At 61.4% G+C, this 220,557-nt stretch carries 229 protein-coding genes, 8 tRNA genes and 3 pseudogenes (2 of these 240 cut by a window edge); 98 read left to right on the forward strand and 142 right to left on the reverse strand.

The window, feature by feature from the left end; genetic code table 11:
* A protein-coding gene (locus SynA1544_RS00845) for an SIS domain-containing protein (protein WP_186514492.1) crosses the window boundary here: on the reverse strand, positions 1-213 show its 5' end (the start). The gene continues 801 nt to the left of window position 1, outside the view; 213 of the gene's 1,014 nt are visible here — the first part of the coding sequence; it begins with the start codon at positions 211-213; its stop codon lies beyond the left edge, outside the window.
* 18 nt (positions 214-231) lie between these two features.
* Here SynA1544_RS00845 and SynA1544_RS00850 point away from each other — a divergent pair, with 18 nt between their 5' ends.
* Both SynA1544_RS00850 and SynA1544_RS00855 read left to right on the forward strand, forming a co-directional pair.
* Complete coding sequence (locus tag SynA1544_RS00850; RefSeq protein WP_186514493.1) at positions 232-1,443, forward strand: CCA tRNA nucleotidyltransferase; 1,212 nt, start codon at positions 232-234, stop codon at positions 1,441-1,443.
* Positions 1,440-2,864, forward strand: a complete 1,425-nt coding sequence (locus SynA1544_RS00855; protein WP_186514494.1) for a hypothetical protein — start codon at positions 1,440-1,442, stop codon at positions 2,862-2,864. Before SynA1544_RS00850 ends, SynA1544_RS00855 begins: the two co-directional genes overlap by 4 nt.
* On the opposite strand, the gene selD is transcribed toward SynA1544_RS00855, so the two are convergent.
* Together selD and galE are read right to left on the reverse strand one after the other, a co-directional pair.
* Positions 2,809-4,836, reverse strand: coding sequence for a selenide, water dikinase SelD (gene selD / locus SynA1544_RS00860; RefSeq protein WP_186514495.1), 2,028 nt, complete (start codon positions 4,834-4,836; stop codon positions 2,809-2,811). The genes SynA1544_RS00855 and selD overlap by 56 nt on opposite strands.
* A complete protein-coding gene (gene galE / locus SynA1544_RS00865; RefSeq protein WP_186514496.1) occupies positions 4,833-5,867 on the reverse strand; it encodes a UDP-glucose 4-epimerase GalE in 1,035 nt (344 codons plus the stop codon). Before galE ends, selD begins: the two co-directional genes overlap by 4 nt.
* Positions 5,868-5,967: 100 nt before the next feature.
* Here galE and SynA1544_RS00870 point away from each other — a divergent pair, with 100 nt between their 5' ends.
* From SynA1544_RS00870 to SynA1544_RS00910, 9 genes are all read left to right on the forward strand, one after another.
* Complete coding sequence (locus SynA1544_RS00870) at positions 5,968-6,753, forward strand: peptidylprolyl isomerase (protein ID WP_186514497.1); 786 nt, start codon at positions 5,968-5,970, stop codon at positions 6,751-6,753.
* The gene (locus tag SynA1544_RS00875) at positions 6,750-9,680 is read left to right on the forward strand and encodes a type I secretion system permease/ATPase (RefSeq protein ID WP_186514498.1); all 2,931 of its coding nucleotides are present in this window, start codon (positions 6,750-6,752) and stop codon (positions 9,678-9,680) included. The genes SynA1544_RS00870 and SynA1544_RS00875 overlap by 4 nt, the downstream gene beginning before the upstream one ends.
* A 2-nt stretch (positions 9,681-9,682) precedes the next feature.
* The gene (locus SynA1544_RS00880; RefSeq protein ID WP_186514499.1) at positions 9,683-10,936 is read left to right on the forward strand and encodes an HlyD family secretion protein; all 1,254 of its coding nucleotides are present in this window, start codon (positions 9,683-9,685) and stop codon (positions 10,934-10,936) included.
* A gap of 257 nt (positions 10,937-11,193) precedes the next feature.
* Complete coding sequence (locus tag SynA1544_RS00885) at positions 11,194-12,423, forward strand: sulfotransferase family 2 domain-containing protein (RefSeq protein WP_186514500.1); 1,230 nt, start codon at positions 11,194-11,196, stop codon at positions 12,421-12,423.
* 73 nt (positions 12,424-12,496) lie between these two features.
* Positions 12,497-15,499, forward strand: a complete 3,003-nt coding sequence (locus tag SynA1544_RS00890) for a glycosyltransferase (protein ID WP_186514501.1) — start codon at positions 12,497-12,499, stop codon at positions 15,497-15,499.
* 498 nt (positions 15,500-15,997) lie between these two features.
* Positions 15,998-17,290, forward strand: coding sequence for a histidine--tRNA ligase (hisS, locus tag SynA1544_RS00895; protein ID WP_186514502.1), 1,293 nt, complete (start codon positions 15,998-16,000; stop codon positions 17,288-17,290).
* Between the two features lie 2 nt (positions 17,291-17,292).
* Positions 17,293-18,243: a UDP-glucuronic acid decarboxylase family protein gene (locus tag SynA1544_RS00900; RefSeq protein WP_186514503.1), complete on the forward strand. Its 951-nt coding sequence runs from the start codon at positions 17,293-17,295 to the stop codon at positions 18,241-18,243.
* Positions 18,240-19,643, forward strand: a complete 1,404-nt coding sequence (locus SynA1544_RS00905) for a nucleotide sugar dehydrogenase (RefSeq protein ID WP_186514504.1) — start codon at positions 18,240-18,242, stop codon at positions 19,641-19,643. The genes SynA1544_RS00900 and SynA1544_RS00905 overlap by 4 nt, the downstream gene beginning before the upstream one ends.
* A complete protein-coding gene (locus tag SynA1544_RS00910; RefSeq protein ID WP_186514505.1) occupies positions 19,643-20,665 on the forward strand; it encodes an NAD-dependent epimerase in 1,023 nt (340 codons plus the stop codon). Before SynA1544_RS00905 ends, SynA1544_RS00910 begins: the two co-directional genes overlap by 1 nt.
* A gap of 86 nt (positions 20,666-20,751) precedes the next feature.
* On the opposite strand, the gene SynA1544_RS00915 is transcribed toward SynA1544_RS00910, so the two are convergent.
* The 6 genes from SynA1544_RS00915 to SynA1544_RS00940 all read right to left on the reverse strand — a co-directional run bounded on the left by SynA1544_RS00915 (position 20,752) and on the right by SynA1544_RS00940 (position 22,964).
* Positions 20,752-20,952, reverse strand: coding sequence for a photosystem II reaction center protein J (locus SynA1544_RS00915; RefSeq protein ID WP_186514506.1), 201 nt, complete (start codon positions 20,950-20,952; stop codon positions 20,752-20,754).
* A 10-nt stretch (positions 20,953-20,962) separates the two neighbouring features.
* Complete coding sequence (locus tag SynA1544_RS00920; protein ID WP_006852026.1) at positions 20,963-21,082, reverse strand: photosystem II reaction center protein L; 120 nt, start codon at positions 21,080-21,082, stop codon at positions 20,963-20,965.
* 8 nt (positions 21,083-21,090) lie between these two features.
* Positions 21,091-21,231: a cytochrome b559 subunit beta gene (gene psbF / locus SynA1544_RS00925; RefSeq protein ID WP_006851435.1), complete on the reverse strand. Its 141-nt coding sequence runs from the start codon at positions 21,229-21,231 to the stop codon at positions 21,091-21,093.
* A gap of 3 nt (positions 21,232-21,234) precedes the next feature.
* A complete protein-coding gene (psbE, locus tag SynA1544_RS00930) occupies positions 21,235-21,483 on the reverse strand; it encodes a cytochrome b559 subunit alpha (RefSeq protein ID WP_006850675.1) in 249 nt (82 codons plus the stop codon).
* A gap of 71 nt (positions 21,484-21,554) precedes the next feature.
* Positions 21,555-22,556: a photosynthesis system II assembly factor Ycf48 gene (locus SynA1544_RS00935; RefSeq protein ID WP_186514507.1), complete on the reverse strand. Its 1,002-nt coding sequence runs from the start codon at positions 22,554-22,556 to the stop codon at positions 21,555-21,557.
* Between the two features lie 9 nt (positions 22,557-22,565).
* Complete coding sequence (locus SynA1544_RS00940) at positions 22,566-22,964, reverse strand: rubredoxin (protein WP_186514508.1); 399 nt, start codon at positions 22,962-22,964, stop codon at positions 22,566-22,568.
* Between the two features lie 83 nt (positions 22,965-23,047).
* On the opposite strand from SynA1544_RS00940, the gene SynA1544_RS00945 reads away from it, so the two are divergent.
* The 3 genes from SynA1544_RS00945 to SynA1544_RS00955 are packed head-to-tail and all read left to right on the forward strand — an operon-like array spanning position 23,048 to position 24,716.
* Positions 23,048-23,410, forward strand: coding sequence for an NAD(P)H-quinone oxidoreductase subunit 3 (locus SynA1544_RS00945; RefSeq protein WP_038551549.1), 363 nt, complete (start codon positions 23,048-23,050; stop codon positions 23,408-23,410).
* A gap of 2 nt (positions 23,411-23,412) precedes the next feature.
* Positions 23,413-24,153: an NADH dehydrogenase subunit K gene (locus SynA1544_RS00950; RefSeq protein ID WP_115131570.1), complete on the forward strand. Its 741-nt coding sequence runs from the start codon at positions 23,413-23,415 to the stop codon at positions 24,151-24,153.
* The gene (locus SynA1544_RS00955; protein ID WP_186514509.1) at positions 24,150-24,716 is read left to right on the forward strand and encodes an NAD(P)H-quinone oxidoreductase subunit J; all 567 of its coding nucleotides are present in this window, start codon (positions 24,150-24,152) and stop codon (positions 24,714-24,716) included. The genes SynA1544_RS00950 and SynA1544_RS00955 overlap by 4 nt, the downstream gene beginning before the upstream one ends.
* Here the strand turns inward: SynA1544_RS00955 and yvcK are convergent.
* Positions 24,710-26,065, reverse strand: coding sequence for a gluconeogenesis factor YvcK family protein (gene yvcK, locus SynA1544_RS00960; protein ID WP_186515393.1), 1,356 nt, complete (start codon positions 26,063-26,065; stop codon positions 24,710-24,712). The two genes, SynA1544_RS00955 and yvcK, sit on opposite strands and share 7 nt — an antisense overlap.
* A 149-nt stretch (positions 26,066-26,214) precedes the next feature.
* On the opposite strand from yvcK, the gene SynA1544_RS00965 reads away from it, so the two are divergent.
* Together SynA1544_RS00965 and SynA1544_RS00970 are read left to right on the forward strand one after the other, a co-directional pair.
* Positions 26,215-26,973, forward strand: coding sequence for an ABC transporter ATP-binding protein (locus tag SynA1544_RS00965; RefSeq protein WP_186515394.1), 759 nt, complete (start codon positions 26,215-26,217; stop codon positions 26,971-26,973).
* A gap of 5 nt (positions 26,974-26,978) precedes the next feature.
* Entirely contained in the window at positions 26,979-27,860 is an 882-nt protein-coding gene (locus SynA1544_RS00970) for an MlaD family protein (protein ID WP_186514510.1), read from the forward strand.
* A gap of 50 nt (positions 27,861-27,910) precedes the next feature.
* Here SynA1544_RS00970 and bchD read toward each other — a convergent pair whose 3' ends face one another.
* Together bchD and SynA1544_RS00980 are read right to left on the reverse strand one after the other, a co-directional pair.
* Complete coding sequence (gene bchD, locus SynA1544_RS00975) at positions 27,911-30,019, reverse strand: magnesium chelatase ATPase subunit D (protein WP_186514511.1); 2,109 nt, start codon at positions 30,017-30,019, stop codon at positions 27,911-27,913.
* A gap of 50 nt (positions 30,020-30,069) precedes the next feature.
* Positions 30,070-30,810, reverse strand: a complete 741-nt coding sequence (locus SynA1544_RS00980) for a hypothetical protein (protein WP_186514512.1) — start codon at positions 30,808-30,810, stop codon at positions 30,070-30,072.
* Between SynA1544_RS00980 and SynA1544_RS00985 the strand changes: the two genes are divergently transcribed.
* A complete protein-coding gene (locus SynA1544_RS00985; RefSeq protein ID WP_186514513.1) occupies positions 30,793-31,143 on the forward strand; it encodes a hypothetical protein in 351 nt (116 codons plus the stop codon). The genes SynA1544_RS00980 and SynA1544_RS00985 overlap by 18 nt on opposite strands.
* On the opposite strand, the gene SynA1544_RS00990 is transcribed toward SynA1544_RS00985, so the two are convergent.
* Complete coding sequence (locus SynA1544_RS00990) at positions 31,140-31,466, reverse strand: hypothetical protein (RefSeq protein ID WP_186514514.1); 327 nt, start codon at positions 31,464-31,466, stop codon at positions 31,140-31,142. The two genes, SynA1544_RS00985 and SynA1544_RS00990, sit on opposite strands and share 4 nt — an antisense overlap.
* Before the next feature lie 136 nt (positions 31,467-31,602).
* Between SynA1544_RS00990 and folK the strand changes: the two genes are divergently transcribed.
* From folK to SynA1544_RS01005, 3 genes are read left to right on the forward strand one after another with little or no spacing between them, the layout of a single operon-like run.
* On the forward strand, positions 31,603-32,085 hold the full coding sequence (gene folK, locus SynA1544_RS00995) for a 2-amino-4-hydroxy-6-hydroxymethyldihydropteridine diphosphokinase (protein WP_186514515.1): 483 nt from the start codon (positions 31,603-31,605) through the stop codon (positions 32,083-32,085).
* 18 nt (positions 32,086-32,103) lie between these two features.
* Positions 32,104-32,664 (forward strand): NUDIX hydrolase, encoded by a 561-nt coding sequence (locus SynA1544_RS01000; protein ID WP_186514516.1) that lies wholly within the window; start codon positions 32,104-32,106, stop codon positions 32,662-32,664.
* Positions 32,664-34,097: an FAD-binding domain-containing protein gene (locus SynA1544_RS01005; RefSeq protein ID WP_186514517.1), complete on the forward strand. Its 1,434-nt coding sequence runs from the start codon at positions 32,664-32,666 to the stop codon at positions 34,095-34,097. Before SynA1544_RS01000 ends, SynA1544_RS01005 begins: the two co-directional genes overlap by 1 nt.
* Here SynA1544_RS01005 and SynA1544_RS01010 read toward each other — a convergent pair.
* Together SynA1544_RS01010 and SynA1544_RS01015 are read right to left on the reverse strand one after the other, a co-directional pair.
* Positions 34,076-35,317, reverse strand: coding sequence for a DegT/DnrJ/EryC1/StrS aminotransferase family protein (locus tag SynA1544_RS01010; RefSeq protein ID WP_186514518.1), 1,242 nt, complete (start codon positions 35,315-35,317; stop codon positions 34,076-34,078). The two genes, SynA1544_RS01005 and SynA1544_RS01010, sit on opposite strands and share 22 nt — an antisense overlap.
* Before the next feature lie 10 nt (positions 35,318-35,327).
* Positions 35,328-35,921: a thioredoxin family protein gene (locus SynA1544_RS01015; RefSeq protein ID WP_186515395.1), complete on the reverse strand. Its 594-nt coding sequence runs from the start codon at positions 35,919-35,921 to the stop codon at positions 35,328-35,330.
* Between the two features lie 57 nt (positions 35,922-35,978).
* Between SynA1544_RS01015 and SynA1544_RS01020 the strand changes: the two genes are divergently transcribed.
* A complete protein-coding gene (locus SynA1544_RS01020) occupies positions 35,979-36,497 on the forward strand; it encodes a hypothetical protein (RefSeq protein ID WP_186514519.1) in 519 nt (172 codons plus the stop codon).
* On the opposite strand, the gene SynA1544_RS01025 is transcribed toward SynA1544_RS01020, so the two are convergent.
* Positions 36,479-36,919 carry a hypothetical protein gene (locus tag SynA1544_RS01025; protein WP_186514520.1) on the reverse strand — a complete coding sequence of 147 codons (441 nt, stop codon included), beginning with the start codon at positions 36,917-36,919 and terminating at the stop codon, positions 36,479-36,481. The two genes, SynA1544_RS01020 and SynA1544_RS01025, sit on opposite strands and share 19 nt — an antisense overlap.
* A gap of 14 nt (positions 36,920-36,933) precedes the next feature.
* The gene (locus tag SynA1544_RS01030; RefSeq protein ID WP_186514521.1) at positions 36,934-37,845 is read right to left on the reverse strand and encodes an FAD-binding domain-containing protein; all 912 of its coding nucleotides are present in this window, start codon (positions 37,843-37,845) and stop codon (positions 36,934-36,936) included.
* 83 nt (positions 37,846-37,928) lie between these two features.
* Between SynA1544_RS01030 and fabI the strand changes: the two genes are divergently transcribed.
* From fabI to SynA1544_RS01055, 5 genes are all read left to right on the forward strand, one after another.
* Complete coding sequence (gene fabI, locus SynA1544_RS01035) at positions 37,929-38,711, forward strand: enoyl-ACP reductase FabI (RefSeq protein WP_186515396.1); 783 nt, start codon at positions 37,929-37,931, stop codon at positions 38,709-38,711.
* A 29-nt stretch (positions 38,712-38,740) separates the two neighbouring features.
* Positions 38,741-39,349, forward strand: coding sequence for an imidazoleglycerol-phosphate dehydratase HisB (gene hisB, locus SynA1544_RS01040; protein WP_186514522.1), 609 nt, complete (start codon positions 38,741-38,743; stop codon positions 39,347-39,349).
* Between the two features lie 60 nt (positions 39,350-39,409).
* Positions 39,410-40,879, forward strand: a complete 1,470-nt coding sequence (locus SynA1544_RS01045; RefSeq protein WP_186514523.1) for a carotenoid oxygenase family protein — start codon at positions 39,410-39,412, stop codon at positions 40,877-40,879.
* 29 nt (positions 40,880-40,908) lie between these two features.
* A complete protein-coding gene (locus tag SynA1544_RS01050) occupies positions 40,909-41,970 on the forward strand; it encodes a hypothetical protein (RefSeq protein WP_186514524.1) in 1,062 nt (353 codons plus the stop codon).
* Between the two features lie 112 nt (positions 41,971-42,082).
* On the forward strand, positions 42,083-42,784 hold the full coding sequence (locus tag SynA1544_RS01055) for an SIMPL domain-containing protein (RefSeq protein ID WP_186514525.1): 702 nt from the start codon (positions 42,083-42,085) through the stop codon (positions 42,782-42,784).
* 12 nt (positions 42,785-42,796) lie between these two features.
* Here the strand turns inward: SynA1544_RS01055 and SynA1544_RS01060 are convergent, their stop codons facing one another.
* The 6 genes from SynA1544_RS01060 to SynA1544_RS01085 all read right to left on the reverse strand — a co-directional run bounded on the left by SynA1544_RS01060 (position 42,797) and on the right by SynA1544_RS01085 (position 49,759).
* Positions 42,797-44,350, reverse strand: a complete 1,554-nt coding sequence (locus SynA1544_RS01060; protein ID WP_186514526.1) for a BCCT family transporter — start codon at positions 44,348-44,350, stop codon at positions 42,797-42,799.
* 18 nt (positions 44,351-44,368) lie between these two features.
* Entirely contained in the window at positions 44,369-45,559 is a 1,191-nt protein-coding gene (locus tag SynA1544_RS01065; protein ID WP_186514527.1) for an FAD-dependent oxidoreductase, read from the reverse strand.
* On the reverse strand, positions 45,556-46,611 hold the full coding sequence (locus SynA1544_RS01070) for a Glu/Leu/Phe/Val dehydrogenase dimerization domain-containing protein (protein WP_186514528.1): 1,056 nt from the start codon (positions 46,609-46,611) through the stop codon (positions 45,556-45,558). Before SynA1544_RS01070 ends, SynA1544_RS01065 begins: the two co-directional genes overlap by 4 nt.
* Positions 46,611-47,648, reverse strand: a complete 1,038-nt coding sequence (locus tag SynA1544_RS01075) for an SAM-dependent methyltransferase (protein ID WP_186514529.1) — start codon at positions 47,646-47,648, stop codon at positions 46,611-46,613. The genes SynA1544_RS01070 and SynA1544_RS01075 overlap by 1 nt, the downstream gene beginning before the upstream one ends.
* Positions 47,649-47,717: 69 nt before the next feature.
* Positions 47,718-48,299: an RdgB/HAM1 family non-canonical purine NTP pyrophosphatase gene (gene rdgB, locus SynA1544_RS01080; protein WP_186514530.1), complete on the reverse strand. Its 582-nt coding sequence runs from the start codon at positions 48,297-48,299 to the stop codon at positions 47,718-47,720.
* A complete protein-coding gene (locus SynA1544_RS01085; RefSeq protein WP_186514531.1) occupies positions 48,296-49,759 on the reverse strand; it encodes a phosphoglucomutase/phosphomannomutase family protein in 1,464 nt (487 codons plus the stop codon). Before SynA1544_RS01085 ends, rdgB begins: the two co-directional genes overlap by 4 nt.
* Positions 49,760-49,812: 53 nt before the next feature.
* Here SynA1544_RS01085 and SynA1544_RS01090 point away from each other — a divergent pair, with 53 nt between their 5' ends.
* The gene (locus SynA1544_RS01090) at positions 49,813-51,288 is read left to right on the forward strand and encodes a TM0106 family RecB-like putative nuclease (RefSeq protein WP_186514532.1); all 1,476 of its coding nucleotides are present in this window, start codon (positions 49,813-49,815) and stop codon (positions 51,286-51,288) included.
* On the opposite strand, the gene SynA1544_RS01095 is transcribed toward SynA1544_RS01090, so the two are convergent.
* The gene (locus SynA1544_RS01095; RefSeq protein WP_186514533.1) at positions 51,270-52,064 is read right to left on the reverse strand and encodes a glycine cleavage T-protein; all 795 of its coding nucleotides are present in this window, start codon (positions 52,062-52,064) and stop codon (positions 51,270-51,272) included. The genes SynA1544_RS01090 and SynA1544_RS01095 overlap by 19 nt on opposite strands.
* Positions 52,061-52,633 (reverse strand): orotate phosphoribosyltransferase, encoded by a 573-nt coding sequence (gene pyrE, locus SynA1544_RS01100; RefSeq protein WP_115161203.1) that lies wholly within the window; start codon positions 52,631-52,633, stop codon positions 52,061-52,063. Before pyrE ends, SynA1544_RS01095 begins: the two co-directional genes overlap by 4 nt.
* Positions 52,634-52,689: 56 nt before the next feature.
* On the opposite strand from pyrE, the gene SynA1544_RS01105 reads away from it, so the two are divergent.
* The 7 genes and pseudogenes from SynA1544_RS01105 (at position 52,690) to SynA1544_RS01135 (ending at position 57,338) form a co-directional block, all read left to right on the forward strand.
* Positions 52,690-53,190, forward strand: a complete 501-nt coding sequence (locus tag SynA1544_RS01105; protein ID WP_255477673.1) for a hypothetical protein — start codon at positions 52,690-52,692, stop codon at positions 53,188-53,190.
* Between the two features lie 12 nt (positions 53,191-53,202).
* Positions 53,203-53,275 (forward strand) — tRNA-Ile (locus SynA1544_RS01110).
* Between the two features lie 13 nt (positions 53,276-53,288).
* Complete coding sequence (locus tag SynA1544_RS01115) at positions 53,289-54,572, forward strand: hemolysin family protein (protein WP_186514535.1); 1,284 nt, start codon at positions 53,289-53,291, stop codon at positions 54,570-54,572.
* 37 nt (positions 54,573-54,609) lie between these two features.
* Positions 54,610-54,765 carry a hypothetical protein gene (locus SynA1544_RS01120; protein ID WP_255477674.1) on the forward strand — a complete coding sequence of 52 codons (156 nt, stop codon included), beginning with the start codon at positions 54,610-54,612 and terminating at the stop codon, positions 54,763-54,765.
* Positions 54,766-55,156: 391 nt separating this feature from the next.
* Positions 55,157-55,903 (forward strand): sulfotransferase family 2 domain-containing protein, encoded by a 747-nt coding sequence (locus SynA1544_RS01125; RefSeq protein WP_186514536.1) that lies wholly within the window; start codon positions 55,157-55,159, stop codon positions 55,901-55,903.
* A 141-nt stretch (positions 55,904-56,044) separates the two neighbouring features.
* Positions 56,045-56,293: pseudogene (locus SynA1544_RS01130) on the forward strand (transporter associated domain-containing protein); the annotation flags it as partial.
* A 37-nt stretch (positions 56,294-56,330) separates the two neighbouring features.
* Positions 56,331-57,338 (forward strand): Gfo/Idh/MocA family protein, encoded by a 1,008-nt coding sequence (locus tag SynA1544_RS01135; protein WP_186514537.1) that lies wholly within the window; start codon positions 56,331-56,333, stop codon positions 57,336-57,338.
* A 15-nt stretch (positions 57,339-57,353) separates the two neighbouring features.
* Here the strand turns inward: SynA1544_RS01135 and SynA1544_RS01140 are convergent, their stop codons facing one another.
* Positions 57,354-60,530 (reverse strand): glycoside hydrolase family 15 protein, encoded by a 3,177-nt coding sequence (locus tag SynA1544_RS01140; RefSeq protein WP_186514538.1) that lies wholly within the window; start codon positions 60,528-60,530, stop codon positions 57,354-57,356.
* Between the two features lie 48 nt (positions 60,531-60,578).
* On the opposite strand from SynA1544_RS01140, the gene SynA1544_RS01145 reads away from it, so the two are divergent.
* Positions 60,579-61,313, forward strand: a complete 735-nt coding sequence (locus SynA1544_RS01145; RefSeq protein ID WP_186515397.1) for a WecB/TagA/CpsF family glycosyltransferase — start codon at positions 60,579-60,581, stop codon at positions 61,311-61,313.
* A gap of 4 nt (positions 61,314-61,317) precedes the next feature.
* Here the strand turns inward: SynA1544_RS01145 and SynA1544_RS01150 are convergent, their stop codons facing one another.
* Together SynA1544_RS01150 and tgt are read right to left on the reverse strand one after the other, a co-directional pair.
* Positions 61,318-61,461, reverse strand: a complete 144-nt coding sequence (locus SynA1544_RS01150) for a photosystem II reaction center protein K (protein WP_025362038.1) — start codon at positions 61,459-61,461, stop codon at positions 61,318-61,320.
* A gap of 31 nt (positions 61,462-61,492) precedes the next feature.
* A complete protein-coding gene (tgt, locus tag SynA1544_RS01155) occupies positions 61,493-62,611 on the reverse strand; it encodes a tRNA guanosine(34) transglycosylase Tgt (RefSeq protein ID WP_186514539.1) in 1,119 nt (372 codons plus the stop codon).
* A gap of 29 nt (positions 62,612-62,640) precedes the next feature.
* On the opposite strand from tgt, the gene cobS reads away from it, so the two are divergent.
* Positions 62,641-63,411, forward strand: a complete 771-nt coding sequence (gene cobS / locus SynA1544_RS01160; protein ID WP_186514540.1) for an adenosylcobinamide-GDP ribazoletransferase — start codon at positions 62,641-62,643, stop codon at positions 63,409-63,411.
* Here the strand turns inward: cobS and SynA1544_RS01165 are convergent.
* Complete coding sequence (locus tag SynA1544_RS01165; protein WP_186514541.1) at positions 63,371-64,492, reverse strand: sensor histidine kinase KdpD; 1,122 nt, start codon at positions 64,490-64,492, stop codon at positions 63,371-63,373. The two genes, cobS and SynA1544_RS01165, sit on opposite strands and share 41 nt — an antisense overlap.
* Before the next feature lie 340 nt (positions 64,493-64,832).
* Between SynA1544_RS01165 and SynA1544_RS01170 the strand changes: the two genes are divergently transcribed.
* A complete protein-coding gene (locus SynA1544_RS01170) occupies positions 64,833-65,201 on the forward strand; it encodes a DUF3155 domain-containing protein (protein WP_011363271.1) in 369 nt (122 codons plus the stop codon).
* On the opposite strand, the gene SynA1544_RS01175 is transcribed toward SynA1544_RS01170, so the two are convergent.
* Positions 65,202-65,774, reverse strand: a complete 573-nt coding sequence (locus SynA1544_RS01175) for an alpha/beta hydrolase (protein ID WP_186514542.1) — start codon at positions 65,772-65,774, stop codon at positions 65,202-65,204. It lies immediately after the preceding gene.
* 56 nt (positions 65,775-65,830) lie between these two features.
* Between SynA1544_RS01175 and purH the strand changes: the two genes are divergently transcribed.
* A complete protein-coding gene (gene purH, locus SynA1544_RS01180) occupies positions 65,831-67,393 on the forward strand; it encodes a bifunctional phosphoribosylaminoimidazolecarboxamide formyltransferase/IMP cyclohydrolase (protein WP_186514543.1) in 1,563 nt (520 codons plus the stop codon).
* Between the two features lie 54 nt (positions 67,394-67,447).
* Positions 67,448-67,906 carry a DUF4079 domain-containing protein gene (locus tag SynA1544_RS01185; RefSeq protein WP_186514544.1) on the forward strand — a complete coding sequence of 153 codons (459 nt, stop codon included), beginning with the start codon at positions 67,448-67,450 and terminating at the stop codon, positions 67,904-67,906.
* Positions 67,907-67,919: 13 nt separating this feature from the next.
* Here SynA1544_RS01185 and SynA1544_RS01190 read toward each other — a convergent pair whose 3' ends face one another.
* The 4 genes from SynA1544_RS01190 to sfsA all read right to left on the reverse strand — a co-directional run bounded on the left by SynA1544_RS01190 (position 67,920) and on the right by sfsA (position 72,241).
* Entirely contained in the window at positions 67,920-68,528 is a 609-nt protein-coding gene (locus SynA1544_RS01190; protein ID WP_186514545.1) for a DUF1997 domain-containing protein, read from the reverse strand.
* Between the two features lie 61 nt (positions 68,529-68,589).
* Positions 68,590-69,789 (reverse strand): 4-hydroxy-3-methylbut-2-enyl diphosphate reductase, encoded by a 1,200-nt coding sequence (locus tag SynA1544_RS01195; protein WP_186514546.1) that lies wholly within the window; start codon positions 69,787-69,789, stop codon positions 68,590-68,592.
* 110 nt (positions 69,790-69,899) lie between these two features.
* A complete protein-coding gene (locus tag SynA1544_RS01200) occupies positions 69,900-71,372 on the reverse strand; it encodes an ammonium transporter (RefSeq protein WP_186514547.1) in 1,473 nt (490 codons plus the stop codon).
* A 104-nt stretch (positions 71,373-71,476) separates the two neighbouring features.
* Complete coding sequence (sfsA, locus tag SynA1544_RS01205; RefSeq protein ID WP_186514548.1) at positions 71,477-72,241, reverse strand: DNA/RNA nuclease SfsA; 765 nt, start codon at positions 72,239-72,241, stop codon at positions 71,477-71,479.
* Positions 72,242-72,309: 68 nt separating this feature from the next.
* Here sfsA and murJ point away from each other — a divergent pair, with 68 nt between their 5' ends.
* Positions 72,310-73,917, forward strand: coding sequence for a murein biosynthesis integral membrane protein MurJ (gene murJ, locus SynA1544_RS01210; protein WP_186514549.1), 1,608 nt, complete (start codon positions 72,310-72,312; stop codon positions 73,915-73,917).
* Here the strand turns inward: murJ and SynA1544_RS01215 are convergent.
* Genes SynA1544_RS01215 through SynA1544_RS01225 form a run of 3 tightly spaced genes read right to left on the reverse strand, consistent with a single transcriptional unit; the run spans position 73,904 to position 74,773 of the window.
* A complete protein-coding gene (locus tag SynA1544_RS01215; protein WP_114988123.1) occupies positions 73,904-74,167 on the reverse strand; it encodes a cytochrome-c oxidase in 264 nt (87 codons plus the stop codon). The genes murJ and SynA1544_RS01215 overlap by 14 nt on opposite strands.
* A gap of 27 nt (positions 74,168-74,194) precedes the next feature.
* Complete coding sequence (locus SynA1544_RS01220) at positions 74,195-74,485, reverse strand: DUF3181 family protein (RefSeq protein ID WP_011363281.1); 291 nt, start codon at positions 74,483-74,485, stop codon at positions 74,195-74,197.
* Between the two features lie 42 nt (positions 74,486-74,527).
* Positions 74,528-74,773: a hypothetical protein gene (locus tag SynA1544_RS01225; RefSeq protein WP_186514550.1), complete on the reverse strand. Its 246-nt coding sequence runs from the start codon at positions 74,771-74,773 to the stop codon at positions 74,528-74,530.
* Positions 74,774-74,861: 88 nt separating this feature from the next.
* Between SynA1544_RS01225 and SynA1544_RS01230 the strand changes: the two genes are divergently transcribed.
* The 7 genes from SynA1544_RS01230 to SynA1544_RS01260 all read left to right on the forward strand — a co-directional run bounded on the left by SynA1544_RS01230 (position 74,862) and on the right by SynA1544_RS01260 (position 81,383).
* A tRNA-Arg gene (locus SynA1544_RS01230) sits at positions 74,862-74,935 on the forward strand.
* A 94-nt stretch (positions 74,936-75,029) separates the two neighbouring features.
* Positions 75,030-76,319 carry a serine hydroxymethyltransferase gene (gene glyA, locus SynA1544_RS01235; protein WP_186514551.1) on the forward strand — a complete coding sequence of 430 codons (1,290 nt, stop codon included), beginning with the start codon at positions 75,030-75,032 and terminating at the stop codon, positions 76,317-76,319.
* 115 nt (positions 76,320-76,434) lie between these two features.
* Entirely contained in the window at positions 76,435-77,577 is a 1,143-nt protein-coding gene (locus SynA1544_RS01240) for a glycosyltransferase family 4 protein (protein WP_186514552.1), read from the forward strand.
* Positions 77,570-78,829: a competence/damage-inducible protein A gene (locus SynA1544_RS01245; protein ID WP_186515398.1), complete on the forward strand. Its 1,260-nt coding sequence runs from the start codon at positions 77,570-77,572 to the stop codon at positions 78,827-78,829. The genes SynA1544_RS01240 and SynA1544_RS01245 overlap by 8 nt, the downstream gene beginning before the upstream one ends.
* A 26-nt stretch (positions 78,830-78,855) precedes the next feature.
* Entirely contained in the window at positions 78,856-80,274 is a 1,419-nt protein-coding gene (leuC, locus tag SynA1544_RS01250) for a 3-isopropylmalate dehydratase large subunit (protein WP_186514553.1), read from the forward strand.
* Complete coding sequence (locus SynA1544_RS01255; protein ID WP_186514554.1) at positions 80,274-80,888, forward strand: 3-isopropylmalate dehydratase small subunit; 615 nt, start codon at positions 80,274-80,276, stop codon at positions 80,886-80,888. Before leuC ends, SynA1544_RS01255 begins: the two co-directional genes overlap by 1 nt.
* 51 nt (positions 80,889-80,939) lie before the next feature.
* Complete coding sequence (locus SynA1544_RS01260) at positions 80,940-81,383, forward strand: pentapeptide repeat-containing protein (protein ID WP_186514555.1); 444 nt, start codon at positions 80,940-80,942, stop codon at positions 81,381-81,383.
* Here SynA1544_RS01260 and SynA1544_RS01265 read toward each other — a convergent pair whose 3' ends face one another.
* Together SynA1544_RS01265 and SynA1544_RS01270 are read right to left on the reverse strand one after the other, a co-directional pair.
* The gene (locus SynA1544_RS01265; protein ID WP_255477675.1) at positions 81,384-84,251 is read right to left on the reverse strand and encodes a DUF3769 domain-containing protein; all 2,868 of its coding nucleotides are present in this window, start codon (positions 84,249-84,251) and stop codon (positions 81,384-81,386) included.
* 74 nt (positions 84,252-84,325) lie between these two features.
* Complete coding sequence (locus tag SynA1544_RS01270; protein WP_006042333.1) at positions 84,326-84,445, reverse strand: photosystem II reaction center protein I; 120 nt, start codon at positions 84,443-84,445, stop codon at positions 84,326-84,328.
* Positions 84,446-84,482: 37 nt separating this feature from the next.
* Here SynA1544_RS01270 and SynA1544_RS01275 point away from each other — a divergent pair.
* Positions 84,483-87,456: pseudogene (locus SynA1544_RS01275) on the forward strand (alpha-mannosidase).
* Here SynA1544_RS01275 and psbN read toward each other — a convergent pair.
* Positions 87,444-87,584, reverse strand: coding sequence for a photosystem II reaction center protein PsbN (gene psbN / locus SynA1544_RS01280; protein WP_011363291.1), 141 nt, complete (start codon positions 87,582-87,584; stop codon positions 87,444-87,446). The pseudogene SynA1544_RS01275 and the gene psbN overlap by 13 nt on opposite strands.
* An 84-nt stretch (positions 87,585-87,668) precedes the next feature.
* On the opposite strand from psbN, the gene psbH reads away from it, so the two are divergent.
* From psbH to SynA1544_RS01300, 4 genes are read left to right on the forward strand one after another with little or no spacing between them, the layout of a single operon-like run.
* Positions 87,669-87,869, forward strand: coding sequence for a photosystem II reaction center phosphoprotein PsbH (gene psbH / locus SynA1544_RS01285; protein WP_006849996.1), 201 nt, complete (start codon positions 87,669-87,671; stop codon positions 87,867-87,869).
* A 9-nt stretch (positions 87,870-87,878) separates the two neighbouring features.
* Positions 87,879-88,109 (forward strand): TatA/E family twin arginine-targeting protein translocase, encoded by a 231-nt coding sequence (locus SynA1544_RS01290; protein WP_115131609.1) that lies wholly within the window; start codon positions 87,879-87,881, stop codon positions 88,107-88,109.
* 14 nt (positions 88,110-88,123) lie between these two features.
* Positions 88,124-88,741, forward strand: a complete 618-nt coding sequence (gene pth, locus SynA1544_RS01295; RefSeq protein ID WP_186514556.1) for an aminoacyl-tRNA hydrolase — start codon at positions 88,124-88,126, stop codon at positions 88,739-88,741.
* On the forward strand, positions 88,741-88,998 hold the full coding sequence (locus SynA1544_RS01300) for a DUF3146 family protein (RefSeq protein ID WP_011363294.1): 258 nt from the start codon (positions 88,741-88,743) through the stop codon (positions 88,996-88,998). The genes pth and SynA1544_RS01300 overlap by 1 nt, the downstream gene beginning before the upstream one ends.
* Here SynA1544_RS01300 and SynA1544_RS01305 read toward each other — a convergent pair.
* The 4 genes from SynA1544_RS01305 to rph are packed head-to-tail and all read right to left on the reverse strand — an operon-like array spanning position 88,976 to position 92,116.
* Positions 88,976-89,422 (reverse strand): resolvase, encoded by a 447-nt coding sequence (locus SynA1544_RS01305; protein WP_115081564.1) that lies wholly within the window; start codon positions 89,420-89,422, stop codon positions 88,976-88,978. The genes SynA1544_RS01300 and SynA1544_RS01305 overlap by 23 nt on opposite strands.
* Positions 89,419-90,570 carry a DUF3084 domain-containing protein gene (locus SynA1544_RS01310; protein ID WP_186514557.1) on the reverse strand — a complete coding sequence of 384 codons (1,152 nt, stop codon included), beginning with the start codon at positions 90,568-90,570 and terminating at the stop codon, positions 89,419-89,421. Before SynA1544_RS01310 ends, SynA1544_RS01305 begins: the two co-directional genes overlap by 4 nt.
* A gap of 27 nt (positions 90,571-90,597) precedes the next feature.
* Complete coding sequence (gene ntcA / locus SynA1544_RS01315) at positions 90,598-91,314, reverse strand: global nitrogen regulator NtcA (RefSeq protein ID WP_186514558.1); 717 nt, start codon at positions 91,312-91,314, stop codon at positions 90,598-90,600.
* 58 nt (positions 91,315-91,372) lie between these two features.
* The gene (rph, locus tag SynA1544_RS01320; protein WP_186514559.1) at positions 91,373-92,116 is read right to left on the reverse strand and encodes a ribonuclease PH; all 744 of its coding nucleotides are present in this window, start codon (positions 92,114-92,116) and stop codon (positions 91,373-91,375) included.
* Positions 92,117-92,261: 145 nt separating this feature from the next.
* On the opposite strand from rph, the gene SynA1544_RS01325 reads away from it, so the two are divergent.
* Both SynA1544_RS01325 and dcd read left to right on the forward strand, forming a co-directional pair.
* Positions 92,262-92,861, forward strand: a complete 600-nt coding sequence (locus tag SynA1544_RS01325; protein ID WP_186514560.1) for a cob(I)yrinic acid a,c-diamide adenosyltransferase — start codon at positions 92,262-92,264, stop codon at positions 92,859-92,861.
* Positions 92,861-93,454 (forward strand): dCTP deaminase, encoded by a 594-nt coding sequence (gene dcd / locus SynA1544_RS01330; RefSeq protein WP_186514561.1) that lies wholly within the window; start codon positions 92,861-92,863, stop codon positions 93,452-93,454. Before SynA1544_RS01325 ends, dcd begins: the two co-directional genes overlap by 1 nt.
* A 10-nt stretch (positions 93,455-93,464) precedes the next feature.
* On the opposite strand, the gene thyX is transcribed toward dcd, so the two are convergent.
* Entirely contained in the window at positions 93,465-94,187 is a 723-nt protein-coding gene (gene thyX / locus SynA1544_RS01335; protein ID WP_186514562.1) for an FAD-dependent thymidylate synthase, read from the reverse strand.
* Positions 94,188-94,231: 44 nt separating this feature from the next.
* Positions 94,232-94,807, reverse strand: a complete 576-nt coding sequence (locus SynA1544_RS01340; protein WP_186514563.1) for a thioredoxin domain-containing protein — start codon at positions 94,805-94,807, stop codon at positions 94,232-94,234.
* Positions 94,808-94,870: 63 nt separating this feature from the next.
* On the opposite strand from SynA1544_RS01340, the gene SynA1544_RS14595 reads away from it, so the two are divergent.
* The gene (locus tag SynA1544_RS14595; protein WP_255477676.1) at positions 94,871-95,374 is read left to right on the forward strand and encodes a hypothetical protein; all 504 of its coding nucleotides are present in this window, start codon (positions 94,871-94,873) and stop codon (positions 95,372-95,374) included.
* A gap of 87 nt (positions 95,375-95,461) precedes the next feature.
* Here the strand turns inward: SynA1544_RS14595 and SynA1544_RS01345 are convergent.
* Positions 95,462-97,345: pseudogene (locus tag SynA1544_RS01345) on the reverse strand (transglycosylase SLT domain-containing protein); the annotation flags it as partial.
* A 144-nt stretch (positions 97,346-97,489) separates the two neighbouring features.
* Between SynA1544_RS01345 and glmM the strand changes: the two are divergent.
* Positions 97,490-98,884: a phosphoglucosamine mutase gene (glmM, locus tag SynA1544_RS01350; RefSeq protein WP_186514565.1), complete on the forward strand. Its 1,395-nt coding sequence runs from the start codon at positions 97,490-97,492 to the stop codon at positions 98,882-98,884.
* Here glmM and SynA1544_RS01355 read toward each other — a convergent pair.
* Genes SynA1544_RS01355 through SynA1544_RS01370 form a run of 4 tightly spaced genes read right to left on the reverse strand, consistent with a single transcriptional unit; the run spans position 98,871 to position 103,171 of the window.
* A complete protein-coding gene (locus SynA1544_RS01355) occupies positions 98,871-99,824 on the reverse strand; it encodes a BadF/BadG/BcrA/BcrD ATPase family protein (protein WP_186514566.1) in 954 nt (317 codons plus the stop codon). The genes glmM and SynA1544_RS01355 overlap by 14 nt on opposite strands.
* On the reverse strand, positions 99,821-101,137 hold the full coding sequence (locus SynA1544_RS01360) for an IctB family putative bicarbonate transporter (protein WP_186514567.1): 1,317 nt from the start codon (positions 101,135-101,137) through the stop codon (positions 99,821-99,823). Before SynA1544_RS01360 ends, SynA1544_RS01355 begins: the two co-directional genes overlap by 4 nt.
* A gap of 9 nt (positions 101,138-101,146) precedes the next feature.
* Positions 101,147-101,851: a tRNA (guanosine(46)-N7)-methyltransferase TrmB gene (gene trmB / locus SynA1544_RS01365; protein ID WP_186514568.1), complete on the reverse strand. Its 705-nt coding sequence runs from the start codon at positions 101,849-101,851 to the stop codon at positions 101,147-101,149.
* A gap of 24 nt (positions 101,852-101,875) precedes the next feature.
* The gene (locus tag SynA1544_RS01370) at positions 101,876-103,171 is read right to left on the reverse strand and encodes an FIST N-terminal domain-containing protein (RefSeq protein WP_186514569.1); all 1,296 of its coding nucleotides are present in this window, start codon (positions 103,169-103,171) and stop codon (positions 101,876-101,878) included.
* Between the two features lie 69 nt (positions 103,172-103,240).
* On the opposite strand from SynA1544_RS01370, the gene SynA1544_RS01375 reads away from it, so the two are divergent.
* Both SynA1544_RS01375 and SynA1544_RS01380 read left to right on the forward strand, forming a co-directional pair.
* Complete coding sequence (locus tag SynA1544_RS01375) at positions 103,241-103,852, forward strand: DUF3177 family protein (protein ID WP_186514570.1); 612 nt, start codon at positions 103,241-103,243, stop codon at positions 103,850-103,852.
* Complete coding sequence (locus SynA1544_RS01380) at positions 103,852-104,145, forward strand: hypothetical protein (RefSeq protein ID WP_186514571.1); 294 nt, start codon at positions 103,852-103,854, stop codon at positions 104,143-104,145. Before SynA1544_RS01375 ends, SynA1544_RS01380 begins: the two co-directional genes overlap by 1 nt.
* Here SynA1544_RS01380 and ileS read toward each other — a convergent pair.
* A complete protein-coding gene (gene ileS / locus SynA1544_RS01385; RefSeq protein ID WP_186514572.1) occupies positions 104,130-107,054 on the reverse strand; it encodes an isoleucine--tRNA ligase in 2,925 nt (974 codons plus the stop codon). The two genes, SynA1544_RS01380 and ileS, sit on opposite strands and share 16 nt — an antisense overlap.
* Positions 107,055-107,081: 27 nt before the next feature.
* A complete protein-coding gene (locus SynA1544_RS01390) occupies positions 107,082-107,600 on the reverse strand; it encodes a Ycf66 family protein (RefSeq protein ID WP_186514573.1) in 519 nt (172 codons plus the stop codon).
* A gap of 54 nt (positions 107,601-107,654) precedes the next feature.
* On the opposite strand from SynA1544_RS01390, the gene SynA1544_RS01395 reads away from it, so the two are divergent.
* Together SynA1544_RS01395 and crtR are read left to right on the forward strand one after the other, a co-directional pair.
* A tRNA-Leu gene (locus tag SynA1544_RS01395) sits at positions 107,655-107,736 on the forward strand.
* Between the two features lie 54 nt (positions 107,737-107,790).
* Complete coding sequence (gene crtR / locus SynA1544_RS01400; protein WP_186514574.1) at positions 107,791-108,822, forward strand: beta-carotene hydroxylase; 1,032 nt, start codon at positions 107,791-107,793, stop codon at positions 108,820-108,822.
* 7 nt (positions 108,823-108,829) lie between these two features.
* Here the strand turns inward: crtR and gatC are convergent, their stop codons facing one another.
* The 5 genes from gatC to SynA1544_RS01425 all read right to left on the reverse strand — a co-directional run bounded on the left by gatC (position 108,830) and on the right by SynA1544_RS01425 (position 112,219).
* Positions 108,830-109,123 carry an Asp-tRNA(Asn)/Glu-tRNA(Gln) amidotransferase subunit GatC gene (gatC, locus tag SynA1544_RS01405; RefSeq protein ID WP_186514575.1) on the reverse strand — a complete coding sequence of 98 codons (294 nt, stop codon included), beginning with the start codon at positions 109,121-109,123 and terminating at the stop codon, positions 108,830-108,832.
* Between the two features lie 103 nt (positions 109,124-109,226).
* Complete coding sequence (locus tag SynA1544_RS01410) at positions 109,227-110,459, reverse strand: glycosyltransferase family 2 protein (protein ID WP_186514576.1); 1,233 nt, start codon at positions 110,457-110,459, stop codon at positions 109,227-109,229.
* Between the two features lie 11 nt (positions 110,460-110,470).
* A complete protein-coding gene (locus SynA1544_RS01415) occupies positions 110,471-111,259 on the reverse strand; it encodes a creatininase family protein (RefSeq protein WP_186514577.1) in 789 nt (262 codons plus the stop codon).
* 43 nt (positions 111,260-111,302) lie between these two features.
* Entirely contained in the window at positions 111,303-111,446 is a 144-nt protein-coding gene (locus tag SynA1544_RS01420; protein ID WP_186514578.1) for a hypothetical protein, read from the reverse strand.
* 41 nt (positions 111,447-111,487) lie between these two features.
* Positions 111,488-112,219, reverse strand: a complete 732-nt coding sequence (locus SynA1544_RS01425) for a queuosine precursor transporter (RefSeq protein WP_186514579.1) — start codon at positions 112,217-112,219, stop codon at positions 111,488-111,490.
* A gap of 28 nt (positions 112,220-112,247) precedes the next feature.
* Between SynA1544_RS01425 and SynA1544_RS01430 the strand changes: the two genes are divergently transcribed.
* The gene (locus tag SynA1544_RS01430; RefSeq protein WP_186514580.1) at positions 112,248-112,889 is read left to right on the forward strand and encodes a DNA-3-methyladenine glycosylase; all 642 of its coding nucleotides are present in this window, start codon (positions 112,248-112,250) and stop codon (positions 112,887-112,889) included.
* Entirely contained in the window at positions 112,886-113,935 is a 1,050-nt protein-coding gene (locus SynA1544_RS01435) for an aspartate carbamoyltransferase catalytic subunit (protein WP_186514581.1), read from the forward strand. Before SynA1544_RS01430 ends, SynA1544_RS01435 begins: the two co-directional genes overlap by 4 nt.
* On the opposite strand, the gene SynA1544_RS01440 is transcribed toward SynA1544_RS01435, so the two are convergent.
* The 5 genes from SynA1544_RS01440 to SynA1544_RS01460 all read right to left on the reverse strand — a co-directional run bounded on the left by SynA1544_RS01440 (position 113,875) and on the right by SynA1544_RS01460 (position 116,478).
* Positions 113,875-115,389 (reverse strand): NAD(P)/FAD-dependent oxidoreductase, encoded by a 1,515-nt coding sequence (locus SynA1544_RS01440; RefSeq protein ID WP_186514582.1) that lies wholly within the window; start codon positions 115,387-115,389, stop codon positions 113,875-113,877. The two genes, SynA1544_RS01435 and SynA1544_RS01440, sit on opposite strands and share 61 nt — an antisense overlap.
* 71 nt (positions 115,390-115,460) lie before the next feature.
* Positions 115,461-115,841: a DUF565 domain-containing protein gene (locus SynA1544_RS01445; protein WP_186514583.1), complete on the reverse strand. Its 381-nt coding sequence runs from the start codon at positions 115,839-115,841 to the stop codon at positions 115,461-115,463.
* Positions 115,842-116,016: 175 nt separating this feature from the next.
* On the reverse strand, positions 116,017-116,217 hold the full coding sequence (locus SynA1544_RS01450; RefSeq protein WP_011363323.1) for a hypothetical protein: 201 nt from the start codon (positions 116,215-116,217) through the stop codon (positions 116,017-116,019).
* Between the two features lie 42 nt (positions 116,218-116,259).
* On the reverse strand, positions 116,260-116,397 hold the full coding sequence (locus SynA1544_RS01455) for a hypothetical protein (protein ID WP_186514584.1): 138 nt from the start codon (positions 116,395-116,397) through the stop codon (positions 116,260-116,262).
* 8 nt (positions 116,398-116,405) lie between these two features.
* Positions 116,406-116,478, reverse strand: a tRNA-Ala gene (locus SynA1544_RS01460).
* A 66-nt stretch (positions 116,479-116,544) separates the two neighbouring features.
* Here SynA1544_RS01460 and SynA1544_RS01465 point away from each other — a divergent pair.
* Together SynA1544_RS01465 and coaBC are read left to right on the forward strand one after the other, a co-directional pair.
* Positions 116,545-116,745: a DUF2555 domain-containing protein gene (locus tag SynA1544_RS01465; protein ID WP_186514585.1), complete on the forward strand. Its 201-nt coding sequence runs from the start codon at positions 116,545-116,547 to the stop codon at positions 116,743-116,745.
* Positions 116,735-118,021: a bifunctional phosphopantothenoylcysteine decarboxylase/phosphopantothenate--cysteine ligase CoaBC gene (gene coaBC / locus SynA1544_RS01470; protein WP_186514586.1), complete on the forward strand. Its 1,287-nt coding sequence runs from the start codon at positions 116,735-116,737 to the stop codon at positions 118,019-118,021. Before SynA1544_RS01465 ends, coaBC begins: the two co-directional genes overlap by 11 nt.
* Here coaBC and SynA1544_RS01475 read toward each other — a convergent pair.
* Positions 118,018-118,323, reverse strand: a complete 306-nt coding sequence (locus SynA1544_RS01475; RefSeq protein WP_006850908.1) for a hypothetical protein — start codon at positions 118,321-118,323, stop codon at positions 118,018-118,020. The two genes, coaBC and SynA1544_RS01475, sit on opposite strands and share 4 nt — an antisense overlap.
* 120 nt (positions 118,324-118,443) lie before the next feature.
* Here SynA1544_RS01475 and SynA1544_RS01480 point away from each other — a divergent pair, with 120 nt between their 5' ends.
* The 5 genes from SynA1544_RS01480 (at position 118,444) to SynA1544_RS01500 (ending at position 123,647) form a co-directional block, all read left to right on the forward strand.
* A complete protein-coding gene (locus tag SynA1544_RS01480) occupies positions 118,444-119,274 on the forward strand; it encodes a photosystem II manganese-stabilizing polypeptide (RefSeq protein WP_186514587.1) in 831 nt (276 codons plus the stop codon).
* Positions 119,275-119,382: 108 nt separating this feature from the next.
* The gene (gene sat, locus SynA1544_RS01485) at positions 119,383-120,555 is read left to right on the forward strand and encodes a sulfate adenylyltransferase (RefSeq protein WP_186514588.1); all 1,173 of its coding nucleotides are present in this window, start codon (positions 119,383-119,385) and stop codon (positions 120,553-120,555) included.
* A 44-nt stretch (positions 120,556-120,599) separates the two neighbouring features.
* The gene (gene ftsH / locus SynA1544_RS01490; RefSeq protein ID WP_186514589.1) at positions 120,600-122,450 is read left to right on the forward strand and encodes an ATP-dependent zinc metalloprotease FtsH; all 1,851 of its coding nucleotides are present in this window, start codon (positions 120,600-120,602) and stop codon (positions 122,448-122,450) included.
* Positions 122,451-122,496: 46 nt separating this feature from the next.
* A complete protein-coding gene (locus tag SynA1544_RS01495) occupies positions 122,497-123,123 on the forward strand; it encodes a bifunctional 4-hydroxy-2-oxoglutarate aldolase/2-dehydro-3-deoxy-phosphogluconate aldolase (RefSeq protein ID WP_255477677.1) in 627 nt (208 codons plus the stop codon).
* Between the two features lie 62 nt (positions 123,124-123,185).
* Positions 123,186-123,647 (forward strand): hypothetical protein, encoded by a 462-nt coding sequence (locus SynA1544_RS01500; protein WP_186514591.1) that lies wholly within the window; start codon positions 123,186-123,188, stop codon positions 123,645-123,647.
* 19 nt (positions 123,648-123,666) lie between these two features.
* Here the strand turns inward: SynA1544_RS01500 and aroC are convergent, their stop codons facing one another.
* The 5 genes from aroC to psbA all read right to left on the reverse strand — a co-directional run bounded on the left by aroC (position 123,667) and on the right by psbA (position 128,247).
* Positions 123,667-124,761 (reverse strand): chorismate synthase, encoded by a 1,095-nt coding sequence (gene aroC, locus SynA1544_RS01505; protein WP_186514592.1) that lies wholly within the window; start codon positions 124,759-124,761, stop codon positions 123,667-123,669.
* Between the two features lie 39 nt (positions 124,762-124,800).
* Positions 124,801-125,259, reverse strand: a complete 459-nt coding sequence (locus tag SynA1544_RS01510; RefSeq protein ID WP_186514593.1) for a cupin domain-containing protein — start codon at positions 125,257-125,259, stop codon at positions 124,801-124,803.
* Positions 125,256-126,014 carry an aspartyl/asparaginyl beta-hydroxylase domain-containing protein gene (locus SynA1544_RS01515; protein WP_186514594.1) on the reverse strand — a complete coding sequence of 253 codons (759 nt, stop codon included), beginning with the start codon at positions 126,012-126,014 and terminating at the stop codon, positions 125,256-125,258. Before SynA1544_RS01515 ends, SynA1544_RS01510 begins: the two co-directional genes overlap by 4 nt.
* A gap of 44 nt (positions 126,015-126,058) precedes the next feature.
* On the reverse strand, positions 126,059-127,024 hold the full coding sequence (locus SynA1544_RS01520; RefSeq protein WP_186514595.1) for a hypothetical protein: 966 nt from the start codon (positions 127,022-127,024) through the stop codon (positions 126,059-126,061).
* Between the two features lie 143 nt (positions 127,025-127,167).
* Positions 127,168-128,247 (reverse strand): photosystem II q(b) protein, encoded by a 1,080-nt coding sequence (gene psbA / locus SynA1544_RS01525; protein WP_006850357.1) that lies wholly within the window; start codon positions 128,245-128,247, stop codon positions 127,168-127,170.
* Positions 128,248-128,418: 171 nt separating this feature from the next.
* On the opposite strand from psbA, the gene SynA1544_RS01530 reads away from it, so the two are divergent.
* Positions 128,419-130,008, forward strand: a complete 1,590-nt coding sequence (locus tag SynA1544_RS01530) for a photosystem II high light acclimation radical SAM protein (RefSeq protein ID WP_186514596.1) — start codon at positions 128,419-128,421, stop codon at positions 130,006-130,008.
* Here the strand turns inward: SynA1544_RS01530 and SynA1544_RS01535 are convergent.
* Genes SynA1544_RS01535 through SynA1544_RS01545 form a run of 3 tightly spaced genes read right to left on the reverse strand, consistent with a single transcriptional unit; the run spans position 129,948 to position 132,419 of the window.
* A complete protein-coding gene (locus SynA1544_RS01535; protein ID WP_186514597.1) occupies positions 129,948-130,820 on the reverse strand; it encodes a CPBP family intramembrane glutamic endopeptidase in 873 nt (290 codons plus the stop codon). The genes SynA1544_RS01530 and SynA1544_RS01535 overlap by 61 nt on opposite strands.
* 4 nt (positions 130,821-130,824) lie before the next feature.
* Positions 130,825-131,145 carry an ATP-dependent Clp protease adapter ClpS gene (gene clpS / locus SynA1544_RS01540; protein WP_186510477.1) on the reverse strand — a complete coding sequence of 107 codons (321 nt, stop codon included), beginning with the start codon at positions 131,143-131,145 and terminating at the stop codon, positions 130,825-130,827.
* A gap of 47 nt (positions 131,146-131,192) precedes the next feature.
* A complete protein-coding gene (locus SynA1544_RS01545; RefSeq protein ID WP_186514598.1) occupies positions 131,193-132,419 on the reverse strand; it encodes an LL-diaminopimelate aminotransferase in 1,227 nt (408 codons plus the stop codon).
* Between the two features lie 53 nt (positions 132,420-132,472).
* Between SynA1544_RS01545 and SynA1544_RS01550 the strand changes: the two genes are divergently transcribed.
* From SynA1544_RS01550 to SynA1544_RS01560, 3 genes are all read left to right on the forward strand, one after another.
* The gene (locus tag SynA1544_RS01550; protein WP_186514599.1) at positions 132,473-135,136 is read left to right on the forward strand and encodes a TIGR03960 family B12-binding radical SAM protein; all 2,664 of its coding nucleotides are present in this window, start codon (positions 132,473-132,475) and stop codon (positions 135,134-135,136) included.
* 257 nt (positions 135,137-135,393) lie between these two features.
* Positions 135,394-137,334, forward strand: a complete 1,941-nt coding sequence (locus SynA1544_RS01555; RefSeq protein WP_186514600.1) for an Rne/Rng family ribonuclease — start codon at positions 135,394-135,396, stop codon at positions 137,332-137,334.
* 5 nt (positions 137,335-137,339) lie between these two features.
* Positions 137,340-137,939 carry a ribonuclease HII gene (locus tag SynA1544_RS01560; protein ID WP_186514601.1) on the forward strand — a complete coding sequence of 200 codons (600 nt, stop codon included), beginning with the start codon at positions 137,340-137,342 and terminating at the stop codon, positions 137,937-137,939.
* Here the strand turns inward: SynA1544_RS01560 and SynA1544_RS01565 are convergent.
* Positions 137,886-138,482, reverse strand: a complete 597-nt coding sequence (locus SynA1544_RS01565; protein ID WP_186514602.1) for a DUF1997 domain-containing protein — start codon at positions 138,480-138,482, stop codon at positions 137,886-137,888. The two genes, SynA1544_RS01560 and SynA1544_RS01565, sit on opposite strands and share 54 nt — an antisense overlap.
* Before the next feature lie 31 nt (positions 138,483-138,513).
* Here SynA1544_RS01565 and pheA point away from each other — a divergent pair, with 31 nt between their 5' ends.
* Positions 138,514-139,356: a prephenate dehydratase gene (gene pheA / locus SynA1544_RS01570; protein WP_186514603.1), complete on the forward strand. Its 843-nt coding sequence runs from the start codon at positions 138,514-138,516 to the stop codon at positions 139,354-139,356.
* Between the two features lie 3 nt (positions 139,357-139,359).
* Here pheA and SynA1544_RS01575 read toward each other — a convergent pair whose 3' ends face one another.
* The 9 genes from SynA1544_RS01575 to SynA1544_RS01615 all read right to left on the reverse strand — a co-directional run bounded on the left by SynA1544_RS01575 (position 139,360) and on the right by SynA1544_RS01615 (position 147,840).
* Positions 139,360-140,292, reverse strand: a complete 933-nt coding sequence (locus SynA1544_RS01575; protein ID WP_186514604.1) for a methyltransferase domain-containing protein — start codon at positions 140,290-140,292, stop codon at positions 139,360-139,362.
* Positions 140,292-140,927, reverse strand: coding sequence for an LON peptidase substrate-binding domain-containing protein (locus SynA1544_RS01580; protein WP_186514605.1), 636 nt, complete (start codon positions 140,925-140,927; stop codon positions 140,292-140,294). The genes SynA1544_RS01575 and SynA1544_RS01580 overlap by 1 nt, the downstream gene beginning before the upstream one ends.
* A 56-nt stretch (positions 140,928-140,983) precedes the next feature.
* Positions 140,984-141,304, reverse strand: a complete 321-nt coding sequence (gene rpsJ / locus SynA1544_RS01585; RefSeq protein ID WP_011363346.1) for a 30S ribosomal protein S10 — start codon at positions 141,302-141,304, stop codon at positions 140,984-140,986.
* 121 nt (positions 141,305-141,425) lie between these two features.
* Positions 141,426-142,625: an elongation factor Tu gene (gene tuf / locus SynA1544_RS01590; protein WP_115080435.1), complete on the reverse strand. Its 1,200-nt coding sequence runs from the start codon at positions 142,623-142,625 to the stop codon at positions 141,426-141,428.
* A gap of 44 nt (positions 142,626-142,669) precedes the next feature.
* On the reverse strand, positions 142,670-144,745 hold the full coding sequence (gene fusA / locus SynA1544_RS01595; RefSeq protein ID WP_186514606.1) for an elongation factor G: 2,076 nt from the start codon (positions 144,743-144,745) through the stop codon (positions 142,670-142,672).
* Positions 144,746-144,834: 89 nt separating this feature from the next.
* Entirely contained in the window at positions 144,835-145,305 is a 471-nt protein-coding gene (gene rpsG, locus SynA1544_RS01600) for a 30S ribosomal protein S7 (RefSeq protein WP_006849937.1), read from the reverse strand.
* 41 nt (positions 145,306-145,346) lie between these two features.
* Positions 145,347-145,721, reverse strand: a complete 375-nt coding sequence (gene rpsL / locus SynA1544_RS01605; protein ID WP_006850614.1) for a 30S ribosomal protein S12 — start codon at positions 145,719-145,721, stop codon at positions 145,347-145,349.
* A 72-nt stretch (positions 145,722-145,793) separates the two neighbouring features.
* Positions 145,794-146,120 (reverse strand): iron-sulfur cluster assembly accessory protein, encoded by a 327-nt coding sequence (locus tag SynA1544_RS01610; protein WP_186514607.1) that lies wholly within the window; start codon positions 146,118-146,120, stop codon positions 145,794-145,796.
* 34 nt (positions 146,121-146,154) lie between these two features.
* A complete protein-coding gene (locus SynA1544_RS01615) occupies positions 146,155-147,840 on the reverse strand; it encodes a phosphodiester glycosidase family protein (protein ID WP_186514608.1) in 1,686 nt (561 codons plus the stop codon).
* A gap of 102 nt (positions 147,841-147,942) precedes the next feature.
* Here SynA1544_RS01615 and gltB point away from each other — a divergent pair, with 102 nt between their 5' ends.
* Positions 147,943-152,544: a glutamate synthase large subunit gene (gltB, locus tag SynA1544_RS01620; protein WP_186514609.1), complete on the forward strand. Its 4,602-nt coding sequence runs from the start codon at positions 147,943-147,945 to the stop codon at positions 152,542-152,544.
* A 15-nt stretch (positions 152,545-152,559) separates the two neighbouring features.
* On the forward strand, positions 152,560-152,871 hold the full coding sequence (locus tag SynA1544_RS01625) for a YciI family protein (protein WP_186514610.1): 312 nt from the start codon (positions 152,560-152,562) through the stop codon (positions 152,869-152,871).
* Here SynA1544_RS01625 and lipA read toward each other — a convergent pair.
* Positions 152,849-153,718 (reverse strand): lipoyl synthase, encoded by an 870-nt coding sequence (gene lipA / locus SynA1544_RS01630; protein ID WP_186514611.1) that lies wholly within the window; start codon positions 153,716-153,718, stop codon positions 152,849-152,851. The genes SynA1544_RS01625 and lipA overlap by 23 nt on opposite strands.
* Positions 153,719-153,807: 89 nt before the next feature.
* On the opposite strand from lipA, the gene SynA1544_RS01635 reads away from it, so the two are divergent.
* A tRNA-Pro gene (locus tag SynA1544_RS01635) sits at positions 153,808-153,881 on the forward strand.
* A gap of 67 nt (positions 153,882-153,948) precedes the next feature.
* On the opposite strand, the gene cobJ is transcribed toward SynA1544_RS01635, so the two are convergent.
* Positions 153,949-155,688, reverse strand: coding sequence for a precorrin-3B C(17)-methyltransferase (cobJ, locus tag SynA1544_RS01640; RefSeq protein ID WP_186514612.1), 1,740 nt, complete (start codon positions 155,686-155,688; stop codon positions 153,949-153,951).
* A gap of 69 nt (positions 155,689-155,757) precedes the next feature.
* Positions 155,758-157,101: a hypothetical protein gene (locus SynA1544_RS01645; RefSeq protein ID WP_186514613.1), complete on the reverse strand. Its 1,344-nt coding sequence runs from the start codon at positions 157,099-157,101 to the stop codon at positions 155,758-155,760.
* 404 nt (positions 157,102-157,505) lie between these two features.
* Between SynA1544_RS01645 and psaA the strand changes: the two genes are divergently transcribed.
* The 3 genes from psaA to SynA1544_RS01660 all read left to right on the forward strand — a co-directional run bounded on the left by psaA (position 157,506) and on the right by SynA1544_RS01660 (position 162,942).
* The gene (gene psaA / locus SynA1544_RS01650; RefSeq protein WP_186514614.1) at positions 157,506-159,809 is read left to right on the forward strand and encodes a photosystem I core protein PsaA; all 2,304 of its coding nucleotides are present in this window, start codon (positions 157,506-157,508) and stop codon (positions 159,807-159,809) included.
* Positions 159,810-159,831: 22 nt separating this feature from the next.
* The gene (psaB, locus tag SynA1544_RS01655) at positions 159,832-162,045 is read left to right on the forward strand and encodes a photosystem I core protein PsaB (protein WP_186514615.1); all 2,214 of its coding nucleotides are present in this window, start codon (positions 159,832-159,834) and stop codon (positions 162,043-162,045) included.
* Positions 162,046-162,222: 177 nt separating this feature from the next.
* Positions 162,223-162,942, forward strand: a complete 720-nt coding sequence (locus tag SynA1544_RS01660) for a DUF3598 family protein (RefSeq protein WP_255477678.1) — start codon at positions 162,223-162,225, stop codon at positions 162,940-162,942.
* 11 nt (positions 162,943-162,953) lie between these two features.
* Here SynA1544_RS01660 and SynA1544_RS01665 read toward each other — a convergent pair whose 3' ends face one another.
* The 4 genes from SynA1544_RS01665 to SynA1544_RS01680 all read right to left on the reverse strand — a co-directional run bounded on the left by SynA1544_RS01665 (position 162,954) and on the right by SynA1544_RS01680 (position 167,871).
* Entirely contained in the window at positions 162,954-163,910 is a 957-nt protein-coding gene (locus tag SynA1544_RS01665; RefSeq protein WP_186515401.1) for a cupin, read from the reverse strand.
* A gap of 81 nt (positions 163,911-163,991) precedes the next feature.
* Positions 163,992-167,111 (reverse strand): efflux RND transporter permease subunit, encoded by a 3,120-nt coding sequence (locus SynA1544_RS01670; RefSeq protein WP_186514616.1) that lies wholly within the window; start codon positions 167,109-167,111, stop codon positions 163,992-163,994.
* A gap of 108 nt (positions 167,112-167,219) precedes the next feature.
* Positions 167,220-167,711, reverse strand: a complete 492-nt coding sequence (locus SynA1544_RS01675; protein WP_186514617.1) for a photosystem I reaction center protein subunit XI — start codon at positions 167,709-167,711, stop codon at positions 167,220-167,222.
* A gap of 43 nt (positions 167,712-167,754) precedes the next feature.
* Positions 167,755-167,871 (reverse strand): photosystem I reaction center subunit VIII, encoded by a 117-nt coding sequence (locus tag SynA1544_RS01680; protein WP_006851672.1) that lies wholly within the window; start codon positions 167,869-167,871, stop codon positions 167,755-167,757.
* Between the two features lie 90 nt (positions 167,872-167,961).
* Here SynA1544_RS01680 and SynA1544_RS01685 point away from each other — a divergent pair, with 90 nt between their 5' ends.
* Positions 167,962-168,429, forward strand: a complete 468-nt coding sequence (locus tag SynA1544_RS01685; RefSeq protein WP_186514618.1) for a HEAT repeat domain-containing protein — start codon at positions 167,962-167,964, stop codon at positions 168,427-168,429.
* Here the strand turns inward: SynA1544_RS01685 and SynA1544_RS01690 are convergent.
* Together SynA1544_RS01690 and SynA1544_RS01695 are read right to left on the reverse strand one after the other, a co-directional pair.
* Positions 168,387-169,349, reverse strand: coding sequence for a glycosyltransferase family 2 protein (locus tag SynA1544_RS01690; RefSeq protein WP_186514619.1), 963 nt, complete (start codon positions 169,347-169,349; stop codon positions 168,387-168,389). The genes SynA1544_RS01685 and SynA1544_RS01690 overlap by 43 nt on opposite strands.
* A gap of 60 nt (positions 169,350-169,409) precedes the next feature.
* Entirely contained in the window at positions 169,410-170,138 is a 729-nt protein-coding gene (locus tag SynA1544_RS01695) for a C40 family peptidase (protein ID WP_186514620.1), read from the reverse strand.
* Between the two features lie 17 nt (positions 170,139-170,155).
* Here SynA1544_RS01695 and SynA1544_RS01700 point away from each other — a divergent pair, with 17 nt between their 5' ends.
* Entirely contained in the window at positions 170,156-171,070 is a 915-nt protein-coding gene (locus tag SynA1544_RS01700; protein ID WP_186514621.1) for a serine hydrolase, read from the forward strand.
* Between the two features lie 16 nt (positions 171,071-171,086).
* Here SynA1544_RS01700 and SynA1544_RS01705 read toward each other — a convergent pair.
* Together SynA1544_RS01705 and alr are read right to left on the reverse strand one after the other, a co-directional pair.
* Positions 171,087-171,175: transfer RNA gene (locus tag SynA1544_RS01705), tRNA-Ser, on the reverse strand.
* 37 nt (positions 171,176-171,212) lie between these two features.
* Positions 171,213-172,343, reverse strand: coding sequence for an alanine racemase (gene alr, locus SynA1544_RS01710; RefSeq protein ID WP_186514622.1), 1,131 nt, complete (start codon positions 172,341-172,343; stop codon positions 171,213-171,215).
* Between the two features lie 69 nt (positions 172,344-172,412).
* Here alr and SynA1544_RS01715 point away from each other — a divergent pair, with 69 nt between their 5' ends.
* On the forward strand, positions 172,413-172,913 hold the full coding sequence (locus SynA1544_RS01715; RefSeq protein WP_186514623.1) for an HNH endonuclease: 501 nt from the start codon (positions 172,413-172,415) through the stop codon (positions 172,911-172,913).
* Positions 172,914-172,916: 3 nt separating this feature from the next.
* On the opposite strand, the gene prfA is transcribed toward SynA1544_RS01715, so the two are convergent.
* From prfA to rplC, 30 genes are all read right to left on the reverse strand, one after another.
* Positions 172,917-174,014 (reverse strand): peptide chain release factor 1, encoded by a 1,098-nt coding sequence (gene prfA / locus SynA1544_RS01720; RefSeq protein WP_186514624.1) that lies wholly within the window; start codon positions 174,012-174,014, stop codon positions 172,917-172,919.
* Between the two features lie 15 nt (positions 174,015-174,029).
* A complete protein-coding gene (rpmE, locus tag SynA1544_RS01725; RefSeq protein ID WP_006851595.1) occupies positions 174,030-174,281 on the reverse strand; it encodes a 50S ribosomal protein L31 in 252 nt (83 codons plus the stop codon).
* A gap of 10 nt (positions 174,282-174,291) precedes the next feature.
* A complete protein-coding gene (gene rpsI / locus SynA1544_RS01730; RefSeq protein ID WP_186514625.1) occupies positions 174,292-174,693 on the reverse strand; it encodes a 30S ribosomal protein S9 in 402 nt (133 codons plus the stop codon).
* The gene (gene rplM, locus SynA1544_RS01735) at positions 174,690-175,142 is read right to left on the reverse strand and encodes a 50S ribosomal protein L13 (protein WP_038551234.1); all 453 of its coding nucleotides are present in this window, start codon (positions 175,140-175,142) and stop codon (positions 174,690-174,692) included. The genes rpsI and rplM overlap by 4 nt, the downstream gene beginning before the upstream one ends.
* 157 nt (positions 175,143-175,299) lie before the next feature.
* Complete coding sequence (gene truA, locus SynA1544_RS01740) at positions 175,300-176,181, reverse strand: tRNA pseudouridine(38-40) synthase TruA (protein WP_186514626.1); 882 nt, start codon at positions 176,179-176,181, stop codon at positions 175,300-175,302.
* A 25-nt stretch (positions 176,182-176,206) separates the two neighbouring features.
* Positions 176,207-176,557, reverse strand: a complete 351-nt coding sequence (gene rplQ / locus SynA1544_RS01745; protein WP_006851925.1) for a 50S ribosomal protein L17 — start codon at positions 176,555-176,557, stop codon at positions 176,207-176,209.
* Positions 176,558-176,606: 49 nt separating this feature from the next.
* Positions 176,607-177,545 carry a DNA-directed RNA polymerase subunit alpha gene (locus SynA1544_RS01750; protein WP_186515402.1) on the reverse strand — a complete coding sequence of 313 codons (939 nt, stop codon included), beginning with the start codon at positions 177,543-177,545 and terminating at the stop codon, positions 176,607-176,609.
* Positions 177,546-177,592: 47 nt separating this feature from the next.
* Complete coding sequence (rpsK, locus tag SynA1544_RS01755) at positions 177,593-177,985, reverse strand: 30S ribosomal protein S11 (protein WP_006850182.1); 393 nt, start codon at positions 177,983-177,985, stop codon at positions 177,593-177,595.
* A gap of 35 nt (positions 177,986-178,020) precedes the next feature.
* Positions 178,021-178,386, reverse strand: coding sequence for a 30S ribosomal protein S13 (gene rpsM, locus SynA1544_RS01760; RefSeq protein ID WP_006850466.1), 366 nt, complete (start codon positions 178,384-178,386; stop codon positions 178,021-178,023).
* A gap of 71 nt (positions 178,387-178,457) precedes the next feature.
* A complete protein-coding gene (gene rpmJ / locus SynA1544_RS01765; RefSeq protein ID WP_186514627.1) occupies positions 178,458-178,571 on the reverse strand; it encodes a 50S ribosomal protein L36 in 114 nt (37 codons plus the stop codon).
* A 46-nt stretch (positions 178,572-178,617) separates the two neighbouring features.
* Positions 178,618-179,169 (reverse strand): adenylate kinase, encoded by a 552-nt coding sequence (locus SynA1544_RS01770; protein WP_186514628.1) that lies wholly within the window; start codon positions 179,167-179,169, stop codon positions 178,618-178,620.
* A 52-nt stretch (positions 179,170-179,221) separates the two neighbouring features.
* Positions 179,222-180,541 (reverse strand): preprotein translocase subunit SecY, encoded by a 1,320-nt coding sequence (gene secY / locus SynA1544_RS01775; RefSeq protein WP_186514629.1) that lies wholly within the window; start codon positions 180,539-180,541, stop codon positions 179,222-179,224.
* Between the two features lie 104 nt (positions 180,542-180,645).
* Entirely contained in the window at positions 180,646-181,101 is a 456-nt protein-coding gene (rplO, locus tag SynA1544_RS01780) for a 50S ribosomal protein L15 (protein ID WP_115010467.1), read from the reverse strand.
* Between the two features lie 6 nt (positions 181,102-181,107).
* Positions 181,108-181,752, reverse strand: a complete 645-nt coding sequence (gene rpsE, locus SynA1544_RS01785; protein ID WP_011363379.1) for a 30S ribosomal protein S5 — start codon at positions 181,750-181,752, stop codon at positions 181,108-181,110.
* Positions 181,753-181,766: 14 nt separating this feature from the next.
* Positions 181,767-182,135: a 50S ribosomal protein L18 gene (rplR, locus tag SynA1544_RS01790; protein ID WP_186514630.1), complete on the reverse strand. Its 369-nt coding sequence runs from the start codon at positions 182,133-182,135 to the stop codon at positions 181,767-181,769.
* A gap of 33 nt (positions 182,136-182,168) precedes the next feature.
* On the reverse strand, positions 182,169-182,708 hold the full coding sequence (rplF, locus tag SynA1544_RS01795) for a 50S ribosomal protein L6 (protein ID WP_186514631.1): 540 nt from the start codon (positions 182,706-182,708) through the stop codon (positions 182,169-182,171).
* Between the two features lie 14 nt (positions 182,709-182,722).
* A complete protein-coding gene (rpsH, locus tag SynA1544_RS01800) occupies positions 182,723-183,124 on the reverse strand; it encodes a 30S ribosomal protein S8 (protein ID WP_186514632.1) in 402 nt (133 codons plus the stop codon).
* Positions 183,125-183,143: 19 nt separating this feature from the next.
* The gene (gene rplE, locus SynA1544_RS01805; RefSeq protein WP_006851706.1) at positions 183,144-183,683 is read right to left on the reverse strand and encodes a 50S ribosomal protein L5; all 540 of its coding nucleotides are present in this window, start codon (positions 183,681-183,683) and stop codon (positions 183,144-183,146) included.
* A gap of 40 nt (positions 183,684-183,723) precedes the next feature.
* The gene (rplX, locus tag SynA1544_RS01810; RefSeq protein WP_006852039.1) at positions 183,724-184,080 is read right to left on the reverse strand and encodes a 50S ribosomal protein L24; all 357 of its coding nucleotides are present in this window, start codon (positions 184,078-184,080) and stop codon (positions 183,724-183,726) included.
* Positions 184,081-184,082: 2 nt separating this feature from the next.
* On the reverse strand, positions 184,083-184,448 hold the full coding sequence (rplN, locus tag SynA1544_RS01815; protein ID WP_006851211.1) for a 50S ribosomal protein L14: 366 nt from the start codon (positions 184,446-184,448) through the stop codon (positions 184,083-184,085).
* The gene (rpsQ, locus tag SynA1544_RS01820; RefSeq protein WP_006850241.1) at positions 184,445-184,741 is read right to left on the reverse strand and encodes a 30S ribosomal protein S17; all 297 of its coding nucleotides are present in this window, start codon (positions 184,739-184,741) and stop codon (positions 184,445-184,447) included. Before rpsQ ends, rplN begins: the two co-directional genes overlap by 4 nt.
* A 17-nt stretch (positions 184,742-184,758) precedes the next feature.
* A complete protein-coding gene (gene rpmC, locus SynA1544_RS01825) occupies positions 184,759-184,968 on the reverse strand; it encodes a 50S ribosomal protein L29 (RefSeq protein WP_186514633.1) in 210 nt (69 codons plus the stop codon).
* A 2-nt stretch (positions 184,969-184,970) separates the two neighbouring features.
* A complete protein-coding gene (gene rplP, locus SynA1544_RS01830) occupies positions 184,971-185,447 on the reverse strand; it encodes a 50S ribosomal protein L16 (protein ID WP_006851743.1) in 477 nt (158 codons plus the stop codon).
* A 16-nt stretch (positions 185,448-185,463) separates the two neighbouring features.
* Entirely contained in the window at positions 185,464-186,192 is a 729-nt protein-coding gene (gene rpsC / locus SynA1544_RS01835) for a 30S ribosomal protein S3 (RefSeq protein ID WP_011363386.1), read from the reverse strand.
* 20 nt (positions 186,193-186,212) lie between these two features.
* On the reverse strand, positions 186,213-186,578 hold the full coding sequence (gene rplV / locus SynA1544_RS01840) for a 50S ribosomal protein L22 (RefSeq protein WP_114987273.1): 366 nt from the start codon (positions 186,576-186,578) through the stop codon (positions 186,213-186,215).
* Between the two features lie 3 nt (positions 186,579-186,581).
* Positions 186,582-186,857 carry a 30S ribosomal protein S19 gene (gene rpsS, locus SynA1544_RS01845; RefSeq protein WP_006849645.1) on the reverse strand — a complete coding sequence of 92 codons (276 nt, stop codon included), beginning with the start codon at positions 186,855-186,857 and terminating at the stop codon, positions 186,582-186,584.
* Between the two features lie 35 nt (positions 186,858-186,892).
* Entirely contained in the window at positions 186,893-187,756 is an 864-nt protein-coding gene (gene rplB / locus SynA1544_RS01850) for a 50S ribosomal protein L2 (protein ID WP_006851794.1), read from the reverse strand.
* A 15-nt stretch (positions 187,757-187,771) separates the two neighbouring features.
* A complete protein-coding gene (locus SynA1544_RS01855) occupies positions 187,772-188,074 on the reverse strand; it encodes a 50S ribosomal protein L23 (RefSeq protein ID WP_006850625.1) in 303 nt (100 codons plus the stop codon).
* On the reverse strand, positions 188,067-188,702 hold the full coding sequence (rplD, locus tag SynA1544_RS01860) for a 50S ribosomal protein L4 (RefSeq protein ID WP_114987276.1): 636 nt from the start codon (positions 188,700-188,702) through the stop codon (positions 188,067-188,069). Before rplD ends, SynA1544_RS01855 begins: the two co-directional genes overlap by 8 nt.
* Complete coding sequence (rplC, locus tag SynA1544_RS01865; protein WP_115010470.1) at positions 188,702-189,358, reverse strand: 50S ribosomal protein L3; 657 nt, start codon at positions 189,356-189,358, stop codon at positions 188,702-188,704. The genes rplD and rplC overlap by 1 nt, the downstream gene beginning before the upstream one ends.
* Before the next feature lie 381 nt (positions 189,359-189,739).
* Between rplC and SynA1544_RS01870 the strand changes: the two genes are divergently transcribed.
* The 6 genes from SynA1544_RS01870 (at position 189,740) to recA (ending at position 195,003) form a co-directional block, all read left to right on the forward strand.
* On the forward strand, positions 189,740-190,201 hold the full coding sequence (locus tag SynA1544_RS01870) for an NAD(P)H-quinone oxidoreductase subunit N (RefSeq protein ID WP_006850745.1): 462 nt from the start codon (positions 189,740-189,742) through the stop codon (positions 190,199-190,201).
* Positions 190,168-191,199 (forward strand): LdpA C-terminal domain-containing domain, encoded by a 1,032-nt coding sequence (locus tag SynA1544_RS01875; protein ID WP_186514634.1) that lies wholly within the window; start codon positions 190,168-190,170, stop codon positions 191,197-191,199. Before SynA1544_RS01870 ends, SynA1544_RS01875 begins: the two co-directional genes overlap by 34 nt.
* 22 nt (positions 191,200-191,221) lie before the next feature.
* On the forward strand, positions 191,222-192,862 hold the full coding sequence (locus tag SynA1544_RS01880) for an AAA family ATPase (RefSeq protein WP_186514635.1): 1,641 nt from the start codon (positions 191,222-191,224) through the stop codon (positions 192,860-192,862).
* A gap of 102 nt (positions 192,863-192,964) precedes the next feature.
* A tRNA-Gln gene (locus SynA1544_RS01885) sits at positions 192,965-193,036 on the forward strand.
* Positions 193,037-193,045: 9 nt separating this feature from the next.
* The gene (locus tag SynA1544_RS01890) at positions 193,046-193,795 is read left to right on the forward strand and encodes an HAD family hydrolase (RefSeq protein ID WP_186514636.1); all 750 of its coding nucleotides are present in this window, start codon (positions 193,046-193,048) and stop codon (positions 193,793-193,795) included.
* An 86-nt stretch (positions 193,796-193,881) separates the two neighbouring features.
* Positions 193,882-195,003 carry a recombinase RecA gene (gene recA, locus SynA1544_RS01895; RefSeq protein WP_115132346.1) on the forward strand — a complete coding sequence of 374 codons (1,122 nt, stop codon included), beginning with the start codon at positions 193,882-193,884 and terminating at the stop codon, positions 195,001-195,003.
* A gap of 2 nt (positions 195,004-195,005) precedes the next feature.
* On the opposite strand, the gene SynA1544_RS01900 is transcribed toward recA, so the two are convergent.
* The 3 genes from SynA1544_RS01900 to SynA1544_RS01910 form a co-directional block, all read right to left on the reverse strand.
* Positions 195,006-195,350, reverse strand: a complete 345-nt coding sequence (locus SynA1544_RS01900; protein ID WP_114987287.1) for a DUF1815 family protein — start codon at positions 195,348-195,350, stop codon at positions 195,006-195,008.
* A gap of 69 nt (positions 195,351-195,419) precedes the next feature.
* A complete protein-coding gene (locus SynA1544_RS01905) occupies positions 195,420-195,668 on the reverse strand; it encodes a DUF2839 domain-containing protein (RefSeq protein WP_186514637.1) in 249 nt (82 codons plus the stop codon).
* Between the two features lie 35 nt (positions 195,669-195,703).
* Positions 195,704-197,149, reverse strand: a complete 1,446-nt coding sequence (locus SynA1544_RS01910; RefSeq protein ID WP_186515403.1) for a helicase — start codon at positions 197,147-197,149, stop codon at positions 195,704-195,706.
* An 83-nt stretch (positions 197,150-197,232) separates the two neighbouring features.
* Between SynA1544_RS01910 and SynA1544_RS01915 the strand changes: the two genes are divergently transcribed.
* Positions 197,233-198,114 carry a prephenate/arogenate dehydrogenase gene (locus tag SynA1544_RS01915; RefSeq protein WP_186514638.1) on the forward strand — a complete coding sequence of 294 codons (882 nt, stop codon included), beginning with the start codon at positions 197,233-197,235 and terminating at the stop codon, positions 198,112-198,114.
* Here the strand turns inward: SynA1544_RS01915 and crtD are convergent.
* Positions 198,098-199,600 (reverse strand): C-3',4' desaturase CrtD, encoded by a 1,503-nt coding sequence (gene crtD, locus SynA1544_RS01920; RefSeq protein WP_186514639.1) that lies wholly within the window; start codon positions 199,598-199,600, stop codon positions 198,098-198,100. The genes SynA1544_RS01915 and crtD overlap by 17 nt on opposite strands.
* Positions 199,601-199,650: 50 nt before the next feature.
* Between crtD and SynA1544_RS14995 the strand changes: the two genes are divergently transcribed.
* Positions 199,651-200,097, forward strand: coding sequence for a fructosamine kinase family protein (locus SynA1544_RS14995; protein ID WP_370594082.1), 447 nt, complete (start codon positions 199,651-199,653; stop codon positions 200,095-200,097).
* A complete protein-coding gene (locus tag SynA1544_RS15000) occupies positions 200,048-200,539 on the forward strand; it encodes a fructosamine kinase family protein (protein WP_370594083.1) in 492 nt (163 codons plus the stop codon). The genes SynA1544_RS14995 and SynA1544_RS15000 overlap by 50 nt, the downstream gene beginning before the upstream one ends.
* 3 nt (positions 200,540-200,542) lie before the next feature.
* On the opposite strand, the gene SynA1544_RS01930 is transcribed toward SynA1544_RS15000, so the two are convergent.
* Complete coding sequence (locus SynA1544_RS01930; protein WP_006850129.1) at positions 200,543-200,929, reverse strand: CAAD domain-containing protein; 387 nt, start codon at positions 200,927-200,929, stop codon at positions 200,543-200,545.
* Between the two features lie 64 nt (positions 200,930-200,993).
* Here SynA1544_RS01930 and SynA1544_RS01935 point away from each other — a divergent pair, with 64 nt between their 5' ends.
* Complete coding sequence (locus SynA1544_RS01935; RefSeq protein ID WP_255477679.1) at positions 200,994-201,446, forward strand: M67 family metallopeptidase; 453 nt, start codon at positions 200,994-200,996, stop codon at positions 201,444-201,446.
* Positions 201,439-202,575 (forward strand): molybdopterin-synthase adenylyltransferase MoeB, encoded by a 1,137-nt coding sequence (gene moeB / locus SynA1544_RS01940; protein WP_186514641.1) that lies wholly within the window; start codon positions 201,439-201,441, stop codon positions 202,573-202,575. The genes SynA1544_RS01935 and moeB overlap by 8 nt, the downstream gene beginning before the upstream one ends.
* 9 nt (positions 202,576-202,584) lie before the next feature.
* Here the strand turns inward: moeB and SynA1544_RS01945 are convergent, their stop codons facing one another.
* Positions 202,585-203,733, reverse strand: a complete 1,149-nt coding sequence (locus SynA1544_RS01945; protein ID WP_186514642.1) for a cob(I)yrinic acid a,c-diamide adenosyltransferase — start codon at positions 203,731-203,733, stop codon at positions 202,585-202,587.
* Positions 203,734-203,786: 53 nt separating this feature from the next.
* On the opposite strand from SynA1544_RS01945, the gene larE reads away from it, so the two are divergent.
* Positions 203,787-204,614 carry an ATP-dependent sacrificial sulfur transferase LarE gene (larE, locus tag SynA1544_RS01950; RefSeq protein ID WP_186514643.1) on the forward strand — a complete coding sequence of 276 codons (828 nt, stop codon included), beginning with the start codon at positions 203,787-203,789 and terminating at the stop codon, positions 204,612-204,614.
* A gap of 16 nt (positions 204,615-204,630) precedes the next feature.
* Here the strand turns inward: larE and speD are convergent, their stop codons facing one another.
* A complete protein-coding gene (speD, locus tag SynA1544_RS01955; protein ID WP_115010551.1) occupies positions 204,631-205,098 on the reverse strand; it encodes an adenosylmethionine decarboxylase in 468 nt (155 codons plus the stop codon).
* Positions 205,099-205,129: 31 nt separating this feature from the next.
* Positions 205,130-206,224 carry a DNA replication/repair protein RecF gene (gene recF, locus SynA1544_RS01960; RefSeq protein ID WP_255477771.1) on the reverse strand — a complete coding sequence of 365 codons (1,095 nt, stop codon included), beginning with the start codon at positions 206,222-206,224 and terminating at the stop codon, positions 205,130-205,132.
* A gap of 103 nt (positions 206,225-206,327) precedes the next feature.
* On the opposite strand from recF, the gene SynA1544_RS01965 reads away from it, so the two are divergent.
* A tRNA-Arg gene (locus tag SynA1544_RS01965) sits at positions 206,328-206,401 on the forward strand.
* A 17-nt stretch (positions 206,402-206,418) separates the two neighbouring features.
* Here SynA1544_RS01965 and SynA1544_RS01970 read toward each other — a convergent pair.
* The 8 genes from SynA1544_RS01970 to SynA1544_RS02005 form a co-directional block, all read right to left on the reverse strand.
* A complete protein-coding gene (locus SynA1544_RS01970; protein WP_186514644.1) occupies positions 206,419-206,874 on the reverse strand; it encodes an N-acetyltransferase in 456 nt (151 codons plus the stop codon).
* Between the two features lie 6 nt (positions 206,875-206,880).
* Positions 206,881-209,910 carry a phosphoenolpyruvate carboxylase gene (gene ppc, locus SynA1544_RS01975; RefSeq protein ID WP_370594084.1) on the reverse strand — a complete coding sequence of 1,010 codons (3,030 nt, stop codon included), beginning with the start codon at positions 209,908-209,910 and terminating at the stop codon, positions 206,881-206,883.
* Positions 209,907-211,049, reverse strand: coding sequence for a glutamate--cysteine ligase (gene gshA / locus SynA1544_RS01980; RefSeq protein ID WP_186514645.1), 1,143 nt, complete (start codon positions 211,047-211,049; stop codon positions 209,907-209,909). The genes ppc and gshA overlap by 4 nt, the downstream gene beginning before the upstream one ends.
* Positions 211,046-212,563, reverse strand: coding sequence for an anthranilate synthase component I family protein (locus SynA1544_RS01985; protein ID WP_186514646.1), 1,518 nt, complete (start codon positions 212,561-212,563; stop codon positions 211,046-211,048). Before SynA1544_RS01985 ends, gshA begins: the two co-directional genes overlap by 4 nt.
* 60 nt (positions 212,564-212,623) lie before the next feature.
* Positions 212,624-213,055 carry a photosystem I reaction center subunit II PsaD gene (locus tag SynA1544_RS01990; protein ID WP_186514647.1) on the reverse strand — a complete coding sequence of 144 codons (432 nt, stop codon included), beginning with the start codon at positions 213,053-213,055 and terminating at the stop codon, positions 212,624-212,626.
* A 102-nt stretch (positions 213,056-213,157) separates the two neighbouring features.
* A complete protein-coding gene (locus SynA1544_RS01995) occupies positions 213,158-214,507 on the reverse strand; it encodes a sensor histidine kinase KdpD (RefSeq protein ID WP_186514648.1) in 1,350 nt (449 codons plus the stop codon).
* Complete coding sequence (gene rodA, locus SynA1544_RS02000; protein WP_186514649.1) at positions 214,504-215,742, reverse strand: rod shape-determining protein RodA; 1,239 nt, start codon at positions 215,740-215,742, stop codon at positions 214,504-214,506. The genes SynA1544_RS01995 and rodA overlap by 4 nt, the downstream gene beginning before the upstream one ends.
* A gap of 2 nt (positions 215,743-215,744) precedes the next feature.
* Positions 215,745-216,821 carry an Mrp/NBP35 family ATP-binding protein gene (locus tag SynA1544_RS02005; protein ID WP_186514650.1) on the reverse strand — a complete coding sequence of 359 codons (1,077 nt, stop codon included), beginning with the start codon at positions 216,819-216,821 and terminating at the stop codon, positions 215,745-215,747.
* 115 nt (positions 216,822-216,936) lie between these two features.
* On the opposite strand from SynA1544_RS02005, the gene hemF reads away from it, so the two are divergent.
* The gene (gene hemF / locus SynA1544_RS02010; RefSeq protein WP_186514651.1) at positions 216,937-218,025 is read left to right on the forward strand and encodes an oxygen-dependent coproporphyrinogen oxidase; all 1,089 of its coding nucleotides are present in this window, start codon (positions 216,937-216,939) and stop codon (positions 218,023-218,025) included.
* Here hemF and SynA1544_RS02015 read toward each other — a convergent pair.
* From SynA1544_RS02015 to SynA1544_RS02025, 3 genes are read right to left on the reverse strand one after another with little or no spacing between them, the layout of a single operon-like run.
* A complete protein-coding gene (locus SynA1544_RS02015) occupies positions 218,022-218,855 on the reverse strand; it encodes an N-acetylmuramoyl-L-alanine amidase (RefSeq protein WP_186514652.1) in 834 nt (277 codons plus the stop codon). The genes hemF and SynA1544_RS02015 overlap by 4 nt on opposite strands.
* Before the next feature lie 3 nt (positions 218,856-218,858).
* Positions 218,859-219,413: a cofactor assembly of complex C subunit B gene (locus SynA1544_RS02020; RefSeq protein ID WP_186514653.1), complete on the reverse strand. Its 555-nt coding sequence runs from the start codon at positions 219,411-219,413 to the stop codon at positions 218,859-218,861.
* A gap of 50 nt (positions 219,414-219,463) precedes the next feature.
* On the reverse strand, positions 219,464-219,847 hold the full coding sequence (locus SynA1544_RS02025; RefSeq protein ID WP_186514654.1) for a helix-turn-helix transcriptional regulator: 384 nt from the start codon (positions 219,845-219,847) through the stop codon (positions 219,464-219,466).
* A gap of 115 nt (positions 219,848-219,962) precedes the next feature.
* Between SynA1544_RS02025 and SynA1544_RS02030 the strand changes: the two genes are divergently transcribed.
* On the forward strand, positions 219,963-220,557 hold the 5' portion of the coding sequence (locus SynA1544_RS02030; RefSeq protein ID WP_186515406.1) for a ribonuclease D. Its footprint extends 50 nt past the window's final position; the window shows 595 of its 645 coding nt (coding positions 1-595); it begins with the start codon at positions 219,963-219,965; its stop codon lies beyond the right edge, outside the window.

Below are 220,557 nucleotides of genomic sequence, written 5' to 3' on the forward strand. Positions count from 1 at the left end.
GGTGGCTGCGATCTTGCGAGCCACGATGCCGCTTTTGCCCACACCTGTGATCACGAGCTTGGCCTTGCGATCTGCACAGCGCTCCAGCAGGGCCAGGGCGGCTTCCACCTGCTCGCTGCTCAAGCGTTCAGCAGCAGAAGCGATCGCCGAGGCTTCCTCTTCAAGGCAGCGGGTGAGAGCGGACAAGGACAGAATCCGTGATGATCGACGCATTCTCCTGCAAGCCCAGCAATGGATCTTCCGGGTGTGCCGTCTTCCGTTCTGGAGGCGTTGCAGGGAGCGGCTCGAGCTCTTGGTATCCCACGCCTGGCCCTGGTGGGCGGCGTTGTGCGCGATCAGCTGTTGCATCAGCGCTGCGGCCGTGCCTGGTCGGGTGTTCCTGATCTGGACTGGGTGGTGGAGGGAGATGCCGCCGCGCTTGTGGCGGAACTGTGCCGTCAGGTCGGTTCCGAACGCATCAGCGGTGTGCAGGAGCACGGGGCCTTCGGCACGGTGGCGTTGCAGCTGGATGACATCCCGCTGGATCTGGCGACGGCGCGGCAGGAGTCCTACCCCGCCCCGGCTGAGAATCCTGTGGTGCAGGCGGGAACCCTTCAGGCTGACCTTGCCCGCCGCGATTTCACGGTCAATGCCATGGCCTTTGATCTGGTGGCCGGTGAGCTGATCGATCTCCACCATGGTTCGGAGGACCTGGAATCGGGTCAGTTGCGGTTTCTGCACGCCTGCAGTGTTCAGGACGATCCCACCCGGGTGATTCGGGCCGCCCGCTATGCCGCTCGGCTCGGTTTCCAGCTTGCTCAGGAGAGCAGCGAGCAGATCGGCAGCACCATGGATCAGTGGCCCTGGGCCTGGCGTCAGGGAGATCCCGCCGCGGCGGCACCGCCTGCCCTGGCAACACGGCTGCGGATGGAGTTGGAGCGGCTGCTGGAGCGGGAACCTTGGCCCCAAGCGTTGGATCTTTTGGAGCAGTGGCAGGCACTGCCGCTGTTGGACCCGCAGCTTCAGAACGATCCACGCCGCACGCAGCGGCTGAACTGGGCCCAACGTCTGGGTCTTCCCCTGATGCCCACTTTTCTTCTGGGAGCAGCGGACCCAGTCGCGGTGGCGCAACGGCTGCAGATTCCCGGCAAATACCAGCAATGGCTGCAGCAGTGCGGGGACCTGGGCGACTGGCTGGAGGAAACGCCGCTGTCCTTGCAGGCCAGCCCGTCGGTCTGGTCGGCGGCCATCGAACACCAGGGTTGGCCGCCGGAGGCGGTGGCCCTGGCGGTGACCCTGAAGCCGAAGCATTGGAAGCCGTTGCTGCGCTGGTGGGGCCGCTGGCGCCGGATTCTGGCGCCGCAGACGGCACGCGACCTGATGGCCGCTGGCTGGCAGCCGGGGCCGGCGATTGGTGATGAGTTGCGCCGGCAGCGCAGTGCAGCGCAGGACCGCAGCCGATGACACGCAGATGGCTTGTGCTGGTGGTGGCCGTTTGCCTGGCCTTTGGTCTGCGGGCCCTGTTGTTGGTTGATGCCACGGGGCTCTGGAGCGATGAGCTCTACAGCGTCGGCAAGAGTTTCCAGCCCAGTTTCAGCAGCTTGCTGGCGATGTTGCGGGAGGATACCCACCCCCCGGCCTACTACGTCCTGCTCTGGTTCTGGGGGCATCTGGTGGGCCAGAGCCCGGTGAGCCTGCGTTTGTTGTCCTGGCTGGCGTATCTCGCTGGGGGCCTGGTCATGGTCCGTCAGGCGATGGCCCTTGGTCAGTCGGGCACCAGGGCCAAGGTGGCGGCCATAGCAGCGCTGCTGGCCTTCTGCAGTCCGTATCCGATTCGCTTCGCGATCGAGGGCAAGAGCTATGCCCTGTTGGTGCTGCTGCTGGCTCTGGCCTGGTGGTGGCGCCGTTCGGTGCGTCCCATGGCCTATGGCGCCGTGGCTGGGCTGGCCGGGCTCACCCATTTCTATGGGTTGTTTCTGGTGCTGGCGGCTGCGGCCTGGGATGGCTGGCAACGCCGCTGGACCATGGCTGCTGCTGCTCTGATCGGAGCCCTCCCGGCCCTGGCCTGGATGGCCTATGCCGCGGACTACCTGTTCAGCTCCCGGGCCGGCAGCTGGATCGGCGTGCCGGATTACGCCTTGTTGGAGGAGACGTTGGCGCGTGGCCTCGGCCTCTGGCCGTTGCCCAAATTGGCGCTGATCCTGATGTTGCTGGTGGTGTTGCGGCGGTGGGGAGGGCTGCGTCGGGTGCCGTGGCCGGCTTGGAATCTTCTCGATCGAAGCGGTCTGATCCCGTCCCTGCTGATGGTTCTTGGGGTGGTTGTCGTGTCGTTTGTGAAGCCGATGGCCTTCAGCCGCTATTTCGTTGTGCTGCTGCCGGCTCTGGTGCCTGTGGTGGCGGTGCGGATCGGTGCTTTGGAGCTCAATTGTTTGGGCCGCGGCTGTGCTCTGCTGGTGCTGGGGCTGATGTTGATCAGCTGGTGGGGGCCAGGATTCTCAGAGCTCGAAGCCGGCGTCGGCGGTGTGCGGGAACAGGACCAGTTCCGTCTGATCAGCCAGCGCACCAGCGGGTTTCAGGAGCGCTACAGCCCCCGCGAGCGTCTGTTCAACCTCAGCGACCGGATGGAGGCGGCAATGGGCCGGATTCCTGTGCCGTCATCGCCCTGGGGCGGAAAGGCGGATTTGAAGCGACGGTTGCAGGGGCCGGATCAGCCCAGGCTGCTCTGGCTGGCCAGCAGTGGGCCGCTGCCGGCGATGGCGCGCAAGCTCAAACCGCTGCAATCGCGTGTTGAGCGAGCGGGTTACCGCTGTGAATCGCAAGCCACCGATCTCACTCATGCCCGGCTGTTGCGCTGCCGATCTGAATCCATGGGCCGCTCTGAGTGAGCTGAGTAGCTGCTTCGCGGTTGCAGGCCAGCAGCAGTGGACCACAGGTCTGGGGGTCCACCAGCAGCTCCAGCAGGGCTGCGGAAGGGGTCTGTTGCAGCTGAACCAGGCCTTCGAGCCAGCGCCAGGCTGCCCGGTTGGAGGGGGCCAGGCTGCTGGAGATGCCGCGTTCGAACAGCTCCAGTGCACCGGGATAGGCCGGGATGGCCGATCCGTTCAGCTCGATGGTCAACCGTGGGCAGTTCTGAAGCATCTCGCCCAGATGCCCGAGCAGGCCGAACCCTGTGATGTCGGTGCAGGCGTGAATACCGTCGCGCATCGGTTCGATCTGCTCAAGCAGCGTGTGCTGGCTGCAGGTCATGGTCTGAAGCGCAGCATCCAGATCAGCCGCCTTGGTGGCGCCGCTCATGGCTCCGGCAAACAGCACACCCGTGCCCAGGGGGCGACTGATTAGCAGGGCATCACCGGGCTGCAGCCCTGATTTCAGCAAGGGTGATTGAGGGCTGTCGCCGTTCACCGTGAGGGTGATCTGCACCCCGAGGCTTGCCGGCACGGGGGTGGCACTGCGGGATTCCATCGTGTGGCCACCAATGAGCTCCGCACCCTGTTCATCCAGCACCGAACGGATGCCGGCGAGGGTCTGCACCAGCAGCTCCTGCTGTTCCTTGGCTGAAACCAATGGCAGGGTGATCGTGGTCATGGCACTGGAGACGGCAGCACCGCAGGCCCAGAGGTCCGAGCAGGCATGCAGGGCCGTCATGCGGCCATTCAGCCAGGGGTCACTCACCAGGGCCGGAAAGCCATCCATGCTCTGCAGCAGCCCTGAATGGTCATCCAGTCGGGCGGCGTCTTCGGGCTGTCCCCCCAGTCCCACCCGGTCCAGTGCTGCGGCCAGGGGTTGGGCCGGCAACTTGGCTGCGCAACCCCGGCAGGCCATTGGGGCTGCATCGGCCATCGCCGCCGGCCGTTGAAAGCCGGCCATGAAGGCGCGGTCGATGCGTTGCTTGAACTGCCAAAGCAGAGGCGATGGCCCCAGCCGCCAGCCGCCCCACTGCGCCCAGGCGGCGTCCAGATGGCTGCCGATCAGCTGCAGCGCCTGACGCTGGGGCTGCCAGGGGTGCAGGGGTTCGCCCCGGCAGGCTGCTTCCAGATTGTTGGCCAAGGGGCGTCCGGCGCGCACGGCCCACACCCCTGATGCCGGGCGGGGCGCGGCGCTGATCACGGCACAGTCTCCGCTGGCGAACAGGGATGGATGTCCGTCCACCCTCAGGCAGCGATCCGTGCGGATCCTGCCGTCGGGATCCAGTGGCAGACCGGCTGTCGCGAGCCAAGCAGGACCCTGGCTTCCGGTGCAGAGCAGGCTGGGTCCCCTGGGCTGGCTGTCGTCGTCGATCAAGGCGATGCGCGCCTGTCGCAGCACTCTTTGAAGGGTTGGATCCAGCTGTCCCGGGCGCTGTTGCAGTTCCAGGGCCCGCTGCGGCCAGCGGCGACGCAGCGCGAAGACGACTTCCAGACCGGCAGCTCCCGCGCCGATCACCCGCAGCGGCTTGGTGTCCCATGGATCTTCGCGCTCCAGAAAGGTGAGCGACGCCTCCAAGGGCTTGATCGGCATCCCAATGGCGCTTGGTCGGCTCACGGCGCCCACATCGAGGCTGAGCCAATCGAAGTGGAGTGCAGGGCGGTCGCGAACCCTCAGCCAGTTCTGCTGAGGGTTCAATTCGGTGATTTCCGCTTCCACGAAGGCCACCCCGGCCCGATCACAGAGCTGTCGCAGGTCGATGGCGAGCTCGTCGCGCTGATAGAGACCAGCGATCAGCCCCGGCACCATGCCGGAATACAGGGCTGTACTTGTGCGATTGATCAGGATGATGCTTTGCGGCGGGCGTCGTTCCGGCTGCATGGCCCAGCGTTTCAGCACCAGTGCATGGCTGTGGCCGCCTCCGGCCAGGAGCAACACACCAGCTGCGCTCATGGGTGGTGCTGATACCCCGTTGGATTGGCCTGCTGCCAGGCCCAGCCATCACGGCACATCTCTTCGAGGTTCCGGCGGGCACTCCAGCCGAGCATGGTTTGGGCGCTCTTGGGACAAGCCTCCAGGCGGGGCACATCGCCGGGTCGACGCTCCACAACCTCGTAGGGAATAGTCAAGCCTGTGGCTTGTTCGAAACCCTGCACCACGTCCATAACACTGAGCCCACGGCCGGTGCCGATGTTCAGGATTAAGGGGTCAGAGCTTTGCCGCTCGAACAAGTGGTCAAGCGCCTTGCTATGGGCTTCGGCCAGATCCATGACGTGCAGGTAATCGCGGATGCCGGTGCCATCGGGGGTGGGGTAGTCGTTGCCGAAGATGCGCAACCGTTCGCGGCGGCCTGCGGCCACTTGGGTAATGAAGGGAAACAGGTTGTTGGGAATGCCCAGCGGGTCTTCGCCGATCCTTCCACTGGGGTGTGCACCAACGGGGTTGAAATAGCGCAGGCAGGCCACTTGCCATGAGCCTGTGCGGCAGAGGGCCGCCAGCATCTGTTCCACCGCCACTTTGGTCTGGGCGTAGGGGTGAACGGGCGCCGTTGGCATGTCCTCCCGCAGCGGGAACGTCTCGGGTTCTCCGTAGGCGGTGGAGGTGCTGCTGAACACCAGAGTCCGGCAGCCGTGGCGGTCCATGGCCGCCGCCAGAACGCGGCTGCCATTCACATTCACATCCCAGTAATGAAGAGGATTCGCGACGGATTCCCCCACGGCTTTCAATCCTGCGAAATGAATCACGCCATCCACGGCGCCGGCAGCGCTGAAGGCCTGATCCACCGCGTTGGGGTCGCGCACATCCCCCTCCACCAAGGTCAGCTGGGTTGAACCTGCCAACTCCTGCACGCGCCGGAGCGCCTCGGGACTGCTGTTGTCGAAGTTGTCGAGCACCACAAGCTCATGACCCTGTTCCAGCAGAACAAGGCAGGTGTGACTGCCAATGAAGCCGGCACCACCTGTGATGAGGACTCTTCGGCCCATGTCTTCCACCGTCTCGGTGTCCTGATTCTGAATCAGCTTGATTGAAAAAGCCTGAAGCCGTAGGCGACCGAACCTAGGGTTCGCCCGTTGCGTTGGACTTGTGGATAGCGGAACAATCGTTCCTGAGTTGCGACGCGCGATCGGAGCCGAAGGGCGTGCCCTGCTCAAGCGGTTCAACCTGCTGACTCCTTTGGTGGAGCAGATGGTGACCCGGGAGGCGATCGCGGCGGTCGCGGTGCCTGAGGAACAGCTCGAGGAAGCGCGGCTTGGTTTGCTTCAGCAGCGTGGTTACGACGGCATTGAACAGTGGCCGGAGCTGCTGGATGCGTTGGGGCGGAGCGAAGAGGAGGTCCTGGACCGTCTTCGTCACGGCATCCGACGCCGCAGCTTCATGCGAGAGCGTTTCGCCCCCAAGGCGGAAGCGCGCTTTTTGGAACGCAAGAACGAGCTGGATCAGGTGGTGTACAGCCTGCTGCGTTTGGAGAACAGCTTCCTGGCGCGTGAGCTCTACCTGCAGATCGAATCCGGTGAATCCAACTTCGCTGATTTGGCCAAGCGCTACGCCGAGGGGCCGGAACGCAACACCAACGGAATCGTCGGCCCCGTCTCCCTCACCCAGGCCCATCCGACGTTGGTCGAGAAATTACGGGTGGCTCAGCCTGGCGTGTTGCTGGAACCGTTCCGCATCTCGGACTGGTGGTTGGTGGTGCGGTTGGAGCGTTACTCGCCGGCCACCTTCACCGATGAGGTCTCCGACCAGATGTGTCAGGAAATGTTCGACGCCTGGATCGATGAGGAAACCGCCAAGACTTTGAGCCAGCTGGCCTTCGAGGCAACAGAACCGGCGCCCACCAGCGATTTCAGTGACTTCAGCATCTCCCGATGACCCAGACACCGTCTTTTCCGTTGCTGAATCATCCGGCGTTCCGCGGTTTGTCCGATGCCTCGGCTTCTTCCTTGGAACGCGGCTGCAATGTGCTCCGTTTCGAGCTCGGGGGGCAGTTGTGTGACCCCAAGGACATTCCAGCCCGGATCCTGGTCATCCTCCAAGGCCAGGCCAGGCTTGTCGGCCGACATAACGGCCGCCTCACCACCGTTGGCAAGTTTGGCCCTGGCAGTGTGATCGGGGCCGCCAGCCTGCTTTGCGGTGCCCCCTGCGAGAACGTGATCGCGGCTGAAGAGGTGATTGCCTGCGCCATCTCCGATGAACTCTGGCGTGAGCTGTATTCCAGCGAAGCTTCGTTCCGTCAGTGGTGTGACCAGCAGCTCTGGCCCCAGGAGCTGCTCCAGTTGTTGGAAGCTCTTGAGCAGAACACGGCAGAGACCGACAGCTCCGCCCTTGAAAAGCTCGAGGATGCCCTGCAATGCGCCGAGCGCTGTTCCTCGGATCCAGTTGCAGTGGATGCTGCTCTGGCGGCTGGGAAGGAGTTGTACGTCACCAGTGCCTGGGGTGGCCTGACGGTTGGCCAGCCGGTTCGGTCCTCCGCAGATTTGCCTCCCTGCGAACCTTTTTCGTTGCGGTTGGTGTCCCTCCCAGCCCCGGGAAGATCCGATCAAGCCGCTGAGTCGCAAGATGAGAGCGCGGGTTCGATCGCCCCCGTTGCGTCCATTCAGGATGCGGAGGCCCTGCCTCCTGTGAGCAGCTTCAGCCCTGAGCGCAATGTTGTCGACAGCCTCCGCCTGATCCGTGCCGACGGTCCGCTGAAGGAAACTCTGGCCTGTTTCCAGATGTTGGCGCAGCTGATGAAGCTGCCGTTCCGGCGGGATTCGATCGAGAAAGTCCTGCAGGACAATCTCCGCCGTGGCCTCACCCCCAATCTCCAGCTCTGTGGTCAGCTGGCGGCGAGCCTTGGACTCCATGTGATGGCGGCCAAGGTGCCAGCGGGGGCAGGCACACGGCTGCAGGTGCCCTCCATGCTGCCTTGGCAGGGTGGATTCGCTTTGGTGATCGCCAGCAACGAGCGGGGTCTGAAGCTGGCCTCGCCCAAACAGGGCATGGTGACTCTGGAGCCGGACGATCTGGCGGAGCAGTTCCCTGAAGGGATTGAACTGCTGTTGATGGAGCGGTCCAATGCCACCCCCGATCAGAAATTCGGGCCCGGCTGGTTCTGGCCCGCGCTGAAGCGCTATCGCGGCGTCTTGATCCAGGTGCTGGCCGCCAGTTTTGTGGTGCAGCTGTTCACCCTGGCCAACCCGTTGCTCATCCAGGTGATCATCGACAAGGTGATCAGCCAGCGCAGCCTGGACACCCTGCAGGTGTTGGGGATCGCCCTGGTTGTCGTCACCATCCTTGAAGGCGTGCTGGGCAGCCTCAAGACCTTCCTCTTCGCTGAAACCACCAACCGGATCGATCAGCGCCTTGGGGCTGAGGTGATCGACCACCTGTTGCGTCTTCCTCTCGGCTACTTCGACCGTCGCCCTGTGGGTGAACTGGGGACCCGGGTGGCCGAATTGGAGAAGATCCGTAATTTCCTCACCGGTCAGGCCCTCACCACCATTCTGGATGCCGCGTTTTCCGTGATCTACATCGCGGTGATGGTGGTCTACAGCTGGCTGCTGACCTTGATTGCCCTCTCCGTTCTACCGATCCAGATCGGCTTAACGATCCTGGGGGCCCCCCTCTTCCGCCGTCAGTTCCGGGCCGCTGCCGAAGAAAACGCCAAGACCCAGAGCCATCTCGTCGAGGTGCTCACCGGCATCCAGACGGTGAAGGCCCAGAACGTGGAGATGGTCAGCCGCTGGCGCTGGCAGGAGTTCTATTCCCAGTACATCGCTCGCACCTTTGAGAAAACGATCACCGGCACGGCCCTGAACCAGACCAGCCAGGTGCTGCAGAAGATCTCTCAGCTGATGGTGCTCTGGATTGGTGCCTCCATGGTGCTGAGTGGTGATCTGACCCTTGGTCAGCTGATCGCGTTCCGGATCATTTCCGGTTACGTCACCCAGCCGCTGCTGCGTCTCTCCGCGATCTGGCAGAACATCCAGGAACTGCGCGTCAGCTTTGAACGGCTTGCCGATGTGATCGATACACCGGAGGAATCCGATGAGGTCGACAAATCCAAGGTGATGCTTCCTCCGCTGCAGGGAGAGGTGCGGTTTGAGAACCTGTCGTTCCGCTTCCGTCCCGGTCAGCCTCAGGTGCTGAAGGACGTGAACCTCGAGATCCCTTCCGGCACCTTTGTGGGCATCGTCGGTCAGAGCGGCAGCGGCAAGAGCACGTTGATGAAGCTGCTACCCCGGCTTTACGACCCCGAGGAAGGTCGGATCCTGATCGATGGCTACGACATCGGAAAGGTCGAGCTGTATTCCCTGCGCCGACAGATCGGCATCGTTCCTCAGGATCCCCTGCTGTTCAGCGGAACTGTGAGCGAAAACATCGCCCTCACCAACCCGGAGGCCTCCAGTGAGGAGATCGTTCGGGCTGCGCGTCTCGCCAATGCCCATGACTTCATCATGGATCTTCCCAGTGGTTACAGCACACCCGTCGGTGAGCGGGGTGCCGCTCTCAGCGGCGGACAGCGACAGCGTGTTGCCATCGCTCGCACCCTGCTGAGCAACCCCAAACTTTTGGTGATGGACGAGGCCACCAGCGCCCTCGATTACGAAACCGAACGAAAGGTCTGCGACAACCTTCTGGAAAATCTCAACGACCGCACCGTCTTCTTCATCACCCACCGTCTGTCGACCATTCGTCAGGCCGACATGATCGTGATGCTTCACCAGGGTGCCGTCGTTGAAGTCGGCACCCACGACGACTTAATGAAGCATCGCGGTCGTTACTACGCCCTTTACCGCCAGCAGGAGAGCACCTGACCATGAAGCTCAATCCCCAAAACCTGACAACTCTGGTCAAGCAGGGCTCCGGCAATCTGGTCGCGACGTCCCGTAACTTTCTTCGCCGTTTCGATCCCGGCACGTCACAGGATGCCGCCAATGTCGAGACCTACGACGAATCCATTCTTCAGCAGGGGCGCTTCTGGATGCGCACCGTCACCTGGACCTTGATCGGCACCACCGTGTTCGGTGTGGGCTGGCTGGCCCTTGCACGAACCGAGGAGATTGTCGTGGCCCCTGGTCAGCTTGAGCCGATCGGCTCGGTGCAGGACATTCAGATGCCTGTTGGTGGTGTGGCCGATCAGATCCTCGTGCAGGAGGGGGATCGTGTGAAGGCTGGTCAGGTGCTGATGAGGCTGGACACTGAAGCCAGTGAGGAACAGCGCAACAGCCTGGAGAAGACGATCAAGCTCAAAAAGGAGCAGCTCCGGCTTAAGGACCAGGAAAAACAGCGCTACCTCCAGATGAACAATGAGGAGGTGCAAATGCTGGAGAACAATCTTGAGCTTCAGTCTGAGATTCTTGTGCGGTTCGAAGAGTTGGCTGAGGCTGGCGCCACGTCCGAGCTGCAATACCTCAGCCAGCAGAACGCCGTTGAAGAGACCCGTGGACGCTTGCTGCAGAGCAAGGCAGATCGGTTGCGTCAGATCGCCCTTCTTGACCAACAAACAGCCCAATTGCAGTCGGACCTTGCCGATCTCAATGGTCGTTTGGTGGAGACCAAGGTGACCCTCCGCTACCAGCAGCTCAGGTCGCCAGTGGATGGTGTGGTTTTTGATCTCAAGCCGACTGCCCGTGGTTTCACGGCACAGTCCACGCAAACGGTGATGAAGGTTGTGCCTTTGGGTTCGCTTGAGGCGAAGTTGGAGGTGCCGAGCAACAAGATCGGATTTGTGCAGGTGCCACCGGGTTGCCCTAAGGAGCGCGATGCTTGCATGAATGCTGATATCAGCATCGACTCTTTTCCCTCCACTGATTTCGGAGTGTTGAAGGGGAAAGTGACCCGAATTGGTTCTGATGCGCTGGAACCGGATCCTCAGAAACAGCGGGATGAGCTGATCTTCCCGGTGACCGTTCAGCTGGATGAGCAGCAGCTGCGTCTCAAAAGTGGTGCCTCATTGCCCTTGCAGGTGGGCATGAGCCTGACGGCGAACATCAAGTTGCGTAAGGTTTCTTACCTCCAGCTCTTGCTGGGTGAGTTTCAAGACAAGGCGGAATCGTTGCAGCGCCTCTGAAATTGTCATAAAATTCTTGTCATTAATTTTTTGCGAAGTTGTAACTTTTATTCCCGTATGCGAAAAAATTAAAACAATCTTAGAGAGGTCTGATGTGCTTATGGTTTTAAATATAGTACCTCTAAATAATAGTAAAGTTGATCGAATCTTTCTCTTCTTCCTAGTTCATTCGACGACTAAAGTGCTTATTTTAAACACCATGCTTGAGAAGCTATTATTCTTTGTGCTATATTCAGGAAATGCAAGGGATTGGTTAGGTGATCACCGCTCTTTCTGGACCAGGTTCGTTTGTATCTCATAAATACAAATTATTTGTACACGCTCCCCCAAAATGTGCCTCAACTTCAATTCTTACTGCACTCGTTAGGCTAGGAAATCCAAATGCTGAAATTACTAATGATGCTTCTAGGGAAAATCTAAGCAGTTTAGATATACATCCTTATGTCCGAGATCATTGCCGGCCAACTGAGCAATGCTTGCATGACATTTTCGCTTCCTCTGATTTTTGTAAAATACTTGTGCTTAGAGACCCGTTGTCTCGGTTTCTTTCTGCCATTGCCTCAAAGTATTTAATTGGATCTGGGCCCTATGCTCAGGAACTCACCCTGGGATCAACTATCAAGTACGAGCTTAAGAAGAATTATTCGGATATTCAAAATTTAAAGGATGATGTTAACTTTGTTTCAAAAAGATTGCTGACTGCGCTCTCTCTGGGTGCAGGAGTAACTCACGTAAGGCCACTTTCAGCATCTGTTTCAAACAAAGACTTGCCTTTGTTTGATAATGTTTTTAATGTTTCTGATCCTGGATTCTCGGAAGCTTTCTTGACGGCAATAAACCTGCACCTTCATCAATTTGGTGTAGCAGTTGATCGATTACCACGATTTAATGAATCTCCTCTGAATATTCCCGTAGATTTTTTGGAATCTAGTTGTTTAGATTCTATCCTTGAATTTTATCATAATGATTACATCCTTTTGGGAAAAGACTTGCCAAAATCGTCGGATATTTTGAGCTCAGATTTTGATTTTAAAGAATTCGCTCAAAAAAATTCAGACAAACTTTCTTCATCGGTATTATTTTATGATGTATCTTCAAAATTCTTCCAAAAAGACCTTATAGCGAAGGAGCTTGGCACCAAGAATCGTCGCCTAGAACGCGAAAATAATGAGTTTCGGGATAAAATTAATATATCAACCCTTGAAAAAGAAAAAGCACTAGCTCAGGTAAACAATCTGAACTTAGAGACGGAAAAAGCTCTGGCGTCTGCTCAGAAGTTACAAGAAAAATCTCTTGATCAAAATAAAGAAATTAAACAGCTCAAGCTTGCAGTTGATGAGCTCACAGAAAACGACAAATATCGCATCTTGCATATTGCTCAACTGCAAGAGGATCTAAATCAACTGAAAAGCTTTAAGGACATATTAAAAAAACAGCAATTGCAAATCTCAAATCTTGTTGATATGCTTCTTCATGCTTCTCTCTAGTATTTTTTACTCCTAATTGTTAAAATCCAGTCAAGCCACCCCATGCTAAATTAGAAATATTTCTGCATTGCATATGTCTGAAGTATCTGGCATTACATTCATTGTCGCTGCATATAATCTGGGTGATTCACTTGTCCGATGTATTCGTTCGATTCAAGAACAATCACTTGATCAGGTTGAAGTGTTAATCGTTAATGACAAAAGTACAGATAATACGCTTGATGTAGCTACTAATTTGTGTATTGATGACCCTCAAGGTCGCACCCGCTGCATTAGCCATATACGTAATCTTGGGCTGCCAGCAGTGCGCAACACTGGGCTTATGGCAGCTCGTATGAAATATATTTGGCATGTTGATGGCGACGATTTTCTTCCTCATAGAAATGTAGCAGAAAAAATATTTCAATCTCTAGAGGACAATGGTTTACTTGCTGTCAAATTTCCGGTATTTAGCCAAACTCCTGAGTTAGCCTTTAATCAGAAAGTATACGAACAACGTCTGGCTTCTTCTTATTCTTGCCAAGTTGTTTCGCCACAAATTGCCGAAAAAAAGTATGGCTTCGCTCATGCTTTTAGCGTTGTTTATGATAAAAATTTTGCATTAAATTTGAATATTTTTAATTTAGAGGGAGTAAGCCTCGGCGAGGATCAAATTTTAGTTTCACAGCTTTTTAAAAAATTACCTTGTATTGGACTTGTTCAACCTTCAATGTATGTATATGACATGACAGAAGAATCTATCATGCGTAAATCATGGTCTATTGAAAAATATTTAGAGTATCGAGTGCATTCTCTTTTTATTAACAGATTGTACCGCGATATCCCTTCACGTCAATCTCATGCATCCATGCTTCGTCTCAAATATATATCAGATATTTTGTCAGTAAAGGCCAAAGCAGAGCTTCTTCCTCTTGAACTTAATTTGCTCAATGCCTGTTGGCTTGATGATTTCAATGTGCTTAAGGGTCAAGAGATAAAGATTTCTAGCAAGGATAAAAAATCAACAATTCAATCCTTTTTTGATGATGTCAAGACCTCGCTTGTGACAAGTGACTATTCTTCCATGTTTGACTCTTTTCTGTGTGATACTTCATTCCTTATCTATGCTGGTGCGCACAAGACTGCCACGACATTTTTGCAGTCCTGCCTACAAAATCACCGTTATCAACTTGCTTGTAATGGTGTAATTTATATCAATTATTTTGAATTTAGGCAAGCTTTAATGAATAAGAGTACGAGGGTTTTATCGAAAGGATCTGATGAAGAAATTAAGGCATGCTTGATGAAACTCATAATGCCCCTGTTATTTTGCAAGCCCAAGAAGGTAATTATATTTGACGAGAATCTTGCCAATAGTTCTGGTAAATCACTTAAATCTGAGTTTTTTCATGAATCATTTGCGTGCACTAAAAATGGACTTAGCCTTTTTTTCTTGAAAAGGTTGCTTTCAGTATTGCCGACTAAGGATACGTCAATAGTTTATTGCATTCGTGATTTGAGTGCTTACATTGCTTCGCGATATTGTGAGAAAATTAAATGGGGTTATTTGGCAAGGTTTGATGATTATGTTGAAAAATTTTATGATAATTCAGAAGATGCCACTTGGAAGTATACCTGCGAAAAGCTTCAGAATTTATGCCATTCCTTCAAATTAAAGGACCCTGTAATTGTATCTTTTGAAGATATAAAAGACGACCTCTCTGGTTATTTAAATTTTCTTGTTGACTGTTCTACCGGCTCGGAACTTAATAGATTAGAGGATTTTGATTTTTGTTTGCCAAGTTCACCGCTTCGATCTTCTCCTACGAGTGAGGCAATAGATTTCGTTTTTGAAGACTTGAGAAATATTTCTACAAAATCTTCCCAGAACCTCTACAAAAAACTTGTTCTTAGTGAATATGGCTCCTCAAAATATATGCCACTTAGTCTGGATAAGTATTCTTTTCTTAGAGAGAAGTTGAATAAAACTTACAGCACTGATTTATCTTCTTTTGTCAATTTTCGTTCAACATCTATTGCCAAATCATTTACTTCCAGGCAATTTATTTTAGAAACTACTTTTGAATCCCTTTGTAATCCTGTTAGTTCCTGTGTAAAAAGCCTGTATTCTCAATTTGAAAATCCATCGAACGATTCTGATTTTATATCAAATGAAGTTAAGCCTCTTTGGTCTGGTCTTAATTGCTTTGATGCTTTTTCAAATCTTGAAGGTGATACTAGTTTTGCTTTCAAACGTCTCCATTTTGGTTTTGTTCGAGAAAAGGGCATTAGCGCCATGCTGCGTGTCAAAAATGAAGAGTTAAATATTGAATTGGTATTATTAAATTGCTTAAAAGTTTTTGATGAAGTTGTTGTTATTGATAATAATAGTGACGATAGCACTCTTGCTGTGGTCGCCAAGGTGCGTGCCATGACTCCATCGTACGCAAACAAAATTAGAGTTTATTCTTATCCATTTAATGTGGCCCGTTGCGGTCAAGATAATTTTGACTGTCCTGAGAATTCGGTTCACTCCCTCGCTTTCTTTTACAACTACTGTTTGTCTCTTTGCCGCTATAGCCATATCTTTAAATGGGACGGTGATATGCTGATGCCAGATCATATGGTTGATGAATTTAATATATTTAAAAAGAAAGTTATTCAAAGTGGTTTTCATTCATCTACTTCTTCTTCCTCTGTTTTTGGCGTGCCTCTTGGGATAACTGTTTTTAAAGGGCACAACGGTAAATACTATCGAAAGCCGGCTGAGCTGGAGGCTGAACCTCGATTATTCGAGAATCGCTCGGATGTTCATTTTGTCAAAGACATTCTTTGGGAAAAATTATTCTTCCCTCACTCGATTTGCACTGTTAGTTCTGATAAGCCTGTTTTTATTGAGTTTAAAGACGTTGGCCAGGATGAATTTAGTCATTGGAAAATAGGTGGCTTGGGTATGGGTCATAGGAAAAGGACAGAACTGCAAAACTTTAAGAAAGTCTCCCGGCTCACTTTTGGAGGCAGGACTCCAGCTATTGAAGAATTGAAAACACTTGGCTTTGAGGAGTATTTGCAGCCGATTAGTAATTCGACTTCCTGATTCATTGCTTTGCGTAAACTCTTTTAACGAGAGGCGAGGATATTTCGGGTGTACATTTTGGCTCTCTGATAGGTCTGATTGCGTGAATCATTGGCAAGGCTATGTCTTGCATGTGGAACTTTTTGGGTCTTTATCTTATTGTTATCCTGCTTCTCTTTGCCTTCTTGAGGATTATTCTTTCGATGATCTTCCGCTGCAAGATTTGTTTTTGCTGATCATGCTCTTTTATGCTTCTTTGGGTTGTTCTTGCCTGGGCTTGATATTCTGATTTTCCTGTTGTGATCAAGCGTCTTTTGGTGATTTGGGCGCGATTGTATTTTAGTGCTATTGGTTTTAGCTCTAGTGTGTTTATTTTATGGGTTTTGTTTTCGTGGAGGTTGGGTATTTCTAATGGCTTTGCTTATTGCTTGTTTGTTATTTTTTGATTTGCTTGGTGCCTTGTAGTTCTCAGTATGCTTGCAATCCGAGAGATTATGTTGGCGTAAACGCATTCTGCACGTGAGTCAGCTCCAGAGCCTCAGAGGCATGGTAGATCTGCTGCCAGAGGAGCTTCAGCGCTGGCAGGCCGTTGACGGCATGGCTCGGGAGCATTTTCAGCGTTCTGGTTTCGGTGAGATACGGACGCCTCTGCTGGAGACAACGGATCTGTTCTGCCGTGGCATCGGTGAGGGCACCGATGTGGTAGGCAAGGAGATGTACACCTTTCACGATAGGGGTGATCGCTCCTGCACCCTGCGGCCGGAGGGCACCGCATCGGTGGTGCGTGCTGCCTTGCAGCATGGCTTGCTCAGCCAGGGCGCCCAGAAACTTTGGTATGCGGGACCGATGTTTCGGTACGAGCGCCCCCAAGCGGGCCGGCAGCGGCAGTTTCACCAGATCGGAGTGGAGTGGCTTGGAGCAGAGCGGGCGCGCAGTGATGTTGAGGTGATTGCCCTTGCCTGGGATCTGCTTGCCAGCCTCGGCGTGGGGGGCTTGCAGTTGGAGCTCAACAGCCTCGGCACCGCTGAAGACCGCCAGGCCTACCGCAATGCCCTGGTGGCTTGGCTCGAGCAGCGCGCTGAAGCCCTCGATTCCGATTCCCAGGCGCGGCTGAGCACCAATCCCCTGCGGATTTTGGATTCCAAAAACAAGGACACCCAGGCGTTGCTGGGGGATGCCCCCACCTTGGCGGATGCCCTCTGTGATGCCAGCCGTGAACGTTTTGAAGAGGTGCAGCGCGGCCTCACCGCCTTGGGAATTCCCTTCCGGCTCAATCCTCGGCTGGTGCGCGGCTTGGACTACTACAGCCACACGGCTTTCGAGATCACCAGTGATCAACTCGGGGCCCAGGCCACCGTCTGTGGCGGCGGTCGTTACGACGGCCTGATCGGCCAGTTGGGAGGAGCACCCACGCCTGCTATCGGTTGGGCTTTCGGCATGGAACGGTTGTTGCTGGTGCTGGGAGCCGCCGCGACAGCGGATCCTCAGGGTGTCGCCGCTCGACTGACGGCGGCTGCATTACCCGAGGTTTACGTGGTGAACCGTGGAGCGGAGGCTGAGCGTGTCGCATTGGCCTTGGCACGGGACCTGCGGGCCGCTGGGCTTTGGGTTGAGTTGGATGCGTCGGGCTCGGCCTTCGGAAAGCAGTTCAAACGGGCCGATCGAAGTGGTGCCCAATGGGCTTTGGTGCTCGGCGATGACGAGGCTTCGCGTGGTGAGGTGCGCCTGAAGCCGTTGAAGCAGCAGGCTGAGGAAACCACCGTTGCGCTTGCGCCAGTTGCCGCGATCGTGGAGAAGCTGCTCACCCCCTGAGGATGCAGATCCACCTCGTTACTGGCGGTGCCGGCTTCCTTGGCTCCCACCTGATCGACCGTCTGATGGAGGCCGGTGATGAGGTGATCTGCCTGGACAACTACTTCACCGGGCGCAAGGCCAACATCGCGCGCTGGATTGGTCATCCCCGTTTCGAACTCATCCGTCACGACGTCACCGAACCGATCAAGCTTGAGGTGGATCGGATCTGGCATCTGGCTTGCCCTGCTTCCCCGATTCACTACCAGTTCAATCCGGTCAAGACAGCCAAAACCAGCTTTCTCGGCACGTACAACATGCTCGGGCTGGCCCGGCGGGTGGGGGCCCGTTTGCTGCTCGCCAGCACCAGTGAGGTCTATGGCGACCCTGAGGTGCATCCCCAGCCGGAGAGTTATTGGGGTTCCGTGAATCCGATCGGTGTGCGTAGTTGCTACGACGAGGGCAAGCGCATCGCTGAAACCCTCTGTTTCGACTACCAGCGCATGAATGACGTGGAGGTGCGGGTGGCGCGCATCTTCAACACCTATGGCCCGCGCATGCTCCCCGATGACGGCCGGGTCGTGAGCAACTTCATCGTTCAGGCCCTGCGGGGCGAACCGTTGACGCTCTATGGCGATGGCAGTCAGACCCGCTCCTTTTGTTATGTGAGCGATCTGATTGAGGGGTTGATTCGCCTGATGAACGGAGACCACACCGGCCCGATCAACCTGGGCAATCCCAATGAATTCACGATCCGAGAGCTGGCGGAGCTGGTGCGGATCCAAATCAACCCGGAGCTGCCGTTGGTGGAGAAACCCTTGCCGCAGGATGACCCCCAGCAGCGCCAGCCGGCGATCGATCTTGCCCGTCAGCAGCTGGATTGGCAGCCGACTGTGTCACTGGAGCAGGGTCTGGCTCCCACCATCGACTCCTTCCGTAATCTCCTGGGAGTTGCCGAAGGCCGCAGGACGTGACCATTCAACGGATTTGCTGCATCGGTGCGGGGTATGTGGGTGGCCCCACCATGGCGGTGATCGCTGATCGCTGCCCGCAGGTTCAAGTGCAGGTGGTGGACATCAACCAGGCGCGCATCGACGCCTGGAATGATCCCGATACCAGTCGTTTGCCGGTCTATGAGCCGGGCCTGGACGCGGTTGTGCAAAGGGCCCGTGGAAGGAATCTGAGTTTTTCAACGTCGGTGGAGGCTTCCATCTCGGCCGCCGACATGGTGTTCATATCCGTGAACACCCCCACTAAGACCAAAGGTCTGGGGGCTGGTCAGGCCAGTGATCTGCGCTGGGTCGAGGCCTGTGCGCGCACGGTCGCCAAGGCTGCTACCGGCCACACGATCGTGGTGGAGAAGAGCACCCTGCCGGTGCGTACGGCTGCTGCCATCAAAACCATCCTGGAGGCGGCCAGTGATGGAGATGACAACCGCACCTTCTCCGTGCTTTCCAATCCAGAATTTCTGGCGGAAGGAACAGCCATCCGTGATCTGGAGGCTCCCGATCGTGTCTTGATCGGTGGCGATGATCCCGCATCCATTGATGCTCTAGCTGCGATTTATGCCCACTGGGTTCCGCAGCAGCAGATTCTGCGCACCAACCTCTGGAGCAGCGAGCTCTCCAAGCTCACCGCGAATGCCTTTCTGGCGCAGCGGATCAGCTCGATCAATTCGATCGCGGCCTTCTGTGAGGCCAGTGGTGCCGACGTGCGCGAGGTGGCCCGCGCCATTGGCACCGATAGCCGGATCGGCCCGAAATTTTTGAATGCGGGTCCTGGTTTCGGTGGGAGCTGTTTCCAGAAGGACATCCTCAACCTGGTGTATCTCTGCCGCCATTTCGGTCTGCCGGAGGTGGCGGATTATTGGGAGAGTGTGGTTGCTCTGAACACCTGGCAACAGCACCGGATTGCCCGATTGGTGGTGGAGAAGCTGTTCGGCACGGTGACCGGCAAGCGGCTGGCGATTCTGGGTTTTGCCTTCAAGGCTGACACCAACGACACCCGTGAAGCACCGGCGATTCGCATCTCCCGCGATCTTCTCGAGGAGGGTGCGCAGTTGGCCATTCACGATCCCAAGGTGGCGGCCTATCAGATGGCTCGGGACCTGCAGCAGGACGCAGCACCCCAGGCGGATGCCCTCAGTGGAACTGGCACTTGGGTGGAGGCCGCCAGCGTTGAGGACGCCGTGACCGGGGCCGATGCCGTTCTGGTGCTCACCGAGTGGAAGCACTACAGGGATCTCAATTGGGAGGCTCTGGCGGGTCGGATGCGAAAGCCGGCGTGGGTTTTTGATGCGCGGGCCGTTGCGGACCCACAACAGGTGAGAGCCGCGGGCCTCACCCTGTGGCGCGTGGGGGATGGAGAGGGTTGATGCCGAAAACTGTTCTTGTCACTGGTGCAGCCGGTTTCATTGGTGCAGCCCTGTCGCAGCGTCTCTTGCAACGCGGTGATCGGGTGGTCGGCCTCGACAACCTGAACGACTACTACGACCCCAGCCTCAAGCAGGTGAGGTTGCGTCAGATCGAAGCCGCGGCCCCCGCTGGCGCCTGGCGGTTTGAGTGCCTGGCCCTGGAGGATGGTGCTGCCCTCATGGCTCTGTTCGCGGAAGAGAACCCGGCTGTGGTGGTGAACCTCGCGGCTCAGGCCGGTGTCCGTTACTCCTTGGAGAACCCGGCGGCTTACATCCAAAGCAATCTGGTGGGCTTTGGCCATCTGCTGGAAGGCTGCCGCCACCACGGCACTGACAACCTCGTCTACGCCTCGAGCAGTTCGGTCTATGGCGGCAATCGAAATCTGCCTTTCCATGAGCAGCAGCCTGTGAACCATCCGGTGAGCCTCTATGCCGCCAGCAAGAAGGCCAATGAGCTGATGGCGCACACCTACAGCCATCTCTATGGCTTGCCGGCGACGGGCCTGCGGTTTTTCACCGTTTATGGCCCCTGGGGACGCCCCGACATGGCTCCCATGCTTTTCGCCCGCGCCATCCTGGCGGGTGAGCCAATCAAGGTGTTCAACCACGGCAAGATGCAGCGGGACTTCACCTACATCGACGACATCGTTGAGGGGGTGCTGCGTTGCTGCGATAAGCCTGCCACCGCCAATCCCGGCTTTGATCCCCTGCAGCCGGATCCCGCCACGGCGGCTTCACCGCATCGTGTGTTCAACATCGGCAACAGCCAGCCCACCAAGCTGTTGCGCTTTATCGAGGTGATGGAACAAGCCCTGGGCCGGGAGGCGATCAAGGACTTCCAGCCGATGCAGCCTGGAGATGTGGTAGCGACGGCTGCCGACACCTCCGCCCTGGAGCAGTGGGTGGACTTCAAGCCCTCCACCTCAATCGAGACAGGGGTGGATGCCTTCGCCCGGTGGTATCGCGACTATTTCAACGTTTGAGCTGAGGTCGGTTCGTCTGTTCTGCATGAACAAGGCACAAAAAAACCGGCCCTTTGGACCGGTTTGAAGCATGGAGTGGCCTGCAATCAAGCGGAACCAACTCCGGTGTAGGAGCCGTAGAAGAAGAGCCCCACAACGAAAAGAACGGCCATTCCTCCTGCTGTTGCAACCAGCCAGAGGGGGAGAACGCCTTCGGTCCAACGGCTTCTCCAGGGAACAGCCGGCGTGCCATCAGCATTGCGATCGGGAATTCGACCGTCGGGATATAGGGATTTTTTTCCGCTCATGGAATAAACCTCAGTTGAAGAAGTAGCTGGACATGAGCACGCCGGTCACGAAGACAAACAGCAGACCTAGGTACAGGCTGGTGCGGTTGAGCTCAACCGGAAGGTTGTTGGGGTTGGGGTTGCGTTCCATGCTTTGGATCAGCGGCGAATGAACTGCATCGCGGCGAGGGCGCCGAGGAAGAACACCGTCGGGATTCCGAGGGTGTGCAACGCCAGCCAACGCACCGTGAAGATCGGATAGTTACGTGGCGTTGTGGCGACGGGAGGGGCCTGTGTCATGGCTTATTTCAGACGGATGTCGAGTTCAGACTTGCCTTCGTAGCGCTGGCTCACCACAGGAGCTTTGCTTTCCGAAGCCTGGAAGTAAGCGTCAGGGCGAGGTGTTCCGAAGGCGTCGTAGGCCAGGCCGGTGGACACAAACAGGAACCCTGCCAGGAAGATGGAGGGGAGTGTCACGGCGTGGATCACCCAGTAGCGGATGCTCGTGATGATTTCGAAGAACGGGCGTTCTCCTGTTGAGCCGGCGGCCATGGCGTTGGGCGTGTCAAGACGATGATCTTAGGAGGTGGCTCAGGTGAGCCGAGGCTGAGGCGTTGCCGCAGTTACACAGCGTTGCCCACCCAGCGCAGCAGGTTGCCCCGCTCACCCAGCACAAAGGCGTGTTCTCCGTCGAACACCATGCGGGTGAAGTTGCTGGGTTGACGGTCGCCGACCGGGTCGTTCTCCCAGCTGTCGCCGCCGTCGCGGCTCACCAGCAGTGTGCCGTTGCCACCGCCGGCCCAGATGGCGCCATCGTCATCCCAGGCCAGATCCATATAGCCGTAGCCATTGGTGATCGGGATGATCGCCTTGCTCCAGCTGTCGAAGTTGCCTGGCTCATCGTTGAGGCGAATCTGCGCGCCGCGGGCCACCATCCAGAGGTTGCCGTCGGGCTGGAAGCCGATGCTCTGCAGGCGTTGGCTGCTCACCCGCTGGTGCACCTGCCAGACGGAATCACCCGGTTCCCATGTGGCGTAGAAGTTGCCGAGGCCACTCACGCTCACGTAGCTGCCGTCCTTGCTGCGTCGTAGGTCGCGGACGGCACCGGCGGCATCGGTCACCTTGGCTTCCCAGCTGCTGCCGTCGTTGTGGGTTTCATAGACCGCACCCACATTCGTTGCCAACTCCGCAGAATGGCTGCCCAGGGCTGTGATCAGGTAGGGCTCGCCGGGCAATTTGGTGTCGAGGAACAGGCGTGTCCAGTTCTGGCCGCCGTCGTCGCTGTGCATCAGCAGCCCGGGCTGTCCGGCGATCCAGCCTTCATCGCCATCGAAGTCGATGCTGATCAGGCGGAAGTTTTCTTCGTCGGGTAGATCCAGGCTGCGTTCATTCCAATGGGCGCCCCCGTCGTTGGTTTCCCGGATCATCCGGTTGCTGCCCACCAGATAGCCGTGGCGGCTGTCTGTGAAGGCCACATCCAGCGGGTTTGCCTGGGTGTCGAGATCCATGGCCTGCCAGGGACTCGTGCTGGCCGTGGGCACGTGGGTGGTGACGCAGCCGCTGAGGCTGACCCCCAGCACCAGCACCAGCAGAAGCTGGCTGAACGTGTTCAACAGACGTTTCATCGGTGGACCTCAGCGCAGGGAATAAAGGGACAGGAAAAAGGCGAAGCCGAGGGCAAGGCTGCCGAAGATCAGAACATTCTTCTGCCCCGGCGTCATCCGGTTCACCCCAAGGCCGAAGTCGAGGTTCTCGTCGAAACCGCTGGCCTTGGCACGTGGACCGATGTCGCGGAAAGCGGCCACCTTGCTGCGGCAGACGGGGCAGCGGAAAGCCAGCGCATCGAGATCCTCGAAGGCCGTGCCGGGGTCAATCCCAACCTTCTTGACCCCCTCGTCGGGGTCATAGACGTAGCCGCAGCTGCGACATTCGAAACGGTGGGTCCGTGGGTCGCTCTCCGGAGCGGTCTCAACCGCTGGTTCCACCGCTTCGGTGGTTTCGACCGGCTGGACGGACTGTTGTTCGTCGCTCACCGCTGTGTTGCTGGGCCAATCGACTCTATCGACGACAACTCCAGGCGGTGAATGCCAGACTGACCCGGTCTACGGGGACCTCCATGTTTGCCCTGCCCGGCTACGACGCCTTTCTGGGGTTTCTGCTGATTGCGGCTGCAGTGCCTGCCTTGGCGCTGATCACCAACAAATTGGTGGCGCCGAAGAGCCGTGCCGGCGAGCGCCAGCTCACCTATGAATCCGGCATGGAGCCCATTGGCGGGGCCTGGATTCAATTCAATATCCGCTACTACATGTTTGCGCTGGTCTTCGTCATCTTCGATGTCGAGACCGTGTTCCTTTATCCCTGGGCTGTGGCGTTCAACCGTCTCGGCTTGCTGGCCTTCATTGAGGCCCTGATCTTCATCGCCATCCTGCTGGTGGCCTTGGCCTACGCCTGGCGCAAAGGCGCCCTTGAGTGGAGCTAGTCATGTCTGAGAACACATCCCCCTCCATTGCTGCTGTTCGCGATCTGCGCGAAGCCAGCTGCGGTCCGATTGGTGCCCCAACGGTCACCAATGATCTCAGCGAGAACGTCATCCTCACCAGTCTGGATGACCTGCACAACTGGGCTCGGTTGAGCAGTCTCTGGCCTCTTCTCTATGGGACGGCCTGCTGCTTCATTGAATTTGCTGCGCTTCTCGGGTCTCGCTTCGATTTCGACCGCTTCGGTCTGGTTCCCCGTAGCTCTCCGCGTCAGGCCGACCTTCTGATTGTGGCCGGAACCGTGACCATGAAGATGGCACCCGCCCTGGTGCGGCTTTATGAGCAGATGCCCGAGCCGAAATACGTGATCGCCATGGGTGCATGCACCATCACAGGCGGCATGTTCAGCGCTGATTCCACCACTGCAGTGCGCGGCGTCGACAAATTGATTCCGGTGGATCTCTACCTGCCGGGATGTCCGCCTCGCCCCGAAGCCATCTTTGATGCCGTGATCAAACTGCGCAAGAAAGTTGGGGATGAATCGCTGGCTGAGCGGCGCAAACACCAGCAGACCCATCGCTACATGACGGTCTCCCATCAGATGAAGCGCGTTGAACCTGTCGTGACAGGTTCTTACCTTCGGGCTGAATCTCAGAAAGCTGCCCTGGCTGCAGCGCCGGCCGGTCAGACTTTGGCCACCGATGCCGCCGTGCTCACCCCTGCTGCTGAACCTGTCGAGTCATGAGCGAAACCCCTTCCAAGAAGACAGCCGCCTCGGATGACGCGGGTGCGGTTGTTGCTCCCGAGCCTGGTCCGGTGAGCCAATGGCTGAACAAGCAGGGCTTTGATCACAACAGCCTCGAGCCTGATCATCTCGGTGTTGAACAGATCGGCGTTGACGCCGCGGTTCTCCCGATGATCGCTGCGGCGCTCAAGAGCAACGGTTTCGACTATCTCCAGTGCCAAGGGGGCTACGACGAAGGCCCCGGCGAGCAACTGGTTTGCTTCTATCACTTCCTGGCGATGGCGGAACAGGTGGAAGCCATGGCGGCTGATCCCTCGGCCAAGCTGCGGGAGGTTCGAATCAAAGTGTTTCTGAGCCGCGAAGGCACTCCGTCTATTCCGTCGATCTATGGGCTCTTCCGTGGGGCTGATTGGCAGGAGCGGGAAACCTTCGACATGTACGGCATCCAATTCGAGGGCCATCCGCATCCCAAACGCTTGTTGATGCCTGAGGACTGGAAAGGATGGCCGTTGCGCAAGGACTACGTCCAGCCTGATTTCTATGAAATGCAGGACGCCTATTGATCGCGTTCTCGTCGATGGGTTCGGTAGAAGCGCATCACCGCAAGGGCAAGGCTGCGTGAATCGTGGCGCAGCGTTGCTGTTGGTCTTACTCCCTGCAGTGGTGCCTGAGTGACGTCGTAGCCGTCTGAGCGGAGCCCTTCCGCATCGCAACGCACGGGATCAGCGCCGCGGCTTTGGTAGTACCGCACCAGGTCTGAATCGGGCAGGTCGTCCTGGGCCAGGACGGCATTGAACAGTCTGGGCTCAATGCCGAGAGTGGCGAGCTGTGCCTCGATCGCCCGGATGTGACCGCGCACATCCAGGCCATCGGTCTCGCCGGGTTGCGTCATCAGGTTGCAGATGTAGAGCCTGGGGGCCTTGCTGCATTTGATGGCGCCCACCAGTTCTGGCACCAGCAGATTGGGGAGCAGGGATGTGTAAAGGCTGCCTGGTCCGAGCACGATCAAGTCGGCATTGGCGATCGCTTCGAGTGCCCGTGGCAGGGCCGGCGGTCGTTCAGGACTGCAGCCCAGGCGAACAATGGGGCTGGGGGCGTGGCCGATGTTGCTTTCGCCTTCGATCCGTTGGCCGTTTTCCAGTTCGGCCCAGAGCTGCACATCCACGTTGGTGGCGGGCACCACCTGACCTTGCACGGCCAGCACACGACTTGATGCGGTGATGGCTGTTTCGAGATTGCCCGTGATCGCTGAGAGGGCAGAGAGGAACAGATTGCCGAAGCTGTGCCCCTCCAAACCACTCCCGGCCGCAAAGCGGTATTGGAACAGGCGTGTGAGCAGTGGCTCTTCGGTGGACAGCGCGGCCAGGCAGTTGCGGATGTCGCCCGGGGGAAGCACCCCCAGTTCCCGGCGGAGCACCCCGCTGCTGCCGCCGTCGTCAGCGACGGTGACGATGGCGGTGATGTGGCTGCTGTAACGCTTCAGACCGCTCAGCAAGGTTGATAGGCCTGTCCCTCCGCCGATAGCCACGATGTTGGGCCCCCTGTTCAAGCGGCTTTTGGCCCGCAGGGCATCCACCAGCACGGTGTCTTTGTCGGGAGCGAGAGCCTGTTGAATTGAGCCGAAGCTGCGGCTTTGCCCCCAGAGCAAAAGACCGCTGCCGATGAGCACCACCAGCGGGCCGGTGATCTCCCGGGGCAACACGGTGGTGAGGCTGCTCAGCAGCCAGCTCAGCGTTTCCAGAATCCAGTAGATCGGCTTCAGGTCGGCCCAGACGGCGGCCCCCAGCAGCGCCATCAACAGGCCCAGGCCGGAGGTGAGCAGCCAGCGTTTGACGACCAGGCCAGGTTGCAACCAGCGCACGGCCCGTTGGGATCGGGTCATCAGATCCCGTCGCCGCTGATCGCGCATCATCCGGGCTTGGCGTCTGCTTGTTGGGGGCTTTCGCGCCAAGGAACGGCTTGATTCGCAAGTTCACCGAACTGTACGGAGCTTGTGGAAAGGCGGCAGGATGTCTGTGTTTTTCGGCCCAGACTTTGCCGCAGCTTCAATCCGTCGTGGAGATGCGGGACCTCACGATGCAGTGGGGAGCTCGGCCTGTTCTGGATCGGGTCAACCTGACCCTGCGGGCGGGGGAGCGCTTGGCCGTGGTGGGTCCATCGGGGGCTGGCAAGTCAACAGTGCTGCGCCTGCTGGCTGGTTTGCAGTTGCCCACCAGTGGTGAACTGCGCTTGTTCAACCAACCGCAGACCTACCTGCGGTTGGACCAGGCCGATCCACCGGACGTGCGGCTGGTGTTTCAAAACCCCGCTCTGTTGGCATCGCTCACGGTTGAAGAGAACGTCGGCTTCCTCTTGCGGGAACGGGCGCAGCTGTCGCGGCAGGAGATTCGTGATCGTGTGCGTGCCTGTCTGGAGGCGGTGGGGCTCTACGACGTGGCTCACCTCTATGCAGGTGAATTGAGTGGTGGCATGCAGAAGCGGGTGAGCTTTGCCCGTGCCCTGATTGATGATCCTCAGCGGGGGGATCAGTCGATGCCCTTGCTGTTGTACGACGAGCCCACCGCAGGGCTCGACCCCGTGGCTTGCACGCGGATCGAAGACTTGATTGTGAAAACCACCACCGTGGCCCAGGGATGTTCGGTGGTGGTGAGCCACGTGCGCAGCACGATTGAACGCTCTGCGGAACGGGTGGTGATGCTTTACGACGGTCAGTTCCGGTGGGAAGGCTCGGTGGATGCGTTCCGCAGCACAGACAACCCCTATGTCGTCCAGTTCAGGACGGGTAGCCTGCGCGGACCGATGCAACCGGCGGAGCACTAACCACCATGCGACGCAGCGTTCGTGATGCCATCGTCGGATTCACGGTGATTGGCGGCATCATCGGATTTGCTTCAACGGCACTTTGGCTCAGGGGGGTTCGTTTGGGGGCCAGCCACTGGTCCTTGACGGCCCGTTTCAACGAAGCGGCGGGCCTGGCGGAGCGTTCTCCTGTCACCTATCGCGGCATCCTGGTGGGCTCGGTGCGCTCGATTGCGGTCACGTCCGAAGCAGTGGTGGCTGAGCTCGAGATCGACAAAGGCGATCTGCTCCTCCCGCTTCCGGTGACGGCCACGGTGGCTTCCGGTTCGTTGCTGGGGGGTGATGCGCAGGTGTCTCTCGTGAGCCGCGGCACCCCGTTGGCGAAGGATGCACCCCTCCCGCGAGCAGCGAACTGCCGCCCTGAACAGCAACTCTGTGATGGCAGCACCGTTCAAGGTCGTGAAGCGGCCAGCTTGTCCACCGTGACGGAGACACTGCAGGAGTTGCTGGCCCAGGCGCAGAACGAACGGGTGATTCCCCACGCGGCGGACTCGTTGGAGCAGATCGATGCCACGGCGAGGCAATTCCAAGTGCTGACGGTTCAGCTCCAGGACGAGTTGGCCAAGGCTGCGCCCGTCATTCGCAATCTCGAGGCCGCCACGGCCAATGCCGTCGCGGCGACGGCCCACGTGAACAGCATCGCGTCTTCCCTCGACAATCCTCAAACGTTGAGTGAGCTCAAGCAGACGGCGGCCAATGCCGCCCAGCTCACCGCCACGATCGATGCTGTGGGCGGCGATGTGGCAAAACTCACGGGCGATCCTGAGTTCATGAGGGGCGTGCGCAATCTCACCATCGGCCTGGGTGAACTGTTTGGTGAGATTTATCCGGCCCAGACCGCCAAGTAGGCACGATATCGGGTCGATATTGGTGTGATTTCGACTCAATATCGTGCTGGTTAGATGGTGCTGATGGCCTCCATTGCAACAGCTGCAATCGCCTGATCGCTGGCCTTGGGCAGCTGAACGTATTTGCCGCCGGCGGCTTCAGCGAGGTCTTTGCCCATGCCGCTGCCGATGAACTTGCGCTCGGTGTCGATCACCAGCAGCTTGATCCCCAGCATCCGGTAGCGGGCGGCCACATCCAGCACCTCCTGTTTGAGGTCGGGCTTCTCTTCGCCTTCCAGTTCGGGTTGGCCCAGGGAGGTGCTCAGGGGCACGTTGCCGCGTCCGTCGGTGATCGCCACCACCACCACCTGGCCGAGATCTCCCGTTGCCAGTGCATTGGCGCCGACGCGGGCCGCCTGCGTGAGGCCATGGGCCAGAGGTGAGCCACCGCCGCAGGGCATCGATTCCAGACGGCGTCGCGCCGCCGTGATCGAGCGGGTGGGGGGCAGCAGCACTTCGGCCTGGTCGCCGCGGAAGGGGATCAGGGCCACTTCATCGCGGTTTTCGTAGGCCTCGGTGAGCAGACGGATCACGGCGCCCTTGGCGCTCTGCATCCGGTTGAGGGCCATCGAGCCGCTGGCATCCACCAGGAACACCACAAGAGCTCCGGCCTTGCGCTGCAGCAACTTGGCGCGCAGATCGCCCTCTTCCACGATCACCGAGCGGCCCGGTTCCCGTTCTCGCCGAATCTTCTGGTACGGCGCCGCCGCCCGCAGGGTGGCGTCCACGGCGATCCGCCGCACCGGACCTCGGGGCAGCATCGGTTTCACATAGCGACCGCGGCTGTCGCTCAGCACCACCGAACGGCTGCCGCTGTTCCCGCTTTTTGCCTTGGCGGCGTTGAACAGCAGCAGATCGGGATCCACCTCGATCGCTTCCGGGTCGAGCATGAACTCCTCGGGCACAGCTGGAGGGGCCTGGTCCTCCTCGCCATCGCCGTCATCGTCGTCGGTGGTGTCGTCCTCGCTGTTGTCCACCGGAGGGTCGTTCTCCTCCTCACCGGATCCCTCCGGTGGTGGGGGCGGGTTCTCCTGCTGGTCGTCACCCTGGTCCTGGGGCGGTGGCGGCGGCTCCTGGTCTTGCGGCGGAGGTGGCTCCATCTGTTGGTCTGGTGGTGGCATCTGAGAAGCCCGCGGCGCGATCACCAGGGCCACGGCCACCTGCAAGTCGTCGGCTTCAACGCGGTCCCGGCCGCTGAGGGCGGCATGGGCCTTGGCCACCCGTACGGCGTAGAGCTCGGAGCGATGACCCTCCACCCCACCGCGGATGGCTTCGGTGACGAGGTATTCGATCTGTTCGCCGCTGATCTGCACATCCGGCAGCCACTGGCGAGCCAACAGCAGTTGGGTGGCCAGGGCATCTGTTTCCTCACTCCACTTTTCAGCAAAGCTGCGGCTGCATTGGCCATGGCTGATCACCGCATTGGTGATTTCCACCCGCTGCTCAGTGCTCACCAGCTGATTGGCCGAGAGTGCGATGGCAAAGCGATCCAGCAGGTGATCGCGGACGTTGCCCTCCTCTGGGTTGTACGTGGCGATCAGCAGGGGCCGGCAGGGGTGGCTGAGGCTGAGACCTTCCCGCTCAACGCGGTTTTCGCCACTGCCCACGGCCGCCAGCATCAAGTTGACGATGCCGTCGTCGAGAAGATTGAGCTCATCGACATAGAGAACCCCACGGTGGGCATCAGCGAGTAGCCCGGGCTGAAACACGGCGCTGCCACTGGATAGGGAAGCGGCAACGTCTACAGCACCCACCAGCCGGTCTTCGGTGATGCCCAGGGGGATCTGAACGAAGGGGGCGGGGATGACCGTGGAGGGCGGTTCGCCACTGATGCGCTCCAGGGTGGCGTCGTCCCATTCATCAGGGTTTTGTGGGTCGAGGTTGCGGCCAACTCCGGCTTCGGTGTCGAGGATGTCGATCGGGGGCAGCAGGGCATGCAGGCCCCGTGCCAGGACTGATTTGCCGGTGCCACGCCCACCTGCGATCACCACGCCTCCCAGGCCAGGGTCAACCGCAGCCAGCAAGAGGGCGAGCTTGAGGGTTCCATGGCCGGTAATGGCAGCCAGGGGAAAGGCGCGGGTTGCCTGGTCGTCCTTGATTGCTACACCGCTCGCCACCATGGGGCATTCAGCCGTTTGTGCGTGACAGTCTCGCTGATGACAGCGGAACTTTATGCAGTTTTCTTCAGCCGGGCTTCCAGGTGGTCAATCAAGGCCGAATTGAATTGCAGCTGCAGTTCCTGTTGCCTGAGTTCTCGGTCTCCGATGGCTGTGTCTTCATTGGATGATTTGGACAAAATGCTGCCGATTTGATCGTTGAACTCAGGCGCGATGCCGTGCTGGAGGTGTTTGTTGATGAAAAATGAAATGGCTTCATCGGCGGTTTGTTGTTCACTCAACTGTTTGGCTTTTTCGGTAATTCCATTTCTCGCAAGCTTTAGGAGGGCCTTGGTTGCATCTGAAGATTTTTGCGATGTCAGGAGTGGTTGCAACGCTTCGATTGCGGAATCAATCTGATTGGAATCAAGGAGGGTCTTGGCTTTCAGTTGCAGTGCCTGTGGGGCGTGGTTGTAAAACTCAAATAGGATGTCAATCATGCCAAGGGCAACCTTGCTTTTTCCGGCATCCACAATCGACTTGATTTCTTCGATGGTTAATTTTTTTGCCTTTGGATCTGAGATTTTGGCTTTTTTTGCCCCTGGCTTGGGGAGGTGTTGAGGCTTCCAGTTGTTGGCTAAAGCGTAGTTGCTGCAGCGCAGGAGAAGGTGGCGTGATCGGTTTTTTGAGTACTGTTTTTGTTCGGCATCGAGGTCTTGTAGAGACTTCTGAATCCCCCGTTTAAGTTTCGGGGTGTTCTCGTTTTTAAGGAGGTTGTTGAGAATCGCTTTGGCGTCTTGAAGGTTGCCGCTCACGGCCAGGGTGAGGGCCTGTTGTTGGACAACAGTTGGGGAGCGAAAGCCTTCGCTGAGGGCACGCTTGATAATCAGCTGCGAAAGTTTGGCGTGACCCTTGCCGCGGAGATGCTCTGCCTCCTTGGCAATGATCGCGGTCAGATCATTGTTGGTTTTCCAGTCCTTCGGTTTGGGGATGAATTGGAGTGGTTGTTGCTTGTTCTTGGCGAGTTTGTGGAAGTATTTCAGCAGCGCTCTGGTTTGGTTGGCGAGGGCGGTTTGGCGTTGTTGGCAGAGCTTCAGAGACTGCGCGGCATCGCCTGCAAGTTCGGGATTGTCGGGGTCATTTTTTAGTTTTTTCCAGATCTCCTGGGCGGGCTGTAAATTCCGCTTTCAGCAAGATAATGCGCCTTCTGGGTCAGGAGTTTAGGCGTGGGAAGACCTGCGTTCAGCCCTTTGTTGATGGCTTGAATGGCGAGTTTATATTTTTTCTGTGCCGCGTATTTTTCTGCTTCTTGGAGTGTGAGCCGAATGTGTTCGTCTTTGGAAGGTAGGAGGAGGAGGATTCGAGCGCTTTTTTTCTTGGCGTTGGGCTTTTGCTTGGTTGGTTTTTCGTTCCTTGTCTTGGGAGCTTTTTTCCGGGAGGAAAAGAGGGAGAAAGATTGGCTAAACACCATTGCCCGATTGGAAAAAGCTGCCTGGGCGCGTGATCATGGCATTGCAGCTCGTGGGGTTTGGCGTTGGCTTGGCGCAATCTGCTGGCCCCCTTGCGGCGCTTCCATGGCCATCTGAATGCTTTGCGATGCAGCCTCGATGGATAACTGCCCCTTGGCCGTGGCGTTGGGCTCCAACCGGCCCACTCGGTTTGGTGCGCCGCGCAACACATTGATGGCGGTGCGGCCATTGCTGGAGCGATGTTTCGCCACTTGGTCGGGCCAAGAGCTTCGTTGTTCTTGGTCGCTGCTTCATTATACGGCCCCCGTTGGCGGCCCCCCCGATCAGCCCCATTACTGCAATGCCGTGATGTTGGTGAAGGGCATCAAGGCGCAGCCGAATGAGGCCCACGCCTTGGAGTTGTTGGATGCGCTCCAGTCTCTGGAACACGATTTTGGTCGGGATCGTTGTGCGGAGCAGCGTTGGGGACCCCGCCCACTCGATCTCGATCTCTTGTTTTGGGGTGAGTTCCGGCTTGAGCATCCCCGCTTGGTGTTGCCCCATCCGCGGATGCACCTGCGCCGCTTTGTGCTGGAGCCGTTGCTCGAGGCGATGCACGGCACTCACCCGCCATGCTGGTGATTCTTCACGCTTGATTCGATGGCGCCCCTGCCGGCCCCGGAGCCCTTTGAGCTGCTGGACACCGTTGAGGCGGTGGATGTGCGCAAGCTTCGCTTCGAGCGCAACCGGATCAAGCTGCCGATGGGGGTGGAAGCAACCTTCGGGATGATCCGTCACCCAGGCGCCTCTCTGGCGGTGCCGATCACCAACGATGGCCAGGTGGTGTTGCTGCGTCAGTACCGCTTTGCGGTTCAGGCCCGCCTGCTCGAATTCCCCGCCGGCACGCTTGAAGATGGCGAAGATCCACTGGAATCGATGCGGCGGGAGTTGGGAGAAGAAGCCGGCTACAGCGCAGAGCGTTGGGATGCGCTGGGGCCGATGCTCCCTTGCCCGGGCTATTCCGATGAGGTGATTCATTGCTTCCTGGCGCGGGAGCTCACCGCGTTGGAGAACCCGCCGGCGGGGGACGACGACGAGGACCTGGAGGTGGTGTTGATGAGTCCAGCGCAGTTGGACGCAGCGCTGGCATCCGGCGATGAATGGCTCGATGGCAAAAGCGTCACCGCCTGGTTCCGCGCCAAGCAGCTTCTCGGCCTCTGATGATCACCTCTCGCGTTCTGTTCTGGCACCGCCGCGATCTGCGCCTGGCGGACAACCTTGGTTTGATCGCTGCTGCCGAAATCAGTCCGGCTGTGACGGGGGTCTACGTGCTCGACCCCAAGGTGATCAACCCGCCGGAGCATTTGCCGCCGATGGCGCCGGCACGGCTGTGGTTCCTGATCGAAAGCCTGGTGGAATTGCAGCAGCGCTGGCGTGATGCCGGTAGCAGGCTGCTGGTACTGGAGGGCGACCCGGTGGCGGTCTTGCCGCAGATGGCACAGCAGATCGATGCTGAGGCCGTGGTGTGGAACCGTGATGTGGAGCCCTACTCCCGTGAGCGCGACCGCCAGGTGGCCAAGAAGTTGCAGGCGGACGGCCGAAAGGTGGTGGTGGATTGGGATCAGTTGCTGATCGCTCCGGAGCTGCTCAAGACCGGCGGTGGTGATCCTTACCGCGTCTATGGCCCCTTCCTTCGCAACTGGCGTGGTCAGGTGCTGGCCACGCAGCCCAGCGCCGTTGCTGCCCCCACTGGGCTGGTGGATCTTGATTCCGCTCAGGTACCGGCCGGAGATCCCCTTGAGGTTCTGCGGGGAAGCCATGGTTTCAAGGGCGTCGAAATCTGCCCCTGTCGCCCTGGCGAGGCAGCGGCGCTGGGGCAACTCACCACGTTCTGCGATGGGCCGTTGCTTGGCTACGAGCCTGACCGTAATTTTCCCGGCACTCCTGGAACCTCTTATTTGAGTGCAGCTTTGAGTGTGGGAACCCTCAGTCCCCGCCAGGCCTGGTGCGCCGCCCAGGACTCCCGAGAGCAAGCCCGCAGCGAGGAGCACTTGCAGGCCATTGCTGTGTGGGAACAGGAGCTGGGTTGGCGTGAGTTCTACCAGCAGGCCCTGTTTCATTTCCCGGAACTGGCTGATGGTCCCTACCGCGAGCAGTGGCGCCGTTTCCCCTGGGAGAACAACGAGGACTGGTTCGACTTCTGGAAGGAGGGCCAGACCGGCATGCCGATCATTGATGCCGCCATGCGCCAGCTCAACCAGACCGGCTGGATGCACAACCGCTGCCGCATGATCGTGGCCTCTTATCTGGTTAAAGACTTGATCTGCGACTGGCGCTGGGGTGAGCGTGCCTTCATGGAGTTGGAGGTGGACGGCGACCTGGCCGCCAACAATGGTGGATGGCAGTGGAGTGCCAGCAGCGGCATGGACCCCAAGCCCCTGCGCATCTTCAACCCAGCCACCCAGGCCTCCAAATTCGATTCAGCTGGCGACTACATCCGCCAGTGGGTGCCGGAGCTCCGCCATGTGAACACCAAGGATCTGCTCAGTGGTGAGATCGGAGCCCTCGAGCGACGCGATTACCCTGAGCCTCTCGTGAATCACAAAACCCAGCAGGCCAAGTTCAAGGCGCTTTACGCCACCATCCGGTCCTGATCGCGACCTTCGCTGCGGCGGAACTGGGCTGGCACATTGGACACCAGCAGTTGGCGCAGGGTGTCGATCACCGTTTGTTGCTGGTCTTCCTTTAGCTCAGGGAAGATCGGCAGGCTGAGAACTTGGCTGCAGAGCTGTTCTGTCACCGGCAGGGAGCCCTGCTTTAAGCCGAGGTGGGCGTAGGCAGGTTGCCGGTGAATCGGGATCGGGTAATAGATGATCGTGCTCACACCGTGCTCCTGCAGGGTTTGTTTGAGCCAGTCGCGGCAGCAGCTCTCCGGGATCCCGTGGCGTGCACTGGTGGTGGAGGGATTACAGCTGGCGTTGCAGAGCGGTTGACCGGTGGGGCAGCTGCCGATGCGCACGACGAACTGGTTCCAGCTGTGGCCTTCGTTGGAGGAAGGCAGGGTGAGTCCTTGGAGATCCCCGAGGGCATCTCGGTAACGGGAGGCAATCGCTGTGCGGTTGCTGATCCAGCTCTCCAGCTTCGGCAGTTTCACATTCAGAACTGCTGCCTGAATTGCATCAAGTCGGCTGTTGTATCCAAGGCTTGTGTGCAAGTAGCGCTCGGGCATGCCATGCACGGCAAGCTCGCGCATGGCCTGAGCTAGCTCGGCATCGCGGGTGGTGACGGCACCACCGTCTCCAGCCGCACCAAGGTTCTTGGTGGGGAAGAAACTGAAGCAGCCCGCATCTCCGAAGCTCCCCACCGCCTGGCCCTGCCAACGGGCTCCCGTCGCCTGGGCGCAGTCTTCGATCACCTTCAGCTGATGGCGCTCGGCAATGGCCATCAGACGAGTCATGTCCACCGCACGGCCAAATAGATGCACCGGCATCAGGGCCTTGGTGGCCGGGGTGATCGCGGTTTCGATTTGTTCGAAATCGATCAGGTAGGTGCTGGGGTCGACATCCACGAACACCGGTATGGCGCCGACGGCGCTGATGGCCTCAGCGGTGGCGAAAAAACTGAACGAGCAGGTGATCACCTCATCACCTGCACCAATCCCAAGGCCACGCAGGGCAAGGATCAACGCGTCGGTGCCGCTGTTGCAGCCCACGGCATGCTCGCAGCCGACGCTGACGGCAAAGGCCTCTTCGAATTGTTTGATCTGCGGTCCGCCGATGTACTGACCGCTTCGCAACACCGCAAGAACCGCCTCTTCGAGGTCCACACCGAGATCGTTGATCTGCTGGCCGAGGCTGAAGGGAGGTACCTGCATAAAGCAAAGCTTAAGTGGCTCCGCCGAACCACTCCGGTTCTTGTCCGGGGTTCCACTTCACATTGCATCCCACCGAGGCCGTCTGGTCTGTGCTGACAGGAGTTCCCGTCAGCACGGCATCGAGGGCGGCCCGCAGGTCTCGGCCGTCGAGGGGCTGATTATTGCCGGGTCGGCTGTCGTCCAACTGGCCGCGATAGCGCAGGCTTTGTACGCCTTTGCCGTCGGGTGAGAACAGATAGAACTCCGGCGTGCAGGCGGCCTTGAGAGCTCGGGCCAGGATTTGCTGCTCATCCAGGAGGTAGGGAAAGCTCCAGCCGTGACGCTGGGCTTGATCTGCCAGTTGTCCCGGTCCGTCCTGGGGGTGGGTGATCAGGCTGTTGCTGCTGACGCCGACCAACTGCACCGCATTGCTGAAGTCGTTGTCCAGCCGAGTGAGCTCAGGTTCCACGTGTTTCACAAACGGGCAATGGGCGCAAAGCACCATCAGCAGCACGGGTCGCTGGTCCAGAGAACCGCTGCTCAGCCGGCCGCCGGTGACCTGGGGAAGATCAAAACTAGGAAGGCATGTGCCGAGCGCCAGCATCGTGGATGGTGTCAGGGCCATAACGCGCAGGCAGATGCGGCGAATCTGCTTCAGGATGGCCACCTCCGGTGGTGATGGATGCCGCGCCTGCGTCTGCTTTGGGGATTTGCCCTGCTGCTGGGGGCCTGCGGTGCTCCAAAGGAACCACCCAGCTGGCGGTTGTACCCCCTGCAGCGCCATTCCCCCCATGACGGGGTGGCTGTGGTGAACCAGCCCGATGGCTATGGGCTCCACATCTATCTGGAGACAGACACCAGCTTCCCGGGGGTGTGTCGTCCCCGATGGCTGCCGGATCCTGCCCGCTTGTTCAACGGCAATGGAGCCACTCCGTTCAGTTCCGGGCTGGCGACCCGTCAGGAGTTTTTCGATGCCGTGGCCCGGCGCGATGTGCGAGCTCTGTTGGAGAAGGAGCTGGAGGCTCTGTGCCAGGCACGCGCCCCTGAGGACCGCTGGCAGTGGACTGAGCCGCCCCGGAGCGACGATCAGGTGGTTCCTGTGCAGCTGCCCTCACTCGAAGAGGAAGACCTGCTCACCAATCCCGTGGAGGAATTGAAGCGGGCCCGGCAGCTGTTGAGGGATCAACGGGCTGGTGAGTAGCCCTCCCACACCACAGCTTCGGCTGCGCGCCAATAGCGGCTGAATCGCCCCAGCCGGGGTGGTCGCGGAAGCTCCACGAACGGTTTGGGTTCCAGCAGTTCAAGCGGCAGTTCTGCATCGATGGCTTCGCCGATCCGCTCCAGGCGTGGATCCACCGTGCTGCTGCTGATCACACCATCTGCCTGATGGCGACGGGCAAATGCCAGCACCTCAGCGGCCACATCCCCCTTGCGCAAGGTGAGGGGAAGGTCGAGGGCGTTTTCGTAGAGGAAACCAAGCCGTTTGCGGCTGATTCGTGCGTTTTGGATCCAGCGGGTGTCGAACACGAACACCGCTGGGGCATCAGGCCAGGCCTGCAGTGCTGGGTTGTTAGGACCAAGAGCCTCCTCGTGAATCCAGAGGATGGGGCGTTGAAACGTCATGGAGGATCTCCTGCTTATCGCTTGGGACGGGCCAGGGCGGCACTGGCGCCCCCGCTGTTCCGGCGTTGGCGGTTGCGTTGCTGGTTTCGGTCATTGCCGTTGTCTCGGATGGCTGGCATCGGAGCGAACAGCTGGTTCTCCAGTTGGTCGTAGCTGCCCTCGAAGGGGCAGGAGTTGGCACTGGGGCAGCCGTCGCAGTACTGCCCGTCGCTGTAGCGCTCCAGGTTGCCGCGGTTGAAGAAGTAGGGCTTGTGGCTGAAGGTGCTGGCCACCCATTGCCAGCTCAGATGGTTGCTGGCCGGATCGCCATCCAGCAGGTGCTCCAGGAACCAGTCGGCACCGGCTTTCCAGTGCACCCGTCGCCAATGCACGAGCCAGGAGGCCATCCACATGCGGGCGTGGTTGTGCAGCCAGCCGGTGCTCACCAGTTGATCGCGGAAGCCATCCATGCAGGCCAGCCCCGTGCTCCCGTCGCGCACATCGGCCGGCAGCTCCCGGGAATAGGCACCAGCGTCATGGCCCGTCTTGAACGGTTCCTGATCGTTGTTAATCCCGTCACCCAGGTCGAGCCACATCCGTTGCCAGAAGTCGCGCCAACCGAGTTCGTTGATCAACTTTCCGCCTTCATCGCGGTTGCGGATCCGTGCAAAGACGGCATCGCGCACCTCCGCGAGGCTCAGCACGCCGTGGCGGATGTAGGGCGACAGCCCGGTCACTGCGCCCTTGAGGTGGTTTCGGCTTTTGGCGTAGCGCCTTGCGTCAATGCGCCGCAGCTTCTCTTCGGCTGCCTCACGCCCACCACGGATCGGACTGAGCTCCCCTTCCGCCCCTGGGAACTGCTGCGCCAACAGGGTATTCAGCGCATCGCGTGAGGCGAATTGCCGTGGCAGGTCGCCGTTGATCGGGGGTGACGCAGCGCTGGGCACCGGCCTTCGTCAGCAAAGGAGCGGTGATCTTGGCGGGGGATGGGGGAGAATCGCGCGAATTCAACCCGTTCCGGTCTGTCCTGATGCTGCTTGATCTCACCGGCAAGAAGATTCTCGTCACCGGCATCGCCAACAACCGTTCGATCGCCTGGGGCATTGCTCAGCAGCTCAAGGCGGCCGGTGCTGAACTCGGCATCACCTACCTGCCCGACGACAAGGGCCGCTTTGAGGCCAAGGTGCGTGAACTCACCGCGCCCCTCGAGCCCAGCCTCTTCCTGCCTCTGAATGTGCAGGATGCCGACCAGATGGCTGAGGTCTTTGGCGAGATCAAGGAGAAGTGGGGCGTTCTTGATGGTTTGGTGCATTGCCTGGCCTTTGCAGGCAAGGAAGAGCTGATCGGTGACTACAGCGCCACCACCCCTGAAGGCTTCGCCCGTTCCCTCGACATCAGCGCCTACTCCCTGGCCCCCCTCTGTGCCCATGCCAAGCCGCTGTTCAGCGAGAAGGCTGGCGTGATCACGCTCTCGTACCTCGGTGCTGAGCGGGCGATCCCTAACTACAACGTGATGGGTGTCGCCAAGGCGGCTCTGGAGGCGTCCGTTCGTTACCTCGCTGCAGAGCTGGGTCCCGACAAGCAAGTGCGCGTCAATGCCATCAGCGCTGGTCCGATCCGCACCCTGGCTAGCTCAGCTATCGGCGGCATCCTCGAGATGATCCACAACGTCGAGGAGAAGGCTCCCTTGCGCCGCACCGTCACCCAGATGGAGGTGGGTGGCACCGCTGCCTTCCTGCTCAGTGACCTGGCCAGCGGAATCTCCGGACAGACGATTTATGTGGATGCGGGCTACTGCGTCACGGGAATGTGAGGCACGATGAGGGAACTGAAGGTCGAGTGATGGCACGCCAGGGAGACATCCATCGGGTCACTGGTGAAACCGATGTGAAGGTGCGTCTGGATCTCGATGGCTCCGGCCAGTGCCAGGCCAGCACCGGTGTGCCGTTTCTCGACCACATGCTTCATCAAATCAGTAGCCACGGCCTGATCGACCTGGAGATCAAGGCGGTGGGAGATACCCACATCGATGATCACCACACCAATGAGGATGTGGGCATTGCCGTGGGGCAGTCCCTGGCCCAGGCCCTGGGGGACCGGCGCGGTATTCACCGCTTCGGTCACTTCGTGGCACCGCTGGACGAGGCCCTGGTGCAGGTGGCCTTGGATTGTTCCGGTCGCCCCCACCTCAGCTACAGCCTTGAGATTCCCAGCCAAAAGATCGGCACGTACGACACCGAGCTGGTGAAGGAGTTCTTCGTGGCGGTGGTCAACAACAGCGGGCTGACACTGCACATCCGTCAGCTGGACGGCGTCAATTCCCATCACATCGTGGAAGCCTGCTTCAAGGCTTTTGCCAGGGCCCTGCGCATGGCCACGGAGGTGGATCCCCGCCGGGCCGGCGCGATCCCCAGCAGCAAAGGTGTCTTGGAGCAGGCCGGCGCCAGCTGAGGCCCACCGCGCGCTTCACAGTCCGTTACGAGAAGATGGACGAACGTTGATCGTTCGCCCGTGACCGTTGCCCCCGCCCGCAGCTATGACCGCAGCGACTGGGCCAGTTCCTTTGTCAATGTTGAGGAGGAACTGACTGACGTAGAGCTGACTCCGGTGCGTGGAACGGTGCCGATGGAGCTTCAGGGCACGTTCTATCGCAATGGACCTGGACGGCTTGAGCGGGATGGGCATCGGGTGCACCACCCCTTCGATGGCGACGGCATGATCGCGGCGATGCGGTTTGAGAACGGCAGCGTCTCCCTCAGCAACCGTTTTGTGCGCACTGAGGGTTGGCTGGCGGAGGAGAAGGCCGGCAAGGTGCTCTACCGCGGGGTTTTCGGCAGCCAGAAGCCCGGTGGTCGGCTGGCCAACGCCTTTGACCTGCGCTTGAAGAACATCGCCAACACCAACGTGGTGCGTCTGGGCGATCAGCTGTTGGCCCTCTGGGAGGCGGCGGAACCCCATGCGCTCGATCCGCGCAGCCTGGAGACTCGCGGCCTTTCACGCCTCGATGGAGTGTTGAAAAAGGGCGAGGCCTTCAGTGCTCACCCCCGCTTCGACCCCGGCCACAACGGCCGACCCTGCATGGTCACCTTCGGGGTCAAGACCGGGCCCCGCAGCACCATCCGCCTGATGGAGTTCGCCACCGATGGCCCTGAGGCCGGCGCCTTGCTGCACGACCGTTCCGACAGCTTCCCCGGGTTTGCCTTCCTCCACGATTTCGCCATCACCCCCAACTGGGCGGTTTTCCTCCAGAACGCCATCGCCTTCAATCCCTTGCCGTTTGTGACTGGCGAAAAGGGTGCGGCCCAGTGCCTGGCATCTCAACCCGGCGGCAAGGGGCGTTTCTGGCTGATTCCCCGGGATTCCGGTCGTTTCGCTGGCCAGAAGCCCCGCATCCTCGAAGCCCCCGATGGCTTCGTCTTCCATCACCTCAACGCGTTCGAGGACGGTGATCACGTTGTGGTGGAGAGCATCGTCTACGACGATTTCCCATCCATCGGACCCGATGAGGATTTCGCTGAGGTGAATTTCGACACGGTGCCGGAGGGGATCCTGCACCGTTGCCGCCTCGATCTCAGTCGTGAATCGGTGCAGACCGAGCGGATCAGCGAGCGCACCTGTGAGTTCGCCATGGTCAACCCCGAGCGTCAGGGCCGCAGCGCCTGCTTCGCCTGGATGGCGGTGGCTGAGCGGGAGACGGGCAACGATCCGTTGCAGGCCATCCAGAAACTTGATCTGCACTCCGGGGCGACCCACACCTGGAGTGCGGCGCCCAGGGGCTTTGTGAGTGAGCCGTTGATGGTGCGTCGTCCCGGTGCTGAAGCCGAAGACGAGGGCTGGGTGCTGGACCTGGTGTGGAACGGGGCCCGCTCCGCATCCGACTTGGTGATCCTCGATGCCCGTGATCTGACTGAGGTGGCGGTGCTGGAGCTGCCGTTGGCTGTTCCCCATGGATTGCACGGGAGCTGGGCACCCCAACGCTGATACGTTGAGGCCTTTCGCAGGCCTCACGGGTGCCAACGTCATTCACGCGTCCGCAGATCAATCGTGACGAGCGGATGCTGTGGATCCATGCCGGACCTCACAAGGCAGCAAGCAGTTACGTCACCGAGCGGCTCCGTCAAAACCGGGATCATCTCGCTGCTCAGGGTGTGTTGATGGATGGTGACAACAACCGTCTTGCCAATGCCGTTGCTGAAAAGGACTATGGCCCTGTTGAGGAGGTTCTTGCCACGCTGCCTTCTTCGCTGAACAGGGTTTTGCTCAGCAGTTCCTCTTTGGATGATCGGATCCTCAGTCGAACTGTCTTGGGTAAATTGCAGGCCCTTGTTGAGCGGCAAGGGTTTAAATTAGGCGTCAGTTACTTCGTCCGTGACCAGCAGTCCTGGTTGAATTCTGTTTATGCACATAGGGTGCGCAGATTTCGTGAAACCCCCGATTTTGAGCAATATTGTGAATACATTATGCACGATTCTGACTCATGGAATATTGCTTATCCATCCAAATTTCGTGTTTTGAGTCGCTTCCCAGCGATTGCGACGTTGTTTCTACCGTTGTCGAAGCAGGTGGCGATCACGGATCCTTTTCTGGCCCTGGTTGAGGGCCTTGATCTGGAGAAGCCTGCGGGTGAACAGGGTTGGCTTGCGGGCCGTTCCTCAAAGCAGAACATTCAGCCCGGGGCCCGGGGGATCTGGATGTCGGCCCTCTGCCGTCGCTTGATGGTGGAAACAGGGTTCGACCCGGAAGTGCTTAAGCGGAAGGGCAAGGTTATCCGTGATCTCGCCATCGAGCTCGGTTGGGACCGGGAGAAATTTGACGGCTTCGATCAACCGATTCAAGACCGGGTTTCAGCCTTTTACGCCAGCTCCAACGAAGCTTTTGCCCAGCAGCACTGGGGTGTCAGCTGGAAAAGTCTTTTCCCCGTGAGGCCTGCCGCGCAACGCGTATACGCAGGGCCTCAGAGCGAGACGGAGCGCAAGGAGATGCGCGGTCTCATGGTCCGTGTGCTGCGGGAGTTGCGTTTCCCCTGGCTGTTGCGGCGTCGTTTTTTTGCTCTGTACGACGCCGCTATCTGAGCGCGACGGGTGGGCTCCCGGGTCAGTCACGGCTTGACACAGGCCGGTCATGGTTAAGCAGAGTTTGCCGCTCCAAGCTCGCCAGCATGGAGATCCCAACAGAAGACTCGGCATGACTTCTCGTTTCTGGAGCGCTGCGAAGGTCGTCGCGCCCGTTCTGCTCGGGCTCAATGTTTTGGCGCCATCCCCGCTGCTGGCTGCAGAGCGCGTTTGCAATGGCACCCTGCTTCAGATCCAGGTGAATGAGCGTGGCACCAGCCGCAGTGATCGTTTTCGCTTTTCGCTCGGGCTCGACGCTGAACATGCCAGTAAGGACGCTGCGATGAGCGCCCTTAACGCCCGGTTGGCAGAGGCGCGTCAGGTCATTCAGCCCCTGGCGATAGGCCGGCTCACGATCCCTGCACCCCGCAGCTACTCCGTTGGGCGAGGCACGTCGGGACCACGGCTGGAGCGGGCGAGCACCACCATCACGGGCGAGGTGAGCCGTGACCATTACGACGCGCTGATCCAGGCCGCAGGTCGTTTGCCGGGGGTTCGACTGCAGGGAATGACATCCTTGGCGTCGAGCGATAGCCGCGCCTCATTGGCGGATCAGTTGCTGAAACAAGCTCTCGAGACGGGGCAACGTCACGCCCAGGCCACAGCTCGGGCTCTCGGCCTGCGCAAGGTGGAGTTGTTGCTAATTGACCAGCGTGGATCGACCTATCGGCCCATGGCGATGGCTGCACGCATGGGGGAGGCCAGCTTCAAGCCTGCGGAGGCTCCCAAGCCAAGTCAGAGCCTCACCCTCAAATTGGATTACTGCCTGCGTTGATTGGCATCGGGATCACTGCGGAGTGACCGTGCCCCGCCGCCATTCCTTCCAGGCCAGCCTTGGCGCTGACCAAAGGGTTGCCAGCACCAGCGGGGTGACCGGCACCGCGGTGATCACGATGAAGGCTTGAAGTGCGTCGATGGAGGTGCTGTCCCCCAGGCCCGTGCCGATGCGCAGCAGCACCAAGGTGAGACTGCCGATCATCAAGGCCCAGAACAGGCGAAGTAGAGCAGGGGGCTCGTTGCGGCCGCTCACCACCATGGCCGCGGCGTAACTCATCGAGTCGGCGCTGGTGCACATAAACAGCACCACCAGCAGCAGGCCGATCGGAATCAGCAGGCCGGCCAGGGGCAGCTGGCTGAGGATGGTCAGCAGTGCAGCGGCGGCTCCGTTTTGGGCGAGGGCTTCGCTGATGCCGCCTCCGGCCAACTCCAGATGCAATCCGGTGCCTCCCAGCAGGGTGAACCAAAGGTTGGTCACGATCGGACAAAGGATGGCTACTGCCAGCACCAGTTCACGGATGCTGCGACCTCGGCTGACGCCGGCGGTGAACAGCCCCATCAAGGGCGCGTAGCCCAGGAACCAGCCCCAGTAGAACACCGTCCAGCCATTCACCCAGTTCGACGGCACGGCATTGGGTGTGAGGGCCATCTGCGGCAGATGGATCAGGTAGGTGATGAAGCCGCTGAAGAAGTGCTGAATCAGCCAGAGGCCTGGGCCCAACAGCAGCAGGCCCGCCGCCATGGCCAGGGTGAGCCACACATTGAGCTCCGAAAGCCACTTGATGCCTTTTTGAATGCCGCTGACGGTGGATGTTGCAAAGACGGCCGTCAGCAGCACTACCACCAGGGATTGCAGGCCGGCACTGTCGGTGAGCCAGGGCAGTTGCCCTGCGGCATTGCTGAGCTGCAGCGAGAGGAAGCCCAAGGGGCCAACGGTGCCCGCGATGGCGGCCACCACAGACAACCCATCCGCCAGGTGACCGATCGGACCATCCACCCAGCTGCGCGGCACGATGTTCACCAGCAGGGTGCGGGGACGCAGGGGTTCACCGCGTCGTTCCAGGATCGAGAAGGTGATCGTGGTGGTGGTGGCCACCAGGGCCCAGGCGAGGAAGCCCCAGTGCAGAAAACTCACCGCCAGGGCGGGATCCACAGCTGCCGCTGTGCTGCCTTCGACCCCTTCAAACACTGGGGATGGGGTCTGGAAGTGATACAGCGGTTCGGCAGCGGACCAGAACACACCACCTCCCGCCAGCAGGGTGCAGATCAGCACCGCGCACCAATCGAAGAATTTGAAGCTCGGCTTGGCGTCCGCTCCGCCAAGCCGGAGTTTGCCGATGGGGCTGATGGCAAGGATCAGCGCGATCAGAAACAGCAGCACCACCATCCATTGCCAAACTCCCCCCAGGGCATCACTGATCACGGCTTTGCCGGTTTCAGTGAAATGCTTGGCCAGAGCCAGGTCGATGGCCGAGACCAACAGAAAAATCAGCAGGGGGATGGCGCCGACCCAAAGAGGGGGCTGTTGCCACCAGGAACGCTGGTTTGCGGGGTTGTCAGACATCGGATGAGGGGTGAGAGGTCAGGCTCGGACGGCGTCGCGTTGGTGGCTCCAGCAGGTGAGATCCACTGCAGGCTGTTCGCCACTGGCGAGGCGTGCCAGGGAATCGCCGATCAGCGGAGCAAACTTGAAGGCCTGGCCGGATCCCCCCGCAAACAGACTCAGCTTCGGGCTGAGCCGATCCAGCACGAAGTTCACATCGCTGGCCATGGAGTACGGGCTGATCACGGTCTCGACTCGCTCCTGAACTCCCTCCAATTCGTTGAACAGGAAGGTGTCGAGCAGCTCCACCAGTCGGGCTGGTGGCTCGGTGACCATGGCGTTGGGTGCGGCGACCCGCAGTTCTTGTGGGGCCCAGTCGATACCGGCCTTAATCCGGGGCCGGCCATCCGCCGTTTGGCTCAACACGGGGAAGCCGTAGTACAGGCCACCATCGTCGCCTTGTTCTTGCTGGAAGCAGAACCACTGGGGGTAGCGATCAGCGAGTGCTGGATTGACGGTGTAGTGGGCCCAAAGCATCGGCCACACCTCCAGTTTCGGTGCCAAGCCGAGGGGGGCCAGCAACAGTTGGCTCCAGATCCCGCAGGCCACCACCAGTTGGCTTGCGGCGATGTGCTCGCCGCTCTGCAGGGTGACGCCTCCACCATCGGGATCGAGTCCGGCCACGGGGCAGTGCTCGATCAGCCGATGGCCGGCGTTACGGGCGGTATTGATCCAGTGGGTGACAACTTTGTCGCTGCGCACGGCACCGGCGGTGGGTTCGAACAGGCCAGTGAAACCCGCCTTCGGCTTCAGCGGGAAACGGGCAGCGATCTGTTCAGCATTGAGGGCCTCATAGGGGATTCCCTGATCGTCCATGACCCGTCGGGCCCCGGGAATCGATCCCTCGATCGTTTCCTCATCCCAGCTTTCGCCGTAGAAGAGCAGGCCGTGGGTCTCTCTCAGCTGCTCGCCGGCGTGAGTTTCCTCTTCCCGCCAGAGGCGATTGGCCTCCTGGGCCAGACGGCAGAGCACCGGGTCGGAATACATCTCCCGGAACATCCGGGTTTCGCCGTAGCTGCTGGCCTTGGCGTGAGCCAGGGTCTGGGCCTCCAGCAGCACCACATCGCGCACGCCGCGGCGTGCCAGGGATGCAGCGCAGCTCAGGCCCGCCATGCCGCCGCCGACGATCACGACCGCTGCGCGGCTGGGCAGTGAGGAGGGCGTGCTCATTCGCTCTCTCCAAAGCTGAGGCCGATGGGATCGGTGGAGGGTGTCGCCGCCACTTCCTCGAGGGCGGCCCCAACCGATAAACCCTGTTCGCGCTGATTGAGATAGTCGCTTGCCCGCCGGCGCACCTCATCGCGTACGAAGGCATAGACGTCCGTGGCGCCTGCATCCTTCCAGGCATCGGGGGAGAACCGCTCGATCGAATCGGCGATCACGGCGCCAGCATTCACAAGAGGGTCAGGCAGTACCCGCACACCGCGGCGACGCAGGTCGTCTGCTAATTGCGGTTGCTGGAAGGGGGCATTGGCTGCAGGAACCACGGCGGGGGTCTTCAAGGCCGTTGCCATTTCGGCGTTGATCAACCCGGAGATGGAACAGGGCAGCACCAGGTCGAGGTCCAGTTCCCACCAGGCACAGCTCTCCGGCAGCGGCGTCGCGCCGGGAAAACTGGCTCTCTCGCGATCCAGATCCACGGTGAACACCGTCCAGCCGTGATCGACGAGATGACGGGCCACCGTTCCGCCGACGGCACCGCAGCCGTGCACGAGGGCCCGGCCGGGAATGGCGTCTTTGAGGTCTTTCTCCAGCACTGCCTCCACGGCGCCGAGGGTGCCATGGGCGGTGGCGGCACTGGCGTCTACTGGGCTGCCGACCGCCGCCAGCACATGCGGTGTGAGCGCCGTCAGACGCTCCATGTCCTCCAGGCTGGTGTTGAGATCGCAACCGGTGATCATGGCGCCATCGAGCGACTCCAGCAGCTCGGCGGTGACGCTGATCAGTTCATCCTTGACCGCATCGGGTTCTGCGGCCCGGGCAACGATCTTGCCTCCAGCGAAACCGGTGCCGTAAAGATCGTGCTTGTGGGTCATCAACCCCGCCAGCCGCTGTCCATCAGCGATGCAGGCTTCGTCGCTCGGGTAATTGAGCAAGCGCAGGCCCCCGTTGGCGGGGCGCTTGGCGTCGGTGTCTTCCGCTACGACAAACACCGAGAGGTGGTCGGAGACGTGTTCTGCCAGTACCGACACGGTCGGCGCTGTTTTCTTGTCGCTGCTCATCAGGCCACCTTCTCCATCATCTGGTGGTGTTCGACGTAGTCGAGACTCCACTCGCTGGGGGTTTCGGCGATGCGCTGTTGCAGCCGCTCGTACACCGTGTCTGCAGCGGTGTCCCCGGCAGCACTGGCGAAGCTGTGGCGACTCCAGCTGCGGATTGTCGCCATTAAGCCGGCGGCGAAAGTCGCCGTGTCGCCGTTCTCGTTCCAGCGGCGACGGTAAGGGCACTTCACGTAAACGGTGCGCTCGTCCACCAGCCGCAGGCCGTTGCGGTAAGCGGCGCTCTTCTCGTCCTTCAGCGGAGCCATGAACTCCTCGGGGGACTTGTAGAAGTTCAGAACTGTGCCTTGTTTGTACTGCTCCTGGCTGATCAGGCCTTCCTCGGCCATGCCCCGCCAGATCTGGTGCAGCTGGTCGTGCACGTTGCGGGTTTCGCCGCCGTTGTGCCCGAGATAGAGCCCTGCTTCATCCCGGGAGAGGTTCACCGTCAGCAGGCGGCCGCCCAGCTTCAGTTCGCGGCTGCGCAGTTCAAGGATGTGGTTCCAGTCCTTCATCGCCTGGGCGGTGAAGCGCTGAAGGGCCTCGCCATCACTGGAGGCCAGCACATGGGTGTGGCTCTCCAGCGGTCCGGGGGAGGCGCTCAGCCAGTGCATGGCCGTAGCGGAAAAACCGAAACTCACGCTGTTCGGCGCCACGGAGGGTTCGTAGAAGCTGCGGGCACTCACCAGCACCGTTGGCTTCGGATGCCGTGGGATCTGCAGGGCCAGGTTGTTGGCCAGAGCAATGTTGTCGTTGCTCGGAAGGTCGTTGCCGATCAGCGTCAGGTGGGCGTTCGGCTGATTGGCATGCAGGCGATCCAGCACCTGATTCCACAGCCCAACAGCGGTGCCGCCATCGGCAGCTCCGTAATCAATCAGGACATGGCTGTCAGCGACAGCCAGTTCATCTACACAAGTCAAGGCCCAGTCCGAAGCGGCTTCAATGCAGAGGAGAGCCCCTTCGGTCTGCGCGCTGTAACCCGTGGTCATGGCGATGGCCATGGACCTCGTCAGCGGCAGGCCTCACCGTACAGACCATGCCCCGAGGACCTTTGTCTCCCAGGTTCTTCTTCAGCTTGCTTCGAGCAACTGGCGCAACTTGGGTTCCAGGAGGCTGAAGGCCTTGCCGCGGTGGCCGTGCTGCTTTTTCACCGCCAACGGCATCTCCGCGAAGGTGCGGCCGGTTCCAGCAACTTCGAAGATCGGGTCGTAGCCGAAACCCTGATCTCCCCGGGGTTGGGCCGTGATCAAGCCGTCGCAGCGGCCTTCCACCTCCAGCAAGATGGTGCCGTCTGGGCCGGCGACACAGAGCGCGGCGCAGAAATAGGCCTGGCGTTGGTCTGAGCCGTTCAGGGCCTTCAGCAACCGCGCAATCCGTTTTGAATCTGTTGGCGCGTAGCGGGCGGAGTGAACACCCGGAGCGCCATCAAGCGCATCAACGCTGAGGCCTGAATCGTCGGCCAGGGCCCATTCCCCTGTGGCGGAGGCAACCGCTTGAGCCTTGAGCCGGGCATTGGCGGCAAAGGTGGTGCCCGTCTCCTCCACCTCCAAGCCTTCTGGCTGGGGTTGCACGCTGACGGGCAGGGCCTGCAGCAGACCCTGGAATTCACGAATCTTGCCGGCGTTGCCGCTGGCGATCACAAGGGTCTTCATGCGGCCTCCGCAAACTGTCGGGCCCAGGCGAGAACCTCGTTCACCCGCTCGGCATCCGGCCCTTCGCAGTAGAGCCGCAGCAGCGGTTCCGTGCCGGAGAAGCGCAGCATCAGCCAGTGGTTCGGCCCCATCCTCAGTTTGATCCCGTCGGTGCTGATCACTTCCAGCACGTCTGCGCCGGCGATGGTCGAGGGCGTGCTCTGGTCCAGCAGCGTCTCGAGCCGTCGGCGTGCCTCCATGTCGGCCAGGCGCAGGTCGAGTCGGTCGTAGTGACTGCTGCCTCCATGTTGTTGCTGGAGTGCATCCAGACGCGCACCCAGGGGTTGCTTCCCTTCCACCAGGGCTTCCAGCACCAGCATCGCCGCGAACAGGGCGTCCCGCTCGGGCAGGTGCATGCCGAAGCCCACGCCACCGGATTCCTCTCCGCCGATCAGCACATCCCCGGCCAGCATCTCTGCGGCGATGTACTTGAAGCCCACCGCGAGCTCCAGAACCTTGCGTCCCTGGGCCTCCGCCACCAGCCGCATCAGATCCGAGCCGCTCACGGTCTTGACCACAGCGCCCGGCAGCTGGCGGGCTCGGGCCAGGTGATCGATCAACAGGGGCATCAGCAGCTGGGTGCTGCAGAACCGACCGGTTTCATCCACGGCGGCGATGCGGTCTCCATCGCCATCGAACACCAGTCCCACCGCAGGGGTCCCGGCGGCGGTTGAGGCCTTCACCGCTTGGATCAGCTCCCCGAGATAGGGCGCCAGGGGTTCCGGCGGATGACCACCGAACAAGGGATTGCGATCGCTGCGGATTTCCTCCACAACGCCAGAGGCGTCAGGGCCGAGCAGCTCCGTTACGCACCCCGCGGCTGATCCGTGCATCGGATCGACGATCACCTTCAGGTTGATGGCCTTGAGGCCACGCACCAGGGCAGTGAGGTCCAGCTTGCGGCGCAGCCCCTCGAGATGTTCGCCGCGTCCATCAAAGCGAGGCACGTCCGCCTTGATCGGTGCTGTGATGCCGCCGGCGGCCAGACGTCGTTCGACTGCGGCTGTGAAGTCTCCCTCGACCGATCCACCGAAGGGCCCTTTGATCTTCAGACCCAGCCATTCCGGCGGGTTGTGACTGGCGGTGATCACGAGCGCCCCCAGGGCCTTGCGCTCCACCACGGCCCAGCTGCAGGCCGGCGTGGGGACCGCGGTGTCGGTGAGCAGGGGTTCGAGTTCACAACCCCGCACCGCGGCGGCGATGGCTTCCGCCAGTTCGGGGGCCAGGAAGCGCCGGTCGTAACCGATCACCACCGTTCGGCTGTTGAGACCTTCCGGGGCGCGATGCGCCAGTTCCTGGGCAGCGGCAGCGGCAACCGGCAACAACCGCTCCACCGTGATGTCCACGCCGATGATCCCGCGCCAGCCATCGGTGCCGAACTTGATCGGAGCTGGGCTTAAGGGGAGGTGAGCCGATGCCATGGCATAGTTTGTACTTTAGAGGATCTAGCAGCTGGCAGCCGTAGGGTCGGCGCATGGGTGACACCCCGCCTGCCGACAACGTCCTCACCGATCGGTTGCTGCGCAGTTGGCTGCGTTGCCGTCGCAAGGCCTGGCTCGATCGCCACGGGAATCCTGCCGAGCGGCGTTGGACGGCCCATCGCAATCTCCTGCTGGACGACCAGCAGCGCTGTTTTGTGGCCTTGCTGCCCCGCAAGCCTGGCCATGGCATCGCCGCCTGTGCTGCCGGAGCCGAGGCCGTGGTGGGTCTGCGCCTGAAGGGGCTTGGCCCATCCGGTGAGCCGTTGGAGGCACACCCTCCACTGCTGCGGCGGGTCAAGGGGCAGAGCCGCTGGGGTGACTTCGCCTATCAACCGGTGCTGGCCCGTCAGGGCCGCCGCACCACCCGGGAACATCAGCTGCCGCTGGCGCTGATGGCCCTGTTGCTTGAGCAGCATCAGCAGGGGGACGTTCCGTCGATGCTTGTGCTTGGCGGTGGTGGCCGGCGCCTGGAACAGGAGCGGCTGCATCTCTCCAGTGGTCTGCGCCGACAGCTGTCGGAGGGGCTGCGTAAACTACGCTCTGACCTCGAGCGCCCGGTTCCTCCTCCGCTGGCCGCTGACCGGCGCAAGTGCTCACTTTGCAGCTGGCGTGTCGCCTGCAATTCCGTGGCGGCGGAGGAAGGGCATCTGAGCGAGGTCAGTGGCATCGGGGCCAAGCGGCGCGAGATGTTGCTGGAGCTTGGGATCCGCGGCTTGTCCGATCTGGCCGCAGCTGATCCCTTGCAGCTCGCCGAGCAGCTGCAGCGTTTTGGGGATCAGCATGGTGAGGTGGCCGCATCCCTGGTGGCTCAGGCCCGGGCGCAGCGGGATGGACGGGTGGAGCGTTTGGATGCCTCAGCGGCGCTGCCGGAACTGCAGGACTGTCTTGGTGTGCTGCTCTACGACATCGAATCCGATCCCGACGCCCGTCACGACTTCCTTCACGGTTTTCTGGTGTTGCCCAGAACCAAGAGCGGAAACTGGGATCTGACATCCGTGGCGTATCACCCGATCCTGGCTCTGGCGGAGCATGGTGAAGCCCGTTGCTGGCTCCGTTTGCAACGGTTGCTGAATCGCTATCGGGGTTGGCCGATCCTCCACTACGGGGAGACAGAAAGCCTGGCCTTAAGGCGTATGGCTGAGCGCCAGGGTGCTGCCGAGGCCGAGGTGCTGCAGCTTCGTCAGCGGTTGGTGGATGTGCATGCCCGGGTCAGACATCACTGGCGCCTACCCCTGGCCAGTTATGGCCTCAAGGCCGTGGCTGTTTGGCAGGGGTTTCAATGGAGTCAGGCCGGTGTGGATGGGGCAAGGGCACTGCTCTGGTGGCGGCAGTGGCAGGGGGAGGGGCCCGATCGACGCGGCACCAGGCACGGGCTGCGCTGGATCTTCGATTACAACCGCGACGACTGCCTGGCCACCTGGGCCGTAGCCGACTGGTTGTTTGAACAGGATCAGGCGTCGGGATCCTGAAACGCCTCAGGTTGACGGATCTGGAGCTGTTCTCCGTTGGGACCTTCCAGCGTTGGATTGGCCAGGCACTGGCGGCGCACCAGGGCCAGCCCAAGCCAAGTGCCATCGCGTTCGAGCGCACTGGTGATCACCCCGGCTCGCTCGCCATCCAGCGTGAGCTTGGCGGCGGCCGCCAGCGGACTGGGGCAGCTCCAACAGCGCAGCTGTTGCTTCACCCCTGCCTGGCCGATGAGTTTGGCCATGGTCTCCTGGCCGAGGTAGCAGCCTTTCTCTGTGCTGACCTGAGCGATGAGCCCAAGCTCCAGGGGGTTGGTCTCGCCATTGAGTTCACCGGGTCCCGGGGGGAATCCGCTTTGAAGCCGCCATTGCTCCAGAGCCGTCGCGGTGGCTGCTTCCCCTGATGCCCAGGGCTCCGGGAGGGCCGCATCCGGATCGCACCACACGGCTGCAGCCATGGGCTCCAGCCACTGCAGTCGGCGCAACTGGCCCAGGGGTTGGAGGCGAACCCGATCGGCTGGAAAGATCACCTGATCAAATCCAGCGTGAACGGCAGAGGCCTCTCCCGCCAGAACGATCACATCGGCCCCCTCTGCATCGAAACGAAGTTCCAGCACGGCCCGCAAGCGTCCCGTTGCAGTCAGCCAGCAGGTCTGAAGCAAATCCCCGGATTCGAGTGCGTTGAGGTCAGCACTGGTCTGCCCCTGAAGAAACTGGCGTGCTCCGCTGCCGTTCAAGCGCAGCCAGGGAGCCTGGGTGTCCCAAAACAACTTGCTCATGCCGGCGTGAAGGCGGCGATTTCAGACAGCTTGAACAGGCTGATCAGTTCAAGATTTTCAGCCGTCATCGCAGCGTCACCCCCTTCTTCCCGGTCGACGATGGTGACGACCCGCTCCACCTTGTAGCCGGCGTCGCGCAGCTGCCGAACCGCCTTGAGGGATGAGCCTCCTGTGGTGACAACGTCTTCCAGCACGGTGATGCGTGCCCCGGGGGCAGGGAGCGGACCCTCCAGCCAGGCACCGGTGCCGTGGCCTTTGGCTTCCTTGCGCACGATCAGCGCATCAAGCTCCCGACCTCGGTCGGCGGCGGCCATGGCAACACCGCTCACCAGTGGGTCTGCTCCGAGGGTGAGACCAGCCACGGCCAGCGCATCGGCCTCCACGTGGGTGAGCATCGCCCGGCTGATTAGCGCCAGACCGGAACCGCTCAGGCTCACGGGTTTGCAGTTCACGTAGTGCTCGCTCTTGCGGCCTGAAGCCAGGGTGAAGTCTCCGCGTCGGTAGGCCAGGGTGGCCAGACGGTTCAGCAGTTGCTCCCGCTCAGTCGGGACACTCGACGATTCAGGCATGGGGCTGGCCGCGCTTCGCAGATGTCCTTAGTTTGCGCTTAGAGCTGATTCATCTGGTGCTGCTGCGGTCGTTCTTTGGTTCGAGCCTGCTCCTGCTCGCAGGCCCATCGTTGTTGGCGGGTCCGTTGGTCTGCACCACCAATGTTGAGGCGCCTATGCCCGGCAGTGGTGGTGCTCCCGTCGAAGTCACGGTGTGCCACCCCACGGAGACCGCCAGTGAGCTGGTCAACCGTCGCTTCTACACCTGGACCTCGCCCATGGCCCGGGGCGTGGACCCCCTGCATCAATTGACCGATGTTCTGGGGATCGCAGTTGGCGGCATCGAGGGGAATCGGCTGATGGGATTCGGCTTCCCCGACCAGACCCTGATCTGGGATGGGTCTGCACTTCAGAACACGACGGGAGCGCTGTTGGAGGAGCAGAGTCCGCCGCTGCCGATGCGAACCATGGATATCTCAAGCGGTTTCAACGGCAGCCTGGCGGCCACCGAGACCATCGAAGCCGTGCAGGATGCGCCCTCAGACGATCACTTCCCCGGCGTGACTCCCCTGTGGTAACACTCTCCCCATGGGGGTCTAGCAATCTGGTGAATGCAGCGAACTCATAATTCGCCTAAGGCGAGTTCGATCCTCGCGACCCCCATTCCCCCCTGTTGATGCGGCTTCTTCTGCTGGCTGTTCTGCTGATTCTGCCGGCCTTCTTCGCGGCTGCAGAGGTGGCCCTGCTGCGGTTACGCCCCAGTCGCGTTGAAGTGCTCGTTGAGGAAGAGCAGGCCGGGGCCCGTTCCATCCAGCGTCTTCAGCGACGCCTGCGGCGCGCTCTGCTGGTGTCTCAACTGGGTGCAACGCTTGCTCTGGTGGCCCTTGGCTGGGCTGGCCGTGGTCTGGGGGGGCGGCTCTGGTCGGATGGGTCTGTGGGTGTCGCTTGGCGCGACACAGCCTTGTTCCTCAGCATCGTGTTGCTGGCCACGCTGGTGGCTGGTTTGCTGCCCAAGGCCTGGGTGTTGAACCGTCCGGAATCCTCGGCGCTTCGCCTGGTGCCGCTGCTGGAGGTGGTGATGCGATGCCTGGCCCCACTGCTCAATCTGCTTGAGGCGCTGGCGGGCCTGTTGATGCGCCTGCTTGGCCTGGCTCCCCAGTGGGATGTGCTGGTGCCAGCCCTTTCCGCTGGTGAGCTGGAAACCCTTGTGGAATCTGGACGGGTCACGGGCTTGTTCCCGGATGAGAAGAACATCCTGGAAGGTGTCTTCGCCCTGCGGGACACCCAGGTGCGGGAGGTGATGGTGCCGCGCTCTGGGATGGTCACTCTGCCGGCCACGGTTCGTTTTGCGGAAATGATGGAGGCCGTGCACCACACCCGTCATGCCCGCTTTCCGGTGATCGGCCACTCGTTGGATGACGTGCGTGGCGTGCTGGATCTGCGTCAGATGGCCGAACCGATCGCACGGGGTGAGCTCCAGGCCGATTCGTTGCTCGAGCCGTATCTCCAGCCTGCGGTGCCCGTGCTGGAGACCTGCACGCTGGCGGAACTGCTGCCGATGATCCGCAGCGGTCAGCCGCTCCTGCTGGTGGTGGATGAGCACGGCGGCACCGAGGGTCTGGTGACCGCAGCTGATCTCACCGGAGAAATCGTTGGTGATGAGGATCCCGCCGAGACCGATGAACCGGATCTGATCGAAGAGAAGGACTGCCCCGGTGCCTGGCTGGTGGCCGGAGACCTGGAGATTTTCGAGCTCAATCGACAGCTCGATCTCGATCTGCCCGAGGCCGATGACCATCACACCCTGGCGGGCTTCCTGCTGGAGCGGCTCCAGCACATTCCGTCCGCGGGGGAAGGGCTTCATTTCAACGGTCTGCAGTTCGAGATCACAGCCATGGCAGGGCCGCGGATCGAGCGGGTCCGGCTTGTTCTCCCCAGCTCAGAGGATGAATCCGACTGAAGGCCGATAGTCTTCCCCCAATCGACCGCCTGCGCTGATGTCTCCCGACCCCATGGTCCCAGTCAAGGTCGGGGTGATCGGCATCGGCAACATGGGCTGGCACCACGCGCGGGTGCTCAGCCTTCTGCGGGATGATGACTCTGCTTCTTGGCCAAAAAAACAGCCTTTCCTGTCTCTTTGGGGTATTAAATGAGATTTTAGATACAAGTTTGAAAAGCCTTGGGCGAAATTATAGTTTTGCGCCTTTCATATTGATAACTGTATATCTCTTCTTGTGAAGGGAGCGGCTCTTTGATCCTTGTGGCTTGATGAATTGCCTCTGCTTTCACTTAGCGGTATTGATAGCTTGTGGGCCCTGGTATCAAATTTTGTAAGGTGGGCATTGTTCTTCTGGGAGGGGGTGTTGCTAACTTCGAACTGCTTGAATTCTTAGCCTTTGAGTTAAAAAATAAAGCTTTTGCTCATTTTGGGTCCAGACTATTTTGCTGCTGCGTGTATTGCGCACCTTGTGATTTTAACCTTTCACGGCTCAACGATTAAATGTTGCTTAGATTCGTGTTATGGTAAACTTCTTGTTCTTAGAAATGACTTTGGTGCTTTTAAGTGAATTCTATAAGTTCATTTTTATCAAAACCCACAAAACAGCGTCAACTGCTGTTGAGCTTGCGTTGGAGCCCTACTGTGCTCCGCCTGATCATTTGATTTTCCCTAACAGGAGGAATCCACTCATTTCAGATTACGGAATAATTGGAGCGCGTGCACCTGGCGTTGCCATGAGGCTTGAAAGCCAGAATGATGTGACTTTCTTTTGGAATCATATGTCTGCCAAAAAAATAATTCAAAGAATTAGCTACGAAAAATTTATGTCCATGCGACGTTTGACTAGCGTAAGAAACCCTTTTTCTCGGCTAGTATCGCAGTTTTATTATCAGCAAGCTTGTAGTAAAAATAAGATTCCAGAAATCTCTTCTGACTTAAGCGAAGCCAGAAATCAATTCGACCGTTGGTTGCATGATTATGAGGAAAGCGGTTTAAAAAATGGCTGCAAAAAAATTCATAGTGCCAGGTCTGATTATTCGTTAGTTCACTTTGGTGGCAAATTCATTGTAACTGACTTTGTGCGTGTTGAAAGCATAAAAGATGATCTAAATGCTTTTTGCGGCAAATGTGGAATTGATGCAAATTGCCTTAAGATTTCATCGGAAAGGGATAATTCTGCTAATAAAAAGTTTAACGTAAAACAGCTTTTTTGTAGTAGCTCGATGATCGATCAGGCTCGCAAAATAGATAGTTGGGTATTTGAGCTTGATCTCTATCCAGATGCTCCTTGAATGGGGTGGGCCCTAGTTCGATTTGATTTTTGGTTTAAGTTCGTCATTGATATGTCTGGCTAAAGAAACTATCGGAAAACAGAATTCTTGCGAGGCTTGTAATAAAAGTGGGATTTGACCGAAAAGAACGACTACCTTTCTCCCTGCCCCTGGCTGGTGGTAGGAGATCTGTAGATCTTCGAGCTCAAGCGACAGCTCGATCTCGATCTGCCCGAGGCAGATGACCATCACACTTTGGCGGGCTTTCTGCTGGAGCGGCTCCAGCACATTCCGTCTGTGGGGGAAGCGCTGCATTTCAACGGCCTGCAGTTCGAGATCACAGCTACGGCAGGGCTGCGGATCGAGCGGGTCCGGCTTGTTCTCCCCAGCTCAGAGGATGAATCTGACTGAAGCCCGATAGTCTTCCCCCAATTGACCGCCTGTGCTGATGTCTCCCGACCCCATGGTCCCGGTCAAGGTCGGGGTGATCGGCATCGGCAACATGGGCTGGCACCACGCGCGGGTGCTCAGCCTTCTGCGGGATGCCGATTTGGTGGGAGTCGCGGATCCGGATGCTGAGCGCGGCAAGCTCGCCACCGAGCAATTCGGCTGCCGCTGGTTCGCCGACTACAACGCCATGCTCTCGGAGGTGGAGGCCGTCTGCATCGCGGTCTCAACGCTGTTGCATCATCCCGTCGGTCTGGCCTGCCTGCGTGCAGGTGTGCACGTACTGATTGAAAAGCCGATTGCGGCCAGTCAGGACGAAGCCACTGCACTGATCGAGGCCGCTTCAGCGGCGGGGTGTCTGCTGCAGGTGGGCCACATCGAGCGGTTCAACCCTGCCTTCCGTGAGCTCACCAAGGTGGTGGCCAACGAGGAGGTGGTGGTTCTTGAAGCGCGTCGCCATAGCCCCCACTCGGATCGGGCCAATGATGTCTCTGTGGTGCTGGATCTGATGATCCATGACATCGACCTCGTACTGGAGCTGGCGAAGGCACCGGTGGTGCGGCTTGCCGCTGCCGGTGGCCGCAGTGCCGAAGGCCCGATCGATTACGTCAACGCCACGTTGGGTTTCGAGAACGGTGTTGTGGCCAGCCTGACGGCGAGCAAGATGAGCCACCGCAAAATCCGTAGCCTCAGTGCCCATTGCCGTTCGAGCCTGGTGGAGACGGACTTCCTCAACCACACCCTGCATATTCATCGCCGGGCCCACGAGTGGTATTCCGCTGATCACGGCGAGCTGCTGTATCGGAATGATGGCTTCATCGAGGAGGTGAGCACCACCTCGATCGAACCGCTCTATGCCGAGCTCGAGCACTTTCTGCAGTGCCTTCGCGGCCGCGAGACCCCTGCGGTGGATGGTCTTCAGGCCTCGCGGGCTCTCAAATTGGCAGACCTGATCGAGCAGGCCGTTGAACATCCGGATACGGGAGCGCCCCTGTGCGCACCGATCTGAGGGCTTTTACTGGGATTACACCAGCCCCTGCTCTTCCGCGAGTTCCCGCAACGCCGTGACCTGCCAGCGGCGGCAGTCACCGGGTGAGGACCGATAAAATTGCCCCCAGGCCTGGGCCTTGTGTTGCGGGTAGTTCTCTGGACGAAGAGAGGGATGGCTCTGCTGCCAGCCCACCCTGACGGCATGACCGATCACCACGTCGAGGGCCAGGTCATCCTCGAAGCGCACCTCTGGATTGGCTTCGACGAAGGCCATCAGCGAAAGCAGGCATTCGCTGCAGAGTTGGCGGTATTCCGGCGCCTTGATCCGACTGAGCAAATGGTCGACCTGGGCGGCGAAATTGCGCTCCCCTGGTGTCTTCTCGAGGATGAGGCTGCTGTTAAGGCGATTGCGCCGCTCCAGCTTGTCGCCAATCACCAGGCCGCGGCAGTGCTGCAGCAGCGACCAGATCCCGGCATAGAAATCGCGGGGAACTTTCTGGAAGGAACCCATGCGGATGCGGTGTTGAAGCCAGTCCCCACCCCCCGGTGTTTCCACCAACGGGTCAGGCACTGACCACTGCACCCGGCCGCTCACGTGCAGCTGTTCGCCGCGTTGCAGGGCTGCTCTGGCATGGTCCACATCGGCGAGCACGGCGCGCAAGCGCTTGCGAATCGCGTGGGGTGCTTCGCTGCAGAGGGCTTCAAAGGCTTCGTCCTGACTGAGCGTTTTCTCCACGGCCAGCTCTGATGTCAGCAGCAGCATCAGCTGCCCCAGCTGCAGGGTGAGGCTCCCCTTCAGCAGTGCTGGCTCCCGCCGCGCCACGCTGTCGAGGGCGAGCAGGAGTTCCTGTTCGAGCATGCGCTCACGGCCGTCGATTCCGCTGGTGGTTTCAATCCGCTCGGCGATGGCGGCACTGTCCATCGGCTGACGCAGCCGGGAGTCGCCGGTGTAGTTGCGCCCCACCACCACCTGTTTCTGACGAACGAGAAGATCGGTGAGGGCGTCTTCGAGTTGGGGATGCACCATTCCCATGGCGCCAGCACAGCGCCGCACCACATTCCAGTCTTCACAACGCAAGCCCCGTTGATAGACCTCCTCAAGCAGGGTGCGCAGGGACACCGGATGGCCCTCGGGGCTGCGTTGAATCCCCTGGGGGCCAAGACGCCGTTGCAGCAACTCGAGCACTTCCGCCTGTTCATGCAGCAGCGCACTGTTCCAGAGGCGCTGGCTCAATTGTTCGATCGGTGTGTCATCCAGCTCCTGCTCCTCTGCGGCGGTCAGATCCCGCAGATCGGTGGCGTCGCGCAGAAGTGGCTTGGCTGGCTCGGAGCATGGAACCGGTTTCTGTTGGAGCGGCGGCAGCTGCACCTCCTGCGCCTGATCCACCAGTTCACTGAGGCAGCCCAAGCGCACCGGGATGCTTTCAATGACGCCGCTACCGAGTTGCCGGGCCAGTTTGAGGATGACGTCGCGGTGCTGCAGGAGGGCTGCGTCGCGAATGGGGATCACCAGAAGGGGACGTCCCATGCCGCGCCAGTGCCGTTGCAGCAGATGCAGCTCGTCCACAACAGTTTCAACCAGCTCCTCCGGGTCATCGGCCAGATAGCTGCTGACGTCTTCCAGCACGGACGGGGTGAACACACTGATGGCACCGTCCTGGCGGTAGACCCGAGCCGTGTCCTCGGTTTCCACCCGGTGCCCGGGGCGCCCGGTGAGCTCAAGCCGCGGATTGGTGCCGGCGGCTTTCAACCGTTGCTTCAGCTCGTCGGACGACTGCACGGAAATCATTGAGGTTGGCTCGATCGGCACCTCTGCAGCCAGCAGAGCCTGGCGCACGTCATCCGTCTCCGCAGCCATTGCCACAAGAACAGTGTCGGCGCCGAGCGACTGCGGCTCCCTGCGTCCACAGGGGTCAATGTCCTCGGGACGGATCAGATCGTCCAGCAGCATTTCCCCAAGCCACACCAGGCTCTGGGTCCAGATCAGCGGCAGGTTGGTGTTGGCCACCCGCTCCTGGCTGCCTGGATTGAGCCGTTCCTGATCGACAGCACTGGCCGGGACCTGATAAAGCTCGGGGTAGAGACGTTCCCCGTCCTGTTCAACGGCCAGGGTCTTGAGCTGGCTGTGCAGGCGCCGGGCCTCCTCCCAGCGTCTTTCGCAGCAGGCGGTGACCAGTTCGAAGGCCAGAAACAACGGCCACTCCGACTCGATTCCTTCAAAGGCGGCGAGCTCTTCTGGTTCGTAGTGCAGGCGGTTGACGTCTTCCACCGCCGTCTGGTGACCATCCCGTAGGAAGCGTTTGTAGCCATAAGCCCCGCCGAGTTCCCGTCGAATCCGCCGGCCGGTGCGCTCTACCAGGGCGGCATCTTCTACGGCCCAGGCGGGATAACCAATCACTGAGAGGCAGGCACTGTCGGCTTCCTTGCTGGCGGATTCCCGCGGCAGGAGCCCTTGCAGGGCGCGACGGAGGCGCACGATGGCCCCTTGGGGAATCAGCAGGATGCAGCTGCCGTCGCCATGGGGGCCGTAGAGGTCAAGCCCATCCAGGGCCTCCAGGGCGGCTTTGGCCATGCCGATGGAGCTGGCATTGCGTTCCGGTAAACCATGGTTGCCTTTGTCGCCCCGTTCCCAGATCCCGTAGTCGGGGGTGCGGTAGGCCCTGGCGATGTAGTGCACCAGGTTTTGGAGGAAATCCACTTCATCACGGCTCTGCACCACCGCGCAGTCGCCCTTGGTCAACTGCGCTAGCTGCAGCAGAAACAGGGAGGTGGCATCGAGTTGGAGATGCCCCCAGGCGTCGTCAGCCACCACCGGCTCGCCGGTGCAGCTGTCGTATTTCGCGTGAAGAGCGTCGAGGGGGTTGAGGCTCTGCTTGAAGCGCTCCACCTTCTGGGCCTGCCGCATCATCGAGCGCATCAGACCCCGCATCAGGGCCACCACCCGCTGCTCCAGCTCCCAGGCGCGCAGGCTGTTCTGCCCCTGCTGACGGCGGTGGGCCAGGGCCAGTCCCCAAACACACTGCACCGAATAGACGCAGTCCCGCACCCAGGCATCGCCGTAATTGCCATGGATGGTGTGCGCGGTGCTGGCGGGGAGCAGGCCGCTGATCGGGTCCTGCCGATCGAGAACCACCCGTTGGATGGATTGATCCAGACGCTGAAGGGTCGTGGCGTGGTTCTGCGGAAGGGTTTCCGTCGTCGTCGCAACCATGCCCTCATCCATTACCGCTCCTAAATTCTCCAACGCAGCCCCATGGCCATGGACTCTGTCAGCACCGCCCCCGATGACCGTCGCCGCTGCCAGGTGCTCGGCGTGCCTGTGGATGCCTGCCGTGATGTCTGTGCTGCTGCACTCGGTCTGCATGCCCGGGGCGGCGGACGCATCGTCACCCTCAACGCTGAGATGACGATGTCGGCCCGGGCCGATGCAGCCTTGGGGCAGGCGATCGCAACGGCTGATCTGGTGATCCCTGATGGTGCGGGAGTGGTCTGGGCCCTGGGCCGTCAGCAGATCCGGGTTGTTAAAACAGCGGGCATCGAACTGGCCTGGACCTTGCTGGAGTACGCCGCAGCCCATCGATGGCGCGTGGCGCTGGTGGGGGCGACACCTGAGGTGATGGAAACCCTGCGTGCGGAGTTGCCACAACGGATCCGTGGCCTCAATCTGGCGCTCGCTGTTGACGGTTATCAAGCTACTGAGGCCTGGCCGGGCGTTGAAGCTCAGCTCAAGGCGTTGAAGCCGGATCTCGTTCTGGTGGCCCTGGGGGTGCCGCGCCAGGAAACCTGGGCGGAACGCGTGGCGGCCGGACAGCCAGGGTTATGGATGGGTGTCGGCGGCAGTTTTGACGTCTGGGCCGGCATCAAAAAACGTGCCCCCGTCTGGATGTGCCGGATGCAACTTGAGTGGCTGTATCGGCTCATCAAGGAGCCTTCACGCTGGCGACGCATGCTGTCGCTGCCAGCGTTTGCTTTGAAGGTGATCCGGTTGGGCTGAGTCTTCAGCGGAAGCCCACAGAGGCCTGCCAAACGAAGGCCAGGAGCAGGAAGAAGACCGGGATCAACGGGAGAATGTCGATCAGCGGAGAGAAGGCCTGATAGGCCTCGGGCAGCTGTGCCAGCAGGTCGAGGGTGAAGGCGGCCATCCCTTGCATCAAAAAGGCGTTGGCCTGGACGCTACCACGTGTGATGGGCTGGCGAGTCTGGCTCCCAGGGAGCGAAATCCTCTGAAAAACAGCCGTCGCGAATCGCTTGTGCCATGGCCGAGGTGAAACGCACCAGATGGGTGATGTTGTGAATGCTCAACAAGGTGAGGCCCAGAAGCTCCTCGCTGCGAATCAGGTGATGCAGGTAGGCCCGGGTGTGACCGGTGCAGGCCACGCAGGAGCAGCTCGGATCCAGGGGAGTGTGGTCGTGGCGGAAGCGTGCATTGCGCAGGTTCCAACGTTCACCGCCCACCAGGGCGGTGCCATGACGGCCGAGTCGGGTGGGCAGGACGCAGTCGAACAGGTCGATCCCGTTGGCCACGGCAATGGCCATCTCGCGCAGGGTGCCGATACCCATCAGGTAGCGCGGTTTGTGTGAAGGAAGCAGGGGCGTGACATCCCGCACGATGCGATGCATCTCCTCAGCGGGCTCACCAACGCTGACGCCACCGACGGCAATGCCCGGCAGATCAAAGGAGGCGACGGCCATGGCACTCTCCCGCCGCAGATGGGGGAAACAGCCGCCCTGAACGATGCCGAACAGCGCCTGATCCTCGCGGGTGTGGGCTGTGACGCAGCGCTCGAGCCAGGAATGCGTGCGGCGACAGGCATCGATGACGTCGTTCTCCGTCGCCGGATAGGGCGGGCACTGGTCGAAGGCCATGGCCACATCCGCCCCGAGGGCCATCTGGATTTGGGTGGCATGTTCCGGGGTCATGTCGATGGTGCGTCCATCGCGGGGGTTTCGGAACACCACCCCACGGTCATCGATCTTGTTCAGGTCCCCCAGGCTGAACACCTGAAAGCCGCCGGAGTCGGTGAGCATCGGGCCGTTCCAGCCCATGAACCGGTGCAGGCCACCGGCCGCCGCCACGATCTCCTCCCCCGGTTGCAAGTGCAGGTGGTAGGTGTTCGAGAGCACCATCTGGGCTCCAGTGCGCCCCAGCTGCTCCGTGCTGATGCCCTTGACGGTGGCCAGGGTTCCCACCGGCATGAAGCGTGGTGTGTGCACCGGCCCATGCGGGGTCTCAAAGGTGCCGCACCGTGCTGATGTGTTGGCGCAATGCGCGTTGATCTCGAAGCCGAACACGACTGATCCGCCTCTGCATTGACCCTACGGTGAGGGCCGATTGCATCCCTCGCGCCATTCCCAGGATCGTTCCACCCTGGCTTTCCGATCTGGCGGGAGCCTGGATCTTCTACACGGTGCTGCCCGCATGGCCCTGGCCGCAGCCCTCGTTTCAGCGCATTGCCCGCTTCGCCCCCTGGATGGGGCTGCTGATCGGTGCGTTGCAGGGGCTGCTCTGGATTGGTCTGTCCAGGCTCTCCTGGCCTCCGGCGGCCTGTGCCCTTTGCGTGGTGGCTCTCGGCATCCAGCTCAGTGGTGGCTTGCACCACGACGGCCTGATCGACACGGCGGATGGCCTCGGGGCGCCAGCGGAGCGGCGGCTCGAGGCGATGGAGGACAGCCGGGTGGGCGCCAGTGGTGTGCTGGCTCTCGTGATGGTGCTGCTGCTACAGGTTGCGGCATTGATCCAGCTGGGGGGGCAGGCCCCGCTCGGGCTCTGCCTGGCTGCGTTCTGGGCCCGGGTGGCACCGCTCTGGGCCATGGCACGTTTCAACTACCTTCGCGCTGATGGAACCGCGGCGTTTCATCGCGATCACGCCAGGCCGGTCTGGGATGCCCTGCCCTCACTGCTGGTGGTGGTGGTATTGGCTGGCTGGGTGAGGCCCATGCCCCTTCTCCTGGGGGGTGTGGTGGCGATCCTGGTCGCCCAGAGCCTTGGGCGACGATTGGGGGGGCACACCGGCGACAGCTATGGAGCGGTTCTTGTGCTCACCGAGATGATCACGTTGTTGGGTCTGGCCTTGCTCCTGCCGGCCAGCTGAGGACGAATGCATTGCCCTGAGCGGGCAGATCCGGAGCGATCGTGGAAGGCTCCACGCAGAGCGTGAGTTTGCGGCCCTGCTGCTCCGCCAGGGAGCGTGCAAGGGCGAGGCCAAGGCCCGTGCCCGCCCGGTCCTGACCGGTGGACCCTCGTGCTCCCCGCTCGAAAATCAGGTCGCGCTCCTCCAGGGGGATCGGCGGCCCGTTGTCCCAGACGCAGAGCCCATCGGGCAACAGGCACAGCCCCACGATGCAACCCGCTGGGCTGTAGCGGAACGCGTTCTCAAGCAGGTTGGCGACGATCTCCGCGATCGTGCCGTCCTGGGATGGCTGATGAATCCACGGGGGCCATTGCTGCGGCCCCTGCCAGGGGCGGCCCTGCAGGCTTGCCGTTGCTTCCGCCCGCTCCAGCAGAGGCATCAGCAGGGTTTGCATGGTGGCCTCGCCTTCGGCAGGGCCCGGGGGCAACAGGGTGGGGCCAAGGGCCTCCTGCAGCGGGAGGCGTTGCTGTCCGAGGCCATCGAGCACATCAATGTATTGGCCGAGTTGGCGTTGCTCCGAGAGCATCCCCTCGACAAGTGGACGGTGGGAGCTGTCTGCGTCCAGTCGCCGCATCAGCAGTTGGGCGTAGGTGCGCAGGGCCGCGAGTGGATTGCGCAGCTGATGCACGAGGGTGCGCAGTTGGTCGTTCTGTTGGCTGAGTTCCTGGCGGAGTTGCAGGCATTCGAGGTCTCGCCCCAGGGCATGGCTGATGGCGGCAGCGCTGCGCCGCATCCGTTGGTCCAGGGTCAGCGTCCAGCTGCGTTGCGGATCCAAGTCGGCGCGCAGGGCCCCCAGGATCAAGCCGGCATCCTGAAGGGGGTACCAGCGCCGACTCTGGTGCGGCAGGCGCAGGTTCGGGTCGGCATCGGCAGGAGGAAGGGACCGTTCATTGGAGGACCATTGCCGGATCAGCAGCAAAGGCGGGCCTTGTTGATTGGGTGGCGCGCTGACGTACAAGCCCAGATGCTGAATGCCTTCTTTGGCGGTCAGATCGGCCAGCTGTTGATCGGTGAAATCGAAGAATCGATCGGTGAGCTGCATCAGTTCCGGACGATCAATTCAGGTGCTTGCGCAAGCCTGCGCCAGGGGGACTTGAAAAATCTGGGAAAAGTCTTAAGATCACTTTATCGACCGAGGCGCTGTTCACCATGAACAGACGCCCGCCAGCTCTCGCAACGGTTGCAATTGCTTCGCAACCAAAGCTACAGCAGAGGTTGCAGTGTCCTCCGCTGGTTCCCGCTTGGGTGTTGGTGTCCTGCCGGTGATTGTGGTGTGTCTGCAATTGCCCCGACGCTTCCCTTGCGTCTGGCGTTTTCGCGCCGACAGCACCTGTTTGTTCTGACGATCCACCCCGTTCTTCCTTTCGTACCGGAGCCCTCCCATGTCCAAGAAGCGCAAGCGCATTAGTCGTCGTCGCCTGGCAGGTCAACGGGTCCTGGCCCATGTGCCAACCCATCACCTCGAAACCGGTGAGTACAAGCCCGTGACCGCTGCTCGTCGTTACATCGCTGAGGGCGGACTGGTGCCTCCGGCGTTGCTGAATGTGCGCCGCAATGAGCACACCACCGACCGCTTCTTCTGGGGTGAGAAAGGTCTGTTCAGCGCTCAATACGCTGAAGAGAACCATTTCCTCTTCCCCTCATTGCGCACGATTGTTGATTCCATCGGTGAAGACAAGCTCTTCGAGGGGCTCGAGCTTGGCGCTGATGATTGGGAGGAAATGGAGGAGTACGAATACGCCTTCGTTTGATCAGGCGTTCTCCAGAACACGCTCGATAAACATCAGGATCGGCTGCACCGTCTCATCAGGGATGGTGTGGCCGTTTTTGAATGGAACTGTCTGACATTGATCGGGCTGCAACTGCGCAGCGATCGACTGCATGGCCTGGAACGGCACCACGGGATCGTCTGAACCATGCATCAGCAATACGGGGGGATGTTGCTGGGGCGGAGCCCAATTGGGGTGTGGATAGCCGCTGCAGCTGATCAGCCCTGCGATCGGCAGGGCGCAGCCGCCTTCCAGGGCCATGGCTCCCCCCTGGGAAAAGCCGAACACCACCGTTCGTTCGAGTCCAAGGCCTGAGCTGCTCAGGCTCTGAAGTTGAGTCTTGAGGCGCTCAACGGCCACGGGCACGGCATCCCACTGTGCTGGGAACAGGCCGTACCACTGACGCCCTCCCGGTTGGTCGGGATGGAGCTCAGGAGCCTCCAGGCACACCACATCAAGGGTCTTGGAACACTCTCGCGCCAGGCGATCGCCTAGGGGTTTGAGATCCTCTCCGTTGGCTCCCCAGCCGTGGAGCAGCACCAGCCGGCCATCCATGGGGAATGAGCATCACTGCTGCGTAGGTTGGCTCACGACCCAGTCACGACCCTTCGATGGCTCCTGTCGCTCTGCTGAGTGTTTCCGATAAGTCCGGGCTGGTGCCCCTGGCGGAGGCCCTGCATCGGACCCATGGCTATCAGCTGCTCTCCAGTGGGGGCACGGCCAAGGTGCTCGAGCAGGCCGGCCTTCCGGTGACCCGTGTGTCGGAGCACACCGGGGCTCCAGAAATTCTTGGCGGTCGTGTGAAAACGCTCCATCCAAGGGTGCATGGCGGGATTTTGGCCAAGCGGGGTGACGCGTCCCATCAGGCCGATCTTGAGCAGCAGAACATCGCCCCCATCGATGTGGTGGTGGTCAATCTTTATCCCTTCCGCGAGACGATTGCTCGGCCTGACGTCACCTGGGATCAGGCGATCGAGAACATCGACATCGGTGGCCCCGCCATGGTTCGGGCGGCCGCCAAAAACCATGCCGATGTGGCAGTCCTCACCAGCCCTGATCAATACGACCGTCTGCTGAGCGCCATAGCGGAGTCAGGCGGGAGCGTGCCTTCGGAGCTGCGGCGCCAACTGGCCCTGGAAGCGTTCCAGCACACCGCGTCGTACGACACCGCAATCAGCCGCTGGATGGCCGAGCAAAACGCAGCGGACGACAGCCCCTGGTTGGAGGCGGTGCCGCTGCGGCAGACCCTGCGCTACGGCGAAAACCCCCACCAAAAAGCACGCTGGTTCAGCCATCCCAAGCAGGGTTGGGGTGGTGCCATTCAGCTGCAGGGAAAGGAGCTGAGCACCAACAACCTTCTGGATCTGGAGGCGGCTCTCGCCACGGTGCGGGAGTTCGGCTACGGAGCCGATGGTTCCGCTCCGGCCTTGCAGCTGGCGGCGGTGGTCGTCAAGCACACCAACCCCTGTGGTGTGGCCATCGGAGCATCGATTCCCGCCGCATTGACGCGGGCTCTGGATGCCGATCGGGTAAGTGCCTTCGGCGGCATCATCGCCATGAATGGTGTGGTGGAAGCCACGGCCGCCCGTGAGCTCACCAGCCTGTTTCTGGAATGTGTCGTGGCACCGGGCTTTACCCCTGAAGCGCGGGAGGTGCTGGCGGCTAAGGCGAATCTGAGGCTGTTGGAGCTGGCTCCGCAGGCCATCGATGCGGCCGGCCCCGATCACGTGCGAAGCATCCTCGGCGGACTCCTGGTTCAGGATCTCGACGACCAGGCGATCACACCGGTCGACTGGACCGTGGCCAGCCAGCGCCCACCCACACCGCAGGAAAAGCTGGACTTGGAATTTGCCTGGCGCTTGGTGCGTCACGTTCGCTCCAACGCCATCGTCGTTGCCCGGGATGGCCAGAGTCTTGGCGTGGGTGCAGGGCAGATGAATCGCGTGGGCTCAGCGCGGATTGCTCTGGAGGCGGCGGGTGAGAAAGCCCAGGGAGCGGTTCTGGCCAGTGATGGCTTCTTCCCGTTTGATGACACGGTGCGTCTGGCTGCCAGCCACGGCATCACCGCCGTGATTCATCCCGGCGGGAGCATGCGCGATGCCGATTCGATCAAAGCCTGCGATGAGCTCGGCCTGGCGATGCAGCTCACGGGGCGCCGCCATTTTCTGCACTGACGCTGGTGGGGGCCGCCGGCCCCCTAGCCTCTCGGGACTGAAGAGTTCCCTTCAATGCTCGCCACCCTCCCCTTCAGCCTCAATTTCGCTCACCCCTTAGCGGAGTGGGGCCTGCTTGCCCTTGGTGGTTGGGCCCTGTACCTGGGGATCAAGGCCAAGAAAACCCGCACCGGCACCCCTGAACAGCGCAAAGAGCTGGTACCGAAAAAGTTCGCGCAGCGTCATTACCTCTGGGGCAGCATCCTGCTGGCTGTGATGACCCTCGGCACGCTGGGTGGCATGGCGGTCACCTATCTGAACAACGGCAAGTTGTTCGTCGGTCCGCACCTGCTGGTGGGTCTGGCGATGACCGGGATGATCGCCGTTGCGGCTTCGCTCTCACCCCTGATGCAGCGCGGCAATGTGATCGCGCGCAAGGCTCATGTGGGCCTGAACATGGGCATGCTCACGCTGTTCCTTTGGCAGGCGGTGAGCGGCATGGAGATTGTCAACAAGATCTGGACCAACCGCTGAGGATCCTTCCCCTTCAGAAGGCTGCCCGCTGACGGGGTGGGCAGCTCAGGCCTTGGGCGGCATGAAAATCTTCCTGGACCTTCCAGGTCAGCCGTCGTGAAATCTGGCGGACAATCTGCTTGAGCAGATGATCACCACTGCTCTGGACCAACTGATCCGGGAGCATGGTGATCACCTTGGGTAGACGGATCCAGACCTTGAGATCCAGGTCCCATTGAACGGAGGTGTTCTCCTGTTCGGGGATGAGGCGCATCCCTGCGCGGAAGTCGACGTCGTAGTGATGGCGCAGGGCGAGGGACTGGGGCACCGTGCGGACGGTTTCGATGCGGTAAATCCCTTCCTGCTGCGGCAGCAGTCGCAAAGCGATCGTGGGCTCCACTTCGAAGCCGAAGTTGCCGAACCGCCCCAGGGTCAGGCTGTAGGACTGTCGATCGATAGCCTCGACCTGCATCGGGCTGGCGCAACGTTCAAACCAGCTCGGATGATTGTCCAGGTAGCGCGCCACCACAGTTTGGGACGCCATCATCTGCATCGAATCCTCAAAATGGCTGCTGTAGCAGCGCACCTGCGGGTCGGCACCGTGAAGCTGATTGTCGGTTTCAGTGGGCGACAAGACCGTCACGGATGGGGAGCTGCCGGCGAAGGGCGGATTAAAGATGAACCAATGTAAAGCTCTCCGCGGTTTAGTTTTCGCTCAATTGCATCAGTTTTTCGATCACCTCTTCCACCGCCCGGTCTGGGGTTGAGGCACCGGAGGTGATTCCCACTTTCACAGGCCCTTCGGGGAGGAAATTTCCCTCGCGGCAGAGGTCGGCTGACAGCGGTTTGTGCTCGATCGAATTGCTGCCGACGTCAATGCGTTCGGGCGTGTCGATGTGGAACGAGCGAATGCCGCGGCTGACGGCAATTTCCTGCAGGTGGGTGGTGTTGGACGAGTTGAAACCGCCGATCACCACCATCAGGTCCAGGGGTTCATCCACCAGGGAGAATATGGCGTCCTGACGCTCTTGCGTGGCGTCGCAGATGGTGTTGAAGGCCAGGAAATGGTCGTTGAGTTGTGTCGGACCGTATTTGCTCAACATCGTGCGTTCAAACAAACGCCCGATTTCTTCCGTTTCGCTCTTCAGCATCGTGGTTTGGTTGGCCACGCCCAGACGTTCGAGGTCCCGATCGGGATCGAACCCCGGAGAGCAGGCTTTGGCAAAGCGTTTGATGAAATCATCACGATCACCCCTGCCGAGGATGTGATCGGCAACGTACTGGGCTTCCTCCAGATCGAGCACCACCAGATAGGTGCCGGCAAATGAGCTGGTGGCCAGTGTTTCCTCGTGCTTCACCTTGCCGTGAATGATCGAGGTGAAGGTGTGCTTTTTGTGTTTCTCCACGGTGTTCCACACCTTGGAGACCCAGGGACAGGTCGTGTCAACGATGTGGCAGCCCCGTTCATTCAGCAGCTGCATTTCCTGAACGGTGGCACCAAAGGCCGGCAGGATCACCACATCACCGGAGGTGACACCTGAGAAGTCCTTCACCCCCTGTTCGACAGGGATGAACTGCACATCCATCTCCCTGAGGTGATCGTTCACTGAGGGGTTGTGAATGATCTCGTTTGTGATCCAGAGACGCTCGCTGGGATAGTGCTTGCGGGTCTCGTAAGCCATCGCCACCGCCCGTTCCACACCCCAGCAGAAGCCGAAGGCTTCCGCCAGCCGGACGTTGAGCCGACCGTGTTCCAGGCGGTAGCCGTTGTCCCGGATCGTGCCGATCAGACCGCTCTGGTAAGCCTGCTCAAGGCTTTCTGCCACTTCCTCGGCGCGCCCGAAGCCTCGTCGGTTGTAACGCTCGGAATGGTGGAGGGAGCGCTTGAAGGCGTGGGTGTCCATGGAGGGCGCTGGAGTGGGGCAACTCTATGTGGCCTGAAGCAGCGCTTCAGGCAGTAAAAAAGCCCGGCCAATTGGCCGGGCTTGAGACCAAGAACTGAGCCGGAGAAGAATCAGTTGTTGGTGGTGGAGAAACCGGCGTAGGCCTCCATGCCGTGTTCGCCAATGTCCAGACCTTCGGACTCTTCCTGTTCGGTGACGCGGATGCCACCGAAGAGAGAGCCGATGATCTGCCAGGCGATGAAGCAGGTGACCAAAGTCCAGATGGCGTAGGCAGCAGCACCCAGGGCTTGGATGCCGAGCTGCTCAACGCCACCTCCAACCAGCAGGCCAAGGCCGGAGCCATCGCCCTGGACGTCGTAGCCCCAGAGACCGATCACGATCGTGCCCCACACGCCGCACACACCGTGCACGGAGAAGGCGCCGACAGGATCATCGATGCCTGCGGCATCGAGAGCGGCAACCGAGAAGACAACGATGATGCCGCCCACCAGGCCAGCCACCCAGGAACCCGTCAGGGTGAGGTTGCCGCAACCAGCAGTCACGCTCACCAGGCCGGCCAGGATGCCGTTGATGATCATGGTGAGGTCAGGCTTTTTGGAGGTGATCGTTGAGATCACCGTGGCGCTGATGGCACCGCCTGCTGCGCCCAGGGTGGTGGTGACAGCCACGTAGGGAACCCACTGGTCCATGGCCAATTGGGAGCCGGGGTTGAAGCCGTACCAGCCGATCCAGAGGATCAGAGCGCCAAGGGTGGCGATGGACATGTTGTGGCCAGGAATGGCCTGAACCTTGCCATCGACGTACTTGCCGATGCGGGGTCCGAGCAGCATGGCGCCGACGAGGCCGGCCCAAGCGCCGACGGAGTGCACGATCGAGGAACCAGCAAAGTCGATGAATTCGACGCTGCCAACACTGTTGAGCCAGCCACCGTTCCATTCCCAGCTGCCAGCAACTGGATAAATGAAGGCGGTGAGGACCAGGGCGAAAATCACGAATTCGCCGAACTTGATCCGCTCAGCCACAAGACCGGAAACGATCGTGGCGGCGGTTCCGGCGAAGGCCGCCTGGAACAGGAAATCAACGGTGGGAACAAGGCCGGCATCGCTGATGGTCTCAGCGGTGACGGTTGGATCGAAGAAGAAGCCTGCGAAATACAGCCAGCCGTCGATGACGGAATCGCCGTACATGAAGGAGTAGCCAACGAACCAGTAGGCGGTCACCGCGAGGGCGAACACAAACAAGTTCTTGGCGAGGATATTGACGGCATTTTTTTGCCGGCACATGCCTGCCTCGACCATGGCGAAGCCGGCATTCATGAAGATCACCAGAATGGTGGCGACCAGAAGCCAGAGGTTGTTGGCCAGGAAAGCGGCGGAGAGCTCAGGCAGCTCTTCGGCTTTGGCTGACAGAGTGAAGATGCCAAGGCCCATGAGCGCCAGAGGCGCGCAGGCGAGCCAGGTCATGGTGCGGTTGGAGCTGAAGCCCCGGATGCTCTTCAGGAGCAGCATCGGGCCTTCCAGGAGGCTGGCCTCCTGCAGGGTTTTGCGCCGCCTTTGCGGTGGCGCGTGGAATGCAGTTGTCATGAACGAGGGTGCAGAGCTGCGAGACACGTCTGGAATGTTCCCAGACGAACAAAGCCAAGGTGCCTGCGGACAGGTGCCCGCCATGTTCGATTTGCTACCAAAAATCAAACTGGCCTGACTTGGCGCACTCCCTGCCAATGCACTGCGTCGGCGGCAAAGCTGAAACAACAAGGCAGAACGTCCACGCCCCTGTTGGTGGCCTGGCGAAACAGCTCTCCATAGCGCGGATCGGCGCTGTCCCCGGGAGCAAAGGCACTCACATCCGGGCGGCTGAGGCAGGGCACGAGCACCGCTCGAGCGTCCGGAAGCACCCCCATTAGCTCAATCAGATGCTTTTGTCCCCGTTCAGTCACCGTGTCGGGGAAGAGGGCCGTGCTGCCGTCGGTCCAGGTGGTGTTTTTCACCTCCAGGTAGATCGGTCGTTGATCGGGGTTCTGCTCTGTCGGCGTCAGCAGAAGGTCGATCCGGCTGCGTTTGTTGGTGCCGTAGGCCACCTCAGCGCGGATCCCCGCAATCGGGCCGAGTTGGGCCTCCAAGCACCCCGCTTCGACCGTGGCGCGAATCAGACGGTTGGGGAGGGCCGTGTTGATGCCAACCCAGCAGGGCTGGCCATCGGCGCCTGGCACTTCGGCTTGCTCCCAGGTCCAGGCCAGCTTGCGTTTGGGAGAGGGTGCGTGGCGAAGACGCACCCGTTGGCCAGGAATCAAGACCCCGGTCATCGGGCCGGTGTTGGCGCAGTGGGCGGTGACGGTCTCGCCGCTGCTCAGCTCCACATCGGCCAGGAAGCGTTTGTAGCGCTTCAGCAGCACGCCCTCCGTCAGGGGTTCAAAGCGCAGCAGGGCATCGCCCGGAGAGGGAAGGCCAGTCATGGCAGCAGCCGAGATCGGCTCATGGTCTCGTGTGGTGCCTCCACAATGCGCCCAATGCTGAGGGCCGAATGGCGCGTTCACTCAAGGGGATCGCACTGGTGGTGACCCTCGGCACCCTGCTGAGCAAGGTGGGTGGCCTGATTCGGCAGCTGGTGATCGCGGCGGCCTTCGGGGTGGGCGCGGCCTATGACGCCTACAACTACGCCTACGTGCTGCCTGGATTCCTGCTGATCCTGCTGGGGGGGATCAATGGTCCCTTCCACAGCGCCATGGTGAGCGTGCTGAGCCGTCGCCCACGGGCCGAAGGAGCCCATATCCTTGCGGCGCTCAACACCAGCGTCAGCGCTCTTTTGCTGCTGGTCACCATCGTTCTGGTGCTGGCCGCAGATCCCCTGATCACCCTGGTGGGTCCGGGTCTGGCCCCCGAGCTTCACGCCATCGCACGGGTCCAGCTGCAGGTGATGGCGCCGATGGCGCTGCTGGCCGGGCTGATCGGGCTGGGCTTCGGGTCCCTCAACGCCGCCGACGAATTCTGGATCCCTGCGATTTCACCGCTGATGTCCAGCGGGGCCTTGATCCTGGGGGTGGGACTGCTCTGGTGGCAGCTCGGCGCTGACATCGCTTTGCCATCCGCCGCCATGACAGGTGGTGTGGTGCTGGCCTTGGCCACGTTGGTGGGGGCCTTGCTGCAGTGGTTGATCCAGCTGCCGGCGTTGATCCGGCAGGGTTTGGCCCGTTTTCAACTGGTCTGGGACTGGCGGCACCCGGGAGTGCGGGAGGTGTGGCGTGTGATGGGGCCGGCGACGTTGTCGTCCGGAATGCTTCAGATCAATGTGTTCACTGATCTGTTTTTCGCCTCCGGGATCCTTGGTGCGGCGGCAGGCCTGGGGTACGCCAATTTGCTGGTGCAAACCCCCCTGGGCCTGATCTCGAATGCACTGCTGGTGCCCTTGCTGCCCACTTTTTCCAGGCTCACGGCTCCGCAGGATCGTCCTCAGCTGATCGATCGGATCCGCCAGGGGTTGATGCTGTCTGCGGCATCGATGATCCCCCTGGGGGGACTGTTCATTGCGTTGGGTGGCCCCATCGTCGCCTTGGTGTACGAGCGTGGTGCCTTCGATGCATCAGCCGCACAGCTGGTGACGGGCCTATTGATGGCCTATGGCCTGGGCATGCCGGCCTACCTCGGCCGGGATGTGCTGGTGCGCGTCTTCTATGCCCTTGGCGATGGAACAACGCCTTTTCGGCTCTCGCTGGCGGGGATCGGTCTGAACGTGGCTTTTGACTGGCTGCTGGTGGGTGGTCCGACCCCTTGGGGGAATCAGTCGCCGTTCAATTTCGGTGCGCCCGGGTTGGTGCTCGCCACGGTTGCCATCAACCTGCTCACCTGCCTCGCCCTGTTGGTGGGTCTGCAGCAACAGGTTGGAGGCCTGCCACTGCGGCGCTGGGGGATGGATCTGCTGCGGCTCGCCATCGCTGGTGTGCTCGGCGCCGGGGCTGCCGGGATGCTGGTGGCCGTTGTGACCTGGCCCGCAGGGTTGCTGGGCCTGCTGCTGCAGGTGTCTGCCCCCGGCCTGCTGGGCTTGGCTTTGTTTGCCTTGATCGGAGCACAACTCAAGGTGCCAGAGGTGCGAGAGATCACGCAGTTGCTGGTGGGTCGATTCAGGGCTCGCTGAGACGAACATCGAGCTCTTCACGCACCTGAATGGGAAGTTCCAGCTGCTCGCGACCCACGAGTTGCGGGCCCTGAACAGACACAATCCGGGCCTCGATGCCGAATTCTTTAAAGGCGGTTTCCAGTTCCTGAATCAGAGCTTTCTCAACCTGAGCCTCCGCATCCACCACCCGACCGATCAGCCGTTCACCCAGGCGGCCGATGCGTTGGCGCACCAAATCCCTGGAGTTGGTGACTTCAATGATCAGCACACCAACCGCTGCGGATGGACTGCAACCTTATCCGCAGTAAGGCTCGAGGATCTCTTCGAGATCCCTCAACTGGGCGGGGGGGATCAACTTGGAGAGCGGGAGCTGACTGGCGCCTCCCGCTAGGGGCACCTTGACAGCGTCGAGGGCCTGCCGGGCTGCCACCTCAGCACCTTGATTAACCCGGGCACTGCATTCGATCGCAAGGGCTGAAGCCAGGTCGGCATCACCGAGATAAAGATGCCAGCCGCTGATTTGAACGTAGAGGCGGTCAGCCAATGCACTCTGTAGGTCCTGCAGGTCACTGGCGGAGAGGGACATCAGCCCAGGAAGGTCGAGGTGGGGAATGCATCCATGCTGGCTTTATTCCTCCGGCTTGGGGCGCTGAAGAATCACCCAAATCAACTGGCCCAGCCACAGGGTTGCCCAGAGGCTGCTGACCCAGGTCAGGCTCCCGTTGGGGAAGGGGTGGCGCATCTCCTGCAGAAACCAGCCGCCGCTGTTCACCGCAGCGAACACGCCGCCGTGCAGGCAAAGGTTCACGATGCGCTCGAAATGCCGGTAAGTCGGATCCTCAGGCTTAGCGGGTCCATACCAGCGGATCGGCATTGCTCGGGCTCAGAAACACCTGAATCCTGGCGCGGCCCGCACCCAGTTGACGAGCGGACCCTCGATGGGGTCTGATGGTTTGGCGCAAGCGCTTGTAGCTCAGCGGATTAGAGCATCTGACTACGGATCAGAGGGTCGGGAGTTCGAATCTCTCCAGGCGCGTTTCAACTGCCCCAACGGGCAGTTTTTTTTTGGTTGATCGGTCGGGCTGATCGCTGCGGTTTCTTACGATTGGTCAAAGCTTTACTGACATTTCATGGGCCAGGTTTCTGGACGCGCCATCGACGCTGATCTGGCTCAGTCGGATCCGGATATCGCCGCATTCATCGATCAAGAACGGCAGCGTCAGGAAACCCACCTGGAACTGATTGCATCGGAGAACTTTGCGTCCCGTGCGGTGATGCAGGCCCAGGGTTCCGTGCTCACCAACAAGTACGCCGAGGGGCTGCCCAGCAAGCGGTACTACGGCGGTTGTGAGCATGTTGATGCCATTGAGGAGCTGGCCATCGAGCGGGCCAAGCAGCTGTTTGGTGCCGCCTGGGCCAATGTGCAGCCCCACAGCGGTGCCCAGGCCAACTTCGCTGTTTTTCTGGCCCTGCTGCAGCCCGGCGACACAATCATGGGGCTCGATCTGTCCCATGGCGGTCACCTGACCCATGGGTCTCCGGTCAATGTCAGCGGCAAGTGGTTCAACGTTGTTCAGTACGGCGTCGACAAGGTGACCCAGCGCCTGGACATGGAGGCGATTCGGCAGCTTGCGCTAGAGCACAAGCCCAAGCTGATTGTGTGTGGCTATTCCGCTTATCCACGCACCATCGACTTCGCCGCCTTCCGCGCCATCGCCGATGAAGTGGGTGCCTATCTGCTGGCCGACATGGCCCACATCGCTGGCCTCGTGGCCGCTGGTGTGCATCCCAGCCCGGTGCCCCATTGCGATGTGGTGACCACCACCACCCACAAGACCCTTCGCGGCCCCCGCGGCGGCCTGATCCTCTGCCGCGACGCCGAGTTCGCCAAAAAGTTTGATAAGGCCGTGTTCCCTGGCAGCCAGGGCGGCCCTCTGGAGCACGTGATCGCTGCCAAGGCTGTGGCCTTCGGGGAAGCGCTGCAGCCTTCGTTCAAGGCCTACAGCCAGCAGGTGGTTGCCAATGCGGCAGCCCTCGCTGAACAGCTGATCGCCCGCGGCATCGATGTCGTAAGCGGCGGCACCGACAACCATGTGGTGCTGCTGGATCTGCGTGGCATCGGGATGACTGGAAAGGTGGCTGATCTGTTGGTGAGTGATGTGCACATCACGGCCAACAAAAACACCGTTCCCTTCGACCCCGAATCTCCTTTCGTTACCAGTGGCCTGCGGCTGGGAACCGCTGCGCTTACCACCCGTGGTTTTGATGCGCAGGCCTTCCGGGAGGTCGCTGATGTGATTGCTGATCGTCTTCTCAATCCTGAGGATGATGCGATTCGTCAGCGTTGCCTCGACCGGGTGGGTGCTCTCTGTGAGCGCTTCCCCCTCTACGCCGACAGCAAGCAGCCTGTTCTGGCGTGAGGCTTGGCCCTGGCTCTCGAATGGGCCGGGGCGGTGCCTGGTTGAACGGTTGCAGGCTCCCTAGGATTGGGGTGACTCCTTCTGACCGGGGGATCGTCTCTTTCCCGGAGCCTGCGTGAACCTCTTGGCCAGCCCTATCGCGGTCGCCTCGGTCAGTTTTCTTCTGGCTGCGGTGACCACCATGGTGCTGGTGCCCCAAGTGCGCCGGATGGGGCTTCGCTTCGGGTGGACCGATCAGCCCGATGAGCGCAAGCAGCATGTCACCCCCATGGTGAGATTGGGGGGCATTGCCATGGTGCTGGGCTTTGGAACGGCTTTGGCGGCGGTCTGGTCCATGGGGGGCTTCGGCCTGCTGGCGCCGGCCAAGGATCAGCTGATCTGGAGCACCCTGGCCGGTTCGCTCTGCTTTTTTCTGATTGGCCTGGCGGACGACCTCTTCGCTCTCTCTCCCTGGCCGCGGCTGGCTGGACAGGTTGCTGTGGCTTGTGCGGTTTGGAGCCAGGGCGTTCGGATTGGAGCGATCGATCTTCCCTGGCTCACCGCCTCAGCCGGTCCGATTGCTCTGCCGGACACCCTCAGCCTGCTTGCCACTGTTGTTTGGCTGGTGGGAATCACCAATGCCATCAACTGGCTGGACGGCCTCGATGGCCTTGCTGCGGGAGTGGCTGGTATCGCTGCTGTCGGGCTGGTGTCCGTCAGCTTTTCGCTGCATCAGGTGGCTGCCGGATTCCTTGCCGCAGCGCTGGCGGGCTGTTGCCTCGGCTTCCTGCGCCACAACTTCAATCCCGCCCGCATCTTCATGGGTGATGGGGGCTCTTACTTCCTCGGCTTCACCCTCGCTGCCGTGAGCATCGTGGGCCCCGCCAAGGGGCTCACGACGGTGAGCCTGCTTTTGCCCTTGCTGATTCTTTCGCTGCCCCTGGCCGACATGTCGGCCGTGATCATGGGCCGTCTGCGCGAAGGACGTTCCCCCTTCTATCCCGACCGGCGTCACCTTCATCACCGCCTGTTGCGCGCTGGCTTCAGTCACCGACGCACGGTGCTGTTGATCTACGTCTTCACCCAGTGGCTTGCTGCCTTGGCCCTGGTGGTGGCCAATGCCGAGATGCGCTTCCTCTGGCTGGCTTTGGCCACGGCCATCCTCGTGGCAACGGTGGTGATCAGCCGTCGCCAGCTGCAACATGAGCGAGCTCTGATGAATACCAACCCCTGTTCAAGCTCCGTTGACCCCGCTGCACTGGGCGAACCGCGTGGCTGAACCAGGGGTTGAAATCCTGTGCGTGGGCACAGAGCTGTTGTTGGGTGACATCCTCAACGGCAATGCCCGATGGATTGCTGAACAGTTGGCGGGCCTGGGGCTGCCGCATTACCGCCAAACCGTTGTCGGTGACAACAAAGATCGCTTGATCTCCGCTGTGCGCGAGGCATCGCAGCGCTGCAGGTTCCTGGTGACGACTGGAGGTCTGGGACCGACCCCCGATGACCTCACCACAGAGGCTCTGGCCGCTGCTTTCGAGACTCCTCTCGAGGAGCGGCCCGAACTCTGGCTGGAGATCCAGCGGAAGTTATCGGCCGGTGGCCGGCCGGTTGCTTCCAGCAACCGCAGCCAGGCTTTTCTGCCCCGTGGAGCTGAGGTGCTTCCCAATCCAAAGGGGTCGGCACCGGGAATGATCTGGTCGCCGCGACCTGATTTCACGATCCTCACCTTCCCGGGGGTGCCTTCAGAAATGCGGGCGATGTGGGCGGAGACTGCCGTTCCCTGGCTCCAGGCCCATGGTGGGGCCACCGGGGTGTTTGTGAGTCGTCAGCTCCGCTTCAGCGGCATTGGTGAATCCGATCTGGCTGAGCGCGTTGCTGATCTGTTGGCGTCCACCAATCCAACGGTGGCTCCCTATGCCTCCCTCGGCGATGTGAAATTGCGGCTCACGGCCTGTGCAGCGAGTGCCGATGCTGCCGCTCAGCTGTTGGTGCCGCTGGAAGCTGAGCTGCGTCGTCGCACGGGGGACCACTGCTACGGCGTTGATGACGACAGTCTGGCGTCGGTGGTGATCGGCCTGCTCCAGCAACGGCACCAGACGATGGCGGTGGCGGAGTCCTGCACCGGTGGTGGATTGGCGGCAGCCCTGACGGCTGTTCCAGGCTCCTCGTCGGTGTTTCAGGGTGGCGTCGTCGCTTACAGCAATGCAGTGAAACAGGGCCTGCTTGGGGTCTCTCCGGATCTGCTCACTGCCCATGGCGCTGTTTCCCAGCCTGTGGTGGAAGCGATGGCGCGGGCAGCCCGGGAGAAACTCAATTGCGATTGGGCGATCGCTGTAAGCGGTATCGCCGGCCCTGGCGGTGGCAGTGCTGAGAAGCCCGTGGGCTTGGTGCATCTGGCCTTGGCTGGTCCCGATGGCTGTGAGGCCTGGGTGCAGCATTTCGGTGAGCGGCGGGGCCGTGAGGCCATTCAGAAGATGAGCGTGATCCGCGGCTTGGACCGTCTGCGTCTGCGCTTGCTCGCTCAGGTTTAGGGTCAACGGTTCTTGCGGCTGAACTGTTGAGTTCCGGCACCCTCTACGACAAGGTGTGGGACCTGCATCGGGTGGCGGAGCTCCCCGGCGGATCCACCCAACTGTTTGTCGGTCTGCACCTGATCCATGAGGTCACCAGTCCTCAGGCCTTCTCGGCGTTGAAGGACAAGGGGCTAACGGTGCGCTGTCCTGAGCGCACGGTGGCCACGGTGGACCACATCGTGCCGACCACCTCGCAGCAACGTCCGTTTGCCGATCCGTTGGCGGAGGAGATGCTCAGCACCTTGGAGCGGAACTGCCAGGAGCACGGCATCCCTCTCAACAACATCGGCAGCGGCCGGCAGGGCATCGTTCACGTGATTGCCCCGGAACTCGGCCTGACCCAACCGGGCATGACGGTGGCCTGCGGTGATTCCCATACCTCCACGCACGGCGCCTTCGGGGCGATCGCCTTCGGGATCGGCACCAGTCAGGTGCGCGATGTGTTGGCCAGCCAGAGCCTGGCCATGAACAAGCTCAAGGTGCGCCGGATTCAGGTGAATGGTCGGCTCGCCGAGGGCGTGTCAGCGAAGGACCTGATCCTGCATGTGATTCGCCACCTGGGGGTGAAGGGCGGCGTTGGCTACGCCTATGAGTTCGCCGGCTCTGCCATCGAGGCGTTGTCGATGGAAGAGCGGATGACCCTCTGCAACATGGCAATCGAGGGGGGAGCCCGATGCGGCTACGTCAATCCCGATCAGGTCACGTTTGACTATCTCAAAGGTCGCCCCCATGCTCCTGAAGGTGACGCCTGGACCCGCGCTGTCGCTTGGTGGAGTTCCCTGGCCACGGATGCCAACGCAACGGTCGACGACGAGGTGGTGTTTGACGCCGCTGCGATTCCACCAACGGTGACTTGGGGCATTACCCCTGGCCAGGGAATGGGCATCGACGAAACCGTTCCCAGCCTTGATCAACTGGATCCAGGTGAGCGTCCGATTGCGGAGGAGGCCTACCGCTACATGGATCTCCAGCCGGGAACGGCCATTGCCGGGGTGCCTGTGGATGTCTGTTTCATCGGCAGCTGCACCAATGGTCGTCTCAGCGATTTACGTGCTGCTGCCGATGTGGCCCGTGGGCGCCAGGTGGCTGAAGGCATCCAGGCGTTTGTGGTTCCTGGTTCGGAGCAGGTGGCGAAGGCTGCTGAAGCAGAAGGGCTGGATGCGGTGTTCCGTGCCGCAGGTTTTGAGTGGCGGGAGCCCGGCTGCTCGATGTGTCTGGCGATGAATCCGGATCGGCTGGAGGGCCGTCAGATCAGCGCCAGCTCCAGCAACCGCAATTTCAAGGGTCGGCAGGGCTCGGCCAGTGGCCGGACGTTGTTGATGAGTCCAGCCATGGTGGCTGCCGCTGCCGTTAACGGTCGTGTGACCGATGTCCGTACTTTGATTACTCCGTCCGCATCGTGATGGCTCTCTTCCCGACTGGTCCGATTCAACAGGTGAGTGGAACGGCCATCGCCGTCTCCGGTGAAGACATCGATACGGATCGGATCATTCCGGCACGGTTCCTCAAATGCGTCAGTTTCGAGGCGCTGGGTGACCAGGTGTTTGCCGACGATCGTCTTGAACTCTCCGGTGAGCATCCCTTTGATCAGGCCCGTTATCAGGGGGCCTCGATCCTGGTGGTGAATGGCAATTTCGGTTGCGGGTCCAGCCGTGAACATGCCCCTCAGGCGTTGATGCGCTGGGGAATTCGTGCGGTGGTTGGGGTCAGTTTTGCCGAGATCTTCTACGGCAACTGCCTCGCCCTTGGCATTCCCTGTGCAACGGCGGCCCCCGAGCAGATCAAAGCCATTCAGGCGCAGGTGGATGGCGATCCGGGACGCTCCTGGAGCCTTGATCTTGCCGGTTTGCAGCTGACCGCAGCCGACTTCAGTTGGCCTGTGTCGATCGATGCTGGTCCTCTGGACATGCTGCGCAGCGGTCGTTGGGATGCAACGTCCCAGCTCCTGGACCATGGCCCCCAGGTTTCGGAATTGATGCAAAAACTGCCCTACATCAACCAGTTCGCCGCCGAGTAACGGCCAGGCGCGACTCCTGTGTCTATGAAAGAGATAGGAGGTTGGGAGTCAATGGCCTGTTCGCTCTCGCGGTTGTTGTTGCCGTTGGTGCCCTTGTTGGTTGTTGCCGGGGTTGCTCCTGCTGGGGCCGTGCCGCTTCAGGTTCAGTCCCATGATCCGTTGGATCGCAGCTGTCCTGGCTGTGATCTCCGCCAGGCGGATTTTCGTCAGGCCCATCTCATCGGCGCTGATTTTCGGGGCAGCGATCTGCGCGGCGCCGATCTGCGGGAGGCGAATCTTGAAGGTGCTGACCTGACGGGAGCGTTGCTGGAAGGTGCTGATCTGCGGGGAGCCAACCTCACCAATGCTGAGTTGTCCGGCGTGGACCTGCGCAATGCCGATCTGCGGGAGGCCAAGGTGATCAATGCTTATGCACCGAACGTGAAGACCTCCGGCATGCGTTATGCCGGAGCTTCACTGTTCGGCAGCGATCTGATCATCGGGGGCGGTGATTGATCAGAAGGGTCGATCCGTGTTGGTGGTTTTCATCCAGTTCGTTGGGGTGTAGGGAACAAACGGCACGCCTGTGCCCTTGAAATCAAGGTCATTGAGCCGGAAGCGAACGCCGCCAATGCCTTCGTAGGGATTGAAATAGACACCCACGTCGTAGCTGCGCCGTTGCCAGCGCAATTCGATGTTGGAGTTGACCGTGCTCCCGTAGTACCTCGAACCGGGATCGACGTTGTAACTGACGCCGGTGCTCAGCACGACCGGTCCAACAATCTGCTGGGTGAGCCCAACGCCCAGGGTGGCGAGATCGACGTTCCGATCGAAGGCGAAAGGGCTGTCGCCGTTTTTCAGGGAGCCGCTGCCGACGATGGAGATCTGCGTGAAGTCCAGGAATGGCTTGCTGAAGGTGCCCAGGGTGATGGTGGGGCCTCCGCTGAGACTCAGGGTCTCTTGATGGCGGCCATCGCCGTATACCGCAATTGAGGTGTTGACGTTCGTGTTCAGGCTCAGTCCTGGAACGATGGGGACAGGCGAATAGCGGAAGGCCGCTGATGGATCGAGTTGTGCTGTTTTCCCTTTCAGCAAGGGAATCTTGCTGGTGACGGAGGCGAACAAACTGCCCCGTCCACTGCGCAAATGGCGGTCGCTGTTGTAGCGATCGGCGTCATAGTCCCCGATGGCACCGCGAATGAGGTACTTATGGTCGACTTCCCCGGTTGACCAGCTGCCCTTGGTCTGGGCGTAAACGCCATAGGCCGCATTGATGTCGGTTTCACCGAGGGAGCCATTCCAGGTGCGGTAGCGGTAGGCCCCGAACAGATTGGTGCTCAGCACGCCCAAGCTGCCCATGTCGATGTCCCGGCCAAAACTTCCCCAGTAGCGGCTTCTGCTCAGGATGTCTGCGGGGTCAAAGCTGCTGATGTCGGCATCGCCGTTCAGTTTGTAGTTGCCATAGCGGCCGCGCAGTTTGGCGTCCAAGCCAAATAAATCAGCGGCGCTGTTGAAGTCGCCGTCAATGGCGCGCTGCACCATGAACTGCGGTTGAACGGACAGTTCCGTGCTCGTACCGATGGTGAGTGGCTTGAGGTTGCGTCCCACAAAAAGGCCATCACGGTCCCGGTTGTCGATGCCGACAACGAAGCGGTTCTCCACTTCCTCTTCCTTCTGGATGAGCTGTCGACGGGTGACCGGGATGGGCAGCCGCTCTTCAACGATCAGCCGGTTGCGTCGCGCCGAGATCAGCACATCGCCATTGGCTTGCTCGCGGGCGATCACATCCTCTGCATCGATTCTGGTTTGCGCCGGCGTGAAGGGATCGTTGCTGAAGCCCATGCGGTCAGCTTCCCAGCCATCCGCCGTGATCAGGATCTTCGAGGCCTGCACCCTCCAGCGGCTGATTGTGCCGTTGAGGAAATTCGTGCTTCCCAGGCTCTTCAGTTGGGGAACTTTGACCACGCCAAAGCGGTTTTCATCCCTGACCGAGGAATTCAGGCGTTGAACGGGGATGCCGCTGCGCCGCTCGATGCTGAAGCTGCCCTGGAGGTCGACGTCTGAGATGCGTTGGTCGATCCTGGCGATCGCTGCAGTCCGCATGGCCTGCTGCTGGGCTGGCGGAATCGAGGGATGTTCTGTTGTGCCTCCGCTGCTGACATGGCGTTGGGGGCGTCCTCCATCGCCGAGGGCAACCGAGTCGAGGCGCTCGGAGAGGGAGGAGGGTTTGACGCGCTGGCCGCGATCCGGGTCATCACACTCCGGCAGGGGCGGCATCATGGCGCTCTCCGGCTTGGGTGTCTCCCGTCCCCAGCGGTAGCGCAGGCCCAGCAAGTAGGCGTTGCTGCCCTCAGAGACGCCCCCATAGGTGCCGAAAGCACCGGAACGGTGGTGAATCCGGCCCACGAGCGACAAGTCGGAGGACACTGCTGCCTCCACCTCAAAGCCGAGGTAGTTCAACAGCTTTGTGTAGTTCTCGCGGAATGTTTTCTCGTAAAGGCTGACGTTGGAGTTGTAGCTGATGCCTTCAACAACGCTGAAGCTCAGCCAAGGCTGAACCCAGACGCGCGCTCCAATTCCCAGCACCCCCTCCCCGAAGCTTTGTGCGGGCAGATCGGCATAGGGCTTGCTCTGGTTGAATTCGCCTCCCTGTTGCTGCTTGGCGATGTGGCTGAACAGGTCAGCCTCAAGTTCAACGGCGAGTGGACCAGCGCGCATGATCCGTTTCTGCACGCCGACGCCCAACACTGCTTCGGGACGCATCCGGCCGTTGAACAGGAAGGTGTCACCGAAGGCGGCATCAATCATCTGCCCGCCCCAGGCCGTGACTGCCCACGGTTGTGGATGCCAGTCGGGAACCGGAGGAAGCAGTGGCGGGCAGGCCACGGTCGGCATGCCTTCACGGCTGGCTGGCGTGGGTGGTTCCGGTGGGGCTGATGCCGTTCGAGACGTGGTTAATGGGTTGGTGAGGGGCTCATCAAGGTCGATGACCCCGTAGACATCGTTGAGCTGCCCTTCGTTCTGGACGAGGTTGTAGCGAAAGCTCGACGCTTGGAAAAACTGATTGCCGCGCCTGAAACGGACGGCGCCTCGGGCGTTGAGCGTGCGGTAGGCCGCATCAAATTCGATCCGATCGGCGTGCAGTTCGGCGTTCCCGAGCCGAACAGAAACGTTGCCTTCGGCAATCGTGGCCTTCGACTTGGTGTCGGTGTATTGGCGGTCAGCTCGAACGTTCAGGCTCGCTGGTGCTGAAGCAACTTTCTCTGGCGTTGATTCAGCCGAACCTGCCGCTGCGGGCAACACGGACGTTGACCCTGTGATCAGGGTTCCGGTCAATGCAAAAAGAAGGCGGTGCGCCGCCAAGGCAATGCTGCTGCGGCTCATGAGCTTGGCAGCTCATTTCAGAGATCACGCTCCGCTCAGACCAGTGTGTGGCGCGGTCTGAGCGGAATGTTGAATCAATCTTCCAGGTCTTTGCGGCTGGGGGTGCGGCTTGGATCGCTCGCAAGGAACCCGAACACGAAGATGCCGAGGAAGAAGAAGACGACCGAGTAAACGGAGATCTTGAGGGCGAGCATGGAGACCGACCGGCGTCTGTGACATGGGCATCATCCTATGGGGCATGACAGCGTCAGCAGGGGAATGAACCCTGATCAAGTCGGTCGATCGGAGTGGATTGAAACGTTTCGCAGTCGCTCGCGGCGTGATCTGCGTGCCGGTTGGCGCCGCTCAGGCGCCGCCCAGGCAGGGTTTTTTCTCGACGAAAGCTGGGGAGCAACGCACCGGCCGGACTGGGCCAAGCGCGGCCTGTTGATCTGGCCCAGGGGACGCCAATGGTTGCGTCTTGAGCAGCGGTTGAGCTGGCCTGATGGCTGGAGGAACCGTGATTCCTGCCGTGCCCGGCTGGTGCTGAGCTGGTGGGCCGAGCAGATGCGTCTCTGGGTGGATGGCGTGCTGGTGCATGAGGGGGATCTGTTCGATACCGCCTGTCGCTGGTCGCTGCCTGGGCGTTGTCGTCAGGGGGCTGCACTGGATCTTGTGCTGGAGCTCTGCAGCCCCCTGCATGACGATGGAGCTCTGATCAGCAGCCATCTCGACCTGGAGCCGCAGACCGCAGGCCCCGATCCCGAGGGCACGTTGTTGCCTGCGGCCCTGGAGCTGCATCTGGCGGCGGACGGAGACCTGCCGCCGCATTGGGCGGAGCTGGATCCCAGCGGTACAGAGGCGCAGGCTGCTGTTGCAGCGCACCTGCACCAGGCAGAGCCGCCACGGGGGTTGTTGCATTGGCTGGGTCATGCCCATCTCGATCTGGCTTGGCTTTGGCCGGTCGCTGATACCTGGCAGGCCGCTGAACGCACCTTCCGATCAACGTTGGCGTTGATGCGTCGCTGGCCCGAGTTGCACTTTGCCCATTCCACGCCGGCGCTTTATGCCTGGATGGAGCAACATCGGCCCGCTCTTTTTGCCGAGATCCAGGCGGCCAGCCGGGCCGGCCGCTGGGAACCGATCAATGGCCCCTGGGTGGAGACCGACTGTGTGCTGGTCAGCACGGCGTCGTTGTGGAACCAGTTCGCTCTCGGTCAGGACGACAGCCGCCGCCGTTTCCCTGAGTGGACCCATGAGTTGGCCTGGTTGCCGGACAGCTTTGGCTTCTCTGCTGGTCTGCCTGCCGTGGCGTCAGCCACCGGTGTGCGCTGGTTCTGCACCCACAAGCTGGCCTGGAATGCGGAGAACCCTTTCCCCCATCGGTTGTTCCGATGGCGCGGACGGGGACGGGGACGGTCGGAACTGCACAGCCTGATGCTGCCGCCGATCGGGCGCCGCGCCGATCCTGTGGAGATGCTGGACGAGCAGAGGGCCTGGCATCAGGCCACGGGGCTGGAGGCGGCGCTGTGGATTCCAGGCGTTGGTGATCACGGTGGTGGTCCCACCGAGGAGTTGCTGGAGCAGATCGAGCTCTGGGAAGGGCAAGCAGCCGCCTTGCCCACCCGAGCCGGCACGGTGCGGGAGTTCTTGGCCGAGCTCGAGCAGGGTGATCAGGCCTGGCCTGTGTGGCGAGATGAGCTTTTCCTGGAGTTGCACCGCGGTTGCGCCACCAGCCGTCCGGATCAGAAGCGCCACAACCGAACGCTTGAACGGCTCTTACGGGAGGCTGATGCAGTCTCAGCCCTGTTGGCGATCGCAGGTCGCGACAGCGGCAGCAGCGATTGGCGCCCGCTGTTGTTTCAGCAGTTTCACGACATCCTTCCGGGAACCTCGATCCCGGAGGTGTTCGACCAGGCGGAACCGGTCTGGCGCTCGGCCCGGCGCCAGGCCCGCCAGGAACGCGATCGGCGGCTGGCCAGGCTGCCGCGTCCGGAGGACACAGCAGCGGCGTGGAGTTGGTGGGGTCTGCAGCCTTTGGCGTCCTGGTCGCCTCTGGTTCGCCTTCCTGCAGGATCGTGGTCAGCGGATGCCGTTTCACTGCCGCAGCAAAACGCCGCTGCTGGTGGTACCTGGGTGCAGTTGCCGCGTCAGCACGGGATTTGTTCGGTGCCGCTCCGGCGTGAACCAGGCTTGACGTCCTGTGCGGCTGAGCCCCGTCAGGCTGTGGTCATCACGTCGCTGGGGGGGGGGAGCTTGGCGTGTGGGCAATGGTCTGATCGAGCTCGATGTCTCCTCGGCCGGACTGCTGGCTTTGCGGGATCGCGATGGACGGGACCAGTTGGCGTCTTCCCTGCAGTTGGAGCGCTATCGGGACCGGGGCGAATTCTGGGATGCCTGGGATCTTGCGGCGGACTACCGATCTCAGCCCTTGGGTGTACTCTGTACGGATTCCCTGGAGTGGCTCGATCAGGGCCCCCTGGTGGCGCATGTGGTGCTGCGGCGCCAGCTCGGTGCCAGTTGCATGCGTCTGGACCTGCGGCTGAAGGCCGACACGCCCTGGCTGGAGCTGATCTGCGGTATCGACTGGCGCCAGACCCATGAGTTGCTGCGTCTTGAGCTGCCGCTGGCGACCCCCGCCGTTCGCATCGCTGCCGACACCAGTGGAGGGGTGATCGAACGCCCCGCTGCACCGATGACGGCTCGAGAACAAGCCCGTTGGGAAGTGCCTGTGATCTCCTGGTTCGCCTCGCAGTCGGCGGCTCCTGGAGGCGGGATGGCTGTGTTGCTGGACGGCCCCCAGGGTGTGGATTGGTCTTCAGACCGACTTGGCATTTCGCTGCTGCGGGGCCCGACCTGGCCAGATCCCAGCGCTGATCAGGGTTGGCATCGCCAGCGCTTGGCCCTCATGCCGTTCGCCGGCTCATGGAGCGATGCCGGTGTGTCGCAGGCGGCCATTGCCTTTCGTGAGCCTGGGTGGTGCGCGGACTTGCCTGCGGCGCCGCGTCAATGGTTCCCATCGCTGCCGTTTCCACTCACGCCGGTGGGGTTGGAGCGCCATGCCGATGGTTGCGTGCTGAAGCTGCTCAATTCGGGATCAGCGCGCTGTCGCTGGACCCCCGGAGCGGGGTGGAGGGTCCGCAGGGAAGCCGACTCAATGGCCGCTTCTGCCGTGGTGATCACCCCAGGAGAACTCGTCTCCCTGGTGGTGGGTCAGTCCTCGTGATCGTCGAACGGGTCGTCGAGTGCTTTTGATGGAGGGCCAAAGGCCTGATACACGCCAAATCCGGTGAGTCCGAACAAAACAGCGAGCACGCCAATGGCGACGGACAGGGCTGGGGACGACGTTTCCATCACATCTCTCGACAGGATCAACCCCGAACCGGAGTCGGCCCCTACAGTATCGAGACTTCAAACCACCCGAGACCCGGCGTCGCCATGGCACAACGCACCCGTCTGGGAGACCTTCTCCGCCCACTGAACTCCGAGTACGGCAAGGTGGTTCCCGGATGGGGCACCACTCCCGTGATGGGCATCTTCATGGTGCTGTTCCTGGTGTTTCTGCTGGTGATTCTTCAGCTGTACAACAAGTCCCTCATCCTCGAGGGCATCAACGTGAACTGGAACGGCCTCGGCTGATCTGCACCCATGAACATCTTCGGCGTCGGTCTCCCCGAAATGGCGGTTATCGGCGCCGTTGCCTTGTTGGTTTTCGGGCCGAAACGCTTGCCCGAGCTTGGTCGGACTCTTGGTAAAACCCTGAAGGGTTTCCAATCCGCCTCCAAGGAATTCGAACGCGAGATCAACAAAGCCATGGCTGAACCGGAAGTTTCCGGTGAGGCTGCGAAGCCGGTTGAAGAACTTCCCCCCAGCGACTGAGTCGTTCCAGCGGTATGACCACTGATCTCAAGCTGGTGGTGGGTCTGGGAAATCCGGGTGTGAAATACGCCGGCACCCGTCACAACATCGGCTTCATGGCCCTCGAGCTTTTGGGTGAGCGCTCTGGGTTCAGTTTTCGTCAGCAAGCCAAGTTGCACGGTCTTGCAGCCGATACAGGGGTTGGTGAGCAGCGGCTGCGCTTGCTGATGCCTCAGACCTACATGAATGACAGCGGTCGTGCCATTCGTGCGGCTCTCGATTGGTTCGGCCTGGAGCCTCACCAATTGCTGGTGCTGGTGGACGACATGGATCTTCCGCTGGGTCGTTTGCGGTTGCGGGCCCAGGGCAGTGCCGGCGGGCACAACGGTTTGCGCAGCACCATTCAGCATCTCGGGACCCAGGGGTTCCCCAGGCTGCGGATCGGTATTGGTGCGCCGGCTGAGAACCCTGCCGAACGCCGCGCCCGAACGGTGTCCCATGTTCTTGGTCCGTTCAGCAAGGCGGAGCAACCCTGTGTCGGCGCTGTTCTCGATGCTGTTCTGGATGGGATTCAACGTCTTCAGCGCCAGAGCTTTGAGCGCGCTGGAACCTGGATCAACGGGTTCCGCTATGAACTGGAGTCGGTCGACTGATGCCGGCACTTCCGGCGACAACGGCCCATTTGCGGGTGCTCCGCCAGTGTTTTCAAGCCAAGTGCGTGGAGGGTGAAGTTTCTGCTGGAGGGTTTGAGTGGCAGTTTTCCTGGGCCTTTGATCGCGGTGAACTGGTGGTTGAGCCATCCCTGGGACGTGCCCTGATCGAGGATGCCTTGCGGCGGTTTCTGGTGCGTTCTGATTACAGGCTGGAGCCGGGGGGTGATTACACCTTCATGGTCCGGGCCAGGTTCTGAGCGAGAACGTGGGATCAGGCTCAGGCCATTTCAGGCGGCATTGCAGGTGCTCCTCAAGCATCACCAAAGCTGCAACAGCATCCAGATCCACCGGTGGAATGCGCAGTCCTGCCGGCAGCATCCGTCGCCAACCTCGAGCCGGCCACAGCGCCCAGTAACGCTGTCTCGCCCTCAGGGTTGTTCCCTGCTCCGGAACCACAGTGAGATGGCCCAGCCGTTCCAGTCGCTGGATCCAGGCTCGGCTTCCCGTGCCATCGCCGATCAGGATGCGGTCGAGAGCTTGGTCTTGATTCCAGTGCTCCAGCCAGGGTTCGACGGCCTCTGGGGCCAGCACATGCCCTTCGCGCACGAGGCCGAGCTGAAGATCGGCCAGCACAAGACCACATTTGCAGCGGCCTGGATCGAGGACGGCCACCCGTTTCATGGGGAGGCCTGAATGGTGACGACGACAGGATCGGCACTGTCGCTGACCCCTGCGGAAATCACGTCCAAGACCACGCTTTGGCTGGGTCCTTCCATCAGGGTCTGGGCCAGTTGGGAGAGGGCTGATCCATCGAACTGAAGGCCTTCGGTCAGGGATCCCCGCCGCTGCACTTCGGCATAGGCCGAGGCCAGGAGAAGGTTCAATCGTGTGCGAATGCCCTCTGGAGTGCGTTCATCCGGTTGCAGTGTGGTGGTGGCCAGCACGTCTCCGCGTTGGGTCACCGGCCGGTTCGGACGCACCTCGGGGAAGGCGTACACCGCTGTTTCACCTCGCAGCACATTGGTGGCTGAGCGCAGCGAGATCACCCAGGTCTCCGGTTTGCGGATGATGCTTTGCAGGCGTTCCACATCGCTGCGCGGAACGCGGATCAACTGCCGTTCGGGTGCTTCGCCAGGTCGCACTTTTCCGTAGGCGTTGAGATTGGCCTCCTGCAACAGCCTGTCGACAGCCTGTTTGGCCTGGTCCGGAGCATCGAGTCGAACCGTTGCTCTTGCCAAGGTCTGTCCGCTGCTGATCACCACCGATCCACGCCGCAAGGCGACCAGATTGCGTTCCAGTTGTTTGAGTTCCTGCTCACCGGCTCGGATGCGGCTGCGAACGCTGTTGAGTTCGGCTTCCGTGCGCTGGATGTCCGCATCGCGGGAGGCGATGTCCTGGCTGAGGCGTTCACGTTCGGCTTCGAGTTGGGCCAGCTCCTTCTGAAGAGGAGCCAGTTCGAGGCGCAGGGTGTTGGCCCGTTGCTGTGATTGCTCGAGCTCAATGGCGATCCGTTTGGTTTCCGTTTGGGTCTTGTCCCGTTCCCGCTCGGCTGCCTTTAGCTGCTGACGGCTGTCTTGGAGTTTCTCCTGCAGGGCATCCAGTTCAAACAGGCCCACCCGCAACTGCCGGCTCACCAGAAGCATCAGGCCAAGTGAGAGTGCGCTGATCAGGCTGCCGGTCAACACCGTGATCAAAACGGCGGTGCGCCGTGGGCGCATGCTGAACAAACTCAGTCGCGCTTTGCCGACGCGGCTGCCCAAGCGGTCGCCCAGGGTCGATAGCACGCCCCCGAGCACCAACAGAACCAGAATCAGTGCCCAGCCGCTCATCGCTGCACAAGTCGGGCGATGGCAGGCCTAGCTGAAGCGTTTGGCCAGCGCGATCGGATCCAGAACGGTGATTTTCTTGCGGTCAATCTGAACCAGACCGGATTGACGCAAGTCTCCCAGCAGACGCGTGATTGTGACGCGTGTTGAGCCAATTGCTTCAGCGATGGCCTGATGGGACAGGCGCAGGTCGATGGTGATGCCTAGCTCATCTGCCACGCCGAAGTCCCTGCAAAGCACCAGCAGGAAGCTCACCAGTCGGGATGACATGTCCCGATGGGTGAGGGTTTCAATCATCGTCTCGGTCTGCAGAATCCGGCTGGAGAGACCCTGAAGCAAGCGCAGGCCAACGCTGGTGTTTGCTTCGATGGCGGCCTTGACGGAGGTCGCTGGTGCCGTCACCATTTCGACCCGGGTGAAGGCCACAGCGTGATAAAAGCGGTCGGACCGTTGGCCTGTCAGCAGTGACAGCACCCCGAAGAGGCTGTTCTCGCGGAGCAGGGCCACGGTGATCTCTTCTCCCGATTCGTAGACGCGGGACAGACGAACGGCTCCCCGGCGGATCAGATACACCCGTTCTGCGGGATCTCCAGGGAAAAAGATGGTCTTGTTGCGATCCACCAGATCACTGCTAGCGCCATCGAGATCCCGGATGATCTCCAGCAGAGAACGGTTGGCGGGCTCTGCGCTGGGAGCTGGAGCCACCATCTGCGGGGCGTATCGGCTGAAACCTCGGCTACTGGTCATGACAACCCCCTGGTGTGGCGAAGTTACGGAGCCGGCGGTGGCCGCCATGTAGCGGTTATTACTTAACGCTGCTGTGCTCGTTGAAGGCCTGGCGTTGCGCCTGCATCAGGGAGCTCAATCCCGGCTCTGCTAAATCCAGCAGCTCATTGAGTTGGCTGCGACTGAAGGGCGCACCCTCCGCCGTTCCCTGGATTTCCAGCAGACGGCCATCGCCGGACTGCACAACGTTCAGGTCCACCTCGGCTCGGCTGTCTTCGCTGTAGTCCAGATCCAGCAAGACCTGGCCATCAACCAAGCCCACGGATACAGCCGCCACCTGATCGATCAGGGGCGATTGCTCCAGCACTCCCTGGTCCACCAGGGATCGGCAGGCTTGGTCCAGGGCAAGCCAAGCCCCGGTGATCGAGGCCGTCCGGGTGCCGGCGTCCGCTTGGATCACGTCGCAGTCGATCAGCAAGGTGCGCTCCCCTAGACGCTCCATGTCGATCACGGCGCGCAGGCTTCGGCCGATCAGCCGCTGAATTTCCTGGGTGCGACCCGAGAGTTTCATCAGCTCCCGTGATTGCCGCTGTGGGGTGGATCCGGGCAGCAACCGGTATTCGGCGCTGAGCCATCCCAATCCTTCTCCCTTGCGCCAGCGGGGAACCTTGTCCTCCAAGCAAACGCTGCAGAGAACAGCGGTTCGGCCGGTGTGAACCACAAGGGAGCTCAAGGCAAACCTCATGGGATTCCAGGTCACCGAGAACGGTCGCAACTGCTGCGGGCGACGGCCATCAGTGCGTTGTTCAGGGGATTGGCTCATCGGTGGTGTGCAGTTCGTCAAGCCTCGCAGGCGGTTGGTTCTCGCCCTGTCCAAACACCATGGGTGGTGTCAATCCCCTTGTGGAATGTGATCTCGCCGCTACATTCAAGGTCTTGCCGGGGTCGCCCGGACAGATGCTTCCGTGATGACCACAAGCCTCGCCGACCCCCAATCCTTCCAAAATTCCCTGGATCGGGATCAGCAGGCCTTGCAACGGGCGGGCCTGAGGCCCTTGCCTGCCGTTTCTGATCCGCCACCCCTGCATCTGGTGGCTCCCGAAGGGCAGCTGCAGGTGCATACGGCGCCTTATCGAGGCAGTTTCGCCAGTGTTCTCAGCCAGGCCATGCGAGCTGCCGGCTTGGGCAGTCGTGTTCTGATCAGTCAGTTCCTCAAAGGGGGCGTGCAGCAGGGATCGGCCGGCCGGGTGAAGCTCTGCGGAGGCCTCGTCTGGCTGCGGCCGGAAGTGCCCCTCTGCCTCTCCTCGCCGGGGCATCCCGGTGGTGCGGAGGCGGTGGCTGAGGTTTGGTCCATCTGCCGTCAGCATCTGATCCAGGGAGATCTCGACCAGCTGGTGTTGGATGAACTCGGCCTTGCCGTGGCCTTCGGATACCTGGATGAGGCGGACGTGATTGCAGCTCTTGAGCAGCGGCCCGCTTCGATGGATGTGATCATCACTGGACCTACAATCCCCGCCGGTGTGGTGGAGATGGCAGATCAAGTCACGGAGTTGCGCCGAGGTTTCTAATGCTCAAGTGCGATCGCTGGATCACTCAACAGGCCGGGCAGGGAATGATCGAGCCATTCCAGAGCGGTTTGGTCCGTCACCTGGAGCCGGAGCAGAAGCTGCGGCCAGTGCTGAGTTTTGGTTGCTCCTCCTACGGCTACGACCTACGCCTTTCCTCCCAGGAATTTCTGATCTTCCGGCATGTTCCAGGCACGGTGATGAACCCCAAGCGGTTCAACCCGGCCAACCTCGAACCCACTCCCCTTCATGAGGATGAAGACGGGCGATATTTCATTCTCCCGGCCCATTCCTATGGCCTCGGTGTGGCCCTGGAGAAGTTGCGGGTTCCCCCCAACATCACCGTGATCTGTTTGGGCAAGAGCACCTATGCCCGCCTTGGAATCATCGTGAACACCACCCCGGCAGAAGCGAGCTGGGAGGGTCACCTCACCCTTGAATTCAGCAACAGCTCGGGTGCTGACTGCCGCATCTATGCCGATGAGGGCATCTGTCAGCTGCTGTTTTTTGAGGGTGATCCCTGCTCGACCACCTACAGCGATCGACAAGGCAAGTACCAGCACCAACCGGAACGGGTGACGCTGGCCAAGGTCTAGTGCTCTCTGGTTAGGGGGCCAAACGCGCCCGGTGCAGCCTGCTTTTTTCGTACCAGGCTGCAAATTCAGGGGTCCACTCCACCATGTGGGGCCACATCAGATCACAGAGCTGGCGGATCTCCAGCTGGGCATCGAGCTTGGCTCGCAGATCCATGAAGTGCAGGAACGCCCGCAGGCTGAAGCTCACCACAAAATGCTGGCGGTAGTCGAAAGGGAGGATGCCGCGGGCGTGCTCCTCGGCGAAGCCCGCCCTGAGCAGATCCCTGTAGCGCTCGGCGGCGCTCCGGCAGAGATCAAGATCCTGTTGGCGTAGTGCTTCGGTGTAGGCGTATTTCTTGCCCTGCCGATCGCTGTACTCGCCGATGGGCCGCAGATAGAACACCTCTTCCAGGTCCAGGGCTCCATCCGCTGCACGGCAGATGCGTTCACCGGTGTAACGCATCGACTGCACATCGAAGCTCACCCCAACCCGGTGGGTGCGGGCCTGCTGCATCACCGAGTGCGGGAACCAGCCCACGTTCAGCACGATCTGCGCATGCTCCATCGGACCGTAGTGGCCTCGTTCTCCAGACAGCAGGCGTTTCACACAGATCTCTCCAGCCCGCTGCTCATCGGGCCAGTTGGCACGATCTCCGGCCACGAATCCTTCGCTGTAGTCCTGATGCATGGCGGCGTACACGCATTGCTGCGGGTTCGGCGTAGCTGCGATCAGATCGACCCGAAAGCGGTCCATGGGAGCGTCAGAGTGACGAGTTGTGGTGATCATGGCGAGGCGTGTCAACCATGGCTGCGGGGCCCCGCGTTGGCTGGGCTCGAGGCCCCTGCCATCGCGTTGTTCGCAGAGGGGGGCGTCGGCAGCTGGCTGATGTTGCCGACGCCAGGCAAGGCCGGCAACGGCTGATTTTCAAGCAGTGCTGTGGTGAGCAGCTGGAGTTCCTCAGCGCTGCGCAAGCCGAGGGATCGCCCCTTGGCTTCCCCCTCAGCGTTGAACAGGTTCAACTGGGGAATGCCGTTGACGTCGTAGCGATCAACAAGATCTTGCCAACGGGGGTTGTCGACGTTGACCAGAACAACATCGAGTCGATCTCGCGATTGCTTCTCCAAAGCCAGCATCGAAGGGGCCATCTCTCTGCAGACCTGGCACCAATCGGCGTAGAACTCGATCAGCGTTGGGCGTCCGTTGGTTAACGCTGTTTGTGGGTCGAGGGATCGTCTCGCCAGCTGCTCCATCGGGCTTTCGCTCTGAATGCCTCCGCGTAGGACAACCAGGCCCATGGCCAGAGCCACCGCAATCAGCACCAGCACCCATCGCTGCGCTGTGCCCAGGGGCGAAGACTCCGGGGTGCCTGTCATCGCACGTCAACCGCAGCGATCACTCTGGCAGCTCCTTCGAAAGGCCGCCGCTACCTTGACGCCATGCCAATTCTGCGACTGCTGAGCCTTCCGGTTCGGGCGCCGTTGCTGACGGTGCTATTTCTCGTTGCGGTTGTGCTCGGCAACCATTGGCAGATTGTTCAGCCCTCCTTCACGTCTCTCTATGGCGTGAGTGCGGCCTGGTTCTGGTCTCTTGTGCTGCTGCAGACGCAGGTGGTTGTCGTCTTCTGCACCATGCCCGATCTGCTGTTGCGCCAGGTGTCGTTGCTGATGGCGTCGAGCCGGGTGATGACGTTGGTGGTCACGCTGCTGGTGGTGATCACCGGTGGCATCTACCTGCTGAAGCTCAATGTGCTCACCGACGTTTTGATCCTGGCCTCAGCCGTGCTCTTGGCCAGGCTCGATCTCATCCGCATCGGTGTTCTGCCCGCCGCCGGGATCTGCCTGCTTCTGATGAGTTTGGTCGTGATCGCTGGCATCGTCGCCGGCACGCTTCTGCCCCATCCCAGCGCCAGTCTCGTTGCAGAACGATTGATTGCCGCCTAGGTAGCCGAGCAGATTGTCCAGCACTTTCTTGGTGTAGAAGCGTGTTTCCGGGTAGGGAATGCGTTCCACCCAGAGCGCATCGTCGTCTTGATCCGTGGGTTGTGCCCAAGAGGCCACAGCACCTGGCCCGGCGTTGTAGCTGGCAATGCTGCGAAAGGGGTCGCTTTCCCATTGCTCCAGCAAGTGGTGGAGGTAGCGCGCGCCCAGTTCGAAGTTGTCGGCGGGATCCTTCAGCATCAACGTGCTGGTTGGTGCGTCAGCCATCTCTGTGGCTGTGGAAGGCATCAATTGCATCACGCCTACGGCCCCAGCAGGGGAGACGACACCAGGCGCAAAGCGTGATTCCTGTTTGGCGATCGCTCGCAGCAGATTGGCCTGAACGCCTGCTTGCTCTGCCGCTGTCTGGATCTCAGCTTCGAAGAGGCGAGGGAATTGGCTGCGATGCAGGAGAGTCCGTTGATGGCAGCTCGGATCACGCCAGCGGAGGCTGAGCCACCAGAGCTGGTCCAGGCCCATCCAGGTGTCCCCGACGGCAAGGCGCAGCCTGTCTTCGGCGAGACGTTCTTCAGGTGGTGGCGGGACTGCAGGGTCTGCCTGGGCCTGCCAGGCCTCCCAGGCGGCGTGCACCTGGCCCAGGCGCCAAAGCTCGTTCACCAGGCGGTGATGGCTGTTGAGCGGTTGCCAGGCTGGCGGCTCCTGCTGCGGGTCTGGGGATCGCAACGCCAGGGGTTCGGCCACACCCAGGTGCTCCATGGCGCGCCAGCGGTAGTAGCCCCCGGGGAAGGCCCCGATCAGGCGGCGCCAGCTGCGTTCTGCCTTTGTCGTTTCGCCGAGTTGCTTGTGGCTAAGCCCCAACCAGAACAGCCGCCGCGTCTCCAACGGTGGAGGCAGGGGGCCATCCTCATCGGGGCGTTCCAGCAGGGCGCGGGCACGATCCCAATCTCCAGCCAGAAATGCCTCGCGGGCGAGGTCCCATTGGAGTTGCCAGATGTCGGGGTCGTTGGGCCAGCGGCTCAGGGCGGCATCCGCCCCATCGCCGCCGGCGAGTCGCACGCGAGCTGCGGCAACAGCGGCTGAGCGCTCCTCAAGGGCAGCCGGAAGCGCATCCAGAACCCCAGGCTGGGCATCGAGCGGTTCACTCAAGATCCGTGCTGCTTCAAGGCTGGCGGGGTGGTTTGGGTGGTTCTGCGCCAGGGTCAGCAGCCGGGCTGTACCTGCATCAGGGTCGCCATGCAGCAGCAGGGAACGACCGATGGCCAGCTGGGTCTCAGGGGAGGCCTCAAGCTCCTGAAGACAGGTCACTGCGGTGTCGGCATGGCCTTGTTTTGCCAGTGCTTGCGCCAAGGTTTGGCGTTGGTCGGGTTGAGGTGCCTGCGCCCCCGTGGCCTCGCAGGCGTCACGCATCAGCCCAAGGGCGCCGGCTCGGCGCGCATTCCAACGGGCCAGGTGCAAGGCGCCTTGATGGCTTGCTAGCGCTTCGGAGCCATCCCGAGCCGCCAGGGTCAGTGCTGCGGGGTGTGCGGGTTGCTGTTGGAGCAGCTGCTGATGAAGAACGGGATTGTTGTTGCCAAGCGCCAATCGAGCCCAAGCGGAGCCGGGTGCTTCGGGAAAGCGATCCAACAGGCGCTGCCAGGTCTCAGCAGCGTCCGATGGCTTGCCCTGGGCGGCAGTGGTGAGGGCTGCCCGTTCGAGCACCACGGCCGCCATCGGATCGCGCCCCCAGCCTTGGCCATGGAGCAGTTGCGGTGACCCATCCCTCGCCACCATCAATAGGGCGGCCTCTCGACGGGTCTGCGGATCGATGGCCCAGCGGTAGTGCTGCCAGAGCCTTGCCTGCGAGACTTCAGGCGTGAGGCGCTGATGCTGCTTGTTCAGAAGCAGCTGCCCGCCCCATGCAGCTAACCCACTGAAACCAGCAACCGAAAGCAGCAGCAGCGTTCCGATTGGCGGCCCTGCCTGCACACCCAACATGGAGTTCGTTTCATTCTGATGCTTCAAAGAGAGTTGGCGAGCCTTTGATCGCCTGTGGGCCGTGGAGGGCAGAGCTGCACCTGTCACGTCCCTGGGAATCAGCCTCAGAGGTGCTTCCTATGGTGCTGTCCACGATTGAGACCCATGGTTCAAGAGGCGTGCTCCCCGATCGGCCCCGCTCTCGGTGACGCTTCGCCAGTGTTTGGAACCGATGGAATCCGTGGGCTCGCCGGCACGGTTCTCACCCCCGCTCTATGTCTTCAGGTGGGCTATTGGGTCGGTCGGGTTCTGCAGGCGGAAGGTCCTGTTCTGATCGGGATGGACTCCCGGACCAGCGGCAGCATGGTGGTTGCTGCCCTGACGGCCGGCTTGACGGCCGCTGGTCGCGATGTGTGGACCCTTGGGCTCTGTCCGACGCCGGCGGTTCCGTTGTTGATCCGCCAGCTGAGGGCCGCCGGCGGCCTGATGGTCTCCGCCAGCCATAACCCCCCTGCAGACAACGGCATCAAAGTGTTTGGGGCCGATGGCGCCAAAGTCAGCGCCTCCCGTCAAGCCCAGGTGGAAGCCGGTCTGCAGGGGCAGACGCCCATGGCTGAGCAAGCAACATTCCGCTGCGGTGTGGCGCGATCCAGCGCCGATCTCCTGGATGGCTACAGAGAGGTGTTGCAGCAATCGGTGGCTGAACGCCGACTGGATGGCGTTCCCATCGTTTTGGACCTCTGCTGGGGATCCGCGACGGCGTGCGGTGCCGATGCCTTCCGTGCCCTGGGGGCTGATCTCACCGTGCTCCATGGGGAACCCGATGGCTCCCGCATCAACGTTGCTTGCGGGTCAACCCATCTGGAACCGCTGCAACGGGCTGTGATCGAGCGCGGCGCGGCGATGGGATTTGCCTTTGATGGTGATGCCGATCGGATGCTGGCGGTGGACGGCCGCGGCCGCATCATCGACGGCGACCACGTGCTGTTTCTCTGGGGATCCGTGCTGCAGGAGCAGCAGGCGCTCCCCGATCAGCGGTTGGTGGCCACTGTGATGTCGAACCTTGGCTTCGAGCGTGCCTGGCAGCAGCGGGGCGGCACTCTCGATCGCACGCCGGTGGGGGATCAGCACGTCCATGCCGCCATGGTGGCCAGTGGCGCGGGCCTCGGTGGAGAACAATCCGGCCACATCCTTTCCGCCTCCCATGGGCTGTGTGGCGATGGTGTTCTGACCGCCGTTCAGTTGGCCACCTTGTGCCATGCCCAGGGCATCAGCCTGAGCGATTGGTTGGACCGCAGTTTCCAGGCCTACCCGCAGAAATTGGTCAATGTGCGGGTGATGGACCGTTTGCGTCGTAAGAACTGGAGCGCTTGCACTGCTCTCACCGACGCGATTGCTTCAGCGGAGCAGTCGATGGGCGAGACCGGTCGCATTTTGGTGCGGGCCAGTGGTACGGAGCCCGTCTTGCGGGTGATGGTGGAAGCCGAGCAGTCGGACGCTGTGGAGCATTGGACGGGGCATCTGGCCGCCGTTGCCGAGGATCATCTCAACGCGGCCTGAGGCTTAAGGCCTCGGCCATCAGGAGGGCGCCATCACAGGCATCGCCCTTGGCCTTGCCCCATCGGGCTTCGGGAATCGACTGATGGATGGCCTGTTGCACGGCTGTGCGGAACCCCTGGAGATGGGTGACGGCTCCTCCATGGCAGACCACCAGGGGGGAGCGCAGGGAAAGCTGCTGGGCCACGGTGCTGATGCAGCGGGAGAGGGCTGCTGCCGATCCCTGAACGATCTCCTCTGCGCCAGGGCAGTCCTTGGATGCGGCTTCCACCACCAGTGGAGCCAAGGCTGCAAAGTCAGCCGTGCCGAAGTCCTGCTGCACCACCCGGGCTTTCACTGCGGCGTGGCTGTCGCAGCCCATCTGATTCCAGATCTGCAGGCGCAGCGGATGGTCGGGCAGGCGTCCATCGGCCATGCGCAGGGTCAGCTGCAATCCCTGGTGGCCCAGATCAAAGGCCGAGCCGGCTCCATCGAGCAGCCATCCCCAGCCGCCACAGCGGTGTTCATGGCCGTTCTCGTCTCGGCCCAGCACGATCATTCCGGTGCCGCTGATTGCCAGGATTCCTGCGCCTTCAGGGATCGCACCTCGCAAGGCGGTGCGTTCGTCTCCAGTGACCAGCACCTTGGTCAAGCCTGTGTCATCACCGATGGCCAGGGCTTGCCCCACCAAACGTTCAGCACGCTCTTGCAACGCTGTTCCGTGTTCGATGCCGCTGGCTCCCACAACGGCCGCCTGGATCACGCCATCGGGGTGATTTTTCAGGGCCTCCTGCGCACTGGTGCTGATCGCCTCGAGGAAACGACGTTCACCCTGGGGGGCATCCAGGTGGCTGACTCCGGGGCCCTCGCCTTCTCCAACAGGCTGGTGCACGCCGTTTTGAACCACGCTGAGGCGGCAGCGGGTGTGCGTCTGTCCGGCATCGAAGCCAGCGAGCAGTCTCATGATTCCCTGGGTCGACTCACCAGGCTGGCCAGAGCAAACCAGCCGATCAGCTGCACTTCGGGGCGGAAGAAAATTGTGTCGGTGCTGCCCTGCATCAGCAGGCCAGCGATGGCAGCGAGGCTGGCGATGGATGCCAAGGCGCTTGGAGCATCGGCATTGAGCTGCTTGAGGCCCTGCCTCAGGCTGCTGGCCAGCAATCCCAGGCAGGCCAGCAGCCCGGGAATGCCGGTTTCCACCAGGATTTCCAAGGGAACGGAGTAGGCACTGAGGGCGTTGAACTTCGGTTGCTGATACAGGGGATAGATGCTGTTGAACGCCGTATTGCCAGGGCCGATGCCCAACCAGGGACGGTCTTGCACCATCTGGATGGCCGCCATCCAGACGTTGATGCGGAAGTTGTTGGAACTATCCCCCCGTCCCGCCAGCAGGCTGGTGATGCGCGTGCGGATCGGATCGATCTGGGTGGCCGCCACCACAAGGCAAGCGGCTCCAACCAGCAGCACGGCCAGAGGCACAAGACGTCTCCAGAGCGGAGGCCAGTGGCGTGTCCAGCGCAGCAGCAGCAACAACAGCAGCACGGCACCGGCAGCAACCATTCCCAGCCAGCCGCCGCGGCTGTAGGTGAACAGCGTGGCTGTTGCTGCCAACACCAATGTGGTTCCGGCAAACAGCTGGGCTCCCACCCCACGCCAGCGCACCAGTGCGATCGCTGCGAAGGGAATCAGCGCCAGCAGGTAACCGGCCAGGAGGTTGGGGTTTCCCAGGGGGCCATAGATCCGAACGGTGCCGGCACTGATGGAATTCGGATCGGCCCAGCCCGCCAGTGCCTCATTGGAGGCATACAGCTGTCGCAAAGCCAGAACACTGCTGAAGAGGCCGCCACTCAGCAGTCCGGCGATCAGCCGGTTCCACCATCGGCTGTTGCCCAGCAGCAGCTTGCAGAGCAAGGCATAAACGCCCAGGTAGCTGAGCAGTTTGATCAGGCCTTTGCTGGCGGCGATTGGAACTGGAGAACATCCCGTGGCCACAATCGCAATGGCCAGAAAAAGCATCAGCCAGCGCGAGATGGTTCCGATGCGCTGAGGTGGCGGACTGCAGAGGCACCAGAGCAGCCAAAGAACGCCGCAGGCTGCAATCACCAGGGCCAGGCCTGTGCGTGTGAAGAAAGGAAGACCCGTGAACAAGGCCAGCAGCAGGAGTCCCGCCAGCCCTTCAAGGCGTTTCAGCACCGCCTGATCCGGAGTGATCACCCCCTGCCAGCGCACCATCAGGGCCCCACTGCTTGCCGTCTGGGTTGCATCCGCAGAGGCCATAGTGGGGCTTCAGGTGGTGAGTGCTTCCGCCGGATTATCGATCTCCTGCCAGCGCTGTTCCAGATCTGACACGGAAGGAAGTGGATTCTGGTTCCGGCGATAGAGCACCCGGTAGACGGGGAGGTTTTGCTCAAGCACGTAGCGCTCCCGTTCCGTGGGAACCGCAAGCGGGTTGTTGGTGCGCCAGGGACGTTGATCCTCGGCGGGGCGATCAAAACAGGCGCTGAGTTCGGTGAGCGCCACCATCGGCTCAATCACGTCCAGAACATCGCTCTGCAGAAACAGCTCACGGCCGGGCTGCAGGGCTGTTGCGGTGGCGAGCAGAAGCGCCGGCTGCAGGACCCGGCGCTTGTGGTGCCTGCGTTTGAACCAGGGATCGGGGAATTGGATCGAGACCCGTTGCAGTCGGTCCTGCTCCAGGGCCTTCATCCAGCCTTCCAGGCTGATGTTGGCGTTGCAGAACAGGATCCGAACATTGCCGTGCTCCGAGGCGAGCGCGTCTCGATCGGCAGACGTCACCAGCGGTCGGCGGATTTCAACGCCGAGATGATTCCAGTGGGGATCACGCTCGGCCAGGCCCAGCAGGCAGCGTCCACGGGCACAGCCGATATCAAGATGGATCGGCTGCTCAGGAACGCGAAACAGCTTCTCGGGTGGTGGTAGTTCCAGCGGCAACTGGAAGAAGCTGCTGAGGGGATTGACGTGCTGACGCAAGGTTCTGAAGCGGTGCGATCCGGTTCAATCGAGATTGTCAGAGCCACTGCCGGAGGAGCTGTCGGGGTCCTGGCGCAGCAAGCCCCAACAGGCGGTGTAGCCATGCAGATGTGTTGTCCCGCCGACGGGTCCGATCTCACCGTTGCAGAACGCTCCCGCCACAGGCAGGTCTGGCATCAGTTGACGCGCCAGGCTGATGTCGCCATCGGCTCGACCAAACAGCCCCTGGCCCCGTCCCAGGCAGGCCATGAGCAGTCCGAAGTGGACCGTGTCGTCAGAATCAGTTGTCGCTGCCCTTAGCAGGGCAACAGCTTCGTCCTGGGAGGCCGTGGCTTCGCGCAGGTGAAATTGCACGTTTTGGCCGGCGCGCACCCGCTCTGCAACGGCCACGGCGCCATTGTTGGGATCGACTCCGATCAGGTTGCGGATCAGGAAGGCACTCGCTTCCGAGCCTGCTCCGTTGGCGTTCAGCCGCAGGCTGCAGCGTTCCACACCGAGGAACAACGAGTGACGCACCAGTTCGCGCTCCCGTTCGCTGAGGTCCGCCAGAACCCGTTGCAGGCAATTGATGGGGCTGGCCTTGGTGCTGCCATCACTGAGTTCCAGCAACACGTTGCGCTGCACCTGCTCGATTGAGAAGACCGGGCCGATGGGGCGGCATCCCTGGGCCACAACGGTTTCGAGCCGCCAGCTCCCCCCGATGGAACACACCACTGCGCCGGTGACGACCTGCTCATCCAGCAGCAACGATCCGTGCGGGCTGTTATGGGGTGCGGCGATGCCGCCAATCTTTTCGGCACCCGGATAGGCGTAGTCCAGCCCGCTGATCAGGTCATTGATGCCACTGCTGGTGGGGTCGATCAGCAGGATCTGGCTGCGGGCAGCCTCGGGGGTGATGCCAACCCAGTCCTGCCATTGCTGGGCGGCTCCATCCAGATCAGGCAGCTCCTCGGTGCTCAGGTGTTGAGTGGCGATCGATGCCCCCGGCAGGGAGAGCAGCGTCACGCTCAAAGCAGGTGTCTGCTCCAGTTCCGCGGCGCTGCCGTCGCCGCGGGTGCCCACCACGCCGCCACCGGTGCATCCGATCCAATGCTTCGCGCTGATCTGGGCGCGAAGCATCGGCAGCAGCCGCGGCAGGTCGGTGGCGTAAGCCGTGGAGGTGAAGACAAGGGCGAGATCGGCTTCGCCCTTGGATCGGCCCAGTTGCTCGACCACATCCCTTACGGCTTCATCCAGGGACGCTTTGCCAGACAACCCTGTCCGGCAACTGACTTCAGCGCCCCCGGAGCGAAACCAGCTGAACGGTGCGAACGATGCCATGAAGCGGACCTTATCAACCCTGGAGCACAGCTCGGGACGTTGATAATGGCGGCACTGTGACAGTCCCCAGTGAACGAGCTCACGTACCGCGCTCTGGTGTGGCTGACCTATCGCCTGGCCGCCACCTTCGCCGTTGGCGTGCCTCTGGTCCTGTTGATCTGGTCGTCCTGGCGTCGCGAGCCGTTGGTGCTTCGGCTGCTCGGGATCTATTGGAAAGTGGCCAGCCTGATGGCGATCAGCCTCTTGCTGCTGACGGATCAGCGGCCCTTGGGCTACGCCATGGCGGTTGTCGCACCGGTGTTGATGGTGATCAGCCTGTGGTTCTGGGTCGACATCAATGAGGAGCTGGCCGACCAGCCGCTCTGGCGTCCGCTGCCCCTTGCCGTGAAGGTGTGGCGTTGGGCATTCAGTGGGTTTGCTCTCATCAGCCTGGGCATGAGCGTGACGGGTTTGGGCTGCATGCAACAGCTGGAGTCCTCGGCATGCCTCACCTGGCTGGAAGCTCCTCAGGGCATCCATGGTCTTGCGGCCATGGTGTTCAATTTTCTGTTCGGTGGTTTGTGGACCGAGGCCGTTGCTGCCTTTGTGGGGTACGTCGCCCTGGTGGCTTATCTGGCTGGTCTGCTGCAGTGGCTGTTGGTGCGTTTGCCCCGTTACGGCCGCGTGGCGGGGGATTTCTGATGACTGACCAGGCGCTGGTTCAGGCCCTGGAGGAGCGAACACGTGTTCAGTCCCAGCGGGTTGTCCGCCTACGGGGTCAGGTCGGGGATGAGCCGTTTGAGTTGCTGATCTTCCGTGGGTTCAGCAGCAGCACCACCCATCCAACCGCCTTTGACCCCGACGCCTCCGTTCTCCCTGAGGGAACAAGCCTGGATCAGGCTGAGCTGCTGCAGGGGCCCTTGTCGCCAGGTCAAGAGGTTGTCCTGGCTGGACCGATGCCGCCGAACGATCTCCTGGCTCAGGCCAACTGGTGAGTCCGGCGTTCCAGAACCCCAACACAGCGCCCACAGATGTGGGGATGTTCCGGGTGCTGACCCACATCCCCCTCGTAGTGCCAGCAGCGCTCGCATTTGGTTCCCCGCGCTCGGCTCACCTCGATCGATGCGAGCTCGTCGTCCTGGCTGGCCAGCACTTCGGCCCAGGGCTCGCCGCCAATCTGCAGTTGTGAGACCAGCAGCCAGTCCCGCAGACCGTCCACCTCGGGATCCCCCGTCTCACTCAGCCAGGAGAGAGCGGCCTGGAGTTCCGGACGGCGGGCGTCAATCCGCACGGCTGCCTCAAGCGATGCGCCAAGTTCCTGACGGCCGCGGCAATCTTCAAGCACTTTGTTGACGGCGGCGCGGAGCTCCCGCAGCTCTTGAACCGGAGCGCTGAGAGCAGCATCACGCCACTCGACTGGAACCGTCGGCCAGCCCCGGTGGAAGACCGATGTCTCCTCCACGGGGTAAGGCAGGTTCTGCCAGATGTCTTCGGCCATGTGGCACAAGACAGGAGCGATCAGTCCGGCCAGGCGTTCGATGATCAGGGCCATCACGGTCTGGCAGCTGCGCCGGCGCTGGTCGGCGGGGGCACTCACGTAGAGCCTGTCCTTGGCGATGTCGAGGTAGAAGTTCGACAGATCGGTGACACAGAAGTTCTGCAGCAGCTGGAAGAAGCGGAAGAACTCGAAGCTTTCGAAGGCTTCTGTGATGTCGTCCATCACCTCGGCCGTGCGCTGCAGCATCCAGCGGTCCAGCAACGGCAGTTCCGCAATCGGGATCGCGTCGGTTGCCGGATTGAAGTCGTGCAGGTTGCCCAGCAGATAGCGGCTGGTGTTGCGCACCTTGCGATACACATCGGCCAGCTGGCGCAGAATCCCGGCTCCGATCGGCACATCGGCGGAGTAATCCACCGAGCTCACCCAGAGCCGCAGCACATCGGCGCCGTAGGGCGGTTCCTGTTTCTGGTTCTTGCCCCCCTCGATGATCACCATCGGGTCGACCACGTTGCCGAGGGATTTGCTCATCTTGCGGCCCTTCTCATCCAAGGCGAAGCCATGGGTGAGCACCCGCTTGTAGGGAGCGTGGCCATTCACGGCGACCGAGGTGAGCAGTGAACTCTGGAACCAGCCGCGGTGCTGGTCGGAACCTTCCAAGTACAAGTCGGCGGGATAGCTCAGGTTGTCCCGCTGGCTGGCGACGGCAGCCCAGCTTGAGCCGGAGTCGAACCACACATCCATGGTGTCGGTGCCCTTGCGCCACTGATCGGCCTGGTCGGCGTAGGCGGCGGGTAGCAGCTCGGCTTCGTCTTTCTCCCACCAGACGTCGGCACCGTGCTCGGCGATCAACGCTTGGATGTGCTCCAGGGTGTCGGCATTCAGCAGCACCTCACCATTGCTGCGGTGATAAAAGACGGGAATCGGCACCCCCCAGGTGCGCTGACGGGAGATGCACCAGTCGCCCCGCTCCTTGACCATCGATTCGATCCGGTTGCGACCGGAAGCAGGGGTCCACTCCACGGCGGCGATCGCATCCAGGGCCTGTTGACGGAACCCTTCCACGGAGGCAAACCACTGTTCCGTGGCCCGGAAGATGGTGGGTTTCTTGGTGCGCCAGTCGTAGGGGTAGCGGTGGCCATAGGCCTCCTGCTTGAGCAGGGCCCCGGCGGACTCCAGCGCCTCAATGATCTTGGGGTTGGCATCCTTGAGCACATTCAGGCCCGCGAACGGCCCGGCCTCGTCCGTGAGGTTGCCGGCTTCGTCCACAGGGCAGAGCACCGGCAGGCCGTTCTTCTGGCCGGTGTGGAAGTCGTCGACGCCGTGACCAGGTGCGGTGTGCACGAGGCCTGTGCCTGATTCGGTGGTGATGTAATCGCCGCCGATCACCACCGGACTGGTGCGATCCAGCAGTGGGTGGCGGTAGGTCAGCCCAGCGAGCAGAGCACCTTTGACGGTGGCGCGCCGGCTCAGTGGGCGCGCCAGGGTGCCGCTCAGCGTCTCGATCAGATCGGCAGCCACCAGCAGCAGGCGACCTTCGCCGTCGTCGGCCAGGGCGTAGTCGAGCCGTTCATTCACCGACACCGCCAGGTTGGCCGGCAACGTCCAGGGGGTGGTGGTCCAGATCGCCACCTGCAGGGCCCGGCCGAGGGCCTCCGTTTCGGTGGGCAAGTCAAGGCCATCAGCCTTGAGTGCATCCCGCAGAGGTGCCGGTAGATCCACTGCAGGGAAGGCGGCGTAGACGCTGGGGCTGGTGTGGCCGTCGGGGTACTCCAGTTCGGCTTCGGCCAAGGCTGTGCGTGAACTCGGACTCCAGTGCACCGGCTTCAGGCCCCGGTAGATGTGCCCCTTGAGCACCATCTCGCCAAACACCCGGATCTGAGCCGATTCGTACTCCTTTTGCAGGGTCAGATACGGCTGCTCCCAGTCGGCCCAGATGCCCCAGCGCACGAAGCCTTTCATCTGGCCATCCACCTGCTTGCGGGCGTAGGCGGCGGCCTTTTTGCGCAGCTTGATCGGTGTCAGCGCTTTGCGCTGTTCCTGATCCATCGACTGCAGCACCTTGAGCTCGATCGGCAGGCCGTGGCAGTCCCAGCCCGGCACGTAGCGCACCCGCCGCCCGTTCAACACCTGATATTTGTTGATGACGTCCTTCAACACCTTGTTGAGGGCATGGCCCATGTGCAGCGCACCGTTGGCGTAGGGCGGGCCGTCATGGAGGGTGAAGGTTGGACCGGTGTTGTTCAGGCCCAGCTCGCCATCAATGCCCTGGTCCTTCCAGAAAGCCTGCAATTCCGGTTCGCGTTGAACGGCATTGGCGCGCATGCCAAATCCCGTCTGCAGCAGGTTGAGCGTGTCTTTGTAGGAGGGACGTCCCTCGGCGGCGGCGTCGCGCGTCTCCTTGCTCACGGGGTCCCTGCTCTGGCCAGGGGATTATCAGTCTTCACCCTCTGGGGATGTGACTTCCGCTGGCGGATCGGGCTCGCAGCTGGCCGCTTCTGAAGACGCAGCATCGCTTGCGGCAGGGGTTTGAGGCGATTCTGGTCGCACCCATTTTTTGCTCGTGACCCCTGATTTGCCGGACGGCTTGAGCTGTTTGGTGATACCACTGATGCCTTCGCCCACCCGGCCCGTGGTGATGAGGAGTTGTTGAACGCTGGTGCGCCAATGGTCGAGCGAGGTGAATTGCTGCTGTTCTGTTTCGCTGAGGCTGTTCCAACGGGCCTGGCCGACCTCGGCTCCCAATCGAGCGATCAACAAACCGGCGCAGAGAACGGCAAGCATCGGAGCTCCCCGCAGCCGGTCACTGCTGGTGACCAGAACGAGACCCAGCAACAACACCACAGCGCCCCAAACACCATCGCGGGGGCGGCTGAGTTCAACGGCCAGAAGGGGAAGCAGCAGGAGTGCCAGGCCAAGCAGGAGGCAGAGATCGCCGCTGAGGGTCGCGAGCATCCGTGGTCAGGCGGACTGCTCCCATTCTGGTGCGATCACTAAAGTCAAGGCGTTGCCCACCTGGCGGAATTGGTAGACGCGCTGGTTTTAGGTACCAGTGGCTTTGGTCGTGGGGGTTCAAGTCCCCCGGTGGGCATTCCTTTCTCTACCGTGGGTCGGGATCGTTACAGACTTGTTGCCTGACCTCCGGATGCACCAGAGCACTGCTCAACAACAGCAGCCTCGTCCGGTTGGTGTGGGCTACCGCTCGGTTCCGCGCGAATTCGTTGACCCACCGGCTTTCTGGAACCCCACTGTGGGTCTCTTCCTTGGCGGTTATGCCCTGGCGGCTCTGACCATCTGGGGCTGGTTTGTGGCGGCTTTGCCCCTGCCGGTGCTGCTGTGCACGGGCTTTCTGGCGCTGCACCTGGAAGGAACCGTGATTCATGACGCCTGCCACAACGCGGCCCATCCCAATCGATGGATCAATCAGGCCATGGGCCATGGCTCGGCGCTGTTGCTTGGATTCAGTTTTCCCGTCTTCACGCGGGTGCATCTCGAGCATCACGCTCATGTGAATGATCCGAAGAACGATCCGGATCACATCGTCAGCACGTTCGGGCCGCTCTGGTTGATCGCGCCGAGATTTTTCTATCACGAATGGTTTTTCTTTCAGCGCCGCCTCTGGCGCCGCTGGGAGTTGATGCAGTGGGGCTTTGAACGCAGCATTTTTGTCGCGATCGTGTTGGCGGCGGCTCGCTTCGACTTCCTGCCGTTCATCTTCAATTGCTGGTTCGCCCCTGCCTTGATGGTGGGGGTGACGCTGGGGTTGTTCTTCGACTACCTCCCGCATCGGCCGTTCACCTCCCGCAACCGCTGGACGAACGCCCGGATCTACCCCGGCAGGCTGATGAATTGGCTGATCATGGGGCAGAACTATCACCTGGTTCATCACCTCTGGCCATCCATTCCCTGGTTCGAATACAAACCGGCCTACGAGGCCACCAAGCCTCTCCTCGATTCCAAGGGATCTCCCCAACGCTTGGGCATTTTTGAGACCCGCCGCGATGGGTATAACTTCCTCTACGACATCCTTGTGGGAGTGCGCAGCCACAAGCGCCGCAGCGGAAAAATGAGGCGTGCAGCCCGTTTTATGCCGGGACGTGGGTTACGCCGCCACTGGCTCGGTTTTGTTGACCGCATCGCGATCAAAACCGAGCCCAAGCGTTGGGTGTCCCGCTGAGTCGCGTTCAGTCGGCCAGGATTTTCGGAACCCGGAAGAAGTCGCCTTCCCGTTGGGGCGCCTGGTTGAGAATCTCTTCACGCACGGGTGTTGGCTGCACGCCATCCGGTCGGGTCACATTGGTGACTTCCACGGCTCGGGTGGTTTCGGGAACCCCCTCGGTGTCCACCTGCTGGAGCTGACCGACGTACTCGAGGATGGATTCGAGCTGATCGGTGTAGGTCGCAATCTTGTCCTCGGGCAGATCGAGGCGGGCGAGCTGGGCCACCTTGCGGACGTCGTCGCTGGAAATCTGGCTCATCAATTGCCTAATCAATCATTTTATAATACACTCTCGTATGTGAGTTCTAGAGATTGTGAATTGCTAAGCATGATTGCCATCTATGCGCTAATTGTAGGTGTGTTTATATGCTTTTGGGTTGATTGTTAGTGTGGTCTCTTGGGCGTGATTTCCTCTCGAGGTATTCTGCGAATCGAGTATTGCTAAATATTTTCCTCCACGTTGTTTCGTGCTCTAGTAATATTGAGGCAGGGAGGCTGTCGATTTTTTGGTTGATAAAATCTTCCGAGAAGCATTCCTCTGTAGACGCAACTTCCTCGGCAATATTGTGATCATCTAGGAATCTTAGATAAGAGGTCTTGTACTTTTTCTCCAGAAATTCGTCCTGCAAAAGCAATTTTAATCGTGCATCGTTGGCGCTAACTTGGCGTAGATGAAAGCCTTTCCTGTTTGTTTTGAAGGGGTTGTTTGTTTCTTGCTTGAGCTGGTTTGGCGGTGTGCACTTAGGGGTGAATAGAGATAAGGAGTATTCAAGTTCGCTCCTTACTATTTGATGAATGATCCAGGATGTAGGGGAGTCTTTTAGCCTAGGCGGCTTATTGGTGTTTTGGAGTGTGGGGCTTTTTTGGGAGGCCACGGTGATTTCGTTCTCTTCCCAGGGGATAAGGGACCCGGCGGAGTTTTTGAGAGCTATTTCTGAGGGATGCCTGGCAGTATTTGGGGTATGCGGCCTAAGCGAATTCATCTTGCATTTGTAATTAAATATCGATTTTCCTTGTGCAGTTAAGCGGTAGCTGTCTCCAAGATTAATGGGATTTTCTAGAAAGTTCTGCCCATAAGTGCAGAGCCAGTTGACGAACAAAACATCAAAATCGCCCATTAGATTAATATACTCATCAATTTTCATTGTAGGTGGATTCGCTACCCAGTATTCGTCGATATCGACGACAAGGCAGTGGCTTGAGTTTGATTTCTTGTGTACTTTCCGAAATAGTGATGCGTATGAGCCACGTTGGCCATGAAGGCGTTGAGGTTTGTTGGTATTGAAGATATGTACATGCGGTGAAAATGTGGCAATCTTTTCAGCAATTTCTCTTGTTCTGTCTGTGGAGTTGTTGATTCCAATAAATATATTCGAAAAGCCCTGAAAAGCATAGTGGTGAATGAACTTGGCTATGTAGGCTTCTTCATTTGCCGCAACGCAGATCACGTCGCAATTGTTTTTGATTACTTCTTGTCTGTTATTGAGCTTTCTGTATGCAAGTTCGGCACAAGCCTTGAGCCATGATTTGCTTGATTTGGCTGGAAAGCTCTTATTGCGTTTTGGTTTTTTCTTCTTTTTGTTCTTTTTAAGCATGTCAAAGTGGATTATTCTGCCTTGAAAAAGTTTATCAATTCTTCGCTCAACGCGGTCGCAGCTGTTTCCAGCAAGGCGTCACCATGCTGCGCGGTGGCCAAGGAGGGATGGGACCCCATGCGTCCATCGGGGTGACGGCGCCGGAAGTCGGCAGGTCCGTGAATCGGCCCCGCCGGGGCAGGGTCCGGCAACGGCCGTTGCTTGCTTTGCAGGCTGGGTTCCACAGCGAGGGTCACCGCGATTTCGCTGGGGGTGGCGTGATGCCCTTCCTTGTCGCCATACAGGTCCGGCGCCTGATGCATTACGGGGCCGGCCATGAACCAGTTGGCCAGACGACACCGCAGCTGCGGGGCGACAGGAAGATTGCGGGTGGTGGCGGTGCCGTAGGCCTGGGCAAAGGCGGCTTTGGCCGTTGCGATGTTGCCGCCGTGGCCATTGATCACGAACACCCGTTCAAAACCATGCCGTCCCAGGGACAACACCAGGTCGTGGAGAACGGCCAGCAGTGTGGCGGGCTGCAAACTCATCGTTCCAGCGAAATCAAGATGGTGTTCCGCCATGCCGAAGGCCTGAGCTGGGGTCACCAAAACGCCGGTGCGCCGTCCCACCTCAAGGGCGACCGCTTCTGCTGTGAGGGCGTCGGTGCCGATGGCACCAGTGGGGCCGTGCTGCTCAGTGGATCCCAGGGGAATGATCACGCCCTTGCAGACTTGGAGGTAGCTCTCCACTTCAGGCCAACTGCGCAGGGCCAGGCGAATGGCGTCGGTGCTGTCGACAGGACCGGGAATTGGAGCGGTCATTCAGGCTGAGCCAGTCCATTGATGATCGCTCAATCTCAGCCGATCAGTGGGCGGTTCCGTTGCCGTCGTACTTGTCGGTGTTGTAGTAGCCGCCGCGTGTTCCGAAGAACAGACAGGCCAAAGGGAACAGCACAACGCTGGCGAAAAGCACAGTGCCGAGGTTGAAGCTGGAGGTGGCTGCGTCCATCACCTGGCCTGAACTGACCCCAGCTTGGCGTGGATGCACCGCTAATGCATCGCAGATGTGGGTTCTGTTGTGAGTTCGCGTCCGTCTCCCGGGATCTCCAGCCACTCTCTCAGCCATCCCGTGAGCCAGATGAAGGGAAGGGTGTCGGTCAACGCTGCCAGCACCTTGAACAGGTAACCGCTGCCGATGAAGCTGAGCAGCTGTGGAAGCACGGACCGTTCCGGCTGCACGGGAAGCACATGGGCGCCGTAATGGCTGATCAGCACCACTGCAGTGGTGTCCACCAGCTGGCTCACCAGGGTGGAGCCGTTGTTGCGCAGCCACAGGGCTTTCCCTTGGGTGAGCCGTTTCCAGAAATGAAACAGCCGCACATCCACGAATTGCGCTGTGAGATAAGCCACCATCGAGGCGCCGATCGAACCGAAGCTGAGCTGCTGAATCGTTCGAAAGGTGCTGTCGTCACTGCCGGCCATGGCGGGCAGCACCCCCCCAAGCCAAAGGATCAGCAGCACCCAGCCGTTGAGCAGCAGCCCGACCCACACCACTTGATTGGCTTTCTGTTCTCCCCAGATCTCGCTGATGAGATCGGTGCAGAGGAACGTGATCGGATAGGGCAGTGCGCCGACAGCCACCACGATCGGCCAGCTGCCAATGCTGCCCAGCTGCAGAAAGCGGGTCAGCCCCAGGATGTTGAGCATGCCCAGGGTCCCCAGGAAAAGGCCTGCCAGCACCAGAAACACCCCATCACGCCGTGCCTGGAGCTTGCTGTCCAAAGCCTGTGAAGTTCAAGCTGGAACAAGCGTGGCCGCCAGCCGGCAGCCTGTCATCGATTTCGTTTCGCTTCCGCTCAATTTTTTTGCCCGTCCGGCTCAGATCGTGGGCCCCGATCTGGTGGGTTGCAGGTTGGTGAAACGCCAAGCAGACGGCAGCCTGCTTTGGGGCGTGATCGTGGAGACAGAGGCCTATTCCCAGGACGACCCCGCCTGTCACGGTTACCGCCGCCGTTCACCCCAAAACGAAACTCTGTTCGGTGAGCCAGGACGGTTTTATGTGTATGTCAGCTATGGCATCCACCACTGCGTGAACGTGGTCACCGATCGGGCCGATTGGGCCAATGGAGTCTTGCTGCGAGCCGTGGCCCTGCCTGATGAACCGGAGCGGATTGCGGCAGGGCCTGGCCTGCTGGCGCGTCGCTTCGGGCTTGATCGCCGTGATGACAGCCGTCCGGTGACGGGCGAACATGAGGTGTGGATGGCCCCAAGGTCAGACACGTTTGCCAGCCAGGATCTTGTGACAACCACGCGGATCGGCATTTCCCAGGGCGCTGCAACCCCATGGCGCTGGTACCTGCGGAGCAGTCGCAGTGTCAGCAGACGAGCTCGGGGTGATCGCATGCCACCCAAGGCACAGTGCTGGGCGCCATCGCTGGAGTCGTCGTCATGAGTGGCTGGCCGCATCGACACGTGCTGGATCTCGCCTCGTTTTCGCGGGAAGACTTTGCTGCGGTGCTTGAGCTGGCCCAGCGGTTTCGTTCGCTGCCCGTCACCGGTGCCCGCAAACTGCCCGCCTTGCAGGGCCGTCTGGTGGCAACGCTGTTCTTCGAGCCCAGCACCCGCACGCGCAGCAGTTTTGAGCTGGCGGCCAAGCGTCTGTCGGCAGACGTGATGAGCTTTTCACCCTCCAGCAGCTCACTCAGCAAAGGGGAAAGCGTTCTCGACACGGCGCGCACCTACGTGGCCATGGGCGCCGATGTGCTGGTGGTGCGCCACCGTTCCACCGGTGTGCCGCAGCAACTGGCGCAGGACCTGCAGCAGATGGGTGAGCGCACCGTGGTGCTCAATGGGGGCGATGGCCTTCACAGTCATCCCAGTCAGGGACTGCTGGATCTGCTCACGCTTGCTCGGCATTTCTCGCCCCAGTACCCCATGCCGGAAGCCCTGCAAGGTCGCCGGATTGTGATTGTCGGAGACATCCTGCACTCGCGGGTGGCCCGTTCGAATCTCTGGGCCTTGACGGCCTGCGGAGCGGATGTGGTGTTGTGCGGTCCTCCCAGCCTTGTTCCCGAGGATTTTTCGGCCTTCGTGGATGCTCCGCCCCCGGGTCTGCTGAAGGATCCGGTGCCGCAACGGGGCAAGGTCAGCGTGGTGCGGCGCCTTGAGCATGCGCTGCCGGGCGCCGATGCGGTGATGACCCTGCGGCTTCAGAAGGAACGCATGGGCCAGCAGTTGCTCACCAGCCTGGAGCGCTACCACCGCGACTTTGGGCTGAGCCATGAGCGCATGCAACTCTGTGGTGAGAACGTTCCTGTGCTGCATCCCGGTCCGGTGAACCGCGGCGTTGAATTGAGCGGGTCGCTTCTGGATGACCCGCGCGTCAGCCTGGTGGAAGAGCAGGTCAGGAATGGCGTGCCAACCCGGATGGCCTTGCTTTATTTGATGGCAGCTTCCGAATCCGCAACTGAGGCCTCCTTGGTGTCGAGCAGCTCCTGAGTTTGGGGGAGGCCACTGAGCTGATGGGCGTAGTAATCCATGGCTGCCTTGAGGGCGGCATCGGGTTCGGCGATGGAGGGGCCCGTTCCGCTTGCCATCGGGAAGTGGGCATCCTCAGCATCAAGGGCCAGATGCTGGCTGGGCATGCCTGTGAGCAGAACGGAGGCCCGTTGTCTGGTCGCCAGGGCGTACAGCCATTTGATGCTCAACGTGATCCGGTTCTCCCGATTCGGGATCAAGGCCAGGTGAACGATGGCCCACAGCAGCAGGCCGATCCGGCCTGAAAATTTTAAGCCATGCAGGTCGGCCACTGCACTGGCGTGCACCACAGCCATGCTGCCGAAATCGACGTAGCGGAAGGTGGGGCGGGAACCTCCGGCGACGATTGCAGCGATGTCTTTGCCGATGAATGTGCCGGCCTGTTTGGCGGGAGCCGCCATGCCCGGCAGCGGCCTGCCATTCACGGTGTGGCTGTAGCTGCAGAGATCACCAGCGATGCGGATCTCGGGATGGCTGGGAATCGAGAAATCGGGGTTGACGATGACCCTTCCACCGCGATCGACGTCGCAACCGGTGGCTTCCGTGAGCTTCTGTCCCAGATGGGATGGCTTCACACCAGCGGTCCAGATCACCGTTGCCGCCTGGACCCGTACATCACCATCGGGGCTGCTGATCACCACCTCGCCGGGCCGCATGGTTTGGACGCGGCCTTGGGGCAAAAACTCGATCCCGTCGCGTTCGAGAGCCGCAAGGGCCGCTTCGGAGAGCTCCTCTGGCATCGCTCTCAGCACCCTGTCACCGGGATCCACCAACACGATCCGCGTTTTCTGGGGATCCAGCTGTTTGAAGGCATTGTTCAGGGCCCAACGCATCAGCTCAGAAACGGCGCCAGCCATTTCGCAGCCGCTGGGGCCGGCACCAACGATCACCACCGTCTGCAGAAACTGGCGTGCCTCGGGGTTCGGTGTCTGCTCCGCCTGCTCCATCGCCATCAGCAGACGGCGGCGTATTTCCTCGGCGTGTTCGAGGATTTTCATCGGGGGCGCAAAGGTACGCCAGTCTTCGTGGCCGAAATAAGTGCTGCCTGATCCTGTGGCCAGGATCAGATGGTCGTAGCTGTAGGCCTTGCCGTTGAAAACAATCTGTTTGCCTTCGGGGTTCACGGTCGTGACCTCCCCCAGCAGCACCTGCACGTTGTCTTGCTTGCCCACCAGTTCGCGCAGAGGTGTGGCCACATCACTTCTTGAGACCAAACCTGTGGCCACTTGATAGAGCAGTGGCTGGAACAGGTTGAAGTTGCGCTTGTCAATCAGGGTGATGCGCACATCGGCCTTGGCCAGGGCCTTGCAGGCGTGCACCCCTGCAAAGCCTCCGCCGACGATGACCACATGCGGTGCATGACGCAACCGCTCCGCTGGCGGTTCAAGCTCCAGGAAGTAATGGTTGCTCGCCATTTGCATCCCATCGGATTCTTTTCGAAGGGTATGAATCGCAATCTTGGTTGGCTGTTTTGAACGGGTCTGCTTCAGATCAGCTTGAACCCTTCGAGAAAGAGGCCGTAGAGAAAGCCAATACGACCAAGGTCCAGGAGCTGTTGGGGCAGCTTCAGTGATGGTTCGGAGCTGCGTCGGCGCCGGATCGTGAGTTCAGTGCCAAGAACCACCACAAGCGCAGCCACGGGGTCCATCTGCCCGAGAACGCCTGCCACTGATGTGATGGCGCTACCGATCAAAAAGCCGATGAGTCCGGCAAGGGCCAGCAAGGAAAACCGCCGCCAAGGATTGCGCGCCCATCGATCCAGCCTTTGAAATGCTGCTCCAACGTTGGTTTGCAGCCGGGTGGATTGAAGCCGTCGCACGGCACTGGTTTCAGGGGAAGAGGCAGGGTCGAAACCAGTGATCCCCATCACCCGGCCATGCCCCTGCCAGCCCCTGTTTACACCACTCGTAGGCAACCTGCAGTCATCAGACACTACGGATAGGAGATTTCAATAAAAAACCCGGGGCAAGCCCGGGCCAGGTGATGGGGATTGGCGCAGCAAAGCCAGAGCTGAGGGCTTTGACAACGGCTTGCGTTGAAAGTTATTTGGACTCAGCCTTCGCTTTTCTGGACGCTTTGCCTTCGAGAAGCTCCAGCAGAGCTTCCATTTGTGCCATCACACCCCGAACTTCGCCCGCTTCGGGAAGAAGGCCGTCTTCCATGACTCCTTGGTGCATCTCGCGCAGCTCTTGGCGGATGTAGCGCAGGTGGCTCACGACCTGCTCGCGCTTCGATTGCGACATCGGCTACGGGGGAGTTCAACACCCCTTTTACCTCATGGGGGGTCAGGTGCGGCGTGATGGGGCGCGACTTATCGCACCGGCTGCAGCCATGAGTGTGAAGGTGAGCAGGGCTGAAGGTCGTGCCACGGTGCTGAACACCACAAGGGCAAACAGGCCAATCAGTGGCAGACGACGCTGCAAAAGCGCAGTGGAGAATAGGGGATTCGAACCCCTGACCTCTGCGGTGCGATCGCAGCGCTCTACCAACTGAGCTAATTCCCCGGTCAGCCAACGCTAGCCGGCACGGCCTGCGTCAAACTGCCATGAATGGCGTCTGAGGACGGCTCGATGCTTTCGCAGGAACGGCTCGAAGCTTTTGACGAGGCCTCGACGGCCGAACTCGCCCGCCGGCTTGAAGAGGACGATTACCCCTCTCCTTTCGACAGCCTTTCGGATTGGCACCTGCTTCGGGCGCTGGCCATTCACCGGCCCGAACTGATCCTTCCGTACCACCATTTGGTGGACCAAGAGCCTTTTGATGAAGACTGAGCAGGCGTCGCCACTGTCGTCGCCACTGTCGTCGCCACTGTGCGGGCGGCGTGTGCTGGTGGCCGTCAGCGGCAGCATTGCTGCTGTTAAGACGCCCTTGCTCGTCAGCGCGCTGATTAAGGCCGGCGCTGAGGTGCGGTGTCTTGTGACCACCAGTGGTGCTGCCTTGGTGAGTCCCGTGGCGCTCGCCAGCCTCAGTCGCCATCGCTGCTACCTCGAGGCCGAGCAGTGGGACTCCGCCTCATCCAGGCCGTTGCACATCGAGTTGGCGGAGTGGGCGGAGTTGGCCATCGTTGCGCCCCTGAGTGCCAGCAGCCTCGCCCGCTGGAGCCAGGGTTCAGCCGACGGACTGCTCGCCAGCGTTCTGCTGGCCATGGAAGCTCCGGTCATCGCGGCTCCGGCGATGAACACGGCCATGTGGCGCCACCCTGCGGTGCAACGCAACTGGCAGCAGATTCAATCCTTCCCTGGGGTGACCCCCCTCGTGCCGGCGTCCGGTCTGTTGGCCTGTGATCGCGTCGGCGATGGGCGCATGGCCGATCCGCTGTTGATTGAGTTGGCGGCTGCGTCTGTGTTCAGCCGCGGTTCGGGCACTCCTGACGTGACCCTTGATTGCTCGGGGATTTCTGTTCTTGTTTCGGCTGGACCGACGCAAGAGTCGATTGATCCGGCCCGTTTCCTGAGCAACCGCAGCAGCGGTCGCATGGGTGTGTTGCTGGCGCAGGCGGCACGCTTCCGGGGTGCCACCGTTCATCTGGTGCATGGCCCCTTGGATCTCCCCGGCGCCTGGCTTGAAGGCCTGGAGTGCACTGCGGTGGAGAGTGCCGCCGAACTCGGTTCAGCTCTGCAGTTGGCTCAGCCCGGATGCGATGTGCTCGTCATGGCTGCTGCCGTCGCTGACCTGCGGCGCGATACCGCTCCCCCAAGCAAACTGGCCAAGCAGGATCTTCAGCAGGCTCTTGTCTCCGGTTGGGCCGAAGTGCCTGATCTGCTGTCGAGTCTGACCCGCCAACGCCGTCCAGGACAGTTGGTTCTCGGTTTCTCCGCGCTCACAGGCAGCGATGCCCATTTGCTAGAGCGGGCTGAAAGCAAGCGGCTGGCAAAGGGCTGCGATCTGATGATGGTGAATCCCGTTGACCGTGACGGTCAGGGTTTCGGGGCCCAACCCAACGGAGGCTGGTTGCTTGGAGATGGCTGGAGACGAGAGCTGCCTGTGACGGCAAAGCTCTCTCTGGCCCATCAATTGCTTGATGCTCTGCTTGAGGCTCGGGATTAGGCCGCGGCGTCGATGGAGTCCTGACCGAGCAGGTCAATGAAGGTGCGCAGCTGAAGACGGGGGATGTAGGGCCAGCCTCCGTTTTTCTCCATCCCCTGTAGAAGTGTGAACAATTTCTGGCGGTTTTCAGGAAGGCTTTGACGAAACGGACCGTCCTGAACGTCCCGGTGCAGGGCCTCAAGCTCACGCAGCAGGGTGAGCAGTGCTTCGGGATTTCCCCTCAACTCCTCTGCCAGCTCGCCCAGGGCGGCCAGTGCTGGAGCCATCCGTGCCTGGGTCGAATCGGGATCGTTGGATGTCACGCGCTTTCGACAAGTTGTTGAGAGCTGCAAAAGGCTAGCCCTGACGTCATTTTTCGCCCTGTAAGATCCAGATCTGACGGCATTCCGTCCCCATTAGCGTTCAGCCGATCGGCTCCTTCCATGCGCATTCGTCCTCTGCTGGCCGTCGTGCTGGCGCTCTGCCTCACGTTCTTCACCACGGCCTGCAGTGGCGACAGTGATGCAGTCCAGCGTGGTGGATCCAACGTCACCTACGACGACATCCACAACACCGGCAAAGCCAACGATTGCCCCACGATCGGGGATTCAGCCCGGGGCTCGATTCCTCTGACGGCCGGTGGCAGCTACGAGCTGCGTGAGATCTGCATGCACCCCGTGCAGGTCTATGCCAAGGAGGAGCCCAAGAACATTCGTCAGCAAGCTGAGTTTGTTGAGGGCAAGATCCTCACCCGGTACACCTCCAGTCTCGACTCCGTTTTTGGCGATCTGAAGGTGACGGAATCCGGCCTGCAATTCCAGGAGAAAGGTGGCATCGACTTCCAGCCGATCACCGTTCTGGTGCCCGGTGGCGAAGAGTTCCCCTTCACGTTCTCCAGCAAGTCGCTCAATGCCACTGCTGAGGGCTCGGCTCTGACCACCAGCACCGACTTTGAAGGCACTTATCGCACCCCCAGCTACCGCACCAGCAACTTCATCGACCCCAAGGGTCGGGCTTTGACCACCGGCGTTCAGTACGCCCAGGGTCTTGTGGCACTTGGTGGTGATGACGAGCAGCTCGAGAAGGACAACAACAAGCGCTACATCGATGGTGTGGGAACCATGAGCCTCTCCATCACCAAGGTTGATCCTGAAACCGGAGAATTCGCTGGTGTGTTCAGCGCCATCCAGCCCTCCGACTCCGACATGGGTGGTCGTGAAGTGGTCGACATCAAGATCACTGGCGATCTCTACGGCCGTCTTGAAGAGGCTTGATCGAGGTCATCACAACAGGTTGCAAGGGGGGCTTAGGTCCCCCCTTTTTTTCGCCTATTGCAATCCTCCTGCGATCTGGGAGAATCTCCCGATCTTTCTCTAGGCCTCATGACTGCCAGTGCTTCCGCTCCCGCCCAACGATCCGGTGTGATTGCTCCCTACGGCGGAACGCTGGTGGACCTCATGGTGGCTGAGGCGGATCGTGCCGCTGTGAAAGCCACGGCGACCAAAACGATCGAGTGCTCCGATCGCAATGCCTGTGATGTGGAGCTGCTGTGTGTGGGTGGCTTCTCTCCCCTGCGTGGCTTCATGCACCAGGAGGACTACGACGCCGTGGTCAGTGGGCATCGTCTGGCTGCGGGCCAGCTGTTCGGTCTGCCGATCGTGATGGACACCGACCGCGTTGACGTGGTGGTGGGCGACAAGCTTTTGCTCACCTACAAGGGCCAGGAGCTGGCCGTCCTCGAGGTGGAGGACAAGTGGGAACCCAACAAAGTGGCTGAAGCCAAGGGCTGCTACGGCACCACCTCCATCGAGCACCCTGCGGTTCGGATGATCACGATGGAGCGCAAGCGCTTCTACCTAGGTGGAAGCCTCCAGGGCCTTGCTCTGCCCGAGCGGGTCTTCCCTTGCAAGACCCCGGCTGAGGTGCGTGCAGACCTGCCCGAAGGCGAGGACGTGGTGGCGTTCCAGTGCCGTAACCCCATTCACCGCGCTCACTACGAACTGTTCACCCGTGCCCTCCATGCACAGAACGTCAGTGACAACGCTGTGGTGCTCGTTCATCCCACCTGCGGTCCCACTCAGCAGGACGACATCCCTGGTGCTGTTCGCTTCCAGACCTATGAGCGTCTGGCGGCCGAAGTGAACAACGACAGCATTCGCTGGGCCTACCTGCCCTACGCCATGCATATGGCCGGTCCGCGTGAAGCGCTGCAGCACATGATCATTCGGCGCAACTACGGATGCACCCACTTCATCATTGGCCGCGATATGGCCGGCTGCAAGTCGTCTCTCACCGGTGACGACTTCTACGGCCCTTACGACGCGCAGAACTTCGCCAAGGAGTGTGCCCCCGAGCTCACGATGGAAACGGTTCCCTCCCTGAACCTCGTTTACACCCAGGAAGAGGGCTATGTGACGGCGGAGCATGCCGAAGCCCGTGGCCTGCACGTGAAGAAGCTCAGCGGCACCCAGTTCCGCAAGATGCTGCGCGGTGGTGAGGAGATTCCCGAGTGGTTCGCCTTCAAGAGCGTGGTTGAGGTGCTCCGCGCCGCCTGAAGACTGAGAACCCGTTTAACATTCCTTCATCTACGAGGCGACCTGTGAACAAGCGTTGGCGAAATATCGGTCTCGGGGCCCTTCTGGTTCTGGCGATCGTTGTGATTGCACCAGCGTTCTTTGGTGGCGGCGGTGGCAGCCAGCCCCAGGTGAACACCATCCGCTACAGCGAGTTCGTTGAGGCGGTGAAGGATGACCAAATCAGTCGTGTGCTGATTTCTCCGGATCAAGGCACCGCTCAGGTGGTTGAAAACGATGGCCGTCGTGCCCAGGTCAACCTGGCCCCCGATCGTGAGTTGCTCGGCCTGCTGACCGAACACAGCGTTGATATCGCTGTGCAGCCCTCCCGTCAGACCCCTGGCTGGCAGCAGGCTGCTGGAAGTCTGATTTTCCCCCTGCTTCTGCTTGGTGGTCTGTTCTTCCTCTTCCGGCGCGCCCAAGGCGGTGGTGGTGGCAATCCAGCCATGCAGTTCGGCAAGAGCAAGGCGCGAGTTCAGATGGAGCCCTCCACCCAGGTGACCTTCACCGATGTGGCCGGCATTGAAGGGGCGAAGCTTGAGCTGACCGAGGTGGTCGACTTCCTCAAGAACCCCGATCGCTTCACGGCTGTCGGCGCCAAGATCCCCAAGGGTGTTCTGCTTGTGGGGCCTCCTGGCACCGGTAAGACCCTGCTCGCCAAGGCTGTGGCTGGTGAAGCAGGTGTTCCCTTCTTCTCGATCTCCGGTTCTGAGTTCGTTGAGATGTTCGTTGGCGTCGGTGCCAGCCGCGTTCGCGACCTTTTCGAGCAAGCCAAGAAAAACGCTCCCTGCATCGTTTTCATCGATGAGATCGATGCCGTTGGTCGTCAGCGGGGCGCAGGCCTCGGCGGTGGTAACGACGAGCGTGAGCAAACGCTGAACCAGCTCCTCACGGAGATGGATGGTTTTGAGGGCAACACCGGCATCATCATCGTGGCGGCCACCAACCGCCCGGATGTGCTCGATGCCGCTCTGATGCGCCCCGGACGTTTCGATCGTCAGGTCACCGTTGATCGTCCCGACTATTCCGGACGCCTACAGATCCTCGGCGTTCATGCCCGCGGCAAGACCCTCGCCAAGGACGTCGATCTCGACAAGGTTGCACGTCGGACGCCTGGTTACACCGGTGCCGATCTCGCCAACCTTCTCAACGAAGCAGCCATCCTTGCGGCTCGTCGCGAGCTCACCGAGGTGAGCAACGACGAGATCAGTGATGCCATCGAACGCGTGATGGCCGGTCCTGAGAAGAAGGACCGCGTGATGAGTGAGCGTCGCGCTCGCCTGGTGGCCTATCACGAGGCTGGTCATGCCCTCGTGGGTGCTCTGATGCCGGACTATGACCCGGTTCAGAAGATCTCGATCATTCCCCGCGGTAATGCCGGTGGTTTGACCTTCTTCACCCCCAGTGAAGAACGGATGGAATCCGGCCTCTACTCCCGGGCCTACCTCCAGAACCAGATGGCCGTTGCCCTTGGCGGTCGGGTGGCTGAAGAGATTGTCTACGGCGAAGATGAGGTCACCACGGGTGCCTCCAACGACCTCCAGCAGGTTGCGTCCACGGCGCGTCAGATGATCACCCGCTTCGGCATGAGCGACGAGCTGGGTCCTGTCGCCTTGGGGCGCGCGCAAGGTGGCATGTTCCTTGGCCGCGACATCGCTGCAGAGCGTGACTTCTCTGAGGAAACCGCTGCCATGATCGACAAAGAGGTTTCCGAGCTGGTGGATGTGGCCTACAAGCGCGCCACCAAGGTGCTCGTCGACAACCGAACCGTTCTGGATGAGTTGGCCGAGATGCTCGTTGAGCAGGAGACTGTTGATGCTGAAGAGCTTCAGGAGCTGCTGATCAAACGTGACGTCCGGGTCGCCGAATACGTCTGATTTCGATTCGTCCTCCAACCGATGGCTGGTCCGGCAGGAGCTCTTGGTGGCTTCCCTGCAGCACCAGCCTCTTTTGTTGGTGATTCGGCCAGAGCCCGACGACCTCGTGGCTTCAGGTTCGGGCTCTGGTTTGTTGGAGCAGGTGCAGCAGCTTCATGCTGCAGGACTTCGACATCTCGAGGTCGCATGGCTTGACCAGCCAGGCTGGATGGGGTTCATGCAACGGGTGCAGGACCATTGCCCTGGACTGAATCTGGGGGCGGCTTCGGTGACGGTCCCCAAGGCGATCAACGATCTATCGCGGCTGGATCTCAGCTATGCGATGGCACCGTGCTGGTGCCCGGAGCGCGTGGAGCAGGCCAGAGGGCTTGGAGTCTTGCTGGTGCCTGGGGTTTTCAGTCCCACCGAGGTTCATCAGGCCATGCGGTTCGGTTGTCGTGTCGTCAAGCTGTTTCCCGCTGCCAATCTGGGGCCGGGCTACTGGAGCCGCTTGCAGGCACCCCTCGGGCCATTGCCCTTTGTGATTGCCGCTGGTGGCCTCGAGGTGAGTGATCTCCCCGTATGGCTGGAGGCTGGGCATGGCGCCGTGGCCCTGGGCCGCAGGGTTGTGGGATCGCCTCCTGCCTTCCAGGCACTTCTCGACTGGTTGCACCAATCGACAAGCCAGCGTTGATATCAACCACTGGGCGACATGCGTCCCAGATGCTACAGATGAGATAGCTATCCAACTGCGTCATGTCGCAGCTCACGATCAAGCTCAGCGACAAGGCCGATGCCCTGATCGCTCAGCTTCAGAAGGAGATTTTCAATCGCCGGCGCAAGAAGGTTTCGGCTGCTGGGGTCGTGGAGACCCTGGTGGAGAGCGGAGCGAAATCGCAGTCTGACAAGCGTTTTGCCACGTCTTGGACGAATCTGATCAAGGACATCGAGAAGGCAGCCAAGCTGTCCTATGCCCATGGCAGCAAGCCATCCACCCTCAGTGATGAGGAGTGGGCCCTGGTGTTGAGTCATCGCAGCCGCGGAACGACAACTCGTGCACACCGGACGGTGAAGAAAACGATGGCGGCCAAGAAACCGGCCTCAGCCAAGGCTCAAGCCAGCAAAAAGCCCGCTCGCCGCACCCGCAGCGCGGCAAAGACGAAAGCGACCTCAGCGGCGGTGAGCTCCAACGCCAGCACAGCGGTGGGTTCCGTTTGATCTGATTGGAGGGTGGTGCTCACCAAAGGCTGCATTGCCCCTGCTGTCTCAGCAGGTGGTCAGCCAGAACGAGTGCCACCATCGCCTCCACCATCGGCACGGCCCGAGGCAGAACGCAGGGGTCGTGCCGTCCTTTCCCCGCGAGTGTGGTGGCCTTGCCATCGGAATCGATGGTTTGCTGCTCTTTGCGGATCGTGGCCGTTGGCTTGAAGGCCACCCGGATCACAATTGGCTCACCATTGCTGATCCCCCCCTGGATGCCGCCGGAGTTGTTGGTGGCGGTCTTCAGCCGACCATCGTCGCTCGGCACAAAGGCATCGTTGTGCTCGCTGCCTTTCAACAGCGTTCCATCGAAACCGGACCCAATTTCAAATCCCTTGGTGGCCGGCAACGACATCACTGCTTTGGCGAGGTCGGCTTCGAGTTTGTCGAACACTGGCATGCCTAGCCCAATGGCGGGATGGCGCACCACGCATTCGATCACCCCGCCGCAGGAATCACCCTCGCGGCCAATGGCTTCGATGCGTTCGACCATTCGCTCGGCGATCGCTGGCTCGGGACACCGAACGATGTTGGCCTCCACATCGCTCAGCTGAACCTGCCGTGGGTCGATGCCGGAGGCTTCGATGGTGTGGATCCGCTTCACCCAGGCGAGGATTTCAGTCCCTGCTGCTTGTTTCAGCAGTTGTTTGGCAATTGCACCTGCAGCGACGCGGCCGATGGTTTCCCGCGCAGAGGCACGTCCTCCACCGCTGCGGGCTTGGATTCCATACTTCGCCTGGTAAGTGGCATCGGCATGGGAGGGTCGAAAGGCGACCGCCATGTCCTTGTAATCCCCGGGGCGTTGGTCCTTGTTTCGCACGACCATGGCAATCGGGGTGCCAAGCGTGGTTTCGCCATCCAGCAGGCCACTGAGAATTTCCACCTGGTCCGCTTCCTTGCGGGGGGTGGTGATGTGGCTTTGGCCTGGTTTGCGTCGGTCCAGTTCAGCCTGAATCGACTCGATGCTGAGGTTGAGCCGTGGTGGACAGCCCTCAACAATCACACCCACCCCTCCTCCGTGAGATTCACCGAAGGTGCTGATCCGGAAGAGGTCGCCGAAGCTGCTGCCCATGGCCATTGATCGATCTGGTGAGGCTACGAAGCCATCGGTTCAGATCAACTCCGGATGGGGCAATTTCGGACGTTCTGTCGTGGGTTGCTCCCGGGCCATCTCGAAATCACAGAAGTCAAACCCTGGCCCGACGCAACAGCTCACCAGGGAGTAGTCACCCAGACTCCGCGCCGCCTGCCAGGCGTTGGCGGGAACCACCTGGACGGGGTTCGATGCCTGCAGAGCATCACGTTGCAGCCCTGTGCCATCGCTCTGGCACTGAAAGAGCTCCAGTGTCGCCCCATCAATGTGGGTCCAGACTTCGTCTCCACCGATCACCCGATGCCAGCAACTGACGGCACCGGCGGGCAGCAAGAACAGAATGGCCGTCAAGGCAGATCGCTCGGCACCGTCCTGTCGTTGGATTTGGTCTGGGCTGCGATGCAACTCTCGGTACCAGCCTCCCTCTGGATGGGGCATCAAGCCGAGGTGCTGGATCAGGCTTTGCATCTGGTTCATTGCAGTCCTGCACGCCCGCGCATGTTCTGCACGTGCTGCCAGATCTGAGCCACCCAAAGAAAGATCCAGCTCATGCCGATCAGCCAAAACGGTTGGTCTTTGCGAAAGACGTCGAACAACAACACCACCCTTGGCTGGCTTGAGCGATTGATGGCGGAGTGCATGAAGGTGTCGTCCCAGAGAAAGCCTTCACCTTCCTGCAGGTGATAGCTCTGGCCATCAACCATCAGTTCGCAGGAACTGCGGCCGTCGCCAAAATCCTCCACATACAACGGCAGGTGATACCTCCACACCCCTTTGAAGGGGCCTTTGTGGGGCCGTAGAACCTTCCCGGGGGGAAACAGGCTTACGGCAGCTGAAACAACATCAGGGTGATGCTTGAGAAAGCTCCGCAACGACGGGATCAGCGTCTGATTGGCGGGGTAGTTGTAGCCGTATCCCCGCAAGGGCAGCATTCCCCAGACCTTGCGGTCAAATTCGTACAGCGTGCGCTGTTGCTGCATGATCTCGTGGTTGGCGGGTAAGCGCCCCGAGAGGGCCACTTCCAGCGTTTCCCTGCGGATCTCCTGGTACGACTCCAGTAGTTGCCGGTGGGCTGGGAAGCCGACTTCCGCTGGAACGACTGCAGGGTTGTGCAGCGATTGCTCGTAGCACCAGCGTGCGATCTCACGCCAGAAGCGGTAATGCCATGGACCCCAGCGGATCACGCGTTGAATGATGGTGCGTTGTTTCCGCTTCGCCTTTGGGCTGTTCACGCTGATCTGGCTCTTTTGATCGAGGAGCTTTGCATGCTGATTTTCTACTGGGGTGGGATCAAGGACCTCAGTGTGCGCCAGCCTCGACGGAGGGTTGTGGCCCAGTCATCGCTGCCGCGGCGGATCAGTCGTGTTGAGGGATAGAGCGGGGTTGTTTCGCCCTGATCGGGCCAGTTGGTAATCGAGCCGTTGTCGAGTACGACAACGCAGGGAACGCCTAAGGCCCCCGCCAGATGTGCGGTGGTGTTGCTGATGGTGAGTACGCCACGAACTCCCGCGACTTGTCCGGCAAACCCATCCAGATCGAGCATCTGGTCGATCGGTTGTGAGGAGCGAATGCGTTGACCGCTCAACTCCCGCAATGTTCGGATGCGTGCTTGTTTTTCCAGATATTGGAGTGACTGCAGTGGCTGGCGGATGCTCTTGAGCACTGATGCCCAGTCTTCGACGGCTGGCAAGGTTTTGTTTCTGGATTTGGAAAACCAGCTGATGCCGATTCCTTTGGGGCTCTGCCCTGTGGTGATCGGTGCCGTGAGTGGGCGGAAGGTGCTCTGCAGCTGTTGTGGATCGGATCCAAACCAGTAGGCCAAACGCTCCTGGGCTGTCATGTGAGAGAGCTCGGCATTGCCTGGGGTTTCCGATGGATTGCAGCAGACCACACCAGGGAAGCTTCTTTTGAGCAGCGGATAGAGCCGTGGATCGCTCAAGACGACGACCTGATCGACATGTGCCTTGAGATCGCCGAAAAATCTGAGGATCCGCAACTCGTCTCCCAGATCCCTTGTGGTGGGCAGCACAAGAACGCCGCCGCAGTTCACGGCTGGCCCTGGCCAAATCGGTAGTTGGTAACGCGTTGTTGCTTCCGATGCCTGCGTCAGAGCCAACCAGCAATCCCGATGGCAGCCGGCCCGTTCAAAACGATTGCCGATGAAGCGCAGACGACTCCACTGTTGATTGGCGATGGCTGTCTCAGCCTGCCGGGCGATGCGTTGTCTGGCGTTGTTCTCCATGCCAGATCGAGGGGTTTTCGGTGGAGAGATCGGAACGATAGGAACAGCATGCACAACAAAAAGCCCCCTCCGAGGAGGGGGCTTTCCGATTCAGTTGATCTGAATCGTTTTTGCTGTTCCAAAAGGAACAGGTTGATTCCAGATCAACCGATGGCAGGAGCCTGGAGAGCCACAGGAGTGGACTCAGCAGCAGCCAGGTCGAGGGGGAAGTTGTGAGCGTTGCGCTCGTGCATCACTTCCATGCCGAGGCCGGCACGGTTCAGCACATCAGCCCAGGTGTTCAGGACGCGGCCCTGACCATCGAGGATGGACTGGTTGAAGTTGAAGCCGTTCAGGTTGAAGGCCATGGTTGACACGCCCAGGGCGGTGAACCAGATGCCGACAACAGGCCAGGCAGCCAGGAAGAAGTGAAGGCTACGGCTGTTGTTGAAGGAGGCGTATTGGAAGATCAGGCGACCGAAGTAACCGTGGGCAGCCACGATGTTGTAGGTCTCTTCCTCTTGGCCGAACTTGTAGCCGTAGTTCTGGGACTCGCTCTCGGTGGTTTCACGCACCAAGGAGGAGGTCACCAGGGAGCCGTGCATAGCGGAGAACAGGCTGCCGCCGAAAACACCTGCGACGCCCAGCATGTGGAAGGGGTGCATCAGGATGTTGTGCTCGGCCTGGAACACCAGCATGTAGTTGAAGGTGCCAGAGATGCCCAAGGGCATTGCGTCAGAGAAGGAACCCTGACCGAAGGGGTAAACCAGGAAGACAGCGGAGGCTGCAGCGACAGGTGCGCTGTAGGCAACGCAGATCCAGGGGCGCATGCCCAGGCGGTAGGAGAGTTCCCACTCACGACCCATGTAGGCGTAGATGCCGATGAGGAAGTGGAAAACAACCAGCTGGAAGGGGCCGCCGTTGTACAGCCACTCATCGAGGGAAGCAGCTTCCCAGATGGGGTAGAAGTGCAAGCCGATGGCGTTGCTGGAAGGAACAACAGCACCGGAGATGATGTTGTTGCCGTAGATCAGGGAGCCAGCGACGGGCTCACGGATGCCATCGATGTCGACCGGAGGAGCGGCGACGAAGGCGATGACGAAGCAGATGGTGGCAGCCAGCAGGGTGGGGATCATCAGCACACCGAACCAACCGACATAGAGACGGTTGTTGGTGGAGGTGACCCACTCACAGAAGGCCTGCCAGCTGGAAGCGCCGGAGCGCTGCTGGAGGGTGGTGGTCATGAGAACGGAAAGAAATGTTCCCGAAGGAACGGTTTAAGGAAGGGCAGGAGAGCCCTGCCTGAGCGTGAGTGTAAAGGAAGTTTGCGCTGTGTGTCGCTGGCTTTATGAAGTTGTTGTGAAGAGGCCCTCAGCTCCGTTGGCGGCAGCGCTTGTTAGCGTCCCGAAAGCCCTATGGCAGCTGACGTGGCACCACAACAAGAACGAGTGTTGCTGGTGCGGCTGCCCTGCAATCCGATCTTTCCGATCGGGCCGATCTACCTCGCAGACCATCTGCACAAATGCTTCCCGGAGATGCCGCAACGCATCCTGGATCTGGCGGCTCTGCCGGTGCTGGATGTCCATCGCGTGCTGGACGCCACCGTTGATCAGTTCCAGCCGACGCTGCTGGTGTTCTCCTGGAGAGACATCCAGATCTATGCGCCGGTCGATGGTCGGGGGGGCAATCCTCTTCAGAATTCGTTCGAGGTCTTTTACGCCCGTAATCCTCTGAAGCGCCTGCATGGAGCCTTGGGTGGGCTTCAGTTGATGAGCAGCCACTACGGCGAGCTGCACAGAAACCAGCGTCTGGTGCGCCAGGGCTTGAAACGTGCGCGACGCCACCAGCCTGCGGCCAGAGCAGTGCTTGGCGGTGGAGCCGTCAGTGTGTTCTACGAGCAACTCGGTAAGTCTCTTCCCAAGGGAACAGTCGTGTCCATTGGTGAGGGGGAGCCGCTGCTGGAGAAGTTGATTCAGGGTCACTCTCTGGAAGGCGAACGATGCTTCGTGGTGGGCGAAAAGCCACGTTCAGGCCTGATCCATGAGCAGCCGGAAAGTCGGCCCAAAACCGCCTGCAATTACGACTACATCGCTTCGATCTGGCCCCAGCTGGATTGGTACCTGGAGGGTGGCGACTTCTACGTCGGAGTTCAGACCAAGCGCGGCTGCCCCCACAACTGTTGTTATTGCGTCTACACGGTGGTGGAGGGCAAGCAGGTGCGCCTTAACCCTGTGGATGAGGTGGTGAAGGAAATGCGCCAGCTTTACGACCGCGGCGTGCGTGGTTTCTGGTTCACCGATGCCCAATTCATTCCTGCTCGGCGCTACATCGAAGACGCCAAGGAACTGCTGCGGGCGATCAAAGCTGAAGGGCTGACCGGCATTCGTTGGGCTGCCTACATCCGCGCCGACAACCTTGATCCCGAATTGGCTCAGCTCATGGTGGAGACGGGCATGAGTTATTTCGAGATCGGCATTACTTCGGGTTCTCAGGAGCTCGTCCGCAAGATGCGCATGGGCTATAACCTGCGCACCGTTCTGGAGAGCTGTCGCATGCTTGCGGATGCAGGCTTTTGCGACCACGTGTCGGTGAATTACTCCTTCAACGTGATCGATGAGCGGCCGGAGACGATCCGCCAGACCGTGGCGTATCACCGAGTGCTGGAGGACATTTTTGGCGCTGATTTGGTGGAGCCTGCGATCTTTTTCATCGGTTTGCAGCCTCACACCCACCTCGAGCAGTACGGGTTCGAGCAGGGCTTGATCAAGCCGGGTTACAACCCCATGAGCATGATGCCCTGGACGGCGCGCAAGCTGCTCTGGAACCCTGAGCCGATGGGGAGCACCTTTGGTCGAGTGTGTCTTGAGGCATTTGATCGCAATCCTGCCGATTTCGGTCGGACGGTGATGTCGCTCCTCGAACGGGATTACGGCGTAGCTTCGCTTCAGGAAGCGTTGCGAGCCCCTGTGGCAGGTCGAGCTGCTCTGGCAACGGCCGTGCGCTGAATCAGCAGCAGGATCAGCAAGCTAACCAGCCCGACAGCTCCGCCCAGTGGGTTGGGGGCATTTCCTCCTGGGCCCACCAACCACGACGGGGCATTGGGTGACAGCTCAAGCAAGCCGCTCTGCAGCAAAAACCATCCAGCGACAAGTCCGCCATGCAGGCCGATGCAGCCCCAAAGTGACCCCTTGTCCGATTGACGCTGTCCGGCCAGCACCAATCCCAGTAGAAACAGGCCGATCAGCAGGCCACTCATGGCACCCAGTCCCAGGTTGAAGCGCGTGTGAACGAGGCTGAAGATGCTGGCTTGCGCAAAAGCTCCAAGACGCGAGCCCAACATTTGATTGAGCTCTGCCCAGAGCCAGCCGCGGAAAATTATTTCCTCTGCAAAGCCAACGCCGAGGCAGAGCAACACAGCATTCGTCAGCTGAGTTGCATCCACTTCGCCTCGCCAATCTCCCGAGCCTTCGAGCAGGACGACGCTAGTGATCACCGTCAGCAGCCCTGCGGCAATGAGCAGACCTTTGAGGAGAGCAGCTGCTGGTGTGGGTTGTTCCTGTGGATTGGCTCTGCAGATGCCCAAGGCCGCCCAAGGTTTCTCAGCCGACCAACGCACCGCAACCCATCGATGCATCAGCGCGAGGAACAGCACAAAACTCAGCACCGTTCCGGTGAGTGAGAGCTGATCCGTTGGAAGGCCAAGCAGCGTCAGCGGAACAGCGGCAAGCCAGCCCAGTGCATAGAGCAGAGGGATGAACAGAACCGTGGGCAGCCAGACTGGCTGAAGCAGGAGGAACCTGTTCAGCGGTTGCTGCATCGCTCTAGTTCTCAGGCTCGATGGAGCTGGTCAAGCCTTTGGATTTCAGCGTTTCGCAGTAGAACTCAGCCGGCTCGATGTCACACACAATCACCAAGCCCACGCCTGTGTTGTGGGCCTCCAGCATCACGGCCATGCAGTCCTGCTCGCTGAGTTGAGGCACAACCTGCTGCAGGGTGGCCACCACGTATTCCATGGAATTCACCGGATCGTTGTGCAGCAGAACCTTGTAGCGAGGTGAGCGCTTGCGAACCCGCTCTGGCGCTTTGTCCAGAACAGCTGCACCTCCTGGTTTTTGGCTGGGAGAGTCCACTGCCATGACCATTGATCCGAAGCCTTTGAAATCTAAAGGGAATGGGGAGAGGGAGCGGCTCACAGGGCCTTGATGCGGGCCATGGCTTCGTCCACATTGGCGCGGCTGTTGAAGGCGGACAAGCGGAAATACCCCTCTCCCGCGGCGCCGAAACCGCTGCCGGGCGTACCGACCACGTTGGCTTTGTTGAGCAGATGGTCGAAGAAGCCCCAGGAGTCCATGCCCTCAGGGGTCTTGATCCAGACGTATGGGGCGTGTTCGCCGCCATAGACGGTGAGACCTGCGGCACTGAGTTCGCGGCGAATGATCGCGGCGTTCTCCATGTAGAAGCTCACCAGGGCCTTCACCTCGGCCTGGCCGGCTTCGGAGTAAACAGCCTCAGCTCCGCGCTGAATGATGTAGCTCACACCGTTGAATTTTGTGCTCTGACGACGGTTCCACAGACCCCAGAGTTCCACCGCTTCGCCATTGGCGGCCTTGCCTTTCAACCCTTTGGGCACCACGGTGAAGGCACAGCGCGTTCCGGTGAAGCCAGCGTTTTTGGAGAAGGAACGGAACTCGATGGCGCAGTCCCGGGCTCCTTCGATCTCAAAAATGGAGTGGGGGAGTTCCGGATCCTGGATGAAGGCCTCATAGGCGGCATCGAACAGGATCAGCGCGTTATGGGCGCGGGCGTAGTTCACCCAGGCTTGGAGTTGCTCGCGGGTGGCGACGGCACCGGTGGGGTTGTTGGGGAAGCAGAGGTAAATGAGGTCGACCGGTTCACTGGGAATTTGCGCTGAAAAACCGTTGTCAGCGCTGATCGGCAGGTAGGTCAGGCCCGCGTAGCGACCGATCTCTCCGGCTTCACCGGTGCGGCCAGCCATCACGTTGCTGTCCACGTACACCGGATAAACAGGGTCCGTGACGGCCACCTTGTTTCCCTCTCCGAGGATGTCGAGGATGTTGCTGCTGTCGCACTTGGAGCCGTCGGAAACAAAAATTTCCTCGGCACTGATGTCGCAGCCTCGGGATTGGAAATCGTTTTTGGCGATGGCTTCCCGCAGCCAGCCGTAGCCCTGTTCGGGGCCGTAGCCATGGAAGCCTTCGGCCGTCCCCATTGCATCGATGGCCGTTTTCATGGCTTCACGACAGGCCAGCGGCAGGGGCTCCGTGACATCACCGATGCCCAGGCGGATCAGTGCTGCATTGGGATTGGCGCTGCTGAACGCTTTGACGCGCCGACCGATCTCAGGGAACAGGTAGCCCGCCTTGAGCTTGAGGTAATTGCCGTTGACCTGAACCACGGAACCGGAAGCTATTTCTGCGGGGCATCCTGCCGTGTCGGCAGCTCCATACGATGACCTCAGGAGTCAGGACATCCGACGTGGTCGCCTCATCCCTGGATCACCCGGTTGATTTCCATGCCCTGGTGGACAGCGGCATCAACAAACCGGCCCGCTACATGGGGCACGAGTTAGGGGTGCAACCACGGGATTGGCAGGCAGCGTCGGTGCACTGGGCACTCACCTATCCCGAGATTTATGAGGTCGGCTCCAGCAACCTCGGCCACATCATTCTTTATTCGATCCTCAATGCCGTGCCCGGGCAGTTGTGCGATCGCGCCTATCTCCCGGCGGCCGATCTGGCTAGCCGCTTGCGGGAGCGCTCTCAGGCGTTGTTTGCGGTGGAAAGCCGTCGGCCCTTGCCGGCCTTCGACATCCTGGGCTTCAGCCTTAGCTATGAACTTGGCGCCACCAACATCCTCGAGATGCTGGATCTGGCGCAGGTGCCGATTCGCTCCGCGGATCGGGGCGACTTGCCGCTGAGTGACCCTGCATCGCCCCCGCTGATCTTTGCTGGCGGTCCCACCGCCACCAGTAACCCAGAGCCCTACGCCCCGTTCTTCGACTTCATCGCCTTGGGCGACGGTGAAGAGCTGTTGCCTGAAATCGGTTTAGTGGTGGCGCAGGCCAAAGCCGATGGGTTGACCCGATCGCAACTGCTCCGAGATCTGGCCCAGGTTCCCGGGGTTTATGTGCCTTCTCTCTATGGGGCAGGCGCTGATGGGGTCACCCTTGAGCCACTTCACCCTGATCTTCCGGCGCGGGTGCTTCGGCGTGTGGCGACGCCGATGCCCCATTACGCCATGGGCCTTGTCCCCCATGTGGAAACTGTGCATGACCGCCTCACGGTGGAGATTCGCCGCGGTTGCACCCGGGGTTGTCGCTTCTGCCAGCCCGGAATGTTGACGCGACCGGCTCGGGATGTGGAACCCGAAGCTGTGATCGAGGCAGTGGAGACCGGCATGAAGCAAACCGGTTACAGCGATTTCTCGCTGCTCTCCTTGAGCTGCAGCGACTATCTGGCGCTGCCGGCGGTGGGGGTGGAGTTGCGCAACCGCCTGGCGGATCAGAACGTCACGCTTCAACTGCCCAGCCAGCGGGTGGATCGCTTCGATGAAGACATTGCCCACATCCTTGGCGGCACGCGGAAAGCGGGTCTCACCTTCGCCCCGGAGGCCGGGACACAGCGACTCCGCGACATCGTCAACAAGGGCCTCACCGATGACGACCTGTTGCATGGCATCCGCACGGCCATGCAGAACGGATACCGCAAGGTGAAGCTGTACTTCATGATCGGCCTCCCTGGTGAGACGGATGCCGACGTTCTCGGCATTGCCGAGACCTGCGTGATGCTCCAGCAGCGCTGCCGTGACCTAGGTCGGCTGAACCTGAACATCACGATCAGCAATTTCACGCCCAAGCCCCACACCCCTTTTCAGTGGCACAGCGTCTCCACGGCTGAGTTTGAGCGGCGCCAGGTGCTGCTCAAGGAGGCCTTCAGGCGTTTGCGCGGCGTGAAGGTGAATTTCACCGATATGCGGCTTTCGGCCATGGAGGATTTTGTGGGCCGCAGCGATCGGCGCCTTGCCCCGGTGATCGAAGCGGCCTGGCGAGCTGGTGCCGGCATGGATGCCTGGTTCGAGTCGCTGGATCGCACCTACGCCGCCTGGACCGGAGCCATCGCGGATGCCGGCCTGCAGGGGCGTTACCGGGAGATGGAGGTGGGGAGTTGGAGTGCTGTGGCTGCGCTGGATCGGGAGGATCTGGAAGCGTTCTGTGCCCAGCCACTCCCCTGGGATCACATCGACACCGGCATCGACAAGGCCTGGCTCGCGGACGATCTGCAGCGGGCTCTGGCAGCGGCGGTTGTGCCCGACTGCTCCTTTGATGGCTGCAGCAGTTGTGGGGTCTGTGGTCCGGATCTCGGGCACAACGTGGTGGTTCCCGCTCCTGAGGTGCCAACCCAGGTGCCAACCCAGGCGCCGCCCAGTGAACGGGTCTGCCGGATCCGGGTGCAATTCGCCAAAACGGGATCGATGGCGCTGCTCAGCCATCTTGATCTGATGCGCATGCTGGAGCGGGCCCTGCGTCGCAGTGCGCTTCCGATCAGCTTCACCGGTGGGTTTCATCCACTGCCGCGGATTCAGATCGCTTTGGCACTTCCCCTCGGTGCTGAGGCCCAGAGCGAGTGGATGGATCTGGAATTCACCGAGGCCCTGGATCCCAACCACTTCCGCAAGACGCTTCAGCCGTTGCTGCCGGAGGGCATTCAGCTGCTGGCGGCAGCCGAGGTTCCCGTCAGTGGCAAGAGCCTTTCGCAAGAACTGACGGGGGCCATTTGGTGTTTTGATCTCGTGCCGCAGGAGCAGGCCCCGATGTCATTGGATTGGCATGCGGCGGTGGATCAGCTCCTGCAGGCCACAACCTTGGTGTGGCACGACACCGATAAGAAGGGCCGCCCCCGGGAACGGGATTGCCGCCCCGCGTTGAAGGCGCTGCAGGTGACGGATCAGAACGCCAATGGATCCGTTCGGCTTCGCTTGGAAGCGGCGGTGGATGAGATGGGTCGAAGCTTGCGCCCTGCTCAGATTCAGCACTGGCTGGCTGAAACCGTTGGTCAGCCCTTGCAGGTGCAACGCCTGGCGCGCGAGGCCCTGCTCCTCAGTGCGCAGTGCTAGTTTGGCTACGGAACAGGTGTTTCGTCTATCGGGACCAACCTTGTTCCGGTCTTGTCTGATCCAACACGGATATCGAGGTCCACATCACGGCTTGCATGGCGGTCTTTTTTGGAACCCCCAAGCCCGTGTCATAGGAGTTTTTGCTCCGCAACCTTTTGGTCTTGCTGACCAGCTCAGATCTTTCCATCAACCCGTGAGGGAGAACCGGCAGGTTCCTCAACGGATCCGGCCCTCAATCGGGCTCAACCAGTCCTCTTATGCCCCAGCAAATTGTCATCGCGGAGCAGCTGCGCATCGCAGCAGTGCTGACCGATGAACGCGTTGATGAACTCATCGTCGCGCAGGGTCGTTATCAGATCGGAGATGTCTATTTAGGAACGGTAGAAAATGTTCTGCCAGGCATTGATGCCGCCTTCGTCAATATTGGTGAGAGTGAGAAAAATGGGTTCATTCATGTCACCGATCTTGGCCCGCTGCGTCTGAAGAAAGGTTCGGCTGGGATCACTGAACTTCTGGAGCCTCGCCAGAAGGTTTTGGTTCAGGTGATGAAAGAACCGACCGGCACCAAAGGCCCACGGTTGACGGGAAATCTTGCTCTGCCAGGTCGCTACCTGGTGCTTCAGCCCCATGGCCAGGGGGTCAACATCTCCCGGCGCATCAGTTCTGATGCAGAACGGAACCGACTGCGTGCCCTTGGTGTTCTGATCAAGCCGCCTGGAGCCGGTCTGCTGATCCGTACGGAAGCCGACGGCATCAGCGAAGAGCTGTTGATCGAGGATCTGGAATCCTTGCTGCGCCAGTGGGAGGCGATTCAGCAAGCCGCTGAAACGGCTGCACCGCCGGTGCTGCTCAACCGCGATGAAGACTTCATCCATCGGATTCTGCGGGACCACATGGGCCCGGATCTGGCCCGGGTTGTGGTGGACGATGCCGTCGCTGTGAACCGTGTGAGCAGTTTCCTTGGTGCCGAAGCCGGCAATGTGCTGGTGGAGTCTCACAGTGAACCCAGCGAGTTGCTGGAGCACTACAAGGTCAATGCCGCCATCCGCGATGCGCTGAAGCCGCGGGTTGATCTGCCGTCCGGTGGCTACGTGATCATCGAGCCCACCGAAGCGCTCACGGTGATCGATGTGAACTCGGGCTCGTTCACACGATCGGCCAATGCGCGCGAAACCGTTCTGTGGACCAACTGTGAGGCGGCGATCGAAATCGCTCGCCAGCTCAAGCTTCGCAACATCGGTGGGGTGATCATCATCGACTTCATCGATATGGATTCCCGTCGTGATCAGCTCCAGCTGCTGGAGCATTTCACGACAGCCGTCCGTGACGACTCAGCCCGCCCGCAGATCGCACAGCTCAGCGAACTGGGCCTGGTGGAACTCACCCGCAAGCGTCAAGGGCAGAACATCTATGAACTGTTCGGTCGGGCTTGCCCCAGCTGTGGTGGTCTGGGCCATGTGGCCGTTCTTCCCGGCAAAGACCTGCTTCAACCTCTGGCAACGGCCACAGGATTGGTTCGCTCGGCGGCCTCTGCCCGCGCCGAAGTTGTTGCGCCCGGAGAGAGCGGTGGCAATGGCCGGAGGCGGCGCGGTGGTCGAGGGCGTGGCAGTCAGGATTCCGTCCTTCCTGTCGAGACGACCGACACCACTGCCCCTGAGGTGTCGACCCAAGAGGCTCAGGAGCCAGCGACCGCCCGTCGTCAGGACCCTGAATTGGTTGCCGTCCCGATGACCGACGAGCAACAGCAGCTGTTTGGTTGGCTGGGATTGAACCCTGCCCTGTTGCTGGAGGAGCCCCCTGCATCCGACAACGTCGTGGTCCGGGTTGTGCGTCCTGGCGAGGACGAGCAGGAGGTGCTGGAGGCGGCGCGTCAGCAATTGGCGGCCAGTTCCGGACGCCGCCGTCGTCGTGGCGGACGGGGTGGTCGTTCAGGTTCACGCAACGGGGCGAGTCAGCCCACTGCGACTCCTGCCGTTGAGACGCCTATTGTTGTTACCTCATCCGCCCCGGATGAATCAGTCCCCTTGATGGTGGAGATCACCCCCTTGGAGGCGGTGACCAACCTGACGATCACCGAACCAGAACCTGCCCCCATCAGCGAACCGGCTGAGCCCGAGCCTGTGGCCGTGGCGGAAACAGCTGAGCCTGATGAGCCTCGCCGTCGCCGTCGCCGCTCCTCGGCTGTCGCCACGGTCTGAGTCGGATGACCGCGCAGGACTCCCTCCCTCTCGGGCGGGACGTGGCTGGTGTGGATGAAGTTGGTCGCGGTTGCCTTTTCGGTCCTGTGTTTGCGGCTGCTGTTGTGCTCGAAGGCTCAGCTGCTGAAGAGCTGTTGAAGGCAGGGCTGACCGATAGCAAAAAACTGTCAGCCAAGCGTCGGGCTGCTCTGGTTCCCTTGATTCAATCCCTGTGTGTGGCGTCCGCTTTGGGCCAGGCTTCAGCGCGAGAAATTGACGCCTGCGGCATCCGCGTTGCCACGGAACGCGCCATGTTGCGGGCTCTGCAGCGACTGCCGCAGCGCCCTGGGCTCGTGCTGGTGGATGGCAACCTTCCCCTTCGGCTGTGGCAGGGCCCGCAGCGCACGGTGATCGCAGGGGACAGCCGATCAGCGGCCATTGCTGCGGCGAGTGTTCTGGCCAAGGAGGCCAGGGATGCACTCATCCGGCGCTTATCGGCTCGATTCCCTGGTTACGGCCTCGAGCGCCATGCGGGCTACGGCACGGCGCAACATCGTCAGAGCTTGATGGCCTCAGGCCCCACGCCCCTGCATCGGCACACGTTCTTGAGGCGTCTGCTCGGTTGAGCCTTTACCGTCGGTTTCCCGGCACCAGCTTCGGTAGTCGTCGATCAGTTGCTGGCCAACCCGGGCTTTGATGCCAATGAGGATGCCACTCAAGATTGATTCGCCCGTTGATTCCAGCACCCGTTTGGGGATCAGCTTGAGCAGCGATGGCTGGCTGACGCTCACCGAAAGATGGGCATGCCCCTGAAGTCCGTCGGGTGTGGACGTCAGCCGTGCTTCCAGGTTCAGGGCGAAGTCATCAACAATCCCCAGACCCTCCAGTTCGCAGTCGAGGGCCTGCATCACCAATGTGTCGCCTTCCATGTGGATCTGGAGGGACACCACTGGTTTCACGTGGAGCTGGAAGACCTGCAGGCTGGTCACCACATAGCGGTACTGCCCTGACTGCAGGCGGGTGAGCTGTTTGGCATCCAGCAGGGCCCCGAGGACGCGCTCCTCCTCCAACAGGTAAGTGGGAAGCCGCTCTGCTCCCGTTCTGACAGGCAGATCAAGCTTTTGACTGGCTTCGAAGGCCAGGGGCATGGTCATCACCTGACGCGGCATGATCTTATCGAGTCCATCCAGTGCGGCTTCGATGCCTACACTTCTCGCATTCCTTGGCCCAGTCGGGACCTATGGCGAGCAGGCCGCCCGGGTGTTGATCGAACAGGACGCTCTCGAGGATGTCCAGCTTGTTCCCTGTGTGGGGCTCCGATCGGTGGTGGAACAGTTGGCCGGAGGGCAGTGTGAAGCAGCCGTTGTCCCGATCGAGAACTCGGTTGAAGGGGGGGTGACAGCGACCCTCGATGCGCTGTGGTCCCATCCCGAGCTCTGTATCCGCAGGGCTTTGGTGCTGCCGATTCAGCACGCTCTGCTGGGGAGTGGGCCGCTCAGCAAAGTCACCGAAGTGCTTTCTCACCCGCAGGCCCTGGCCCAGTGCAGTGGCTGGTTGGCCCAGCATCTGCCCGATGCCTTGCAACTGCCCACTTCATCCACGTCTGAAGCAGCTCGCATGGTGGCGGGCAGTCCCTTCCGGGCTGCGATTGCCTCCCAGACCGCTGCCCGTGAACACGGGTTGGATCAGCTGGCGTTTCCTGTGAACGATGTTGCGGGCAACCGCACCCGTTTTCTGCTGTTGCGCCGTGGGCAGCGCAGTGAGCATGGCGATGTGGCCAGCCTGGCGTTTTCGCTGCATCGCAATGCGCCGGGGGCCTTGCTGGAGGCTCTGGCCTGTTTGGCTGAGCGGGGCCTGAACATGAGTCGGATTGAATCGCGACCGTCCAAACGGGAGCTGGGGGAATACGTCTTCTTCGTGGATGTGGATCTACCGCCGGATCCGTCAACGGCCCTGCAGGATCTGATTGCCCAGTTGCAGCCCCTGTGTGAGCATCTGGCCCATTTCGGTGCCTACCCCAGTAGCGATCTGAGCGGCTCTTGAGGATCAGTCTTTGCTGATCCGGAAGACGCCGAATTGCATCAGCCCGGTGGCGAAGGCCCAGTGCATCAGCAACAACGTCGGGGTTTCTCTCAGGCCTTGTAGGACCGCTTTCGGTCCCAGGCTGAGCACAGCCCAGGGGCGTCGGATGCCCTCAATGATCGAGTCAATCCATGAGGGGAGTGTGGCCTGGGTCCAGTCACCGGTGACGATCTCGCCCCGGTGGTGCACGCTGTTGTCGAGGTTCTGGCGGAACCCCTTGATGCTGGCGAATTCAGGGTGGGCCCATTGGTTGAGCAGCTGACGCATCACCCAGCGTTCGGTTCGCGTCATGCCGCCGTCAGATGGATCCCGGCGGTTCCAGTCGGCCACTGCAAGCAGCCCTCTAGGGTGCATCACCCGCAGCAGCTCATCGGCATAACGCTGTTTGTCGGGCATGTGGGGGCCAGCCTCCACACTCCAGACCGCATCAAAGCTCTGATCGGGCAGTTGAAGATCCAAGGCGTCCATCACCTGGAAGCGGCAGCTCAGGCCTGATGGGGTGAGTTGTGTGGCTCGTTCCACCTGGGCAGGGCTGATGCTGATGCCAAGAACGTTCAATCCGTAATCCCGCGCCAGGATTCGGGCACTGCCACCGATGCCGCATCCCACATCCAGCACCCGGCTGCCGGCGGGGAGTTGGTCCAGACCGCTCCATCGCACCAGCTCGTGGACGAAGGCTTCCTTGGCTTCGCGGAAGTCGCAGGAGCCCGGCGGGGTCCCGTAATGACCGAGATGGACATGCTCGCCCCAGAGCTGCTCCAACAAACGGTCTTCCGTCCAGGCGTCGTAGGCGGAGGCGACACTCTCCGACGATTCGTAGCGCCGGTCACGGCGAAGCCACAGCGCAACTCCGGTGGCTCCAACGGCCCCGGCCACCACTAACAGAGATCCCAACATCACTTCAGATCCATCAACACAGTGCGGGCTGCCAGTTGGCGTCGGGTGTGATCCAACATTTCAAATTGCTGACTCAACCGTTCGTGGGTGTCGGTTAGTTCCAGAAGACTCTGTTGCTCCGAAGCGGCCTGATCAAGATGGGCGCTGATCCAGAAGGAGAGTTCCCGCGGTAGATCCGGCAGATCGTCAGGTAGTTCCACCTCTCGGTTCTGCAATTTGCTGGTCAGCTGAACGACGTCATTCAAGGCTTCGCTCACCTTGTCCCGCAGGCTGTTGAGCTGGTCGGTGTCGGCCACGGGCTCATCCTCCAGCCAACTCACCATCGCTGTTCGGTAGGGCGTTTCCCGCGTGATGTTGAGCAGCCGGAACCGCTGTTGGCCCAGCGAAACGATGTAGCTGCGACCGTCTTCGGTTGTTTGGTGCTGAAGCACCTCAGCGCAGCAACCGATTTCGGCCATTTCGCCGTTCTCGGGGTTGATGCGAACGATGCCGAATCGTTTGTCGGTCTCCAGAACCGTCTGGAGAAGCATCCGATAACGCGATTCAAAAATGTGCAGCGGCAGGAGCTGCTGCGGGAACAACACGACGTCCGGCAGGGGGAACAGGGGAAGCTCCCTCACAGAAAAATCGGACACGAACGCCGTGTTGTAGGCAACTGAATCCTAGGAAAATGAAGTTCTGATCGAACGGATCAGAGCTTCACTTCGATGTCCACACCACTGGGGAGATCAAGCTTCATCAGCGCATCGATGGTTTTGGCCGAGGGGCTGTAGATGTCGATGATCCGACGGTGGGTGCGGGTCTCGAAGTGCTCGCGGGAGTCCTTGTCCACGTGGGGAGAGCGCAGAACGCAGTAGATCTTGCGTTTCGTGGGCAGGGGGATCGGACCGATCGCGGTTGCAGCGGTGTTATCGGCCGTTTCAATGATTTTCTCGCAAGAAAGATCGAGCATGCGGCGGTCGAACGCCTTCAGGCGGATGCGGATCTTCTGCTGAGCGATGGCAGTGGACATAGGAAGGGAGCGAAAAAGCTTCGAGATCGAAGCAGGACTTCAGTTGTCGAGGTTCTGAGAAATGTAGGAGATGGGGGGCTGAGCCCCTCCATCCCCTGACGTGTGGTTCAGCTTGCGCTGATCACTCGATGATCTTGGAGACCACGCCAGCACCGATGGTGCGGCCGCCTTCGCGAATAGCGAAGCGCATGCCTTGCTCGATGGCGACGGGGCAGATCAGCTCACCGGTCATCTGGATGTTGTCACCAGGCATCACCATTTCCACGTTGGAACCGTCTTCCGCGGTGAAGGCGGTGATTTGGCCGGTCACGTCCGTTGTACGGATGTAGAACTGCGGGCGGTAGCCAGCGAAGAAGGGAGTGTGGCGGCCGCCTTCTTCCTTCTTGAGCACGTACACCTGACCCTCGAACTTAGTGTGAGGGGTGATGGAACCGGGCTTCACGAGCACCATGCCGCGCTCGATCTCTTCCTTCTGGATGCCGCGCAGCAGCAGACCAACGTTGTCGCCAGCCATGCCCTCATCGAGCAGCTTGCGGAACATTTCCACACCGGTGACGGTGGTCTTGCGGGTGTCCTTGATGCCGACGATTTCGATTTCTTCGCCGACCTTGACGATGCCGCGTTCGATGCGGCCGGTGGCCACGGTGCCGCGACCGGTGATGGAGAAGACGTCTTCCACAGCCATCAGGAAGGGCTTGTCCACTTCCCGCTCAGGCTCAGGAATGCTGGCGTCAACAGCCGCCATCAGTTCCTCGATCTTGGCTTCCCACTCAGCCTCGCCTTCGATGGCCTTCAGGCCGGAGACCTGAACCACGGGGATGTCGTCGCCGGGGAAGTCGTAGCTGGAGAGCAGTTCGCGGATCTCCATCTCCACCAGTTCGATGATCTCTTCGTCATCGACCATGTCGCACTTGTTCAGTGCAACCACCAGAGCGGGAACGCCCACCTGCTTGGCCAGCAGGATGTGCTCCTTGGTCTGGGCCATCGGGCCGTCGGTGGCGGCACACACCAGGATGGCGCCGTCCATCTGAGCGGCACCGGTGATCATGTTCTTCACGTAGTCCGCGTGACCAGGGCAGTCCACGTGGGCGTAGTGACGGGTCTCGGTCTCGTACTCAACGTGAGCGGTGTTGATGGTGATGCCGCGCTCACGCTCTTCAGGGGCGCCGTCGATGTCGGCGTAGTTCTGAACTTCAGCCTGACCCTTCTTGGCGAGCACGTTGGTGATCGCAGCGGTGAGGGTTGTCTTGCCATGGTCAACGTGGCCGATGGTGCCGATGTTGACGTGAGGCTTGTTCCTTTCGAACTTCTCGCGTGCCATGGGTGTTTAAAGAATCGAGGGTTGGATTTGGAGGAGTTTAGAGATCAGGAATTGCCCTGATTCTTGGAAATGATGGCCTCGGCCACATTGCGAGGAACTTCGGCGTAATTGTCGAATTCCATCGAGAAAATGCCCCGGCCCTGGGTTATGGAGCGGAGCTCGGTGGCGTAACCGAACATCTCGGCAAGGGGCACCTTGGCCGAGATTTTGGACGTGCCGTCTTCGACGGACTGGCCCTCAACCTGACCTCGACGGGAGGACAGGTCGCCGATGATCGAACCGAGGAAATCCTCGGGAGCTTCGACCTCGACCTTCATCATCGGCTCAAGCAGCACAGGGTTGCACTTCTTGACGCCGTCCTTGAAGGCCATGGATCCGGCGATCTTGAACGCCATCTCCGAGGAGTCGACGTCGTGATAAGAGCCATGCACCAGGGTGCATTTCACATCGATGAGGGGATATCCGGCGATCACACCGGATTCGCAGGTCTCCTTCATGCCCTGCTCGGCGGGCTTGATGTATTCCTTCGGAACGACACCGCCCACGATCTTGTTGACGAATTCGAAGCCGGAGCCGGGTTCGCCCGGTTCCATCTCGATCACAACGTGGCCGTACTGGCCTTTACCACCGGTCTGACGGGAGAACTTGCCTTCGCCACCTGCTGAACCACGGATGGTTTCGCGATAGGACACCTGAGGTGCGCCGATGTTGGCTTCCACTTTGAACTCACGCAGCATGCGGTCCACCAGGATTTCCAGGTGGAGTTCGCCCATGCCGGCGATCACGGTCTGGCCGGTCTCAGAATCGGTGTTGACGCGGAAGGTGGGGTCCTCTTCAGCCAGAGCAACCAGGGCCTTGGAGAGCTTCTCCATGTCGCCCTTGGTCTTCGGCTCAACAGCCACGGAGATCACCGGTTCGGGGATGAACAGGGTCTCGAGAACGATCGGATCGTCCTGGGTGCAGAGGGTGTCGCCAGTGGTGGTGTTCTTCAGTCCGAGCACCGCACCGAGGTCGCCGGCACGCAGTGCGTCGACTTCCTCACGGTCATCAGCCTTAAGCACCACGAGGCGGGAGATGCGCTCCTTTTCACCTTTGGTGGAGTTGAGCACGTAGCTGCCCTTCTCGAGGATGCCGGAGTACATCCGCACGAAGGTGAGCTTGCCGTAGGGATCCGCCATCACCTTGAAGGCGAGGGCACTGAAGGGGGCGCTGTCGTCGGACGGACGCACCGCTTCGCTGCCGTCGGGAAGCACACCCTGGATGGGGGGAACGTCGACGGGAGCAGGCAGGTAGTCGATCACAGCGTCGAGCACCAGCTGCACACCTTTGTTCTTGAAGGCGGAGCCGCAGAGCATGGGCACCAGACCGTGCTTGAGCACGCCCTCTCGGATGCCTTTCTTGAGCTCGTCAACGCTGAGTTCGCCGGTTTCGAGGAACTTCTCGATCAGCACCTCATCGGTTTCGGCGACGGTTTCCATCAAGGTGTTCCGCCATTCGGCGACCTCGTCGGCCATGTCGGCCGGCACGTCGGCTTCTTCGATGTCGGTGCCGAGGTCGTTCTTGTAGATGTACGCCTTGTTGGCAACGAGATCGATGATGCCGCTGAGCTCACCTTCAGCACCGATCGGAAGCTGAATCGGAACAGCATTGGCTTTGAGGCGATCCTTGATCTGGCCGTGAACCTTGAGGAAGTCTGCACCGGTGCGGTCCATCTTGTTCACGAACACCATCCGGGGAACGGAATAGCGATCGGCCTGACGCCAGACGGTCTCGGATTGGGGCTGAACGCCACCCACAGCACAGAAGACGGCAATCACGCCATCCAGCACGCGCATGGAGCGCTCCACCTCAATGGTGAAGTCCACGTGACCAGGCGTGTCGATGATGTTGATCCGATGGTCCTGCCAGGACGTCGAAATGGCAGCTGCGGTGATCGTGATGCCACGCTCCCGTTCCTGGGCCATCCAGTCGGTCACGGCGGCGCCGTCATGCACCTCGCCGATTTTGTGCACCACACCGGAATAGAACAGAATCCGTTCTGTCGTGGTGGTTTTGCCGGCATCGATGTGAGCAGCGATACCAATATTTCTGACGCGTTCCAGGGGGAAGTCGCGGGCCACAGGAAATTCTCCGGGGGTGGGGCGTGAAAAGGCGGAGAGACTCTACAGGCCAGCCATGAACATCTGTGTTGATGACTGGCCCGCGAGGCTCAGTAGCGGTAGTGGGCGAAAGCCTTGTTGGCTTCGGCCATCTTGTGGGTTTCTTCGCGCTTGCGAACGGCGTTGCCAGCCTCGTTGGCGGCATCCATCAGTTCGCCAGCCAGCTTCTGGGCCATGCTCCGGCCGTTGCGGGCGCGGGAGAAGCTCACCAGCCAGCGCAGGGCCATAGCGGTGCCGCGCTCTTGGCGCACTTCCATGGGCACCTGGTAGGTGGCACCACCGACACGGCGGGCGCGCACTTCCACCAGAGGGGTGGCGTTCTTGACGGCTGTCTCGAACAGTTCGAGCGGATCTCCGCCGGTGCGCTCGTTGATCAGGCCGAACGCGTCGGACAGGATCCGTTGCGCTGTCGACTTCTTGCCGTGCTGCATCAGGCGCACCACCATCATCGTGGCGAGGCGGCTGTTGAACTGCGGGTCGGGAAGAATCGGGCGCTTCTCAGCGGCGTTGCGGCGTGACATTAGGGATCAGAACTTGATGGGGATGGGTAAGAAACCGGTGATCACTCCTTCGGAGCCTTGGCGCCGTACTTGGAGCGGGACTGACGCCGGTCTTTCACGCCAGCGGTATCCAGGGTTCCGCGGATGATGTGGTAGCGGACACCAGGGAGGTCTTTGACACGACCGCCGCGGATCAACACCACCGAGTGCTCCTGCAGGTTGTGACCGACACCGCCGATGTAGGCCGTGACCTCGAAACCGGAGGTCAGGCGTACACGAGCCACCTTGCGCAGCGCCGAGTTGGGCTTTTTGGGCGTCGAGGTGTAAACGCGGGTGCAAACACCGCGACGCTCAGGGCACGACTTCAGGGCTGGGGATTTGGTCTTGGCCTTGAGGCGTGAGCGCTCAGTGCGGATCAGCTGTTGGATGGTTGGCATCGATGGTCGGTGAGCGGTCGGACTCCCGACCTGATTCGACAATCGACCACGATACCGGGTGACGGTCCCCCCTCAAACGCGGCTGAAGGCACTGCCGCAGGCACAGGGTTCAACACCATCGCTGTTGCGGATCAGAAAACCACCGCCACTGAGGTCGCCCCGGTAGTCCAGACAAAGGCCTTCAAGCAATTTGAGCTGTTCCGCCGGGGCGTGCAGGGTCACGCCATCGGCTCTTGCGATCGCGACCCCGGCCAGATGTCCTGCCCGGATGCGCAGAACGTGTTGTGCGCACTCCCCGGGAGTGAGATCGAGATGCATCTGCCCCGGTGTTCCCGCCACGGCCGCCTGTCGCCCTAGTTCAGCGGCAGCGGCAGCGGTCAGCCGCAGATTGGCAGCCATGCTCATTTCCTCAGGGCCCCCACTGTTGCAGGTCTCAGAGGGGGATGAGACCCAGCCCGTTGTGGACTCTCGGGGTGCTGCTTCGACCGTTCATCACGGTTCGTCCGGCCACCACAAGGGTGGTGGAACTGCCGCCATCCATGTTCAAGGCATCGCGCAGGCCCAGTTGCTGGGCTGCCAGGGCTGTTTCCACAAGGGTGGGATCACTGCCGGCGGCCCCGCGCAAGGTCATTAGCCACTGACCACTCGCCCCCTGAGCCACGACCGTTCTTGGCGCCGCCAAGCTCATGAAGCCGGGGCTAAATCCCTCCTGACGTCCATTCAGCACCACGCGGCCGTTCTGCATCAGGAGTGGACCGCCCCCCAGAACATTGGGCTGTTGGGCCAGGGGAGAGCTGGATCGCTCTGTCACCTGGATCTGATCACCAGGTTGAGCCGGCAGCGGCGTGCGCCCGCGGGCGACCACCAGTGCAGCGTTTTTGGGAATGGCGATGCCGCCCTGCAGGCTGCGCTGGTCGAAGGTTGATTCGACGCGCCCGTCACGAATCAACAGAGCTTCCTCTTCTCCGCTCAGGGCCCGGTAGCGAGGCCCCCATGCAGGTGTGTAGAGGCTCAGTCCCTTCTGGACGTAGCCGCTGTTGAGTGCCATCAGGATCCAGCGGCGACCCTTGTTCACCCGCAGCGTCTGGTTCAGCCGCAGCCGGCCGAACTGCAGATCCCCTGAGGCTCCCCAAGCGATCACGCCGCGGTTCAGGATCGGACCGGACAGCCAGATTCCCTGATGCCGCACGGCCCCCAGGGGGAGTTGATTGATCCGGTTGAAAAAGCCTCCGTTCACTGCGACCAGTGCCCCTGCGGGTTGGGAGAGCTGAGGCAGAAAACGCAGGCCCTGTTGCTGCTCGGCTTTGACCAGGGGCTGAAGGGTGATGCCGAGACGGCTCAGCTGGCCGCCGGCACGGAACACCTGAATGGGTTTCACCCCCACCTTGATGATGCGTTGCTCCAAGACGAAGCCCCGCCTCAGCCATTCGGCCAGAGCTGGGTCGCGCAGGGGCAGATGTGCGTTCTGGACTGGGCGGCGCCCGCCGATCTGCACGCCATCCAGCACCACCCGCCAGGGGGACGCCAGGCTCAGGCTCCTCAGCTTGGTGGCTTGTCCCTTCAGCAGAAGGCCGCCGTGGCGATGCTGCTGTGGAGTGAGCCCCCACGCCTTCAACTGAAGTTGCTGGGTCCGCGACAGCTTGAGCTCCAGCAACAGGTCGCCGTTCAACCGTTGCACCAGGGCGGGGCCGTTCAGGTCCAGCACCAAACGATCAGCTGTTGAACCCTTGCCGCGGCGCAGATTGTTCACCGTTGGTCGGGGCAGCCGAAGCTCCAAGGTGTGTCCCCGCACTTTGGAGCGCACGCCTGTTGCGGCCAGCCAGTCGCTCACCTCGAGGCCGACTTCATCACCGAGCGAACGGGTTGCCAGTGCGGTGAGGGAGACTGTTCGGCCAAACCACTCCAGTGCCTCTCCATCGAGGCGAGACACCCGCCGGAAACCCAGACGGGATTCCAAAACCTCCAAGGGCAGCCAAAGTTCTTCCGGTTCTGCGTCGCTGCCCTTCAAGAGCCAAACCGCCTTGCTGCGCTCTTGCCCGATCAGCACCAACTCACCGCTCTGGTTGGGCGCAGGCCGAACCTCAGGTGGTGGCGGGGGAAGTGGGGCAAAGGCCAGCATGAAATGCCTGGGCGGAGAGGCGCCTGCCTAGGATCGTCCCTCGAGATGGTCTCTGCAGAGCTCGAAGCTGCAGACCCATGCGATCGTCCGGTTGAGTTCCCTATGTCTGACGCCATCCGTTCCGCTGTCTGGCCTTACTACGACAGCCCTGCACCCGAGGTTGTTGCGGGCGAGAAGGATGCGTGTGGCGTTGGTTTCCTGGCCCAGCTCCAGGGGCAGGCCAGTCACTGGGTGCTGGAGCAGGCCCTGCGTGGTCTGGGATGCATGGAGCACCGTGGTGGTTGCGGTGGTGACGGCGACTCCGGCGACGGCGCAGGTGTGTTGTGTGAGATCCCCTGGTCGTATCTGAAAGCGGTCTGGCCCGAGGCGGCTGCCGCTCGGGGCCTCGGAATGATGTTCATGCCGACGGATGCCGGCCGTCGTGCTGAGGTGCGGGGCCTGTGTGATGAAGAGGCCAAGGCCCTTGGCATGCAGCCTCTGGGGTGGCGAACGGTGCCTGTCGCCCCTGAGGTTCTCGGCCCCTTGGCTCGTGCCACAGCGCCTGTGATCGAGCAGTGGGTGCTGAATGGTGATGCCGACGACGCAACCTTTGATGGCCAGCTGCTGCGGTTGCGGCGCCGTATCGGTGCCCGTGTGCGGGCCGCTCTGGGTGCCGAGGTGGCCCAGGACGTATATGTCGCCTCCCTGAGCAGCCGGACGGTTGTCTACAAGGGAATGGTGCGATCCGAGGTGCTGGCGCAGTTCTACGCCGACCTGCAGGACCCACGATTTGAGGTGAGCTTTGCGGTGTATCACCGCCGTTTCAGCACCAACACCCTGCCGCGCTGGCCCCTGGCTCAGCCGATGCGGCTTCTGGGGCACAACGGCGAAATCAACACGCTGCTGGGCAACCTCAACTGGGCCAAGGCTTCAGAAGCCAGCCTCGAGAACGTCTGGGGTGAGGCGGCTGATGACCTGATTCCGGTTGTGAACCCTGCCTTCAGCGATTCCGCCAACCTGGACGCCACTCTGGAATTGATGGTGTGCAGTGGGCGGTCGATCACCGACAGCCTGATCACACTGGTGCCCGAAGCGTTTCGCAATCAGCCCGATCTCGACAGCCGTCCTGATGTGACGGCGATGTACGAATTCAACGCGGGCATTCAGGAACCCTGGGACGGCCCGGCCCTGTTGGTGTTCGCCGACGGCAAGCGAGTGGGTGCAACGCTCGATCGCAATGGGCTGCGTCCGGCGCGTTGGTGCACCACCGCTGACGGCTTCGTGATCATGGGATCGGAGACCGGCGTGGTGGATCTCAGCGGCAAGACGATTGTTCAGAAAGGTCGTCTTGGCCCTGGTCAGATGGTGGCCGTCGATCTTGAACGCGGCGAGTTGCTCGACAACTGGTCGGTGAAGGAAGACGCGGCGCAGCGCTTCCCCTACGCCGATTGGCTGCAGAAGCATCGCCGCGGCGTGGCCCCCCAGCCCTGGACCCAGGACCGGCAGGTGGGTGAACTCGATCTGCTGCGGTTGCAGACGGCGATGGGGTTTACCGCCGAAGACTTCGATCTGATCATCGAGGACATGGCTGCCCTCGGCAAGGAGCCGACCTACTGCATGGGGGATGACATCCCCCTGGCTGTGCTCTCCGACAAGCCCCACCTGCTTTACGACTACTTCAAGCAGCGTTTCGCCCAGGTCACCAACCCTCCGATTGATCCCCTGCGGGAAAAGCTGGTGATGAGCCTGGAGATGCACCTGGGTGAGCGCCGGCCCGCCCTGAAGCCCCAGCCGGAAGCTGCCTCCGTCATCCATCTGGAGACTCCCGTTTTGAACGAGGCGGAACTGGCGGCCATCAGTGAGCAGGGTTTGCCCGTCAAGACGGTCTCCACCCAGGTGGCTGTGGAGTCGTGTGCGGGAGGTCTGCAACAGGCCATCGCTGCGCTGTGCAGCGTCGCGGAACAGGCGGTGCGTGACGGAGCGCAAGTTCTGGTGCTGTCCGACCGGGTCGATGGCACGGGGGCGGCTGCCCCACTGACCCCCACAACGGTGGCGATGCCGGCCTTGCTGGCCGTGGGTGCTGTTCATCACCATCTGCTGCGTCAGAAGCTGCGGCTGCAGTGCTCTCTGGTGGTGGATACGGCCCAGTGCTGGAGCACCCATCACATGGCCTGCCTGATTGGTTATGGCGCCAGTGCCGTCTGCCCCTGGCTCACCTGGGAGACCACCCGCCACTGGCTGGATCACCCCAAAACCAAGAAGCGGATCGAACAGGGCAAGTTGCCCGCCCTGGATGCCAATCAAGCCCAGGCCAACGTTCGCGAGTCGCTGGAGAACGGCCTGCGCAAGATCCTCTCCAAGATCGGAATTTCATTGCTGGCCAGCTACCACGGCGCTCAGATCTTTGAAGCGATCGGCCTGGGAGCGGATGTGGTGGAGACCGCCTTCACCGGAACGACCAGCCGTGTTGCCGGCATGACGCTGGCCGAGCTGGCGAACGAAACGCTCTCGATGCACGCCAAGGCTTTCCCTGAGCTCAACCGCAGCAAGCTCGAATTCATGGGCTTCGTTCAGTACCGCAGTGGTGCTGAGTACCACCGCAACAATCCCGAGCTGTCGAAGGCGCTGCACAAGGCGGTGGCTCAGGGCCCTGGTTACGACCATTTCTCCACCTACCAGGCCTTGCTGGAAAACCGACCGGTGATGGCCTTGCGGGACCTGCTGGAGTTCAAGTTGGCTCCCACCCCAGTGCCCCTGGATCAGGTGGAGAGCGTCGAGAGCATCTGCACCCGCTTCTGCACGGGCGGGATGAGTCTGGGCGCTTTGTCCCGCGAAGCCCATGAAGTGTTGGCCGTGGCGATGAATCGCATCGGCGGTAAGAGCAACAGCGGTGAAGGCGGCGAAGACCCTGCCCGCTTCCAGATCCTCAAGGATGTGGATGGTGAGGGCCGTTCCGCTTCATTCCCCAGCATTGGTGGTTTGCGCAATGGGGACACCGCCTGCTCGGCAATCAAGCAGGTGGCTTCAGGCCGTTTCGGTGTGACGGCGGAATACCTGCGCAGCGGTAAGCAGCTGGAGATCAAGGTGGCCCAGGGCGCCAAGCCCGGTGAAGGCGGTCAGCTGCCAGGGCCCAAGGTCGACAAGTACATCGCCTGGTTGCGCAACAGCAAGCCAGGTGTGGCCTTGATTTCACCGCCGCCACACCACGACATCTATTCGATTGAAGACCTGGCGCAGTTGATCCATGACCTGCATCAGGTGCATCCCGCTGCTCCCGTGAGCGTGAAGCTGGTGGCCGAGATCGGGATTGGCACCATCGCTGCGGGTGTGGCCAAGGCCAACGCCGATGTGATCCAGATCTCCGGTCACGACGGTGGCACCGGTGCCTCTCCCCTGAGTTCGATCAAGCACGCCGGCAGCCCCTGGGAATTGGGCCTCACCGAGGTGCATCGTTCCCTGGTGGAGAACGGTCTGCGCGATCGGGTTCTGCTGCGCGCCGATGGAGGCCTGAAAACAGGCTGGGATGTGGTGATCGCTGCCTTGCTGGGGGCCGAGGAATACGGCTTCGGCTCGATCGCGATGATCGCCGAGGGCTGCGTCATGGCTCGCGTCTGTCACACCAACAACTGCCCTGTGGGAGTGGCCACGCAGAAGGAGAACCTGCGCAAGCGCTTCACCGGCATTCCTGAGCACGTCGTCAATTTCTTCTGGTACGTCGCCGAGGAAGTGCGTCAGCTGATGAGCCTGCTCGGCGTAACCCGCCTCGAGGAGCTGATCGGTCGCACCGATCTGCTCCAGGCCCGCTCGGTTGATCTGGCCAAGACCAAGGGTGTGGATCTCTCCAGCCTGCTGGCCCCGATCAGCGGCGCCGAAGATCGCTCCTGGCTGCGCCACAGCGACGAGGCCCACGGCAATGGACCGATCCTTGAGGATCAGCTCCTCGCCGACGCTGAACTGATGGCTGCCCTGGAGAACCACGGTTCCATCAGCCGCAGCATCGAGATCATCAACACCGATCGCAGTGTCTGTGCCCGTCTGGCCGGTGAAATCGCCCAGCGCCATGGCAACCGCGGCTTCAAGGGACAGCTCGATCTCACCTTCCGGGGGGCAGCAGGCCAGAGCTTCGGGGCTTTCCTGGTGCAGGGCATGCAGGTTCGTCTGGAAGGCGAAGCCAACGACTATGTGGGCAAGGGCATGAACAGTGGTTGCATCACCCTGGTGCCATCAGACGGTTGTGCATCTCCCGATGACCAGGTGATCCTCGGCAACACCTGTCTTTACGGGGCCACCGGCGGTGAGTTGTTTGCCCATGGCCGGGCTGGTGAGCGCTTCGGTGTTCGCAACAGCGGCGCCCGCACGGTTGTGGAGGGAGCTGGTGACCACTGCTGTGAGTACATGACCGGTGGCGTCGTTGTTGTTCTCGGCAGCACCGGCCGCAATGTCGGCGCTGGCATGACCGGTGGAGTGACCTTCCTGCTGGATGAGGAGGGGCGTGTCGCTCCTCGGGTGAACCCGGAGATTGTTGAGGTCTGCACCATCACCACCCATGAGCAGGAGTCGCTGCTGAAGGGTTTGCTGGAACGGCATGTGGCGCTTACGGGAAGTGAGAAGGCTGCTGCTCTCCTGGCCGATTGGTCTGCGGCGAAGGGTCGCTTCAAGGTGTTGGTCCCCCCCAGTGAGCGGGAGGCGATGGGATTGGCCGACAAGCAGGCTGTGGCGGCCTAGCGCCGTCACCCGCCCGTGGCTTGGTTCGTCAAGACCGAAACCTTCACGGCTGTCGCCGCCGCCCTCTCCGTTGAGCAGCGGCGACCCACCTTGGAGGCTCACCGCCGTTGGGTTTTAGATGAAGCTGCAGCAGGAGTCCGCCGTCTACGCAGCGGTTACCTGGTGGATGGCGACCGGCGTCCAGGCGGCGGGGGGTTGTTGATCTTTGAGGCGACGTCCTACACCGATGCTTTGGCGTGGGTGCAGAACGATCCGATGATCATCGCCGGCCTGGTGGACTGGCAGGTGCAGGAATGGATTCCCGTCAACGGGGATGGCTGGCCATAAGCCGTTGCACCTCGCCGGCGTGGTAGCTGCTGCGGGTGAGTGGAGTGCTGACCACCTGAAGGAAGCCCAGCTCCTCTTCGCCCACTGTTCTGTAGGTCTCGAATTGAGCTGGGGTGACAAAGCGGTCGACGGCCAGGTGCTTTGGGCCAGGTGAGAGGTACTGACCGATGGTGACGATGTCGACCTTGTGTTTCCTCAGATCCCTGAGCGTCTCGATCACTTCCTCATCGGTTTCCCCGAGCCCCACCATCAGGCCCGACTTGCTGTAGGCCCTGGGCCATTGGTCCCGCACCCGTTGCAGCAGCTCGAGGGAGCGTTCATAAATGCCCTGGGGCCGCGCCAAGCGGTACATCCGCGGCACCGTTTCAATGTTGTGGTTCAGCACGTGGGGGGCGGCGGCCATCACTGTTGCCAGGGCATCCCAGTTGCCGCAGAAGTCGGGAATCAGCAGCTCGATCGTGGTGAGCGGTGAGCGTTGCTTCACCTGTTCGATGCAGGCCACAAACTGGGACGCTCCACCATCGGCAAGATCGTCGCGGTTCACCGAGGTGATCACCACGTGCTTCAGGCCCAGACGGGCCACTGCCTCCCCAAGCCGTTGCGGCTCGGTGGGATCGAGCTCGCGCACGCTCTTGTCGAAGTCGATGTCGCAGTAGGGGCAGGCGCGGGTGCAGCCGGGCCCCATGATTAAAAACGTGGCGGTGCCGCCTGCAAAGCATTCGCCGATGTTGGGGCAGCTCGCCTCCTGGCAGACCGTGTTCAGGTTCAAGTCCAGCAGCAGGTCGGCCACGGCGCCGATTCGTTCGCGCTGCGGAGCCTTTACGCGCAACCACTCCGGCTTGAGCACGGCGAAGCTTCTTCAATCCATGACCCTAATCCGTGCCCTGCTCCCGCTGCTCCATTCGCGGATGCATCGATCTTTTAGGATTGTCGTGCCGGGATGTGGCGCAGTTTGGTAGCGCACTTCGTTCGGGACGAAGGGGCCGCAGGTTCGAATCCTGTCATCCCGATTCTTGGTTTGCATGGCACTGCCTGGTCTTGATGGAGGCCTGAGCTAGGCCGAAAAAGACCTGGCGCTCATTGGAGACTCGCCCCGGGGTAGCCCCGCGGCGTCACCATCCAGCCATCCTCTGCACGGCTGCTGCTGTTCCCGATCAGAACCAGCGTGAGCATGTCCACGGATTCCGGCTTCAAGCGCTCAAGGCTCGTGAGCTCACGGGATTCCTCTGCGCGGCCCAGCTGCCGCGCCAGCGTCACCGGGGTTGTGGGGGGGCGGTGTTTCAGCAGGATGTCCTTGGCGTGTCCCAGCTGCCAGTCCCGGCCCTTGGAGCGTGGGTTGTACAGAGCGAGCACAAAATCTCCAGCCGCGGCGGCCTCCAGTCGCTTTTCGATCACGGCCCATGGCGTGAGGCGATCGCTGAGGCTCACGCAGCAGAAGTCATGCATCAGTGGCGCTCCGGCCCGGGCGGCGGCCAGCTGGAAGGCTGAAATGCCGGGATGCACCGCGAAGCTGGGCCGCTCCTGCTCGGGTTGCTGAAGCAACAGCTCCAGGGCCAATCCCGCCATGCCGTAGATGCCGCTGTCGCCGGAGGAGATCAGAGCAACCTTGGCCCCTTGTTGGGCCAAGCGCAGCGCTTCGGCACAGCGGTCCCATTCCCGGGTGAGCTGGCCATCGAATCGGACCTGATCCGGCCGGCGCAGGGGCTCCAGAAGATCGAGGTAGAGGCTGTAGCCAACCCAGGCACAGCAACGGGAGAGGGCCGCTTTGGCGTCTCCGCTGAGCAGGGACAGATCCCCTGGACCACTCCCCACCAGGTGCAGCTCGCCCCTCTCTGGCGCGTGGGGGAGTGCCGCCTCGGCAATGGCTACCGTCACTGCACCCTGCTCCCCTGCTACCGGACGGCTGATTCGCTTGGGCTGGATCAGATGAGCTTGTTCGCCCGCAGCCAGCAAGGCCGCTGCTTCAGCCACAGACGCAGTCCCCATTTCTTGGCGCACCACTTCGGAGGGATTGGGCACGTCGATGGATGCAAGGGCGTGCTCCGCAAAGGTTCGGAACGGCCATGCCCTGGTGCGGCTGAGCTCTTGCAGGGCCGGTTCATCGGCTTTCCGCGCTGCGCTGGCGATGCCGGCGATCGCCTCTTCCGCCAGTCCTGCTGTTGCCAAGGCCTCGGCAATGGCCTTCTCCACCAGCGAAACACTGGTGTTGCGCTCACAGCCGATGCCGATCCAGAGCGTTGCTGGATGCCACTGGCAATCACCCTGACGGCGCGCTCCGATCACGAGATCAGCGGCGTCTGGCAGACCATTCGGATCGATGTTGTGCAGCAGGGGATGGCCTTCAGGGCCTCGCCAGGAGGTGGATCCACTGCTCTGGTGAACACTGATGCTGGATCCCTGGGATTGCCGCACCATCAGATCGCGCCAATGGGCCACTGATCCGCTGCGTTTCCAGCCCCAGCCCTCGCCAAAGGCATCCAGGGGGAGACGTCCTTCATGGGCGCAGGCGCCCGTGATCACAGCCTGCCCGCCGAGATCCATGGCGATTTCCCGGGCACGTTGTTCGGCCCCTGCGGAATGGCCTCCCAACAGCGGAATGATGAACTCTCCTTTCGGGTCAAGCACCAGAACGGCTGGATCCTTCTCTTTGCCTTGGATCCGAGCTGCAATCAGGCGCGTCACTGCTCCCACGGCGCCCACGAACAAAACAACGTTCTCTGCCGTCCAGTGCCCATCAAGGGCGGTGCTGATGTCTTGGTCGGCTGGCTTGATCCGGTCGATGTGGCCGCGCAGCAGCAAACGCTCCAACAGCAGCATGGCGCTGGGGCTCAGTCCTAGGCCCAGAGCGGGAGCGGCAGATGTGGGGTTCAGGGCAGGAAATCCGGATCAGGGCTTGCGCAAGCGCCCATCGCTGTTGAGCAACTCACGGGCTGATCCTCCCAGGCTGCTGCTTGGCTTCAGCTTGGGTTCCTCGTCGGCTGGCTGCTGAGGTTCCGCTTGCTTCCCCTGGGCGGGAGTGGGAGGGGTGGGCCGAGCAGTTTCTGCTTTGGATGGCTGTTCAGCACGTGGCTGTTCAGCAAGCGGCTGGGCAACAAGGGGCGGCTCAGACTCCTGCTCTTCGTTTTTCTCTGGTGCCGCGGGCTGGGGGGTGGCCTCGGGCTTGGTTTCAACCTCGTCCTCGACGACGGCCTCGGCTTTGAGCTCAGCCTGAGGAAGGTCTCGGGGCTGTTCTGTCTTCTCCTGTTTTTTCTCCTCAGTCTTTTGAGGAGGCTCTGGCGAGGATTCGACCACCTCCAGAACATCAGGCTCAGGGGAGCCGCTCAGGCGCGCGAGCTGGCTTTCGGTGAGGCGTGAGCGCATCCAGCCCGGCTTGGCACCGGTTGCGGCTTTCAGATGAATCAGCTGATTGTTGAAGACAGGTGTAATTGGCTCGCCCAGCCCATTGAGCAGTTCCATCTGAATGTCGTGGCTGCCTGAGCCGTTCGATCCTTTGAGCCAAAGGGCTTCCTGGTGATCAACCAAAAAGCTGTCCCCATCAATGCTGATGCGGAGTCGCCAGCGGCCATCGCCCTCCCGCAGGTTTTGCAGCGGAGCATTCCAGATCAGCCAATCCACCAACAGGGGTTGCAGGCCCTGTTCTCCGGCTGGTGAGACAGGGACCAGCCAGGGGGCATCACGTTCGGGCTGTGTGCCCTGAAGTTTTTGCCAGAGGTGCACGCGTCCCTGGACTGAGGCTCCCGGTGCTTGAACGGCTTCTCCCCAGGGGTAAGCGGCCCAGGCGCTGAACCGATGACTGCCCGCCTCCAGGTCATCGATGCGGACCTTCAGGCGGTTTCCATCGCTTTTGCTCAGTCGTAGGGGAGCGCGGTTGTCGATTTGGAGCACCACATGGGGCCCCAGGCCCAATTCGGGGTCGCTGCTGAGGGGCCAGTCGTCGATTTCGAAATGCAGCTCAAGGGCGTCAGAGGAAACGATGCTGTCGTTGCTTGGATCGATCAGCCGCAGGGAGGGGCGGTGCTGTTGCAGGTTCTGGCGCAGCTGTTGCACTGCCCCTGGAGGAGCCACTTCCTGGAGCTTCCCGCTGGGGGCTGAACTCGGCAGCGGTTTAGCAGCGGACCCTGCATCGCGATTGAAGAATCCAGGGCGCGCATGAACAGGTAAGCCGGCACCAAGAAGCAGCACTGCTGCCAGCAGAACAGCCCATATCGACTTCAGGCCAGGGCGACGCATCGGGCGTGAACAGATCCGATCATTCTGAACAATCCGGCCTTCACTGTCAGAGTTTTAGTTATTCAGGAAGGAAATATGCGTGAAATTGTGTTGTTTACTGCTTGAGATCTTTGTTGTTTCGCTGATTCTCAGTCTTCTGCAGACGCCTGTCGCTGACTGGCGCGCCACGGGATTGAACCTTTGTAACTCAGTGCCCTTTAACCCCCTGCTCCGCCCCTATGCTTCCGCCAGCGGTCCCCTCTTTGGGGCCCCAGCTTCAGTGCAGGTAAGGGGTTTCGATCTCTTGTCCGCATTGACGCCCGAGCCCGGATTCCCTGTGAATTCGCGTTCGGGGCCCCGATTGGCTTCGGCCCTTCGGAGGGGTGGCCCACCACCTCGAAACCCGTCCCTCGAGGAACGACTCGATGACCATCAGCCCACCTGAGCGTGGGAGTGACGCGAAAAGCCAGGTCGAGAAGGTTGACAATCCAGCAACCTTCGAGCTGTTCGGCAAGCCCGGACACTTCGACCGAGCTCTCGCGAAAGGTCCCAAAACCACAACCTGGGTTTGGAACCTTCACGCCAACGCTCACGACTTCGACGCTCACACGAGCGACCTTCAAGAGGTCTCTCGGCGGATTTTCTCTGCTCATTTCGGCCACCTGGCCGTCATCTTCATCTGGCTCAGCGGTGCCTTCTTCCACGGCGCCCGCTTCTCCAACTATTCCGGTTGGCTTGCTGACCCCACTCATGTGAAGCCAAGTGCCCAGCAGGTCTGGGCGATCTTCGGCCAAGAAATCCTTAACGGAGACATGGGTGCCGGTTTCCAAGGCATCCAAATCACCTCAGGCCTTTTCCACGTTTGGCGCGGATGGGGCATCACCAGCGAAACTCAGCTCATGGCTCTGGCCATCGGTGCTCTGGTGATGGCCGGCCTGATGCTCAACGCTGGTGTTTTCCACTACCACAAGGCAGCGCCGAAGCTGGAGTGGTTCCAGAACGTTGAGTCGATGCTGAACCACCACCTGGCAGGTCTGCTGGGTCTCGGTTCACTGTCCTGGGCTGGTCACCTGATCCACGTGTCCGCTCCAATCACCAAGCTCACCGACGCGATCGATGCCGGTCAGCCCTTGGTGCTCAATGGGAAGACCATCGCTTCTGTGGCGGATATTCCTCTGCCCCACGAGTTCTTCAATCAGGACCTGCTGGCGCAGCTGTATCCTGGTTTCAGCGCTGGTGTCGGTGCTTTCTTCTCTGGAAATTGGGCTGCCTACAGCGATTTCCTCACCTTCAAGGGTGGTTTGAATCCTGTAACGGGAAGCCTCTGGATGACCGACATCGCCCACCACCACGTGGCGATCGCAGTCCTCTTTATCGTTGCCGGTCACATGTACCGGACCAACTGGGGCATCGGTCACTCCATCAAGGAGATCCACGAAGGTCAGAAGGGTGATCCCCTGCTGTTCCCTGCCACCAACGGCCATGACGGCCTTTACGAGTTCATGACGACCTCGTGGCACGCGCAGTTGGGAATCAACCTCGCGCTGCTTGGCTCCCTGAGCATCATCGTGGCTCAGCACATGTATGCAATGCCTCCGTACGCATACATGGCGATCGACTACCCCACCCAGATCGGTGTGTTTACTCACCACATCTGGATTGGCGGCTTCCTGATCGTTGGTGCCGGCGCTCACGCCGCCATCGCCATGGTTCGCGATTACGACCCCGCCAAGCACATCGACAACGTGCTGGATCGGGTGCTCAAGGCTCGCGACGCCATCATCAGTCACCTCAACTGGGTCTGCATCTGGCTCGGAGCCCACAGCTTCGGCCTGTACATCCACAACGACACCATGCGTGCCCTGGGTCGTCCCCAGGACATGTTCAGCGATTCGGCGATCTCCATCCAGCCGATCTTTGCTCAGTGGATTCAGAACGTGCACGCCGCAGCTGCAGGCAGCACAGCTCCCAACGCCCTCGCGGGTGTGAGTGAAGTGTTCAACGGTTCCGTTGTCGCCGTCGGCGGCAAGGTTGCCGCTGCTCCCATGCCGCTCGGCACCGCCGACTTCATGGTTCACCACATCCACGCCTTCACGATTCACGTGACGGTGCTGATCCTGCTGAAGGGTGTTCTGTACGCCCGCAGCTCCCGCCTCATCCCTGATAAGGCCAACCTGGGCTTCCGCTTCTCCTGCGACGGTCCTGGTCGTGGTGGTACTTGCCAGGTCTCCGCTTGGGACCACGTGTTCCTGGGCCTGTTCTGGATGTACAACTCCCTGTCAATCGTGATCTTCCACTTCTCCTGGAAGATGCAGAGCGACATCTGGGGAACGGTGAATGCCGACGGTTCCGTCGCACACATCACCAACGGCAACTTTGCCCAAAGCGCCATCACCATCAATGGCTGGCTGCGTGACTATCTGTGGGCTCAGGCCGTTCAGGTGATCAACAGCTATGGCTCGAACACGGCCGCCTACGGAATCATGTTCCTCGGCGCCCACTTCGTGTTCGCCTTCAGCCTGATGTTCCTCTTCAGTGGCCGCGGCTACTGGCAGGAACTGATCGAGTCCATCGTCTGGGCTCACAACAAGCTGAAGGTGGCTCCCGCCATCCAGCCCCGTGCTCTTTCCATCATCCAAGGCCGTGCCGTGGGTGTTGCCCATTACCTCTTGGGCGGAATTGCGACCACGTGGGCCTTCTTCCACGCCCACATTCTTGTGGTCGGCTGACCTCACCTGACCTCTCCCTCTAATGGCAACGAAATTCCCTTCGTTCAGCCAGGGTCTGGCCCAGGACCCGACAACCCGCCGTATTTGGTACGGGATCGCCACGGCTCACGACTTCGAGAGCCATGACGGAATGACGGAGGAGCGCCTCTACCAGAAGCTCTTCTCCACCCATTTCGGTCACCTCGCGATCATCGGCCTGTGGGTTTCGGGAAACCTGTTCCACATCGCCTGGCAGGGCAACTTCGAGCAGTGGGTCACCGACCCCCTGCACGTGCGCCCCATCGCTCACGCAATCTGGGATCCCCACTTCGGTCAAGGCGCCATTGACGCCTTCACCCAAGCGGGTGCTTCCTCCCCGGTGAACATCGCCTACTCAGGCCTTTATCACTGGTTCTACACAATCGGCATGAAGACGAATGCCGAGCTGTATCAGGGTTCCATCTTCATGATGATCCTGTCGGCTTGGGCCCTCTTCGCCGGCTGGTTGCATCTGCAGCCCAAGTTCCGTCCTTCCCTGGCCTGGTTCAAAAACGCTGAATCGCGTCTGAACCACCACCTGGCTGTTCTCTTCGGCTTCAGCTCCATCGCCTGGACCGGTCACCTGGTTCACGTTGCGATCCCCGAAGCCCGCGGTCAGCACGTTGGTTGGGACAACTTCCTCAACGTTCTGCCTCACCCCGCCGGTCTTGGACCCTTCTTCACCGGCAACTGGGGTGTGTACGCCGAAAACCCCGATTCTCTGAATCAGGTCTTCGGTAGTTCCGAAGGTGCCGGCACCGCCATCCTCACCTTCCTCGGTGGCTTCCACCCTCAGACAGAAGCCCTCTGGCTGACGGACATCGCCCACCACCACCTGGCCATCGGTTGCCTCTTCGTGATCGCCGGCCACATGTACCGGACCAACTTCGGTATCGGTCACTCCATCAAGGAGATCCTCGAAACCCACAACCCCCCGAAGGGCACCCCCGGTAACCTCGGCGCTGGCCACAAGGGTCTCTACGACACCATCAACAACAGCCTGCACTTCCAGCTTGGCCTGGCTCTCGCCTCCCTTGGCGTGGTCACCAGCCTCGTGGCGCAGCACATGTACTCGATGCCGTCGTACGCCTTCATCGCGAAGGACTACACGACTCAGGCAGCCCTGTACACCCACCACCAGTACATCGCTATCGCGTTGATGTGTGGTGCCTTCGCCCACGGTGCGATCTTCTTCATCCGTGACTACGACCCCGAAGCCAACAAGGACAACGTCCTGGCCCGGATGCTCGAGCACAAGGAAGCGATCATCAGCCACCTGAGCTGGGTCTCCCTGTTCCTCGGTTTCCACACCCTCGGCCTCTACGTCCACAACGATGTGGTCGTTGCCTTCGGTACCCCCGAGAAGCAGATCCTGGTTGAGCCCGTGTTCGCCCAGTTCGTTCAGGCCGCCTCTGGTAAGGCCATGTACGGAATGGACGTGCTGCTCTCCAACGCCTCCAGCTCCGCCAGCCTTGCTGCCCAGAACATTCCTGGTGAGCACTACTGGCTGGACGCGATCAATGGCAACACCGATGTGTTCCTGCCCATCGGTCCTGGTGACTTCCTGGTTCACCACGCCATTGCTCTGGGTCTGCACACCACCACCCTGATCCTTGTGAAGGGTGCTCTGGATGCCCGCGGCTCCAAGCTGATGCCTGACAAGAAGGACTTCGGCTACTCCTTCCCCTGCGACGGCCCCGGCCGTGGCGGCACCTGCGACATCTCTGCCTGGGACGCCTTCTACCTGGCTGTCTTCTGGGCTCTGAACACCGTGGGTTGGCTGACCTTCTACTGGCACTGGAAGCACCTGGCCATCTGGTCCGGCAACGTGGCCCAGTTCAACGAATCCAGCACCTACCTGATGGGCTGGTTCCGCGACTACCTGTGGCTCAACTCCTCCCAGTTGATCAACGGCTACAACCCGTTCGGCAGCAACAACCTCGCCGTCTGGGCTTGGATGTTCCTCTTCGGACACCTGGTTTGGGCCACCGGCTTCATGTTCCTGATCTCCTGGCGGGGTTACTGGCAGGAACTGATCGAGACGATCGTCTGGGCTCACCAGCGCAGCCCCATCGCCAACATGATGGGTTACCGCGACAAGCCTGTGGCACTGTCCATCGTTCAGGCCCGTGTCGTCGGCTTGGCTCACTTCACGGTTGGCTATGTCTTGACGTACGCCGCCTTCCTGATTGCCTCGACTTCAGGGAAATTCGGTTGATTCCTTCCTGAATTAACCCGCGACGAGTCGTTCCTCGTTTCAAACGTCCCCATCCGGTTCGCCGGGTGGGGATTTTTGTTGTCTGTGCTTCGCAGTGGTTCTGTTGGACCGCGTTGTTGTTCTCGTCTTGCTCTGGGCCTTCTCTAGCCTCAGGCCTCGATCGGGATCGGGCTGAACGTGGGCGAATGGGAGCACCTGCAGCGCAACGTTGGTGAGTGGCGCGGCTGGTTCGACAGCCTGGACCGGACACTTCAACGCACCAAGCGTCAGCCCTCCCTGCTCACGCTTAAACCGGCTCCCTCCGGTGTGCCACTGAATCTGACCCTGCTGCTCTGGCCTGAGGGAGCGGGATCGAGTTCTCCCCATCAACCGCCTGCTGGCGAGCCTGAAAAGCGGATCGTTCAATGCTTCACGCGGCTGGATCCCGACATGGGGGTCTTCGGCACCGGCAGTTTTTCAAGGGGGACGTTGCACCGCTCCACCTGGACCAAGCTCTATGCCGAGTTCGGGTTCATGCATGAGCAACGCCGTCATCGCTTGGTGCTGCTTTGGGATGGTGCGGGGCAATTGGATCGGATTGTGCTGATCCGTGAGTTCCTCGCCGGAAGTTCAGCCCTGGAACGTCCACCCCTCGAGCCAGAACAGCTGATTGGTGACTGGCGCTGCGACCACCCTTCGCCAGGGGACAACATCTGTTTTGCCGCAGGCGATCTTGATCGCTGGATCTTTTTGCCGGATGGAGGCGCTTTTCTGGCGCCGGCCCAGATTGATCCGCAACAGCCCTTCAACATCGAAGCGCTTTGGCTGTCGAGTGCAACGCGACTCGAGCGCATTTCACGTCGCTATTCAGAACACGGTGCCCTCAGCTCGGTGAACCATCAATTGCTCACCCGTTGAGGTTGGGTTGGCTACGGGGTGTTGCTTAAGTCAGCCCGGCCTCTGTTGCTGAAGGCAATGTCGAGAGTGCGCAGATAGGTGTGCAGGCCGGCATCCTGAATGGGCAGCACGTAGGCGTCGGCGCCGGATTCGTTGTGGTGGGAGTGCCAGTAGCCGGGTGGGGTCACGAAGGCTGCGCCGGCTGCCCAGTCTTCCCGGTGCCCATTGCGGATCATTCCGTTCTCATCCAGCTCGGTGCCGATCATCGTGTAGCAACCCGGTTGGCAGGCCACCGCAAAATCAAGGGCGATTGACTGGTGTCGGTGAGGCCGCTGCACCTGGCCTGCGGGGAGGATTCCCAACATGGCCCAGAGGGTGTGGGTGACGGTTCGCGTCTGAGGGAAGGCGTTGTTTCCCAACAGCACACTCACGCGATTGGCGTTGGCTCCGCGGGGATGGCTGGCGATGGCATCCAACTGCGCGCGAGCATCCTGGTGGCTGTAGAAGCAGGGTTCGAACACCGGTTTCACGGTGCTCACCCCCAAATAACGAAGCAAGGGGGCATCGTGCACCCAATACAGGCCTGCATGGGTGTCGCTGCTGTGAATGGCTTCACCGCCCGCCGGAAGCACGAACGTGTCTCCCTCGCTCCAGTGAAAAACTTGACCGCAGGCTTCAGTTTGCCCATGGCCTCGGGCCACGAAGAACAACTGACTGGTCGCATCCGCATGGGTGCGCAGGGATCCATGATCCAGTCGGATGAAGTTGCCGCAGAGCGATGGACCGGTGGCCGGACCTTCGCAGTGCAAGTCGGCACTTAAATCAAGAGGTTCCAGGGCCGTTCCGGCTTGATCAAAAAAACTGGCCGAAAAGCTGCGGTAGGGGATCGTGCTGATCAGCCCCTGTTGCAGGGGATTGGCTGCTGAGGCGTAATCGAAGAACTGCGCCTGGGAACTGGTTGCCGTTGTCGCCCGTGGGGTGATGGTCATCGTTCCCTCCAGCAGCAGAACCATTGGATCGAGATCGCACCCTACGCAATGGGCCATGGGGCAACCGTTCAGTCAGCACCATTAGGCCTTGGCAGGTACACGCCCACGTTTCAACATCAAGTAAACAGCCGGAACGGCAAAGAGTGAGAGCACGGACGCCACGAGCAGACCGCTGAACACCACGGTCCCAATGCTGATCCTGCTGGCGGCACCCGCGCCCTGGGCGAACAGAAGCGGCAGGAAGCCCGCTAGAGATGTGATCGCTGTCAGCAGAATCGGCCGCATTCTGTTCACAGCTGCGTCGAGCACCGCTTGGCGCACTGCCAGCCCCCCTGCGATTCGCTGGTTGGCGAATTCCACAATCAATATTCCGTTCTTGGCCGCCAGGCTCACCAGCACCAGGAGTCCCATCTGGCCGTAAACATCCAGTGGAAGGCCCCGCAATTTCAAGCCGATCAGAGCCCCGAGCAGGGCCATCGGCACCGTGAGCAGGATGATCAAGGGGTCAATGAAACTCTCGTAAAGAGCGGCCAGCAGCAGATAGACGACCGTCACGCCGAGGGCGAACAGCACCCAGGTCACCTGCCCAGCCCGTTGTTCCTCCAACGCCAGGCCTGTGAAGGCCAGGCCGATGTTGCTGCCTCCAATGCGATCACCGGCCTGGGTGAGGGCATCGATGGCTTCCCCGCTGCTCACGGTTGGCGCCGGGATGGCCGTGATCCGGATGGCCCGGTTGAGCCCGAAGTGGCGAATGTTGTTAACGCCCTCCTCGCGGGTCAGGCTGGCCACGCTTGCTACCGACACCAGCTCACCGCTGCGGTTGCGCACCATCAGACCCGTCAGATCCTCCGGCCGACGTCGCTCGCGGCCATCCAGCTGAAGAACAATGGAGCGGATGCGACCGTTGTCGTAGGTGTCATCGATATAGCGGCCGCCGAAGGCGGTGCCGATCTCCCGCAGGGTTGCGCCGTAGTCGAGGTCGAGAGCAGCCAGTTGGTCGCGGTCGAGCTCCAGCCGCCAGCGGGGGAAGCTGGCATCAAAGCGGGTGCTCACCCGTTCAAACCGCTCTGTCGCCTTGGCCGTCTGGATGAAGTTCTGGGCGACTTGGCCGAATTGCTCCAGGTTGAGTTGCCCTCCGCTGCGGTCCAGCAGTTCCAGCGAAAGTCCTGATTCACTGCTGAAGCCCCGCACGGTTGGTGGTGTGATCAGCACGACCCTGGCCTCACCAACCCGTTGCTGAATCTTGCGATTGAGACGGCGTTTGATGGCGTTGCTGCTCTGCTCTTTGCCAGGTCGATCCTTGCGTGGCTGGAGGCGCAGGTAAAACGAGCCACGGTCTTCTCCGCTTTGTCCGAAGGAGCTGCCGGCATAAAAGTTGCCGGTGCGCACCAGGGGCTCTTCGCTGACGACCTGTCGGATGTCGTCCATCACGGCCAGGCTGCGCTCAAGACTGGCGCCATCAGGGAGGGTGAAGTAGCCGCGGATCTGGCCTTGGTCGTCATCGGGGATGAACGCCGTTGGCATCACTGCCAAGCCAGAGGCGGTGATCACGAGGCCGCTGACCAGCACAAGAGCGATGAGCCGCTTTCGATCGAGCCATTGGTCGAGCTGCTTGGCGTAATGGCCCTGCAGCATTTGCATGCTGTTCCGAAGCCAGCGGCTGAGCTTGCCGATCAGCCCAGGTAGGCGGCTGCCACCGGGACCCAACACCCGGGCACAGGCCATGGGGGTGAAGCTGAGGGCGTTCAGGGTGGAGAACAGAATCGCTCCGCTGATGGCCAGGGCGATGGGTTGATACAGGCGTCCGATCGATCCAGGAATGAGCAGCACCGGCAAAAACACAGCTGCTAACACCAGTGAGGTGGCCACAACGGCATTCGCCAGATCAGCCATGGCGTCTTCGGCCGCCTGTGCGGGGGGGGTGCCCCGTTCGATGCGTCCGGCAATGTCTTCACTCACGACGATGGCGTCATCCACAACGATCCCGGTGGCCAGCACCAGGCCAAACAGGATCAGGCTGTTGAGATTGGAACCGCTCAGTTTCACCAGGCTGAGGCTTCCCACCAGCGCCACCGGCACGGCAAGGCCAGGGATCAGGGCGAGACGCCAGCGGCCCAGAAACAGCACCAGCACCACCAGCACCAGCAGCACGGCATCGCGCAAGGTGATGAAGGTGCGATCGAGGTTGGCCTGAACCGTGTCGGCCACATCCACGATCATTGAGACCTCGATGCCCGGGGGAAAGCTCGCTTCCAACTGCTTCAGCTTGCGCTTGATCGCCCTGCTCACCTCCAGGGCATTGGCCCCATCGCGCTGGTAGATGCCCACGGCCACCGAACGCTCGCCAGCCAGATTCATGGCCTCGCGTCCGTAGTTGCGCTGTCCGAGGGCAACCCGCCCCACATCCTTCAGGCGCAGCAGCCCGCCGTTCTCGAACCGGCGTAAGACGAGATTCTCGAAATCCGATTGGCTGCGAAGACGCCCTTCCGCTTCCACCGGAAGGCTCAGCACTTGGCCCGCTGGAACTGGGGCAGCCCCGATGCTGCCAACGGCAGCTAAAACGTTCTGATCAGCCAGGGCTCGGCTGACATCGCCAAGGGTGAGGTTGGTCTGTTCGAGACGTTGCGGATCCAGCCAAAGGCGAAAGGAGAGTTCACTGCTGCCGAAGATCCGCACATCACCGATGCCTGGTGTGGTGAGCAGAGTTTCGCGCAGGGTCTGGTCCAGCCAGCCTGTGAGGAAGGTGGAGACGTATTGATCCGGTGGGTGGCTGAACCCCAGGATCATCAACAGGTCTTCGGAGGAGCGACGCACCTGGAGCCCCTGGCGCGTTACGGCCTGGGGCAGCCGACGGCTGGCCAGGTTCACCTCGTTCTGCACCTTGATGGCATTCAGCTCGGGATCTCCCGCGTTGAAGCGCAACGAGATGCTGGCGCCGCCTTGTCTGCTGGTTGAGCTGATGCTTTCGACTCCTTCAAGGCCATTCAGCTGCTGTTCCAACACCCGTGTCACGCTCTGCTCCACCACCTCCGGTGAAGCCGCCGGGAAGCTGGCGCTCACACTCACGCGGGTGGGAGCGAGGGGCGGAAGATCCTCCAGCCCAAGGCCGTACAACGCCGTGCAGCCCGCCAAAAGGATCAGCAGGCTGCTGACGACCGTCAGAACCGGCCGCCGAAGAAACGGCTGGGAGATCGACCGCACCGGGGCGTCTCAAATGTGAATGAATCCTGCCAGGAAAAATCCCCCGATCGCCTGGAATCAGGCAACCGGGGGATGAATGATTTCGGTCAGAGGGTTCAGTGAACTGCTTCAGCCAACGCTCCAGACACCAGCAGCGATCTTGAACAGATCCTGGACGTGAACGGTGTTGCAGAGGAACCAGGCGAAGACGGCGCCGCCGCAGCCACCGAGCCAGAATCCACTGGTGAAGTCGGCCCAACCGGTCCGAGTGAAGAGGTCGGCGGGGGGATTTTCAACCGTTACGTCAGCAGGGGGGATGTTGGGTTGCTTGCCGGGTTGGTTGTAGAGCAGGAACAGCAGGCTGAGGATGTGTACGGCGCCGATGGCAGCCAGCAGGCCAGCGGTTTGCTGGTACTCCGTGGCACGCAGGGGACCACAGATGGTGAAGGGGCCGTAGAGCAGATAACCGAAGGCTGCACCGGTTTCCAGACCACGGAAGTTCGGGGAAATCCCGGGGCGGTACAGGGGCAGGTTGTTGATCAGACCCTTGATGAAATATCCGCTGTTGACGGGTGTCGCAAGGTTGCCGACGCAGGGATCAGCAGCAGGAGTGACGGTCATGAGGTACGAGTGCTGAGGGGTTGAAACGGTCCGCAGGTCGCGGTCACTCGGCAGCGGTGATCACTCGACCAACAAGGACGATGAACACTGCGGGGAACACGATTCCGGTGATGGGCACGAAAATCGCAGGCAGCCAGGCAGCAGCGAAATCTCCAGTCATGTCGAGGCCAAAAGCATCGCAGCTACTGTAAGTAGGACCGTTCTGACGGCCTGCTTTAGGCCCCGACGGCGACATAAAAGTTCAATCCGCATGCAGAACGTTCTCCTCCCCGGTGCCGTCGTGCTGCTCACGGTGGTGCTCTGGTTGCGCAGGAAGCCGGTGAAGCCGATGCTTTCCAGCACGGATGCCAGCCGTGTCGCACAGATCAATCGTGCCCAGTTGGAACTGGTGATTGAGCCCGCCGCTGATGGGGAATCCGCCGATGCTTCCCTGGAGTCCTGGACGGCGCCGAGCAGTCCCTTGGAGCGTCTTGCCCTGGAGCGTTGTCTCAAAGCCGACATGCAGGCCGGTCCCGAGCAACGCCTGCGTGCCGTTCGTTTGGCGGCTCAATGGGGGCATCGTTCTGTTCTTCCCCTGCTTCGCCAAGCGCTGCGGGACAGCGATGCACGTGTGGTGGAAGAGGCAGCCGCTGCGATTGCACCGTTCCGCGGTGCTCCTGCAGCTTTCCCGACCCGTCAGCCGGCTCGGCCGCCCCGCAACGTCTCGCGGATGCGGTAAATCGGCCGGCCCTGGCTCTCGTGATACGTGCGGATCAGCAGTTCGCCGAGAAGCCCGAAGCAGAACAGCTGAATGCCCGCCAAACCAAGCACCACCGCCAGGGTGAGCAGGGGGCGATTGGCAATGTCGCCTCCCATCACCTTGATCACCAACAGATAGGTGCTGGTGACGAGGCTGGCGGCAATGGCCAGCAGCCCTCCGAAGCCGAAGACATACATCGGTCGGGTCAGAAACCGCTTCATGAACCAGACGGTGAGCAGATCCATCAGCACGCGGAAGGTGCGGTCGATCCCGTACTTGCTGCTGCCGAACTGACGCGCCCGGTGGTTCACCTTCACTTCGGTGATCCGTGCACCTTCGATGAAGGCCAGGGCGGGAAGAAAGCGATGCAGCTCTCCATAGAGCCGCATGTCTGCCAGCACTTCCCGGCGATAGGCCTTGAGGGAGCAGCCGTAGTCATGCAGCCGTACACCGGTCACCCGGCCGATCAAGCGGTTGGCGATCCGGGAGGGAAGTTTGCGTTGGAGAGCGGCGTCCTGGCGCTGATGGCGCCAGCCACTCACGAGGTCATACCCCTCCCGCAATTTGGCCAGCAGCATGGGGATGTCGGCTGGATCATTCTGCAGATCCCCATCCAGGCTGACGATGACCGCCCCGCCAGCCACGTCAAACCCAGCCGCCATGGCTGCTGTCTGGCCGTAGTTCTTGCGCAGCAGCACGGCAACCACTTCAGGCACCTCTGCACTGACTTGCGCCAGCACCTCGGCGGTGCGGTCGCTGGATCCATCGTCGACCAGCACCAGTTCAAATCCCTCACCGGCTGGACGCAGCGCCGTCAGGAGCTGCTCAACCAAATGGGGCAGACTTTCCTCTTCGTTGTACAGCGGCACCACCACCGAGAGATCCAGGGGTGCACTCATGCCGGTTGCGTTGTTTGTCGCTCAACTTAAGCAGGGGCCCGGTTGATCGGGCTGACAGCTTCAGGCGAGATGCGATCCGTCATGGCAACGCACCACACGGCCTGCGCTGCGGAATTCAGCTCTGTAGTGGCGAGCCACCGGGTGTTGATCGCGGCTGTGGAGGCTGTCGATGCCGATCCCATTGCGCCCATGGTCTCGGCCTGAGCTGTGGCGGTAGCGGCCATCGCCGAGATGGAGCCCCACATGGGTGCAACGCCGTGGTGTGCCAAAAAACAGCAGATCTCCCGGGCGCAACAGGCTGTAATCGTCTGGGAGTGCAGCAACCGGTTGGCAGAACCGCTCCTGCTGATAGGCATCCCGCGGAATCCAGATGCCCTGGCTGGCGAAGGCCATTTGCATCAGACCGGAACAATCCATGTCGGGTTCCGTGGATCCCCCCCACAGATAGATATTGGGACGTTGCTGGGCGGTTTCGCTCCAAGCGAGAACGCCCGGCAGCCGTTGTTCAATCTCCGACGCGCTCAGCGGCGACGGTCTCCAGGGGGAGCATTGCTCAGCTCGCCCCAGAACAGCTTCGAGTTCGAGCCAGCAGCGGTAACCATCCTCCAGCAGCTGCACGGCGATCCGTTTGCGCTGCTTCTCCAGGATGCGAAAGCGACGTCCACGACAGGCCTGGGTGGTCAGGCTCTCGCCGTCAGATCTCGCATACCCATTGGCGTCAGCGCACAGCTGCCAACAGGAGCCTGTCTGAATCAGGTCTGGGGCCAGCAGGGTGCCTAACGTCGCCATGGCCCAATCGAATCGCTATGGCGTTCTACCGTTCCGATCCCGCAATGGCGGCTCGGCTTGAGGCGGCCCTCGATGGGCTCGATGCCGACGGACGCCCGGGGCTGCGCAACAGTCTGGCAATCACCTGGGTGCGGTACGACGATGTTGCTCCGGAGGCTGGTCAGGGCAGTGGTGCTTCCTGGAACCAAGACCGGATCCTCTATCCGGCCAGCGTGGTGAAGCTGTTTTATGCCGTCGCCGTTGAGCAGTGGCTGCAGCGTGAGCTGATCCCGGAGAGCGACGAACTGCAGCGCGCGGTGCGCGACATGATTGCCGACTCCAGCAACGATGCCACTGGCCTCGTGGTTGATTTGCTTACAGGCACCACCAGTGGCCCTGCCCTCCATGGCGAACGCTGGGAGCTGTGGATGCAGCAGCGTCGCTTGATCAATGGCTGGTTGCAGAGCTTGGTCTGGCCGGAACTTGAGGCGGTGAATTGCTGCCAGAAGACCTGGGCAGATGCTCCCTATGGCCGGGAGAAAATCTTTTACGGGGCCGACAACAGCAACCGCAATGGCTTGTCCACCGCTGCGACAGCCCGGATGCTGGAGGCGGTGATGACGGGCGCGGTGGTGTCGCCACCGGCCTGTCGTCGGCTGCAAGGGCTCTTGCGGCGCTCGCTCGATCAGCAGCAGCGCCGTGCCGATCCTGAAAACCAGGTGGATGGGTTCCTCGGCGAGGGCCTACCTGAAGATTCGCTCCTGTGGAGCAAGGCCGGCTGGATGAGTCAGGCCCGTCATGACGCTGCTTGGTTCCAGACGTCAGAACAGCAGCCACCCAGCTTGCTGGTGGTGTTCACCACGGGGCCTGATCGAGCCAGGGACGCATCTCTAATGCCGGAGTTGGCACGCCAACTCAACTTGTGCACCAGCCCCGAGGCGCCGGGGGATTGAGTCAACGAACTTGGAACGGAGAGGGAGGGATTCGAACCCTCGACAGAAGTTGCCTCCTGTAACTCCTTAGCAGGGAGCCGCTTTCAACCACTCAGCCACCTCTCCAGCGGCGCACCCAGAGTACCAAGTGCTGGGCAGGTGGTCAGACTTCAACGCGGGGCAGACGTCGTTTGAAACCACAGAGGATCTCCCAGGGAATCGAGCCGCAGTGGTTGCTCCAGCTTTGAGGGCTTAATTCCAGATCGCCGTCCTGGCCCAGCAGAGTGACGATGTCGCCTTGCTCCAGCTCAGCTGCATCGGTGGCATCCAGCAGGAGCTGGTCCATGGTGATGGCTCCCACCTGAGGCAGCTGGCGATTGCGATGCAAGGCGTGGATGTGCCCGCTGAGGGACCGCAGAACACCATCGGCATAGCCGATCCCCACCACCGCAAGCCGCGTGGGGCGCTGGGTGATGAAGCGATGGCCGTAGCTGACTCCAGTGCCGGCGGGCACGTCGCGGATCAGGCTGACCCGGGCACGAACCGCCAGGGCGGGTTGCAGGGGAATGACGTTGCTCAGATGACTGGCGGGGGCATGGCCGTACAGGGCCAACCCAACGCGCACGAGGTCGTGGTGCAGCTCCCGGTTGAGCAGGGTCCCCGCGGAGTTGGCCAGATGGCGGGTGATGTTGGAGCCCGCTTGGGGAAGGGCCGAGAGCATGCTCACGAAGCGCTCCTGCTGGAGGCTTGTCAAGGCATCGTCAGGCTCATCAGCACAGGCCAAGTGGCTGTAAATGCCCGCCAGGTTGAGGTGTTCCAGGTTTTGCAGGCCTGCTGCTGTCTGATGACTGTCGCTGAGGGAGCAGCCCAGCCGCGCCATGCCGGTGTCGATCTTCAGCTGCACGTCGAAACGTCGACCGCTGTTGGCAGCGAGCTCATTGCAGAGCTGGGCATCTCTGAGACTGCTCAGGGTGGGCATCAACCGCCAGTGCAGGCAGGTGCGCAGGTCGTCCGGTTCGTTGAGGTTGCTCAACAGCAGCAATGGTGCTTCCAGACCGGCCCGGCGCAGTTCAAGACCTTCCTGCAGCGTGGCCACGCCAAGGCTGGTGGCTCCCCCCTGGAGCGCAGCCCGTGCCACCGTTTCGGCCCCATGGCCGTAGCCATCGGCTTTCACCACAGCCATCAATTGGGTGCGAGGGCCGAGGTGCTGGCAGAGAGCCCTGGCGTTGGCCCGAATCGCTACAGGTGAAACCTCCACCCAGGCGCGCTGACGTGGATTCAGCTCCGGAATCACAGGCGGTGCTCGGCGCTACCGAGACGGCTTCACATCGCCGATAGCATGAAGCTTATTGAGTGAGCTGGCATGGGCCAGGTTCTCGTTCTCAATGCGTCCTACGAGCCGCTCAATATCACCACCTGGAGGCGGGCTGTGGTGATGATGCTGAAGGGCAAGGCCGAGAGCCTGGAGCACGACCCCTGTCGGCAATTGCGACAGGGCACCCACCTGCCGACGGTGATCCGCTTGCGGCAGTACGTCCGCGTGCCGTTCCGTCAGCTGCCCCTCACGCGGCGCAACCTGTTCCAGCGGGACAACCACACCTGCCAGTACTGCGGCAGTCGTGAGGATCAGTTGTCGATCGATCATGTGATGCCCCGCAGTCGGGGAGGCGGTGACACCTGGGAGAACGTGACCACGGCTTGCCTCAGCTGCAATGTGAGCAAAGGCAACCGAACTCCGAAGGAAGCCGCCATGCCTCTGCGCCATGTTCCGCGGCGGCCGGCCAGCAGCCTCAGTTTTGAGGCCCGGCGCCAGATCCATTCCGGTCATCACCAGGAATGGGCGAAATACGTGATCGGTGCCTGACCGTCAGTTCTCGGCCTGATCGCTCAGGGCTTCGAGTTTCTGACGTTGCTCTTCGGCGACGCACGCACCGATCAGGTCTTCCAGCTGGCCCTCCAGCACAGGTTCAAGGGTGAAGTTTCGGCCCAGCCGGTGATCGGTGGTTCGGTTGTCTTTGTAGTTGTAGGTGCGGATCTTTTCGGAGCGGTCACCACTGCCCACCTGGGCACGTCGGTCGCTGCTTTCGCGTTCCGCGGCAGCCGCCTGCTCCCGCTCCAATAACTTGGCGCGCAGGATCTCAAGGGCCCGTTCCCGGTTCTGGAGCTGGGAGCGTTCCTGGGTGCAGAACACGCGGATGCCCGTGGGTTTGTGGAGAAGGTCCACGGCTGTTTCAACCTTGTTGACGTTCTGCCCCCCAGCACCGCCTGAACGCGCAGTGCTGATGTCGAGATCCTTCGGGTCGAGCTGTACTTCCACGGCATCGGCTTCCGGCATCACGGCCACGGTTGCTGTGGAGGTGTGGACCCGACCCTGGGATTCCGTGGCCGGGACCCGTTGCACCCGGTGCACTCCCGCTTCAAATTTCAGTTGGCTGTAGACGCTGTCGCCACGCACCGAAAGGATCAGTTCGCGAAAGCCGCCCAGGTCGGCCTCGGTGCAGCTGATGGATTGCACGGCCCAGCCCACTTTCTGGCTGTAACGCTCATACATCCGTGCCAGATCACCGGCCCAGAGACAGGCTTCGTCGCCGCCTGCTCCGGCACGAATCTCCAGCATCACACTGCGTTCATCGCGGGGATCCCGAGGCAGCAGAGACAGGGTGAGCCGCTCGGTCAGCGTTGCGTGCTGTTCCTGGAGGCTGGCCAACTCATCCTGCGCCAGTTCCTCCATCGCAGTGTCACCGCGACTGTCTTTGAGCAGTTGACGTGCGGAATCCCGCTCGGATTCGAGCCTCTGGAGTTCCTCGAAGTCGAGCACAAGGGGCTCAAGTCTTGATCGCTCCCGTGCGATCGATTCAAGCCGCTTCGGATCAGCGGCCACATCAGGATCAGCCAGCTGCCGCTCGAGGTTGCGGAAGCTGGCTGTGGCTGTCTCCAGCCGTGTGAACAAGGTCGAGGCGTCCATGCCCCGTTCTCACCCTCAGGCCTTGGATTCGGCCTTGGCGGAATCGGCACCTTTTTTCTTGGTGCCCATGCCGTACTTCTTCATGAAGCGATCCACACGACCCTCGGTGTCGAGGATCTTCTGGGTGCCAGTGAAGAAGGGGTGGTTGCCGCTCCAGACGTCGACGTGGATCTCGGGCTGGGTGGCGCCCGTGGTCATGACCACTTCGCCGTTGCAGATTACCTTGGCGTCGGGATACCAGGTGGGATGGATGTCGGGCTTTGGCATCGGTAAAAAATCAGCGCTTGGAGAACTGAGGAGCCTTACGGGCTTTCTTGAGGCCGTACTTGCGGCGTTCCTTGGCACGGGGGTCGCGGCTGAGGTGACCTTCCGTTTTCAGCGGCTTGCGGTTGTCGGCGGAAAGTTCACACAGGGCGCGAGCTGCACCTTGCTTGATGGCGCCGGACTGACCGGTGAGTCCACCACCGTGAACGTTGACGAGAATGTCGTAGTCGCTGCTGAGGCCGAGGGTCTCCAGGGGAGCCTTCACCGCTGCGATGTATGAGGGGTTGTAGTTCAGGTAGTTGTCACCGGGACGACCATTAATGGTGATCGTTCCATTGCCGGGGACGAGGCGAACACGGGCGACAGAGGTCTTGCGACGACCGGTGCCCCAGTAGACGACGGAATTGTTGCTCATTTGGCGGATGCGGAGGGGTTGAGCTGAAGAGGCTGGGGCTTCTGAGCGGCGTGGGGATGCTCGGTGCCCTTGTAGACCTTGAGCTTGCGGAACATCTGGCGACCCAGGGCGTTGTGGGGAAGCATGCCTTTGATGGCCTTCTCCACGATCCGCTCGGGGATCCGTTCCTGCAGAGCCTCGAAGGTTTCCACCTTCATGCCTCCGGGACGTCCGGAGTGACGGCGGTAGAGCTTCTGCTGGGGCTTACGGCCGGAGACCTTGATTTTCTCGGCGTTCACGACGACGACAAAATCACCGGTGTCCAGGTGGGGGGTGAAGCTGGGGTTGTTCTTGCCACGCAGGACGGCGGCCACTTCAGTGGCCAGACGGCCAAGGGTTTGATTCTCAGCGTCCACCACGTACCACTGGCGGTCGATCGAATCAATCGGGGGGAGAGAGGTCTTGTTCATCGCGCCGGCATGCCGGTTCGGGTATGTCCCGCCTAAGACAGCGGAACTGGGCAAAGGGGGGTCGGTCCAGAGCTGGACCTGACGGGGCTAAAGATCGAGCTTACTCGTCAGCCCTCCAGCTCCTGTGAGTTGGGAAGCAATCCAAGTAGAGGCCCGTTTATCCCGGCGTTGAGGATGGATCCGGAGGTGGATCGCTCTCGGCCAGAAAAAACCACGGCTGACAATCGTACCAGCCGGCTTTGGTGAAGATGGGCTCGGAGTAGCCAGCCCGAAGCAGGCAGAGGCCCGTGGCTGGCGCCGCCTCCTTCACCTCGTGGCGGCGTCGTTCCCGCCAGCGCTGTTCAAAGGCGGAAACACTGAGACGGTGCTCGCCAACGGCCACCAACTGGGCCATCAGCAGGCGAACCATGCCGTACAGAAAACCACTGGCCTGAATCTCGACCCGCAGAAGATCGCCTTGGCGCTCCACAAGCACCTCCTGCACGGTGGTTCGGGCATGGGCGCGACGGCTGCCTGCCTTCATGAAGGCGCTGAAGTCGTGCAGACCAAGCATGCTGCTCAAAGCGTCCCGCATGCGGGACTCATCAAGCCTGTGTTGGTAACGGTGCCAGCTCCAGGGGCTTAAAAACAAATTGGGGCGGCGCCCGTTGTGAATCGTGTACCGGTACCGCCTGTAGGTGGCGGAGTAACAGGCATGCCAATCCAGGGGACGGGCGACGGATTCGCGCACACGAATGGTGCTCGGCAGGCGTCCGTTCAAAGCCGGGGCCCATTTGCGAGCTGGGATCGGCCCACTGCAGTCGAAGTGCACCACCTGACCGGCGGCATGAACGCCGGCATCGGTGCGACCGGCGGCAAAGGTCTGCACCGGTCGGTGCGGATCAAGCTGGGTGATGGCGTCCTCCAGCACGGCCTGAACACTGCGACCGTTGCGTTGGCGCTGCCACCCACAAAACGAAGAACCCTCGTACTGAAGGCTGAGCGCGATCCGCTGAAGGGACGCTGGCTCAGGACCTGCAGACGAGGGTTGGGTGTTCAAACGTCAGAACTGACGTGAGGTCTGATCAGACCAGTTCAATGATGGCCATCTCGGCGTTGTCGCCACGACGGGGAACGGTGCGGGTGATGCGGGTGTAGCCACCCTTGCGATCGCTGTAGCGGTTGGGAGCCTTGTCGAACAGGGCATGCACCAGCTGCTTGTCGTAGATGTAACCCATGGCCCTGCGGCGGGAGGCGAGGCTGCCGTCCTTGGCCAGGGTGATCATGCGCTCGGCTTCGTCGCGAAGCGCCTTGGCCCGTGCCTTGGTGGTGGTGACCCGACCTTCGCGAATCAGCTGGGTGGTCAGAGCGCGCAGCATTGCCTTGCGCTGGTCAGCTGGACGTCCCAGCTGAGGAACTCGGCATTGATGACGCATGGTTCTGTCGGTGACGAAGACGAAAAAGGACGTTCAGGCCGTTCTGCAGTTATGCAGAAGTGCGGCTCTGGGGGATGGAGATGCCGATGCGCTCGAGGGCTTCGATCACTTCATCAGCGGATTTGGAACCGAAGTTCTTGATCTCCAGAAGATCCTCGTAGCTGAAGCCCATCAGGTCAGACACGGAGTTGACCTGGGCCCGCTTGAGGCAGTTGTAGGCGCGAACCGAAAGGTTCAGTTCCTCAAGAGGAATCTGTGCTTCCGCCGAGGGCTCGGGTTCAGCAGGAACTTCCTCCACGAGAGTGACCGTGGCCAGCGGCTGGAACAGCTCAATCAATTGATTGGCTGATTGAGCCAGGGCGTCGTCGGGGGTAATGGAGCCGTCGGTGACGATCTCCATCCGCAGGCGCTCGCGGGCCGAACCGCCTTCGGCAACGGCGGTTTCGTCGATGGTGAAGTTGACCCGGGTCACGGGCATGAACACGGCATCGATCTGGAGCAGATCGATGGCACTGGTTTCTTCGTTGTGACGATCAACCGGGCGATAGCCAACGCCGCGCTCAACGTGCACTTCCAGCTCGAGGCTGTGGCCGTCGGCCACGGTGGCGATCGGACGATCGGCGTCCACCACCTGCACCTGAGAGGAGAACTGAAGATCTCCGGCTTTCACGTCAGCGGGTCCAGCCACCACGAGACGACCGATCTCGAGTTCGGCTGAACGGCTGTTGACGGTGAGCTCCTTGCAGTTCAGCAGGATGTCGAGAACGTCTTCACGGACCCCAGGAACCGTGGCGTATTCGTGATTCACACCGGCAATCCGGATGGCGGTGACAGCACTGCCTTCCAGCCCACCCATCAGCACGCGACGCAGCGCGTTGCCCAGGGTCGTGGCCTGGCCACGCTCGAGGGGACCGATCAGGAAAACGCCGGACTGGGCGCGATCCTCGGCCACCTGATGCTCAATGCGATCAATCTGGTACTGCAACACGGTCTGAATCGGGGTAAGGGGTGAAACCGGACGGAAATCAGCTCGGTTCAGACGCGGCGGCGCTTGGGCCGGCGGCAACCGTTATGGGGCAGGGGGGTGACGTCGCGAATCAGGGTGATTTCGAGGCCAGCAACCTGGAGAGCACGGATGGCGGTCTCACGGCCTGAGCCAGGACCCCTCACCAGCACTTCGATCTGACGCATGCCTTGGTCAAGGGCGCGACGTGCTGCTGCTTCTGCAGCGGTTTGAGCCGCGAAGGGGGTGCCTTTGCGAGCACCTTTGAAGCCACTGGCACCTGCAGACGACCAGGAAATCACCTCACCGGCGGTGTCGGTGATGGACACGATGGTGTTGTTGAAGGTGCTCTGGATGTGAGCGACGCCGTTCGGGACGTTGCGCTTGGCCTTCTTGGGGCCGGATTTTTTGACGGTTTTAGCCATGGCCGTATGCAGTCAGGGATAAGGATGTAGAGGACTTACTTCTTCTTGCCGGCCACAGTTTTCCGCGCGCCGCGGCGGGTGCGGGCGTTGGTGCGGGTGCGTTGGCCACGAACGGGAAGGCTCATGCGGTGGCGACGGCCACGGACGCAGCCGATGTCCTGCAGGCGCTTGAGGGCCATGCCCTCCTGACGGCGCAGATCGCCTTCGAGGGTGTATTCCTCCATGGCGTTGCGGAGCTTCTGAAGATCTCCGTCCTCCAGATCTTTCACCCGGATGTCGGGGTTCACGCCGGTTTTGGCCAGGATGGCCTGTGAGCGGGTGAGACCAACTCCGTAGATGTAGGTGAGGGACACTTCGATCCGCTTGTCGCGGGGAATGTCAACGCCGGCGATCCGTGCCACGTTCGTTTCGTTGAAAAGGACAGATGCCTCCGAAGTCCTGGAGGCGAGGAATGTTTCAGAACAGCGGGGGATCAGCCCTGGCGCTGTTTGTGCTTGGGGTTGACGCAAATGACCATGACCTTGCCGTGGCGACGGATCACCCGGCACTTGTCACACATTTTTTTCACTGAGCTGCGCACCTTCATGAGGCGTGGCTCTCCAAATTTCCAAACGGCAACGTTACCATGCCGGTCAACCGAGAACGGATTCGATCCGCTTGGTGATCTTCTCGACTGTGCCCTGGGCAGGGACGGAAACCAGGAGACCCTTGTCGCTGTAAAAGCGAATCAGGGGTGCGGTTTTCTCGCGGTAAACCTCCAGGCGATTGCGGATCACCGCTTCGTTGTCGTCGGCGCGACCGCGGGCCAACAGCCGTTCAATCAAAACGGCGTCATCGAGCTCCAGCAGAACCACGGCCTGGATGGGTTGCTGCAATTCGGCCAGCAGGGGTTCGAGGGCTTCAGCCTGGGGAACGGTTCGGGGGAACCCATCCAGCAGCCAGCCATCGGTGGTGAGTGCCTTCATCTGGCTTTCCACAATCGCCAGCACGAGGGCGTCGCTCACCAGTTCGCCGCGGTTCATCACCGCTTCAGCTTCTTTGCCCAGATCGCTGCCGGCTGCCACTTCAGCGCGCAGCAGATCGCCCGTGGACAGATGCTTCATGCTGTTGGCATCGCACAGCCGAGCGGCCTGGGTGCCTTTGCCGGCTCCGGGAGGGCCAAGAAAGAGCAAGCGATTTTTCATGGTTGCGTAAGCGTGAGGTGATGTGAACGGAAGGTGCGCTGCCCAGCAGCGCTCACTGGCGAACGAGGCCTTCGTAGCGTTGTGAGATCACATAGGTCTGCACCTGCTTGGCCGTGTCGATGGCCACACCGACAAGGATCAGCAGTGATGTGGCGCCAAGCCCCTGGAAGGTCTGCACATTCGTGGCGCGTTCGACGGCCGCAGGAATGATGGCGACGGCGCCTAGGAACAGACCACCCAGCAAGGTGAGGCGGTTCTGGACTCCTGAGAGATAGGCGGCCGTGGCGCTGCCGGGGCGAACGCCTGGAATCGCCACACCCCCCCGTTTGAGGTTGGTGGCGATGTCAGCGGGATTCACCGTGAGCGAGGCATAGAAATAAGAGAAGCCCAGGATCAAAGCAAAAAATGTGAGTGCGTATGGCCAGGGGTTCGCCGCCCCAGGATTCAGGGCACTGGCCGCACGGATCAACCACTCACTCTTGGTGAGGTTGGCGATGGTGACTGGCAGGAAAATCAGGGCTGAAGCGAAAATGATCGGCATCACACCGCCAGCATTGAGCTTGAGCGGCAGATAGCTCTGACGTGTGGGGAGCACACCTGCTCCACCCACCTGGCGCTTGGCGCTGACGATGGGGATACGGCGAGCCCCCTCCTGCACGAAGATGATTCCAACGATCGTGGCCAGGAACACCAGCACCAGAACAATGATGCCCAGCACGGTGTCCCGGTCACCGGTTTGAGCGGCTTCGATCGTGGCGCCGAGGGTGCGCGGCAGGGTGGCGACGATGTTCAGAAAAATCACCAGGGAAGCCCCCTGGCCGATGCCTCGCTCCGTGATTACTTCACTCAGCCACATCACCACCATCGAGCCGGTGACCAGGGCCAGTGCCGTCTGCACCACAAAGGTCACTTCGCTTAGACCTTCCACGGCGTATTGGCGCAGGATCATGGCGAAGACGACGCTCTGGACGAGACCCCAACCGAGCGCCACATAGCGGGTGATCTGGGCGATCTTGCGTCGGCCAGCCTCGCCTTCATTCTTCTGGAGGTCTTCCAGCTGCGGCAGCGCTGCCGTTAGCAACTGGAGGATGATCGAGGCGTTGATGAAAGGCAGGATCCCTAGGGCAAAGATGCCCAGGGTGGAGATCCCGCCGCCGGTGAAGATGTCGAGAAAACCGATCAGCTGTCCGCCTTGATCGATGAATTGCTTGAAGGCTTCCCGATCGATTCCGGGCATTGGGATGTAGATCCCAAGACGCACCAACAACAGCAGGCCGAGTGTGGTGAGCACGCGACTGCGGAGGCCAGGGTTGGTGATCAGCTGGCCGATCACTTCGGAGGCGTTGGGGTTGCGACCCCGACTGACGAGCATGTCCGGAAGAAAGTGAAGTTGGGCGAAAAGCCAAGAAGCCGCCCGTGGATCGAAATCCAGCGGACGGCTCAGACCCTAGGGCTGACTTGGGGACGAGCCCTTGATTAGTCGAGGATTTCGCAGGTTCCGCCTGCGGCTTCGATCTTGGTGCGGGCCGAGGCGGTGAACGCCGCGGCTTGCACTGTCAGCTTTTTGGCTTTCAGTTCACCGTTGCCGAGCATCTTCAGAGGATGCTTGGGGCTGGTCACGATGCCGTCCTTGACCAGGGAATCCAGGTTGACGGTGCTGCCGTCCTTCAGGTCGTTCAACGCAGAAACGTTGAGCACGGTGAAGAACTTGGGATTCACCAGGGGGAAGTGCTTCAGCTTCGGCACCCGGCGGTACAGAGGCATTTGGCCACCCTCGAAGCCGGGGCGCGTGGGGCGACCCGAACGGGATTTCTGGCCGCGCATACCGAAGCCGCAGCTTGCACCCTGACCGGCGGCGATGCCGCGGCCCTTGCGCAATTTGCGGCGACGAGCGCCCTTGTTGGATTTGAGGGAATCGAGTCGGAGAGTCATCGCGAATCAGGAATAGATCTGTTCGAGGGAGATTCCCCGTTCCTTCGCCGTCTCCTTGTGGGTGCGGAGAAGCGACAGGGCCACCATGGCAGCCCGTGCATTGTTCAGGGGGGTCTTGCTGCCCAGGCGCTTGGCCAGGACATTCTTGATGCCGGCGAGTTCGAGCACTGTGCGGATGGAACCACCAGCGATCACACCGGTACCAGGGGCTGCAGGGCGGATGAGCACGCTGGCAGCACCATCACGACCATTGGAGAGGGTCGGGATGGAGTTGTGGCGGGTCAATGGCACTTTGACGAGGTGCTTCTTGCCATCGGCAACACCCTTGCGGACGGCACCGATCACATCACCGGCCTTGCCGACACCAACGCCGACCTGGCCTTTTTCGTTGCCGACAACCACGATGGCCCGGAAGCTCATCTTCTTACCGCCTTTCACGGTCTTGGAGACGCGGCGGATCTGAACCACGCGCTCCTGCCATTCGGAATCGCGCTCCTGGCCGCGACGGCCACCACGCCGGTCGCCACGACGACCGTCACGGTCGCCACGGCCGCGGCGCTGTTCCTGTTGCTGCTGCCCTTCGGCTGCCGCTGGAACGTCGGCCGCACCCGGCACGGCGTTGGGATTGGATTGGGGGGAGGAATCTGTCATGGGTTGAGCAGGAATCAGAACTGAAGGCCCGCTTCCCGGGCGGCATCGGCGAGGGCTTTAATCCGGCCGTGGTACAGATTTCCGCCGCGGTCGAACACCACCTGCTGGATGCCTTTGGCGATGGCGCGCTTGGCGACCAATTCGCCAACGGCGACAGAGGCGTCGCAGCTGCCGCCTGGTGCCTTAAGGCCGGCGCGCAGCTCCTTGTCAACGGTGGAGGCGGAGCAGAGTGTGCTCTGGGCCGCGTCGTCGATGACCTGGGCGTAGATGTGGTTGTTGGAGCGGAACACGGCCAGCCGCGGACGGTCGGAGGTTCCGGTGATGTGACGACGCAGACGCCGGTGGCGTTTCTGCGTCTGCTGTTTGCGGGACAGTTGGGACATGGTGGGTGAAGGGAAGGAACGTCAGGACAAGGCTTATTTCTTGCCGGACTTGCCTGCCTTGCGCAGGATGCGCTCGCCCTCGTACTTGATGCCCTTGCCCTTGTAGGGCTCGGGGGGACGGATGGCGCGGACCTTGGCGGCTTCGTTGCCCACCAGCTCCTTGTCGATGCCGGAGACGATCACCTTGGTGTTGTTCTCCACCTTGAAGGTGATGCCTTCAGGGGCTTCCATCTCGACGGGGTGGCTGTAGCCAGCACTCACCACCAGAGTTTTGCCTTTGACCTGGGCACGGGAGCCCACACCAACGATCTCTAGGGCTTTGCTGTATCCGTTGCTGACACCCTCGATCATGTTGGCGACGAGAGTGCGGCTGAGGCCGTGGCGCTCACGGGAGATGCGCTTGGTGCTCGTGGGAGAGACCACGATGGTGTTGTTGTCCTGGCTGACGCTGACGCCTTCAGGAAGGGTTCGCTCCAGTTCGCCTTTGGGTCCTTTCACCTTTACTTTGAGACCGTCGAGGGAAACCGTGACCTTTTCAGGGACGGGAACAGGGTTTTTGCCGATTCGTGACATGGTTCAGCTCCGGATCAGTAGACGTAACAGAGCACTTCGCCACCGACGCCCTCACGACGGGCGTCGCGGTCGCTCATCACACCTTTGGAGGTGGAGATGATCGCCACGCCCAGTCCGCCGAGGACTTTGGGCAGGCCGCGAGTGTTCTTGTAGATGCGGAGACCGGGCTTGCTGACCCGCTGCATGGAGCGGATGGTGGGCAGCCTGTGCTTGCCGCTGTACTTGAGGGCGAGCACCAGTTCGGTGCGAACGCCTTCACCCTGCTCGCTGATCTCGGAGATGAAGCCCTCCTGCTGCAGCACCTTGGCGATGCTGCGGGTCATCCGCGAAGCGGGGATCTTGGTGGTGTCGTGACGTTTCTCACTCGCATTGCGAATGCGGGTAAGCATGTCGGAAATGGGGTCGTGGTTAGCCATAGGTGTCGACGGGGAGGGCTCAGTTGCTCTGGAACGGCATTCCCATCTCGCGGAGGAGGGCCCGGCCCTCTTCGTCCGAACGGGCAGTGGTCACGATGGTGATGTCCATGCCCCGGATCGCATCGATCTTGTCGAAGGAGATCTCAGGGAAAATGATCTGTTCGCGCACCCCAAGGGTGTAGTTGCCGCGGCCATCGAAACTCTTGGGGCTGACCCCGCGGAAGTCGCGGATGCGGGGCAGCGCCAGGTTGATCAGGCGCTCGAGGAAGGCATACATCCGATCACCACGGAGGGTGACGGCACAGCCGATCGGCATGCCCTGCCGAATCTTGAAGCCGGCGATGGCTTTTTTGGCACGGGTCACAACGACCTTCTGGCCGGTGATCTGCGCCAGCTCATTCACCGAAGCCTCGAGGGACTTGGCATTGGCGGCGGCTTCGCCGAGGCCCCGGTTGACGGTGACTTTCACCACCTTGGGGACTTCATGGATGTTGGTGAGGGAGAGATCCTTCTGCAGCTTGGGCTGGATGGTCTCCCGGTAGCGCTTCTTGAGTGACATAACGGGTTGGGGTGCTTCTGGGCGTGGTCAGAAGTCGGGATCAGTCGAGGACTTCACCGGTTTTCTTCAGCCGGCGCTTCTTGGTGCCGTCCTTCTCGACGACGATTTCAACGCGGCTGGCCACCTTTTTGTCGGTGGAATACAGCATCACGTTGGAGGCATGCAGGGATGCTTCCTCCGTCACGATGCGGCCGGTCTCGCCCTCCTGGGTGGGCTTTTCGTGGCGGGTGCGCATGTTCACGCCCTCCACGACGACACGGTTTTCGTTGGGCAGAGTGCGCAGAACGGCACCGGTCTTGCCCTTGTCCTTGCCGGCGATCACCTGAACGGTGTCGCCTTTGCGGATGCGCATCTTGATGCGCTCGGTGGCCTTGGCCTTGGTGGTTGCAGTCGCCATGGTCAGATCACCTCTGGAGCGAGGGACACGATTTTGGTGAAGCTGCGCTCACGCAGCTCACGGGCCACCGGTCCGAAGACGCGGGTGCCTTTCGGGTTTTTGTCGTCGTTGATGATGACGGCGGCGTTGTCGTCGAAACGGATTGAGTTTCCGGTTTCACGACGCATGGTGGCTTTGGTGCGCACCACAACCGCTTTCACCACGTCGGACTTTTTGACGCCCATGTTGGGGGCGGCATCCTTCACGGCGGCAACGATCACGTCGCCCACGTGGGCATAGCGACGGTTGGTGCCGAGGACGCGAATGCACTGAATGCGCTTGGCGCCGCTGTTGTCGGCAACGGTGAGATAGGACTCCTGCTGGATCACTGCTTCACCTCCTGAGCTTCAGCCTTGTTGGCTTCCTCAGCTGCAGCTTTCGGGCTGTGGCTGAGAACCTCGGCGATGGCCCACCGCTTTTGGCGGCTCATCGGACGGGTTTCAGTGATGCGAACGCGGTCACCGACGCGACAGGTGTTGTCTTCGTCGTGAGCCTTGTAACGGGTGGTACGGCTGACCGTCTTTTGATAGATGGGGTGTGGGAAGCGGCTTTCCACCGCGACCACCACCGTTTTTTCCATCTTGTCGCTGACGACGGTGCCGATCCTTTCCTTGACTGCCATGGTTACGGAGTGGGGGATCAGGAGGCGGTGGAGCGCTGGCGCTCCGACTGCACCGTCAGCAGCTGGGCCAGCTTGATGCGGACCTCTTTGAAACGGTGCGTGTTAGCCAGCTGGCGCGTGGCCTGCTGGAAACGGAGTTGGAACAGCTCGCGGCGCAGGCTGTCGATCTGTTCGTTGATGTCCGAATCGGACAAGCTGCGCACATCGGCGGCGTTGGGACGGGCCATGGTCAGGACTCCACGGTGACGGCTTCAGAAGCTGCCGGAGCCTTGGCACCAGCTGACTTCTCCTGCTCATCCAATTGGATGAACTTGGTCTTCACGGGAAGCTTGTACTGCGCGAGGCGCATGGCTTCCTTGGCGATTTCGGGGGTGATTTCATCACCGCCCATCTCGAACAGGATCCGGCCGGGCTTGATCACCGCCACCCAGAATTCTGGGTTGCCTTTACCGGAACCCATCCGGGTTTCGGCAGCGCGCATGGTGACCGGCTTATCTGGGAAGATCCGGATCCAGATTTTTCCGCCACGTTTGACGTAGCGGGTCATGGCACGGCGGCTGGCCTCGATCTGGCGCGAGGTGATCCAGCCACATTCCTGTGCCTGCAGCGCGAATTGTCCGAAGGCAATGGTGTTGCCCCGGGTGGCGACGCCGCGCATGCGGCCTCGCTGCTGCTTACGGAATTTGACGCGTTTTGGACTCAGCATGGTTCAGGCCTCCTGTTCAACCCTCGTTTGAGCGGTCTTCGAACTGTTGGGGCCGACGGCTGGCCCGGCGCCGGGGGGCGGCACCCACCGGCATGGGCTGAGCCTGTTCGCTCAGCACTTCGCCCTTGAACACCCACACCTTGATGCCGAGCACGCCGTAGGTCGTGCTGGCCACCTTGGTGGCGTAGTCGATGTCGGCACGCAGGGTGTGCAGGGGCACCCGACCCTCGCGGGTCCATTCCGTCCGGGCGATCTCAGCACCGTTCAGGCGACCGGAAACCTGGATCTTCAGACCCAGAACGCCGGCACGCTGAGCGCGCTGCACAGCCATGCGGATGGTGCGGCGGAAGGCCACACGCTTCTCCAGCTGCTGGGCGATGTACTCGGCAAGGAGGAAGGCATCACCGTCGACGCGTTCGACCTCGACAACATTGATCCGCACCTGACGACTGGAGTCGCCGATGGTCTTCTGAATGCCGGAGCGAAGCTCTTCGATGCCGCTGCCTTGACGGCCGACCAGCACGCCGGGGCGTGCGGTCTTGAGTTCAACTTCCAGTTGATCGGCCTTGCGGGCGATCAGCACATCGCTGATGCCGGCGGAGCCGTACTTCTTGTGGATGAACTTGCGAATCCGGTCGTCCTCCTGGAGGAGGGCCGGATAGTTCTTGCTGGAGGCGTACCAGCGTGACCGGTGTTCCTGGGTGATCCCCAGGCGCAGACCGGTTGGGTTGATTTTGTGTCCCATTGGGTCAGAGTCCTCGGGGGTCAGGAATCGGTCTGAGCCGCCACAGCAATGCTGATGTGGCAGGTCTGTTTCTTGATCTGGTAAGCCCGGCCCTGGGCGCGGGGGCGATAACGCTTCATGGAGGGGCCCATGTCAGCGGTCGCGCTCGAGATCACCAGAGATGACGGGTCGAGACCGAGGTTGTGCTCAGCGTTGGCCACCGCAGACCGGAGCACCTTGGTGATCGGGCCGGTAGAGCGGTAGGGCATGAACTCGAGCATGATCAGCGCGTCGCGATAGGTGCGGCCACGGATTTGGTCGAGCACACGGCGCACCTTCGACACGGAGCCTCGGATGAAGCGACCGTGAGCCTGGGCGGTGGGTGCCGTTTGGGTTGACGATGTCATGGATTAGCGGCCTCCTTTCTTGTCTCTGATGTGGCCCTTGAAGGTGCGGGTGGGAGCGAACTCTCCCAGCTTGTGGCCCACCATCTGCTCGGTGATGAACACCGGCACATGGGTGCGGCCGTTGTGAACCGCGATCGTGTGGCCGATCATCATCGGCAGGATCGTGGAGGCCCGTGACCAGGTCTTGATCACAGACTTGTCGTCGTTGTCGTTCTGCTTTTCAACCTTGCGGAGCAGGCTGTCGGCAATAAACGGACCTTTTTTGAGTGAACGTCCCATAACGGTTTAAGCAAGCGGATAAGTGATGGTTTGCATCAGGAATCGCGTCCGCCACGGCTCCGCTTGGAGGTCTTGCGACGCTTCCGGAGCACGTATTGGTTGCTGGGTTTGTTCCGCTTGCGGGTCTTGAGACCGAGGGCGGGTTTGCCCCAGGGGGTCACCGGGCCGGAACGGCCAATCGGTGCACGACCCTCACCACCACCGTGGGGGTGATCGCAGGGGTTCATCACACTGCCTCGGACCTGAGGACGGCGACCGAGCCAGCGGCGACGACCGGCCTTACCCAGGCTGGTGTTGCGCATCTCGGAGTTACCGACCTCGCCGAGGGTGGCGTAGCACTCGCGGCGAACCAGGCGAACCTCGGTGGAGGGCAGCTTCAGAGCGACGTAGTCGCCTTCCTTTGCCATCACCTGGGCACTGGCACCGGCGGTACGGACCATTTGGCCACCACGACCGGCGTAGAGCTCAACGCAGTGAACCGCCGAACCGAGGGGCACCGAGGACAACGGCATGGCGTTGCCGTTCTCGATCGGGGCATCAGGGCCGGAGACCACGGTCTGGCCCACCTGAACTCCTGCAGGAGCAAGGATGTAGCGCTTCTCGCCATCGGCGTAGAAGAGCAGTGCCAGACGCGCGTTGCGGTGCGGGTCGTAGTGAATCGCGGCCACCTTGGCGGGGACACCGTGCTTGTTGCGACGGAAATCCACCACGCGATAGAGGCGCTTGTGGCCACCACCGCGGTGGCGGCAGGTGATCACACCGCGGTTGTTGCGGCCCTTGCGGCGGTGTTTGGCCACCACCAGGGTCCGCTCCGGCTTGCGGCTGGTGATCTCACTGAAATCAGTGACCACCCGGGTGCGGGTACCGGGGGTGTAGGGGCGGAAATTACGGATTGCCATGACGATTCAGACCCCTCAGGACTCAGGGAAGAGTTGGATCGAGTTGCCCTCCGCCAGGCGCACCACGGCTTTCTTCACCTGGGCACGTTTGCCGGCGAAGCGACCCATGCGACGGGAGCGTCGCGGGGGATTCATGGTGCTGATGCCGGTGACCTTCACATCGAAGAGCTGCTCAATGGCGGCCTTGATGTCGGGCTTTGCGGCGCGGTGGTCCACCTCGAAGGTGTACTGGTTGATTTCGAGGGCGCGGGTGGCCTTCTCGGTGATCAGGGGACGGCGGATCACATCCGCCAGGCGTCCTTGGAAACGTTCAGTCATCGCCGTAGACCTCCTGGATGGTTGCGAGAGCTTCCTCGCCCAGCACCAGAGCATTGGCGTGGAGCAGGTCGAAGACGTTCAGCTGATCTGCGGAGATCAACTTGACTTTCTCCAGGTTGCGCACGGAACGGCGCACAACATCGGAGGGGTTCGTCAGAACGATGAGCACCTTGGAGCCGGCAGCAACACCGAGGCGACCCAGAGCATCTGTGATCTCACGGGTCTTGGGGGCCTCCAGCGAAGCACCGAAGTCCTTCACGACGGTCACATCGTCAATGCGGGCCATCAGCGCGGTGCGCAGGGCCAGACGACGCTCCTTGCGGTTCATCGCAAGGTTGTACGTGCGGGGCTTGGGTCCAAAGATGATGCCGCCGCCGGGTTTCAAAGGAGTGCGGATCGATCCCTGACGGGCCCGACCAGTTCCTTTCTGCTTGTAGGGCTTGCGACCACCACCGCGCACTTCTGAGCGGGTGAGGGTGCTGGCGGTTCCTTGGCGTGCATGGGCCTGCTGACGCAGAACGGCCCGATGCATTAGGTCAACGGCGGTGGTCTCTTTGGCCACCTTTAGGTCCAGGGTTGCCTTGCCGGCTTCCTTGCCCTGCCAATCACGAACGACACAACTGGCCATCACTTACCTCCTTTGGCGGGCTTGGCGCCCACGCGCAAGGCCGGGCGGATGTTGAGCAGCGCACCAGGCTTGCCGGGCACGGATCCCTTCACCACCAGCAGGTTGTGCTCGCTGTCCACCTTGAGGATGGTCAGGCCGCGGGTGGTGATTTTCTTGCCGCCGTAGCGACCGGCCATCCGCTTTCCGGGATAGATGCGGCCCGGGGTCGTACCGGCACCGGTCGAACCGGGCTCGCGGTGGTTCTTCGAACCGTGGGTCATCGGACCCCGGCTGAAGCCGTGGCGCTTCTGGTAGCCAGCGAAGCCGCGGCCGACGGTGTCACCGCTGACGTCCACCTTTTGGCCGGCTTCGAAATCGCCGACGGTGATGGCGCCACCGAGTTCAAGACCTTCAACGCTGTCGACGCGGTATTCGCGCAGATGACGCAGAAGGCCCTCACCGGATTTGTTGAGGTGACCTTGGGCGGGCTTGTTGATCAGCTTCTCGCGGGTTTCGCCAAAGCCGATCTGCACTGCGGAATAACCGTCAGTGTCGTCGTTTTTGAGTTGGGTGATGCGGCAGGGGCCGGCTTCGATCAATGTGACCGGAACAGCTCTGCCCTGCTCGTCGAAGAACTGGGACATACCCAGCTTCTTCCCGAGGATGCCGATGGACATGGATGGGGAGGAAGCGCCAGCGTGGACAACCACCAGGCGGAGAACCGCATGGGGTCAGGTGCTGATCGATTGGACGCAGACGTGGTTCGAAGCGGAACCCCCGAAGGAGTGGATTCGAATGGGCTAGCGAACGATTCAGCGAGGCTGGGACTTGCATCTGCACGATGTGCTGTTGCAGTTTCCCGACGGAGATCTCCGAAGAAAGCTTCCGTTCTGGCCTGGAGATTCGACGCAATCGTCGAATCTGTTCTGCCGACTGGAGGCCCGGCTAGCGGACGGGCACAGAAACACAGAACAAACAACGAACCTACAACACCGACCTTCCCTCTCCCCTGATCCCTCTGCCTGCTGCCAGAATCTCCTCCAATCCCTGTAGCTGCCATGCCTCTGCTTCTCACCGGTCAGGCATTTCGCCGTGATCTCGAAGCCAATGGCTGTCTGGCGGTGCAGGCTCCGCTCGAAGGCGGTGCAGAAACCCGTCTATTAAGGCGTCTGCGCGGCGCCGGTTACAGCACCCGCATGACTTCGGCCCGTGGTCTTGGTGATCCGGAGGTGTTTCTCACCCAGAAGCACGGCATTCGTCCGCCCCATCTCGGCCATCAAAGTGTTGGTCGTGGTGCTGCTGTGGGAGAAGTGCAGGAGGTGGCTCCCCAGCTCGGCGACCTGTTTGAAGGTGATGCTCCCGTGGCGCTTTGGCTGCTGGAAGGCCAGGTGCTCTCGCGCTCTGAACTTCTTTCTCTCTGCGATCTGTGCAAGCGCGAACCGCGTTTACGCATCATCGTGGAGATGGGTGGTGCTCGCAGCCTGAAGTGGGAACCGATGACCACATATCTGAAGGCCTGACGCCTGACGACGCCCTCGTACAGGGCCGCTGGGTCAAGCTGATCTGTGGGGCAAGCAACCAGGATCTGCCGGCCATTGCCGACCTGACCGCAGTCTTTGCTGCTGTTGGTGTTCATTGCATTGATGTGGCGGCCGATCCAGCGGTTGCCCTGGCAGCGCGTCGCGGCCTGGACTGGGCTGAGGCGCAAACAGGGCGTCGCCCCTGGCTGATGGTGAGCCTCAGCGATGGCACCGATGCTCACTTCCGCAAGGCCTGGTTCGATCCTGGCCGCTGCCCTGTGGACTGTCCGCGGCCCTGCGAAAGGATTTGTCCGGCGTTAGCGATTCCGACCGCTGCTGGCATCGACCAGCAGCGTTGCTATGGCTGCGGCCGCTGCCTGCCGGCTTGCCCCCATGGGTTGATCGAGGAGCGCGACCACCGCTTGGCGCCCGAACAGGTGATCTCCCTGCTCCAATCGATTCAGCCCGATGCTGTGGAGATTCACACCGCATCTGGGCATGACGAGGGCTTCGCAACGCTGATCCAAAGCCTTCAGCAGCACAAGGTTCCCTTGCGGCGCTTGGCTGTGAGCTCCGGCTTGGAGGGCCACGGCGTGAAGGCCGATCAGTTGGCTGATTTGCTTTGGCGTCGCTATTCCCGCCTGCGGCAAGCCGGTTACAGACCCCTCTGGCAGCTGGATGGGCGTCCGATGAGCGGCGATGTGGGGGCTGGCACCGCGCGGGCTGCAGTTCAGCTCTGGCGTGCCATGCGGAGTCTGGCCCCGCCGGGCCCGCTGCAGCTGGCCGGTGGTACCAACGCCGCAACGCTGGAGTTCTTGCGTCCAACGGAGCGGCCGGCTGGCATCGCCTTTGGTGGTGTGGCCCGTCGCTTGCTGATGCCTGTGCTGGATGAGGCGCAAACCCGTGGCCTTGCCCTGTGGCAATGGCCCGAGGGTTGGAAGCGTGCCCTCTCCCTCGCGCGTCCATTGGTTGCGCCATGGCTGCAGCGCTCTTGCTAGAAGGCTGAAACGCGCAGATCCCATGGGCACGCAACGGGTCACCGACGATCTGGATCGCCTTCTCGAGCTCCTGCCGGATGCTGTGCAGGAGCAGTTGCGGCCGGAAGAAGCGCGAGAGCAGTTGCTTGAGGTGGTGCTCGATCTGGGTCGGGTTCCAGAAGCGCGTTATCCAGGCCGTGCCCTGGCGTTGGGTTCCACGCCTTTGTCCCGCCAGGATCTAACGGCTGTGGTGGCCAGGCTCGGTCAGTTCGGTGGCGACAACCGGGCGGGAATTGAACGAACGCTTCACCGGATCAGCGCGATTCGCAACCGTCAGGGTGAGGTGGTCGGTTTGACCTGCCGGGTGGGCCGAGCCGTGTTCGGGACCGTTGCCATGGTGCGGGACCTCCTGGATGGAGGGCAGTCCCTGTTGTTGATGGGGCGCCCGGGTGTGGGCAAGACAACGGCGTTGCGCGAGATCGCCAGGGTGCTTGCCGATGAGCTGGAGCGGCGCGTTGTTGTGATCGACACGAGCAATGAGATTGCCGGTGATGGCGACATCCCCCACCCCGCGATCGGTCGGGCCCGCCGCATGCAGGTGGCCAGGCCTGAGCTGCAGCACCAAACCATGATCGAGGCGGTGGAAAACCACATGCCCGAAGTCATCGTGATCGATGAGATCGGCACGGAGCTGGAGGCGCAGGCCGCGCGCACCATCGCTGAACGTGGCGTTGTTCTCGTCGCCACAGCCCACGGCAATGCTTTGGCCAACCTGATCAAGAACCCCACCCTCAGCGATTTGGTGGGGGGGATTCAGGCGGTCACCCTCGGGGATGAGGAGGCCCGGCGGCGGCGCAGTCAGAAGACGGTGTTGGAGCGCGCCGCCGAACCAACGTTTCCGGTGGCGGTTGAAATGCACAGCCGGCAGCGCTGGGCCGTGCACACCGACGTTGCCGCCACCGTGGATCAACTGCTCCGGGGCCTGAAGCCAAGGGTTCAGGAGCGCGAGCTAACGCCTGAGGGGGGCGTTCAGCTGGTGGACCCGCCTCAGGCTTCCGGTTTGCTGCGCCCTCCGTCCCAACGGTCGTTTGCGGATCAGCCGGTCTCCGCTCCCGTGCCCATGCCTGCAGCCAGTGCCCGAGGGGCCAGTGCGGCAGAGGAACCATCTCCGCAGGAGACCAGCGCCGAGCATCTGCAGGTTCTCTGTTGCGGGGTTCCACCTCGTGTTGTGGAAGAGGCCATCCGTTCCCACGGTTGGAAGGCGCGGGTTGTGGAGGACTTGAGTGAGGCTGATGTGGTCTTGAGCGTTCGGCTGGGCCTCAGTCGTCAACCATCACTGCGCCGTCAGGTCAGGGATCTGGGGATCCCGATCCTGGTGATCAAGTCCGACACCCTGGCCCAGGTGACCCGTGCCATGGCGCGTCTTCTGCGCCGTCAGGCCACCGAAACAGCCGCAGAGGTCACTCCGCCAGATCGGGCGTCTCAGGACGATGAATTGGCTGCTCTCGAGGAATGCCGGCTTGCGGTGGAACAGGTGGTGATGCCGCAAGGCAGGCCGGTGGAGTTGCTGCCTCGCAGTGAGCGTGTTCTCCGGATGCAGGCCGACCTTGTGCGCCGTTACCGACTGCGCAGTGATGTCTTCGGTGAGGCTGAAATGTCACGCCTGAGGGTTTTCCCCCGCTGATCGGCCGTCGGTTGGTTCGCCCGGTGGATTGACGAAGGGTTGGCTGCTGTGGGTAACTATGTTTACTCCGGTGATCCGCAGGTCGCGGTTCAAACGGATCAATGGGCCGTCGCCAAGTGGTAAGGCAGCGGGTTTTGGTCCCGCCATTCCTAGGTTCGAATCCTAGCGGCCCAGTTTTTGTCCATGAATGATCTCCCCCTCCTCGTCTTTGACTTCGACGGGGTCATCGTTGATGGCATGGCGGAGTACTGGTGGAGTGCTTGGCATGCCTGTCGTCGCCTTGAGGCTGCTCCACAGGGCTTGACGCCTGATCAGGTGCCTGACGCCTTCCGACAGCTGCGGCCGTGGGTGCATCACGGTTGGGAGATGGTTCTGCTGGCCGCGGAGCTGCCGGTGCTGAAGCTTCAGGATTGGCTGGACTCCTATGGGGAGGCGCAGGCTTCGGCACTGCAACGGCGTGGATGGCAGCCGGAGCAGCTTCAGGCGGCCCTCGATGACGCCAGAGATCAGGCCGTTCAGCAGAACCGTTCGGCTTGGTTGGCGCTGCATCGACCTTTCCCCGGTCTGGTGGAGCGGCTGCAGCGGCTGGAGGCTGAGGGGGTGGACTGGTCTGTTCTGACCACCAAAACCCAGGCCTTCACAGCTGAACTGCTGAACAGCCTTGGCCTGCATCCTTGGCGCCTGGATGGCCGTGAGGCTGGCGCCAAGCCTCAGGTTCTGCTTCAGCTTCAGCAGCAGCGAAGGCTGTGTGGCTTCGTGGAAGACCGCCGGCCGACACTGGAGGCGGTGCGCTCAACCCCGGGGTTAGAAAAGTTGCCCTGTTTTCTGGTGAGTTGGGGCTATCTTCGCCCGCAGGATCAGAGCGGTCTTCCGCCTGGGATTGCGTTGCTCTATCCGGATCGCTTTCGGGCCCCCCTGGCGCAATGGCCCTGATTCGTTACGGTACGCTTGTACTACTTGAGACGATTCGGCGCTTCTGTGGCATTGGATCTCTCGTTCCTTAGTTTCAGGTCCTTCTCATGCCTGCAGATATGAAATCCGGCGCTTCCGATCCCCGTTCCTCCGGCGAGAGGGACAAGGCGCTGAATCTGGTGCTGGGTCAGATCGAGCGCAACTTCGGCAAGGGATCGATCATGCGGCTGGGCGATGCCTCCCGCATGCGGGTGGAGACGATTTCCACCGGTGCGCTGACCCTTGACCTCGCTTTGGGTGGTGGATACCCCAAGGGCCGCGTGGTGGAGATTTACGGCCCGGAAAGTTCCGGTAAAACCACGCTCACGCTGCACGCGATCGCTGAAGTGCAGAAGCGTGGTGGTGTGGCGGCCTTCGTGGATGCGGAGCATGCCCTGGATCCCGTTTATGCCGCTTCTTTGGGCGTTGATGTGGAGAACCTGCTGGTCTCTCAGCCCGACACCGGCGAGATGGCGCTGGAGATCGTTGATCAACTGGTGCGATCGGCGGCGGTGGATCTGGTCGTTGTCGACTCGGTGGCTGCCCTCACCCCCCGCGCTGAGATCGAAGGTGAGATGGGAGATCTGGCGGTTGGCGCCCAGGCGCGTCTGATGAGTCAGGCGATGCGGAAGATCACCGGCAACATCGGCAAGTCGGGTTGCACCGTCATCTTCCTCAACCAGCTGCGTCTCAAGATTGGTGTGACCTACGGCAATCCAGAGACCACCACTGGAGGCAACGCGCTCAAGTTTTATGCCTCGGTTCGCCTCGACATCCGTCGGATTCAGACCCTCAAGAAGGGAACAGAGGAATTCGGCATCAGGGCCAAGGTGAAAGTTGCGAAAAACAAGGTGGCGCCACCCTTCCGCATTGCCGAATTCGACATTCTCTTTGGCCGCGGCATCAGCACCTTGGGTTGTCTGCTGGATCTCGCCGAAGAGACAGGCGTTGTTGTCCGTAAGGGCGCCTGGTACAGCTACGAGGGAGACAACATCGGCCAGGGTCGCGACAACACCATCACCTGGATGGAGGAGAACCCGGATGCAACAGCCACCATCGAAACGCTGGTGCGTCAAAAGCTGACGGAGGGCTCTGAGGTGAAGTCGAATTCCATGCGGCCTTTGGCCGCCGCTGCGAAGGCGGCTGCTGACAAGCCCGTTGTGGCAAAGGCTCCGGAAGCCGCCGCCTGATCTCAGGCGGCCTGGGCCAGGGACTGCATGGCGCGGACCTGGCCTTCCTGGGCCAAATCAGCCATCCGCTGCAATTCCTGGATGGCTTCTGCTCCCTCCAGCTTCACCAGTTCTCGGCCGTTGCGGGATTCCACCCAGCTGATGCCGAAGTCGGAGACAAGAAAGCGCACCATGTGGCCATCGCCGATGTCAGCCACAAACGAAGCTCCATGGCCATCGCGGCCGTCGCCACAGGAATAGCAAGTGGCTGTGAAGCCCGCGCTTTGAAGGCTGCTGGCGAGGGCCTGCAGGCTCATCACCAGGTCTTCAACAACGGATCGATAGTGCTCTGCGAGGCGCGGAAACATAATTGAGTCTCCAATGAGACCCAGTCTAAAGGTTTTCTTTTGTTTTCGTTTGTTGGTTGAGCCGGTTGCTCAGGGGGTATCCGCAAGCGTCCACCAACCGGCCGCTGGGCCGATGAAGCGCACCGTCACCCAAAGCACCACCATCCCTCCGATTCCAATCCAGGCGCCGCGGGTGGTCACCGCCATGAACTGCTGCGTCTGTTTGCGGGTCAGCGGAAGCCAGGACACGATCCGTGGGGAGGTGTCCACAGTTTTGGTGCTGGCCTTGGGCTGACGAGGGGGTAAGCCCTGGGCAGCCCGGCGGCGTGCTTCTCCCATGCACTTCTGAGCGTTGAAGGGAGGTTAGGCGTTGTTCAATCCGGAAGCAGTCGCTGCAATGGAATCCAAGGTTCCAGTCGGTGCAGCACCTGATCACCCCAGCTGCGCCCTCGGAGGCGGCCATCGAGAATGGCCAGGCGTCCACCACTGCGGCGCAGCGGCGCAATGGCGGCAGGGATCAGGCTGAGGGCTTCCGGCAGCAGCAAGGTGCGGAACCAGTCCTCTCCCTGCTGTTTCAACCGCTCCACCCGAGCTGAGGTGAGCGGATTGTCCAAGCTGGCGATGGGGAGCATGCCGACAATCAGCTGTGCCGGCTCCGGTAGCTGCTCCTGATGCTCCAGCCACCAGTCCCAGTTGCAGGTCACCACGCCATTGCTTTCGGGTGCTGTCGACTCATGCACCACACGGCGTCCGAATTCCGCAGCCAGGGAACTGGTGAGCTGCCGACGCAGCTGGTCGTCATTGATCAGAACAAGGGTGAGCCCCGCCTGGCCAAGGATGAGCCTTCTGCTCTCCTCCAGGAGATGTTGGGCGTAGATCCGCGTGTTCGGCAGCGGCTGGCGACGCGGGGCATAGAGAGGGAGGGGTTCATTCAGCTCCTGTTCCCGCAGCGTTGCCCGGACGTCGGGGACCAATCCGGTCTGCTCGAATTCCAGATCCAGCCTGGCGTTATCTCCATTGCTGCTGAACATCAGGCAGGGGTGATCCAGCAGCACGCCCCGCAGCAGTTGGAGCGGTTCGAGGGGGGCCAGCTGCCAGCGCCACTGGAGCAGCCGGTGATCGAGTTCAGCCCACTCGGTCCAGTCCGCCGGGTTGATGGCGCGGAGCGTGTTCCAGGGTTCTGGGCTGGCTGGCATCAGCTGGAGCAGGTCGCGTAGGGCCTGCCCAGCTGAGCCTTCGAGTCGCACCATCCCTCCTGGTCGCGTGGCTGCAGCGAAGAGCTGCCGGCTCATGCGGTCGTGCAGCTCCAGCAACCCGGATTCAGCCTGAGGGCAGGCCTGGCGGAGTTCGTCCCAGTGCTGGTGGTTGATCTCGAAGGTCAGGGCGTTCCGCATTCGCCGGCTCAACTGATCCATCTCCGGGATCAGCAGTTGGCGTTGGCCCAAGTGCCCGTCGCGATGGGCCTGAATCAGCTCACCGACATCGATCAGCCAGAGCTGTGGCCCCTCAGGAGGGGTAGGCCCCTGCCAGCAGGGAAGCCGTAGCCCCTGGTTGCGCAAACGGGGCAATTCCAACTGGAGCAGCCGCCGACGCTGGGGGGGCGTCAGCACCAGCGCCCCCGCTTCGGGAGCCAGACACAGCGGCACCAGCAGACCAAGCCACCAGCGTTCGCTGCTGCTGGGGGGGAGCTGGATGAGTGTCGTGTCGCGACGCCTCAGGCTTCTTGCCACCAATCGGCTCAGGGTCAGGTGGTGGGGCCAGTCCGATTCCTCCTGACGGAGCAGGGTTTTGATCTGATGGTGGGCCTGGGCTTCCAACATCGTCAAACCCTACGCAGGGTTCCCCCGGTGATTGGTTCATGGCAATCCATCCATCAACATGGCTTCACGACCCTGCGGGAGGGATGGCGGTGCAACCGGGACGTGTGGGGATCGTCGGTCTTGGATTGATCGGAGGGTCCCTTGGTCTGGACCTTCAGGCGCGTGGATGGACGGTGCAGGGCCTCGTGCATCGTCAGGCCACGGCGGATCGCGCCATGGCCCGTGGGCTGGTGGGGGCGGTGTCGACCGATCCCGGCTGCTTAAGGGATTGCGATCTGGTGATCCTGGCCTTGCCAATTCCCTTGCTGCTGAGCCCACCGGATGAGCTCGTTGCCGCCCTGCCTGAAGCAGCGGTGATCACTGATGTTGGTTCGGTCAAACAGCCCGTGCTGGAGGCTTGGCGTCAGCGGCATCCCCGCTTTGTGGCCAGTCACCCCATGGCAGGCAAAGCTCAGGCGGGCGTTGAGGCTGGGGTGGCGGATCTGTTCCGCGGTCGCCCCTGGATCGCGACTCCGGAGGCGGAGACGGACCCGGTTGCTCTGGACCAGGTTCGCGATCTTGCTCTCAGCCTCGGTGGCCATTGGCTCACATCCACCGCGTCGCAACACGATCAGGCTGTGGCGCTGATTTCGCACATGCCGGTGCTGGTCAGTGCTGCGCTGCTGCGGGCGGTGGGTGACGAACGGGATCCGGAGATCCGGCGGCTGGCGATGGTGCTGGCGTCCAGCGGCTTTGCCGACACCAGTCGCGTGGGCGGAGGAAATCCTCAGCTGGGGGTGGCGATGGCTTCCACCAACCGGGATGCGGTGTTGCGCGGATTGGCGGCCTACCGCTGGAGCTTGGAGCAGCTGGAAGACGCGGTTCTCCAGCAAAACTGGTCTCAGCTGGAGCTGGAATTGCTGCGAACGCAGACTCTGCGCCCCGATTTTTTGAAGCCTCCGGGCGAGGTCAGCTCCGAAAACTGAGCGGTTGGCCCCGTTCGGCCCTGAGCTGTCGACAGGCGTTGAGGGCCGACAAGCTGACTCCTGCCGTTCCTTCGCCCGGATGGAGGCTGTCGCCGCAGAGCCAAAGCCCCGGCATGGGCGTTCGTCCTGCCAGGCCGAAGGGGCCGAACCGGCTTGGATGCTGCCCAAGGCCCCCGACCATGCCGTTGGGACGGCCCGTCCAGCCGGCGAAGCCCCGTGGTGTTGCCAGTTCAGCGTGCAACCAGGCGTCGTCTTCGAGCGAGAGCCAGCGGTTCAATTCGGCTTGGATCAGGTTCAGCATCTCTGTTTTGCGCTGCTGGTACTCCGGCTCCGGCAAGCGGCACCAGTCGCCCGTTGGGGTGAACACGCTGGCAATCAAGGTGGCCTGCCCCTGGGGCGCACGCCCATCGCCCTCGCGGCTGATGGAGACAAACAGAGGCCCTGGGGATGCGCAGCCCCGCTGGAGATGGCCTGGGCAGGAATGTGGCAGTGCATCACGCCGCACCGCTCCGTAAAGCACCAGCGCACCACTCGGTTCATGCAGGTTGTCCAGTCGCTTGCGGTACCCCTTGGGCAGTTGATCCGGTTCGATCAACTCCTGCAGGCACTGGGGCGGCAGGCTGCAGACCACATCGCGGCTCCTGCATTGGTGTTCCGTGCCCTTGCCGGTGCTGATCGTCACCTGCCAACCGGATGAGCTGGGTTGCAGCTTGGTCACCCGATGCTTCATCAGCACCGTTCCGCCGTCGCGCTCAATGGCCGCCATCAGCTGATTGCTCAACACCTGCATTGATCCCTTCAGATGCCAGAGCCCGAGGGGTGCTTGGGCCATATGCAGGACGGTTGCGCCGTACAGCGCCGCCGTGCGATCGGCCGGTTCTTGGGAGTACAGCTTCAGCTGGAGGTCGAGAAAGCGCCGCAGCCGTTGATCGTCACCGCACCCGCACAGCTGCAACAGATCGGCGATGGTCAGGCCTGTGAATAGTCCCGATGCCAGCGTTGCGGGGCGAAGGGCCCGCAGCAATGTGCCGAGATCCCAGAGGGAGCGCGGCGTCACCACAGGGTCCTGGCTGGCGAACTGCCAGTTGCTGGCATGCAACTGATGGCAAAGTCTCCAGAAGCGCTGGCTGCCTGGGAATTGATGTTCACGCTCGGCGGCCCAGGCATCCGGGTCATGCCAGAGCGAAATGGGCGGGGAGCCATCGCCGAGGTCGACCACACAACCTGGGTCCAGAAGCTCCGCCGTGGGCAGAGGCATGTCCAGATGCTTCAGCAGTCGCGCATGACTGCCTCCCGGCTCCAATCCAGCCACCTGGGTCGCCCCCACATCGAACACCCATGGACCACGCCGGAACGTTCCCGCACATCCCCCCGGTTGTTGATGCGCTTCCAGCAGCGTGACGTCGACGCCATCGCGGGCCAGGAGTGCCGCTGCGGTTAAGCCAGCGATCCCACCGCCCACCACGATCACGCTGGAATCGCTCACGACGCCCTGAACAATCGGGCCATGCTGGCAAGACAGGGGGCCTGCTGAGGATGAACAGCGAACTGCGCCGGGATCTCACCGCGAAGGATGGGCCATTGGCGGGGGCTGTCATCACAGACGTCTCCCCCGTTGGTGGGGGCTGCATCCATCAGGCCTGGAAACTTCGCCTCCGTGATGGCCAGGTGTTGTTTGCCAAAAGTGGTGGCGCCAGCGCGCTACCTCTGTTTGAGGTGGAGGCGGAGGCCCTGGAGGCCTTGCATGCCCAAGCCGATGCCTCGTTCCTGGTTGTGCCGCAGCCCATCGCTCTGGCAGCACTGCCCCACGGTGCGGTGCTGCTATTGCCTTGGCTGGATTTTGGTGGCAGCGACCAAGCAGCTCTCGGCCGGGGTTTGGCCTTGCTGCACCAGTCGTCGATGGCCTCCAGCCCAGCTCGTTTCGGCTGGCACCGTGACGGCTTCATTGGCGCCGGCCCTCAACCGGGGGGGGTGGCGCGATGACTGGGGCTCGGCCTTCTTGGAGCTCAGGCTGCGCCCGCAACTCGAGATCCTTGATGGGTTGCAGCTGGATTCAACGGACCTCAATCCGTTGTTGCTGCGCCTCGCCGAGCACTTGAACGAGCATCAACCGCGTCCTGCGTTGGTGCACGGCGATCTCTGGGGTGGGAATGCTGCAAGCCTCAGCGATGGACGGGGGAGCATTTTTGATCCCGCCAGCTGGTGGGCTGATCGGGAAGTTGATCTGGCCATGACCAGGCTGTTCGGGGGCTTCGGTGAAGCCTTCCGCTCGGCTTATCGGGAGGTGATCCCCGATGCTTCAGGCGCTGACGATCGGGTGGAGATCTACAACCTGTACCACCTTCTCAACCACGCCAATTTGTTTGGGGGGAGTTATCTGATCCAATGCCGAGCCAGTCTCAAAGATCTGGCTCGGCGGCTTTGAGGATCAGCCCAGGTACTCCTTGCGGAGGGTTTGCACACGCTGAACCAGGGCATTGCGCTTGTCGCTGGTGGTGAGGTTCTTCCAGCTCCATTGGCCCACAACGACCACGCCGAGCAGTTCCAGCAGGCCAGGAACGATCGGCAGCAGATTGATCGTGTCGAGGATTCCCTTGATCAGGATCTGGGCAATGATCACGGCGGCAAAGATGCCGACGATCTTGCCGATGCGTCCCATCTGACTCCAGTCGACCTGATCGAGCGTGTCGTTCACCTTGCCCAGCACGTCGCTGTAGCGCTCAGCAAAGGAGGTGGTGTCCTCCTGAGCGGGAGCGTCGACGGGTGTCGTCACGGTTGTGGCGGCATCCTTAACTTCAGTGGTGGCGTCACTCATGAGAACGACTAAATCCTTCACAATTTCAGCTGAGCGTATCGGTGCGACGGGGTCTACGCCATCCGTGCTGCAAATTGATCACCGATGCCACACGGATCTGGCTCGGATTTTGCTGGCGCCCCATCCCGAAGAAGGCTGTGCCTTGCTGCTGGGCCAGCGGACGAATTCAGGCTGTTTGAGGCTGACCACGACCTGGCCCTGTTGCAATGTCTGGGGACGGGGGGCATCAGGCCAGCGCCCTGTTCACGAGCGTCGCAGCAGGTTTCTGGTGGATCCGAGGGAGCAGTTGGCAGCCCAGCGATGGGCGCGGGATCGCCATCAACGTTGTCTTGGGGTGGCCCACTCCCATCCGGCGTCCGCGCCCGTTCCCTCGCCCCAGGATCGGCGCTTGGGACAAACGGAGAGTCTGATGTTGATCCTCTCTGCCTCGCTTGGCCTGCGGGCCTGGTGGCTGAATGGGGACCGCAGTGTGGATGAAATCCCGATTCAGCTCTGGGACACTCAAAACCATGCATGACCACGCGATGCTGAGTGCTGATGAGCGGGGGCGCTACGCCCGCCATCTGATCCTTCCCGAGGTTGGTTCTGCCGGTCAGCTCCGGTTGAAGTCTGCGTCGGTGCTTTGTGTTGGCAGCGGTGGGCTGGGATCCCCTCTGTTGCTGTATCTGGCCGCGGCAGGTGTTGGTCGTATCGGAATCGTGGATGGAGATGTGGTGGAGCTGTCCAATCTCCAGCGGCAGGTGATCCACAGCTCCAGCGGGGTTGGCGGCTCCAAGGCCCGCTCAGCCGCAGCCCGGATCCATGACCTCAATCCCCACTGCCAGGTGGAGGTGCATGAACACATGCTGGATGTGGGCAATGCTTTGGATCTCATCGGTGCCTATGACCTGGTCTGTGACGGCACCGACAACTTCCCTAGCCGGTATCTGATCAACGACGCCTGTGTGTTGCTCGGCAAGCCCCTCGTCTACGGCTCCGTGCAGCGCTTTGACGGCCAGGTCAGCGTGTTCAACCGCACGCCGACGAGCCCCAATTACCGCGATCTGCTGCCGGAACCTCCTCCGCCGGACGCTGTTCCGTCTTGCTCAGAAGCTGGGGTGATGGGTGTGATGCCGGGGCTGATCGGTCTGCTTCAGGCCACCGAGGCGATCAAACTGATCACCGGCATTGGCGAGTGCCTGGACGGTCGGCTGTTGGTGGTCGACGCCCTGGCGATGCGATTTCGCGAACTCACCCTCCGCGTTGATCCCGATCGACCGAAGGTTGAGAGCCTGATTGACTACCGCCAGTTCTGCCGTCCGGCGTCATCGGAGATGGAAGCCATCACTGTCATGGAGCTGAAGGCCCTGCTCGACTCCGCTCCAGACGAGATTGCGCTGGTTGATGTGCGCAATCCTGCTGAAGCAGAGGTGGCTTCGATTGAAGGGAGCCACTTGGTGCCGTTGGCTTCGCTGGAGAGTGGAGAGGCGATCGATCGCATTCGTGCATTGGCAGAGGGACGGCGCCTTTTGGTGCACTGCAAGCTCGGGGGGCGCTCTGCCAGGGCCGTTGAGCTGTTGGCTCAGCAGGGCATCGCGGCAACGAATGTGACGGGTGGAATTGATGCCTGGTCTCAGCAGGTGGATCCTGCAATCCCTCGCTACTAAACCCCAGAGTTAGTAATCCACCCCTCGCTTCAGGTCGACGCCCTGTTCGGCGTAGTGCTTGTGGCACACCATTTCGGAATGGATGCTGGCCAGATCGAAATAGGCCGGAGGGTTCTTGCAGCGCCCCGTGATGATCACCTCGGTTTCCGCCGGTTTACGCAGCAGGGTCTGCAGGATCGGTTCGACGGGTAGTAGTTCCAGGTCGACTGTGGGGTTCAACTCGTCGAGGATCACAGTCTTGTAGAGGCCGCTGGAGATGGCGGCCCGTGCGATCTCCCAGGCCCGCTCGGCCTCCACGTAGTCAATCGGCTCCTGCTGGCCCCGCCAGACGATGGCATCGCGGCCGGAGCGGAGGTGGTCCACCAAATGGGGATAGCTCTCGCGAAGGGCAGCGATGGCTGCATCTTCGGTGTAGCCGCTGCCCCCTTTGAGCCACTGCAGGATCAAGACCCGATGGCTCTTGTCCTGGCTGATGCCCCGCCCGATGGCCTGCAGCGCTTTGCCCAGCGCACTGGTTGATTTGCCTTTGCCTTCACCGGTGTAGATCTCGATGCCGCTGCTCACATTGAGAGGCACCACCCGGTTGTCGTTCATGCCAGGACGGCGATGGGCCCGCATCTCGGAGTGGAGGTCGGCCTCACGCACAAGGGGGGGCGGTGCGGCGCGACCGGTGACGATGATCTCCATCCCCTCCGGCCGGTTGCTGAGGGTGCGCACCACGTCCTCCAGGTCCAGAAGGCCGAGATCGAGTACAGGATTCAGCTCGTCCAAGACCACCACCGAGTAGAGGGCACTGGCGATCGCACCCTTGGCGATCACCCAGCCCCGCTGGGCTTCGTCCCGGTCGAATCGCGTGGCTTCGTCGGCGGTGAAGTGATCGGCTCTTCCGGTGCGCAGATGGTCGATCAAATGGGGGAAGCCCTGCTGCAAAGCTTCGATGGCCGCATCCTCGTCGTAGGCCCGGCCTGGGCCCTTGAGGAAGCGCAACAGCAGCACCCGGGTCTGGCGTTGTTCGCAGATGCCGAGCCCGATGGTGCGCAACACAACCCCAAGGGCTGCCTGGCTTTTGCCCTTGCCCTCGCCGTCATAGATGTGCAGCTGTCCATGGCTGCGCTCGCGGCTGTCCGCTGCGGTGACGATGCCAATGCTTCGAGGCATGGGGACAGCTCTTACCGTTGGAGCCTACCTAGCTCAACTGGTTTTCCCCGCTGATGTTTCGGTTGCAGGAGCCTTTGGCGGATCGAGAGCAGCAGCTGCTGGCGAGCCTGCGGCAGTGGATGGCAGACCAATCTGCCCTGTGTGTGGCCTATTCCGGCGGAGTTGACAGCACCCTGGTGGCGGCGATGGCCTACGAAGCCCAGGGCGATGCCGCTCTGGCGGTAACGGGGGTCTCCCCGGCCCTGGCGCCACATCTGTTGCGGGAAGCCCGTGATCAAGCCTCCTGGATCGGCATTCCGCATCGGGAGTGTGCGACGGCCGAGTTGAACGACCCGGACTACAGCAGCAACCCCGTGGATCGTTGCTTTGCCTGCAAGCGTGAACTGCACCAGCACCTTCAGCCCATTGCCGCAGCGGCTGGAGATGCCTTGGTGGTTGATGGGGTCAATCTCGATGACCTCGTTGATCACCGGCCCGGCATTGAAGCGGCCCTACAGGCGGGGGTTCGCTCCCCCCTGGCGGAATTGTCGATCGACAAATCCACGATCCGTGCCCTGTCACGGGCACTTGGTTTTCCCTGGTGGGACAAACCGGCGCAGCCCTGCCTGGCCTCCCGTTTTCCCTATGGCGAAAGCATCAGCGCCGAGCGGTTGAAGCGGGTGGGGCAGGCGGAAGCCTGGTTGATCGCCAGGGGATTCAGCTCCGTTCGTGTGCGATCCCATGGCCTCGCCGCACGGATTGAGGTGCCCCGTGAGCAGATCCGCGCTGTGCTCGCGCTGGCGGAAAGCGAGCCTTTGGTGGAGGCTTTTCGCTCCCTTGGCTTCACCTCCGTGAACCTGGATCTTGAAGGTCTGGTCAGCGGCAAGTTGAACCGCCGCTGATTTCGCCTGGGCCGGATCAGCTGGGGAGCTGGCTTGGCGTTTCCACAGGCTCTCTCACCCCAGTGGCAATGGCCGCCGGTGTTTCACGCAGAAAGCTCTTCAGCGCATGGCGTTTCGCTTGAAGCTCACTGCAGAGAATCGCGCAGGCCTGTTCCGGCATGGTGTGGTCACCACAGGTGAACACATCAACCGCGGCGTAGCCGGATTCCGGCCAGGTGTGGATGGAAATGTGGGATTCCGCCAGCAGGGCAAGGCCCGTGACGCCCTGGGGTTGAAATTGATGGGTGATCAGGTTCAGCAGCGTCGCACCAGCGCCTTTGGCTGCTGAGGTGATCGTTGTGCGGATGAATGCTTCGTCGTCGAGCCGGCTCGGATCGCAGTCGTAGAGCTCGAGAATGCAGTGTTTGCCGACCATGTCGGTGGCATGAATCTCAGGTGCCCCCCATCCCGGGTTGGGATGCAGTTCAGAGAGGGTCTGCTCCATCAGGCGATGAGAGAAAAACAGGTCCGCCACCCTATCCGATCTTCAGGTCGGGTCTCAGGTCTCTTGCTCCGAGAATTTGGGCCTGCTGCTGCCATCCGCCGCCAAAGCCCTCGAGGTGGGTGGCGCTCACCAGGCATTGATGCGATTCGCCCACGGCCTCCAGCAGAAGCTGCTGGCGGGTTGGATCAAGTTCGGCCAGTACATCATCAAGAAGCAGCAGGGGTGGCTCCCCACAGAGCTGGGTCACCAGCTCCAGTTCGGCGAGCTTCAGGCTCAGCACCAGCGACCGCTGCTGGCCTGCCGAGCCAAACCGTCGTGCCGGGCTGCCCCCCAGCAGCAGGGCGATCTCATCGCGGTGCGGGCCCACGCGGCAGCTGCCGAGCCGTTCCTCCTCCTCCCGCTGCTGGCGCAGTTGCTCCTGGATGGCGAGTCGCCAGGGTTCTTCGGCATCCTCCCCATCGAGCTTGCTGCCGGGCTTGTAGTGCAGTTCCAAGGCTTCCGTGCCCCCGCTGAGGTGGGCCTGCCAGCGTTGGGCGATTGGTTCTAGACGATGCAGGGCCCGTTGCCGTCGCCGGTGAATTCGGGTGCTCACCAGCGCCATCTGAACGTCAAACGCGTCGAGCAGTGCATGGCGTTCGCCACTGGAGACCTGCCTCTGGCGCCAGAGCTGGCTGCGCTGCCGCAACAACCGGTTCAGCCGCGCCATCAGATCGGCATACACCGGTTCGAGCTGCAGCACGACGCGGTCCAGCCACTGGCGGCGTAAGGCGGGTTCGCCCCGCACCAGATCAAGATCCAGGGCGCTGAAGCCGATGCAGCGCAGCGGACCAATCAGGTCCAGCTGCCGATCGAGCAGCTTGCCGTTCCGTTTGGCCTGACGGCCTCCCTGGCGGCGCAGTTCCAGTTCAAGACGATCACCATCCCCCACGTCGGCCTTGATCAGGGCCTGTGGAGCGTCCCACTGGATCAGATCGCGATCATTGCTGCAGCGATGGGAGCGCAGGCTGCCCAGCAACTCAACCGCCTCGAGCAGGTTGGACTTGCCAATGCCATTGGGCCCGATCACCAAAAGGCGTGGCTGCGTCAGTTCCAGCTGCAGAACGATGTGGTTCCGGAAGCCCTGCAGTTGGAGCCTGTGGAGCCGGATGGGTGCTGGGGCGACCAGTGAGTAAGGTACCTGTATCGGGACGGTTGCCGCTCGATATCACTGCGGCTTAACGCCGATCAGTGGGCATGTAGCTCAGTTGGATAGAGCATCAGATTCCGGTTCTGAGGGTCGGGGGTTCGAGTCCCTCCATGCTCGTGTTTGAACTCAATGTCTCAACTCAGGTTGAGGCCCATGGCGCGAATGCCATTGGGATCAATCAGGAAACCCTGCTGTTTGAGAGCTTCCAGCGCATCTGCAGGGGCCGAGATCGAGAGACTGCAGCCCGGCAGATCCCGGCGCAGAATCTGCAGGGCTCGGTGCACCAGAACGGCGAAGAGGGCTCCTTGGTTCGGCCCTGGCTTGGCGGCCAGGTTCCAAAGATTGGCGTTGAGGGCCAGATCACTGGTGGCCCGCACAAATCCGATCAGTTCTCCTGTTGATTCCTCCAGGATGCTGATCTGCCACAGGCTGCGCTGAAGGGCGAGCTCCCAGCGTTCCTCGGGGTGGGTTGATTCCCCGCAGGACATCAGCAACGTGTTGAGCTGCTGGGAGGTGGGAGGTGTGGATGTTTCGAGTCGCGTTCCCTCGGGCAAGGGTGGAATCGAGGGTTGTTGAAGGAACGACAGCACTGTGGATCAGCCGGTGTTGCGCATGCCGGCTGCAATGCCGTTGAGGGTGAGCAAGGCTCCCCGCAGCAGTTCACTGCGGCTGTAGGTGCGGGTGTCTTCGGGGGCGCCCGGCGTCTCACTCATGGGCGGTTGCCGGTTCTGATCCCGCAGCCGCTTCAGCAGCGCAACCTGCAGGAAGCCCAGGGGAACGATGGTGCGGTTGCGGAGATCAACCGACAGCTGCAGCCCTTGATCAGCGCCCAGCAGTCTGTTTTGGCCCGTGATTTCCAGAACCAGTTTTCGGGTGAGTTCGTATTCCTTGGCGATCACCTCGAAGATCGCTTCAAAGGCCTCCCGCTGTTCCGGGTGCCCCAGGCTGTTCATGTAGTGATGGGCCAGGTCGAGATCCACCTTGGAGAGGGTCATTTCCACTTTGGAAATGAGCATCCGGAAGAACGGCCAACGTTGATGGAGGCGCCGCAGCAGGTCGAGCTGTTCGGAGTCGCCGCCCACTTCTTCCGACAGCGCCGTGCCGAAGCCAAACCAGCTCGGCAGCAGGAACCGACTCTGGGTCCAGCCGAAGACCCAGGGAATGGCCCGCAGGCTGGAGAGGTCCTTGGCTCCGGTTTTGCGTCGGGCCGGTCGACTGGAGATCTGCAGCTTGCTGATTTCCTCGATCGGTGTGACCTGCTGGAAAAACGCCACCAGATCGGGATTGTCGTGAACCAGAGCCCGGTAATGGTCCCGTGAGCGGGTGGCTAGGCGACTCATCAGCTGGTTCCAGCTGGGTGTCGCATCAAGCTGGTTGGTCACCAGGCTGTTTTGAACCACCGCTGTGGTGACGGTCTCCAGGTTGTAGAGCGCCAACTCGGGCAGGCTGTACTTCGAGGCCAGCACCTCGCCCTGTTCGGTGATTTTGATTCGCCCCTGCAGTGTGCCGCTGGGTTGGGCCAGGATGGCCTGATAGGCCGGCCCACCACCACGACTAACGGATCCACCGCGGCCGTGGAAGAGGCGAAGCGCCACGTCCTGGCGGCTGGCGAGTTCCTGAAGGGCGATCTGAGCCTGATGAATCTCCCAGTTGCTGGAGAGGAAGCCGGAATCCTTGTTGCTGTCGGAGTAGCCCAGCATCAGCTCCTGCAGCGGCTGCTTTTGCTGCCCCACAACGGGGAGGAGTTCGCGGTAAAGCGGCGTCTTGAACAGACCCTCCATCACCTCAGGGGCCCGTTGGAGATCCTCCACGGTTTCGAACAGCGGCACCACCAGCAGGGAGGCCCGTTTGTTGGGCGGGTCTACGAGACCCGCCTCCTTGGCCAGTAGCAGGACCTCCAACAGATCCGATGCCGTGTGGCTCATGGAGATCACGTAGGAGTTGCAGATCCGCGGGCCGAATTCCTCCTGCAGGCGCTGCAGCATCCGGAACACTGCCAGCGTCTCGGCTGTCGGTGCTGACCATTTGGCGGCTGGAGGGATCAGGGGACGACGGGTCTGCAGTTCCTGCAGGAGCCATGCCATGCGCTCCGTCTCATCCATGTCCCCATAGGCCTGGGGCAGTTCAAGGCTGCGGGTGAGTTCATCAATGGCATCGCTGTGGCGGGTGCTCTCCTGACGAATATCCAGGCTGGCCAGTGAGAACCCGAAGATGTGCACCTGGTGCAGCAGGGTGTCGAGCTGTTCGCAGCTCAGTTCGGTGCTCACGAGGCTGTTGCGCACCAACTCCAGATCACTGCGGAACTGGTCCACCGAGGTGTAGTGGAGAACCTCAGCGCCGCTCAGCCCGGCCTGGGGATCGGCCAGCGCCTCACAGGGCATCTGCCAGCCCGCTTCCGACAGTTGGTTGTTGCGGGCGAGGGTGCGCTCCAGTTTTTCGAGCACATAGCAGAGCTTCAGCCGGTAGGGCTCTAATCGGTATCGCGCTGCTCTGCGCTCGTAGATCTCAGGGAACCGGAGCCGATCCATCTCGAGCGACTCCAGCAGTGATGGAGCCACCTGACTCCACTGCATGGAGATGCTCAGCTGCTGCCGGAGCGACTGCACAGAACTGATGTAGAGCTCCAGCATCAGCTGTCGCTGGTAACAGGCGGTTCGCCAGGTGATCTCGGGTGTGACCGAAGGATTGCCGTCCCGATCGGAACCCACCCAGGAGCCGAAGGTGCAGAACGATGCCTGGGGGACCTGGACATCGGGGTAGTGGCGATGCAGGGCGGAGATCAGCCTTCGGCGCAGTTGCGGCATCGCGTCAAACAACACCTGCTGGAAGTAGTGCAGGGTTGAATCCACCTCGTCGATGACGGTGGGCTTGAACTGGTGGAGTTCATCGGTGCGCCACCACAGGCGGATTTCCTCCTCCAGTTGGTCGCGGCAGTCCTCCCGCAGCTGATGCGCCAGAGGGGCGTCGGATTGAAGTTGCTGGAGCAGGTTGGCCACCCGCCTCTGTTTGTGCCGCACCGTGTGCCGCACGATCTCCGTCGGGTGCGCGGTGAAGACCAGCCGGATGTCCAGTTCCCGCAGCAGTTGTTCCACCTGCGCGGGGGGAACGTTCATCCGCCGCAGCCGCTCGAACACCTCTCCAAAGGTGGCTGGATCGGTCTGGTTGGCGAGGGGAGGGGCGAAGGGATCAAAGGCATCCCGTTGGGCCGTGTCAGCACTGGAATTGGGTCTCAGGCTGTCGAGATAGCTATCTTCCTCGATCCGTTGCTCAAGGATGTTGATGAGCTGGAAATACAGCGAAAAGGCACGGGCGGCCGAGATGGCCTCCGAAAGGTCCATGGCCTTGATCAGCTCGACGATCGCCTCGCTCGTGCTGTCGCCATCTCGCCCTCCCATCGAGACGGGGTCGCTGAGTTGTTTGAGCCTCAGCAGGCGTTCGCTCTGCTCCGGTGGGCACTCGCTGCGCAGCACCGACTTCCAGAGGTCTTCAATCAGGTCCAGGCGGTGCTGAAGAAGCTGTCCTGCGCCGGATCCGCCACCGCTCAAGCGTGCAGCCTCTTGCTCGGAGACAGGGGTGGTGGACTCGGGCATGAAGTCTCCACGCTGCGACGAACTCGACATGATCATCCCAAACAGGCTTCCCCGGTGGAGATCCGTTCCTCCTCCTCCATCCGCTGGATCCCTTCCTGAAGCAGGTTTTCGATGGATTGCCCCTGGCCATGGGCCGCTTCCCAGCGCATGGCCTGGTTGCCATCAACAAGCAGGGAATCCAAGGGCTTCAAGCAGGCGCTGAGCTGGAGCGATTCGGCCAGGGGAGTGAGCTGATCAATCAGCTCCAGCAGCCAGTCTTTGCAGTTGATGACACGGCCGTCCTGCCAATGCCTGAGTTCAGCATTCAGGCTGGATCGGGCCACGGCGGCGTCGTTGCTGTCGGCGAGCTGGACCAGTTCAGTCGCGCTCAGCGAACTGCTGCGGAGTGGATCGAGGCTTTCGATGTTGTTTTTGAGGGCCAGCAGCCGCAGCTCCAGCAGACAGGTGATCGCCAGCAGCTGATCGGGATTGGTGACCAGATCACAGATTCTTAATTCCAACCGGTTGAGGTCGTAGGGGCGCCGCGGACCATTGGGCCGAACCGACGTCCACAGGTGACGCTCGTTGCGCATGGCACCCGTGGACAGCTGCTCCTCCACCCACTCGATGTAGTGCTGGTGATCCCTAAAGAGAGGAACTGCAGCGGGCGTGAGCGGGAATTGATGCCATCGCTGGGAGTGGTGGCTGGTGCTCTGCCCATCCAGGAAGGGAGAACTTGCACTCAGGGCAAGCAGCAGAGCCGCTTCGCAGCGCACGAGCCGCACTGCTGCAAACAACCAGTTGAGATCGGTGATCCCAAGGTTGATATGGATGCTGGCTGTCACGACCCTGGTGCCATACAGCTTTTCAATCAGCGCGTGATAGGCGTTCTCGGGGTCGGAGCGTTCGAATCGGCTGCTGTTCCCCAGGCTCATGGTGCTGCCGGGGAGAAGCGTCAGCTCCCGCTTCTGCAGCCACTGCCGCAGCGTCCGCCGGGGAGCGAGCAGCGCCTCGGGCAGTTCGGCGTAATCCCGGATCGGGTCGGTGACGTATTCGAGGTTGCGACGGTCTGGTTCCGTCACGAAGCCAGGCAGGTCTCTGGCCACGTCGGGGGCGACGCCCACGTTGGCTCCGTTGCTTCGACCGGTGAACAGTTCAACCTCGAAGCCTTTCAGCAGAAGGGGGTGCGCTGTCATCCCGGCGGATTCAGGCACGCCAGTGCGGTCAGCATTCCCCGGGCTTTGTTAAGGGTCTCCTCAAACTCCGCCGTCGGCTGTGAATCGGCCACAACGCCGGCTCCGGCCTGCACTTTTACCCGGCATCCCCCGCTATCACGGGGTTGCACCACCATGGTGCGGATCGTGATCGCCGTGTTGAGGGCCCCGGCCAGATCAACGGATCCGTACACCCCCGAATAGGGCCCGCGGGCATCGGGCTCCAGCTCGTGGATGAGTTGCATCGCCCGGATTTTCGGTGCGCCGCTCACGGTGCCGGCGGGGAACGCCGCCATCAGCAGATCCCACACGTCGTGCGTCGGGCCCAGGCGTCCTTCGACTTGGCTGACGATGTGCATCACGTGGGAGTAGCGCTCGATCACCATCAGGTCCTGCACGGCCACGCTTCCGGGCTGACAGACCCTGCCGAGGTCATTGCGGCCCAGATCCACCAGCATCACGTGCTCAGCCCTTTCCTTCGGGTCGGCCAGCAGGTCAGCTTCCAGTTCGCGGTCTTCCAGGGGCGTGGCGCCGCGGGGCCGAGTGCCGGCGATGGGGCGAAGGCTGGCGTGGATGCCATCAGCAGCGGGTTCGGCTTGAACCATCACTTCCGGACTGGAGCCAATCAGTTGCCAGTCCCCAAAGTCGAAGAACGCCATATACGGGGAAGGATTCACCATCCGCAAACTGCGGTACAGCTCCAGGGGCGATTGAGGCACCTCAGTTTCCAGGCGCTGACTGATCACCAGTTGGAACACATCGCCAGCTGCGATGTGTTCCTTGGCGGTGTCGACGGCGGCTTCGAATTCATCGCGGCTGCGGTTGGAGCGCACCGCGGGAAGCTCTTTGCTTCTCGCGTCCCAGGTGAGTGGTTTGACGGCCGGCAGAGGTGCGTCCATCCGTTGGCGCAGGGCCTCGATCCGTCCGATGGCGGACTGCCAGGCTTGCTCCTCATCCGCTCCGTTGGAGAGGTCGCCAAAGGCGACAGCGGTGATCTGTCGTTTCACCTGATCAAAGATCAGGATCGCGTCCATCAACATCCAGATCCCATCCGGGGGATCGGCAGCAGCGCGGGGATGAACGGCGACGGTGGGTTCGATCCACTGGATGAGTTCGTAGCCCCAAACGCCATAGAGCTGCCCAAGCGGAGGGAGGCCCGGCAGGTTGACGCAGGAGTACGGCGCCAGGCAGTCGCGCAGGGATTCGAATGGATTCCCGTTGAGGGTTTCTTCGCGACCATCTCGCCAGGTGCGCGTCAGACGATCGTTGCGCGCTGACGCCGTCCAGAGCGGATCGCAGGCGATCACACTCCAACGCCCCAGGGTTTCACCACCTTCGACGGACTCCAGCAGCACGCCCGGAGGCCTTCCGTCACCCACCTTGATCCAGGTGGTGAGGGGTGTTTCAAGATCTGCGGGCCAACTCTGAGCCAGAGGAATCAGGTTGGCACCACTGCAAACAGCCTGATGAAAGGCGTCGCGATCGGGACTGAACATGACCTGATCATCGCAGCCGGGACCCGGAGATCATGACCTCCGGGCGTCGGTTTTGAGAGATCAGGAGTCGAAGGTGTTGCGGCCGCTGAACTTGATGTTGGCCGGGTTGACGTTCTGGCCAATGCGACGGGGGTTGTGGCCCACCATGGGACGACCCTCGTTCACCTTTTCGGAGAACACACCATCCTTGGGATGCAGGAACTCGGTGTCACCACCGGGGTAGATCCGGTAGATCTTGTAGTCCTCGATCCGGGGCTTGAATTTCGTGCGCAGCTGGGTGCCGAGGGCGAGGCACTGTTCCTTGCGAGCGAAATACATCAGGTTCTCGCCTGAGTTCATCAGAGCGGCGCCACCGGTGGGCAGCTCAAAAGCTTGCTCTGTCTTGCTGGTCCAGGTGATTGCGTATTTCTCTTCTGTCTCCGCTGAATTCAGAAGGCCGCCAGTGCTGGCGATGTGCTGGGGAAGTTGACCGTTCAACGCCGTTGCTGCCATGGCTGAAAGAATCCACAAGAGCCGTTATGGCTGGAAAGTAGCACCATCATTGGGGCCTGTTTTGAGCTCCGACAGCAAGCTTCACACCCGTCAACAAACCCATCACTCTGCGGGCGCATGCACCGGGAAAAAAACGGTGATGTCGCGGTCGCGCCTGGGCTGATAGCGGCCCCCCAGGCTGGCCATCATCTGGCGGGTCGCATCCTGGCTTAACTGCAGGCTCCCGGTGCTGGGATCCCAGCTCAGGACGGTGCCCACGTCCTCGCGTTGGGGAGACGGGCCGGCCTCCGCGGCCTGGCTCCTGTCGGGATGCTCCACATGCAGCTGAAGCTTCACCCGTGGACCGGCTGCCTGGAGGTGAAGCGTGAGCTGACTGCCGGAGGGGAGCCCCCTGGTGCTGCGGTCGATCAGACCCCCCAGCATCGGTTCCAGTCGACGGGAGTCACTGAGGATCGCCGGCAGGTCAGCGCTGAGATCCAGCTCAAGGGCGATCCCGCGACGGTTCAGTTGCTCCGTCCAGCTGGGTGCAAGGGCGCTCAGCATGGCCTGCAAATCCGTGCGGGCCAGATTGGCCTCGTTGGGCTCCCGTTGCAGTTCGGCGGCATGGAAGATCAGGCCAAATCGATCGATCTGCTCGCTGCATTCCACATCGATCTGCCGCAGGCGATTCACTACGACATCAGCCAAATCCTTCCGCCGCAGCAGAGAGCGGATCAGTGTTCTGATCGTGGCCAGTGGGGTTCGTACCTCATGGGTGATCGCTTCCAGCAAATTCAGATCTCCATGGCTGGGTGCTTCCGGAGGGCGCTCAGCCTGGATGGGTTGCAGCATCAGCCCGGGGGCTGTGCCGGTGAGCCGCTCCGTGAGCCGTGGCCAGAACTGTTCTGACCAGGCTGCATTGCTCCGCAGGGAGCCGATCGATTCGAGCGCTTTGCGCAGCTGCTCGGCCTGCGCTGGTGACTGGTGCTCCAGCCGTCCCCCCAGCTGCACCAGCACATCACTGAGCGTTGCCGGGTCGCATCGCATCAGCAGCTGCCGCTTCTGGGGCGGCCCATGCAGGGCAAGGGCCACCTGGACCTCGGGTGTGATCACCAGCAGCAGTGGGTCATCTCCGTCGTCGGGGGCCAGGGACAAGCGTTGGAATCCCCGCAGGGAACCGGACTCATCGCTGCTGGACCGTCCCGGCAGTGCCGTTGGATGCGGACTCAGTTGATCCAGTTGATCTGGAGCCCACACCCATCCCTGCAGATGTTTGAGCAACTCCGGTTCGTAGAGAGCTGGCAGGGGGGCAGCCAGCCAGATGCCGCGTTCCAGGCCTCGCTCAAGCAGGTCCTGTTGCAGGGTTTCCAGGGCAGCCCACCAAAGCCGCCGCACACCAATCTCATCGCAGCGGCCCTGGGGCACGTCCTGTGCCAGCCGTTGCCGCAGGTCGGTGAAGGATGGGCCGGTCAACGGAGGTGCGCCAAGGAGCGACGGCTTTGCCGAACCACCGACAGGCAGAGGCCGAGCGCGATGAAGTTCACCACCATGGCTGAGCGCCCATAACTGAGGAAGGGCAGGGGGATTCCTGTGACGGGGCCCAGGCCGATGGTCATGAAGATGTTGACCACCACCTGGAACATCAGCATCGTGCCGATCCCGATCACCACGAGTGATTCGAAGTCGGTGCGGGCATTGCGTGCGATCTGGAGCAACCGTGCCATCAACGCGGCAAAGCCAAGAACCACCAAAAGGCAGCCAATAAAGCCGGTTTCCTCACCCAGGGCGCTGAAGATGAAATCGGTGTGTTGTTCAGGGATGAAACGAAGCTTGGTCAGTTGTCCTTGAAGAAGGCCTGTGCCCAAGACGCCGCCTGAACCGATGCCAACGGTGCTCTGGAGCAGGTGATAGCCCCCGCCCAATGGATCCTGACTGGGGTCGAGGAACAGCACCAAACGGTCCCGTTGATAGTCCTTCAAACCATGCATCCAGAGCCATGGCGTCACAGCAGCCATGGCGCCGTGGATGGCCAGGGTTGCTGTGGCTGCCAGACGTTTCCAGGGCAGGGAGCGGTACGCGAGAACTCCCATCAGCGGGATCCAGAGGGCCATGGCCCAGGGGAGAAGGCCTGAGAGCAGGGCCGTCACCAGCGGTGACAACAACAGGATCACCCACTCGATCGGAATCCCCGACCAATAGAGCATCGTGAGCATCAGGGCGCCGAACACAAGCGATGTGCCGAGATCAGGCTGGATGAACACCAACAGCCACGGCACTGCAATCACCCCAAGCGGGCGCATCAGATCAACCGGTCGCTCCACCGGGTGTCGCGACAACACCGCTGCCACGAGCAGGATCGCCGCGATCTTGGCGAATTCCGATGGCTGAACATGAACCCCGCCGATGCTGATCCAGCGTTGGGCACCCAGCGCTGTGGTTCCAATCACGCGCACCGCCACCAGGCTGATCACCGTGAGGGCGTAGACGGGAACCAAAAGAGGCCGGAGACGCTGCAACGGCAGCCGTTCCAGTCCCAGCGCCAGCAGCACTCCGAAGGCCGCGGTGATCCAGTGGTGATACCAGTCGGCATAGTCCGCCTGGCGTTGGGTGCTGGCGATCAGCACCCCGGCGATGGTGATCATTCCGAGCGGAACACCCCAGAGCACCCACTCCCGGTGCGATCTGCGGCGGTCACGTCGGCTGAACATCCTCAGACGGGCTGGGTGACGGCCTTGAGCACCGCTTCAGCAAGGCCTTTGAACTCAGCGGCGCTGGCGGAGTCGCTGCGGTTGATCACGATCGGTCGTCCCGTGTCACCGCCTTCCTGCACGGGCATTTCCATGGGGATCTGAGCCAGCAGGGGTACGTCGTAATCCGCAGCGAGTTGGGCGCCGCCGCCACTGCCGAAGAGGGCGTAGCGGCAGTCGGGACGGTCCGGAGGAATGAAGGCGCTCATGTTCTCCACCACCCCCAGAACGGGAATGCCCATCTGCCGGAACATGGCGAGCCCCCGTCGCGCATCCTGCAGCGACACCTGTTGTGGGGTGGTCACGATCACAACGCCCGCCATCGGCACTGCCTGGGCCAGGGAGAGCTGTGCATCACCGGTGCCCGGCGGCAGATCAACGATGAGAACGTCCCGCTCACCCCATTCGGCCTGATACAGGAACTGCCGAATGATGCCGTTCAGCATCGGGCCGCGCCAGATCACAGGCTGGTGATCGTCGATCAGCAGACCCATCGACACCATGGCGATGCCGCAGGTTTCGATCGGGACAATCCGCTGCTGATCGCCGCTGCCCTGCACCTCAGGTGTTTGGTCAGCGACGCCCAGCATGGTTGGTGCGTTCGGCCCGTAAATATCAGCGTCAAGGAGCCCCACCCGCAGCCCGGTCTGGGCGAGGGCGCAGGCCAGATTGACGGCGACGGTGCTCTTGCCGACGCCGCCTTTGCCGCTGCTCACCGCAATCACCTGGCGGACGCCGGGGATCGACTGGCGTTCCGCCGGCTGACCATGGCCAGCCTGGCCAATACCCCCCTGGCTTGGCGGTTGGCCGATCTCGATCTGCACGTCGTCAATGCCGTCCAGCGCCATCAGAGCGCTCCGTGCTTCGGCCACGATGCGGTCACGCTGGCTTTGGGCGAAGCCGGGAAGGCTGAGGCGAAACACAGCCCGCGGTGGGGTGATGCGGATCTGTTCGATCCAGCCGAGTTCCAGGGCCGTTTTACCACTGCCGGCATCTTTGACTTGCTGGAGGGCTTGGTTGGCCTGCTCGACCGGGGTCATCCGTTTCATCAAGGCAAGCCGGATCCTAGGGGCGCCGCCCGTGACAGTCCCTGACGGATGCTTGTCCAGGCCTGGGGTGACCTGGTTAGGTTTCGATGTCTTCAGTCTCTGACACATGGTCCGCTCCCTGATTCGCCGCGTCCTCGGACGCCAGGACGTGGGTGTCAGCAACGCTCCCCTTGAGCTGCCCCCCAGCGATTCCAGAGAGCGGGCCCGAGCGATGGTGATGGGGCTGCAGGATGAAATCTGTGCGGGCCTGGAAGCCCTCGACGGTGAAGGTCGCTTCGTTGAAGAGAGTTGGGTCAGACCTGAAGGGGGTGGGGGGCGCTCCCGGGTGATGCGTGAGGGCCGCGTCTTTGAACAGGGAGGCGTGAATTTCTCCGAGGTTCAAGGCGAAGAACTGCCCCCGTCGATCCTCAAGCAGCGTCCTGAGGCCAAGGGGCATCCCTGGTTCGCCACGGGAACCTCGATGGTGCTGCATCCCCGCAACCCCTACATCCCGACCGTTCACCTCAATTACCGCTATTTCGAGGCTGGTCCGGTGTGGTGGTTCGGCGGCGGTGCCGACCTCACGCCCTACTACCCGTTCCTCGACGACGCCCGTCATTTCCATCGCACCCACCAGGCGGCCTGTGATTCAATTCACTCGGATCTGCACAAGGTGTTCAAGCCCTGGTGCGATGAATACTTTTATTTGAAGCACCGTGGTGAAACCCGCGGCGTTGGCGGCATCTTTTACGACTACCAAGACGCCAACGGCACCCTCTACAAGGGCCAGGATCCCTCCGGGCCTGCTGCTCAGGTGTCGGCTCGCTTGGGAGCTCGGCCGTTGAGCTGGGAGCAGCTGTTCTCCTTGGGGCAGGCCAATGGCAGAGCCTTCCTACCCGCCTATGCCCCCATCGTGGAGAAGCGCCACCCGATGGCCTACGGCGATCGCGAAAGGGACTTTCAGCTCTATCGCCGGGGACGTTATGTGGAGTTCAACCTGGTGTGGGATCGCGGCACGATCTTCGGCCTGCAGACCAATGGACGCACGGAGTCGATCCTGATGTCTCTGCCCCCCTTGGTGCGTTGGGAGTACGGCTACACCGCCGAGGCCGGATCAAGGGAAGCCCTGCTGACCGAACTGTTCACCAAGCCGCAGGACTGGCTCGGTGATGCCTCGCTGGATGAGCGCTGCCGCTCCCATGGAGCGATCAACTAACTGACGCCTTGAACGAGCGCGTTCACCACGCGCTCGGCCAGGCAATTCACCGTGTGCTCTCTGGAGCGTGGATCCCTCAGTTTCGTCTCGAGAGGGGGCTCAAGCATGGCGATTTCAAGAATTCCGATCCCGCGCCGCGGACCGCCAAGGCCTCCGCGGAACAGGCGTGGGTAGCGCCCAAATGCCTGGGCCAGGCTTTCATCGACGACATTCAGTTCGCGCACATTTGGGAGCACCGGAATTAGGCCGGAGCCGAAGCCATGGGGCCGGTAGGCATCGAAATGGATCTCCAGGACATATTCACCACGCTCTGAAAAGACCTTGGCCTTCGACCAGTTGGTGCTGGGGTCGTCATCGTTCGCGATGCTGATTGACGGCGGGGTGTAGGCGCGGATGTTCAAGCCACGGGCTTGGCCTTGGCTCACCACAGCGGCCTGAACTTCGCGGTTCCAGAACAGCTCATCGCGAATGCCCGGTTGCATCGGCGCTCGCTTCTGCTGATCCACGGCAAATCCAGGGGTTCCTGGACTGGCGGTGCCCTGGGAGTCAGCGTGGCCCGCCATGACGACGATCGGCAGGTTGGTTTGAACCGGGCTTCGGCCGACCCAGCTCCCGGGTTCCTTGGTGCGTGGGCCGAGCAAGGGATCTGGCGTGGCGGGCTCAGGACAGGGGGCTGGCTGTTTCGGTGCTGTTTTTTTGCTGGGCTCGGCTGTGCCAAGCCAGTTGTGCTGTTCCGCAGCCTTGGTCATCGCCAGGGTTGCCAGTGACAGGCCTGCGATGGCAAGCCCCGAGGCAAAGCGACGCCGTCGCATCCAGGCCGGCAGACCCATGGTTCAGATGGGGGAGGAGAGCAGGGATCCGTCACTGGCGAGTTGCAGGGTCTCAGCCAGTTCCAGTTCGATGGCGATCAATTCGTCCCGATGAGCCCGCAGACGAATGGCGCTGCCGTCTCCTTCGGGAGCAGGAAGGAGTTGCAGTTCAAGGGCTTCTGTGCGAGCGGCCCGCCGTGTGTAGACAGCTCCTGCCAGAGGGCCGAGGCCGATCAGCAGCAGAGGCCACCAATGCAGTTGGGGTGCCAGCTGACGCAGGACCAGACCGAAGCAGGCGGAGCCAGTGGCCGCCAGCACTGACAGCAATACGGCAAGGGGTTGGCTGGAGGCCACCTTCCCCTTGAAGCGGAGCACCTGCCGCTCTGCATCGCCTCCGTCTCGGCTCCAACCGCGATCCTCCAGCCAGCTGCTGAGCCCATCGAGAACCGTGATGGGGGGTTGGGGAGACATCACATCCACCACTGTGGTTCGGTCTTTGCTGGCTGCGCGCAGAAAAAACACAAGGCCAATCGCCAGCAGAACAGTCAGCAGGAGGGTGGATTGGAATCCTGCAGGCATGGCATCCCGGTGATGTTGAACCTTTTTAAGCCTTGCGCAGGCTGAATCGCTCAGTTCAAGGCGAATCGGTGTGCGTCCAGCCAGCTGCGCCAGGGCTGCATCAGTCGCTCGGCTTCGCCGCGTGCATCGGATTCAAGGTGCAGCATGCGCCGTGGCCGTCCGCGGCTCGGGCAGCGTTGGGTGTAACTGCTGATCGATCCCTGTTGCTCAAGGAACTCCAGGGCCTGTTGCAGCACGGTTTCAGAAAGCCGCAGTTGGGGCTCCTCCCGGATCAGTTTCTGCAGGAGTCCGGAGGGATAGTTGTCGTCTTTGAGCAGGCATTCGAGGATCCAGCAGACAGCCAGTTCCAGGTCGAGAAACTGTGGAGGTGGCTGATGGAAGTACTGCTCGATGTCTGCCAGACAGGTGCGCGATGGCTTTCTGCGGGAGAACACAGGCGCGGGACGACTCCCTCAATCAAAAACGATCCCATTTTGAGATTCAAGAGGAAAGTCTTGAGACTTGCTGTGGGCGTGATTGGCCACACTGGCCCCATCCCTTTCTGAAGCCATGGCTGAGCAGTCGTCATCCCCAGCGGAATTCGCCGTCTTTGATTGCGATCTCGATGCGGCTTGGACGGAGCGCTACCTGGAGGCCCCACGGCTTGCGGTCGATACCGAAGCGATGGGGCTGATCCATGGGCGTGATCGGCTTTGTCTGGTTCAGATCGCTGATGCCGAAGACCGCGTGGCCTGCGTCCGCATTGGCTTGGGTCAGACCGAGGCGCCGAATCTCAAGCGCCTGTTTGAGGCCTCCACGGTGGAGAAGGTGTTCCACTTCGCCCGTTTTGATGTGGCTGCGCTTGCCGCCGGTTTGGGGATCGACGTGAACCCCGTGTTCTGCACCAAGGTCGGCAGTCGGCTCGGCCGCACGTACACCCCCCGCCATGGCCTCAAGGATCTGGTGATGGAACTGGTCGGCGTTGAGCTGGACAAGGGCGCCCAGAGCAGTGATTGGGGCCGGGTTGATGAACTCACCGACGCCCAGCTGGCCTACGCCGCCAACGACGTCCGCTATCTCCTGCCCGCTCGCGAGCGCTTGGAACAGATGTTGCGGCGGGAAGGGCGCTGGGATCTGGCGCAACGCTGCTTCCAGTGCGTTCCGG

The sequence above is a fragment of the Synechococcus sp. A15-44 genome, from assembly GCF_014280115.1.
Lineage (GTDB): Bacteria > Cyanobacteriota > Cyanobacteriia > PCC-6307 > Cyanobiaceae > Parasynechococcus.

Bases quoted from the DNA above. Each gene is read 5' to 3' on its own strand.
- psbH (WP_006849996.1), top strand. From the start codon at position 87,669: ATGGCACAACGCACCCGTCTGGGAGACCTTCTCCGCCCACTGAACTCC.
- SynA1544_RS01855 (WP_006850625.1), bottom strand. From the start codon at position 188,074: ATGACTGAACGTTTCCAAGGACGCCTGGCGGATGTGATCCGCCGTCCC.
- rplC (WP_115010470.1), bottom strand. From the start codon at position 189,358: ATGTCCATCGGCATCCTCGGGAAGAAGCTGGGTATGTCCCAGTTCTTC.
- SynA1544_RS01700 (WP_186514621.1), top strand. From the start codon at position 170,156: ATGGCGTTCTACCGTTCCGATCCCGCAATGGCGGCTCGGCTTGAGGCG.
- SynA1544_RS00900 (WP_186514503.1), top strand. From the start codon at position 17,293: ATGCAGATCCACCTCGTTACTGGCGGTGCCGGCTTCCTTGGCTCCCAC.
- ntcA (WP_186514558.1), bottom strand. From the start codon at position 91,314: ATGACCAGTAGCCGAGGTTTCAGCCGATACGCCCCGCAGATGGTGGCT.
- SynA1544_RS01565 (WP_186514602.1), bottom strand. From the start codon at position 138,482: ATGCCGCGTCAGGTGATGACCATGCCCCTGGCCTTCGAAGCCAGTCAA.
- fabI (WP_186515396.1), top strand. From the start codon at position 37,929: ATGCTGCTTGATCTCACCGGCAAGAAGATTCTCGTCACCGGCATCGCC.
- SynA1544_RS00945 (WP_038551549.1), top strand. From the start codon at position 23,048: ATGTTTGCCCTGCCCGGCTACGACGCCTTTCTGGGGTTTCTGCTGATT.
- selD (WP_186514495.1), bottom strand. From the start codon at position 4,836: ATGAGCGCAGCTGGTGTGTTGCTCCTGGCCGGAGGCGGCCACAGCCAT.
- SynA1544_RS01095 (WP_186514533.1), bottom strand. From the start codon at position 52,064: ATGAGCAAGTTGTTTTGGGACACCCAGGCTCCCTGGCTGCGCTTGAAC.
- SynA1544_RS01000 (WP_186514516.1), top strand. From the start codon at position 32,104: ATGGCGCCCCTGCCGGCCCCGGAGCCCTTTGAGCTGCTGGACACCGTT.
- SynA1544_RS01175 (WP_186514542.1), bottom strand. From the start codon at position 65,774: ATGGATGGCCGGCTGGTGCTGCTCCACGGCTGGGGAGCCAACGGAGAG.
- psbE (WP_006850675.1), bottom strand. From the start codon at position 21,483: ATGGCCGCCGGCTCAACAGGAGAACGCCCGTTCTTCGAAATCATCACG.
- rpmC (WP_186514633.1), bottom strand. From the start codon at position 184,968: ATGGCCCGTCCCAACGCCGCCGATGTGCGCAGCTTGTCCGATTCGGAC.
- hemF (WP_186514651.1), top strand. From the start codon at position 216,937: ATGGTCCGCTCCCTGATTCGCCGCGTCCTCGGACGCCAGGACGTGGGT.
- SynA1544_RS01200 (WP_186514547.1), bottom strand. From the start codon at position 71,372: ATGACAACTGCATTCCACGCGCCACCGCAAAGGCGGCGCAAAACCCTG.
- SynA1544_RS01270 (WP_006042333.1), bottom strand. From the start codon at position 84,445: ATGCTCGCCCTCAAGATCTCCGTTTACTCGGTCGTCTTCTTCTTCCTC.
- rplF (WP_186514631.1), bottom strand. From the start codon at position 182,708: ATGTCACGAATCGGCAAAAACCCTGTTCCCGTCCCTGAAAAGGTCACG.
- SynA1544_RS01020 (WP_186514519.1), top strand. From the start codon at position 35,979: ATGCCGCGCCTGCGTCTGCTTTGGGGATTTGCCCTGCTGCTGGGGGCC.
- SynA1544_RS02020 (WP_186514653.1), bottom strand. From the start codon at position 219,413: ATGCCTGCAGGATTCCAATCCACCCTCCTGCTGACTGTTCTGCTGGCG.
- aroC (WP_186514592.1), bottom strand. From the start codon at position 124,761: ATGGGCAGCAGCTTCGGCGACCTCTTCCGGATCAGCACCTTCGGTGAA.
- SynA1544_RS01695 (WP_186514620.1), bottom strand. From the start codon at position 170,138: ATGGCGACGTTAGGCACCCTGCTGGCCCCAGACCTGATTCAGACAGGC.
- yvcK (WP_186515393.1), bottom strand. From the start codon at position 26,065: ATGATGCGCGATCAGCGGCGACGGGATCTGATGACCCGATCCCAACGG.
- SynA1544_RS01685 (WP_186514618.1), top strand. From the start codon at position 167,962: ATGCAGAACGTTCTCCTCCCCGGTGCCGTCGTGCTGCTCACGGTGGTG.
- SynA1544_RS01290 (WP_115131609.1), top strand. From the start codon at position 87,879: ATGAACATCTTCGGCGTCGGTCTCCCCGAAATGGCGGTTATCGGCGCC.
- SynA1544_RS01440 (WP_186514582.1), bottom strand. From the start codon at position 115,389: ATGGCGAGCAACCATTACTTCCTGGAGCTTGAACCGCCAGCGGAGCGG.
- rplB (WP_006851794.1), bottom strand. From the start codon at position 187,756: ATGGCAATCCGTAATTTCCGCCCCTACACCCCCGGTACCCGCACCCGG.
- SynA1544_RS01300 (WP_011363294.1), top strand. From the start codon at position 88,741: ATGCCGGCACTTCCGGCGACAACGGCCCATTTGCGGGTGCTCCGCCAG.
- prfA (WP_186514624.1), bottom strand. From the start codon at position 174,014: ATGGACGCCTCGACCTTGTTCACACGGCTGGAGACAGCCACAGCCAGC.
- gshA (WP_186514645.1), bottom strand. From the start codon at position 211,049: ATGACAGCGCACCCCCTTCTGCTGAAAGGCTTCGAGGTTGAACTGTTC.
- SynA1544_RS01535 (WP_186514597.1), bottom strand. From the start codon at position 130,820: ATGCAGCAACCGCTGAACAGGTTCCTCCTGCTTCAGCCAGTCTGGCTG.
- rph (WP_186514559.1), bottom strand. From the start codon at position 92,116: ATGAGCCAATCCCCTGAACAACGCACTGATGGCCGTCGCCCGCAGCAG.
- SynA1544_RS01675 (WP_186514617.1), bottom strand. From the start codon at position 167,711: ATGACCGTCACTCCTGCTGCTGATCCCTGCGTCGGCAACCTTGCGACA.
- SynA1544_RS01380 (WP_186514571.1), top strand. From the start codon at position 103,852: ATGACTGACCAGGCGCTGGTTCAGGCCCTGGAGGAGCGAACACGTGTT.
- SynA1544_RS01550 (WP_186514599.1), top strand. From the start codon at position 132,473: ATGACCTCAGGAGTCAGGACATCCGACGTGGTCGCCTCATCCCTGGAT.
- pyrE (WP_115161203.1), bottom strand. From the start codon at position 52,633: ATGCCTGAATCGTCGAGTGTCCCGACTGAGCGGGAGCAACTGCTGAAC.
- dcd (WP_186514561.1), top strand. From the start codon at position 92,861: ATGCTCAAGTGCGATCGCTGGATCACTCAACAGGCCGGGCAGGGAATG.
- rplM (WP_038551234.1), bottom strand. From the start codon at position 175,142: ATGAACAAGACCTCTCTCCCCCCGATTGATTCGATCGACCGCCAGTGG.
- rpsG (WP_006849937.1), bottom strand. From the start codon at position 145,305: ATGTCACGCCGCAACGCCGCTGAGAAGCGCCCGATTCTTCCCGACCCG.
- bchD (WP_186514511.1), bottom strand. From the start codon at position 30,019: ATGGTGGCGAGCGGTGTAGCAATCAAGGACGACCAGGCAACCCGCGCC.
- SynA1544_RS01715 (WP_186514623.1), top strand. From the start codon at position 172,413: ATGGGCCAGGTTCTCGTTCTCAATGCGTCCTACGAGCCGCTCAATATC.
- SynA1544_RS01310 (WP_186514557.1), bottom strand. From the start codon at position 90,570: ATGAGCGGCTGGGCACTGATTCTGGTTCTGTTGGTGCTCGGGGGCGTG.
- SynA1544_RS01500 (WP_186514591.1), top strand. From the start codon at position 123,186: ATGTCGCAGCTCACGATCAAGCTCAGCGACAAGGCCGATGCCCTGATC.
- SynA1544_RS00970 (WP_186514510.1), top strand. From the start codon at position 26,979: ATGCGACGCAGCGTTCGTGATGCCATCGTCGGATTCACGGTGATTGGC.
- SynA1544_RS01360 (WP_186514567.1), bottom strand. From the start codon at position 101,137: ATGGCCTCTGCGGATGCAACCCAGACGGCAAGCAGTGGGGCCCTGATG.
- hisB (WP_186514522.1), top strand. From the start codon at position 38,741: ATGGCACGCCAGGGAGACATCCATCGGGTCACTGGTGAAACCGATGTG.
- SynA1544_RS01055 (WP_186514525.1), top strand. From the start codon at position 42,083: ATGACTTCTCGTTTCTGGAGCGCTGCGAAGGTCGTCGCGCCCGTTCTG.
- SynA1544_RS01890 (WP_186514636.1), top strand. From the start codon at position 193,046: ATGAATGATCTCCCCCTCCTCGTCTTTGACTTCGACGGGGTCATCGTT.
- murJ (WP_186514549.1), top strand. From the start codon at position 72,310: ATGGCGCGTTCACTCAAGGGGATCGCACTGGTGGTGACCCTCGGCACC.
- glmM (WP_186514565.1), top strand. From the start codon at position 97,490: ATGGTTCAAGAGGCGTGCTCCCCGATCGGCCCCGCTCTCGGTGACGCT.
- SynA1544_RS01665 (WP_186515401.1), bottom strand. From the start codon at position 163,910: ATGACCATCACCCCACGGGCGACAACGGCAACCAGTTCCCAGGCGCAG.
- gatC (WP_186514575.1), bottom strand. From the start codon at position 109,123: ATGAGCCAGATTTCCAGCGACGACGTCCGCAAGGTGGCCCAGCTCGCC.
- SynA1544_RS01150 (WP_025362038.1), bottom strand. From the start codon at position 61,461: ATGGCCGCCTTCACCCTCGACCTGCTGGCACAGCTGCCCGAGGCCTAT.
- SynA1544_RS01120 (WP_255477674.1), top strand. From the start codon at position 54,610: ATGTCTCCCGACCCCATGGTCCCAGTCAAGGTCGGGGTGATCGGCATC.
- SynA1544_RS01075 (WP_186514529.1), bottom strand. From the start codon at position 47,648: ATGGCCATCGCCATGACCACGGGTTACAGCGCGCAGACCGAAGGGGCT.
- SynA1544_RS00950 (WP_115131570.1), top strand. From the start codon at position 23,413: ATGTCTGAGAACACATCCCCCTCCATTGCTGCTGTTCGCGATCTGCGC.
- SynA1544_RS01645 (WP_186514613.1), bottom strand. From the start codon at position 157,101: ATGCGTCGCCCTGGCCTGAAGTCGATATGGGCTGTTCTGCTGGCAGCA.
- psaA (WP_186514614.1), top strand. From the start codon at position 157,506: ATGACCATCAGCCCACCTGAGCGTGGGAGTGACGCGAAAAGCCAGGTC.
- SynA1544_RS01985 (WP_186514646.1), bottom strand. From the start codon at position 212,563: ATGTTCAGTCCCGATCGCGACGCCTTTCATCAGGCTGTTTGCAGTGGT.
- pth (WP_186514556.1), top strand. From the start codon at position 88,124: ATGACCACTGATCTCAAGCTGGTGGTGGGTCTGGGAAATCCGGGTGTG.
- SynA1544_RS01070 (WP_186514528.1), bottom strand. From the start codon at position 46,611: ATGAGCAGCGACAAGAAAACAGCGCCGACCGTGTCGGTACTGGCAGAA.
- clpS (WP_186510477.1), bottom strand. From the start codon at position 131,145: ATGGTCATGGCAGTGGACTCTCCCAGCCAAAAACCAGGAGGTGCAGCT.
- rpmE (WP_006851595.1), bottom strand. From the start codon at position 174,281: ATGCCAAAGCCCGACATCCATCCCACCTGGTATCCCGACGCCAAGGTA.
- SynA1544_RS01090 (WP_186514532.1), top strand. From the start codon at position 49,813: ATGGGTGACACCCCGCCTGCCGACAACGTCCTCACCGATCGGTTGCTG.
- larE (WP_186514643.1), top strand. From the start codon at position 203,787: ATGTTTCGGTTGCAGGAGCCTTTGGCGGATCGAGAGCAGCAGCTGCTG.
- SynA1544_RS01060 (WP_186514526.1), bottom strand. From the start codon at position 44,350: ATGTCTGACAACCCCGCAAACCAGCGTTCCTGGTGGCAACAGCCCCCT.
- SynA1544_RS00915 (WP_186514506.1), bottom strand. From the start codon at position 20,952: ATGAGCGGAAAAAAATCCCTATATCCCGACGGTCGAATTCCCGATCGC.
- rodA (WP_186514649.1), bottom strand. From the start codon at position 215,742: ATGTTCAGCCGACGTGACCGCCGCAGATCGCACCGGGAGTGGGTGCTC.
- SynA1544_RS01610 (WP_186514607.1), bottom strand. From the start codon at position 146,120: ATGGCTGCCAATCTGCGGCTGACCGCTGCCGCTGCCGCTGAACTAGGG.
- SynA1544_RS00855 (WP_186514494.1), top strand. From the start codon at position 1,440: ATGACACGCAGATGGCTTGTGCTGGTGGTGGCCGTTTGCCTGGCCTTT.
- rplO (WP_115010467.1), bottom strand. From the start codon at position 181,101: ATGACTCTCCGACTCGATTCCCTCAAATCCAACAAGGGCGCTCGTCGC.
- SynA1544_RS01225 (WP_186514550.1), bottom strand. From the start codon at position 74,773: ATGCCGATCCGCTGGTATGGACCCGCTAAGCCTGAGGATCCGACTTAC.
- SynA1544_RS01770 (WP_186514628.1), bottom strand. From the start codon at position 179,169: ATGAAAAATCGCTTGCTCTTTCTTGGCCCTCCCGGAGCCGGCAAAGGC.
- SynA1544_RS01415 (WP_186514577.1), bottom strand. From the start codon at position 111,259: ATGACCGCTCCAATTCCCGGTCCTGTCGACAGCACCGACGCCATTCGC.
- rpsS (WP_006849645.1), bottom strand. From the start codon at position 186,857: ATGGGACGTTCACTCAAAAAAGGTCCGTTTATTGCCGACAGCCTGCTC.
- SynA1544_RS01125 (WP_186514536.1), top strand. From the start codon at position 55,157: ATGACTTTGGTGCTTTTAAGTGAATTCTATAAGTTCATTTTTATCAAA.
- ppc (WP_370594084.1), bottom strand. From the start codon at position 209,910: ATGATCATGTCGAGTTCGTCGCAGCGTGGAGACTTCATGCCCGAGTCC.
- SynA1544_RS00990 (WP_186514514.1), bottom strand. From the start codon at position 31,466: ATGGTGTTTAGCCAATCTTTCTCCCTCTTTTCCTCCCGGAAAAAAGCT.
- speD (WP_115010551.1), bottom strand. From the start codon at position 205,098: ATGGAGCAGACCCTCTCTGAACTGCATCCCAACCCGGGATGGGGGGCA.
- SynA1544_RS01015 (WP_186515395.1), bottom strand. From the start codon at position 35,921: ATGGCCCTGACACCATCCACGATGCTGGCGCTCGGCACATGCCTTCCT.
- rplE (WP_006851706.1), bottom strand. From the start codon at position 183,683: ATGTCACTCAAGAAGCGCTACCGGGAGACCATCCAGCCCAAGCTGCAG.
- coaBC (WP_186514586.1), top strand. From the start codon at position 116,735: ATGAAGACTGAGCAGGCGTCGCCACTGTCGTCGCCACTGTCGTCGCCA.
- SynA1544_RS01135 (WP_186514537.1), top strand. From the start codon at position 56,331: ATGTCTCCCGACCCCATGGTCCCGGTCAAGGTCGGGGTGATCGGCATC.
- SynA1544_RS00920 (WP_006852026.1), bottom strand. From the start codon at position 21,082: ATGGAACGCAACCCCAACCCCAACAACCTTCCGGTTGAGCTCAACCGC.
- SynA1544_RS02005 (WP_186514650.1), bottom strand. From the start codon at position 216,821: ATGACCCCGGTCGAGCAGGCCAACCAAGCCCTCCAGCAAGTCAAAGAT.
- crtR (WP_186514574.1), top strand. From the start codon at position 107,791: ATGCACCAGAGCACTGCTCAACAACAGCAGCCTCGTCCGGTTGGTGTG.
- rplR (WP_186514630.1), bottom strand. From the start codon at position 182,135: ATGTCCCAACTGTCCCGCAAACAGCAGACGCAGAAACGCCACCGGCGT.
- SynA1544_RS01520 (WP_186514595.1), bottom strand. From the start codon at position 127,024: ATGGAGAACAACGCCAGACAACGCATCGCCCGGCAGGCTGAGACAGCC.
- tuf (WP_115080435.1), bottom strand. From the start codon at position 142,625: ATGGCACGCGAGAAGTTCGAAAGGAACAAGCCTCACGTCAACATCGGC.
- moeB (WP_186514641.1), top strand. From the start codon at position 201,439: ATGCATGACCACGCGATGCTGAGTGCTGATGAGCGGGGGCGCTACGCC.
- rpsI (WP_186514625.1), bottom strand. From the start codon at position 174,693: ATGAGCAACAATTCCGTCGTCTACTGGGGCACCGGTCGTCGCAAGACC.
- SynA1544_RS01115 (WP_186514535.1), top strand. From the start codon at position 53,289: ATGCGGCTTCTTCTGCTGGCTGTTCTGCTGATTCTGCCGGCCTTCTTC.
- SynA1544_RS01690 (WP_186514619.1), bottom strand. From the start codon at position 169,349: ATGAGTGCACCCCTGGATCTCTCGGTGGTGGTGCCGCTGTACAACGAA.
- rpsJ (WP_011363346.1), bottom strand. From the start codon at position 141,304: ATGTCCACTGCCATCGCTCAGCAGAAGATCCGCATCCGCCTGAAGGCG.
- psbN (WP_011363291.1), bottom strand. From the start codon at position 87,584: ATGGAAACGTCGTCCCCAGCCCTGTCCGTCGCCATTGGCGTGCTCGCT.
- SynA1544_RS01680 (WP_006851672.1), bottom strand. From the start codon at position 167,871: ATGACTGGAGATTTCGCTGCTGCCTGGCTGCCTGCGATTTTCGTGCCC.
- rpsH (WP_186514632.1), bottom strand. From the start codon at position 183,124: ATGGCTAACCACGACCCCATTTCCGACATGCTTACCCGCATTCGCAAT.
- SynA1544_RS01265 (WP_255477675.1), bottom strand. From the start codon at position 84,251: ATGAGCCGCAGCAGCATTGCCTTGGCGGCGCACCGCCTTCTTTTTGCA.
- SynA1544_RS01945 (WP_186514642.1), bottom strand. From the start codon at position 203,733: ATGCCTCGAAGCATTGGCATCGTCACCGCAGCGGACAGCCGCGAGCGC.
- SynA1544_RS14995 (WP_370594082.1), top strand. From the start codon at position 199,651: ATGAACAGCGAACTGCGCCGGGATCTCACCGCGAAGGATGGGCCATTG.
- recA (WP_115132346.1), top strand. From the start codon at position 193,882: ATGCCTGCAGATATGAAATCCGGCGCTTCCGATCCCCGTTCCTCCGGC.
- SynA1544_RS00955 (WP_186514509.1), top strand. From the start codon at position 24,150: ATGAGCGAAACCCCTTCCAAGAAGACAGCCGCCTCGGATGACGCGGGT.
- SynA1544_RS01340 (WP_186514563.1), bottom strand. From the start codon at position 94,807: ATGACAGGCACCCCGGAGTCTTCGCCCCTGGGCACAGCGCAGCGATGG.
- pheA (WP_186514603.1), top strand. From the start codon at position 138,514: ATGCCTACACTTCTCGCATTCCTTGGCCCAGTCGGGACCTATGGCGAG.
- psaB (WP_186514615.1), top strand. From the start codon at position 159,832: ATGGCAACGAAATTCCCTTCGTTCAGCCAGGGTCTGGCCCAGGACCCG.
- SynA1544_RS01410 (WP_186514576.1), bottom strand. From the start codon at position 110,459: ATGCTTAAAAAGAACAAAAAGAAGAAAAAACCAAAACGCAATAAGAGC.
- rpsL (WP_006850614.1), bottom strand. From the start codon at position 145,721: ATGCCAACCATCCAACAGCTGATCCGCACTGAGCGCTCACGCCTCAAG.
- cobJ (WP_186514612.1), bottom strand. From the start codon at position 155,688: ATGCTGCTGTTGGAGCGTTTGCTGCTGCGCGGCCACATCGACCGGATC.
- SynA1544_RS01065 (WP_186514527.1), bottom strand. From the start codon at position 45,559: ATGAGCACGCCCTCCTCACTGCCCAGCCGCGCAGCGGTCGTGATCGTC.
- rpsE (WP_011363379.1), bottom strand. From the start codon at position 181,752: ATGACAGATTCCTCCCCCCAATCCAATCCCAACGCCGTGCCGGGTGCG.
- SynA1544_RS01220 (WP_011363281.1), bottom strand. From the start codon at position 74,485: ATGTCCCTCTCCGCCAGTGACCTGCAGGACCTACAGAGTGCATTGGCT.
- rplX (WP_006852039.1), bottom strand. From the start codon at position 184,080: ATGGCGACTGCAACCACCAAGGCCAAGGCCACCGAGCGCATCAAGATG.
- SynA1544_RS01420 (WP_186514578.1), bottom strand. From the start codon at position 111,446: ATGGACGCAGCCACCTCCAGCTTCAACCTCGGCACTGTGCTTTTCGCC.
- thyX (WP_186514562.1), bottom strand. From the start codon at position 94,187: ATGGACCGCTTTCGGGTCGATCTGATCGCAGCTACGCCGAACCCGCAG.
- SynA1544_RS01325 (WP_186514560.1), top strand. From the start codon at position 92,262: ATGACCACAAGCCTCGCCGACCCCCAATCCTTCCAAAATTCCCTGGAT.
- SynA1544_RS01445 (WP_186514583.1), bottom strand. From the start codon at position 115,841: ATGGGGATCACTGGTTTCGACCCTGCCTCTTCCCCTGAAACCAGTGCC.
- SynA1544_RS01355 (WP_186514566.1), bottom strand. From the start codon at position 99,824: ATGAGACTGCTCGCTGGCTTCGATGCCGGACAGACGCACACCCGCTGC.
- SynA1544_RS01145 (WP_186515397.1), top strand. From the start codon at position 60,579: ATGGACTCTGTCAGCACCGCCCCCGATGACCGTCGCCGCTGCCAGGTG.
- SynA1544_RS01025 (WP_186514520.1), bottom strand. From the start codon at position 36,919: ATGACGTTTCAACGCCCCATCCTCTGGATTCACGAGGAGGCTCTTGGT.
- SynA1544_RS01910 (WP_186515403.1), bottom strand. From the start codon at position 197,149: ATGTTGGAAGCCCAGGCCCACCATCAGATCAAAACCCTGCTCCGTCAG.
- SynA1544_RS01195 (WP_186514546.1), bottom strand. From the start codon at position 69,789: ATGGACACCCACGCCTTCAAGCGCTCCCTCCACCATTCCGAGCGTTAC.
- SynA1544_RS00910 (WP_186514505.1), top strand. From the start codon at position 19,643: ATGCCGAAAACTGTTCTTGTCACTGGTGCAGCCGGTTTCATTGGTGCA.
- SynA1544_RS01370 (WP_186514569.1), bottom strand. From the start codon at position 103,171: ATGGCATCGTTCGCACCGTTCAGCTGGTTTCGCTCCGGGGGCGCTGAA.
- SynA1544_RS01260 (WP_186514555.1), top strand. From the start codon at position 80,940: ATGGCCTGTTCGCTCTCGCGGTTGTTGTTGCCGTTGGTGCCCTTGTTG.
- SynA1544_RS01085 (WP_186514531.1), bottom strand. From the start codon at position 49,759: ATGGCATCGGCTCACCTCCCCTTAAGCCCAGCTCCGATCAAGTTCGGC.
- SynA1544_RS01510 (WP_186514593.1), bottom strand. From the start codon at position 125,259: ATGAACCAGATGCAAAGCCTGATCCAGCACCTCGGCTTGATGCCCCAT.
- rpmJ (WP_186514627.1), bottom strand. From the start codon at position 178,571: ATGAAGGTGCGCAGCTCAGTGAAAAAAATGTGTGACAAGTGCCGGGTG.
- galE (WP_186514496.1), bottom strand. From the start codon at position 5,867: ATGGGCCGAAGAGTCCTCATCACAGGTGGTGCCGGCTTCATTGGCAGT.
- SynA1544_RS01010 (WP_186514518.1), bottom strand. From the start codon at position 35,317: ATGCAGGTACCTCCCTTCAGCCTCGGCCAGCAGATCAACGATCTCGGT.
- folK (WP_186514515.1), top strand. From the start codon at position 31,603: ATGGATAACTGCCCCTTGGCCGTGGCGTTGGGCTCCAACCGGCCCACT.
- SynA1544_RS02015 (WP_186514652.1), bottom strand. From the start codon at position 218,855: ATGGGTCTGCCGGCCTGGATGCGACGGCGTCGCTTTGCCTCGGGGCTT.
- SynA1544_RS01575 (WP_186514604.1), bottom strand. From the start codon at position 140,292: ATGTTGGGATCTCTGTTAGTGGTGGCCGGGGCCGTTGGAGCCACCGGA.
- SynA1544_RS00850 (WP_186514493.1), top strand. From the start codon at position 232: ATGGATCTTCCGGGTGTGCCGTCTTCCGTTCTGGAGGCGTTGCAGGGA.
- SynA1544_RS01615 (WP_186514608.1), bottom strand. From the start codon at position 147,840: ATGCTGGCCTTTGCCCCACTTCCCCCGCCACCACCTGAGGTTCGGCCT.
- SynA1544_RS01870 (WP_006850745.1), top strand. From the start codon at position 189,740: ATGCCTCTGCTTCTCACCGGTCAGGCATTTCGCCGTGATCTCGAAGCC.
- SynA1544_RS01170 (WP_011363271.1), top strand. From the start codon at position 64,833: ATGTCCAAGAAGCGCAAGCGCATTAGTCGTCGTCGCCTGGCAGGTCAA.
- glyA (WP_186514551.1), top strand. From the start codon at position 75,030: ATGGGCCAGGTTTCTGGACGCGCCATCGACGCTGATCTGGCTCAGTCG.
- SynA1544_RS01915 (WP_186514638.1), top strand. From the start codon at position 197,233: ATGGCGGTGCAACCGGGACGTGTGGGGATCGTCGGTCTTGGATTGATC.
- SynA1544_RS01390 (WP_186514573.1), bottom strand. From the start codon at position 107,600: ATGCTCGCGACCCTCAGCGGCGATCTCTGCCTCCTGCTTGGCCTGGCA.
- SynA1544_RS00875 (WP_186514498.1), top strand. From the start codon at position 6,750: ATGACCCAGACACCGTCTTTTCCGTTGCTGAATCATCCGGCGTTCCGC.
- secY (WP_186514629.1), bottom strand. From the start codon at position 180,541: ATGCTCGTCAGTCGGGGTCGCAACCCCAACGCCTCCGAAGTGATCGGC.
- SynA1544_RS01555 (WP_186514600.1), top strand. From the start codon at position 135,394: ATGCCCCAGCAAATTGTCATCGCGGAGCAGCTGCGCATCGCAGCAGTG.
- SynA1544_RS01880 (WP_186514635.1), top strand. From the start codon at position 191,222: ATGGGCACGCAACGGGTCACCGACGATCTGGATCGCCTTCTCGAGCTC.
- rplD (WP_114987276.1), bottom strand. From the start codon at position 188,702: ATGGCCAGTTGTGTCGTTCGTGATTGGCAGGGCAAGGAAGCCGGCAAG.
- rpsC (WP_011363386.1), bottom strand. From the start codon at position 186,192: ATGGGACACAAAATCAACCCAACCGGTCTGCGCCTGGGGATCACCCAG.
- SynA1544_RS01480 (WP_186514587.1), top strand. From the start codon at position 118,444: ATGCGCATTCGTCCTCTGCTGGCCGTCGTGCTGGCGCTCTGCCTCACG.
- rplQ (WP_006851925.1), bottom strand. From the start codon at position 176,557: ATGCGTCATCAATGCCGAGTTCCTCAGCTGGGACGTCCAGCTGACCAG.
- SynA1544_RS01905 (WP_186514637.1), bottom strand. From the start codon at position 195,668: ATGGGAGAAGCACGCCGCCGGGCTGCCCAGGGCTTACCCCCTCGTCAG.
- SynA1544_RS01530 (WP_186514596.1), top strand. From the start codon at position 128,419: ATGGCAGCTGACGTGGCACCACAACAAGAACGAGTGTTGCTGGTGCGG.
- psbA (WP_006850357.1), bottom strand. From the start codon at position 128,247: ATGACCACCACCCTCCAGCAGCGCTCCGGCGCTTCCAGCTGGCAGGCC.
- gltB (WP_186514609.1), top strand. From the start codon at position 147,943: ATGTCTGACGCCATCCGTTCCGCTGTCTGGCCTTACTACGACAGCCCT.
- SynA1544_RS01005 (WP_186514517.1), top strand. From the start codon at position 32,664: ATGATCACCTCTCGCGTTCTGTTCTGGCACCGCCGCGATCTGCGCCTG.
- SynA1544_RS01465 (WP_186514585.1), top strand. From the start codon at position 116,545: ATGCTTTCGCAGGAACGGCTCGAAGCTTTTGACGAGGCCTCGACGGCC.
- SynA1544_RS01305 (WP_115081564.1), bottom strand. From the start codon at position 89,422: ATGAAACGGGTGGCCGTCCTCGATCCAGGCCGCTGCAAATGTGGTCTT.
- sfsA (WP_186514548.1), bottom strand. From the start codon at position 72,241: ATGACTGGCCTTCCCTCTCCGGGCGATGCCCTGCTGCGCTTTGAACCC.
- SynA1544_RS00880 (WP_186514499.1), top strand. From the start codon at position 9,683: ATGAAGCTCAATCCCCAAAACCTGACAACTCTGGTCAAGCAGGGCTCC.
- rpsK (WP_006850182.1), bottom strand. From the start codon at position 177,985: ATGGCTAAAACCGTCAAAAAATCCGGCCCCAAGAAGGCCAAGCGCAAC.
- SynA1544_RS00935 (WP_186514507.1), bottom strand. From the start codon at position 22,556: ATGAAACGTCTGTTGAACACGTTCAGCCAGCTTCTGCTGGTGCTGGTG.
- SynA1544_RS00965 (WP_186515394.1), top strand. From the start codon at position 26,215: ATGCGGGACCTCACGATGCAGTGGGGAGCTCGGCCTGTTCTGGATCGG.
- SynA1544_RS01435 (WP_186514581.1), top strand. From the start codon at position 112,886: ATGAGTGGCTGGCCGCATCGACACGTGCTGGATCTCGCCTCGTTTTCG.
- SynA1544_RS01165 (WP_186514541.1), bottom strand. From the start codon at position 64,492: ATGCAGCTCACCGATCGATTCTTCGATTTCACCGATCAACAGCTGGCC.
- SynA1544_RS14595 (WP_255477676.1), top strand. From the start codon at position 94,871: ATGCCAATTCTGCGACTGCTGAGCCTTCCGGTTCGGGCGCCGTTGCTG.
- SynA1544_RS01255 (WP_186514554.1), top strand. From the start codon at position 80,274: ATGGCTCTCTTCCCGACTGGTCCGATTCAACAGGTGAGTGGAACGGCC.
- rpsQ (WP_006850241.1), bottom strand. From the start codon at position 184,741: ATGGCAGTCAAGGAAAGGATCGGCACCGTCGTCAGCGACAAGATGGAA.
- SynA1544_RS01140 (WP_186514538.1), bottom strand. From the start codon at position 60,530: ATGGTTGCGACGACGACGGAAACCCTTCCGCAGAACCACGCCACGACC.
- SynA1544_RS00890 (WP_186514501.1), top strand. From the start codon at position 12,497: ATGTCTGAAGTATCTGGCATTACATTCATTGTCGCTGCATATAATCTG.
- SynA1544_RS01450 (WP_011363323.1), bottom strand. From the start codon at position 116,217: ATGTCGCAATCGAAGCGCGAGCAGGTCGTGAGCCACCTGCGCTACATC.
- purH (WP_186514543.1), top strand. From the start codon at position 65,831: ATGGCTCCTGTCGCTCTGCTGAGTGTTTCCGATAAGTCCGGGCTGGTG.
- SynA1544_RS01560 (WP_186514601.1), top strand. From the start codon at position 137,340: ATGACCGCGCAGGACTCCCTCCCTCTCGGGCGGGACGTGGCTGGTGTG.
- SynA1544_RS01185 (WP_186514544.1), top strand. From the start codon at position 67,448: ATGCTCGCCACCCTCCCCTTCAGCCTCAATTTCGCTCACCCCTTAGCG.
- rplV (WP_114987273.1), bottom strand. From the start codon at position 186,578: ATGACATCGTCAACCCAAACGGCACCCACCGCCCAGGCTCACGGTCGC.
- SynA1544_RS01990 (WP_186514647.1), bottom strand. From the start codon at position 213,055: ATGGCAGCAACGGCGTTGAACGGTCAACTTCCCCAGCACATCGCCAGC.
- SynA1544_RS01900 (WP_114987287.1), bottom strand. From the start codon at position 195,350: ATGTTTCCGCGCCTCGCAGAGCACTATCGATCCGTTGTTGAAGACCTG.
- psbF (WP_006851435.1), bottom strand. From the start codon at position 21,231: ATGACACAGGCCCCTCCCGTCGCCACAACGCCACGTAACTATCCGATC.
- sat (WP_186514588.1), top strand. From the start codon at position 119,383: ATGACTGCCAGTGCTTCCGCTCCCGCCCAACGATCCGGTGTGATTGCT.
- SynA1544_RS01930 (WP_006850129.1), bottom strand. From the start codon at position 200,929: ATGAGTGACGCCACCACTGAAGTTAAGGATGCCGCCACAACCGTGACG.
- rdgB (WP_186514530.1), bottom strand. From the start codon at position 48,299: ATGAAGACCCTTGTGATCGCCAGCGGCAACGCCGGCAAGATTCGTGAA.
- rplP (WP_006851743.1), bottom strand. From the start codon at position 185,447: ATGCTGAGTCCAAAACGCGTCAAATTCCGTAAGCAGCAGCGAGGCCGC.